Origin of the sequence: Sporofaciens sp. JLR.KK001 (genome assembly GCF_036941055.1) — a bacterium.
In the GTDB taxonomy this organism is placed as follows: Bacteria; Bacillota; Clostridia; order Lachnospirales; family Lachnospiraceae; genus Sporofaciens.
In genome coordinates, this window is record NZ_JAYMNO010000002.1 from 515,757 (window position 1) to 746,442 (window position 230,686).

General features: G+C 44.2%; 196 protein-coding genes, 6 pseudogenes and 1 riboswitch (2 of these 203 only partly in view). Of the genes and pseudogenes, 40 read left to right on the top strand and 162 right to left on the bottom strand.

From position 1 onward, the window contains the following. The 30 genes from VSQ62_RS27755 to VSQ62_RS27905 form a co-directional block, all read right to left on the bottom strand. Nucleotides 1-6,860: the 5' portion of a helicase-like domain-containing protein gene (locus VSQ62_RS27755; RefSeq protein ID WP_502957863.1), read on the bottom strand. Its footprint begins 2,272 nt before the window's first position; only the first 6,860 of its 9,132 coding nucleotides appear in the window; its start codon is at nucleotides 6,858-6,860; its stop codon lies off the left edge, out of view. Nucleotides 6,861-7,045: 185 nt separating this feature from the next. Beyond that, a complete protein-coding gene (locus tag VSQ62_RS27765; protein WP_334638210.1) occupies nucleotides 7,046-7,903 on the bottom strand; it encodes a hypothetical protein in 858 nt (285 codons plus the stop codon). 22 nt (nucleotides 7,904-7,925) lie between these two features. Further along, nucleotides 7,926-9,098: a protein kinase family protein gene (locus VSQ62_RS27770; protein WP_334638211.1), complete on the bottom strand. Its 1,173-nt coding sequence runs from the start codon at nucleotides 9,096-9,098 to the stop codon at nucleotides 7,926-7,928. A 159-nt stretch (nucleotides 9,099-9,257) separates the two neighbouring features. After that, complete coding sequence (locus VSQ62_RS27775) at nucleotides 9,258-9,593, bottom strand: helix-turn-helix domain-containing protein (RefSeq protein WP_334638212.1); 336 nt, start codon at nucleotides 9,591-9,593, stop codon at nucleotides 9,258-9,260. A gap of 13 nt (nucleotides 9,594-9,606) precedes the next feature. Beyond that, nucleotides 9,607-11,727, bottom strand: a complete 2,121-nt coding sequence (locus VSQ62_RS27780; protein ID WP_334638213.1) for a type IA DNA topoisomerase — start codon at nucleotides 11,725-11,727, stop codon at nucleotides 9,607-9,609. Further along, nucleotides 11,728-13,416 (bottom strand): CD1107 family mobile element protein, encoded by a 1,689-nt coding sequence (locus VSQ62_RS27785; RefSeq protein WP_334638214.1) that lies wholly within the window; start codon nucleotides 13,414-13,416, stop codon nucleotides 11,728-11,730. It lies immediately after the preceding gene. Then, nucleotides 13,394-13,654, bottom strand: coding sequence for a hypothetical protein (locus VSQ62_RS27790; RefSeq protein ID WP_004070252.1), 261 nt, complete (start codon nucleotides 13,652-13,654; stop codon nucleotides 13,394-13,396). The genes VSQ62_RS27785 and VSQ62_RS27790 overlap by 23 nt, the downstream gene beginning before the upstream one ends. Before the next feature lie 10 nt (nucleotides 13,655-13,664). Beyond that, nucleotides 13,665-16,436: a CD1108 family mobile element protein gene (locus tag VSQ62_RS27795; RefSeq protein ID WP_334638215.1), complete on the bottom strand. Its 2,772-nt coding sequence runs from the start codon at nucleotides 16,434-16,436 to the stop codon at nucleotides 13,665-13,667. Next, the gene (locus VSQ62_RS27800) at nucleotides 16,436-18,934 is read right to left on the bottom strand and encodes a VirB4-like conjugal transfer ATPase, CD1110 family (protein ID WP_334638216.1); all 2,499 of its coding nucleotides are present in this window, start codon (nucleotides 18,932-18,934) and stop codon (nucleotides 16,436-16,438) included. Before VSQ62_RS27800 ends, VSQ62_RS27795 begins: the two co-directional genes overlap by 1 nt. Then, on the bottom strand, nucleotides 18,882-19,289 hold the full coding sequence (locus VSQ62_RS27805) for a PrgI family protein (protein WP_089774869.1): 408 nt from the start codon (nucleotides 19,287-19,289) through the stop codon (nucleotides 18,882-18,884). The genes VSQ62_RS27800 and VSQ62_RS27805 overlap by 53 nt, the downstream gene beginning before the upstream one ends. A gap of 49 nt (nucleotides 19,290-19,338) precedes the next feature. Then, nucleotides 19,339-20,211, bottom strand: a complete 873-nt coding sequence (locus VSQ62_RS27810; protein ID WP_089774867.1) for a VirB6/TrbL-like conjugal transfer protein, CD1112 family — start codon at nucleotides 20,209-20,211, stop codon at nucleotides 19,339-19,341. A gap of 5 nt (nucleotides 20,212-20,216) precedes the next feature. Continuing rightward, a complete protein-coding gene (locus VSQ62_RS27815) occupies nucleotides 20,217-20,432 on the bottom strand; it encodes a Maff2 family mobile element protein (protein WP_004070260.1) in 216 nt (71 codons plus the stop codon). 279 nt (nucleotides 20,433-20,711) lie between these two features. Next, nucleotides 20,712-22,553 (bottom strand): VirD4-like conjugal transfer protein, CD1115 family, encoded by a 1,842-nt coding sequence (locus VSQ62_RS27820; protein ID WP_334638217.1) that lies wholly within the window; start codon nucleotides 22,551-22,553, stop codon nucleotides 20,712-20,714. Next, entirely contained in the window at nucleotides 22,550-23,026 is a 477-nt protein-coding gene (locus VSQ62_RS27825) for a PcfB family protein (RefSeq protein WP_016307629.1), read from the bottom strand. The genes VSQ62_RS27820 and VSQ62_RS27825 overlap by 4 nt, the downstream gene beginning before the upstream one ends. A gap of 99 nt (nucleotides 23,027-23,125) precedes the next feature. Then, nucleotides 23,126-23,773, bottom strand: coding sequence for a hypothetical protein (locus VSQ62_RS27830; protein ID WP_334638218.1), 648 nt, complete (start codon nucleotides 23,771-23,773; stop codon nucleotides 23,126-23,128). A 94-nt stretch (nucleotides 23,774-23,867) separates the two neighbouring features. After that, nucleotides 23,868-24,644, bottom strand: coding sequence for a hypothetical protein (locus VSQ62_RS27835; RefSeq protein ID WP_016226255.1), 777 nt, complete (start codon nucleotides 24,642-24,644; stop codon nucleotides 23,868-23,870). Nucleotides 24,645-24,761: 117 nt separating this feature from the next. Further along, on the bottom strand, nucleotides 24,762-24,992 hold the full coding sequence (locus VSQ62_RS27840; RefSeq protein WP_016226256.1) for a hypothetical protein: 231 nt from the start codon (nucleotides 24,990-24,992) through the stop codon (nucleotides 24,762-24,764). A 75-nt stretch (nucleotides 24,993-25,067) separates the two neighbouring features. Further along, the gene (locus VSQ62_RS27845) at nucleotides 25,068-25,436 is read right to left on the bottom strand and encodes a hypothetical protein (RefSeq protein ID WP_016226257.1); all 369 of its coding nucleotides are present in this window, start codon (nucleotides 25,434-25,436) and stop codon (nucleotides 25,068-25,070) included. 42 nt (nucleotides 25,437-25,478) lie between these two features. Further along, nucleotides 25,479-26,141, bottom strand: a complete 663-nt coding sequence (locus VSQ62_RS27850; protein ID WP_016226258.1) for a hypothetical protein — start codon at nucleotides 26,139-26,141, stop codon at nucleotides 25,479-25,481. Further along, the gene (locus VSQ62_RS27855; RefSeq protein ID WP_334638219.1) at nucleotides 26,142-27,257 is read right to left on the bottom strand and encodes a DUF6017 domain-containing protein; all 1,116 of its coding nucleotides are present in this window, start codon (nucleotides 27,255-27,257) and stop codon (nucleotides 26,142-26,144) included. Nucleotides 27,258-27,274: 17 nt separating this feature from the next. Beyond that, nucleotides 27,275-28,165 carry a ParB/RepB/Spo0J family partition protein gene (locus VSQ62_RS27860; RefSeq protein WP_016307635.1) on the bottom strand — a complete coding sequence of 297 codons (891 nt, stop codon included), beginning with the start codon at nucleotides 28,163-28,165 and terminating at the stop codon, nucleotides 27,275-27,277. Beyond that, the gene (locus VSQ62_RS27865) at nucleotides 28,155-28,940 is read right to left on the bottom strand and encodes a ParA family protein (protein ID WP_334638220.1); all 786 of its coding nucleotides are present in this window, start codon (nucleotides 28,938-28,940) and stop codon (nucleotides 28,155-28,157) included. Before VSQ62_RS27865 ends, VSQ62_RS27860 begins: the two co-directional genes overlap by 11 nt. 19 nt (nucleotides 28,941-28,959) lie before the next feature. Beyond that, on the bottom strand, nucleotides 28,960-29,139 hold the full coding sequence (locus VSQ62_RS27870) for a hypothetical protein (RefSeq protein ID WP_004066881.1): 180 nt from the start codon (nucleotides 29,137-29,139) through the stop codon (nucleotides 28,960-28,962). Then, the gene (locus VSQ62_RS27875) at nucleotides 29,139-29,600 is read right to left on the bottom strand and encodes a DUF6075 family protein (RefSeq protein WP_016224660.1); all 462 of its coding nucleotides are present in this window, start codon (nucleotides 29,598-29,600) and stop codon (nucleotides 29,139-29,141) included. The genes VSQ62_RS27870 and VSQ62_RS27875 overlap by 1 nt, the downstream gene beginning before the upstream one ends. A 421-nt stretch (nucleotides 29,601-30,021) precedes the next feature. Next, complete coding sequence (locus VSQ62_RS27880; RefSeq protein ID WP_016222124.1) at nucleotides 30,022-31,263, bottom strand: tyrosine-type recombinase/integrase; 1,242 nt, start codon at nucleotides 31,261-31,263, stop codon at nucleotides 30,022-30,024. A 46-nt stretch (nucleotides 31,264-31,309) separates the two neighbouring features. Beyond that, on the bottom strand, nucleotides 31,310-31,477 hold the full coding sequence (locus VSQ62_RS27885; RefSeq protein WP_016222125.1) for a YlcI/YnfO family protein: 168 nt from the start codon (nucleotides 31,475-31,477) through the stop codon (nucleotides 31,310-31,312). A 105-nt stretch (nucleotides 31,478-31,582) separates the two neighbouring features. Further along, nucleotides 31,583-31,771, bottom strand: coding sequence for a DUF6462 family protein (locus tag VSQ62_RS27890; RefSeq protein ID WP_004070289.1), 189 nt, complete (start codon nucleotides 31,769-31,771; stop codon nucleotides 31,583-31,585). Nucleotides 31,772-32,199: 428 nt separating this feature from the next. Beyond that, nucleotides 32,200-32,448: a helix-turn-helix domain-containing protein gene (locus VSQ62_RS27895; RefSeq protein WP_004070291.1), complete on the bottom strand. Its 249-nt coding sequence runs from the start codon at nucleotides 32,446-32,448 to the stop codon at nucleotides 32,200-32,202. Further along, nucleotides 32,432-32,872 carry a sigma factor-like helix-turn-helix DNA-binding protein gene (locus tag VSQ62_RS27900; protein ID WP_004070293.1) on the bottom strand — a complete coding sequence of 147 codons (441 nt, stop codon included), beginning with the start codon at nucleotides 32,870-32,872 and terminating at the stop codon, nucleotides 32,432-32,434. Before VSQ62_RS27900 ends, VSQ62_RS27895 begins: the two co-directional genes overlap by 17 nt. Before the next feature lie 888 nt (nucleotides 32,873-33,760). After that, nucleotides 33,761-34,096 (bottom strand): helix-turn-helix domain-containing protein, encoded by a 336-nt coding sequence (locus VSQ62_RS27905; RefSeq protein WP_016222126.1) that lies wholly within the window; start codon nucleotides 34,094-34,096, stop codon nucleotides 33,761-33,763. Nucleotides 34,097-34,336: 240 nt separating this feature from the next. Here VSQ62_RS27905 and VSQ62_RS27910 point away from each other — a divergent pair, with 240 nt between their 5' ends. Beyond that, nucleotides 34,337-34,543, top strand: coding sequence for a mobility-associated LCxxNW protein (locus tag VSQ62_RS27910; RefSeq protein WP_004074303.1), 207 nt, complete (start codon nucleotides 34,337-34,339; stop codon nucleotides 34,541-34,543). A 21-nt stretch (nucleotides 34,544-34,564) separates the two neighbouring features. Here the strand turns inward: VSQ62_RS27910 and VSQ62_RS27915 are convergent, their stop codons facing one another. From VSQ62_RS27915 to VSQ62_RS27955, 9 genes are all read right to left on the bottom strand, one after another. Next, entirely contained in the window at nucleotides 34,565-34,846 is a 282-nt protein-coding gene (locus VSQ62_RS27915; RefSeq protein WP_004074305.1) for a hypothetical protein, read from the bottom strand. Nucleotides 34,847-34,864: 18 nt separating this feature from the next. Continuing rightward, on the bottom strand, nucleotides 34,865-35,389 hold the full coding sequence (locus VSQ62_RS27920) for a hypothetical protein (protein ID WP_004074306.1): 525 nt from the start codon (nucleotides 35,387-35,389) through the stop codon (nucleotides 34,865-34,867). A 23-nt stretch (nucleotides 35,390-35,412) separates the two neighbouring features. Then, the gene (locus tag VSQ62_RS27925; RefSeq protein WP_022745518.1) at nucleotides 35,413-36,318 is read right to left on the bottom strand and encodes a YitT family protein; all 906 of its coding nucleotides are present in this window, start codon (nucleotides 36,316-36,318) and stop codon (nucleotides 35,413-35,415) included. Further along, a complete protein-coding gene (locus VSQ62_RS27930; RefSeq protein ID WP_016222127.1) occupies nucleotides 36,294-38,327 on the bottom strand; it encodes a beta-galactosidase in 2,034 nt (677 codons plus the stop codon). The genes VSQ62_RS27925 and VSQ62_RS27930 overlap by 25 nt, the downstream gene beginning before the upstream one ends. Before the next feature lie 31 nt (nucleotides 38,328-38,358). Continuing rightward, nucleotides 38,359-39,168 (bottom strand): carbohydrate ABC transporter permease, encoded by an 810-nt coding sequence (locus VSQ62_RS27935; protein WP_016222128.1) that lies wholly within the window; start codon nucleotides 39,166-39,168, stop codon nucleotides 38,359-38,361. After that, a complete protein-coding gene (locus tag VSQ62_RS27940) occupies nucleotides 39,161-40,054 on the bottom strand; it encodes a carbohydrate ABC transporter permease (RefSeq protein ID WP_016222129.1) in 894 nt (297 codons plus the stop codon). Before VSQ62_RS27940 ends, VSQ62_RS27935 begins: the two co-directional genes overlap by 8 nt. Nucleotides 40,055-40,125: 71 nt before the next feature. Then, a complete protein-coding gene (locus tag VSQ62_RS27945; RefSeq protein ID WP_016222130.1) occupies nucleotides 40,126-41,406 on the bottom strand; it encodes an ABC transporter substrate-binding protein in 1,281 nt (426 codons plus the stop codon). A gap of 16 nt (nucleotides 41,407-41,422) precedes the next feature. Next, nucleotides 41,423-42,274 (bottom strand): PfkB family carbohydrate kinase, encoded by an 852-nt coding sequence (locus VSQ62_RS27950; RefSeq protein ID WP_016222131.1) that lies wholly within the window; start codon nucleotides 42,272-42,274, stop codon nucleotides 41,423-41,425. Between the two features lie 9 nt (nucleotides 42,275-42,283). Continuing rightward, nucleotides 42,284-43,279, bottom strand: a complete 996-nt coding sequence (locus VSQ62_RS27955) for an SIS domain-containing protein (protein ID WP_016222132.1) — start codon at nucleotides 43,277-43,279, stop codon at nucleotides 42,284-42,286. Between the two features lie 326 nt (nucleotides 43,280-43,605). On the opposite strand from VSQ62_RS27955, the gene VSQ62_RS27960 reads away from it, so the two are divergent. The 4 genes and pseudogenes from VSQ62_RS27960 to istA form a co-directional block, all read left to right on the top strand. Further along, complete coding sequence (locus VSQ62_RS27960; protein WP_004074323.1) at nucleotides 43,606-44,316, top strand: GntR family transcriptional regulator; 711 nt, start codon at nucleotides 43,606-43,608, stop codon at nucleotides 44,314-44,316. After that, the gene (locus VSQ62_RS27965) at nucleotides 44,313-45,050 is read left to right on the top strand and encodes a GntR family transcriptional regulator (protein WP_004074337.1); all 738 of its coding nucleotides are present in this window, start codon (nucleotides 44,313-44,315) and stop codon (nucleotides 45,048-45,050) included. The genes VSQ62_RS27960 and VSQ62_RS27965 overlap by 4 nt, the downstream gene beginning before the upstream one ends. Before the next feature lie 209 nt (nucleotides 45,051-45,259). Further along, nucleotides 45,260-45,649 carry a hypothetical protein gene (locus VSQ62_RS27970; protein ID WP_155962222.1) on the top strand — a complete coding sequence of 130 codons (390 nt, stop codon included), beginning with the start codon at nucleotides 45,260-45,262 and terminating at the stop codon, nucleotides 45,647-45,649. Nucleotides 45,650-45,802: 153 nt separating this feature from the next. Next, a pseudogene (gene istA / locus VSQ62_RS27975) lies at nucleotides 45,803-46,816 on the top strand (IS21 family transposase); the annotation flags it as partial. A 47-nt stretch (nucleotides 46,817-46,863) separates the two neighbouring features. Here the strand turns inward: istA and VSQ62_RS27980 are convergent. The 3 genes from VSQ62_RS27980 to VSQ62_RS27990 form a co-directional block, all read right to left on the bottom strand. Then, nucleotides 46,864-47,424, bottom strand: a complete 561-nt coding sequence (locus VSQ62_RS27980; RefSeq protein WP_004074341.1) for a sigma factor-like helix-turn-helix DNA-binding protein — start codon at nucleotides 47,422-47,424, stop codon at nucleotides 46,864-46,866. Nucleotides 47,425-47,753: 329 nt separating this feature from the next. Next, on the bottom strand, nucleotides 47,754-48,299 hold the full coding sequence (locus VSQ62_RS27985; protein WP_004074343.1) for a hypothetical protein: 546 nt from the start codon (nucleotides 48,297-48,299) through the stop codon (nucleotides 47,754-47,756). A gap of 397 nt (nucleotides 48,300-48,696) precedes the next feature. Beyond that, nucleotides 48,697-49,995, bottom strand: a complete 1,299-nt coding sequence (locus VSQ62_RS27990) for an IS4 family transposase (RefSeq protein WP_004074345.1) — start codon at nucleotides 49,993-49,995, stop codon at nucleotides 48,697-48,699. A 166-nt stretch (nucleotides 49,996-50,161) separates the two neighbouring features. On the opposite strand from VSQ62_RS27990, the gene VSQ62_RS27995 reads away from it, so the two are divergent. Beyond that, nucleotides 50,162-51,463, top strand: coding sequence for a relaxase/mobilization nuclease domain-containing protein (locus VSQ62_RS27995; protein ID WP_236946129.1), 1,302 nt, complete (start codon nucleotides 50,162-50,164; stop codon nucleotides 51,461-51,463). A gap of 207 nt (nucleotides 51,464-51,670) precedes the next feature. Beyond that, on the top strand, nucleotides 51,671-51,949 hold the full coding sequence (locus VSQ62_RS28000; protein WP_196813979.1) for an ATP-binding protein: 279 nt from the start codon (nucleotides 51,671-51,673) through the stop codon (nucleotides 51,947-51,949). Nucleotides 51,950-52,086: 137 nt separating this feature from the next. Here the strand turns inward: VSQ62_RS28000 and VSQ62_RS28005 are convergent, their stop codons facing one another. From VSQ62_RS28005 to VSQ62_RS28020, 4 genes are all read right to left on the bottom strand, one after another. Continuing rightward, nucleotides 52,087-52,899: an HAD-IIA family hydrolase gene (locus VSQ62_RS28005; protein WP_016222133.1), complete on the bottom strand. Its 813-nt coding sequence runs from the start codon at nucleotides 52,897-52,899 to the stop codon at nucleotides 52,087-52,089. Between the two features lie 161 nt (nucleotides 52,900-53,060). After that, nucleotides 53,061-53,861: a helix-turn-helix transcriptional regulator gene (locus VSQ62_RS28010; protein WP_117596760.1), complete on the bottom strand. Its 801-nt coding sequence runs from the start codon at nucleotides 53,859-53,861 to the stop codon at nucleotides 53,061-53,063. A 351-nt stretch (nucleotides 53,862-54,212) separates the two neighbouring features. Continuing rightward, nucleotides 54,213-55,610, bottom strand: coding sequence for an MFS transporter (locus VSQ62_RS28015; protein ID WP_004074355.1), 1,398 nt, complete (start codon nucleotides 55,608-55,610; stop codon nucleotides 54,213-54,215). Nucleotides 55,611-55,777: 167 nt separating this feature from the next. Next, nucleotides 55,778-58,816 (bottom strand): glycoside hydrolase family 2 TIM barrel-domain containing protein, encoded by a 3,039-nt coding sequence (locus VSQ62_RS28020; RefSeq protein ID WP_016219905.1) that lies wholly within the window; start codon nucleotides 58,814-58,816, stop codon nucleotides 55,778-55,780. A 206-nt stretch (nucleotides 58,817-59,022) separates the two neighbouring features. Between VSQ62_RS28020 and VSQ62_RS28025 the strand changes: the two genes are divergently transcribed. Further along, nucleotides 59,023-59,886 carry an AraC family transcriptional regulator gene (locus tag VSQ62_RS28025; RefSeq protein ID WP_004074364.1) on the top strand — a complete coding sequence of 288 codons (864 nt, stop codon included), beginning with the start codon at nucleotides 59,023-59,025 and terminating at the stop codon, nucleotides 59,884-59,886. Nucleotides 59,887-59,958: 72 nt separating this feature from the next. On the opposite strand, the gene VSQ62_RS28030 is transcribed toward VSQ62_RS28025, so the two are convergent. From VSQ62_RS28030 to VSQ62_RS28040, 3 genes are read right to left on the bottom strand one after another with little or no spacing between them, the layout of a single operon-like run. Then, complete coding sequence (locus VSQ62_RS28030) at nucleotides 59,959-60,282, bottom strand: hypothetical protein (RefSeq protein WP_016219904.1); 324 nt, start codon at nucleotides 60,280-60,282, stop codon at nucleotides 59,959-59,961. After that, nucleotides 60,279-60,587 carry a hypothetical protein gene (locus VSQ62_RS28035; RefSeq protein WP_004074366.1) on the bottom strand — a complete coding sequence of 103 codons (309 nt, stop codon included), beginning with the start codon at nucleotides 60,585-60,587 and terminating at the stop codon, nucleotides 60,279-60,281. The genes VSQ62_RS28030 and VSQ62_RS28035 overlap by 4 nt, the downstream gene beginning before the upstream one ends. 13 nt (nucleotides 60,588-60,600) lie before the next feature. Beyond that, nucleotides 60,601-61,011 (bottom strand): single-stranded DNA-binding protein, encoded by a 411-nt coding sequence (locus tag VSQ62_RS28040; protein ID WP_004074368.1) that lies wholly within the window; start codon nucleotides 61,009-61,011, stop codon nucleotides 60,601-60,603. A 481-nt stretch (nucleotides 61,012-61,492) separates the two neighbouring features. Between VSQ62_RS28040 and VSQ62_RS28045 the strand changes: the two genes are divergently transcribed. Together VSQ62_RS28045 and VSQ62_RS28050 are read left to right on the top strand one after the other, a co-directional pair. Next, nucleotides 61,493-61,909 carry a plasmid mobilization protein gene (locus tag VSQ62_RS28045; RefSeq protein ID WP_016219903.1) on the top strand — a complete coding sequence of 139 codons (417 nt, stop codon included), beginning with the start codon at nucleotides 61,493-61,495 and terminating at the stop codon, nucleotides 61,907-61,909. Continuing rightward, on the top strand, nucleotides 61,881-63,536 hold the full coding sequence (locus VSQ62_RS28050; RefSeq protein ID WP_016219902.1) for a relaxase/mobilization nuclease domain-containing protein: 1,656 nt from the start codon (nucleotides 61,881-61,883) through the stop codon (nucleotides 63,534-63,536). Before VSQ62_RS28045 ends, VSQ62_RS28050 begins: the two co-directional genes overlap by 29 nt. 62 nt (nucleotides 63,537-63,598) lie before the next feature. Here the strand turns inward: VSQ62_RS28050 and VSQ62_RS28055 are convergent, their stop codons facing one another. The 24 genes from VSQ62_RS28055 to VSQ62_RS28175 form a co-directional block, all read right to left on the bottom strand. After that, nucleotides 63,599-64,264 (bottom strand): hypothetical protein, encoded by a 666-nt coding sequence (locus VSQ62_RS28055; protein ID WP_016219901.1) that lies wholly within the window; start codon nucleotides 64,262-64,264, stop codon nucleotides 63,599-63,601. 14 nt (nucleotides 64,265-64,278) lie between these two features. Next, on the bottom strand, nucleotides 64,279-64,773 hold the full coding sequence (locus VSQ62_RS28060; protein ID WP_016219900.1) for a hypothetical protein: 495 nt from the start codon (nucleotides 64,771-64,773) through the stop codon (nucleotides 64,279-64,281). A 91-nt stretch (nucleotides 64,774-64,864) separates the two neighbouring features. Continuing rightward, nucleotides 64,865-65,752: a hypothetical protein gene (locus VSQ62_RS28065; RefSeq protein ID WP_171286697.1), complete on the bottom strand. Its 888-nt coding sequence runs from the start codon at nucleotides 65,750-65,752 to the stop codon at nucleotides 64,865-64,867. Nucleotides 65,753-65,902: 150 nt separating this feature from the next. Beyond that, nucleotides 65,903-66,817 carry a YodL domain-containing protein gene (locus VSQ62_RS28070; RefSeq protein WP_242838162.1) on the bottom strand — a complete coding sequence of 305 codons (915 nt, stop codon included), beginning with the start codon at nucleotides 66,815-66,817 and terminating at the stop codon, nucleotides 65,903-65,905. Continuing rightward, complete coding sequence (locus VSQ62_RS28075) at nucleotides 66,814-67,044, bottom strand: transposon-transfer assisting family protein (protein WP_016219897.1); 231 nt, start codon at nucleotides 67,042-67,044, stop codon at nucleotides 66,814-66,816. The genes VSQ62_RS28070 and VSQ62_RS28075 overlap by 4 nt, the downstream gene beginning before the upstream one ends. After that, nucleotides 67,041-72,497 carry a DUF3849 domain-containing protein gene (locus tag VSQ62_RS28080; protein WP_196814051.1) on the bottom strand — a complete coding sequence of 1,819 codons (5,457 nt, stop codon included), beginning with the start codon at nucleotides 72,495-72,497 and terminating at the stop codon, nucleotides 67,041-67,043. Before VSQ62_RS28080 ends, VSQ62_RS28075 begins: the two co-directional genes overlap by 4 nt. Before the next feature lie 230 nt (nucleotides 72,498-72,727). After that, nucleotides 72,728-81,928: a helicase-like domain-containing protein gene (locus VSQ62_RS32740; RefSeq protein WP_502957865.1), complete on the bottom strand. Its 9,201-nt coding sequence runs from the start codon at nucleotides 81,926-81,928 to the stop codon at nucleotides 72,728-72,730. A 99-nt stretch (nucleotides 81,929-82,027) separates the two neighbouring features. Beyond that, nucleotides 82,028-84,154, bottom strand: coding sequence for a DNA topoisomerase 3 (locus tag VSQ62_RS28095; RefSeq protein WP_016219894.1), 2,127 nt, complete (start codon nucleotides 84,152-84,154; stop codon nucleotides 82,028-82,030). Further along, on the bottom strand, nucleotides 84,154-84,900 hold the full coding sequence (locus tag VSQ62_RS28100) for a DUF4366 domain-containing protein (protein ID WP_016219893.1): 747 nt from the start codon (nucleotides 84,898-84,900) through the stop codon (nucleotides 84,154-84,156). Before VSQ62_RS28100 ends, VSQ62_RS28095 begins: the two co-directional genes overlap by 1 nt. Beyond that, entirely contained in the window at nucleotides 84,900-85,298 is a 399-nt protein-coding gene (locus tag VSQ62_RS28105; protein WP_004083182.1) for a DUF4315 family protein, read from the bottom strand. Before VSQ62_RS28105 ends, VSQ62_RS28100 begins: the two co-directional genes overlap by 1 nt. 86 nt (nucleotides 85,299-85,384) lie before the next feature. After that, complete coding sequence (locus VSQ62_RS28110) at nucleotides 85,385-87,970, bottom strand: C40 family peptidase (RefSeq protein WP_016219892.1); 2,586 nt, start codon at nucleotides 87,968-87,970, stop codon at nucleotides 85,385-85,387. A 71-nt stretch (nucleotides 87,971-88,041) separates the two neighbouring features. Next, nucleotides 88,042-88,836, bottom strand: a complete 795-nt coding sequence (locus tag VSQ62_RS28115) for a class B sortase (RefSeq protein ID WP_004083190.1) — start codon at nucleotides 88,834-88,836, stop codon at nucleotides 88,042-88,044. Then, nucleotides 88,833-91,610 carry a VirB4-like conjugal transfer ATPase, CD1110 family gene (locus VSQ62_RS28120; RefSeq protein WP_016219891.1) on the bottom strand — a complete coding sequence of 926 codons (2,778 nt, stop codon included), beginning with the start codon at nucleotides 91,608-91,610 and terminating at the stop codon, nucleotides 88,833-88,835. The genes VSQ62_RS28115 and VSQ62_RS28120 overlap by 4 nt, the downstream gene beginning before the upstream one ends. After that, nucleotides 91,588-91,968: a PrgI family protein gene (locus VSQ62_RS28125; protein ID WP_016219890.1), complete on the bottom strand. Its 381-nt coding sequence runs from the start codon at nucleotides 91,966-91,968 to the stop codon at nucleotides 91,588-91,590. Before VSQ62_RS28125 ends, VSQ62_RS28120 begins: the two co-directional genes overlap by 23 nt. Then, nucleotides 91,969-92,868, bottom strand: coding sequence for a radical SAM protein (locus VSQ62_RS28130; RefSeq protein ID WP_016219889.1), 900 nt, complete (start codon nucleotides 92,866-92,868; stop codon nucleotides 91,969-91,971). A 20-nt stretch (nucleotides 92,869-92,888) separates the two neighbouring features. Continuing rightward, nucleotides 92,889-93,761, bottom strand: a complete 873-nt coding sequence (locus tag VSQ62_RS28135; RefSeq protein ID WP_004083199.1) for a VirB6/TrbL-like conjugal transfer protein, CD1112 family — start codon at nucleotides 93,759-93,761, stop codon at nucleotides 92,889-92,891. Nucleotides 93,762-93,782: 21 nt separating this feature from the next. Next, entirely contained in the window at nucleotides 93,783-93,998 is a 216-nt protein-coding gene (locus tag VSQ62_RS28140; RefSeq protein WP_004083202.1) for a Maff2 family mobile element protein, read from the bottom strand. Nucleotides 93,999-94,099: 101 nt separating this feature from the next. Continuing rightward, nucleotides 94,100-94,309: a hypothetical protein gene (locus tag VSQ62_RS28145; protein ID WP_334638182.1), complete on the bottom strand. Its 210-nt coding sequence runs from the start codon at nucleotides 94,307-94,309 to the stop codon at nucleotides 94,100-94,102. 175 nt (nucleotides 94,310-94,484) lie between these two features. Then, nucleotides 94,485-96,365, bottom strand: coding sequence for a VirD4-like conjugal transfer protein, CD1115 family (locus tag VSQ62_RS28150; RefSeq protein WP_242838168.1), 1,881 nt, complete (start codon nucleotides 96,363-96,365; stop codon nucleotides 94,485-94,487). An 83-nt stretch (nucleotides 96,366-96,448) separates the two neighbouring features. Next, nucleotides 96,449-96,979 carry a PcfB family protein gene (locus VSQ62_RS28155; protein WP_016219886.1) on the bottom strand — a complete coding sequence of 177 codons (531 nt, stop codon included), beginning with the start codon at nucleotides 96,977-96,979 and terminating at the stop codon, nucleotides 96,449-96,451. 60 nt (nucleotides 96,980-97,039) lie between these two features. Next, entirely contained in the window at nucleotides 97,040-97,318 is a 279-nt protein-coding gene (locus tag VSQ62_RS28160) for a hypothetical protein (RefSeq protein WP_159749796.1), read from the bottom strand. Next, nucleotides 97,270-97,431: a hypothetical protein gene (locus VSQ62_RS28165; RefSeq protein ID WP_016219884.1), complete on the bottom strand. Its 162-nt coding sequence runs from the start codon at nucleotides 97,429-97,431 to the stop codon at nucleotides 97,270-97,272. The genes VSQ62_RS28160 and VSQ62_RS28165 overlap by 49 nt, the downstream gene beginning before the upstream one ends. 201 nt (nucleotides 97,432-97,632) lie before the next feature. Then, nucleotides 97,633-103,578: a SpaA isopeptide-forming pilin-related protein gene (locus tag VSQ62_RS28170; RefSeq protein WP_334638221.1), complete on the bottom strand. Its 5,946-nt coding sequence runs from the start codon at nucleotides 103,576-103,578 to the stop codon at nucleotides 97,633-97,635. 33 nt (nucleotides 103,579-103,611) lie between these two features. Beyond that, nucleotides 103,612-103,887 (bottom strand): hypothetical protein, encoded by a 276-nt coding sequence (locus VSQ62_RS28175; protein ID WP_022746166.1) that lies wholly within the window; start codon nucleotides 103,885-103,887, stop codon nucleotides 103,612-103,614. A 270-nt stretch (nucleotides 103,888-104,157) separates the two neighbouring features. Here VSQ62_RS28175 and VSQ62_RS28180 point away from each other — a divergent pair, with 270 nt between their 5' ends. Continuing rightward, on the top strand, nucleotides 104,158-104,931 hold the full coding sequence (locus VSQ62_RS28180; RefSeq protein WP_016219882.1) for an RES domain-containing protein: 774 nt from the start codon (nucleotides 104,158-104,160) through the stop codon (nucleotides 104,929-104,931). A gap of 84 nt (nucleotides 104,932-105,015) precedes the next feature. On the opposite strand, the gene VSQ62_RS28185 is transcribed toward VSQ62_RS28180, so the two are convergent. Together VSQ62_RS28185 and VSQ62_RS28190 are read right to left on the bottom strand one after the other, a co-directional pair. Beyond that, complete coding sequence (locus tag VSQ62_RS28185) at nucleotides 105,016-105,234, bottom strand: helix-turn-helix domain-containing protein (protein ID WP_016219881.1); 219 nt, start codon at nucleotides 105,232-105,234, stop codon at nucleotides 105,016-105,018. Nucleotides 105,235-105,433: 199 nt separating this feature from the next. Further along, nucleotides 105,434-105,652 carry a helix-turn-helix domain-containing protein gene (locus tag VSQ62_RS28190; RefSeq protein WP_016219880.1) on the bottom strand — a complete coding sequence of 73 codons (219 nt, stop codon included), beginning with the start codon at nucleotides 105,650-105,652 and terminating at the stop codon, nucleotides 105,434-105,436. 107 nt (nucleotides 105,653-105,759) lie between these two features. On the opposite strand from VSQ62_RS28190, the gene VSQ62_RS28195 reads away from it, so the two are divergent. Then, nucleotides 105,760-106,170 carry a hypothetical protein gene (locus VSQ62_RS28195; RefSeq protein WP_016219879.1) on the top strand — a complete coding sequence of 137 codons (411 nt, stop codon included), beginning with the start codon at nucleotides 105,760-105,762 and terminating at the stop codon, nucleotides 106,168-106,170. 64 nt (nucleotides 106,171-106,234) lie between these two features. On the opposite strand, the gene VSQ62_RS28200 is transcribed toward VSQ62_RS28195, so the two are convergent. From VSQ62_RS28200 to VSQ62_RS28320, 25 genes and pseudogenes are all read right to left on the bottom strand, one after another. Next, nucleotides 106,235-106,690 carry an RNA polymerase sigma factor gene (locus tag VSQ62_RS28200; protein ID WP_016219878.1) on the bottom strand — a complete coding sequence of 152 codons (456 nt, stop codon included), beginning with the start codon at nucleotides 106,688-106,690 and terminating at the stop codon, nucleotides 106,235-106,237. Then, entirely contained in the window at nucleotides 106,687-107,343 is a 657-nt protein-coding gene (locus VSQ62_RS28205) for a sigma-70 family RNA polymerase sigma factor (protein WP_016219877.1), read from the bottom strand. Before VSQ62_RS28205 ends, VSQ62_RS28200 begins: the two co-directional genes overlap by 4 nt. Before the next feature lie 364 nt (nucleotides 107,344-107,707). Continuing rightward, the gene (locus tag VSQ62_RS28210; protein WP_016219876.1) at nucleotides 107,708-108,061 is read right to left on the bottom strand and encodes a helix-turn-helix domain-containing protein; all 354 of its coding nucleotides are present in this window, start codon (nucleotides 108,059-108,061) and stop codon (nucleotides 107,708-107,710) included. A gap of 367 nt (nucleotides 108,062-108,428) precedes the next feature. Next, nucleotides 108,429-109,583 carry a replication initiator protein A gene (locus tag VSQ62_RS28215; protein WP_016219875.1) on the bottom strand — a complete coding sequence of 385 codons (1,155 nt, stop codon included), beginning with the start codon at nucleotides 109,581-109,583 and terminating at the stop codon, nucleotides 108,429-108,431. Next, nucleotides 109,564-110,460: a ParB/RepB/Spo0J family partition protein gene (locus tag VSQ62_RS28220; RefSeq protein ID WP_016219874.1), complete on the bottom strand. Its 897-nt coding sequence runs from the start codon at nucleotides 110,458-110,460 to the stop codon at nucleotides 109,564-109,566. Before VSQ62_RS28220 ends, VSQ62_RS28215 begins: the two co-directional genes overlap by 20 nt. Next, the gene (locus VSQ62_RS28225) at nucleotides 110,450-111,235 is read right to left on the bottom strand and encodes a ParA family protein (RefSeq protein ID WP_016219873.1); all 786 of its coding nucleotides are present in this window, start codon (nucleotides 111,233-111,235) and stop codon (nucleotides 110,450-110,452) included. The genes VSQ62_RS28220 and VSQ62_RS28225 overlap by 11 nt, the downstream gene beginning before the upstream one ends. Nucleotides 111,236-111,261: 26 nt before the next feature. Further along, nucleotides 111,262-111,429, bottom strand: a complete 168-nt coding sequence (locus VSQ62_RS28230; RefSeq protein WP_016219872.1) for a hypothetical protein — start codon at nucleotides 111,427-111,429, stop codon at nucleotides 111,262-111,264. Continuing rightward, a complete protein-coding gene (locus VSQ62_RS28235) occupies nucleotides 111,422-111,886 on the bottom strand; it encodes a DUF6075 family protein (RefSeq protein WP_016219871.1) in 465 nt (154 codons plus the stop codon). The genes VSQ62_RS28230 and VSQ62_RS28235 overlap by 8 nt, the downstream gene beginning before the upstream one ends. 410 nt (nucleotides 111,887-112,296) lie before the next feature. Then, nucleotides 112,297-113,778 (bottom strand): annotated as a pseudogene (gene lysS, locus VSQ62_RS28240) (lysine--tRNA ligase); the annotation flags it as partial. A 16-nt stretch (nucleotides 113,779-113,794) separates the two neighbouring features. Continuing rightward, complete coding sequence (gene greA, locus VSQ62_RS28245) at nucleotides 113,795-114,277, bottom strand: transcription elongation factor GreA (protein ID WP_334638222.1); 483 nt, start codon at nucleotides 114,275-114,277, stop codon at nucleotides 113,795-113,797. A 301-nt stretch (nucleotides 114,278-114,578) separates the two neighbouring features. Then, nucleotides 114,579-115,529 carry a tRNA dihydrouridine synthase DusB gene (dusB, locus tag VSQ62_RS28250; protein WP_334638223.1) on the bottom strand — a complete coding sequence of 317 codons (951 nt, stop codon included), beginning with the start codon at nucleotides 115,527-115,529 and terminating at the stop codon, nucleotides 114,579-114,581. Nucleotides 115,530-115,609: 80 nt separating this feature from the next. Continuing rightward, nucleotides 115,610-116,380, bottom strand: a complete 771-nt coding sequence (locus VSQ62_RS28255; protein ID WP_334638224.1) for a type III pantothenate kinase — start codon at nucleotides 116,378-116,380, stop codon at nucleotides 115,610-115,612. A gap of 11 nt (nucleotides 116,381-116,391) precedes the next feature. Next, on the bottom strand, nucleotides 116,392-116,721 hold the full coding sequence (locus VSQ62_RS28260; RefSeq protein ID WP_334638225.1) for a DUF6145 family protein: 330 nt from the start codon (nucleotides 116,719-116,721) through the stop codon (nucleotides 116,392-116,394). After that, nucleotides 116,714-117,694 carry a biotin--[acetyl-CoA-carboxylase] ligase gene (locus tag VSQ62_RS28265; RefSeq protein WP_334638226.1) on the bottom strand — a complete coding sequence of 327 codons (981 nt, stop codon included), beginning with the start codon at nucleotides 117,692-117,694 and terminating at the stop codon, nucleotides 116,714-116,716. Before VSQ62_RS28265 ends, VSQ62_RS28260 begins: the two co-directional genes overlap by 8 nt. A 37-nt stretch (nucleotides 117,695-117,731) precedes the next feature. Then, entirely contained in the window at nucleotides 117,732-119,819 is a 2,088-nt protein-coding gene (argF, locus tag VSQ62_RS28270) for an ornithine carbamoyltransferase (RefSeq protein WP_334638227.1), read from the bottom strand. Nucleotides 119,820-119,844: 25 nt separating this feature from the next. After that, nucleotides 119,845-120,648 carry a TrmH family RNA methyltransferase gene (locus VSQ62_RS28275; RefSeq protein WP_334638228.1) on the bottom strand — a complete coding sequence of 268 codons (804 nt, stop codon included), beginning with the start codon at nucleotides 120,646-120,648 and terminating at the stop codon, nucleotides 119,845-119,847. A 244-nt stretch (nucleotides 120,649-120,892) separates the two neighbouring features. After that, complete coding sequence (locus tag VSQ62_RS28280; RefSeq protein WP_334638229.1) at nucleotides 120,893-121,636, bottom strand: SDR family NAD(P)-dependent oxidoreductase; 744 nt, start codon at nucleotides 121,634-121,636, stop codon at nucleotides 120,893-120,895. Between the two features lie 29 nt (nucleotides 121,637-121,665). Beyond that, entirely contained in the window at nucleotides 121,666-122,355 is a 690-nt protein-coding gene (locus VSQ62_RS28285; protein WP_334638230.1) for a response regulator transcription factor, read from the bottom strand. Next, entirely contained in the window at nucleotides 122,348-123,844 is a 1,497-nt protein-coding gene (locus VSQ62_RS28290) for a sensor histidine kinase (protein ID WP_334638231.1), read from the bottom strand. Before VSQ62_RS28290 ends, VSQ62_RS28285 begins: the two co-directional genes overlap by 8 nt. Before the next feature lie 107 nt (nucleotides 123,845-123,951). Then, entirely contained in the window at nucleotides 123,952-125,139 is a 1,188-nt protein-coding gene (metK, locus tag VSQ62_RS28295; protein ID WP_334638232.1) for a methionine adenosyltransferase, read from the bottom strand. A 113-nt stretch (nucleotides 125,140-125,252) separates the two neighbouring features. After that, a riboswitch (SAM riboswitch) is annotated at nucleotides 125,253-125,351 on the bottom strand. Between the two features lie 49 nt (nucleotides 125,352-125,400). Continuing rightward, nucleotides 125,401-127,404, bottom strand: coding sequence for a DNA helicase RecQ (gene recQ / locus VSQ62_RS28300; protein WP_334638233.1), 2,004 nt, complete (start codon nucleotides 127,402-127,404; stop codon nucleotides 125,401-125,403). Next, nucleotides 127,314-129,875 carry a beta-glucosidase gene (locus VSQ62_RS28305; protein ID WP_334638234.1) on the bottom strand — a complete coding sequence of 854 codons (2,562 nt, stop codon included), beginning with the start codon at nucleotides 129,873-129,875 and terminating at the stop codon, nucleotides 127,314-127,316. The genes recQ and VSQ62_RS28305 overlap by 91 nt, the downstream gene beginning before the upstream one ends. 131 nt (nucleotides 129,876-130,006) lie before the next feature. Continuing rightward, nucleotides 130,007-131,299 (bottom strand): UDP-N-acetylglucosamine 1-carboxyvinyltransferase, encoded by a 1,293-nt coding sequence (gene murA / locus VSQ62_RS28310; RefSeq protein WP_334638235.1) that lies wholly within the window; start codon nucleotides 131,297-131,299, stop codon nucleotides 130,007-130,009. A gap of 166 nt (nucleotides 131,300-131,465) precedes the next feature. Continuing rightward, on the bottom strand, nucleotides 131,466-131,963 hold the full coding sequence (locus VSQ62_RS28315) for a shikimate kinase (RefSeq protein ID WP_334638236.1): 498 nt from the start codon (nucleotides 131,961-131,963) through the stop codon (nucleotides 131,466-131,468). A 218-nt stretch (nucleotides 131,964-132,181) separates the two neighbouring features. Further along, nucleotides 132,182-132,538 (bottom strand): hypothetical protein, encoded by a 357-nt coding sequence (locus VSQ62_RS28320; RefSeq protein WP_334638237.1) that lies wholly within the window; start codon nucleotides 132,536-132,538, stop codon nucleotides 132,182-132,184. Nucleotides 132,539-132,664: 126 nt separating this feature from the next. On the opposite strand from VSQ62_RS28320, the gene VSQ62_RS28325 reads away from it, so the two are divergent. Further along, entirely contained in the window at nucleotides 132,665-134,407 is a 1,743-nt protein-coding gene (locus VSQ62_RS28325; RefSeq protein WP_334638238.1) for a DUF885 domain-containing protein, read from the top strand. A gap of 166 nt (nucleotides 134,408-134,573) precedes the next feature. Here the strand turns inward: VSQ62_RS28325 and VSQ62_RS28330 are convergent, their stop codons facing one another. The 5 genes from VSQ62_RS28330 to VSQ62_RS28350 form a co-directional block, all read right to left on the bottom strand. Beyond that, nucleotides 134,574-135,743: a glycosyltransferase family protein gene (locus VSQ62_RS28330; RefSeq protein ID WP_334638239.1), complete on the bottom strand. Its 1,170-nt coding sequence runs from the start codon at nucleotides 135,741-135,743 to the stop codon at nucleotides 134,574-134,576. Between the two features lie 327 nt (nucleotides 135,744-136,070). After that, nucleotides 136,071-136,502 (bottom strand): flagellin, encoded by a 432-nt coding sequence (locus VSQ62_RS28335; protein ID WP_334638240.1) that lies wholly within the window; start codon nucleotides 136,500-136,502, stop codon nucleotides 136,071-136,073. A gap of 117 nt (nucleotides 136,503-136,619) precedes the next feature. After that, the gene (locus VSQ62_RS28340; protein ID WP_120397172.1) at nucleotides 136,620-137,405 is read right to left on the bottom strand and encodes a transposase; all 786 of its coding nucleotides are present in this window, start codon (nucleotides 137,403-137,405) and stop codon (nucleotides 136,620-136,622) included. Beyond that, nucleotides 137,375-137,869: a helix-turn-helix domain-containing protein gene (locus VSQ62_RS28345; protein ID WP_120397171.1), complete on the bottom strand. Its 495-nt coding sequence runs from the start codon at nucleotides 137,867-137,869 to the stop codon at nucleotides 137,375-137,377. Before VSQ62_RS28345 ends, VSQ62_RS28340 begins: the two co-directional genes overlap by 31 nt. Nucleotides 137,870-137,942: 73 nt before the next feature. Beyond that, nucleotides 137,943-138,398, bottom strand: coding sequence for a flagellin N-terminal helical domain-containing protein (locus VSQ62_RS28350; protein WP_334638241.1), 456 nt, complete (start codon nucleotides 138,396-138,398; stop codon nucleotides 137,943-137,945). 240 nt (nucleotides 138,399-138,638) lie between these two features. Between VSQ62_RS28350 and VSQ62_RS28355 the strand changes: the two genes are divergently transcribed. Continuing rightward, nucleotides 138,639-140,096, top strand: coding sequence for an ATP-binding protein (locus tag VSQ62_RS28355; RefSeq protein ID WP_334638242.1), 1,458 nt, complete (start codon nucleotides 138,639-138,641; stop codon nucleotides 140,094-140,096). Nucleotides 140,097-140,198: 102 nt separating this feature from the next. Here VSQ62_RS28355 and VSQ62_RS28360 read toward each other — a convergent pair whose 3' ends face one another. The 3 genes from VSQ62_RS28360 to VSQ62_RS28370 form a co-directional block, all read right to left on the bottom strand. Then, nucleotides 140,199-141,146, bottom strand: a complete 948-nt coding sequence (locus tag VSQ62_RS28360; RefSeq protein WP_334638243.1) for a flagellin N-terminal helical domain-containing protein — start codon at nucleotides 141,144-141,146, stop codon at nucleotides 140,199-140,201. Nucleotides 141,147-141,367: 221 nt separating this feature from the next. Then, the gene (locus tag VSQ62_RS28365; RefSeq protein WP_334638244.1) at nucleotides 141,368-142,438 is read right to left on the bottom strand and encodes a glycosyltransferase family 2 protein; all 1,071 of its coding nucleotides are present in this window, start codon (nucleotides 142,436-142,438) and stop codon (nucleotides 141,368-141,370) included. Next, the gene (locus VSQ62_RS28370; protein ID WP_334638245.1) at nucleotides 142,435-144,003 is read right to left on the bottom strand and encodes a hypothetical protein; all 1,569 of its coding nucleotides are present in this window, start codon (nucleotides 144,001-144,003) and stop codon (nucleotides 142,435-142,437) included. The genes VSQ62_RS28365 and VSQ62_RS28370 overlap by 4 nt, the downstream gene beginning before the upstream one ends. Before the next feature lie 178 nt (nucleotides 144,004-144,181). Here VSQ62_RS28370 and VSQ62_RS28375 point away from each other — a divergent pair. Both VSQ62_RS28375 and VSQ62_RS28380 read left to right on the top strand, forming a co-directional pair. Further along, nucleotides 144,182-144,767, top strand: a pseudogene (locus tag VSQ62_RS28375) (recombinase family protein). A 174-nt stretch (nucleotides 144,768-144,941) separates the two neighbouring features. Then, nucleotides 144,942-145,904, top strand: a complete 963-nt coding sequence (locus VSQ62_RS28380; RefSeq protein ID WP_334638246.1) for a flagellin N-terminal helical domain-containing protein — start codon at nucleotides 144,942-144,944, stop codon at nucleotides 145,902-145,904. 52 nt (nucleotides 145,905-145,956) lie between these two features. On the opposite strand, the gene VSQ62_RS28385 is transcribed toward VSQ62_RS28380, so the two are convergent. Beyond that, the gene (locus VSQ62_RS28385; protein ID WP_334638247.1) at nucleotides 145,957-147,537 is read right to left on the bottom strand and encodes an AAA family ATPase; all 1,581 of its coding nucleotides are present in this window, start codon (nucleotides 147,535-147,537) and stop codon (nucleotides 145,957-145,959) included. Nucleotides 147,538-147,843: 306 nt separating this feature from the next. Here VSQ62_RS28385 and VSQ62_RS28390 point away from each other — a divergent pair, with 306 nt between their 5' ends. Continuing rightward, nucleotides 147,844-148,821, top strand: a complete 978-nt coding sequence (locus VSQ62_RS28390; RefSeq protein WP_334638248.1) for a flagellin N-terminal helical domain-containing protein — start codon at nucleotides 147,844-147,846, stop codon at nucleotides 148,819-148,821. Nucleotides 148,822-149,220: 399 nt separating this feature from the next. Here VSQ62_RS28390 and VSQ62_RS28395 read toward each other — a convergent pair whose 3' ends face one another. Then, a complete protein-coding gene (locus tag VSQ62_RS28395) occupies nucleotides 149,221-150,480 on the bottom strand; it encodes an IS110 family RNA-guided transposase (RefSeq protein ID WP_334638249.1) in 1,260 nt (419 codons plus the stop codon). Between the two features lie 313 nt (nucleotides 150,481-150,793). Here VSQ62_RS28395 and VSQ62_RS28400 point away from each other — a divergent pair, with 313 nt between their 5' ends. From VSQ62_RS28400 to VSQ62_RS28425, 6 genes are all read left to right on the top strand, one after another. Beyond that, the gene (locus VSQ62_RS28400; protein ID WP_334638250.1) at nucleotides 150,794-150,931 is read left to right on the top strand and encodes a hypothetical protein; all 138 of its coding nucleotides are present in this window, start codon (nucleotides 150,794-150,796) and stop codon (nucleotides 150,929-150,931) included. 168 nt (nucleotides 150,932-151,099) lie between these two features. Next, on the top strand, nucleotides 151,100-152,680 hold the full coding sequence (locus VSQ62_RS28405; RefSeq protein ID WP_334638251.1) for an AAA family ATPase: 1,581 nt from the start codon (nucleotides 151,100-151,102) through the stop codon (nucleotides 152,678-152,680). A 202-nt stretch (nucleotides 152,681-152,882) separates the two neighbouring features. Next, complete coding sequence (locus tag VSQ62_RS28410) at nucleotides 152,883-153,824, top strand: flagellin N-terminal helical domain-containing protein (RefSeq protein WP_334638252.1); 942 nt, start codon at nucleotides 152,883-152,885, stop codon at nucleotides 153,822-153,824. A 122-nt stretch (nucleotides 153,825-153,946) separates the two neighbouring features. Further along, nucleotides 153,947-155,965 (top strand): glycosyltransferase, encoded by a 2,019-nt coding sequence (locus VSQ62_RS28415; protein ID WP_334638253.1) that lies wholly within the window; start codon nucleotides 153,947-153,949, stop codon nucleotides 155,963-155,965. A 14-nt stretch (nucleotides 155,966-155,979) separates the two neighbouring features. Further along, a complete protein-coding gene (locus VSQ62_RS28420; protein ID WP_334638254.1) occupies nucleotides 155,980-158,097 on the top strand; it encodes a glycosyltransferase in 2,118 nt (705 codons plus the stop codon). A 230-nt stretch (nucleotides 158,098-158,327) separates the two neighbouring features. Further along, a complete protein-coding gene (locus VSQ62_RS28425) occupies nucleotides 158,328-159,917 on the top strand; it encodes an AAA family ATPase (RefSeq protein WP_334638255.1) in 1,590 nt (529 codons plus the stop codon). A 76-nt stretch (nucleotides 159,918-159,993) separates the two neighbouring features. On the opposite strand, the gene VSQ62_RS28430 is transcribed toward VSQ62_RS28425, so the two are convergent. The 26 genes and pseudogenes from VSQ62_RS28430 to cysD all read right to left on the bottom strand — a co-directional run bounded on the left by VSQ62_RS28430 (nucleotide 159,994) and on the right by cysD (nucleotide 189,016). Further along, nucleotides 159,994-160,752, bottom strand: a complete 759-nt coding sequence (locus VSQ62_RS28430; protein ID WP_334638256.1) for an IspD/TarI family cytidylyltransferase — start codon at nucleotides 160,750-160,752, stop codon at nucleotides 159,994-159,996. A gap of 72 nt (nucleotides 160,753-160,824) precedes the next feature. Next, the gene (locus VSQ62_RS28435; protein ID WP_334638257.1) at nucleotides 160,825-161,595 is read right to left on the bottom strand and encodes a toll/interleukin-1 receptor domain-containing protein; all 771 of its coding nucleotides are present in this window, start codon (nucleotides 161,593-161,595) and stop codon (nucleotides 160,825-160,827) included. Further along, on the bottom strand, nucleotides 161,596-163,521 hold the full coding sequence (locus tag VSQ62_RS28440) for an N-6 DNA methylase (RefSeq protein ID WP_334638258.1): 1,926 nt from the start codon (nucleotides 163,519-163,521) through the stop codon (nucleotides 161,596-161,598). Nucleotides 163,522-163,655: 134 nt separating this feature from the next. Further along, a complete protein-coding gene (locus VSQ62_RS28445; RefSeq protein ID WP_334638259.1) occupies nucleotides 163,656-163,883 on the bottom strand; it encodes a DUF1653 domain-containing protein in 228 nt (75 codons plus the stop codon). Nucleotides 163,884-163,885: 2 nt separating this feature from the next. Then, nucleotides 163,886-164,341 (bottom strand): hypothetical protein, encoded by a 456-nt coding sequence (locus VSQ62_RS28450; protein ID WP_334638260.1) that lies wholly within the window; start codon nucleotides 164,339-164,341, stop codon nucleotides 163,886-163,888. A 1-nt stretch (nucleotide 164,342) separates the two neighbouring features. Further along, nucleotides 164,343-164,930, bottom strand: a complete 588-nt coding sequence (gene dcd, locus VSQ62_RS28455) for a dCTP deaminase (protein ID WP_334638261.1) — start codon at nucleotides 164,928-164,930, stop codon at nucleotides 164,343-164,345. 280 nt (nucleotides 164,931-165,210) lie between these two features. Next, nucleotides 165,211-165,885: pseudogene (locus VSQ62_RS28460) on the bottom strand (UDP binding domain-containing protein); the annotation flags it as partial. Nucleotides 165,886-165,903: 18 nt separating this feature from the next. After that, entirely contained in the window at nucleotides 165,904-166,566 is a 663-nt protein-coding gene (locus VSQ62_RS28465) for a ribulose-phosphate 3-epimerase (RefSeq protein WP_334638262.1), read from the bottom strand. Between the two features lie 95 nt (nucleotides 166,567-166,661). Next, complete coding sequence (locus VSQ62_RS28470) at nucleotides 166,662-167,873, bottom strand: DUF4422 domain-containing protein (protein WP_334638263.1); 1,212 nt, start codon at nucleotides 167,871-167,873, stop codon at nucleotides 166,662-166,664. A gap of 27 nt (nucleotides 167,874-167,900) precedes the next feature. Continuing rightward, nucleotides 167,901-169,073, bottom strand: a complete 1,173-nt coding sequence (locus VSQ62_RS28475) for a DUF4422 domain-containing protein (RefSeq protein ID WP_334638264.1) — start codon at nucleotides 169,071-169,073, stop codon at nucleotides 167,901-167,903. A gap of 26 nt (nucleotides 169,074-169,099) precedes the next feature. After that, nucleotides 169,100-169,870, bottom strand: a complete 771-nt coding sequence (locus VSQ62_RS28480; RefSeq protein ID WP_334638265.1) for a radical SAM protein — start codon at nucleotides 169,868-169,870, stop codon at nucleotides 169,100-169,102. Further along, a complete protein-coding gene (locus VSQ62_RS28485; protein WP_334638266.1) occupies nucleotides 169,860-171,776 on the bottom strand; it encodes a pyruvate formate lyase family protein in 1,917 nt (638 codons plus the stop codon). Before VSQ62_RS28485 ends, VSQ62_RS28480 begins: the two co-directional genes overlap by 11 nt. 22 nt (nucleotides 171,777-171,798) lie before the next feature. Then, nucleotides 171,799-172,200 (bottom strand): hypothetical protein, encoded by a 402-nt coding sequence (locus tag VSQ62_RS28490; protein ID WP_334638267.1) that lies wholly within the window; start codon nucleotides 172,198-172,200, stop codon nucleotides 171,799-171,801. Nucleotide 172,201: 1 nt separating this feature from the next. Continuing rightward, on the bottom strand, nucleotides 172,202-173,719 hold the full coding sequence (locus VSQ62_RS28495) for a hypothetical protein (protein ID WP_334638268.1): 1,518 nt from the start codon (nucleotides 173,717-173,719) through the stop codon (nucleotides 172,202-172,204). 46 nt (nucleotides 173,720-173,765) lie between these two features. Next, the gene (locus tag VSQ62_RS28500; protein ID WP_334638269.1) at nucleotides 173,766-176,369 is read right to left on the bottom strand and encodes a glycosyltransferase; all 2,604 of its coding nucleotides are present in this window, start codon (nucleotides 176,367-176,369) and stop codon (nucleotides 173,766-173,768) included. Next, on the bottom strand, nucleotides 176,359-177,549 hold the full coding sequence (locus tag VSQ62_RS28505; protein WP_334638270.1) for a radical SAM protein: 1,191 nt from the start codon (nucleotides 177,547-177,549) through the stop codon (nucleotides 176,359-176,361). The genes VSQ62_RS28500 and VSQ62_RS28505 overlap by 11 nt, the downstream gene beginning before the upstream one ends. Before the next feature lie 38 nt (nucleotides 177,550-177,587). After that, a complete protein-coding gene (locus VSQ62_RS28510; RefSeq protein WP_334638271.1) occupies nucleotides 177,588-178,790 on the bottom strand; it encodes a glycosyltransferase family 2 protein in 1,203 nt (400 codons plus the stop codon). Continuing rightward, on the bottom strand, nucleotides 178,790-179,959 hold the full coding sequence (locus VSQ62_RS28515) for a class I SAM-dependent methyltransferase (RefSeq protein ID WP_334638272.1): 1,170 nt from the start codon (nucleotides 179,957-179,959) through the stop codon (nucleotides 178,790-178,792). The genes VSQ62_RS28510 and VSQ62_RS28515 overlap by 1 nt, the downstream gene beginning before the upstream one ends. 56 nt (nucleotides 179,960-180,015) lie before the next feature. Beyond that, nucleotides 180,016-181,314, bottom strand: coding sequence for a glycosyltransferase (locus tag VSQ62_RS28520; RefSeq protein WP_334638273.1), 1,299 nt, complete (start codon nucleotides 181,312-181,314; stop codon nucleotides 180,016-180,018). A 50-nt stretch (nucleotides 181,315-181,364) separates the two neighbouring features. Next, the gene (locus VSQ62_RS28525) at nucleotides 181,365-182,426 is read right to left on the bottom strand and encodes an FkbM family methyltransferase (RefSeq protein WP_334638274.1); all 1,062 of its coding nucleotides are present in this window, start codon (nucleotides 182,424-182,426) and stop codon (nucleotides 181,365-181,367) included. A 31-nt stretch (nucleotides 182,427-182,457) separates the two neighbouring features. Continuing rightward, complete coding sequence (locus tag VSQ62_RS28530; RefSeq protein WP_334638275.1) at nucleotides 182,458-183,642, bottom strand: hypothetical protein; 1,185 nt, start codon at nucleotides 183,640-183,642, stop codon at nucleotides 182,458-182,460. 33 nt (nucleotides 183,643-183,675) lie between these two features. Beyond that, a complete protein-coding gene (locus VSQ62_RS28535; protein WP_334638276.1) occupies nucleotides 183,676-184,473 on the bottom strand; it encodes an ABC transporter permease in 798 nt (265 codons plus the stop codon). Continuing rightward, entirely contained in the window at nucleotides 184,451-185,218 is a 768-nt protein-coding gene (locus tag VSQ62_RS28540; RefSeq protein ID WP_334638277.1) for an ABC transporter ATP-binding protein, read from the bottom strand. The genes VSQ62_RS28535 and VSQ62_RS28540 overlap by 23 nt, the downstream gene beginning before the upstream one ends. Before the next feature lie 38 nt (nucleotides 185,219-185,256). Beyond that, entirely contained in the window at nucleotides 185,257-186,261 is a 1,005-nt protein-coding gene (locus tag VSQ62_RS28545) for an ABC transporter substrate-binding protein (protein WP_334638278.1), read from the bottom strand. Next, the gene (cysC, locus tag VSQ62_RS28550) at nucleotides 186,258-188,114 is read right to left on the bottom strand and encodes an adenylyl-sulfate kinase (RefSeq protein ID WP_334638279.1); all 1,857 of its coding nucleotides are present in this window, start codon (nucleotides 188,112-188,114) and stop codon (nucleotides 186,258-186,260) included. The genes VSQ62_RS28545 and cysC overlap by 4 nt, the downstream gene beginning before the upstream one ends. A gap of 2 nt (nucleotides 188,115-188,116) precedes the next feature. Next, nucleotides 188,117-189,016: a sulfate adenylyltransferase subunit CysD gene (gene cysD, locus VSQ62_RS28555; RefSeq protein ID WP_334638280.1), complete on the bottom strand. Its 900-nt coding sequence runs from the start codon at nucleotides 189,014-189,016 to the stop codon at nucleotides 188,117-188,119. A 173-nt stretch (nucleotides 189,017-189,189) separates the two neighbouring features. On the opposite strand from cysD, the gene VSQ62_RS28560 reads away from it, so the two are divergent. Continuing rightward, nucleotides 189,190-189,735: a hypothetical protein gene (locus VSQ62_RS28560; RefSeq protein ID WP_334638281.1), complete on the top strand. Its 546-nt coding sequence runs from the start codon at nucleotides 189,190-189,192 to the stop codon at nucleotides 189,733-189,735. Between the two features lie 21 nt (nucleotides 189,736-189,756). Next, the gene (locus tag VSQ62_RS28565) at nucleotides 189,757-190,824 is read left to right on the top strand and encodes a hypothetical protein (protein ID WP_334638282.1); all 1,068 of its coding nucleotides are present in this window, start codon (nucleotides 189,757-189,759) and stop codon (nucleotides 190,822-190,824) included. A gap of 87 nt (nucleotides 190,825-190,911) precedes the next feature. Here the strand turns inward: VSQ62_RS28565 and VSQ62_RS28570 are convergent, their stop codons facing one another. The 9 genes and pseudogenes from VSQ62_RS28570 to VSQ62_RS28610 form a co-directional block, all read right to left on the bottom strand. After that, on the bottom strand, nucleotides 190,912-192,045 hold the full coding sequence (locus tag VSQ62_RS28570; protein ID WP_334638283.1) for a DegT/DnrJ/EryC1/StrS family aminotransferase: 1,134 nt from the start codon (nucleotides 192,043-192,045) through the stop codon (nucleotides 190,912-190,914). A 31-nt stretch (nucleotides 192,046-192,076) separates the two neighbouring features. Next, nucleotides 192,077-193,147 (bottom strand): hypothetical protein, encoded by a 1,071-nt coding sequence (locus VSQ62_RS28575; protein WP_334638284.1) that lies wholly within the window; start codon nucleotides 193,145-193,147, stop codon nucleotides 192,077-192,079. A gap of 234 nt (nucleotides 193,148-193,381) precedes the next feature. Further along, nucleotides 193,382-194,122: a hypothetical protein gene (locus tag VSQ62_RS28580; RefSeq protein WP_334638285.1), complete on the bottom strand. Its 741-nt coding sequence runs from the start codon at nucleotides 194,120-194,122 to the stop codon at nucleotides 193,382-193,384. A 436-nt stretch (nucleotides 194,123-194,558) separates the two neighbouring features. After that, nucleotides 194,559-194,867, bottom strand: coding sequence for a hypothetical protein (locus tag VSQ62_RS28585; protein WP_334638286.1), 309 nt, complete (start codon nucleotides 194,865-194,867; stop codon nucleotides 194,559-194,561). A 256-nt stretch (nucleotides 194,868-195,123) separates the two neighbouring features. Continuing rightward, nucleotides 195,124-195,252 (bottom strand): annotated as a pseudogene (locus VSQ62_RS28590) (hypothetical protein); the annotation flags it as partial. Then, nucleotides 195,191-196,495 carry an AAA-like domain-containing protein gene (locus tag VSQ62_RS28595; RefSeq protein ID WP_334638287.1) on the bottom strand — a complete coding sequence of 435 codons (1,305 nt, stop codon included), beginning with the start codon at nucleotides 196,493-196,495 and terminating at the stop codon, nucleotides 195,191-195,193. The gene VSQ62_RS28595 and the pseudogene VSQ62_RS28590, both read right to left, overlap by 62 nt. A 38-nt stretch (nucleotides 196,496-196,533) precedes the next feature. Continuing rightward, nucleotides 196,534-197,880, bottom strand: coding sequence for a hypothetical protein (locus VSQ62_RS28600; protein WP_334638288.1), 1,347 nt, complete (start codon nucleotides 197,878-197,880; stop codon nucleotides 196,534-196,536). Nucleotides 197,881-198,283: 403 nt separating this feature from the next. Further along, a pseudogene (locus VSQ62_RS28605) lies at nucleotides 198,284-198,574 on the bottom strand (EscU/YscU/HrcU family type III secretion system export apparatus switch protein); the annotation flags it as partial. Further along, on the bottom strand, nucleotides 198,561-199,982 hold the full coding sequence (locus VSQ62_RS28610; protein ID WP_334638289.1) for a hypothetical protein: 1,422 nt from the start codon (nucleotides 199,980-199,982) through the stop codon (nucleotides 198,561-198,563). The pseudogene VSQ62_RS28605 and the gene VSQ62_RS28610, both read right to left, overlap by 14 nt. A gap of 117 nt (nucleotides 199,983-200,099) precedes the next feature. On the opposite strand from VSQ62_RS28610, the gene VSQ62_RS28615 reads away from it, so the two are divergent. The 11 genes from VSQ62_RS28615 to VSQ62_RS28665 all read left to right on the top strand — a co-directional run bounded on the left by VSQ62_RS28615 (nucleotide 200,100) and on the right by VSQ62_RS28665 (nucleotide 209,906). Beyond that, complete coding sequence (locus tag VSQ62_RS28615; protein ID WP_334638290.1) at nucleotides 200,100-202,232, top strand: chemotaxis protein CheW; 2,133 nt, start codon at nucleotides 200,100-200,102, stop codon at nucleotides 202,230-202,232. Nucleotides 202,233-202,259: 27 nt separating this feature from the next. Beyond that, nucleotides 202,260-202,736 (top strand): chemotaxis protein CheW, encoded by a 477-nt coding sequence (locus VSQ62_RS28620; RefSeq protein WP_334638291.1) that lies wholly within the window; start codon nucleotides 202,260-202,262, stop codon nucleotides 202,734-202,736. A 27-nt stretch (nucleotides 202,737-202,763) separates the two neighbouring features. Next, entirely contained in the window at nucleotides 202,764-203,576 is an 813-nt protein-coding gene (locus VSQ62_RS28625) for a CheR family methyltransferase (protein WP_334638292.1), read from the top strand. Nucleotides 203,577-203,694: 118 nt separating this feature from the next. Further along, entirely contained in the window at nucleotides 203,695-204,810 is a 1,116-nt protein-coding gene (locus VSQ62_RS28630) for a protein-glutamate methylesterase/protein-glutamine glutaminase (RefSeq protein WP_334638293.1), read from the top strand. A gap of 88 nt (nucleotides 204,811-204,898) precedes the next feature. Next, nucleotides 204,899-205,201, top strand: coding sequence for a flagellar biosynthesis anti-sigma factor FlgM (locus VSQ62_RS28635; RefSeq protein WP_334638294.1), 303 nt, complete (start codon nucleotides 204,899-204,901; stop codon nucleotides 205,199-205,201). Between the two features lie 15 nt (nucleotides 205,202-205,216). Continuing rightward, entirely contained in the window at nucleotides 205,217-205,687 is a 471-nt protein-coding gene (flgN, locus tag VSQ62_RS28640; RefSeq protein WP_334638295.1) for a flagellar export chaperone FlgN, read from the top strand. A 21-nt stretch (nucleotides 205,688-205,708) separates the two neighbouring features. Beyond that, on the top strand, nucleotides 205,709-207,421 hold the full coding sequence (gene flgK / locus VSQ62_RS28645; RefSeq protein ID WP_334638296.1) for a flagellar hook-associated protein FlgK: 1,713 nt from the start codon (nucleotides 205,709-205,711) through the stop codon (nucleotides 207,419-207,421). 14 nt (nucleotides 207,422-207,435) lie between these two features. Beyond that, nucleotides 207,436-208,560 carry a flagellin gene (locus VSQ62_RS28650; RefSeq protein WP_334638297.1) on the top strand — a complete coding sequence of 375 codons (1,125 nt, stop codon included), beginning with the start codon at nucleotides 207,436-207,438 and terminating at the stop codon, nucleotides 208,558-208,560. Nucleotides 208,561-208,596: 36 nt separating this feature from the next. Beyond that, a complete protein-coding gene (locus VSQ62_RS28655) occupies nucleotides 208,597-209,202 on the top strand; it encodes a DUF6470 family protein (protein ID WP_334638298.1) in 606 nt (201 codons plus the stop codon). 38 nt (nucleotides 209,203-209,240) lie between these two features. After that, nucleotides 209,241-209,681: a flagellar assembly protein FliW gene (gene fliW, locus VSQ62_RS28660; RefSeq protein WP_334638299.1), complete on the top strand. Its 441-nt coding sequence runs from the start codon at nucleotides 209,241-209,243 to the stop codon at nucleotides 209,679-209,681. A 3-nt stretch (nucleotides 209,682-209,684) separates the two neighbouring features. After that, nucleotides 209,685-209,906, top strand: coding sequence for a carbon storage regulator (locus VSQ62_RS28665; protein ID WP_334638300.1), 222 nt, complete (start codon nucleotides 209,685-209,687; stop codon nucleotides 209,904-209,906). A gap of 64 nt (nucleotides 209,907-209,970) precedes the next feature. Here VSQ62_RS28665 and VSQ62_RS28670 read toward each other — a convergent pair whose 3' ends face one another. Next, nucleotides 209,971-211,053: a DUF6033 family protein gene (locus VSQ62_RS28670; RefSeq protein ID WP_334638301.1), complete on the bottom strand. Its 1,083-nt coding sequence runs from the start codon at nucleotides 211,051-211,053 to the stop codon at nucleotides 209,971-209,973. Nucleotides 211,054-211,221: 168 nt separating this feature from the next. On the opposite strand from VSQ62_RS28670, the gene VSQ62_RS28675 reads away from it, so the two are divergent. Then, nucleotides 211,222-213,441, top strand: a complete 2,220-nt coding sequence (locus VSQ62_RS28675) for a DNA topoisomerase III (protein ID WP_334638302.1) — start codon at nucleotides 211,222-211,224, stop codon at nucleotides 213,439-213,441. Nucleotides 213,442-213,471: 30 nt separating this feature from the next. Here the strand turns inward: VSQ62_RS28675 and VSQ62_RS28680 are convergent, their stop codons facing one another. The 5 genes from VSQ62_RS28680 to VSQ62_RS28700 all read right to left on the bottom strand — a co-directional run bounded on the left by VSQ62_RS28680 (nucleotide 213,472) and on the right by VSQ62_RS28700 (nucleotide 219,327). Next, on the bottom strand, nucleotides 213,472-214,572 hold the full coding sequence (locus VSQ62_RS28680; protein WP_334638303.1) for a DUF3810 domain-containing protein: 1,101 nt from the start codon (nucleotides 214,570-214,572) through the stop codon (nucleotides 213,472-213,474). Between the two features lie 165 nt (nucleotides 214,573-214,737). After that, the gene (locus VSQ62_RS28685) at nucleotides 214,738-216,372 is read right to left on the bottom strand and encodes a PucR family transcriptional regulator (protein ID WP_334638304.1); all 1,635 of its coding nucleotides are present in this window, start codon (nucleotides 216,370-216,372) and stop codon (nucleotides 214,738-214,740) included. 89 nt (nucleotides 216,373-216,461) lie between these two features. Further along, nucleotides 216,462-217,826: an amidohydrolase gene (locus tag VSQ62_RS28690; protein ID WP_334638305.1), complete on the bottom strand. Its 1,365-nt coding sequence runs from the start codon at nucleotides 217,824-217,826 to the stop codon at nucleotides 216,462-216,464. Nucleotides 217,827-217,863: 37 nt separating this feature from the next. Then, a complete protein-coding gene (locus VSQ62_RS28695; RefSeq protein ID WP_334638306.1) occupies nucleotides 217,864-218,556 on the bottom strand; it encodes a hypothetical protein in 693 nt (230 codons plus the stop codon). 27 nt (nucleotides 218,557-218,583) lie between these two features. Next, nucleotides 218,584-219,327, bottom strand: a complete 744-nt coding sequence (locus tag VSQ62_RS28700; RefSeq protein ID WP_286152763.1) for a DUF5058 family protein — start codon at nucleotides 219,325-219,327, stop codon at nucleotides 218,584-218,586. A gap of 283 nt (nucleotides 219,328-219,610) precedes the next feature. Between VSQ62_RS28700 and VSQ62_RS28705 the strand changes: the two genes are divergently transcribed. Further along, nucleotides 219,611-220,774 (top strand): M20 metallopeptidase family protein, encoded by a 1,164-nt coding sequence (locus VSQ62_RS28705; protein WP_334638307.1) that lies wholly within the window; start codon nucleotides 219,611-219,613, stop codon nucleotides 220,772-220,774. Nucleotides 220,775-220,916: 142 nt separating this feature from the next. Here the strand turns inward: VSQ62_RS28705 and VSQ62_RS28710 are convergent, their stop codons facing one another. The 4 genes from VSQ62_RS28710 to VSQ62_RS28725 are packed head-to-tail and all read right to left on the bottom strand — an operon-like array spanning nucleotide 220,917 to nucleotide 224,855. After that, entirely contained in the window at nucleotides 220,917-221,933 is a 1,017-nt protein-coding gene (locus VSQ62_RS28710) for a succinylglutamate desuccinylase/aspartoacylase family protein (RefSeq protein ID WP_334638308.1), read from the bottom strand. A 38-nt stretch (nucleotides 221,934-221,971) separates the two neighbouring features. Then, on the bottom strand, nucleotides 221,972-223,192 hold the full coding sequence (locus tag VSQ62_RS28715; RefSeq protein WP_334638309.1) for a DUF819 family protein: 1,221 nt from the start codon (nucleotides 223,190-223,192) through the stop codon (nucleotides 221,972-221,974). A 34-nt stretch (nucleotides 223,193-223,226) separates the two neighbouring features. After that, nucleotides 223,227-224,432 (bottom strand): pyridoxal phosphate-dependent aminotransferase, encoded by a 1,206-nt coding sequence (locus tag VSQ62_RS28720; protein ID WP_334638310.1) that lies wholly within the window; start codon nucleotides 224,430-224,432, stop codon nucleotides 223,227-223,229. A gap of 48 nt (nucleotides 224,433-224,480) precedes the next feature. Next, nucleotides 224,481-224,855, bottom strand: a complete 375-nt coding sequence (locus VSQ62_RS28725) for a RidA family protein (protein WP_334638311.1) — start codon at nucleotides 224,853-224,855, stop codon at nucleotides 224,481-224,483. 184 nt (nucleotides 224,856-225,039) lie between these two features. Here VSQ62_RS28725 and VSQ62_RS28730 point away from each other — a divergent pair, with 184 nt between their 5' ends. Both VSQ62_RS28730 and VSQ62_RS28735 read left to right on the top strand, forming a co-directional pair. After that, nucleotides 225,040-225,702, top strand: a complete 663-nt coding sequence (locus VSQ62_RS28730) for a helix-turn-helix transcriptional regulator (RefSeq protein WP_334638312.1) — start codon at nucleotides 225,040-225,042, stop codon at nucleotides 225,700-225,702. A gap of 494 nt (nucleotides 225,703-226,196) precedes the next feature. Then, nucleotides 226,197-226,706, top strand: a complete 510-nt coding sequence (locus VSQ62_RS28735) for a helix-turn-helix domain-containing protein (RefSeq protein WP_334638313.1) — start codon at nucleotides 226,197-226,199, stop codon at nucleotides 226,704-226,706. Between the two features lie 52 nt (nucleotides 226,707-226,758). Here VSQ62_RS28735 and VSQ62_RS28740 read toward each other — a convergent pair whose 3' ends face one another. From VSQ62_RS28740 to VSQ62_RS28770, 7 genes are all read right to left on the bottom strand, one after another. Further along, nucleotides 226,759-227,208, bottom strand: coding sequence for a hypothetical protein (locus VSQ62_RS28740; RefSeq protein ID WP_334638314.1), 450 nt, complete (start codon nucleotides 227,206-227,208; stop codon nucleotides 226,759-226,761). A gap of 41 nt (nucleotides 227,209-227,249) precedes the next feature. Then, entirely contained in the window at nucleotides 227,250-227,531 is a 282-nt protein-coding gene (locus VSQ62_RS28745) for an LbetaH domain-containing protein (protein ID WP_334638315.1), read from the bottom strand. 3 nt (nucleotides 227,532-227,534) lie between these two features. Beyond that, nucleotides 227,535-228,479, bottom strand: a complete 945-nt coding sequence (locus VSQ62_RS28750; protein WP_334638316.1) for an aldo/keto reductase — start codon at nucleotides 228,477-228,479, stop codon at nucleotides 227,535-227,537. Nucleotides 228,480-228,517: 38 nt separating this feature from the next. After that, entirely contained in the window at nucleotides 228,518-228,700 is a 183-nt protein-coding gene (locus tag VSQ62_RS28755) for a hypothetical protein (RefSeq protein ID WP_334638317.1), read from the bottom strand. A gap of 28 nt (nucleotides 228,701-228,728) precedes the next feature. After that, nucleotides 228,729-229,037, bottom strand: a complete 309-nt coding sequence (locus VSQ62_RS28760) for an alpha/beta hydrolase (protein WP_334638318.1) — start codon at nucleotides 229,035-229,037, stop codon at nucleotides 228,729-228,731. 89 nt (nucleotides 229,038-229,126) lie between these two features. Further along, nucleotides 229,127-229,819, bottom strand: a complete 693-nt coding sequence (locus VSQ62_RS28765; RefSeq protein ID WP_334638319.1) for an ABC transporter permease — start codon at nucleotides 229,817-229,819, stop codon at nucleotides 229,127-229,129. Between the two features lies 1 nt (nucleotide 229,820). Beyond that, on the bottom strand, nucleotides 229,821-230,686 hold the 3' portion of the coding sequence (locus VSQ62_RS28770; protein ID WP_300714372.1) for an ABC transporter ATP-binding protein. Its footprint extends 49 nt past the window's final position; the window shows 866 of its 915 coding nt (coding positions 50-915); its start codon lies off the right edge, out of view — the gene reads right to left on this strand; it ends in the stop codon at nucleotides 229,821-229,823.

Sequence of the window (230,686 nt, forward strand, 5' to 3'; positions counted from 1 at the left end):
TCGCCATTTTCCGCTTTGAGCGCTTCGATTGCCATTTCAACTTCCGTTATCTGCCTTTCAATCATCGCCATCTGTCTTTCGGTGGAAAGCGGGATTTTCTCGAATTGAGAATGTCCGATAATCACAGCGTCGTAATCCCCGGTTGCGATTCTGGAGCAGAACTTTTTCCGGTTGGCGGGTTCAAAATCTTTCTTGGTTGCCGCTAAGATATTCGCCCCCGGATACAGGCGCAGGAAGTCACTCGCCCACTGCTCCGTCAGGTGGTTCGGCACAACAAATAAACTCTTTTGGCACAATGCTAATCTTTTACTTTCCATTGCTGCCGCAATCATTTCAAAGGTCTTGCCTGCCCCCACGCAATGGGCAAGGAGCGTGTTGTCCCCGTATAACTGATGCGCCACAGCGTTAAGCTGGTGCGGTCTGAGTACAATGTCCGGTGTCATGCCGGGGAATTTTAAGTGCGAACCGTCATATTCCCTCGGTCTGGTGGAATTGAAAAGCTCATTATATTTTGCGCATAAATCCTGCCTGCGCTCCGGATCACGAAACACCCAGTCCTTAAAGGCTTCCCTGATTGCTTCCTGCTTCTGGCTTGCAAGCATGGTTTCCTTTTTGTTGAGGACTCTTTTTTCTTTCCCGTCCTCTGTCACAATGTCAAAAATACGGGTGTCACGCAGATTTAAGGAATCCTCTAAAATCCGATATGCGTTTGCCCGCCCTGTTCCGTAGGTCATATTGACAAGTGCGTTTCCCCTGTCCGCATTTTTCCCCTTCACGTTCCACTGCCCGGTCACGCCTGAATACTGTATGCCCATTGTCTTACGTTCAAGCAGGTATCCCGGCGTTTCAAAGGTTTCACGCATGAAGTCCTCAATATATTTTGTGGAAATCCATGTTGCGCCGATACGCACCTCAATCTCCGATGCGTCAAGCTCCTTCGGCTGTACGCTTTCCAGTGAGGACACGTTAATGGCATATTCCGGGTGGTTTTCTGCAAAGGTTCTCGCCACTGACAGCTTCTCCCGCACGTTCCCGCTTAAATACTCGTCTGCGGTTTCCCATTCCTCTGTGAACGGGTTCTGGAAGATTACCCCGGCAAGTTCCTTTGTGATTTCCTCCACGCTCTTGTCCGCAAGCTCCGACATATAGGCTAAATCCACGCCCGCCTTCTCGCTAAGCGATACCGCCAGCGCTTCACTGGCTGTGTCCACGCTCGTCACAACTTCCTGCTTTTTAATGGTACGCTTCATGAACATATCCGCTTTTCCAATGAAGTTCCCCTCATCGTCCAGATTTTCAAGGGAACATAACAGGCAGTAGCTGGAATCCTGATTGAACGCCCTCTTATTGGTCTGTGAACTGATAAGACCGAATTTCTTGGAGAAATCATCGTATAACTGATTCAACTCCGTCTGTTTGTTTTTAATCATTTCATCCGGGTATTCTTCCAACTGGAAGTTTATCAGTTCCTGCGTACAGTCCCGGATCGCCACCATGCCCTTCATGCGCTGCTCCGCTTTCTCCGAAACGTCCACAGGCTTCATAATGGAATTTTCCCGGTAATACACTTTATCGTCCACTACGGTATAGCTATAATTCTTCACATCCGGATCGGCGGGTATGTTCTCCCTTGCCAGTTCATCTTCAATCTCGTTAAAATCCGCCTGCTCGATGCTGCCCTCTACATAGGAAAGCGCATGGTTAAGCTGCGCCGACAGGGGAAGGGAATCATCCGGCAGACAGGCGCTCTCCATGCCATGCGCCCCGGTAACCATCTCCATTTTTCCAAGCACCATTTCCGGGTGGTCTGCGAAATACTGGTTCATCACAATACCGTCTTTTTCCGTCAGATGCACCCAGTCCGGTTCAATGTCTAACACCCGGTCACGCTTCTTTAAAAACAGAATGTCCGAAGTGACCTCCGTACCCGCATTTTCCTTAAAGGCTGTGTTCGGGAGCCTGACTGCCCCTAAAAGTTCCGCCCGCTGTGCAAGGTATTTCCGCACCTCCGGGTTTTTCTTGTCCATAGTCCCCTTTGAAGTGACAAAGGCAACAATGCCGCCCGGACGCACTTTATCCAAAGTCTTTGCGAAAAAATAATCGTGTATCAAAAAATTGTGCTTGTCATACTGCCTGTCAGACACTTTATATTGTCCGAAAGGCACATTTCCTACCGCCACGTCAAAAAAGTCATTGGGATAACTGGTATTCTCAAAGCCTGTGATTTGAATGTCCGCATGAGGGTAAAGCTGTTTTGCGATGCGCCCGGTTATCCCGTCAAGCTCCGCCCCGTACAGTCTGCTCCCCGCCATTTCCTCCGGCAGACAGCCATAAAAATTCCCGATGCCTGCGGCGGGATCTAACACGTTCCCTCTGGTAAACCCCATTTTCCCCACTGCGTCATAGATTGCCTGAATGATGACCGGGCTTGTGTAGTGGGCATTTAACGTGCTTTCCCTTGCGGAAGAGTATTCCTCCGGGGATAACAGGCTCTTTAATTCCTGATACTCATTCGCCCAGTTCGCTTTGGAAGAATCAAAGGCATCGGCAAGACCGCCCCACCCCACATATTTTGCTAAAACCTCCTGTTCTTCCGGTGTGGCAGTGCGGCGTTCACTTTCAATCTTTTCAAGGGTTCGTATGGCTTCCACGTTCTGCCGGAACTTCTCTTTCGGCGCAAAGCCTTTTCCTGTGTTCTCCGCTTCGTTGAAAGAGATATGATAATTGACTGCGCCTGATTTATCAATCTCCGGCTGTTTTCCTGAAACCTTCCCCGGTTCTGGCGGATTGCCCCCGGTCAGAGTTTCCACATCCCCCATGACCTGCTGGATAAACGGGCTGTTTTCCAAAGCATTTTCGTCTACAACCTGCCCGTCCACAATGCCCGCTTTTTCCAGACCTTCCCGGATAGCCTGTGTGTCAATGTCGGGGAAATCATCTTTTTCAGCAGTATCTTTTGATTCTGAAACAGTTCCCGGCTCTGTAACCATATTTTCTGCTTCTTTCCCCTGTAAATCTCCGTTGAGATTTTGGCAGAAAACATCCGCTTCCTCCGGTATATCAAATGTCGGCACTGTGCCATCGCCTGTTACATAATAATCCTGCGTTTCGCTGTCCCACACCGCATAAGGCTCTGTAAAGGCATCCGAAGTTTCCGAAACCGTAAAGCGTATTGTTTCTTCCTGTTCTGGTTCTTCTGTAAGTTTTTCCGGCTCGGCATCCGGGAGAGGTTCTTCCTTCTTTTCTTCTGACAGCTCTGCTTCAGAAACTTCCGCAGCGTGTCTTTCCCTCTGCTGTTCCTGCTCGCTCTCATAACGTGCCGCATACTTCTGAGCCTCCTTCAGCAGAGCATCCATTTCCACCGCTTTTTCCGTATTGCCGCTTAATGACTGCATCAGGACATAATCAGTGGCTTCTAAAAACAGAGCATCATAGACCGCCTTGCCCTCTAACCTCCTGCTGTCATCCTCAATGGCAACCGCCCCGGTATCCTCGTTCCAGCCGACCACATCTTTCATAGAAAGCGCACCGCAGATTTTTACCACAGCGGACATCTCCGCAAGCCTTTCCATCAGCGCTTTTTCATTGTCGCTGGCTTTATTTTCCGGTTCGGGACTTTGGGATTTTTCCCCGGAAATTTCCGCTTCCTGTTCCGGTACAGCAATTTTTTCCGGCTCCCTGTCACGCTCTATGTACCGCCTTGTCTGGTTTGTAAAACCGTCCAGCACAGCCGGGTGGGACGTGACGAGGTAATCCCTGGTCTGCCAGTCAGCGGAAGGGACAAGGCTTTTTGCCCACTCCTTATTGTCGGGGGAAAACCGCCCGTCATGGGATAAGTGCATGATTGTGTTTGCAAGGACGATTTCCACACGTTCCTTCCCATACTGCCGGATAACGCCCTCTGCGGCATCCCCCGGAAGGGTGTAACCGTCAAATTTCTCCGCAATCGCTTTTTCTATGGCATCTTTACATTCTACCCGGACACCATGCTCCAGCTTTTCCTGCTCCCGGCGCATGGCTTCCTCCGCCTGCTCTTTTTTGTACTGTGCAAAGGCTTCCTTGCCCTTCGGCGTAAGGTATTTATCCGCATTGACAAGCTCCCTGATGCGCTTCTCCACCACGTTCCATTTTAAAAGCACTTTTGCGTATGGATCGCCTATCCTGCCTTTCCCCAGTTTGATTCCTTTGGAATCGTGCCATTCATCGCTCCGGTCTGAACCGATTAAGGCGGGAGCGCCGCCGCCCGTCCCGTATTCATTTTTAAGGAAAGCAATATTTTCTTTCTTATCATGCCCTTCCATAAAATACTCATAGATACGGAACTGCCCATGATGATAGTTGCTGCCGCCTGTCAGACGCTCGTCTATCTCATCCTGCGTGATAAAATCCTCATGCAGCACCTCCATGCTGTCCTGTACCGGGTATTCCGTTTTCTCTGTACTTAAATCCGCAATCTCTGAAAGCAGATGCTCCGGCTTTTTCACATACCGCCACCTGATCTGCTTTTCCCCGGCTTCAATCTGCTCTTTTGCGTGGGAAAGCTCCCCGGCGATGACATCGCGCCCCTCCTGTGTGGATAAAAGCTCGCACAGGATTGTCATGCTCTCCGGGTGGTTGTGGCTTTTAATCGGTATGCTCTCCGGCGCTTCCCCGATACCGTCCCAAAAGAAATTGAACAGGTCATTTGACACCCTCTGACGTTCCACCGCATCCACAAGGAACACTTCATTTGCGCCCATGTAAGAGCCATTCTCCACCATAGAACGGACAACGCCCTCTATTTCCTGCCATCCCATCACCGCAACCGGGTTTTCCTTTGCGGACATCCCGTAGCCGACGCTCATGCCGGATTCATTGAACCAGACGGAAATGGGATTGCTGCCAAAATCAAAGCCTTTCCCCGTAGTTCGGTACTCATTTTTCAGAAACTCCGCCATTTCCTCCGGCGTTTTGCCCTGCTGGTACTTGGCATAAATGCGGCTCCTGCTGTTATCCCGTCCGCCCCCTGTGCGTAAAATGGCTTCAAGCTGCTCCTTTGGCAGAGAAAAAGCGGCGGGCATGATATATTTCTCTCCTGCCTGCGCCGCTTCTATCGTGCCGATCTGTTCCTCTATGGTGGGGAATAAACTAAGCTGCTGGTAAACTTCCGTTTCCTTCGGTTCTTCCCACTGCGGAATCTGCCCTTCTTTCAGATATTCGCCCTTTTCCATGTAAAAGGCGATACTGTCCCTCACAGCTTCCCATGTAATAACTGCTTCTGCTTTCCGATGTGCATATGTTCCGTTCCAAAGCGTCATACCGCTTTCGTCCGCCCTGTATCCGGCTCTTTCTTTCCCCACATAAAACTCTGTGTTTTCCCCATGCCGGTAACTGTTTTTGATGTATTCCGTCTGTTTATCCTTATCCGGCTCAAAAAGCATTACCCCGGCAATATCCGGGCATTTATGCATCATAAATTCATCAAACTGCAAAATCCCCTTTTCAATCTCTGCCCAATTCCTGTTAATGATTTCCTCGCCAGACAAAGAAAAACCGGATAATGCGCTTTCTCCATTACCCGGCTCTGTCAATTCCTTATTTTCAGTTATTTCTTCCTCATTTACAGGCTGTATACCAGTTCCCTCAGCACGATTTCCTCCGCCGAGTGCCTGATGTTGTTCATCTTCTGAACCCAGAGCATCTGGTTCTCTGCTTTGAGTTTTTCCGTCACTCCCTCCTGCTTCATCATCTGCCCGGTCAGCAGTTCCATCCTCTGCTCCGCCTGCTCCTGAATGGTCAGAAGATGCTCTTTCAGCTTTCCTTTCAGCAGAAGCCCGGTGTAAATCCCCTTCTTGTGTTCCTGTAAGTAATTCTTCCTCATCAGCCCGTATTTCGTGAGCGTCCCCTCCGGCTGCTCGTCCACCTGTAACATCGGTATCATGTAATCCCCGTTCTTCTCGTAGGTCAGATTCATCATTATTTCCCCTTTCCCCGGCATTTCCGGTCTGTGTGGTAGGTTGTACGTCCTCCATTTCGCTTTCACGCTTTAAAGCATTATAGCGTGTGTCAGAGGTATTTGCAAGTCCTTTTTGGGCAAAATTTCTCGCTGCTTCCTTTCCGGCGATTTCCCTGTCATACACCCCGATTGCTTTGCCAATCTCCATAAGCACAGGCTTGGATAAATCGGATATGCTGTCACCGATATGTGACAGGGTTTCTATTGTATTAAACTCATGGATATAGGGGAACTGGATTTCCTCTGCCAGCTCCGCATCTTCCATGCCGCACCGCTTTAAGACGGTGTAGGCGATGCTGTCCGCCAGCGTTTCCCGGACACGAACAGCAATATTCAGTTCGTCCAGTTCCTCCAGAAAACTTCCCTCTTTCAGATATTCCATATCCGAAGCAAGCTCCCCATAACAGTCCTGCGCAATCCGGGAAGCAATCTCCCTGATCCTGTCCGTAAACCCGGCTTCCTTATTGGTAGCCCCGTAAATCCCTTCCAGACGGTTCAGAACCGCTTCCTGATGTTCCTCCCGCATCTCCCAAAGCTGGGGGAAACGCCCGATGCGCCTTGCCTTATGCACGTCCGATATGTCAAAGACGTACCGCAGTCCGGTGTAGGGACTCCCTTCTTCATCAAGAAGTGCAATCCCTTTTGCGCCCTTATTCACCCAACAGTGCATTTTTTCATTCCATATCTCTATGGAAGCGCAGGCTGTGGCGTCCGGTCTTTGGGCATAGATAAGGAGCTGGTCTTTGAACGGGTATTTGTAGAGCCTTGATGCTGTGTTCAAATATTTCTTCCAGCTTTCTTCATTTCTCGTCACCCTCCTTGAAGTTTCTTCGGAGAGTATGGAAATTAAGTCATATTTTCTCATGGCAATCCTCCATTTCCTGTTTATTGTTTTTTGGCAATAAAAAAGGCGGCTATGGTTCGTTCATAAGCCATTGCCACCAGTGACGGTAAACTTTATTCAATTTTTGTCTGCTCCTTTCCTATGATTTTCATATAAGAAAAGCACCTAAGATTCTCTTAAGTGCAACTCAATATGTTATATTAATGCTATGTACTTTTGTAATACCTATCCTGTATACCATTCCCTTTGCTACTATCAATACCTATTTTCAATATTTCCTTAATCTTATCATTTTCGACCTTATCTGTATTCAATCTCAATAGCGATAACACACTACTAGAAGTTTTATCATCCATTAATGCAGGATATTTTTCGATAAGCAAATTTAAATCAAGTGTAACCTGATTCACATCTAACTTTGGCATCTCTGCTCTATCAAAGTCAGCATTTGAAAGCCTGTCTATTTTTTTCTTCATATTAATGTAATCTAACAAGATTCCAATAGCTAATTCCCTCGCTTCTTCAAGACTTATATATTCTTTTTTCTGGTAATTATTTTCCGAAATACACTTTTCAGAAGTATCTACTATATTCTTCTCTGAAATATTCGATACCTCCAAATTCGGTAATTCTTGTTTTTCTCTGTGTACCAAAGCGATAAATTTATCTCTTCCCTTTGTTGCAATAACTTTTGCCTTCTTACTTGCCCTAATTACTCCCTCAATTATTTCTGGGTGTTCTTCTATAAAATTTAGAACATTGTTAATGGTATCCATCACATTATTAATTGTATCAAAAGTAGATTGTCTTTCTTCTATTTCAGCCTGTTTTTCCTCTTGAGCCAGAATCATCAATTTCCGTTCTAAATATTCTCTTGATTCTTTACTCTCCGATTCTTCTAATGGCTGAAAATCATATGCCATAGCAGAAAACGTGCCATTTCCCCGATGCCTACCGCCTTTTCCTAATTTATCTCCAGTAATATCATTTCCTTCCTTATCATATTTAGGAACCTTAACTTTGTATTCTTCGTAATCCTTATTATCGTCTGAATTTTTTCCCATAATATTCCTATCTCCAAAACTGTTAAAATTCAATTAAAGGAAACGCTTTTTCAAATGCCTCTTTCATTTCGTCTACACTATGATACCTCTTGTCTATATTAGGTTCTATGCCTCTTAAAACAAAATTTTTTATATTCTCATTTTTTATATTCTCAAGGTTATATTTACCTGTCATAACATAATAAATTAGCCTAGTAAGCGCAAATGTTTCATACTCCATATTATAATTCACAAACCCTACAAATTGTAAATTGCTATCATTCAACGAACCTTTTATTTCACTTCCAAAGCTAGTAAGATTACTATGCTCGATTTTAACCAAACCAAAATCAGATATTTTTACAACACTCAATTCATTATCATAGTGTTGTAACAAAATATTGGTAAAACTAATATCTCTGTGTAAATATTTTTTTGAATGAATATATGAGAATCCTTTAAATATTTGATACGCAATTCCCCTGCGACGCTTTCTACTCAATTTGTTGTTATTCTTTTTAATAAAATCATATAATGTTTCATCCGCATACTCCATATAATATTCGTTATTAGCATCATCATATCTGTAAACATCTAATACATATGGAGATTTCAATTCTTTCATAGTATCAAATTCCAACCGGAATCTTAAAAGTTCTTTTTCAGTCAGATTATCTTTTGCTCGTTTCAATATAAAAAATTTATTATAAAACGTATCCTTGTATTTAAACACCTTTGCATAAGAACCTTCCCCGATAAACTTCAATTCATAATTTAGAATTTTATTGACAACTGGTACTGATATAATTTGTGATATAAAAAATATTGGTTCATATTCTTTTATCTTAAACTCTGGTAAGTCATTCGGTATTTCGCTACCGTTAGACTCTTGAAGAAAACTCTTACAGAACTTGAGCATAGAATCATATGTATTATCTAATTTAAATGATAAAGGTGTTTCTCTCAATACATACTGTAAATCCTCATACAACTTTATCAGTTTTAATAATTCTCTACTTTCTGATGCATTAAAATGTCCATTACCTTTTTTCTTTGATTTCATAAACTCAAAAAGCACATTATATCTTTGATGCATGATAGCAAATAGCTGTTTTAAATATCCATTCCCAACATTAGCATATAAGGATTCTGTTTTCACAACCTCCATTAATCTGTTTTCATCTAATTTGGTTTTTAAAAAATTTGTAATATCCAATTTTCTCCACTCCCAACGTCCGGTATACTATTATTGTCTATAACATATTTATTTTACCAAATTATGTACGCAAATCAAGCTACTTTTAGCCTTAACAAAAACAAGCTGTAAGATATATGTAGCAATATCTCACAGCCTGTTTCCTATTACTTCCCTTCATTACTCATAGAAACCATGTTCCTCAATACCCTTTTCCAGAATGGTATGTATCAGTTCCTCCAGCTCCACTCCGTTAATCTCGCTGACTACAATCAGCTTTGCAAGGGTATCTTTCTGTACGGATATGGCATACTGTTCCTCATCGGCACGAAGTTCATGGACGCAGATGCCAAGTCCGTCCGCAATCCTGCATACCACGCCAAACTCCGGCTCTCTGATGCCCGCCAGAATATCCATGATTGTCCTCTCCGGCACTCCCGACATTCTGGAAAGCTCCATAATGCTGATTTCTTCCTCTTTCATCACGTTTAATAACTTATCCCCGGTTGTAAACATCTTTCTTCCTCCCTTATTTTTTCTTCCCGCCAGAAGATTTCTTTTTCGGAAACTCCATGACAAACTTAAACTGTACCCCGCTTTTTTCTGCCCCGTCTTTGGTGTAACGGTATTCTTCCGTCCCACTCGGAATAATATAGGCATCATAAGGCTTGCCCGCCTTGCTCTTTAACCCTTTTAACAGGATTTTCTTCCCGGCAAGCATATCCTTTACCTGTGCATCGCTAAGGACAGCTCCCATTACCCGGCTCACGTTCATACCGCATTTTTTCACACAGTACGCACCGAATTTTCCCTTTACCACCTGACCGCCGCAGTTCGGGCATACCCCAAGAGCCGCCTGCTCCTGTGCGAACATCTTTTTCTGCTCGTCACTGACCTCATGGTAGGTGTGTATTAGTTCCGACACCATGTTTTCAATATCTGCCATGAAGTCCTCCATCGGAAGCTCCCCTTTCGCTACCAGTGTCAGGGCATTTTCCCAATCGGCGGTGAGTTTCGAGGACTTCACCACATCCGGCAGCACCGTAATCAGCTTCAATCCGTCCTCTGTGGGTATGATCTGCTTCTTCTCACGCTTTACAAACCCGTCCTTGACTAACTTCTCAATAATGTCCGCCCTTGTTGCTGGCGTACCCAAGCCTTTCCTCTCTGCATCTGCCCCAATATCTTCCGCCCCGGCACGTTCCATTGCGGATAATAATAAATCTTCTGTAAATCTCTTGGGCGGATTTGTGAAATGCTCGCTGACTTTTGCCTGCACACCGTCAAATGACTGTCCCTCCGACAGTTCCGGCAGTTTCTTTTCCTCTTTTTCTTCCTCATGATTCCCGGAGATTTTAAAAGAACGCTTAAAGGCATCCTCAAAAGATTTCCACCCGTTATGCGTGACGGACTTGCCGGAAACCGAAAAAGTATATCCATTGCATGAAAACTCCGCTTTGACTGTTTCATACAGATGCTTCTCCCCGGTGGCGCATAACAGGCGGTTCGCAATCAGGGATAAAATTTTGCGCTCCGTTTCCGGCAATGCCGCAAGGTCAGCTTTCCCTATCTCCATTGTGGGAATAATGGCGTGGTGGTCTGTCACTTTTTTACTGTTCAGAATCCTTTTTATATCCGGGCTGGACGCTTTGTTTTCCTCAAACATGAGGGAGCTGAACACCGCTTCAATGACATCTTTTGCGGTCTGCCCCATATCATCGGATAAGAACTGGCTGTCCGTCCTCGGATATGTGGCTAACTTTTTCTCATAAAGGCTCTGCGTGTACTCTAAGGTCTGCTTTGCGGTGAAACCAAATAAACGGTTCGCATCCCTCTGGAGCGTGGTAAGGTCATAGAGCTTCGGCGGCATGGCTGCTTTTTCCTCTTTCACAACGGACGTGGTAAGAGCCTGCCCGTTCCGGCAAGCCCCCGCAATCCCATCTGCTTTCTTTTTGTCATCTATGCGCCCGGTGGCGGCATCTATCCCGTCCATCAGGATATGCGCCATGTAATATGTTTCCTTCTGGAAATTCATAATCTTTGCTTCCCTGTCTACCAGCATCGCAAGGGTGGGTGTCTGCACCCGCCCCACCTTTAAAACTTTTCCGCCATACAGGACGGTGAACAGCCTTGTACCGTTGATGCCCACAAGCCAGTCCGCTTCCTGCCTGCACAGTGCGGAATGGTACAGGTTATCGTAATCGCTTCCCGGCTGCAAATTCTCAAATCCCTCACGAATGGCGGTTTCTTCCATTGAGGAAATCCACAGGCGTTTAATCGGCTTTTCACAGCCTGCCATTTCATACACCAGACGGAAGATAAGTTCCCCCTCCCGTCCGGCGTCGGTGGCGCAAATCGTAGCCGACACATCTTCCCGATGCATCAACTGGTACAGTATGTCATACTGCGCTTTTGTGTCCGGCTTCACCTCATACTGCCACTTTTCCGGCTTGACTGGAAGGCTCTCATACGTCCACTTCTTCCACTGTTCCCCGTAACTTTCCGGCTGTGCCAGCTCCACCAGATGCCCCACGCACCAGCTCACAATATATCCGTTCCCCTCCATATATCCGTCACTGATTTCCGATGCGCCGATCACTTCCGCAATGCTCCTTGCAACACTCGGTTTTTCCGCTATCACTAACTGCATTTAGTCATCCTCCCCTTCTTTATCTTCAAAGAAATCATCCTCACTGCCCTCGTTTTCCTCATCATCGTCATATTCTTCTTCCTCGTCCTCCTCATCATCGTCCTCGTCAAGAAATTCCTCTTTCTTTTTCCGGACTACCTTGAAATAATAGCCGCCGCCAATGGCTGCAACCGCCACAATCCCAAGAATGATATAGGTTGCCATCGGGTTTTCTTCTGGATTCTCCGGCTCAGGTTCGGGTTCTTCGGTGTTTTCCCCCTCCCCGTCCTCTGCGGGTTCTTCCGTAAGTTCTTCTTCCTTCCCCTGTTCCCCGTTGTTATTGGGAAGTGCGCCCTCCGTCACAGGGATTGCGGACTCCAGTGCAGCGGAATTTTTCGGCAAGGTTTCGCCGTTGTCCGCTGTCACGTTCAGCAGGTCATTTTCCGTAACTTCGGTCAGGAAATAAACCACTTCTTCCTCCCCGTCTCGGTCAATGATAAGATAGAACACTTTTTCTGATGCAGTCTGGATTGTGTAAAATTCCTTTCCCGTTTCGCTTTTCTCCTTTTCCCCGGATTCCTCCTTTTTCTCCGATGCCGCCGCTTCCGCCATTGCCTGCTTTTTCTGCTCTGCAAGGCTGTTTTCGGAAACGGTGTTCCCGTCACTGTCCGTCTTGGTATGCTCCGTCACCTGTGCGGTGGCGGAGGAAGGCTTGGTAGCCTGTGCGTTCACCGGGAGCTGCTCTGCCGGGTTCTTCTCATTTCCGTCCTCTTTTTCCGAATCGGTGTAATACGGGTTGGCTGTTTTGTAGACCTCCGACATATTCCCGGCGTTATCCATTGCGGAAATGGTAAAATACTGGTAGCCTGCGTCAAACTGTTGCAGACGGATATTCAGGACACCGTTTGTAAGCTCCGTAAATTCATACCCGTTCACATACACTGCCTTGATGCCGGAATCCGTATCATGCGCCTGTATGGAGAGCAGACCGTCGCTGACCGCAGCGTTTAAGGTAGGCTTCGTGAAATCAAAGCACTTCATATAGCGGTTTTTCTCATAGGTTTTGCCCTTCTGGTCTGTCACAAGCACATAGACGGTGGTATTCTCCGAAATCTCCACATACATATCCTCTGTTACGTCCGTCCAGCTCCCATTCTGCGCCACTTTCGCCTGCACCGTCTTTATGGAGAAGTTGCCGGAGTGTACCACGTCCTCAATGGAAATATGTACCTTCGTGGTGTCATTGTGCCAGCCGGAGGGAGTGGAGATTGTGATTTTTACATTCGGGTTCACATATTCGCATAAGCTGTAATCCCCCTTGCAGACCTCACAATTTTTGTCAGCGGAATACTGTGTACATTTTTCTTTACAGGTACATTCCGGTTCAGGTACTTCGTTCCCGGATACCGTCCCGCTTTCCGTTTCTTCCTCATTACTTCCGGACTCGGTTTCTGTTTCCCCGGTTTCATCCTCCCCATTCTCTGAACTTTCCCCGGTTTCAGTGCTTTCCTCTGCTCCGGCGGTTTCCTCTGTTTCCCCTTCGGTACTGTTTTCTTCCGATGCTCCGCCGCTTTCCTCTGTAATCGTACCCTCCGCATAGGCATCTACCGTATTCCCGCTGTTCGCCATAAACGCCCCTACGGGCATACAGAACAATAATGCTGACAAGAGCAGCGACACCGCCGCCCTAACTGATAACTTTTTCTTCATTTCCTGCCATCTCCTTTGCGTTTTCTTTTTCTTCCAATAACTTCAAAATCTCGTCCTCGCTGAATTTGATAAGTAATTGCAGCTTCTCGGACGAGATTTTATGCTTTTCAATAATATCCATTTTTTCGGCTCTTTCCGCCATGCGCTTCTGTTCTTCCAAATCCTTCTTTTTTGCCTGTAAGGATTCAAGCTGCGCATCCACTTTGGAAAGCTCCTTTTCAATGCGTTCCTTTGTCATAAATGCCTCCTTAATTTAATCTTCCAAAACTGTAAAAATGGCTCTGCCAATAGGACGAATTGATGCTTGCGTAACTGATCGGATCTCCGCAGTGAATCATTGTCCCGTTGCCGCAGTAAATCCCCACATGGCTCACTGCCCCGGCAGAATTGTAAGTCCCGGTAAAAAAGATAATGTCCCCCGCCTTTGCGTCCGATGCGGAAACCGGAGTACACTGGTCATAAATCCCCTGTGCTGTAGTTCGTGGAAGGTTATGCACCCCGCTGTTGGTAAATACCCAGCAGACAAAGCCGGAACAGTCAAAACTTGTGGAAGGGTTTGAGCCGCCCCACACATAAGGGTAGCCGAGGTATTTTGCGGCTTCCTCCATAAGAGCCTGCACCGATGCGTCATCGTAGGCATCCGGCGGTATGGCGTTCCCCGGCAGACCTCCCGGCGTTTCCCCGTAAAGCGTGCCTTCGCCCACATCGAAATAAAATAACGGGTTATAATACTCCCCGTCATATAAACATTCGATATGCAAATGGCTTCCTGTGCTGCTCCCGGTGTTCCCCGTTGTGCCGATGACCGCCCCTTTTTCCACTTCCTGCCCCGCACCCACGCTGATGCTGTCCATGTGGGCATACTTGGTTATGTAACCGTCTATCTCAATCGCTACATAATTCCCGTAGTGGCTGTCATACGCCGCCGCTGTCACCGTACCGTCATGGGCGGCATAAACGGTTGTGCCTGTCGGTACAGCTATATCCACGCCCCGGTGAAATTCCTCGTTCCCTGTGGCTGGATTTTTCCGGTATCCGTAATAGCTTGACACATAGTAATACCAGTAAAGGTTAAGCGGCGATGTGAACTCCTGAAGCAGACCGTTTGTTTCCCGGTACATGGCGAAAATCTCCGTCTGCTCCGTATCCATTTTCCCGGAAACAAGGCTTTCAAGCGGTATGACCGTCAGTGTCACCCGGAGGATACTGACCTCGTATTCTTCTTCCTCCTCATACTCATATTCTTCCTCTGTTTCCTCCCCTGTGACCGGATCAGTGACCGTCCTTGTGCCTGTCTTTGTGACTGTCCTTGTCCTCGTTTCCGTATCCGGCGTAAGTGTGAGCGTATACATCTCATCAAAAAGAGCCTGTATTTCGCTTTCCACCTCACTTGCGGTAAATTCCGTATGGACTGCCGATAAATAGCCGATAAGGGTAAACGGGTTATGCCCGATTGCCCCAAGATTATAGGAATATTCATCATACCCCGGATAATCCGTTTCCACCCGGTCAATCTCATTCTGCAAGTCAAGCTCCAGACGGGTAAGCTGTAAATCAGCGGCGTCAATCTCTTTCGGCTTGCTTAAATAACTCGCTGCTAAAATCGTGGACTGCGTATCCGCAAACATCGCCCCACAGGACGATACGGAAACCATAATCATCATAAGGAGCAGAGCCATGATGCCCACTGTCACAAGCAGTCCGGCGTTTTTCCTCGCAAACTCCTGTAACTTCCTCGCCACAGTGACCGCACCGTTTTTTGTCTTTTGGAACGCCTGCTCCGCCGTCTTTCCTGCCGCCGCTTTTTTCCTCGCCTTGACATACTCCCGTTTAATGCGCTGTTTCTGTAACCGCTTCTGCAATGCCTTTTTCTGCATCTGCGGGTTTTCTTCCAGAAACTTCTGGTACTGGAAATTGACTTCCTTTTTAAACTGCTTCTTTTCCAGCTTTGCTATCTTTGCCCGCTGTTTCTGCTCTTTCCCATTTATCTGCCTTTTGACGAAAGAATAAACCGATTCCACTTTCTGCTCCGACTTGTGTGCGCCCTCCACCGCTGAATTTTCTTTCTCCGTTTCAGCGATTTTCCCATGCACAAAATTCCTGCCCTCATTCTGCATCCGGCGCATGGTGGTTTTGGATACGCCCTCCTGCTTAAAAGGCTTTTCCTTATCCAGAGGGACAGCCACATATTTTGCTTTCCCGGTTTTCTCGTCAAACACTCTCTGCAAGGTGTATTCCCTTGTCTTTGGCAGCTTCGCCCTTGCCTTCTGTGCCTTTTTTGCGGCTTTCTGCGCCTGCCGCTGTTTCTTTTGCAGCTTTTTACTTCCAGTAAATTCAGAATCTCCTTCTCCCTGAAACAGATTTCCGGTATTCTCCGTAAAAGATTCCTCCGTAAAGGTTTTATTTTCCGCTTTTTCCTTCGTGCCGCCTTTATTCCGGTGTTCCTTCTGCACCCGCTTTTTATGGTACTTCCCTTTTTTCTGCGACTGCCTGTAAGTGTCCCTCCGGTGGTAATCTTCCGCATCCGGCTGTTTCTTCCCTGTTTCCTCCGGCTGATTGAAATTGTCCTGCCCGGTAAACGTGTTGTTTTCCTTTACAAAATCCGGTTTTTCCTCCTGCCCCGGCTTTGCATCGGACTTTTGGACTTTTTGTCCAGAAGTGTTCTGGTACATCTGCTTTTTCGCATGAGATTTTGAAGCATGGTTCGGTTTACGCTGTCCGGCATCACTGTTCCGGGAATCCATGCTTTTATTGTCTGTAAAATTGTTGTCCTTTCCCGGCTGGCTCTCTTTGGACTTCTGGACTTTTTGTCCAAAAGTTTCCTGTTGCGCCTGCATACTCTTTTCCGTCTGCCTTTTCCCGCCCAAACCATGCCCCGGTTTCCCGATGCCGGAATCCCTCGGCTGATAGGCAGCATTGCCGCCACCTGTAAAGGCATTATGCGCTCCTGTATGGAACTCTGTATTTGCTTCTTTACAGTAGGCGGTATCCTGTTTTCTCTTCCCTTTCTTTTCTGCCATTAACTGTCCTCATCCTCCTTCGCTGTGGATTCCTCCGGCTTCGTGTTCATAATCGCAAAAGTTTTTGTATCTGCCGGGTACTTATCCACGAATGGGATAACCACGTTGTCAAACAGTATCAGACCACTTCCCGGCTCGGAATTGGTGACGTGCATAAGCTGTTTCTCCGACAGTCCCAACTTGTCCGCCAGGATATGCTGGTCTTTGGCGTTCTGGTTCAGCAGATATACAAAATCGCTGTTCCCCAAGATGCCCTCGATTTCCTCCGATTTCAGAAAATCGCCCACGTTCTGTGTCAGTCCTGTTGGGATTCCGCCCCATTTCCTGAACCTTTTCCAAATCTCCACCGAGTAAATGGCAGTCTGCTTTTCTTTTAAAAGCAAATGGAACTCATCACAGTAGTACCTTGTGGCAACTTTCCGTTCCCGGTTCTGCGAAACCCTGTTCCAGACCGCATCCTGTACGATTAACATTCCAATCTCTTTTAACTGGTTTCCCAAGTCACGAATGTCAAAGCACATAATCCTGTTATGGGAATCCACATTAGTACGGTGGTTGAAATAGTTCTGCGAACCATGCACATATAAGACAAGACTGTTGGCAATCCGAACCGCTTTCTGCTTCGCTTCCCTCTGCATCTCCGGCGCAACATCCCTCGGCTCATACTTTAACAGCGCATTGTACAAATCTTCCAGTATGGGCATATTCTCCGGCTTCGGGTGTTTGAAATACCCGTCATAGATATGCTTGATACAGGTGTCAATAATACCCTTCTCGTCATTTTCCAGACCGTCCTTCCCTCCGGCTATCAGGTCACACAGGGTAATCAGGAAATCGCTCTTTAATTTGAGTGCCTCCTTATCCCCCTTATGGGAGAGCTGAATGTCCATCGGGTTCAGATAATCCTTTGAATTGGTGGCAAGCCTTACCACCTGCCCATGAAGCGCCTGCACTAATGGAAAATACTCGCCCTCTGGATCGCAGACGATAATATCGTCCTTTGTGATAAGGAAACAGGATAAAATCTCCCGCTTTGCAGAAAAAGATTTGCCGCTTCCCGGCGTTCCCAAAATCACCCCATTCGGTGTACGCAGCCTTTTCCGGTCTGCCATAATCATGTTATTGCTAAGTGCGTTCAGACCGTAATAAATGGCGGGCGCAGGCATGAAAAGCTCCTGTGTGCAGAAAGGCACAAGGACAGCGGCGCTCTTTGTGGTGAGGTTTCTTTCAATCCCCACATCGTTACACCCAATCGGCGCACTCGCCATCAACCCCTGTTCCTGTAAATACTGCAAGCATCTGAGGTTGCAGTTCGCCTGCTGGATAATGCCGGACACCCTCTGCGTCAGGTTCTCCAGTTCCCGCTTCGTCCGCCCGTAACAGGCAATGAGGAAGGTCATTTTGATAAGTTTCTGGTTGCTCGTGTTCAAATCGTCCAGAAGCTCTAACGTGTCCTTCTCATAAGTCACGATGTCCGTAGGCAGAATATCCATATCATAGCCGCTTCTGACAGCCTTCTTCTGTTCCTCTATTTTCATTTTCTGAATGTCGGTGAGCGCACGTTTTATCATCTTGATTGCTTCCACCGGATCAATGGTCTGCATATGCATGGTAAGGGTGAGGTTGTCATCAATATCCAGCAGCTTTTTAACCATCTCGTCCGTAAACTTCGGCGCAATCATATCAAGGTAAGACACGCTCCCATAGATGCTGCCGGACTTAAAGCGGCTCGGATAGCGGAAGTCAAACCCCGGCGGGGCGATATAGTCCTTGACCGACTTCCCGGATTCTGACAGCTCCTTAAATGAAAAACGGAAAGGCTCCATTGTACCCTGATTGAAATACTCATGCAGGATACGCAGCCTTTCCTTCCCGTCAAGACCTCTGGCGTTTGTGCCGATATTGTTTAAATTGCGTACCACGTCCTTCTCGATATTGCTTAACTTGCTCTTTGCTTCCCTGTACCCGGCGCTTTCCACGCCGAAAATCAGGTACTTGGACTTGATGATTCCGTTGTTGCCTTTTGCCGACTGGTGCTTTAGCATATGCGTATACTCGTCACGAATATCGTCAAAATCATCCGCCTGCAGAGGAATGTCAAACTGCTCCGCAAGAGCCTGCTCGCTGACCTGCCTGTTAAATAAGAACAACTGGAACTTTATGGACGGATCGAAGTAGTTAATCAGTTTGCTGTATTCTTCCAGAATATCCGCCTGATCCTCCACCTCCAGCAAGTCATAGTTGATGTCAAAAAACTCCACCATTTTCGTGTAATAACTGTCCGCCACCTGACAGATGCCGTCCCGGTACATTTTTTTGAATGTAATGGTTTTCTGTGCGGTGTCCGGCTTCGCCTGCTCCTTGCTGTTCCCGGCAAGCACACGCCGAAGCTCCGCAAGGCGTTTCTTTTCCGATAAGGTCAGTCCCGCCTTTTCCGGCGTCTGTCTATTTTTTCCCGGCTTCTGCTTTTCCGCTTCTGCCTTTTGCTTTTTCTTCAAGGAAACATACCTCCCTCCTTATTTTTTCCCGTTCCTCCAACTGCTTGTAGAGGTTTTCCGATTTATACGGTCTGATTCCCGGCGTGAGTACCTTCTGCCGGAGCATGAAGTATAAAATCTTCTCTGCCGGGAAACCGTCTTTTTCATACATTGCCAAAAAGAAGAATGGCAGCATTGCGCCCACCATGATAAGCGCCGCCCCCTGTGTCCCCAATACCCCTTTGGTAAGGAAATATAAAGGCACTCCCACAAGTGCAGCCCCCGAAAAGCAGATAATCTGCCTTTTGGTGAGGTTCAACGCCACTTTTGTCTTGATTCCACTCAGGTCTTTTGGCACTGGTACGGATATTGCCATAGTCTGCTCCTTTCGTGGGAAATGCCCGCCAAGCACAGTATTTTTGTACTCAATGGGCATTGAAAATTGATTTCGATAATGAGCCTGTCTTGAATAAGCTGAAACAGAGGATTACGGTATATGCCGCAACCGACCACAATGCGCTGTGCAGATTGCCCGCCACTGCGACACTCGCCACAAGCACAGCATAGATCGCCACGCACACCATGATAAAGAACCCCTGAAATGCAAGAGCCACAAGCCCTTTTAAATAATTTGTCCCGATTGTACCCCATTCCCGGTTGGTAACTGTCGCTGCCGGGATTGGCGCTACTGACACATAAAGGTATATTTCAATCATGCGCCCGTATAGAATGACGGTGATGAGGACGGACATGATTTTCATACATAAGCTGATGACCATAGTTTCCAGACCAAGACCGATAAGCTCCCCTATCCCCATTGTATCAATCTGGTTGTTGAACATGGTGGTAAGGGTAGCCTGTACGTCAAGGCTTGTGGAGCCGGATATGGAAGATGCCGCTTGCGTCACCACATGGCTTCCCACATCAAACACCGCCATGACTATATCAAAGGTCTTGGAAAGCAGCATGACAGCGATACAAGCCTTAAATAAAAAACGGAAGAACAGGCTTGTATCAAAGTCATGCATATTGTTTTTGTCGATTACCATTGTTATCAGCTCATAGATCAGCACAAAACTGATTATCATGCCTGCTATGGGGACTACCACGTTTTCCGAAAGCGTCCGTATCATGCTGAATATGCCAGCGTTCCAAGTGCTTGGCGTCTTGCTGACCTCCCCCGCAATCGTGCCGACCTTATCATTGACATCGGAAAACATGGTATCAAGGTTATTAAGTACCCACCCCTGCAGCATCTCCTTTATGAAATCAGTGATTTTGTCTATGATGCCGCCCATTTATCTTATGAAAACAGGCTGGAGAGCTGTGGAATCACCGTCTGCGCCACAATGATAATGCCCCCTCCACTCATAAGCTGCTTGATTCCCTGTGATTTTGCGCCCGGATTATCATTTCCGTATCCCTCAAGAAGATTGATAACGCCCCATACGCCAACGCCTGCGCCGATTGCTGTTACGACTGTCTTTAATCCTGTTACCGCTGTTGTAAAAAATGCCATGTTTCTACCTCTTTCTTTCTCAAAAATAATTTTGTCTGGTTTCTGAAAGAGTTTTTTCGTGTAAAATGCCCTGCCTTATGGTAAGATAAAGACAGGGCAATCCTTTAGGAAGAACCCTGCGGGCATCCGGCATATTCAGTTTGGCGATTGGCTATGCCGGACGCTTTGTTTTGTCCTTTCCCAAGTACATTCAAAACTCCGTTCCACTTCTGGACTTTTTGTCCAAAAGTTCTGCGACTGGTTGACGGGTTCCATATTCAGTTTTTCAATATTCAGTTGTCATGCTTCAATCACGCCCGCATCCTCCACCTCATCAATGGTGTCATTGTCCCTGACTCTTGCTTTACACAGGTTTTTCACATATTTTTCGATGTCTAAGGCGTTCTTGTCATCAAAATCGGACAGAAGCCGGTACTGCTTGTGCTTTGTGATGTCAAACTTATTGGAGAAGAATGGTCTAACCCCTCTAAGCTGCATGATACATTTTCCACCATCCATAACCGAAATCTCATCCATCGACATCAATTCTTTTCCGGTCTTTTGATAATTTAAACCGTAGGACTGCGACGTACCCCTTGTGTCAGAGGTATTGTAAAGGTCTATCGTTTCCTTACCCAAAATTTCCGCCATCTCTTTTAAGGTGGTCTTTTCCTTCCCTCCGAGGAATAAGGTGGTATCACAATTCCCTTCAATGGTGTCAGCGTTGTCCTTATAAATCGCTTTAAGCTGCGACTTTGACTGCAAGATAATGGAAGCCGATATTTCCCGGCTCCGGATTGTGGCAATCAGCTTCTCAAACTTTGGTATCTGCCCGATATTTGCAAACTCATCGAGTAAGCAGCGCACATGGACGGGCAATCTCCCATGATACACATCGTCCGCCCTGTCACAGAGCAGATTGAAAAGCTGCGTGTACATGATTGACACGATAAAATTGAACGTGTCATCGGTATCGGAGATAATGACAAACAACGCTGTCTTTTCATCCCCGATCATATCCAACCCCAACTCGTCATAGCTTGTCAGGTCACGCAGCTCCTTGATGTCAAAGGGGGCTAAACGTGCGCCGCAGCTAATTAAAATGCTTTTCGCTGTCTTGCCCGCCGCCAGTTTGTATTTTTTATACTGTTTTACCGCAAAATGCTCCGGCTCTCTTTCCTCCAGCTCATCGAACATCAAATCAACGGGATTTTTAAATTCCTCGTCATCCTCCCTTGCTTCACTGGCATTTATCATGTCAAGCAGGGTAGTGAAATTCTGTTCTTCCTCCACGCACTCATACCAGATGTACCCGATCAGTGCGGTGTAATAGAGCTTTTCGGCTTTCACCCAGAAATCTTCGCCGGACTGCTGCCCCTCCCCTTTTGTGTTTAAGATGATTGTGTTTACGAGTTTCAAAATGTCCTTCTCGCTCCGGATATAAACGAGAGGATTGTAGTGCATGGACTTCTTGAAGTTAATGGTATTCAGCACTTTTACCCGGTAATGATTCTTTAAGAGCATTTTTCCGCACTCTACTAACACTGTACCCTTCGGATCAGTGACAACATACGATGAGTGCATCTGCATAAGGTTCGGTTTTACAAAAAACCTCGTCTTGCCCGAACCGGAGCCGCCGATAACAAGGATATTTTTATTCCTCGCATACTTCGGCTGTTTTGGTCTGCCGGACATCATCAGCCTTTCCGTTTCTGTGAGTAGCACGTTATTCTCAAATACCGGATCGACATAAGGCTCAATGTCTTTCGCTGTCCCCCACCTCGCAGAACCGTACTCCATGCCATGCCGGAACTTCTTGGCGTTCTTGGCTTTGAAATACACCACAAGGCGGAGCGCAATGCCGCATCCTGCCCCTATCAGCAAATCTCTTGGATAAAAACTCGGTAACGGGTTGGAAAATAAATCCTCCATCCCCGCCATGACTGCCATCATCTTTGCGGAAGCGTCCTGCCCCGGCGATACCCGCCACAGCCACGCAATCTTGTCGCAGAAATACCCGGCAAGCACATAGGGGAGGTTCATAAGGAGAAGTTTCTTTTTGTCAACATTCCCCGTTTTTGCCTTCAGCTTTTCAGGGATTGATTTTAGGTCTTTGGCAATGCCTTCTACGATTTTACTCATAATGACTGCCCCCTGTCCTTCTGGTGTTCCCTTGCCCTTTCCCGGTTTTTATCCTTGCCTAGCTGCTCCCGGAACTGCGCCAGCTTCTCCTTTACGGAGATGCGGTTATGCTTTTTCTCATTAACTTTTACAAACTCCTTAAATGCCTGCGTTATTACGTCGGCATCTTTGCCCTTGAATAATACGATGTGCTTCGGCGGCTTTTCCGTCTTATCCTTCTTCACAGCGAACTGCACGTTATACTTCTTTGCCACTCTCTCAAAGGACTTGATGTTGTTATCCGTCACCTCAATGCTCGAAGCGCCCATACCCTGACCGACCAGCTCTTTCACTGATATTTTCCCATGCGGCATCTGCTTTCCCTGTTTCCGGTGTTCCAGATACATCTTCATAGCCTTTTTCAGCACGTCGGCAGTCAGCCGGGAAGATTTAAACACAAGGGCAATCGTTTTTTGTGTCACTTCCTCCTGCATGGTTTTCCTCCTTCTACTTCTTTTATTGCTGTACCCCCGTCAGGGTGGGACGTACAGCCTGTGAATTAAATATTTCATAAGTTCTCCTTTCTGACCGGATTATGGCAGCTCCGGCTTCCACCCTTCTTTCAGTGCTTCGATTATCCTCGTAAACCCACTTTCCAAGTCAGCAAAGCAGATTGGAATATCCCCCGGATTTCTGATATAGGTATCCAGAAAGCGGTAAGAAAGCCGCCCGCCATCCTTTCCAATGCTGACGCAGTAAACAGAGGCAAACTCCCCGTTTTCCAGCATCCATATCTCATTTTCAAGGCACAGGACAAACCTGTCTGAAAACAGCTCTTTTATTTCGCAGCCTATCAGACAGGCTGGATAACAGAAAAGCTCATCCGTCATGTCAAACGGTTCATTCCCCGTACCATCATCCCCTTCCAGCATCATCACGTCTTTCATGTTCTCTTTGATATAAGGGAATAACTGGCTGGCATAGTTGTCCGCCGCATATTCCCCCGGTTCGCTTCCTTCGCCTGAAAACTCTGCAAAATCATCAAACTCACTATCCTCATACAAACGGAAAAGCCGAAGGAGATACTCACGCACCTCCCCCTCTGTTAATCTCTCCTTCTGTACGTCATTTTCCCTCTCCGCTTTGGGTTTCCTTTTCCCTGCCGCATAACGGATTCTTCCAAATACCGCTGCTCCCGCCACAGCCGCAGAGAGGGCTGCTGCTATTTTTTTGTGTTTCATTTCCCTGATTTCTCCTTTCCGCTTCTGGACAAAAAGTCCAAAAGTTTTATTAACGCAAAAAGACGGTTACAAATCTGCATAATCTGTAACCGCCCTAACGCTGTGCTATCTCCATTAATTTATTTCTGTAGAATGCCTTAAAAAATGCCCGGTTATTGTCATACTGGATAACCGCCTGTTTTTTTTCTTCTTCTGACAGGGAATCATACCATGCCACAAATTCATCCCGTATCTCCCTCATCTGCTTTCTTGCTGCTATGGCATCCTCTAAAGAATGGCACGTCTTGGAAACAAGCGAACCTTGAAACCGCATTGCGGCAACCCATACATTCCGGGTGCTGATAAAACTTACCCCCTGATAGCCGCTGGTGTTGTTTTTCATCGGGCTTGCATCTCCACGCCGGATACGCTCTATGTTTGTCCCCATGACATAATTTTTTTCAATGTTATGGTAATGCTGTTTTCCATGTTCAGAATTTCCGATATATCCGGTTTTACTGCATCCGCAGGAATGGGTAGGGTTATTCCTCTTGGTTATTTCCGGAGCCGGTCTTTCAATAATGTTCCCGCAGTCACATCGGAATCTCCAGATACATTGTCTGCGCTCTGACATATTTCCTGTCGGCTCTACCGCAACCAGTTTCCCAAACCTTTTCCCGGTTATGTCCTTCCTCTGCATTTTATGATGCTCCGCCGCATAGCACCCGCAGCTTGCAGTGCCAACCGTCCTAAGATATGCCGACGTCCTGTTTATCATTTTTCCACAATCGCACTGACACAGCCAGACCACATCATTCTTTTTTTGCTTCGGAAGTTCCTTCAGAACGGTCAGCCAGCCAACCTTTTTCCCTGTATAATCAGTCTTTTTCATCCTGACCTCCTTCCCCCTTCTGGACAAAAAGTCCAAAAGTTTTATAAATGCAAAAAGAGCAGCTACAAACCGCTGTTTACGGTCTATAACTGCCCTTACGCTGTCTGCCATATTTCATTATCTGTACCGGATCACCGGACACTGCTTCGTCTTTTTCCCTATATTCCTACGTTCCAGAGCGAAAACCATATCCCCGGTACGCTCAAAATACCCTATGTCCTTCTTCCAGCTCATGCCGCATTTACAATGCTGCAAACCAATAAACTGCTGTTTCATTTTCCTTCCGCAGTTCGGGCATACCTTTTTGCTCCTGCCTTTCTGCTTTACTTTCGCTGTTTCCGGTTTCATTCAGACCATCTCCTGTACTTTTATACTGATGCCATTTTACCAGATTTATCGCCGGAATTGTAAATTATATGCAATTTAATCGAAAGCGTCTTTACACAGGGCTACAAAATATTTCTTTTTCTCCAGTATTTCCTCCTGCCTGTCTTTGGAAAGCGTCTGGAATATCTCGTCATAGTCAAGCTCCGCAAGCGGCGTACCAAGCACAGGCGTTAAGACTTCATGCTCATACCATATCCGCCAGAGTTCCTCAAACAGTTCTTTACTGTCTGAAAATGCCATCGCTGAATCAAAACCATCTCCCTCACTGAACCATTGCAGACGGACAAAGCCGAATCTCCCGGCATCCGCCACCATCACATCCGTCATCTCATACAGCTCCGCAAACGCATCCGCCACCTTCCGGCACTTCGCCTGCTGTTCTTCCGTAATAAATATTTCTGCCATAGCGCACCCTCCTGATCCACTTCTGGACAAAAAGTCCAAAAGTTATTTATTCTCTTTTAAACAGTAAATCGTGCAGAGGTCAGCATATAATACGCCCTCCCCGCATTTTATCGTGTCAAACAAAAGGCACTGGAACAGCACGTCACGCACACCCTCAAGGCTTGCAATCCCCTGTTCTTTTTCTGAAAAGCCTGTGCCGGGAATACCCACATCCGCCGATGCCGCCCGCCTTGCGGAGATACAGTGCGTGTAAAGTCCGAGTATATATTTATCCGACATAGGGAAAGCAAATGTTTCCTGCCCGTCATATGTTACCCTGTATTTATCCTGTTCCCCTTCCGGCAGTTCAAAGAAGCACTGCACTGTTTCCAGATAAGTATGCCCATCAAAATCCGGCTTTATTTTCTTTCCGTACCTGCGGATTGTGGAAAAGAGGGTATTCCGGTCAATAAAGGATCGGGTACGCTTAAAAGCTGGTTTCCTGCCTTTTAAGTCCATGTAAACATTATTCCCTGTCCCTTTCCCGGCAAACCTGCCATAATCGCCAATCCGCAGCAGATAGGACAGCACCTCCAGCAGCTTTTCCCTTGACGCAATCTCCTGATAAGGGGAACTGCCAAATTCTATCCTCACAAACCTTAACGGGCAGCTCCCCTTTGCAATCTCCCGTTCCATTACCCGGTCAATATCCCTCATGGATTCCATTTATCCATCTCCTTCCACTTTGGGCTGGAACATCCCTTTTTCTTCCCAACCGCCGCCATACATATCATGCTGCACCAACTGCTGGTAATAGTGGTTCATGGTGTTAGGCGCATTGTAGAGGGCAGTCACCATGTACGCCCTGATGTTGGCTATCTTGGTTGTGGTTTCCCTCATGCACCCGATAACATACTCCAAATGGGAGCTGTTCAGCTTCAGGAACTTTGATTTTACAAGCTCATAAGGGTAATCTTCCCCGTTGACCTTTACCGTCTTACGCTTCACGCACACAATCTCGCAGATAACCTCATACAGTTCCTCATACAGCCCCTTATCCTGCCAGTCCCCATATTTCATGTGATGCTCGTATTCAATATTGTCACGAATAATTTCCATGTAGGCAGTGGCATTATCCATCACATCAATCATACCATTATCCGGCTTGCCCGGTTCTTGTTTTTCTATTCCTCTATCCGATTGATTGATAGGATTGGTATAACTCAGATCAGTATAATTAGTATTGTTATAATTAGGGTTCGATTTTTGAACTTCCAGAGGTTCGTTTTCTGAACTTCCAGAAGTCTGCTTTTTGAAACTCTTGAAGTCTGTTTTTTGAACTTCCAGAAGTTCAATTTCTGAACTTCTGGAATCCTGATTCTTGTACTTCTTGAAGTTCAGTTTTTGAACTTCTGTGGAAACATCAGTGCCTGCGGGTTCTGCCGCTGTGCCTTCCCCACCTGCGGGCGGCTCTGAAAGGACAAAGTTCTTGACATATATGATGTCCGGCTTTCCCAATCCCTGCCTTTTCTTCTCAATCAGACCAATCCCTTTTTTGCTGTCAAGCTCCGCAAGCACCTTTGCACAGGTGGCTCTGGCGCACCCCAAATCTTCCATGATGTTCTCAACCGTATAATGGATATACGCCCTGTTCTCATCATCAAACCAGCCGTTTTTCATGGATAATGCCATCCTGTCAAGCATCAGACCGTAAAGGAGTTTCGCATCACTGGATAAGCCTTTGAAACGCCTGTCTTTAATCAGCAGCCTCGGCACTCTGTAAAAGGAAAACTGTTCCGCTTCCGCACCGTAATAGTAATCGAATTTCAAACCGCCATCCATTCTGCCCGCCCTCCTTCCTATTGTCTTTTCTTCCATTCATCCAATAGCTGAATGATGATGCCCTCTATTTCCTCACTGCTGCAGTCCTCCGCAAAATATTCGCTGATTTTATCCGCTTTCAGTGTCACTTTCCGTTCCTTCGGCTTTTCCTCCGTCAGTATCAGGCGCACCATCGCAAGGGTAAGCTCCCCGGTCTTGCCATATTCCTTGATTTTTGCCGACTGCACCATGCTGACGTTACAGCCCTTTTCCTCAATAGTAACCTGTACCCACTGCTGCGCTTCTTCCGTCAGAAAGGAAATATCCACGCCCTGTGAGAAGCCGAGCTTTTTATTATCCACCATAACAAGGAGTTCATCGGACAGGCGGGAGAGCCAGATATACCGCTGAACCTTTTTGGCGTTCTCCCCGGCAGCTTCGCCCACTTCATCAAGGGTGTTCTTCCCTGACTTCTTCCCCTGATGCTTCATGGCTTCATATTTCATCTTGTAGGCTTTCGCCTTTTCGCTTGGCAAGATGTCCTCCCGCTGGATATTGGAATCCACCATGATAATTGTAGCTTCATCATCGGTGTAATTGCGGACAATCACAGGCATTTCCGTCTTTCCGGCAAGCTCCGAGCCACGCCTGCGGCGGTGTCCGGCTATGATTTCATAGCCGCCGCCTGCCCTCGGTCTTGCAATCCCCGGCACAAGCACCCCATACTGCCGGATACTCTCTGTTGTTTCCTCCATCTTCTCGTCATCTTCCACCCGGAACGGGTGGTCTTTGAACGTATAAAGCTCTGCCAGCGGCGCATTGATAATCTGTTCAACGCCGCTTTCCTGTGCGGCACTCCCGCCGAATAAATCATCAAATTTTTCCAGCGTAATCTTTGCTGCGCTTCCCGATTTTGCGTTACTGCCCATCTGCAAGCACCTCCTTTGTCAGAGAATCATAGGCTGACGCCACTTTTCCCTTTGGATCATGCTTATAAATGCTGATGCCCTCCGCTGAAATCTCCGCCGCCCGGACGGAAATGGGAATAACATTGGCAAATATCCTCACCCGGCTTCCATAGGCTTCCTTCAGCATGGAGCTGATGTCCTTTGCGTAATTCGTCCGGCTGTCCACCATTGTAAGCAGAATCCCCTCAATCTCCAGTTTCGGGTTAATCTGCCGCTTTACCTTACCGACCGTCTTAATAAGCTGCTGCAAGCCTTTGACGGGCAGATATGCCGCCTGTACGGGTATCAAGATGCTGTCGGCGCTGGCAAAGGCATTTATGGTAATCATGCCGAGGGAAGGCATACAGTCAATCAAGATATAATCGTAGCTCTCCTTCACAATCTCTATGTATGACCGGAGTACCGTTTCCCGGCTCATCACATTCACAAGGGAAACTTCCAGACCGGAAAGCTCGATGTTCCCCGGCATTAAGTCTATCCCTTCCTCATGGTGGAGAATGCCTTCTCCCGGCTCTACTTCCTCGTCATTGATTAAGTTCCCCATAATGGTTGCAAGCGTGACTTCCAGACTGTCCGGCTCTGTAAAGCCTAAACTTGCGGTCAGACTGCCCTGTGCGTCCGCATCAATCAGAAGCACCTTCTTACCCTGTTTTGCCAGCCCGATGCCTAAGTTGCTTGTGGTGGTGGTCTTGCCGACTCCGCCTTTCTGGTTTGCGATTGCGATTATTTTACACATGATAATTCTCCTTTGCTTTCTACTGGTTTTCTTTTACGTTGCTTTTCCTGACTTCCACATAAGTCCTGTAATATTTCTTTGTCCCTTTGTTTGGGAACATATCGGAAAACTCCGTCACTTCGATTTTCGGGTTCCTCTGTAAAATCTTCCCGAACCACTTAATATCGTTCTTTGTTCCCATAAGCCTGACTTTTAACATCAATCCCGTCCTCCAAGCATGGCGTACAAGTTGTGGTTATATGTTACATATTCCGGATAACGAATCTGTACCGCCTGCCAAAAATAGGGCGCATAGGCACAGCAGAACAGTTCTTCCACTGTGTACCGTCTGCACTCGTCCACCTGTTCCTCCGCATCATCATAATCAAGGACACTCGGCGTACCGTTGCAGTAAAGGTTATACGCCATCCTGACTACTTTCACGCTCCCGCTGGTCTGCCAGCCTTCATGCAGGCACTCCGTTTTTACACAGCCTGTCTTAAAATCATAGATACTGTAAATGTTCCTTCTTGTGTCATCACTGATACCAAGACAATATACAAGTGCTTTGTGGTACACGTCCTGATACCTGACCTCTTTCAATTTCTCATAGTAGAATTTTTCATGTGCATCGCTGATAAAAATAATCGCTTTCTCTGCTCCTAACGCTGTACTACTCATGTTCATTTCCTCCATCTCTTATTTTGTTTTTTGACCATAACAAAAGGACACTTCCCTAAAATTTTCTTTTAGAAAAATGTCCTTATCGTACAAAATATTAACTTGAACTGACACGAGTTTAATTTAAAATCATTTATTTTAACCCTTTAAGAGAGTTTATTTTGTCGTACTCTTGTCGTACCATACTAGCTTTAAGTCCGCAAACCCTTGATTTTACTGGTCTTTTCCGCCAAGCGTTTTCATTGTCGGGAATAATATTCAGGTTAAAGCATTATCATGTATTATCCCGTATTTACGCCTTTTCCAACAGTTTGCATCAATGCATTATCACGCATTATTATGTACTGTCATTTCAAAATTCGTTGCAATTTTGTTGCAAAAACTCTTTTTTGTTACATAAGTCCCACCCAAGGACTCTTTCCTAAAATACATCGTATTTTTGTGCTAAATTCTTCATTGATTCCGTTTTTTTCATGTCTGTAACTTCGGCATATATATCCATCGTGGTTTCTATGTTCGCATGTCCCATAATGGACTGGATTACCTTGATATTGGTTTCCTGTTCACAGAACCTTGTGCAAAAGGTATGCCTCAAGTGATGGCAGGAAAAATGTGGCAATATAATCGGCTGCCTTTTCTCTCTTTTCGCTTTCAACACTTCCTCCGCATTATAATTCTCTGAAATACGCCGAATCGTCCGGTTGACTGTCTGGGGATTATGTACGTTCCCAAAACGGTTGCAGAACACAAACCCTGTCATACCATCAATCTCCGTGCAGTTGAATCCATTCTCTTTCTGTGCTTCGTGTTCCTCCTGAAAAGCATCATACACCGCACCCATCATCGGAATTACCCGGATACCGGCTTCCGTCTTTGGCAAGGACACCTGTAAAACACTCCGTCGCTTTTTTGCACCATCCATTGGATAATACACAACACTGTGATTTATACTTATTGTCCTGTTTTCAAAATCCAGATCCTGCCATCTCAAGCCGATGATCTCACCAATCCGTCCACCTGTTCCAAGTAGCACCGTAAATAAAGGCGCCCAATGGCAATATATCGGATTGTTCCTGGTGTATTCCATAAATGCTCTCTGCTGCTCTAATGACAATGCATGTCTAACACCATGATTCCTTCCCGGTTTCTTCTTGACCTGTGCCATAGCTCCGTCACTGGGATTGACACGGATGATTGCATCCCGGACTGCAAGCTGGAATGTTGGATGTAGCACCGTATGAATGGTTTCCAATGTGTTAATCTGCAGATTTTTCTCATTCAGCAGATGATAATAAAAATACAATACATCGGAATACTTAATCTCCCCTATCTTCCGTTTCCCAAATTCCGCCCTTACAAAATGGTCATACATATATTTGTAATTCGTATATGTTGTTTTCCGCAAGTCAGTTTTCGTTGATATGTAACGGTCAAAGACAAAATTCAAGTCTGCGTTTCCTGCGGCATAAACATCCAGGCCGTCAAGCTGATCTTTCAGCAACTTATCCTCTTTTTCACGAAGCGTCCGCAAATCATTTGCGTAAATGTAACGTCTTTTTCCATAAGGATCAGTATATGTGTACATATACCTCATATCCTCTGTCCGTTGGCTTTCCCCTTTCCTTAAAGCCCTGCCCTTATTATCTTTTCTTGCTTTTGCCATCTCTGCTCCTTCATTAATGGAAAGAGATTCTGCAGCACTTCAAGCATTACGGATTCTGGTATAATAACTCTATTCCTTTTAGCAATGCTTGTGTCATGGTCATATTATGACTGGCAGCATACTTAATGAACTTTTCGTATTCACTATCGGAAAGCCGGATTGTTATTGACTTCAACTTAGGAGACTCTTTTTTAGGTCTCCCGATTTTCGCCATCTATATGCACCTCCATTCATAACTAAGTCTATTATAATTTCTGTAAGACAAAAAGTCAAGTGTTTTTGTCCGACAAAAATATTTTTTCAGAATCTCTTCATTTGACTATCCTCTAACTCTAAATGTTTCTAAATATTCTTCAAAAATATCGCAATTTACCAATACCAGCTTATCCAATTTATAGATTGCATTTGCATCTTTTGCCATCTGCTCGAACTTTCTCTGGCACATACTGTATAGCTCTGCGCCCTCCTTGTATCTGACAAACCGTTTCTTATTTATATTACGTGGCATTTTCTACCCTCCTTCCAAAAAATTTTACCCTGCAGGTGGCTGTCAGGAAACAGCTCCATTCGCCATAGAATACAAAAAACTGCTAATAACAGTTTTCATGTAGGAATTGCAATCTTTTCAGACCGGAACAGCTTACTCCGGAAGTATCATTATCAGAAACAGCATCATCGCCGCAAAGTCCCTGTCCCTTTGCCAGTAATCAAATATCTATCGCTCGTATCTTTACTTCAATGTCCGAATCAACATTCCATCGTTTCCAATACCTACCACTTTACGACATGATGTCGCAAAGTGGCAGATACAGATAGTCATGGCGTATTCATTAAATAGCTCCACTGCTCCATACGTCCTGCAGGATTCTCAATATGAACTTGTCAAGGTACAATATTTTTGTCAGCTTCCGAAAGGGTAAGGAAACTATTTGCCGGTTATGCTATTTCAAAATTCAATATTTTTGTAATCAGCTTTGTTTCCAATCTCTTACGCAAGGTTTCATCCACACAATAATGCGGCTGTCCATATTCATCGTACAAACACTGTATAGAAAGCCTTGCTATGTAACCTTCATAATGGCTCAACACTTTATGAATTGCCCCTATATCTCCTTCTGATGCTGCCTTAATAATATGGAACGGCAGCAAATTGACATTCTTAGTCTGTTTACCTTTTCTTTTCATCCGTATGTTCCTCCATAATATTTTTCATCAATTCTAGCGAACGCTTTCTGTGTTCATAGACTGTACTACGGACAAGATTCAATGCCCTGCCAATTTCTGCATCGCTCATATCCATAAAATAAGAAAGCAGAACCACATCCCTTTTCTTTTCAGAAAGTGCCTGCAACGCCTCCGCAATCAACATATCCTTCACTTCTATATCATAGCCAAGTACCTGGAACCATTGATTTTCCACTCCATAGTCATCCACAGTAAAAAGTCTGCCCATATCCTTTTCTGACAATTCCGACAGCATCACCTCATGCTTCTGCCTGTAAGCGATATGTCTGCGGTAGTCTATCTTTTCGCCTTTCAATGCCAGTTTGCATATCCGGTCAAATTGTTTCCGGACTGCCATTTCATCATAGGAAGAAGATTTCCTCATTCGAGTTCACCTCCTTCCCGTCCTGCCGGATTACGGTAGGATTTCTATTTTCCCTTTCATTCAATAGCCCGAATGGGACAATGCGAATGTTCGGGTCTGGAAGAAAATTTTTAATAATCTTTCAGAAATATAAAAAACGCCCAGATGGACAGATGCCCACAGGACGTATTTTAACAACACATAAGTTGTAACCCTAATTTCATTATAAATTTTTACCCTGGATTCAAGGTTAAGAGTGTTAAATGGTCAGTATACTATGTCTCAATCATTTTTTTACTAATACAATTCCCGCTTTTCCTTATGGATATTGGATTTGCATGGTTTTTATAAATCAAAAAAATGATTGAGACGCTATACTAATATAACCCACTGCAAATAAATAAGCTTTGGTACATACCTTTTTATCAATTAATATAGCTATCGCAACACCACATTCCTATACTGTTATTTTGCGTTTTATTTGAGGTCATTTTGAGTCAAATTAGTCGAATTATATAATCCCTTTTTTATGCCTTGCCACAACAATCATTAGATGGCTGATTATTGCTGTGGCAAGGGTTCCAGGGGTTTGGGGGTGGAAGACCCCCCACGGTAAACGCATATCTCTGTTTTCACAAAATACTCAGAGCAGAACTGATTCAATTTGGCAGATGTGCATAATTGTGCTCTTATAGTAATTGAAGTAATTAAGCTCTGAAAGGTACAAAATTTGTTTTTTCATTACGAAAACTTCATACAGAGCAAAATAAGCAAAAAGCTTGCGTTTACCGTGGAAGACCCCCAAGGTTTTCTTGATAAATTAATTTGCTTGAAACTGGAGCAAATAGCGTGACGTTCTACACTATACCTTTAACCCAAAATTTACCTACATAGCTTAGTATGGTTATACTAGCTTATTTTTCTTAAAATCACTTTAGAAGATTCAATTATTTCTGCAATAATTTTCAATTCTTTCTGACTACAATCTTGTATAATATCCATAATTTCATTCTTCAAGACAGGTGTTTCAATTTTCATACATTCAGCCAGTACCATCTCTGGTGGTATATTTAATTCATTTACAATTTTAATGAAGGTAGATAAACTTACTTTTGTTTTTCCCGTCTCTATATTACTAATATGTTGACTAGTGACCCCCACTAACTCAGCTAGTATTTCCTGTGTCATGTTACGCCTTTTCCTTATATCTTTTATGTGCGCCCCAAGTACTTTTTCATACTCCATAACTATATGACCTTCTTGAGATTGCAGAATCAAGATGCACAGATAAATCCACCATCTTTTGTACTCAGTATGAACCGGTAGAGTGGTATTCACGCATTACTCCAACAGAGGCTGCTGGAAGTCCTATTTCAGAAGCAATCATGGATCGAATCATTCACAATTCATATGAAGTGTTGATTGATGGTAAGGTATCCATGCATGAGCGTCACGGATTGAAAGCAGCCCAGAAAGGAGGCATCCATGAATAATTATTGTGCATTCAGTAAAGATCATCATTGTATCAAGTGGCAAGACTATGTGTTAGCTCGTCTTGAACTGGAAGAATGCGATGAATTATGTCATGGCAACTGGATTGAAATAGAATCTCTCCAGCGTCAGGTACATTTCCTGAAAAAGCTTCTGGAAGAAAACGGCATTGTATTACCAGACGATTATTATGACCTATGATTTATTCAGTTGTATTTATAATTAACAGGCAGTTGCCTGATAATTAGCATAAAATAGCATTGGCTCAGTCTCCGTGAGGGTGGCTCTCATCCTCCGTGGGACTGGCTCAGTTTGACCGTGCAAGTGGTTCACTTGGAACGGAATATACACAATTAATGCTGTAGATGCAATATAGAGCACTTTTCCTACAATTTCTTTACTTTTTTCTTCTTTATTTTCGACTACTTCAATACCTTTTAAGATATAATCTGTAGTAACATTAAAATAATCACTCATTATAATTATTTTTTCCACATCGGGCATGCTCTGCTCACTTTCCCATTATACTGACTGCCTGCTATCTATCTCTTTATATTGAAATCCAATATCTACTTCCTGTATCTTTGATTGAAGCTGTTCCTTCCATCCGGCACAGGAACTTCTGTTTTTCACAACAGCAAAGTCAAGAAATGCTGTCAGATTATATGGAAATTCCAGGGTATTATAATCCTCTTCCGAAAGATATTGACTGGTCACATATGCAACTGGATAAACCTCTGAATTTTCATAAATATTCTCTGCGATTTCTTTGTAACCTGGAATATTTTCCTGTGAGACAATATGCTCTTTGTAATCTAACCAGCAGTAAGAGATATTTACTCGACTGTTTGGGGCATGAATCCTATCATAGTAGTACTGGAAATCTGGAAATGGAATATCCTTCTTTTTAATATTTTTCTGAGGATAAAAAAGTAATTCCACCTCTTTTGGTGGCATCATCTGGAGTTCTTCAATCGGAATTCCTCCCGCGTGATAACGTTCCATAATCAAAGATAATGTTCCGGATCCAATCTTATACCGATCCATGCTAGAACTTCTTAATTTTTATATTATATTGGCTTGAATCCTTTTCCACGCACTTCATTCGATTCTATTGTAACAAGAAACGCTGATGAATCTACTTTCTTTACAGCTTTTTGAATCGTATGCATTTCTTTATTGTTACATGCACACATTAATACTTCTTTTTCACGTCCTGTATAACTTCCTTCTGCCTTAATCAAAGTTGCCCCTCGTTGTGATAGCTCATCAATTTTTGCCGCAATTTGTGGTCCCTTTTCTGTTACAATCAAAGCAAGTTTTCCAGCATCAACGCCATACATTAGCTTATCTACGACAAATGATAGAATATACGTTCCAATTAATCCATAAATAATCTTATCAATGTTTCCACGCATCAGAATTCCACCAATAATTACAATAATAAAATCCATAACAATGATAATTTTTCCTACAGAAATATGTGGCTTTGCCTTGTGTATTGCCATCAAAACAAAATCTGCTCCACCTGTAGAGGTATCTCTCATGTAAATTAATGCATATCCGATTCCTGAGAATACACTCATACAAATACAAGATAACATCATATCACCTTGGTAAACTGGAAACAATGGAACAACCCAGTCCATCAGTATATTAGAAATTAACATTGTCTTTATTGATCTTAAAAAAAATTGTTTTCCCAACAACTTGTAACAAATTAAAATAATTGGAATATTCAAAATTGTCGTCATTGTACCAATTGGAATTTTCCAAAAATAATAAAACACGATTGCAATACCTGATATACCTGCTACCGGAAATCCAGATGCCACTGCAAAATTATAGACTCCAATCGCAATGAAACAACCACCTACAATATCAAGTAAAATATCAATTAAAAATGTCTTTGCCTTTGATTTCAATGTGAGTTCCTCCCTATTACGGAATCTTATTTCTTTTGCATCACAATACATTGATATGTTTGCAGTTTTATTGAACCTGTAAGGATTTCATCAGTAATCAAATTTGTATAACATTCATTCAAAACCATCTTCACAGGATGTCTGTTAAAATTCTGAAGAAAATATACATCATCTTTCTGTTCTTTTCCACTTCTTTTTGAAACAGTAACTCCATAAGGTAATGTTTCCGTCAAATTTGCTTCCACATTTGCTTCCTCAATTACATCGCCCAAAAATTCTTTCAAAAATTCCAGATCTGGTTGAACAACAACATAGTAAGCTTTTCCTTTGCCATACGCATTTTCTGTAATTGCTGGAGTATTTACATTGTAATCTTGCAAGTATGTTCCCAACGGCTTTGCAGTTTGAAGTGTCACAACTTCTCTTAACACACCGGCTTTATATACACCGTCTTTATAGGAGAAAGTATTTGGAAAATATTCATTCCCCACATCAATCTCATCAACTGATAATCCTAGCAATCTCTCATGTGGTCTCTCTCCAATAAAACATAAATCTGTTTCATTTACTACTCCACTCCAATAAGTTGTTACATATATTCCACCTGCTTCCACGTATGCTTCTACTTTATGAATATACTCTTTTTTATGCAAGTACAAGGTCGGAGCAACCACAAGCTGATAATCTAACAACTCTCGATCCATGGAAATTATATCAACTTCAATTCCTTTTTCCCAAAAAACCCGATAATATTTTAAAAGTTCTTCCGTATAATCAAATTTTCTCGATATTGCTTGTGCGTCAGAAAGAGCCCACCAATTTTCCCAATCCATAATAATAGCTACCTTCGCCCTATTACATGTACTTAGTATTTGACTGCTTAGCTTTTCTAGATCTTTGCCAATCCAAGCAACTTCTTGAAAAACTCTATTCTTTTCTGACGCATCATGATCAACAACCGCTCCATGAAACTTTTCACTCGATCCTCTGCTTTTTCTCCATTGAAAATAAAGAACACTATTCGAACCTAACGCAATTGCCTGCATTGAAGATAAGTAATTCATCCCCGGTCTTTTTACATTATTTTCCTCATCCCAATTCACAAGTGATGGTGTTGATTCCATCATCAAAAATGGCTTCTTCTGAAATCCTCTCATCTGGTTATGCATAAAGGCTGCCCACACAGCAATCGGTACTTCATCTTCTTTTGTATGCCAACTCGGATAAGAGTCCCAAGAAATCACATCCAACTCCTCTGCCCATTTATCATAATCCAATGGTGAAAAATACATCATCATGTTTGTTGTAACTGGAAGATCCGAATATGTTTTAACAGCTCGAATCTCTTCTCTACAAAAGTCCTGTAACTGTTCGCTCACAAATCTTTTCCAGTCCAATTTCAAACCGTGTAATTCATCCTCTCCCCTCGGAGAAGGTGAATGAATCTGTTCCCAATCGGTATAAGTATGACTCCAAAACGCACTCCACCATGCATGATTCAATGCATCCAATGTTTTGTATTTTTTTTTCAACCATTTCCGAAATGCTTTTTGACATTCTTCGCAATGACAAGAAGCATCCCTAAAATTTCCTCCGTATTCGTTTGATATATGCCAAAGAATTACTCCTGGATGTTTTCCAAAGCGTTCTGATAATTTCAAATCCAACTTTCTAGTTTTTTCTCTCATAACAGCAGACGTGTAACAAAAATTATGCCTTTTTCCTGGTAAATTCTGTATCCCGTTTTCATCTGTCTGCATTACTTCAGGATATTTTTGAGTCATCCAATTTGGCATTGCACCTGTTGGTGTAGCTAGATTTGTATAGATGCCATTGTCATATAAACGGTTAATAATTTCTTCTAAATAGTCAAACTGATATTTTCCTTCTTCTGGCTCTAAAAATGCCCACGAAAATATTCCTAGTGAAACATTATTTACATGCGCTAATTTCATTAACCGGATATCCTCTTCAAGAATATCCGGTCTATCTAACCATTGTTCAGGATTATAATCTCCACCATGCAGAAGACCTGGCATATTTATTTTTTTATATTCCATTTCTAATCCCTTTCTTTATAGATATCATTTATTATTTTACAGCTCCAGTAATACCTTCTGCAAAATTCTTCTGTAAAATAAAGAATACTAAGGCGGTAGGCAATGTACATATTAAGACTGCCAACATAAGCATTCCATAGTCTGTTACATATCCCTCTGTCAGATTTGCTACAACCATTGGCATTGTCATGCTCTTGGATTGTGTCATAATTACTTTCGGCCACATATAACTATTCCAAGCATTCATAAATGTAATAGTCATAGCCGCTGCATATGTTGATTTCATTGTAGGAATAAACATCTGAAAGAAGATTCTAATTTCCGAAAGTCCATCTAATCTGGCAGCTTCAATAATATCACGAGGAAATGATCTTGCACTCTGTCGAAACATCATGATTAAAAATGGGGTTGATACCGTTGGTAAAATGAATCCCAACGTACTATTTAACATTTTCATTTTTGCAACCATCTGAAACAATGGGACCAATATCGTAATAAATGGAACCATCATTGCAAGAAGAATCACACCCATCACGGCATCTTTTGCTTTATCATGATAAATTTCAAATCCATATCCTGCCAAGGAACATATCACCATCGAAACTATTGTAAGTAATATTGCATATTTAAATGAATTGACCAATGCAGCCCCTACATCTTGATTTGCCAGCAGATTTTTCAAGTTTTCTCCCAAATGAGAGCCAAGCGATAATACACCTTTTGATACATCCACACTTTTGTTTGTGGATGCACTTACCATCCAGTACAAAGGAAATACTGAAATAAAAGTAACCAAAATCAAGAATGCATACATTCCTATATTTTTCACCTTTTTAATCACGTTTATCACCCACCCTCATTTGTATAAATGCTAATACTGCAACCAACAGTAATATAAAGAAGGACATCGCTGCTGCATATCCAAAATTCGGCACATACTTAAAACATAAATTATATATGTAATGTGACATAGAGATTGAAGCATTCGCAGGACCTCCATCGGTCAAGTTAATTGATTCATCAAATAACTGTAATGTTCCATTTGTTGACATTATTGCTGTCAACAAGATAGTTGGTTTTAATAATGGAACAGTAATCTTAAAAAATGTCTGTATTGCTGATGCTCCATCAATTTTTGCAGCTTCGTATACTGAATATTCAATGTTTTGCAATCCAGAAAGGAAAAATACCATATTATATCCTGTCCATCTCCACAAAAGAGCCAATATGATAACCATTTTTGCCGCAAATGGTTGTGTCAAAAAATTATATGGTTTATCCAAAATCCCCAAATTCACTAGAACATAATTTACTAATCCATCATTTGCAAACAAAGACCGAAAAATAATTGCATACGCAACCAATGAAGTTGTACACGGCAAAAAAATCATTGTTCGGAAAAATCCTTTAAACCGTAAGTCTTTTTTATTTAGAATACAAGCTAACACCATCGCTACTACAAGCATAATGGGTACTTGAAGAATGAAATAAAAAAATGTGTTTTTTATTGACTGAAGAAATACATCATCTTGAAACATTCTGATGTAATTTGTAAATCCAGCCATCTGCATATTTCTACCTTTCCCTGTCTGAAAAGATAAAACTAACGCTTTGATCATTGGCCAAAAACTAAACACCGCAATCAAAAATGTTGCTGGTGCCAAAAAAGCCCATCCTGTTAAATTATGCTTTTTTTCCAACGTCATTTTTCTTGGTTTGTTAGACACAAAAACTCCTCCTCTCTATCCATAAGGGGAATGGTTCTACATTCCATCCCCTTGTATGATAGGAACCTTTCTTACTGTCCCATATTAAAATTAACAGTATCTTCCGCTTTTTTAAGCTCTTTCTCTAAATCTGCACCATTTGTAATATTTGTTGTCGCAACAGAGATTGCGTCTCTTGCTTCATGGAAATATGGTCCCGTAATAATAGAAGGAACTTTTGTTGAATAGTCAACTATTTTTTCAAACACTACATCACCAGACAAAAATTCATTCGGTACTGCATATGCATCAGAATCTCCTGCTGGTGTCCATGTAGCAATTGCTCCACAAGAGAGAATATTATCATATAACTCTGTACTTCCAGCAAATGTAGACGCAAGAAAATCTTCTGCTAACTCTACGTTTCCACAATTCCCTGAGATTGCCCAGGAAGAACCTCCAATATTTGAATAGTTTGTGGCACCCTTTACATTTGTAAGTTTTGGAATATTTGTAATAGCCCATTTTCCTGACTGATCCTCAGCTGTCTGAATTGTTCCCATAATCCAACACCCATTAATCACACCTGCAACTTTACTGTTCAACATTGAGCCAGTGTATTCATCCCAGTTATTTACTTCCTGTAACACACCTGAATCTTTCATTTTACAATATGTATCAATTACCTTCTTCAAAGTGTCATTTTTTGCAATATTCGTTGTTCCATCTTCATTAAACAAAGATGCTCCTGCAGACTGTAACATCATCGTAAGCAAATCACATTCGCCTGCTAACGTTGTCAATAATGGTTTTCCTGTTTTTTCCAGTACTACTTTGCCTTTTTCAACCCACTCATCCCAAGTAATATCTGTAAAATCTTCTAAAGTCATTCCAGCTTCTTGCAAAATATCTGTACGATAACAAGCAATTGCTGCTCCGTTGTCAAAAGGCACTCCATAGTGTTTTCCATCTACAACAGAAAAATCTGTTTTACCAGAAGCAAATTCTGAAAAATCAATTTTCTTTTCAGAAATTTCTGCAAATACATCTGGATAAGATATTACATTTTTTTGGAATGCATGGTCTTGCAGCAAAAAAATATCTGGCAATGTGCTTAGATCTCCTGATGTACCAGCCGTAGTAAGTCTAGACTGTACATCTACATCTCCAACTTCGACAATATCAATTTTCACATCTTGATGATCTTCTTGATAAATTTTTGCAGCTTCTTCCATTGCAAAAATATTAAATGTTTTGTCCCAACACCATACTGTAATTGTATTATCGTCTTTTTTGTCCCCTGAACCTCCGCATGCTGCAATACCCATTGACATCGCAGCTGTCAATAAAATTGCCACTATTTTTTTTCCCATTTGTTATATTCTCCTTCTACCATGCCCCTTGATAGCCTATTGTTACCGCACTATTCTGAGCTCCTGCTTCCATCGAATCTTGAACATTCAATCCATTCAAAATCCCATATAAAAATCCGGCAATAAAACTGTCGCCTGCACCCATTGTATCAACAACTTTACACTCTATGATTCCAAATCGATACCAAGAATTTCCATCATACCCAATGCTTCCATTTTTCCCCAATGTTGCAATAATGACTTTAGGTCCTTTTTGTTGCATTGCTTTCATGAATTCCTTTAATTGTTCCATACAATTTTCTTTTTCTTTTAAGCCCATGCTATGATATTTCTGTCTAAACTCATTGCGTGATTCCTCGTCAAAAGAGAAGAATGCATATGTCACATATGGAATCGCTTTCTCAACAATTGGATTTGCAAATTTATTTGCAAAATCAAATGCAACTGGAATTTCTTTCGAAATAAGTGGAAGCTCATCTTCAATCATTCCCCAAATTCCTGTAACCGCTAAATCATGTTTCTTTATAAAGGAAATGTCTTGTTCTCTTAGCTTAAAGTCTGCCAAAACACCTTCTTCATATTTTCCAAACACTCTATCTCCATCTACAATGTCAACATGTGTAACTGCGGTTTTTCCATCCAGCACTTGAATATGAGAAGTATCAACTCCTTTATTTTGAATTGCACTTATCATGATTTTTCCGAATGAATCAGTTCCAACAGCACCTGTATAAGAACTTTCTCCACCTAATCGTTTTATGTATACAGCAACATTCACTGGGTTTCCCCCTGGATAAGATTCATTCAATGAATCATAATAATCAATACAATTATCTCCTATTGCTGCTACTCTTATCTTTCTGTCCATTTTGCCACCTTAATAGTCCAGACGTCTGTAATATCTTCTGATTTCCATAGGATGACAATTGACTTTTTCCATATGTACATCAATTCTCTGTGTTACCGCATGCATCACTAAATGTGATATATATCCTCTGTACTCTGGACTAATTCCTTTTAATTCAAATTTCTTGGTATCAATAATATTGTATTTTCCACAAATGCGTGGCAAGAAGTTTGCAACGCGCTCGCTCAATGATCTCTGAGAATCTTCCCCAATAAATACTGTAACTGGTGTATCTTTGTCAATTATTTCTAACATTCCATGGAAAAATTCTGCACTGTGGATAGATTTTGTACGAATCCAATGCTGTTCTTCCCAATAACACATTGCATAAGAATATGTGGCACCATACTGGTTCCCAGCCCCAACAAAATAATGAATTTTGTCGTCCTTATGACGATTTGCAAATTCTTCTCCGAAAGCATCTGCTTCCTTTTCAACTTCCACAAGTGCAGTTGCCAAATACTGATCCAACTCCTTGTATAAATCCTCATATTCTGGAAATTCTCCTGCATTGTACATAAATCTATCTGCTACCATATAAAATTTCAATTGTTCATTGGCAGGATATGTAATCACATAGTCTACAAGTTTTGCAAGTTCTGCAGTAGCAACATCAATAAAACCAATCACCCTTGCTCCACTCTTCTGTGCTTTTTTTACTCCATCTACGATTTCAGAAGTTGTTCCTGTAACAGACGAAATAATTACAATAGTTCCTTCTCCAACTTTTTTATTTCCAGTTGTCAAATACTCTGCTGCGTTTTCAACAAAAAATGAAAGTTTTGATTTTTCTTTCATATGAACCTCTGCCTGGAGGCAAGATGCATATGTTCCACCGATACCGAGCCAACAAATATTCTTGTATCCTTCTTTACAAATTCCATCAATCAATTCATTAATTTGATTTCTCAGAGCAAGCGCTCCATTCACACTTTCAATCTGTTTCTGTTCATTAAATTTCAACATAGTGTTTTCTCCTTTCCCTTCCTTTGTATTGGTGACTATTTTTAAATTTAATATACCACATTTTTTTATTTTTTCAATACTTCATGTAAAGAATATTGAATATTGTTGTATTTTTTATAATTTTTTTAAGTATAAATGCATTTATTTATACACAATGCATATATTTCTTTTATTCTGGTATGAAACACATTTCAAATTTACTATACCAGTTTTTATATTTATTTTTTATTTATTCATTTCTTTTTTCCTTTCCATTTGCTTTTTAAGAACTGACAACGTATAATTTGATTATAAGTTACAAGTAAATTATAATATTAGGAGTTCTTATGAAAAAAAATTTATTAACTTTAGATGTTGCATTATCAAAAGAAATCAAATACATGCTAAAGGAAGAACACTATCTTCCAGGTGACAAACTGCCTTCGGAACGAAAGCTGGCAGAGCTGTTTCATGTACAACGCTTAACTGTTCGTGGAGCCTTGAATCTGTTACTTCAAGATAAAACAATTATCTCAAAACCACGAAGTGGTTATTACGTAGCGCCTAAACGCATTTTACAATCCATTCGTAATTTTTCCTTACATTCAGAGGAAGATAGCGGACAATTAACTTACGAATTATATGATTTCAAAAAAATAGAAGCAGATAACTATCTTGCAAGCGAAATGTTACTTCCTGAAAAATCGAAAATATACAAAATTGTTTGGCTTTATTCAGATGATACTCAACTAATTTGTATCAATACAACGTATATTCCTGAATATATCTATCCAGATCTCACCCAACAAATTGCTGCTTCTGCTCCTGCAATTGATTTGATTACAAACAATTGTCAAATAACCTTGGCAAAATCGAATCAAAAAGTCACCTTACTTTACGCAGACACAAAGACTGCTCAAATTTTAAATATTCCTGTTGATAGCCCTTTAATGAAATACAAAGGGCTCATGTATGATAAACAAGGACATCTTGCAGTCTTTTTTGAAAATAATATGCTAATTGATCGTTTTGGTTTTATCAGGGAGGTAGTTTTATGAGCAATGATGATGTATTAGCCGCACAAATAAAATCTAGTATCATTACAAAAATTAAAACACAGGAATATCTTCCTGGGGAGTTGCTTCCTAGCGAACGGGATTTTGCAACAATGTATAGTGTAAGTCGGTATTTGATTCATGACATCTTTGACGAATTAATTAGCCAACATTACTTAATTCGCGTTCACGGAAAGGGAACTTTTGTCCGCAAACCCGAACAAAATCGAGTTGCTTTAGGAGTACTAAATGAATCAAAAAATGCCAGCTTTACCTCTTTAGTTCGTAACTTTGGTATTGAAATTTCCAATAAATGCTTAGGCACAGGTATAATCAAAAACAGAAAATACTTTGCAGATAAACTTGGACTTTCTGAAGAAGATGAAATATACGGTATTCATCGAATTCGTCTTGGAAACAAGGAACCTCTTGCAATTGAGTTTACCTATGTTCCTATTCATTTTTTTTCAGATATCGATAATTACAATTTTGAGCACATATCGCTTTATGATTATATGAAATCCAAAAATCATTTGCCTGTAAAATTTAATGAGACAATGATGATGGTAGAAGCTGGCGAAAAACTTCAAAAGCACCTTCATCTTCCAAGTGCCACCTCTATCGTCAACTATATTGAATTCATAGGATACGATGAAAATGGTAATTTAGTTGAATATACAGAAAGTTATTCACGCCCTGATAAACTTGAAGTGCGCTTTGTCACAAATGATATCTAAATTCACTTTAATTTTACCGTTTAGTATGTGTATGCACCATAAACAAAACAAGATAGAATATACACAAAATAATACTTTTGTTAGGGGCGGGGAAAATTGACCACCTAAAGCCGCTTAGAATTAACCATTTTTAGTCGGATAGAAAAGTCATTGTATTTTTCTCTTCGTGTTCTAAAATGATGTATGCCAATGCATCAGTAGAAATCACAATGGAAGAAAAATTCAATCCTGATAAAGTTAATCTCGCAGAATTAGAACGCAGGGCAGGAATTTCACGGGCCAAACTACGAAGAATTAAAAAATCTGGCTTTATTGACCTTCCGCATGCACTCACCGGCCGTAAAGCCGAACATACTCTTCTGACAGGATTTACAGGGATTATTGATGAATTACTCCGAAAAGGAATTACAAACTCTTCCCTCTGTTATGACAGATTAAAAGAAAATGGGTTCCAGGGTGGTTTAACCATCGTTAAAGACTATATTTCCAAGCATAAGGAACTTGTCCCACCCAAAAGGCAGCTTGTAGTTTCTCAAGGCAGCCGTGGTCAGCGTTACCATACAGCACCGGGAGAATCATACCAGATGGACTGGGGATGAATAATCTGTGCCCAAATGAGCCACCTGTCCGATGAGAGTGAGCCACGATTCCGTTTTGCCGTGAGCCACGATTCCGGTCATAATGAGCCACTTGTTTTATAATAGAATTATGCACAATTATTGTGTAAATCTATTACACAGGAGGTCACCATTATGACCAAATATCGAGAAATCCTAAGATTATCCAGCTTAGGATTTAGTAATCGGAGCATAGCATTGAGCGTTCCGTGTTCAAGAAATACCGTAGCAAAGGTCTTAAAACGAGCACAAGAATTAGATGTTTCTTGGCCGCTGGAAGACACTCAAACGGATGAAGTTCTTGAAGGCTTGCTTTATCCAAAACAATGCGACCGCTCTCAAAAGCGTATGCCAGACTATGCCTACATTCACAAGGAGCTGCTCCGTAACGGAGTAAGTAAAAAACTCCTGTGGACAGAATACATGGAGGATTGCCGTGCCAACGGCGATGAACCACTGATGTATTCACAATTCTGCTATCACATCCAACAGGATGAACAGAAACGACGTGCTACCATGCACATCAATCGTAAACCCGGTGAGCAGGTCGAGGTTGACTGGGCAGGGGATCCTGCAACGATTATTGACCCAGATACCGGTGAAAGCTTAAAGTCTTACATATTCGTAGGTGTAATGACTTACAGCCAGTATGCGTATGTAGAAGCCTTTCTGGATATGAAGCAGAAATCATGGATCACTGCCCATGTCCATATGTACGAATTTTTTGGCGGTGTCGCCAGAATTCTCGTACCGGATAACTGCAGGACAGCAGTTGTTCACAATGGTGGATGGAAAGATCAGCAGATCAATGAAACCTATCAGGAAATGGCTGAGCACTATGGCACAGCTATCATCCCTGCCCGTGTCAGGACACCAAAGGATAAGCCGAATGCCGAAGGAACAGTAGGAAATATTTCTACTTAGATAACAGCAGCACTCCGGAATGAACAGTTCTTTTCTCTTGCCGAATTAAACTGTGCAATCAGAGAAAAACTGGAGCAGTTCAATCGAAGGCTCTTTCAAAAGAAAGAGGGCAGCCGGCTGGACTTATTTCTTGAAGATGAAAAGCCATTACTTTCGCCATTACCTACTACCCGCTTTGAACTGAGTGACTGGAAGACAGCCACCGTCCAGTTCAATTATCACATTGGATTTTTCTCCAGTGCCCTTTTTGATGATTGATTTTTCAATTACGTTTATTTATTACCATTGTTATCTGATGGCAGTCTCACTTCTCCGGTCCTTTTCTTCATAATTGAATTCTGTGTTTCCATCTGTGTTAGAATATAATCGCTTTCCTGCAGAAATACACCTGCCGCCTCAGCATATGATTCATATCCAGCTGCTTTCATTCTCTTTAACATTTTTGCCAAAGCACTGTTTTTGTCTCTACTCACCTGACGTGTGCTGATGCCCAGTTCCTCTGCTGTTTCCTTAACCTGTTTTCCCATAATAAAATAATCGCTCACGATTTTCTTTTCTTTCTCTGTCAGATCACTAAAGAGTTCTTTGAAGAAGATCTCGGTTGTGATATCCGATGCAATGTCACGTCCGCTATCTGCGATAAAGTCTGTCGCACAACCGTTTTCTGACTCTAAACCACAAAATAATACTGTATTATTTCTCTGATGCTGCTGATCAAACATATAATGTTCCTTATTATAAGAAATATTAAGAACTTCCAGCTCCTCTGCTGTAATATTAGCGTATTTCACCTTCTGATATCTGTCGTAAAATGTGTATTTTCTTTCTTCCATGATTGTTCCTCCAATTTGTCGTTTTTGTTGGTTTGATTTATGACAAATCAAAAATCATGGATATCTGGCATAATGCCTGCCTCTTCCCTGCATCTTGATATGCTCTTCCTTTCCGGCGTCTACCTGTTAAAAAGGAAGCTTTTTCAAATCAGCAACCTGTTTTTAGGTATAAAAAAAGGCCATGCCCTTCCGGGCACAGCCTGACGCCTTATAATTTGAGAAAAAAAACCTCCGCAAACATTACGTCTGCGAAGGTCTATTTCTCTCAGCATATCAATTCTAACATGCACGTATTTTCATTGTAATACCATTCACATGCCAGTTTACTGTCAGTTCACTGCCACTTTACTTCCACTTTTCTTCCAGTTTATTTCCTCCATCTTATTCTGTATCTTTTCCGGTCGCGTAAATGCCCAGAGCATTGTTGCATACAACCGGATTGCTTTCTTACGGTTTCGATAATAAGTGGTGCTTGGCATATCATCCAGCATCATCATCACATCTTCATTGGTATTTCCTGCTTCAAAATATCTATATTTTAAAAGCCGATAATACAGCTGTCCATTCTTTGGATAATCCCTCAAAGCTATCAGGGAATCTCTCATAATTTCCAGCAAACAGAGATTCATATCATTATTCAGAAGCTTTTCCTGGATTCTGCGTTTCTCTGCAGTCGCATCAAAATCTACCAGATCATATAACATTTCCTTCAGATGCTTCCCTTCTTCTGCATACATTTCATAATCTATATCCACAAGGTTCTTCTCAATACGGAACATTACCTTGGTATACTGACTCAGCAATAATTCCGTATTCTTATAAGCATCCTCTGCCACTTCTTCCATATTGATAAACATATCCTGTATTCTCTGCATAATTGTCCTCCTTCCCGACCGCTTCCGCAGCCAGACCAATCATTGTATTGTTTGTTCCATTCACAGTCTGTCACTGTCCTAACATCTCTTCATGCAGATTCCGCAGAAATATCCGCTGTGGGATAGCTTCTATTTCTGGCTGACCGGCAACTGTATGATCTATTGAAAGCAATCGGTTCTCACGGGAAAGGATGTATCCCCGACTGCTGATGTTCTCATCGAATATCTATCTCTCCAAAGGGGGCCCTGATTCAGTTAATGTCATTAACTTAAGAAAATTTCGATTATTGTAATAAGTGTTCAGATTAGCTTTCTTGAAAAATCACAAGATTTACGCATAACAAATAAACAAACCAAAAGTCTGCTTTTTGCCAGCTATATTCATTTGAATAATTTTTTATCCTATACGGTATGCGAAACTAACCCATCGTTTCTTTATTACTCGACGCTGATATTGTCGGTGTGGTCTTTGGGGTGATAGTTCTTTCTTAATCAGGCCTTCAACATCTATCGTTACAAATGTCTGGCGCAGATAATGCCTGCATATTTGAATTGCCATTGTGTAGTTTAATTGGTATGTGTACTTACGGTTTCTTTCTTCCAGTATGATATTTGCTGAAATAATTTCACAAAAATTATACAGGATCAGTTTTGCGTAAATTTCCTGACAGATATATTCCACATTTTTAGAGTGAAGATTTGTCAGGCCAATCGTATATTTCAGCTCACGGAAAGAAGTTTCGATTCCCCATCGCATATGATAAAGTTCCTTGATCTTTTCAGGTGGGAATTCTTCTTTATCCAGGTTGCTGGCTATACATTCATAAACTCCATTTTCCAGCTGAAACTGTGTGAGTCTGAGATGAAGTGTATAAAACAAATTCTCAGAATCAAGAAAGTCAAATGGCGATGAATTTGAGAGATATTTATAACCTTTCGTTTTATAAAACTTTTGTTTACGGGTCATAATCAGTTCGATTTCTTCGTCAAATTCACAGGATACCGGCAAGGAAAGGCTTCCAGAAATGCTGCCTTTTTTCGAGGTATCTTTAATCCGGATTAGATAAAAGAGACCACGTTCCTGAATATTTGCAAAAATGTTATAAGTTTCGTATCCACGATCTGCCATAATGATAGTCTTCTGATTTGCAGTCAGCTTTTTAATCATTTCAATCATGGCAGAGGATTCATTTTCTTCATAAGGCTCCTGAATCAGAGCATCGACATATCGCCTGCTTTGGAGGTCATACAAGGCATTAAGATGCAGTTGATTAAAACCAAAAGTTCCTTCTTTACCAGCAAAATACGTGTGTGGATTTAGTGGATCACGAAATATATTCAAGTCAGAACCATCACAGGCAAGTAACTGGTAGCCTTGGTATTTTTTGTTACATAATATCTGCTCATGAAATTTATGAAATAAATATTCCATGGTATCTGGTTTCAATTTGTTCCTTTGTTTTATGAAACCAGAACGGGTTATTTGATTCAGATCATAATTAAAATATTTGTGTAATTCTGAGTTAAGTGAACCACCTTCCATAGTAAGTAGAAAGTTTATTGTCGAGGTAAAGTTCATCTTTCGATTTCTGGTAAAATCATGCCCAGGATTTTTGACGTAATCTTCTATCTGACTGGACATGCTGGAAATGGCAGCGTTGAGTTTGTTGCGGACATAATCAGCGTAAAAGTTCATTAGCAATTCCTCCTAAAATGTATTCATTCAAGGAGGCTTCGCCACATTTTTTCTGACATTTGTCAAGACCTTTTTCTGTTTTATTTTATAAATTTTTTTAAGTTAATGACATTAGTATATTAAGATCTTCCCCATTAAAGTAACTGACAAGAAAGCTCTGGACTATATCACCAATCCAGATAAGACAGATGAAAAAATACTGGTTTCCAGTTTTGGCTGCTCACCGGAAACTGCAGATCTGGAATTTGCTCTCACCAGAGAAAATGCAAAAAAGAATGGAATGGATAAGGGCGATAATCTTGCATTTCACTTAATTCAGTCATTTAAGCCTGGAGAAATTGACGCAGAAACCGCACATCGCCTGGGACAACAATTTGCGGATGAAGTGCTAAAAGGAAAATATGAATACGTGATCAGTACCCATGTTGATAAAGACCACATCCACAATCATATCCTCTTCAACGCCGCCAGCTTCGTCTCCAATCACAAGTATGTTTCCAACAAACGCAGCTATCATAAAATCTGTCGGATCAGCAATCGCATCTGCCAGGAAAACGGACTTGCCACCAGTATGCCAACCGGTGAAAAAGGGAAGAGTTATAAAGAAAATATGGAATACCATCGTGGAACCAGCTGGAAAGTCAAACTACGTGTTTCGATTGATAAGGCAATCTGGTCCTCTATCAATTATGAAGAATTTTTACAGAAAATGCAGTTGGCAGGATATGAAATACGACAGGGAAAAAATTTATCCTTCCGGGCACCTGAACAGAAAAATTTCACCTATATGAAATCTCTCGGAAGCTACTATACAGAAGAAAATGTCCGACTCCGCTTAGAGAAAAATCGTTATAAGACGAAAACTCCGAAGCCTTTGTCCAGAGAAGCTCGCCTGTATATCAATATCTCCACCTATATCACAACAGGCAATCGTGAATGCTTTGAACGCTGGGCAAAACTGAATAATCTAAAAGAAGCTGCAAAGACGTTCAACTATCTCTCCGAAAATAATCTCTTAAACTACGAGGACTTCCAACAGCATATTTCCAATGTTGAAAATTCCATCAAAGCGGCTGATCAGCACATCCAGAAAATCAGCACTGAGCTAACCACGCAGAAAGTCATTCAAAAACATTGTGACTCTTATCGGCTCTGTCGTAAAGTTATCGAAGATGCAAAATCAGCTCCAAATCCCACAGCATACCGGAGCAGACATCAGGCTGAATATCAGCTCCACGATTCGTTAAAAAAAGAGCTTCAGGATTTCGGCATTACCAAAATCCCAAGCTCTGAAAAAATCCAGAAACGAATTGACAATCTTGTATCTGAGAAAGCATCTACTATACGAGAGAAGCAGGAATTGCGGAAAAAGCAACTAACACTGGATATCATTCAGCAAAACTTTTCAGCACTACTCAACACGCAAAATATTGCATTATCCCATCCACTTCACGAAGAAACTTTGTAATCGAATAGGCGGGGATTTTGATTAAATCCCCGCCTATTCGATTATTGAAGAGAAGATGTATCTTTCTACTGTTTGTTAGTCGAACATAATATACTTTACATTGCTTTATGATTACTTACTTTAAATTTTTAGATTTATTTTTCTCTACAAGTAGATGGTTATACCTTAAAAATTGATAAACTTATTTGGAAGCCAGCTAAAATAAAAGTGTGTCTAGACTATATAGGTCGTATTACAGATAATTTATTATCTAATATAAGAAAATATGCAGACCCTTTAATTCCTATAGAAATATCTACGCTATATGTAAATCATTATGTAGGCATAAAAATAGAAAATAAAATTGCTGAGCCTTGCCGATATCATGGTTCTGGAATAGGAACTAAAAACATAAAAGCAATGATGCAACAAATGAATGGTTTATGTGAAATTAAATTTGCTTCTGATTATTACTGTATTATTCTCTATTTTCCAATTGACTTATAGATATATTATAAAATCTGTCAAATAAATATTCATACGAATGCAAGCAATTTCATAATCAAACAGAACTTGAGAGACAACCACATTTTCGATTGTCTATCAAGCTCTGTTTATCTCTTAGTACTTCAGATTATTCATTATTACTCTGCCTTTGACTTTGCTAACATAGCAATATCCCCCACACCATTTAAAACCATAGTTGGACGATACGCATAAGTTTTGAGTGTATCCTTCGTTGAACATCCAGAGAGAACCAATACAGTAGACATACCACTTTCCATTCCTGAAATCACATCTGTATCCATACGATCCCCAACCATTACAGCTTCTGCTGAATGACATCCAAGCATATTCAATCCTGTTCTCATCATCAGTGGATTCGGTTTCCCACAGAAATATGCCTGTGTACCTGTTGCCATTTCTATAGGTGCAATCAATGCACGACAAGCAGGAGCAATGCCGTTCTCAATCGGTCCGGAAACATCTGAGTTTGCTCCGATCAGCTTTGCACCTTTCAGAACTAAATTCGTTGCTTTTGTTAATGTATCCAATGAATAGGAGCGTCCCTCTCCCACAACAACATAATCCGGATTTACATCATTCATTGTGATACCTACATCATAAAGTGCATTTAACAGGCCGGCTTCTCCTATCACAAATGCCGAACAGCCTGCCGCCTGTTCTTTTAAAAATGCGGCTGTTGCCAATGCGCTGGTATAAAAATGTTCTTCTGGCACATCAAGTCCCATCCTTGCCAGTTTCTGATTTAATTCCCGTGGTGTATATCCACTATTATTTGTCAAAAATAAATATTCTTTCTTTTCATCATGCAACCACTGGATGAATTCTGGAACACCTGGCAATATCTGATTGTCATGATAAATCACACCATCCATATCACAGATGAATCCTTTTTTTTCATTAAAATCGATTATGGATTTTCTCATGTTCATATGCGCCCTGCCTTTCTTGTTTCTTTAGAATACACCTTGCTCTTTTCATAATAAAATAAAGCGCTATTTTCTACAAATATTTTCATATTATATCATCCACACATAAAATCAAATACATAGTACTGTGAAATCGAAGTAAATATTTCTATCAACAGAACCTTTTATGACAACATCTCTTTCACACAAGTACTCCGATAATCACTCGGTGATATTTTATATCTTTCTTTAAATACTCGGTTAAATGTTCTCTGACTTTCAAATCCACTATCCAGACAAATGTTTGTAATAGAATCACTCGTATTTTCCAAACGCTGGCATGCATAGTTCAGCCTTGCATCGTTAAGATATTGATTAAAGTTTCTATGGAATGTTTTGGAAAAGAGTCTGGATAAAACATATTTGCTCACCCCCAGATCTTTTGCCATCTCTTCCAGCGAAAATTTCTTCTTAAAATTTGCTGATATATAGGAAACTGTCTGGTAAATAAGATCGTTGCTCCCCACATTACTCTTTTCTACCAAATTTAATTTTCCTATGCAGCGTGCCAACACAATTTGAAGATATGCCTGTGCAACAGTAATATCCGACTGTTCTGTCTCTAAAATTGCATTTATAACCCTATATACCTCCGGTTCAACCTTTTCCGCTTTGATGATTGGGTATTCAGGAGCCATGGATTGCATGATATCTGCAAATTTGGCTATCGTAAATGGCGATGCAATCAGATAAGTCGCTTTATTTACACCGGGTGTCAGTACCTGATAGTGATGAATAACATCTGGAAATACAAAGCCTATATCTCCTTTTTCCATATGGTATAGTTCCTGTCCGACACCAAGTTCTAATGCTCCACTTGTTACACAAACGATCTCCAGTGCATTATGAAGATGTGGTTCAATATGTTTTGACTTCCTATTTATTGCTATGATCTCCTCTTTTGTGTCAACATATTTTAACTGCATGAAATACTCCCCTTTGCAACATTTGTCTATATCTTCTTTCGATTTGGCAAGCAATCCTTTTACACCTATCTTATAATCAACTTGTAAATAAGGAAAGGAGGAATTGCAAATGAGCAACCTAAAAAAATATCTGAATGACCTTTTAGTATTCTACACTGAATATTTTGAGCATCCTTACCATGTATAAATACTAAAAGGACTATTTTGTGAGAACTGAATATTTTCTTAAGGCCATTTCACAAAAATGAAGTGGTCCTTTTTTATTTTCAAAATACAGTTCAATCACTTTATATATAGAAAAAAGCACTGTCTCATCGAGCAATGACCAGACAACGCTTTCTCCTGTCAATTCTAATTTATGTCTGATGCATCTGTTACTTCATCTGCAGCAATTCCTTTTTCTGCTTTCAGTTTTTTATTTGCATCTTCAACATTCATTCTTGAAAGTGCAAACATAATCAATACATCAAAGATTAACGGAAGCCAAAGATACATGAACTGCATCATATCAAGTGCAGACTGTGGCTGAGTTGCATTTGTTCCGACATATCCACTGAGCTCAAGCATCCATCCAACAACAGCGGTTCCAATACCTCCACCGATTTTTACACCAAGAGAAGTACAAGAGTACATCGTTCCATCAATTCTCTTTCCCTGTGTAAGATAAGTGTATTCAGAGCAGGATGCAATAACAGCATTCATATCTCCCTGCCATGGTCCCTGACCTAAGGCTGCAAGAGCTGTAAACGCCATCATCAGCGGAACACTACCCATATATCCGGCAACAACAACAAGTGCTCTACCGATGACTGCTAAGACATAACCTCTTAAGTTCAGTTTATACATGCCTTTCCACTTACCAACTAATGTCGGTGTAAAAATCAGGGCAATGATCAGTGGAATATTTACTGCCCATGCAAATTGTCCAAACAAATTCTTATTTTTCAGTACCCATGTCATGTAATAAATGCCAGCTCCAATCATGGCACCATATAACTGCTGTAAAATATATGTTCCACAAATCATCATGTAATATTTGTTTTTGACAAGAAGCTTGAATGCCTGTACCATTCCATACTTTTCATTATCATTCTTTACTTCTCCTTCATTAAGTTCTTCCTCCGGAAGTTCCTTAACAGAAAGTGCTGAAATCGTATTTACGACCAGACCAATGATTGCATAGATAATAGCAACCGTTCTCCATGCCGCAGCATCTCCACCACATTTATCTACAAATCCAACTGTAATCGCCTGAATCAGAAGACTTGTTGAAAATGCAAAAATAAAACGGTAAGATCCCATCTGTACACGCTCTTTGCTGTTCTTTGTAATCAGTGACGTAAGTGCTGAATAAGCAATATTGTTTGCTGTATAAAACCCACCATTTAACAGTGTATAAGAAATAAAGAACCATGCATATTTAGCCGTTGTTCCCAAACTCACCGGTACTGCAAAGCAGCCGACCAGCGTAATGGCACAACCAATATATCCGTATAGCATCCAGGGTTTCGCTTTTCCCATTTTACTGTGTGTTTTGTCAATCATTGTTCCAAAAAATATATCCGTAAAACCATCAAATAGTTTTGATACGGCAATCAGGGTACCCACGACACCTGCAGCAAGTCCTACCGAGTCCGTCAGATAGACCATCATAAAAGATGTCAGGAACGCATAGACTACATTACCTGCAATATCACCTGATCCGTATCCAATTTTGTTATACCATTTCAAATACTTTTTTTCTTCCATCGAATTTCTTTGCTCCTCATCTTCATCGCACTTAGAATCTCAATATGGCTAACCGTATGATATCTAATTCTGTTTTTTTCTCTGATTTTGTCTGATTGCTCTGTATATCCGGACTTTACATTACAATCAGACTCTCTTTCCTTGTTTACGGGTTACATGAAACTTTATTATCCCTTTACATACGGTATCAGTGTAAACTGAAACCGGAATAATACATCATCAAATCGGTACTGCTCCAATACAACTGGACCACAACTATTAGAACCAATGCCATTTAATGCGTAGTCAACACAGAATACTACACTATCTGATTCTATTAATTCATAATTATGCGTTTTCTTCTCAAGTTCTTCCTGTGTATAATAAGAAGCATTGAATGAAAATGCCTTTTCTGCGGATGCCACAATTCCATATCGGCTGTTGTTAAGCTCTACATATTCACAATCATAATGGCTTCCATTTTCCTGTGGACGGATATAGTCCTCATGTAAATCCCCTACATCTGCCCGGTACAAACCGTGGCTCGCAGCCTGATGTTTATCACAATAACTTTCCTGTGGTCCCATTCCAAAGTATCTTACAGCTGAAAGTTTTTTATCCAGGAACATCCTCACACCAAATCTCGGAAGATCCGGGAATTCATCGTCTTTTGTTACTGCAATATCTGCATCAATCTTTCCAGCAGCTTCTATTTTCCATGTAATCGTCACATCAAGAATCTTCTGTACTGTCTCTGCCACAACGGAAGCATGGCTTGTAATCTTCACACCATGTTTTCCCTGCACAACCTCTGTCGTATAGGATCTTGTGTAAGCCTTATCATAGTGGGCTTTCTTCCATTCAGACTTGATGTACATATCGTTATCTGTTGGAGCTCTCCAAATATTTAATTCCATCGGATGGTTCAAGTATTCCCGCCCTGCGAATTTCATCTCTGTAAAGAGTGCAGTACGTTTGTCTATGGTATAAGCAAATTCACGCCCCTTGATATGAATCTGTGTATCATTTTCATTTACCTGTAATTCAGAGTCCACTACTGTTTTTGGTATCCATTTCTCTGCAAGTTTACATTTTGTATCCTCTTTACTTACCTCAATTTCATCAAATCCAAGAATATGGTCTTCATCCAACAGTGGCAATTCTTTTTTCAGATGGTAAATAAGTTTTAAATAACATTTCCCATTCTCTGGAACATTGATCTTCAGGTTTGTTTTTCCTTCCCCGTGTGGTGCCACAGAAAACTCCGGAAGTATGCCTTTGCTGATCACAAGACCATCCTGTGTCAGCTCATAACTAATCTTCACATAATCTTTCAAGTCATCAAAATCCATGTAGTTATGAAGCACCAGTTCTCCGCTTTCTTTGTTATAGGAAATAACTCTTGCCGGGCGATAAACATTCTTGTATTCGAAAAGTCCTGTATGTACCGTTCTGTCCGGATATACTAATCCATCCATACAGAAGTTGCCATCATGAATTTCTTCGCCATGGTCGCCCCCATAAGCATATATAGTCTTTCCATTCTCAGCAGTTCCATGAGCAATCGCATGGTCACACCATTCCCAGACAAAGCCGCCGCACATTTTATCATTATCCTGAATCATCTGGAAGTAATCTTCAAAATCTCCAGGTCCGTTTCCCATGCTGTGACAGTACTCTACCAAAAGGAAGGGTTTGCTTCCATCTTTATCCAGATATTCCTGAATTTCGGAAAGCGCTGGGTACATCCGGCTGTACACATCCAGATTGCTGTAATCATATGTTTCATCATAATTACGGTATCTTGCACTCTCATATTGTGTGATACGGTCTGGATCAAAATTCTTTGTCCATTCCAGTGCTTTTTCAAAGTTGCAGCCATAAGCACTCTCATTTCCCATTGACCACATAACAATACAGAAACGGTTTTTGTCACGTTCCACCATGAGTTTTACGCGATCAACGATTGCCTCTTCCCATACCGGATCATCTGCAATCTTCTCATTCCATCGTTTGAACCGATTGTAATCAGTGTCTTCTTTTCTGTAGATCATAAATGGACCATGAGCTTCAATATCTGCTTCATCTATTACCATGAATCCATACTTGTCACACATTTCATAGAAAAATGGTGCGTTCGGATAGTGGCTGGAACGGATCGCATTAAAATTATGCTGCTTCATTAACGTAAGATCGGTTGTAATCTGTTCCGGATTGATTGTAAATCCAGTAACCGGATCAGAATCATGTCGATTGACACCACGGAATTTAATCTTCTGTCCATTTAAATAAATAACCTGGTCTTTAATCTCTATCTTTCTTAATGCAATGTGATCTACAATTACTTCATTCTCTGTTTCAAGAATCAGTTTATATAGATATGGATTTTCTGTATTCCAAAGTTCCGGACTTGCGATTTCTAATACAGCTGTTCCTTCTTCAGCAATACTTCCTAGTGCTACAACTGCTCCGTTTCTATCTTCAATCGAAATTTTTACATTTAACGGAGAGTAGAATTTCATTTCAATTTCTACTTTCGCAAGCATATCCTCAATTCTTGTTTTAATATGATAATCACTGATTGCCTGTTTTGGGCGTTTCAAAATGTACACATCCCGGAAAATACCACTCATACGGAATTTGTCCTGATCTTCCAAATAGGAACCATCACACCACTTCATTACCAACACTGCCACCGTATTCGTTCCATCCTGAAGTACATCGGTAACATCAAACTCACTGGTCATATGCGAAACCTGGCTGTATCCTATGTAAGAGCCATTGATCCATACGTAAAAGCAACTGTCTACTCCTTCAAAGTTCAAAAAAGATTTTGGCGCTTTCTCATCTCTACTGTACTCAAAAGTATGTACATAGGCTCCACACGGAATGTCCTGTGGCACATATGGTGGATCAAACGGAAATGGATACCGGATGTTTGTATACTGGTGTGTATCATATCCAGCCATCTGCCATACACTTGGAACCTGAATCTCATCAAAATTTTCTGTATCATAATTCTTCTCAAAGAAAGAATCCTTAATGTCATAGATGCTGTTAAAATACTGGAATTTCCAAGTTCCATTCAATAACTGCATACGATCTGACTCTTCTCTGTGTTCCACCAAGTTATCCATTCTTCTGGATGCCGGAATATAATAGGCTCTGGCTGGCATTGTGTTTTCGTGCAGTACGCTTAGATTTTCATAATAACGTGGTGCGATCATAAATAGCTCTCCTCCAATACATATACTTTTTTGTTTTTTGTTCTTTGTTTTCCTAAAGCAAACCTTATACTTTACTTTTTGTTTACGTTCCTTAGTTATGCTATATATAGCTTATCCTAATTCGCAAAATATGTCTATGAATTGGATTAGACAAAATATGCACTAAATGATACAATGATAAAAAGTACGAAAAGAGGTGCTGTCCTATGCATTTGAACACCGGTTATTTGAACCACTCACATATGGATTTCAAAGACAAAAGTCGTCCGCTGATTGTCGGTAGCTGTGGTACTTACCGTCTTTCCAGACATCCCAAACTTCCGACCTACCGTCCAAGGGGTCGTCTGGATTATCAGATTATATATATCACTGCTGGTTGTGGGCATTTTCATTTTGATAATGTAAATAACGAAACGATTGTTCCAGCCGGCAACATTGTACTGTACAGACCGAAAGAACTTCAGAAATATGAATATTACGGAGAAGATAAGACAGAAGTATACTGGATTCACTTCACAGGAAGCAATGTGAAAAATATCTTACGTCAATATGGGTTTCCGGATAAAGAACGTGTCTTTCAAGTGGGTACATCTAATGAATATGAACAAATTTTCAAACGTATCATTATCGAGCTCCAACGCTGTCAAGATAATTATGAGGAAATGCTTGTCCTTTTGCTACGTCATCTTCTGATTAGTTTCCACCGTGAACTGACAAGAGAGCACATATTAAAAAATGAATATCTTGATCATGAGATGGATAATGCTGTTACCTTTTTCAGTGAAAACTACAATCAAAATATCAATATTGATGATTATGCTGCCTCACGAGGCATGAGTGTCAGCTGGTTTATCCGAAATTTCAAAAAATATACCGGTTCTACACCAATGCAATTCATTGTGGGAATCCGTATCAACAATGCTCAGATGTTACTTGAAACAACAACTTATTCCATCAATGAGATTTCTAAGATTGTCGGATATGATAACCAGCTTTATTTCAGCCGGCTTTTTCACAAGCTGAAAGGATATTCGCCAAGAGAATACCGAAAGCTGAGAAACAAATTCTGAAATCCACAAAGAGGATACCACCGAATTATCAAAACAATGATTTGTAATATCCTCTTCTCACTTTTGCTATTCTTATTTTACAAACTCAGCCGAATAATAATACATATACTCATTATCTGTATCTATGTATTCTCCTGTAATGTCCTGTATCGGCAACGAACTCACTCCTTGTTCGCCATAGATCAGTGCTGCCAATCCTTGCTCTGTTCCGTACTCTATCGTGCTTTTGTTCTCTATAGAGGTCGCAGATCTTCCATAATATTCTCTGTTTGCAACACCTTCCAAGATTGGCGTTTCTGTCATATATTTTGAATATTCATCTGCTGCAATAAGCTTTGCAGTAAAATTATCAAAATCCGGAGTGATGACAATCAATCCATTTTTTGCAGATTTCACGTCCTCATAGGAAAGTTCCAAAACTCGTTTATGAGAAACTCGTTTTCCAGAATGATATTCTGACAAGTAAACGTATAATGCTTGCCTAATATTTCTGTAAATTCCTCTGTGTCACATGACTCAAACATACACAAGATCATCTCCATTGTTGTTTCCAAAACTAAACGATCCATTTTCATTTGCGTCAGCTCTTCCATTGTTTTCATGGCAGTCATAAGTGCATCGCTTGTCATATGTTCTGTATTGATTCTTCCTTCTGAATCAATCAATCCTATTGCAAATAATTCTAAAAAGTATTTTCTCATAAATCTTGTCCTCCTATCGAAATGGCATTTCGTGTTCAAGTTCTTCTGGTATATCAAATGGGATCTTTCTCTTCTCTACTGGTTGAAATCCGTCAGATTCTTCTTTTTTTGTTTTGGCTTCTGCAAACTCCACATTATCCATAATGACTTCGGGATAATAGGATGCAGTTCCAGTCTGTTCATCTTTGATCTGAGAGATTACTAACTCTCCGGAAAGAGCAATCTTAATTCCTTTTTCAAGATATTTCTCCACAAATTCTGCATTATTTCCATAAGCTGTGATCATCACTACAAATGCTTTGCTGGTGCGATTTCTTTTTACTACCAATGGAAACCTGGATACTTTGGTTTGTCCCTTTTGCGTAGATGCCAGCTTAGTTTCTGGATCTCTGGCAAGTCTACCTATTAAAACAATCGTGTTCATTCTTCTTGTCCTCCTTATACATTCAGCATTATTTTTACGCTGTATCTACAGTATAAGGTTTAAGTAATTATCCGAGAAGTTTTTTGAAAACCACCGATAAACTGCGCTTTTCAGGATATTTCTTTGATAATGAAACTTCTCGGATAATGCTTTTTATTTCAGTTCTGACATAAAGAGCAAGATTCGCCTGAGTTACTCAAAACCCACTTCGTGGATTTTGCTTACCCGGCAAACTTGATGGTGATTCCGCTCCCCATGCCCTCGGTTCTGGCATATTTTTCAAATATGCAGATTGGCTCCTATTAAAAATAGTCGCAGCGTGATAATTCCTATCACGGAAAAATCCAAAAATTTTTATAAATCCCCTCTTTTCCTTTCCCATTCCATTTCCACAATCGGCTTATATTTAGGAACCCCTTTGTATTCCTACATTCAGGAAGATCAAAGTACGAATATATTTTTAACAGGAAGGAAGTACGAAATGGCAAGACCAAAGAAGGACAGGGAACTGCAGCACAAACACCAGATTATGCTCCGTCTCACAGATACGGAATATGAAATCGTGTCTGAAAGCGCAAAAGCCGCACACCTCCCACTGGCAGAGTATGCCCGGAAACAGATTATGCAGCAGAAGGTAACGGCAAAATATGAGATTGTGGCAGACCTGCCGGAGCTGAAAAAATTGATTGCGGAGTTTGGGAAGATCGGCAGCAACTTAAACCAGATTGCAAGGCATTTCAACAGCGGCGGCATCCATTCCCAAAGAATGCTTAAAGCAATCGGCCAAAGCGTAGCCAGAATCTACGAAATGAAGTATGAAGTGTTAAAGATGGCCGGGGATTTCCAGGCGGTTTCCGGAGGACGTTCTCATGGCAATCCTGAAACACATAGCGAGTAAAAATGCCAACTATGCAGAGATACAGCGTTATCTCATGTTTGAACATGATGAAGATACCAACAAGCCGATACTCAATGAAAACGGAGAATTGATTCCTCGCAAAGGATATATCATGGACGGTATAAACTGCGACTCATTCACCTTCGATATGGAGTGCAGGGAACTGAACGCCCTGTACCGTAAAAATGAATCTTATGATGAAATCAAATCCCATCATTACATTATCAGCTTCGACCCGAAGGACACAGATGAAAATGGACTGACCGGGGAACGGGCGCAGAAACTTGGGATGGAGTATGCCCGGAAAAATTTCCCCGGCCACCAGACCCTGGTCTGCACACACATGGACGGGCATAATAAAAGCGGCAACATCCATGTGCATATTGTCATTAACAGCCTGCGGAAATACGATGTGGAACGCCAGGGCTTCATGGAGCGGGCCTGCGATTCCCGTGCCGGATATAAGCACCATCTATCGAAAGATTACCTGATCCATCTAAAGCAGTCCCTTATGGATCTGTGCCATCGGGAACATCTGCATCAGGTGGACCTTCTTGCGCCTGCAGAAAAGAAAATTACAGACCGTGAATATCATGTGGGACAGAGGGGGCAAAAGAAACTGGACGAACGCAACCGGCAGATTCTGGCGGACGGCCTTCCCATTCGCAGAACGGCATTCCAGACACAGAAGGATTTCTTACGCTCCGCAATCGAAGCCAGCGCCGTCAGTTCCTGCAGCCGGGAAGAATTTCAAAAACTGCTCCTGGAGAAATACAACATCACGCTCAAAGTCAGCCGTGGAAGGTTCAGCTACCTCCACCCAGAACGAGGAAAATATATTACCGGCAGGATGCTTGGCACACATTATGAAGAAGATTATCTCCTGGAGCTGTTCGGGGAAAATTCAAAAAGTAAAGAATACAGAAAAGAAACCATTGCCAGTGAAACCTTTAATGCAGAATCGGAACAGCCTGCAGACCAGCCATCCGCTCCATTACAGGAAGCTCCTGTATCAATCCTGTTTATCAAGTCAGACCTGCGGCTTGTAACCAACCTGCAGGATTGTGTGAAAGCACAGCAAAATGCCGCTTATGCCACCAATAAAGTAAAACTTTCCAATCTAAAGGAAATGGCTAAGACCGTTGCTTATATACAAGAACGTGGATATGATACAAGAGATTCCCTGGAAGATTCATTTTCAGAGGTTAAGAACCTTGCTTCCAGTTCCAGAAAGGTTTTAAAAGATACGGAAGATAAGCTCCGGATATTAAATGAGCAGATCCATTATACCGGCCAGTACCTTGCCAATAAATCCGTCTACCGGCAGTTTTGCAGAGCAAAACACAAGGGACAGTTCCGGGAAGAACACCCTGCCGAGATTGCGCTTTACGAATCAGCCCGGAAATTCCTGCAAGGGCAGTCAGCAGACGGCAGGCTTCCATCCATCAAACTGCTGAAAGCGGAAAAAGAACAGCTATTGCATAAGAAAAAGGAAGCGCAGAAAACCTACCATTATTACCGGGATTATCAGAAAGAATTAAATACGGTCTGCTCCAATGTCGATAAAATTTTAGGGCAGGCCCGCACCAGACAGCCGGAGAAGCAGAAAGGCGCAGATATTTCCTGATTCTTCCGTCGAAAAACATCCGCAGGATTCTGATTATGGTTCTGCCCAAATTCCTGCGGATGTCATTCATTCCATTCTGATGGCTGCACCTGAAAATTCTGCCAAGCGTCAACTGAGGGTATTACAGAGCCAATGCTTTCGCTTTTCTCACGCATCACCTGGTACATTTCTTCCCGTTTTTTCTCTGCATACTTCCGTATTTCCCTCTGCGCCGTCCCAGTCGGCTCAAAGGAAAAATAGAACGGCTTTTCCCATCCCTCCCGGAACGGGTATGGGAAAATATAAATTTTTCTCAATCCCGTCGTATCTAAAAACAACTGGAAAATCTCATAAGGCAGGATTTCCCCGCATACCAGAACAGCTCCTGCATCTTCATAAGAAACCTGTTCCCGGTACACTGGCGAACCCAGGAATGCGAGCTGTTTTAGAGCGTTCATCCGTATCGCTTCTATCTGGGTACGCTGCCCCACACGCCATCTTGTCTGCGGTGCAAGCTCCCCGTAAATCCGGGCAGCTTCTTCGTCCTCCTGGATATCGTTGTCATAGTCATAACTGTAATTTTCCACTTTGATCTGGCCGTATGCCACAAGGCTTGCAAAAAGCGCAAGGGAATCCAGGTCAGTATATACAGACAGATGCCCCCTGCCCTGATAGGAACATAAGATATCCTCTAAAGCATCTATGATCTTTTTCATGGTTTCATATTTTTTATCCGGTTCTTTTTCCATTCCTTCTCCCTCTTTTATGTTTTGCTGCTGCCAGAAATTTTTGTCTCCGGCATATCCGGCGTCTTATCCGTCATTTCATTCTGCGCTTTCGCTGCCGCCTTTCCCAGCTTCTCTTTCTTTCGCTGTTCTGCCCTCCCTAAATCTACATAATGCGTCGCATATGCTTTTTCAATCTCCAGGTTTCCGCTCTTACTGAAACGGAGGGGGATTACTGCCTTATGCCCTTGCTTTTTCTTTACGCCCCAACGCTTGTAATAGCAGAATGACGGTTTTAAGTTTGTTTTCTTCGCATAGGAGCGGATCTGCTTCATAATAAATGAGAGTTTCTTCAAATTGCAGGTACAGACGGCTTCCAGATACTGTACTTTCCCGAATCTCCAGTCCTCATATTTCTGCCGGGGCAGCACCCCTATGTCAACCAGTACGTCTGTCGGGGCGGCATAGCCCCGATGCCGGCACTGATGGCAAACAGCAGAATGTACTTTCCCTATCAGTTCTGATTCCTTCACTTTGCCCTCCATGTAAATACCCCCGGCTGTATTCATTCACAACCGGGGATTCTATTATCTTTCCTCTATGGTATCTGCATAATGGCAACTATTATATCGTTTGAAGCAGTCCTTTTTCAATTTCCCGGACATCTTCCACAGAAAGCTCCGTAAAATACCCGGCGATTTCCTCTGCTGACATTTTTCCAGTCTTTAACATATTTTCTACTGCATCCCTTACTGCCTCACGTCTTTCACTGGCAACATAATTACGCATAATCCTCTCTTCATCAAACAAAGTCATCATGATAGACACAACCTCCTTTTCCCTGCTCTCCAGAAATTCACGGAGCAGATTCCTGTCTTTGCAGATGCGGATGGTTTCCGTGACAGCCTCCCGGCTTCTCCCATACCGCTTTACCTGTTCGTTATATACCTTTGTAAAAGCAACATACTGGCTGATGATGTCATTTCCTTTGCCGTCATAGATTACTTTTACCTTTACTTCAATGGAACATTCTTTTCCCTTGAAAAATTCTTTGGAAAATGAAATCGTTTCCGGCCTGCTGACACGCTCCCCTGTATAGATCATATATATCTCCGGCTCCGGCACATGGACTTTCTTGCTTCCATATAAATCTGCGTCCTGCTCTTCAAAATAATCATGGTAAACCTGCGCCAAATACATCAGCGCACGTATAATGATATTCATCGTCCAGCTCGACTGCTGCTCGACCAGGAATAAAATTTTGTCCCCAACCCGGAAACCCAGGTCATTATAGATTCCGTTGGTAAGCACGTTCCTTATCGTTATATCCGTAAGCGCATCTTCCGTAGTCTCCGTATCCTCCGGATGGAGCGCACGGTATAGCTGTATCAGGTATTTTTTATCCCGAAAGATCGTCGTGAATACGCTGTCTTTCACCGTATATTTGGCAAAGGAATCCTTTTTTTCCACTGCTTTCTCTTTTGGCTCTTCCTGTATTATTCCACCCTGCATAATATCACCCCGGTTCCGGCTTGCGCCTGGCAGTCTGACAGGGAGGTTTCGCCCTGTCTGTTATGGCTTTATTATACAGAGAAACTCCATAATGTTCAAGACATAAAAAAGAAGCATCCGGCAATCCCTGCCAGATACTTCCCTTTTCCCTTATTTCCGTCTGCGCTCCATCTGTTCCGGCATTTCCATCTGTTGTGCAGGCTTTCCGTGCCGTTTCGCAATCTCCGCCTGTTTCTGCCGCAGTTTTTTCAGGACAGATTCCCTGCCATGCTTCTTTTTGCCGTTATTTTTATTCCCATCAATGAGGCTGTGATTTTCTTCTTCCCCACTCTCAACGCTGCGGACATACTCCCCGTTTTCCATATATTTCTGCCAATTCTCAAGGGGCGGCTTTTCCCTGTCGCCGCCTTCTGCCGCATCTGCCCCGGAGGGGACAGAAGCCTTCCCAGAGGGGAATTTGATTTCATGCCGCACTGTTTCTTTTTCAGGCTTCGGCGGGTTAAGATAATCCTTAATCTGCTGCTGCACGGATTGGTCAAACCCGTGATAGACTCCCTCGGCAGCCAGCCGCCCGGCTTCATCCACCACAAGCCATTCCGTATCTTTCCCATAGGCTTCATGCTCCATCAGGAAGAACTCCCTGCCGTCTACGATTATGCTGTCAAAAGCGTGCCAGCTCCCTTCTTTCCCCTCGATGTGGAAACCAGAAGTACCGAAAGACACAGGCGCACCGGAAGAACCTGTCCGGATAAACCCGGCTATGGCGGTAAATCCTTCTTTCTCAACATAATAGGCGGCCACAACGCCGCCCTTATTCAGCACAAGCACATCACTAACACTGATTGAATGTCCATGAAATGTCCGTGGCAGTTTCTTGTTAAAACGCCTGCGGATCTGTCCCGGCTCGTCTTCCGGCTGCATCCGTGCCAGATACACCTGCTCATAATCCTTATACTGTATCTGTATCCCCTTCTCCTGCAGTGTGCTGTAAGGCCGGAACCGTATCTGCCTGTTTTCCGGGATATTTTTTAGCTGGTACACCGCAAATTGGTTTGCCTCCATCATTCATCCTCCATCGGTTCCTCTTTATACAGTTCCAGATCCAATTCTAAAAATGCTTCCTCTGTAAGGCACCACAGCTTTTCCAGTGTGCTGTTCATGAGGGCAAGCATTTCCTCATCCCTGCCTATGTAGGGGATTGCGTTATGCATCTCCTCAATGGTTGCCTGCCTGCTTTCCTTCTGGAACATTGCTATCAGGAAATATTCATTTTCCTCAAATCTCACCATCATAATTCCTGTTCTCCCTTCTTCTTTGCTTGTGTTTTCTGGCTCTGCTTCCCCCGTTCCAGAGTTTGTTTCTCCTGTGCTTTCATCCTTGCCTGCCGTTCCCGGAGGGCGTTTAGGACGGACTGCTTCTTGCTGCCGCCAGATATGCCCTTGTCTGTTTTCGGGGCATTTTCAACTGATTTTACCGGCTCTGCTGCTTTCGTTTCTGCCCTGGCAGTATCTCTGCCCGATTCATGTGTTGTGATACCTGGGCTTCCTTTTTCATGCGCTTGTACGGTTTGTTGCCTGTTCTCCAATGACACTGGCGGCTGCGGCGGTTCCTGCCCCCTTTTCAACCCTGGCCTATTCTTTTCTTTCTGATTCGCAAGGATTTTCTCCATGTCCGCAATCGCCTTCTGCACTAATGGGCTGTCCCGGTATTGGGGAATCTCATTGATAAATTCCGTCTGCATCTCCCCCATCACCATTAAGTCAAAATTCCCGTCATAGATACTGCCGTCCTCCAGGCAGAATCCAATCCCCTTAATGCCGCTCATCCGCTCTGCCGGGATTTTCTCATACAGATCCATCGCTTCCTGCAATGTTTCCAGCCGCTCATGGTATTCCCCCAGAACAGGGAACTCCGTACATTCTGCCACATAGAATGTAATGGTTGCCTCCTGCTCTACGGAAATGTCATGGCTCTCCCCTGTCAATTTCTCCATTAACCCGATTGCATCCCTGACAATCGGGGATTCTTTGTCGCCGGTTTCAATAACCTCCGCTAAGTGCGCCCGGAACTTTTCCGTATCATTTCTTTCAAGCGCATTGCCAATAATCTCATACGCCTGATAGATCGGCTCTGTTTCTATCCGGGCAGCGCCATCCCAAAATCCAAGCAGATCTTCATCATGATCCATACTGAACTTTACAATATCCCCGGTAAGTTCCTGCCTTTCTTTTCCATCCAGATATTTTTCCGCATTCTCCATGTATCTCTCCAAAGTTCCTGTCTTTTCCGTAGAGATTGGATTGATGTCAACCGGGATTCCCGCCATCTTAAAATCTCCCTCATGTAACGCATTGAAGAAAACATCCTCTTTCAGATTGCCGCTGTAAGATACCACCACATCTATATCCGAGCCTTCCTGGTACATCCCTTCCCTGGAACGGCTCCCGTACACCCTTGCGCCAAGCAGCTCCACTTCCTCCGACAGCCCCATTTCATCAATCTGTGCCTGGGCATAGCAGAGTACGGTTTCCTCTACCCCCGCACGGCTCTGGCCGTTTAAGGCAGGCTCCGGCTCTGTCTGATCAGAAACAAGCGGAAGTCTCTCCGTCTCCGTTTCTTTCGCCTGCGCCTTCTGCAGTTCTTCCTGCGCCACGGTTTCTGTTTTCACCTGCAATTCTCCATAATCCATAACCTTACACGCCGCCAACGGTATGCCTTCATCCGAAAGGATCGCTTCCATCGCCTCACGGATTGACAGATCCGGATCGTCGTACACGCCTCCGTCAATCTCCCTGAAATCCTTACCATAAATCGTATAATCGTAACCGTCAGAAACGGTCTGGATGGAAAAATACCCTTTTTCTGTCTGGTATGCAATCGCAACATCATAGCTATCGAGATACTCCCTTGCTTTCTGTGACGCCGCCATCGTTTCCTCTCGAACCCATTTTTCGCTTAGGGAATTAAATTCTATATCTGTAAGCGTTTCAATTCCATTCTGGCACACAATCAGGGACATCCTGGAGGGTGGCTGTTCCGTGCTTTCCATGCCAAGCTGTTTATTTAGGTGGTTTGGTATCTGCTGATAGGCAGTGACCGCCGCATCCAAATCCGCAAAATACTGATATTCCCTTTCTGCTTTGCTGCCATCGGTGTTCTGTATAAGATAGTATTGTGCAATGAATGACGGCTCCGGTTCCATTTCTACTCCTTTTTCTGAAAAATACTCGCCAATGGCTTCCATTGCCCCCTGATCAAACCCATGCTCCAGATCCTCTGCCACCAGTTCCCCTTCCTGATTGACAATAATAGAGGCCACAGAATCCCCATATTCCTCATGCTCCATTCGGTAAAACAGCTCGCCGCTAATTTCTTTTGCTTCTACCGTATGCCATGTGCCAAAATGCCCATTTGCAATAAACCCTTTCGTTTCCTCATTGATCCGCACGTTTTCTTCCTTCCCTAACTCCTGTTCCTGTATTCCATCCCTTGCCAATCCGATAAACCCGTCCAGTACAGCCGGGTGGCTGCTTACCACATAATCAGCGTTCATATCCATCCCCCGGTTTATGTTTTCCGGTATCTCGTATCCCTTTGCCCATGCCTTATTCCCGATAGAAAACCGCCCGTCATGTTCCAAATGCTGCAACGTATTTGCAAGGATGAATACCACACGTTCTGCGCCATATTCCTCCAGGACTTCCTCTGCGGCATCATGCGCCAGATGCATCCCGTCAAAGTTCTCCCTGATTGCGTCCTCAACCGCTTTTTTGCAGTCCAGGTTCAGCTTTCTTGATTCCAGGTAATCATCTGCCCGGCCATGCTCCATTGCATAGGTAATGGTATGCATATAAAGCGGCGGGTACGTTTTTTCCTCTGGAATCTGCCGTTTTGCTTCTTCCTCCAGTACATGTTTCCTCTGTTCAATAAAACCGGGCAGTTCCACAGGGCCATAATCATCCAAAAAATAAGCAGTCACTTTCCCTTTACGGTTCATAACCATCACATCACCGACAGTCGGGTAGTGCCCGGTATAGCCTTCCGGGAGAGAAAATGTTATTTCTGTGCGGACGCTTTCCAAATTATCCCCTAGCTTGAGCCTGCCGCCATAAATCAGGGAATAATCCGCACCATTCACCTCTAAACCATCTTCTTTGATCGTTTCCATACTTAAAAGGAAATAATCCCGGCCTTTCGTATCCTCATTGATCTGAAAAAGAGCGTAACAATCATCTGTACCTGTATATAAAAGCTCCTCATTGGAATGAATGACCACATTCTGTATCCGTTCTTCCAGCTTCCGTTTCTTTTCTTTTGTATTCAGGCTTTCATTGAACGCTATTGCTGATTGCTTTAATTGTTCGATTGTCACCATCCCGCCAGTAAAGTTTAATTCTTCCCCAAGATTCAAATACCTTCTTTCCGGGATAGGCAGATAAAACGAGGACAGGATTGTGCCGGCATGGTTGGCTCCCACATGGTATTCCACAGCGACCGGATCGCCAGGGTCATAATCAGACCCCCGCAAATCATAGCGGTAAAGTTCAGATGGCACTTCTTTTTCCGGTATCTTTCCATTAGAAAATAATGCCGGGACTCCAAAAATCTCTACTTCTTGATATTGCTTTTCTGTATCACCCTTTTGTAGTTCCTGCAGGCTGCTTTCCTGTAATTCTGTTCCTTTTTCCTGCTTTATGGTTTTCTCCTTCTGATGAAAAAATTCCGGCAGTTCCGTATATCCATAAGAATCCACATAATGCGCCGTAATCTCACCGTCTCTTTTTATGGCCACTACATCACTGACAGAGAGGGAATGCCCTTTAAAGTCCAGCGGCTGCCCGATATTGAATTTTTCATACAGGGAATCCAGCGTTTCTTTTCCCCCTAGCACATCACCGTAAACCATCCGGTAATCATCATAATCCACGGAAAATCCCTGCTTTTTCAGATACTCCGTACCCATAAAAAGGTATTCCCGGCTCTTGCTGTCGTCCCGGATCTGGTAGATGGCATAACGATCCTCGTTACTGCTGAAAAGCAATTCTTCGTTTAAATGTTCCTGCTCTGCATTTTCCGCACGTACCGATTCCATCACCTGGTAGCTCTCCCACGCCCTTGCGTCAATGCCAAACATGCCGTCTTCTCCTGTTTCTCTAATATCATCTTCTGTATTCATCAGAATTGAACTTCCGTCTTTCTGTAGGCTGTAGATATGCAGCCCTGCATTGTGCAGCGCAACGGCCCTTTCCATTGTAAGCGGCAGGACGGAATCATTGCGGTAGCCAAATTCATGCATCTGCATAATCCCGACTTTGTTATCAGGCAGAAAATCAATCTCTTCCTGTGCATCCTCCATAATTTCCTGAAGATTATGCATCTTCGGATTTTCCACAGCCTCCGCAAGTTTATTCACCAACTCCCTCGTGTCCCTTGGATTGTCCAGCTTATAGGCATATAAGACAGCCAGGTTATGCGCTTCCTTCCCCAAAGCTGTATGCCCGTACTCCGCACGGCTGATCATCATCTCCACCTGCACCAAAATAGAAAATTCTGCCGCATCCACGATATGGCCTGCATCCATATACAAGGCATCATAGAACTCCGGGATTTCCTGATTCTTCTTTCCATCTTCCGAATCCCGCCATAAATCCAGGTGTACGCCGTGGCTTTTCAGGAACTGCTCCGGATTTCCATTTCCCCCGTCCTGTTCAGCAAAAGTATGTAACAGCCTTAAAAAATCTACCCGCCCGACATTATCTACAAGATAGAACTTTTTTGTATCCTCCCCAAGAGGGGCAAACTGGAATACGAAATCATCTTCTGTCAGCTCCCGTTCTGCCGCTTTTTCTTTCTGCAGCTTCTGGATGTTCTCCACCATGCTGTCAATAAAAGAGCCTGCTGTTTTCCGGATAAAATCCATTGACGTGCGCATCTCCTTCATATCCATGCTGCTTGCCCATCCCGCTAAATATGGGAATGAGTAGTCTGACGTATCTAAATTGAAGAAACTGCAGACAGTAAAGGCTACGCTCTCGGCTTCCGTTTCGATTGTCATCTTGTTTTTATTTTCACCAAGCTCCTCCATCCTATCCCGGTCATGGCACATGGCATGTGTCACTTCATGGACAGCGGTTTTCATGGTCTGCTTCTCGCTCATGCCCTCCTGTATTACGATTTCCTTACTGGCGTTGCTGTAATACCCCTTGGAACTCCCTTCAATCTCCCCATAGCGCATAGGGGATGGGGAAACCATCTGGATTGCTTCCATGAAAATATCAAAATTTTCTACGCTCCCCACTAGCTCCGGCGTGTCCAGTTCCGGAAGCGGATCTCCTTGCGTCTGTGAAATGTCAAATACTGTAGACACACGGAACCGTGGGATGATACGCTCCACTTCCTCTGTCTCCGGCTGTCCGTCCGGGCGCAGCACCGGCTCGTTTGTTTCCGGATCAAATTTCTCTATCTCTTCTTTTTCCTTAATCGGCGCAGGGGCGATGATCTTGATCCCCTTCTCCCCACGTTTTACCCGACGGTTAAATTTCTTGTTCCAGGTAGCCAGCCCTGCAACCAAGGTTGACTCCGGCTTCTGCATCGCGATTAAAAGCGTGTTGTTAAAACTATAATTATGGAACTGCGACATAGTTTTCAAATATTCTGTATATTTTTCCGATGTAAATAAATCCTTGACGCCCTGTTCCAGCCGTTCCGTAATCTCCTTCAACTGTTCTTCCCGTTTTCCGGCCATAAATGATAAATTCCCTCCATTCTTTCCCGGCATATGCCATAGAACTATCCTTATAAATATTGAAATAGGTTTCTGGCAGACCCGGCTAATTCCATGCTCTCACTGGCAGGCTCCGCCTGCCCTGCAAAATACCTTGCAGATAAACAGACGGAAAAACTTATCGCAGCTTTCCCATCTGTCTATGCAAAAATAATGCCACCCCATCATCTATTGACGGTATGGCCTCCTGCTTATAATTCCTGCTCCTTTTTCTTTACCGGTTTCTGGGTGTTCCCATGATTCCCCATAAGACGCTCTTTTGCTTCTTTCAGCTTCCCAAGCACAGAAGGTTTCCTTACTTCATCTGCAATCCGTGAAGCATCCGACACCCGGCCTGCATAATTAACCGCTTTCCTCGGACAGTCTGCCACTTCCTGCACATCATCGTCCATGCCCAGCGCTTCCGACGGCCCTTTATCGTCCATGTTCAGCAAGGCGTTTAATTCCGACAGGCGTTCCATCTTCTCCGCCAATTCTTCTTCTTTTGCAAAAGGCTTCTCCACTTCCTCCTTTGCCGTGGCAAGCTGCTGCTGAACGGTTTCTAAATTCAGTTCCAATTCCGTCAGTTTCTTCCCAATCCCGGAGAATACGTTGCTGATACGCTGCAAGTTCCCTAACGGGTCTTTCCCCACTTCAACCTGGTAGCTGCACTGCCGCTTGATAGTCAGCTTATATACCTGGTTGAAGCTGTCAAAATCAGAATACAGCCGGAACCCGCAGAATTCCCCGACCTGCCCGGCCGCATCCACCGCTTTCATTCCTGCGCAGGCTGCAATCAGCGCCGTCCCTGCCTCTTTCCGGTCTGTGTAGGTTTTTCCACCGATCAGCATGGAGAAATTGTCTTTTTCCTTTTCTTTTTCAAGGATTGGCTTCACTGCCTCCGCATCCGCCCGCAAGCCTGCAATCCGCTCTTTTAATGCGGTAATCTTCACCGGGTAATTCCTTGCGATCTCCGTTTCCAGCCGGTACTTCTGGCTGGTATGGTTTGCCTTCAAAAGTTTCAGCTTGCTTACCTGGATGTCGAGATCCATCTTCTCTTTTATGTAGGGATTGCCCGTAGCCAGGGCTTTGATCTCCGCATAGCTTAACGCCGTATCGTCCACGTCCTCGCAGGCCCGTACCGGGGATTTACTGGTCATGATCTGGCTGATGAACTTCTGCTTGTTCTCCAGGATCTGCCACATGTATGCGTCGAACGTATTTTCGGTAACATATCGGTAGATCTGAACCTTGTCGTTCTGGTTCCCCTGCCTAAGAATACGGCCCTCCTGCTGCTCTAAATCGGCCGGTTTCCAAGGCGCATCCAGGTGGTGTAGGGCAACCAGCCTGTCTTGGATATTTGTCCCTGCGCCTAACTTCGGTGTAGAACCGAGCAGAATACGCACCTGCCCGGAGCGCACCTTTGAAAATAATTCCGCTTTCTTCGTTTCCGTCCCGGCTTCATGGATAAACGCCACTTCCTCCCTGGGGATTCCCTTCGCCACCAGCTTCTCCCGCACGTCGTCATAGACGTTGAACGTGCCGTCGTTTTTCGGCGTAGACAGGTCGCAAAAAATTAATTGTGTGCCTTTGTCTGCAGAAGTCTTGTCCCAAATGTCAAAAGCATTATTCACACAGCGGTTGACCTTGCTTTCCTCCGCATCCGGCAGCATGTCGTTGATAAGCCGCTGATCCAGGGCGCATTTCCTCCCGTCGTTGGTAATCTTCAACATATTATCTCGTGACGGGTCTACATTCCCGGCTCGGACAATTTCTGCCCGTTCCGCAAAGGAGCTGACTAAATCCTGCTGTTCCCCGCTTGGTTTCAGCACTTCATTGATATATTCCGCTTCGGGAACCGGGAGGTCAAGCATATCTGCAGTCTGGATGTCGGCGCTCTCCTTAAATAATGCAATCAGCTCCGGGAGATTGAAAAACCGGGCAAACCTTGTCTTTGCCCGGTATCCTGTGCCTTCAGGACTTAATTCTATGCTTGTTACCGTCTCGCCAAAAGCCGCCGCCCAGGAATCGAAATGCCCCAGGCCCATCCTCTGTATGGTGTCATACTGAAGGTAGCGCATAATGGTATATAACTCGACCATACTATTCGATACGGGGGTCCCGGTTGCAAAAGTGACGCCCTTCCCGCCGGTAATCTCATCCAGGTACTGGCACTTCATGAACATATCGGAGCTTTTCTGTGCGTCCGTCTGTGAAATCCCGGCAACATTCCGCATCTTTGTGTATAAAAACATATTTTTATAGTTGTGGCTCTCGTCTACAAACAGCCGATCCACGCCTAGCTGCTCGAACGTCACCACGTCGTCCTTCCGGCTCTGGTCATTCAGCTTCGCAAGCCTTGTTTCCAGCGTTTTCTTCGTCTTTTCCATCTGCTTGATGGTGTAGCGTGTGCCTTCTTCCTCCGCCAGCTCTGCAATTGCTGTAGTGATGTCGTTCATCTGCCGCTCGATGGCTGCAATCTGCCGTTCCCTAGAAAGGGGGATGCGCTCAAACTGGCTGTGCCCGATGATGACGGCATCATAATCGCCTGTCGAAATGCGGGAACAGAACTTCTTGCGGTTGGCAGGCTCAAAATCCTTTTTCGTTGCGACTAAGACATTTGCCCCCGGATACAGGCGTAAAAAATCGCTGCCCCACTGTTCGGTCAGATGGTTCGGCACGACATAGAGGTTTTTCTGCGCCAGCCCAAGCCTCCGGCTTTCCATTCCAGCGGCAATCATCTGGAAGGTCTTGCCGGCCCCCACGCAATGCGCAAGCAGCGTGTTATTTCCATATAATATATGCGCCACCGCATTTTTCTGGTGGGGCATCAGGGTAATCTCCGGCGTCATGCCTGCAAACTGGATATGGCTCCCATCGTACTCACGGGGACGGACGCTGTTGAACAGGTCGTTGTATTTCCTGCACAAGTCCTCCCTCCGGTCAATGTCCCGGAAAATCCACTCTTTGAAGGCTTCCTTTATCATCTCCTGCTTCTGCTGTGCGATCATGGTTTCTTTTTTGTTCAGGACACGCTTTTCCTTGCCGTCCTCCACGATTGTATCAAAGATTTTTGTGTCCTTGAGATTCAAGGCATCTTCCAGCAGACGGTAGCCGCTTGCCCGCTGTGTCCCGTAAGTGGCTGTGACAAGGGAATTGCCACGGGAATCCGCACTTTTTCCGGATATATTCCACTGGCCGTTGACTTTCGCATACTTCACGTCAATCTGGTTCCCCAATAAATGGCCCGGCGTATGGAACAGCTCCCCCATGAACTCTGTGATATAAGCCGGGTCTACCCAGGTTGCCCCAAGCCGCACCTCAATCTCCGATGCTTCCAGGTCTTTCGGCTGCACACGCTCCAATGCCTGCACATTAATCCTGTATTCCGGATGATTTTCTGCAAACTGTTTTGCGACCGTAAGTTTCTCCCGGACATTGCCGGATAAATATTCATCCGACGCTTCCCACTGGTCTGTCAGCGGATTTTTAAAGATTACCCCCGCCAGTTCCTCTGTGACTTCGGATTCTGTCTTGCCAGACAGTTCCGCCATAAACGGTACGTCCACCTTTGCCCGCTCCCCAATGGAAACAGCCAGGGCTTCACTGGCAGTATCCACGCTTGTCACCGGCACCGCCTTACGGATTGTCCTTTTGGTAAAAATATCTGCCTTCCGCTTTAGCTTCCCTTCCTCGTCCACCAGTTCCAAAGACGCTAACAGACAATAGCTGCTGTCCTGGGAGAACGCCCTCCGGTTAGCATTGCTGCTGATTAGGCCGTATTGTGCCGTAAAGCGGTCATACTGCGTGTTCAATTCTTTCTGCAGCATGGCAACTTCCGCATCACTACCGTCCTCCATCTGGCACTGCAAAAGCAGCTGTGTCAAATTCCGCAGTTCAATCATCCCCAGCACACGCTCTGTTGTTAAAGCGGGCAGTTCCATTAAATTCATAACGGAATTTTCCCGGTAATACACTTTCCCGTCCACGTTTGCAAAGCTGAAATTCTTGATGGATGGGTCTGCCGGGATGGATGGTACGGTTTCCTCTAACTCGGAATCTTCCAGATCCAACTCCGTAATCGTCCCCTGGATATGTTTCACCGCTTCCCTCAACTGCTCCGCAAGGACAGCGCCCCCTATCGGTTTTACCGTGGTTTCCTGCTTGCCGTACTGTGTGCTTTCCATAGTAAATTCCCCAAGCACCATTTCCGGGTGTTCTACGAAATAGGAATTGACCGTATGCCCCTCCGGTGTCGTGCCAAGCTCCACCCAGCCCGGCTGCTCCAGGGATGCCCGGTCACGTTTCTGGAAGAATAAAATATCCGCAACAACGCCCGTCCCGGCATTCCTCTGGAACGCATTGTTGGGAAGGCGGACTGCCCCAAGCAGGTCTGCACGGTTGGCTATATACTGGCGAACGGATGCACTTTGCTTATCCATCGTGCCGCTTGACGTCACCACCGCCACCACGCCGCCTGGTCGCACCAAATCCAGCGACTTTGCGATAAAATAATCATGTATCATAAAGTTGTGGCGGTCATACCTGCGGTCTGCCACCTTATAAGCACCGAACGGCACATTGCCGACCACACAGTCAAAGAAGCTGTCCGGGTATGCGGCGGTTTCAAAGCCCTGCACGGAGATATTATTCTTCTGGTAAAGCTGTTTTGCTATCTTCCCGGAAATGCTGTCAATCTCCACGCCGTACATATTCAGCCCGTCCATAGTTTCCGGCACTAATCCCATGAAATTCCCAATCCCGCAGGACGGCTCCAATACGTTGCCCCTCTGTAATCCCATGTTCCCCAATGCCTCATACATTGCTTTAATTACCGTAGGGGAAGTGTAGAACGCATTTAATGTGGACGCCCTTGCCTCCCGGTATTCCTCCGGCGTCAGCGCCGCTTTCAGCTCCGCATACTCCGCCGCCCACGCTTCATTCTTATCGTCAAACGCTGCCGGGATGCCGCCCCATCCGACAAACCGTGATAAGGTTTCCTGTTCTTCCGTCGTGGCAAGGCGGTTTTCCTGTTCCAGCGTTTTCAGTAGGAGGATTGCGTCCATGTTGGCACGGAACTTCTGCTTCGGGCCGCCTGCGCCTAAATCATCATCGGTGATATGGAAATTTATTTTTTCCCTGCGTTCCAGCCCCGGTGACGGTTCTCCCGTCCCGGCGTCCTTTCTGGCCTGCCCGGAAGCCTGCCGGGTAGTGCCGTTTCCAGTCCTTCCGGCTCCATCTATCCCATCTACGGCAACAGGCTCTAAAGGTAATCTGCGGTCTTTTCGGATATGGTTGATTTCCTCTGGGTTCATCACATGGTTTGTCAGAGGATTGATCTCATTCCCAAACGCTGCCTGCTCATTAGCGGCCATCCGCTCCATTACGTCAGCGATCAACTGCATCTGTTCCGGCGGAAACTCCGGGTTCAGCATTGGCACAAGGTTTAAGCCTTTTTCGGCGGCTTCATAAATCACATCCACCTGCTCCGGTGAAAAATCATCCAGATATACGTCCGCTTCCTCCATTGCGAGGAACAGCCTGTTTTCAATCAGATCATATTCCTCAACATCCGGTTCCTCCTGCAATTCTTCCAGATTAGGAGCCGCTGCGCCCGTCTGAGGCAGCTCCGCTTCTTCTTCCTGCGTCTCCTGCTGTATAAAAGGGATAAATTCCCCCACATACTCAAACAGCTCATGCTCCCCTGGGAGATAGTTCTTCCCCGTTTCCACGCACCGGAAAACATCTGCGGTTTTGTCTGTGCTTGCTTCATAAAAGCTGCTGTGCGAATACGGATGCTGCCCATCTTCATAATCAGATATGCCAAGTTCGTTATGCGATCTGGTATTCAGGATAATGTCCTGTGCGTTGAAGTTTTCCTGCAGTTTCCCAACAGCTTCAAAATGGAATCCCCCATACTCAAATATGCCGGGTTCTCTTTGCATAAGATCCGGTTCTGCGGATTTTGCGGAATCTGCGGTTTCTGCTTCTGCCGCCGTTTCCGCTTCCCGCATATTTTCCTTTGCTCCTTCTGGAAATGCCGCAATCTCCTGTAACTCTGCATCCACCGCCATGCCTTTTGCCCACTCCGGCGCATCCGGGTCATTTTCATGCAAGGCAATGGCGTCCCGGCTGTCCACAAGGTAATCCTGGTACGTCCTCTGGAAAATATCTTCCGCCATCCAGTCCCGGAAGTTATCCCAGTTCCCATAGGCTTCTGCCATAACGGGGGCGTTTTCCCTGTTGCGCACCATTAAATTGTCCAATTCTTCCTGGACAATATCATACGCCATATCTTCATCTACGTCCCTGGAACGGATGACATCATAGGCTGCGCTGCTTTTAATGGCGGCAAGGGCAGTATACAGACATTCTTTGTAAATAGCCCGGCTGTCCCTCCCTAATGCATTTCCGCCAATCAGCAGATGCCGGTTCAGTTCCGGGCAGACATCTAATCTCCCATCATACGAATCAAGAAAGATTATACTTTCTTGATGGTCTGGATGTTCCATATCCTTTACCGATATGTGCTGATTCTTAATTTCTGTAATACGGTGTAACTTATCCGTATCCAGATATATAAAGTTCCCTACTGCGTAAGTGTACTTCCCGGTTTCGCCGGAGCCGCTGCTATCTTCTATCGGTTCCGCACTTTTAATTTCTGATTCTTCGTTTTTTTGCGGTTCTTTTGTTTCTTCCTGCTTTCCTGGCGTCTTTTCTGGGGCCATGAAATCAAAGAGGGATAACTGTCCTCCATTTTCAATCTGTACTTCTTCTCTTTTCCTTTCCGGGAAAATCGTATATGTCCCTTCCACATATCCGTGAAGATCAGTAAGGATTTGTACCTTTTTCTCATAATCTTCAAAATCTAATGGCAATTCCGCTATTGCTTCATCCATATGCCGCAATAAGCCTTCCTGCCCTTCTGGATTGTTCAGAAGACTCACCACATCGTCCCGGTGGGTAAACATATCCGGATTTCCCGCCCAGGGACGTATCATATGGTCTGGAAGATGGTGATAGAAATTGACAACACGCCCCGCCATCCTTTCCCGTTCATAAACAGGCATACGGGAATAATCGGACGGCTTTAGGTAATTGCCGTTTTCAATTAAAGCCGCTACCCGTTTTGCCACTTTCGGCCATTTCAATAAGATTTCCACATCTGGCTCACTATAAGAGCCTCTCGCCAGCTTCAACCCCTTCCCGCTGTAATCTGCATGGGAATTGTCAGCGCCGGACAGCGCATGGCTCCGTCCGCCTATCCCATAGCTTTCCATAATAAAATCCGTTTTTTCCTTATCAGTCTTATCCTGTATAAAAAATGCGTAAGTGGAAAGCCGCCCGTCCGAATATGCGCCCCCTCCCTGCAGAAAAGCGTCAATCTCATCCTCTGTGATGAAAACCGGGTGTTCTTCCCATGCAAACCCTTCTCTTGCCTGGTAAGGTACAGCCTCCTTTGCAAACTTCTGGAACTGTGCAAGAATCCGTGTAGGATTATATAATTGGAATCGCATAATCCCATGATTTTCTTCATACGCCTCTGCAAGGCCTTCCAGGCGTTCTATCAGGTCAGAGAGATATTCCGGCTGTGCGATCAGCTCTGACAGCCGTTCCACTTTATCAGGGAATCCGCCATAGAATACCTCCACATCTTCAAATACAAGCTCCGCAACGCCCTCTGCCATATCCTGATACATATAGGCAAGTGCGTTGGCGTGTTCCTTCAAAGCGTTATCCCTTGCGGCATCCAATACCACCTGCGGCGCATACTCCCCCTGTTTTAAAAGCTGGTGGATGCGCCCGCACACATCTTCCCAGGATAAAAATACCTTATCCAGAATCCGGTCTGTCACCGTATGTCCTACGGCAATCTGCATCCCCAGCTCGTCATACCAGACAGAATATTCCTTGCCGTCTATGATAAGCCCGATGCCGCCTTTGCCATATTCCCTCCGGACAAATTCCGTATATTCCTCCGGCATCTGGTCTATCATAAAATTATAGATGATCCGGAGCTGGCTCCCATTCCGGTTGCCGCCGCTGCGCAGGACTTCATCTATCACCTCTGGAGAAATCGCAACCTCCCCGGCATAGAGCGCCTGCATCCGTCCCTCAATCTCCCTCTTCTGCTGTTCCACAGTCGGAAAATCGGGCAAAGATAAAGCAGAGGCTTCTTTCTCCTCTGCTTCACTCAAATCCTGTTCTGTTGATTCCTCATTTAGCTGTATACCAATTCCTTCAAGATGCTCTCTTCCGCCATTGCCGTCAGTCCATTCATGTGCGCCGCCCACGCCATCTGGTCTTTCTCCTTGTCCGGGGCCGGGTATTTCAGAAGCAGCCCTTTCATCAGGACTTCCATCCTCTCCGTCGCTGCCTGCTCGATCTCCATCAAGTGCCTGTCCAGTTTCCCCGACAGCATCATGCTCTGATACCATCCCTTCCGGTTCTCTTTCAGGTATGTCCGGCGCAGCATCCCGTACTTCCCGATTGCCGCCTCTGGTTTCTCTATGGTCAGGTTCGGGAACAGGTAATCCCCTTTGCGGTGGTAAGTCAGTTCCATGCTCATTTCCTCCTTCTTTGTTTTTGCTTTCACGCTTTAAAGCGTTAAATTCATTATAGCCGATTCCATTCTCTTTTGCAACCGTTTTCTGGGATTCTTCTATGAGAATCTTACGCACTGTCCGTCCAATGTCCACAAGGACAGGCTCCACAAGCTGGCTTGTGGCATTTCCCAGGAAGGTAAGCACAGGCAGCGCATTGTAATCGGTGATTGCCGAAAAATCTTCTTCCTCCAGATACTCCATCGGGTCAAGGCCGCAGCGGACAGCCAGCGTATAAAAAGCGCTGTTCATCAAAAGCCGCCGGAACTCCACACGGATCGTGTCCTCGTCCAGCCCCTCTAAAAATGTCCCCTCTGTTTCATACAGAAGGCCGTCCATCACTTCCTCTAAGTTTTCTTCCGTCAACTGGCGGGAAATTTCGGATAAGGCAGACGGCAGGTCTGCGCTGTCTGTCTCTGACAGTCCGTAAGCGTCCGCCAGATGGTCAAGGATATCCTTTTTCTGTGCATCCTCAATCTTCCACAGGTTTGGCGTCCTGCCGCCACGCACCATATGCGTGTCGGAAATATCGAATACATACCGCAGCCTCCGTGTCGGCCCGGTATCGTCAATCAGTGCAATCCCCTTTGCCCCACGGTTCACCCACCGGTTCATCTTCCCATTCCACAGCTCCAGCGACGCACAGGCAGTCGCATCCGGGCGCTGTGCATGGATCAAAAGCGTATCTGGGAAGGAATAACGGTACAGCTTCGCCGCCGTGTCCAGATATCCCATCCAGTCCCATGGGGAACTGGTGACAGCCTTTGCCTCATACTCCGCAAGCCCACGGATTTCATTTAACATTGCCATATAAAACCTCCATATAAAATACCGCCCCTGTGCCTGAAAGTTTTTTATCCAACAATACTTTTCCAGACACAAAAGCGGCATGTACCTTTATTCTGCTTTTTATTTTCGTTTTCCACTGCCTTTGCCGGATTTCCCGCTTCCCTTTTTCTTCGGAAATTCCAGGCTGAAATTCGCACGTCCATCCTCTGCCGTCATCAACAGGTCTGCCGCAAAGGTTCTCCCTGTTTTCTGTGAATAGAGATCCTTCACATGGGTACGCCCCTTCTCCAGCAGCTCTGCCGCCATCTTCTTATCCACCAGTTTTTTCATACCGGATAGATAGCGGTTCTCCTTCCACAAGGAGAAAGCACATTCCCGGTTACTGCAGTAAAAGTTCTTCTTTCCCTCATACACAGGATTCCCGCATACCGGGCAGATTCCAACACTTTCCCTCTGATGGAAACGGCCCTGTTCTTCCCCGGATATGGCGCTGCAGCCTGCAATCATCGTATCAATCAAATCTGTAATCTCCCGCAAAAACTCCCGGCTGTCCATCTGCCCTTTCTCAATCAGGAGCAGTTTATTTTCCCATTCCGCAGTCATAGATGCAGACTTTAGGTAATCCGGCAGCGCCGCAATCAGTTCCTTCCCGTCTGCAGTCGGGAGGATCTGCTTCCCGTTCCGCTTTGCATAGCCGGAGGAAACCAGCTTTTCCAGAATGGATGCCCTGGTTGCAGGCGTGCCAAGTCCCTTTTTCTCTGTATCTTCATCAAAATCCTGATTCCCGGCCCGTTCCATCGCTAAAAGCAGTGTGTCCTCGCTGTACGGCTTCGGAGCTGATGTGAAATGCCTGCTCTTCTCTGCACGGACTTCTGCAATCTCCATCCCTTCCCGCAATCCTCCCGGAATGGAGAATGTGTCATCTGTTTTGCCTTTATCCGCTGGCTTTCCTTTTTGCACAGCATTACGGAAGGCTTCTTCAATGCCTTTAAACCCTGGCTGGACTGTTGCCTTCCCTTTTGCGGAGAACTCATGCCCCTCACACAATGCTGTGACTGTTGTTTCCTCATAAATGCATTCTTCGGATACTGCCTGTGCCAGACGCTGCCCGATCAGACGGAAGATATTCCGCTGCCGTTCTGATAATTCTTCAAAATCCTGCCCTAGCGCCTCTTTTGTCGGTAACAGTGCATGGTGGTCGGAAACTTTATCATTATTGATAATGCGCCCTATATTCTCCCCGATAGATTCTCCCTGTAAGAAAGGCAGTAACTCAGGTAACAGCTCTAACAATTCTAAAGCTGTCTGCTCCATATCTGCTGTAATGTACTGGCTGTCCGTCCGGGGATAGGTGACTAACTTTGCTTCATACAGTTCCTGCAGCTCCCTTAATGTTTCCTGCGCCGTATATCCAAAGAAACGGTTTGCCTCCCTCTGCAGCGTGGTAAGATCATAGAGTTTCGGCGGCTGGCTCTTCTTCTGGATTTTCTCCACTTTGCGGATAACTGCGGATTTCCCATTGCATTTTTCAGCCAGGGCAATGCTTTCCGCTTCATCCTTAATAGATTCTGATATGACACGAATCCCATCCCCCTCAACCGCCACCTTGTAATAGACTTCCTTCACAAACCCGTCAATGGCATCCTGCCGCTCCACCAGCATTGCCAGCGTGGGTGTCTGGACACGCCCCACCGTCAATCGCTTATAATATTTTGTGGTAAATGCCCTGGTTGCGTTCATTCCGATCAGCCAGTCCGCTTTTGCCCTGCATATGGAGGCTTCGCAAAGGTTCTTGTATTCCTCCCCATCTTTCAGATTGGCAAACCCTTCCCGGATTGCGCTGTCCTCCATAGAACTGATCCACAGCCGCCTGACCGGGATTTTGCTGCCCGACAGGTCATAGACACGCTTGAAGATCAGTTCCCCTTCCCGGCCTGCGTCACAGGCATTCACCACATAATCCAGATTACTCCGGTTCAGCAGCTTTTTTAAGACTGCAAACTGCTTTTTCTTATCTTTTGCAACGGCCAACTCCCACTGCCCCGGCACGATGGGCAGGTCTGCAAACTCCCATTTCCCATATCTGGAATCATAATAATCAGGGGAAGCATACTCGGCCAGATGCCCCAGGCACCAGCTTACAATACAGTCTTCCCCTGACAGATAGCCGTCCTCCCGTTCCGTAACGGAAAGAATCCTGGCCAGGCTCTGTGATACGCTCGGTTTTTCGGCAATGACCAAAAACATTATTCATCATCCTCCTCTTCTTCCTCAGAATCGTCCTGCTCCTCATTGATATATGCACCGCCGTAAAATTCCAAATCCTCATTGTCTTCTTCATCCTCGTCCTGCCTTGGTTTCACCACTTTAAAATAATAATATCCGCCGATGCCGCCAGCCAAAAGTACAATCACCGCAAGCAGGGCGCCCGTATTCGTGCCGCCTTCCTTTTCTTTCGGCTCTGTCTCCATTTCTGGTTCTTCCGGTACAGACGGCTTTTCTGTTTCCGGGATGATTACGGAAGGCTGCTCCTGCTTTGGGTCTTCCTTTGTTTCCCCAATAAATTCTGCCAGGTCATTTTCATCAATCATGGACAGCATATAGACATTCTCCGTATTGTTGGAGCGGTCTAACACCATGAAAAAGGTATTGCCGTTCTTAGTCTGCACAGTTAAAAACTGCTTGCTTTCATCGTCTGCCATATCGTCCACCAACTGCCCGTTCCCAGGCACAGAAAACGGCGTCCCCTGCACCCTGCCCTGTGATTCTTCCTCTTCTGGTTCTTCTGTGTCTGACGGTTCCTCTGCAATCGGCGCATCCTCCGGATCTCCGTTTTCCACGCTGCTATTTCCTGTCGCTGTCCCAACATTTGCGGTGTCGGCTTCCGTCTGCCCTGCACTGTCCGTATAGGCAAATGCAGGCATGGCCGCAGAGAACATCATCCCCACGACCATCGTAATTACCATCAGATATTTTTTAATCTTATCTTTCATTATATAAATCCTCCCTCCGTTGCCGCATCCTCCGGCAGTCCCTGTCCTGCAGATAACTCCCCTGCTATGTTTTCTGTTGTTTCTGCCGCATTCTCCGTTGTTTCCGTCATGCTTTCTGCTGATCCGGCCAGTTTCTCCGATTCCATGCTTTCTTCGCTGCCAGAATCCATATCTGTTCCCGGCTTCTCGGAAAATACCACCGTCCCCTGCTGTATGCCCTCCAGGACAGACAGCAGTTCCCAGCTTCCAAGCCGCATGGAATGGACGCTCTTTAATATCTCCGCATCCTCCAGCATTTCCCTCTGGACGTTCAGCTCTCCCAAATGCTCCTGCCATGCGGCAATCTTCTTTTCCGTTTTCTGGATTTCGTCCAGGACACGCCGCAGCTTTTTGTTCATATCGCCACCCCATTTTCTTTATCAAATATAATTGTCATTGTTCATGCGTTTTTATCAAACTTTATTGTCTCTCCAAAACTGTATTTTTAAGGCAGCCTTCCAAATCCGAGTAGATGTTGCTGCCAGTATGCAGAACTTATGTTTGTATATTGAATTGGGTCGCCGCAGTGGATCATCATGTTGTTGCCAACATAAATCCCCACATGGCTTGCTCCAGATGTCGGGTAGGTGTTCTGGAAAAATATCAGATCACCCGGCTTTGCCTGTGAAGATGGTACATGGGCACAGCACCCTCGCAATCCTTCTGCCGTCTGCCTCCCTACGTTCCATCCATTCCCGCAGTTATTGATGACCCAACTGACAAACCCGGAACAGTCAAACCCGGTACTTGGCGAAGCTCCGCCCCAAACATAAGGACGGCCTAAATATTTTTCCGCCTCATGGATCATCCTTGCAAACTTTTCATCCGACAATGCCTCGGACGGGATTTCATACCCATATCCATCCGCACCGCCGCCACCGGGCAGGCTCCCCACGTCAAATAAGTAATCCCGGTTGCCGTAAGTCCCGTTGTAAAGGTTATACCGCTTTTCCTCATTTTCATCCATACGGCTCCGCAGGACGGCATCCAGATTGTGGTTCATAAGCGTCACTTCCAGGCGGTTGATTACTTCCGTCGTGGTCACTTCCACTTCCTGATTGCCGTTATCGTCCGCAATAAACGCTTCCCAGGTCTGATGCCCATGTGCGGACGCAGCGGAATGGCTGTCATAATAAACATCAAACTGCACCCCATACCGGGCAAACGCCCCTGTGTCCTCCACCACATACTCCACGCCGTTCATCACGACCTTCGTACCCATCGGCACAAAGGGACTGGCGGCATCCACCGCTATCGTATGGTTTGCCGTTGGATATACGCCGCTGGCCGTCGGCCCTCCTGACCATACACCGCAGCAGATGGAACAGTTACAATACCCACTCGTCACCACCTGTCCCAGGGATTCCCCGACACGCACGGTTTTTGTCTCCGTCACCGTATCGTTGACTTCGTCCACATACAGGCTGTACTGTTCCCGGAAAATATCTTCCACCTCGTCTTTTACCTGTTCATAAGTAAACTCCCCGTATTTCGCAGTGAAATAGGAGATCAGATGGTAGGGATTGTGGGAAATTTCGTCTACCTGATACCAGTATTCGTCATATCCCGGATGTGTGGATTCCATGTTGTTAATCTGTCTGTTTAAGCCAGCTTCCAATGCCGCATACGCATTTTCCGTCTCATAAATATCTTCATCCGTGCTTGGATAGGTAGAGCCAATAATACTGGAAGATGTTCCCTCAATCATAGCGCTGCAGCTTGACAAGCCTGCAGAAAGCATCAAAAAAAGCAGCCCTAAGACTGCCGCTGCCCCAAATATCCCTTTATTATTTTTTAAGACGGACGCCGCCTTACTTTTTATTTTGTCAAATACGGATTGTGTGGCTTTTGCCGCCTCCGCTGTTGTTTTCTCACCCCTCTTTGCCGCCTGGTAGGATTTTTTAATCCGCTGTTTCTGCCAGAATTTTTTTCGGATTGTTTTCTCTGCCTGCCCCGTTTCTGCCAACTGCTTCCCCGCCGATTCTGCCGTTTCCTGTGAAGCTTCAAACTGCAGGCGGATTTTCACCCCTTCCCCTTCCGGGGATTCCCTCCAACGGGAGAGCTTCCGCTGCACCATCCGGCGGGAGGTACGCATGGCATTCCGCAAAGAATGTTCCGCCATGACCTCTGCCCGGTGTGCCCCCTCTGCCGCAGAATTATCCTGCTCCGCTTCATGCACCTTCCCGTGTGCATAGGCTGACATGGAATGTGACGCCGCAGACGCAGCTTTTCTACCGATCCCCATACCTGCACCATGCACCATAACACTTTCATCGTCACCGAAGGAAATCCTGGATTCCTGCTTTTTCTGCTCATTATGCAGCCGCTCCCGCTTCTGCTTTTTCTTAATATTTTCACGGACAGACTCTAAGGTTTTCCCTGCATCTTCCGGCGTCTCCCTGTAATGGGCATCATTTTTCCGAGAATCCTTACTGCCTGCTTCGCCGCCTGCCTGCTGTCCATCCCCTTTACGGAACTGCGCCTGCACCTGCTTTTTCTTCCGGCTGTGGCTTGTCTCTGCCACAGCTTCCACATAGTTCCTTCCGCTGGACGGATGCCCCCGGATACTCTCCATGCGTGAGGAATGTCCCGATAATCCCCTGGCTGATTCTGTCTCCGGGATTTCCGGTTCTGTATCTCCGTTGCCGTCCGGCTCCTGTGCGAAATATGTATGGTTTTCCGGCTGCACGGGCAATCCGGATAACGGATCGCCTGCCTGCTCAGACAAAGGATTCTTTGTATGTGCTTCATACAGCCGCCGCTTTTTTGCGGACTGCCTTTGCTGCCTGCTTGCCTTTGAGGGATTTTCCGCACTGGAAGAAATGCTGTCCTTCTGCCCCCGTCCAATAGAATACGCTTTTTCCCTTTGGAAATTGACAGAATCTGCCGCCTGCCCCGGCAGTGTCAGATTATCCAATTCCCTCTGGCTTATCCGGACAGAATCTTTCTTCTGCAGATTTTCCTCAACCAAACCGTCACGGCTCATTTTATTGACTGTCTTATCTCTTGCTTTAAACTCTTGTTCCCGCATATCGCTGTTCCTTTCACCATCCAAGTTTGCGACACGGTGTCGCAAAGTATCAGGATCTACCAATCTGTTTCTTACTGGCTGATTTTTTTCGCCATTACCACAACCCTTCCGTTCCTCTGGGAATACTCACAGGTGGATAACGTCAACAGCTTATCCCCGAAAACTGCTGAAATTCCTGTATCGTACAACGCACGTTCCTTAACTTCTTTGATATATTCCCGATAATCTGCCGCATCCTCCGCCTTTGTAAATGTATAATAGGGAAAATCATTTCCTGTATATACCGGCGTACAGAATACGGCGAAAACCTGATACGTTTCACTGCCATGCAATGTGTCATAGGAAATCAATGGATGTTCCAGATAAAATGCGCTGTCCTTGTACTGTTCCAGTGCCGCAAACATCTTCCCGCTGTTCATATGGTGTCCGTAGATAATCAAGTTATCACTTGTAGCTGGATTGCACAGCTCGGAAAGAAACAGACAGCCGTTTGCAGAATACTCCCCATTAAAATCCCGATGGAGATAATAGTTTTCTTCCGATGGACGGTACATAACCGGATAATCAATCACTGTACCCTCTATCTGAATCCATCCGATACAATCTGGATTTTCCCTGTGCAGCGCAAGCAGGCCCGGATGAACCGGAGAAGAATCTCCCCCGGTATCCCTACCTCCATCATTTGTTTCTTCCTCTGATAACCCTTCCGTCTCCCCATTGCCAGACTTTTCATAAATTTCTTTCAACTGCTCTTGCAATGCATCATCCTTCCTCTCCTGCATAAGCATATCTGCGAGAAAATACCCACTGATGCTTAGAAGGAGCAGGGAGCAGAGCAATATTTTTCTTGCAATCCATTGTTTCATGCTTCGCCTTTCTGATCTCTGGCAGGCCGTTTTTCCCGGCTTTCCTCCAAATCCGACAATTTTGTTGTCATCAAAGCATAGAGGCGTAACGACTTATCGAATTTATCTTTAAAAGGGATTATGGTACTCCCGTAAAAAATCAGTCCTTCACCTTCTCCACTGTTCGTCACATAAGATAACTGATGTGGGGAAATATTGAGCTGCTTCGCCAGTATCTGCCTGTCCCCCGCCGCCTGGTTCAACATATAAATAAAGTCCGAGTTTTCAAAAATGTTCTCAATTTCCCGGCTTGACAGCAAATCTTTAATATTCTGCGTTATTCCCGTCGGAATGCCGCCCCATTTCCTAAAACGCTTCCAGATCTCCACTGAATAAGCCGCCGTCTGTTCTTCTTTTAAAAGCAGATGGAATTCGTCAACATAGTATCTGGTGGATTTTCGTGCAGCACGGTTGACCGTCACCCGGTTCCACACCTGATCCTGGACAATGAGCATCCCCAGCTTCTTCAACTGTTTCCCCAAGTCCTTAATGTCAAAGCAGATGATACGGTTCTCCAATTCCACGTTTGTCCTATGGTTGAATACTTTCAGGGAACCGTTCACATAGATTTCAAGCGCTGTTGCAATCCGCTGTGCCTGCATTTCCTTCTGCTCCCGGAGGCATTGGTACAGATCCCCAAGTACCGGCATATTCTCTGGAATCGGATTCCCAAAATATTTCTGGTACACGATTGGCAGACAGCGGTCAATCACCGATTTTTCCTCCGCTTCAATACCGTTCCTTGCCCCCATGATCAGCTCACACAAGGATAAGATAAAATCACTCTTTACGCCTAGTGGGTTATCATCATCCGAATAGTCCATATTGATGTCCATCGGATTAATATAGTCCCGGCTTGTGGCTGAAATATGGATCACCTGCCCGCCTAACGCATGGACAAGTGGATAATACTCGCCCTCTGGATCTCCAATAATGATGTCGTCCTGGGTGGCAAAGAAAGCATTGGTAATTTCTCGTTTCGCTGAAAAAGATTTTCCAGATCCGGGCGTACCAAGTATCAATCCATTCGGGTTTTTCAGTTTCTTCCGGTCTACCATGATCATGTTGTTGCTCAGCGCATTTAAGCCGTAATACAACGATTCCCCCGCCATAAATAATTCCTGCGTGGTGAACGGGACAAAAATTGCCGTGGATGTGGTAGTAAGCGCACGTTTGATAGGGATTAGATTCAATCCCAATGGGACGCTGCTCATCAACCCCTGCTCCTGCATATAATCTAATCGGCGTAATGAGCAATTGTATTTCTGTGCAATACCCGCCGTCTGGAATACGGCGTTGTCCAGATCCTGTTTTGTCTTTGCCGTGTTTAAGAACAGCACCGTTACAAGGAACATCCGCTCATTCCTGGACTGCAGATCTTCCAACAGCCGCTTCGCTTCCCCTCCGTAGGTATTGAGGTCAGAGGGGATGATGTCCATATCGTACCCTGATCGTACTGCCTTCTTCTGCTCCTCGATTTTCATCCGGTTAATGTCCGTTACCTTGCTTTTCACCAGCTTGATTGCCTTCATCTGGTCTAAGGACTGGATATGCAGATTCACCATCAGGTTCCTGTCCATATCCAGGAACTCCGCAAGCATCTTGTCCGTCAGCTCCGGGGCCAGTATCTGTAAGTAGGATGCCGCCCCAAGGGTATCACCCATCTGGAAGTCCTTCCCATTCTTAAACACAAAACTGGTGGGCGCAATGAAATCCTTCGTCCCCATCCCGGTACGCAGCACACTATCATAAGAAAACTTAAACGGTGTCTTTTCATCCGGGTTAAAGGTTTCATACAGCACCTGCAGGCGTTCCTCTCCATTTAAGGGATAAGCAGATACGCCAAGCACCTTAAAGTTGTTCAGAATATCCGCTTCAATCCGTTCCAGCTTCGGCTTTGCCTCCCGGATGTTGTCCGCTTCAATCCCAAACGTGATATACTTCGTGCGGACAAGCCCGTTGTTGCCCTTCGCAAGCTGGTTTTTCAGCATCTGCGCATACTCCATCCGTACATCGTCAAAATCGTCGTTCTGCGGCTTGATCTGGATAATGGATTCAAACTCTTTCATGTTGCTGTGATGGTTCACGAACGACAACTGAAAATGTATGGTACTGTCAAAATAATTAAGGAAATCGCACCAGTTTTCAAAAATGGCATTTTTATCCTCATTCTGTGCCAACTGGTAATTAATATCATAGAACCGAATGGTCTTGGAATAATATTTATCCTGCACCCGGCAGATCCCGTCCTTCGCCATCTCCCGGTAGGGAATGGACTGCTGTGCGGAAATCTGTTTCTCCCTTGCTTTTTTCTCTTTTGCTCTATCCCGGCCTTTGTGTACTGCGGCATTTCTTGTACCATATTTTTGTACTGCCGATTCCTGATGTGCTTTTTTCTTTGAAACCCTTTTCTTTTTCTCCGCTTTCTGCCTTGCTGCCTCCCTCTTTGCCGCTTTTTCTGCTTCACGGGCAGCTTTCAATTCTGCTCTCCAGTCTGCTTCCTCCTGGATCTTCCTTAACTTCTCTGCCTCCTTTGCAGCCTTCTCCATCGCCTTTTTCTCACGGCGGGTGAGCTTCCTGTTTATTCCCATGCTGCCGCCTGTCCTGGAATAAGCGGGATTGTCCTCAAAATCTATATAATCATCCTCCGGCTCATCCAGCCAGTCATCCAGGTGGATCGCACCCTCCTTGCCCGTCACCCGTCCCGGCTGTCTATTTTCTCTTTTTCTTCCCATGCTTTCCTCCCCCTTTCTTCTGTTTCGGCACGGCCTTTCTTTCCTCCATCTCATAGATATTTTTTATCTCATACCGGCGGACTGCCGGCTTTTTCAATTTCACATTGATGATGTTGAAGAGAACTTTCTCCAGCGGCATCCCGTCTTTCTCATACATGGCGAACAAAAAAGCCGGGAGCATCAGAAGCACCATTCCCGTTGCCGCATTACTTGTCCCAATATAATTTTTCGTGAGGAAATAAAAAGGCAGCCCTACAGCCGCCGCAGCCACAAGGCAGACAAGCTGCCTCTTTGTAAGGTTTAAGACCACCTTATTCTTAATCTTCGTCAAATCTTTCGGCACACTGACAAATGCCATCTAAACAGCCTCCTTCCTGCCTGCGGCATAATCCGCAAAATCCTTTACTGTATAAAATATCCGCTTGTTGTTCACCCAGCGCTGAAGCTGACGGGTAATTTTCGGCGCACTTGGACGGTCATAAACCATCACATATGGCGAAAATCCCATATCACGCAAGGTTTCCACACGGTATAAATCCTGCTCATGGCTGCTCCCATAATTCGTAAGCACGTAGACCTGCCGCTTCCGTTTATCCTTCACTGCCGTCAGTTCCAAAAATCTCTGGAAATATCCTGTCAGATCCTCGTCCGGGTTATCCCATGCAAAATGCACCATCTTTGTGCGTACTTGATTCAGCAGGGAAACATTGTCCGGGTTTATCAGGCGGATGTCCAGCCCCTGGGAGAAATCCACCCAGGCACGGCTTTCTGCAAGCTGCTGTATCAGCTTTTCATGTTCCGGGCAGGCCAGGAGGTTCGCATCCATCAGTTTTATCTCTTTCTGCCCATCCCAAAATTCAGAAAGATCAGCGACCTGTACGCTCCTTCTCCCTTCCTTGCCGCTGACAATACAAAATCCGCAGTTCCGGGGACATCCACGGCTTAAAAAGCCATACGCCGTATCGGGAAACTGCGGATATAAACTATAATCCGGATAACTATGTTCAACGTCATCCGGCAAGTTTTCTTTCAATCCATAGCCTGTGCCGCCACTGATTACCTTCCCGGCGTTTTCAACCATAAATGCATCTTTGGAATATGTGTCTGTAAATACCCTGCTTTTATAAACCACATCATACCGGCCTTCGGGCTTCCACCATTCCACGGAATCCCCTTTTGCCTTATGGTACGCCGATAACTTCATCAGGCACAGGTTTGGCCAGTTATGGGAATCCACATCTATCAGTCCAATCTTCAAAAAATCCTCCTTCCTGCTGTCTAATGTGCATTGAACACTGCCTTGCTTAATCCGCTTGTTTTCATTAGGCTAAAACAGAGGATTACGGTATATGCCGCCACCCCGAACAGCGCCGAGTGCATGTTGTCTGAAATCTGGATGGTTGACACCAGCACCGCATAAATGCCGACGCACACCATCATAAAGAACCCCTGGAACCCAAGCGCCAGAAGCCCACGGAAATAGTTGTTCCCCACCTGCCCCCATTCCCGGTTGGAGAAGGTGGCAAAAGGAATTGGCGCAACCGAAGTGTAAAGGTAGATCTCTATCATACGCCCATACAGAAGCACCGTGATAAGCACGGACATAATCTTCATGCACAGGCTGACCAGCATGGTTTCCAGAGCCAGCACTACAAGCTCCCCGATCTCCATAGATTCCATCGCCGTTTCCATTGCCTCTATCATAGTATCTATGTTGATGGCAGTCTGTGCGTTGATGGCGCCGCCTGCGGCGCTCACCACATGCTGCCCCACGTCAAAGACCGCCATCGCTATGGTAAAGGTATTGCTGACCAGATACACAGCCACCCACATCTTGAAAAAATACTTGAAAAACATCCATGTATCTATTTCATGCATACTGTTTTTCTCCGTCAGCATGGAGATCAGCTCATAGCAGAGGACAAACGTGATAATCATGCCTGCAATCGGCACGATCACCGAATTTGAAAGATTCTGTATCAGGCTGAAAATACTCCCGTTCCATCCCTGCGGCGTCTGTCCAACCTGTGCGGCAATCTCCCCGGTTTTCTCATTGACATCCGAAAACATTTCCGTCAGGTTGGACGTTACCATCCCGGTCAAAAGCTCCCTCATCCACTCCTCGATTGCCTCAAAAATGCCATCGAACATGAATGAATCCCCTTTCCTTTATTAGCTGAACAGATTTCCAAGAAGAGGGATCAACTGTGTACCAATGAGGACAACCCCACCTCCGGCCATAAGTTGCTTGATTCCTTGCGATTTCGCGCCAGGGTTATCATTACCATAACCTTCCAGGAGGTTAATCACGCCCCACACTGCAAGCCCGGCTCCGATCGCCACGACCAATGTTTTTAAGATTCCGATTGCTGATGTAAAAAATGCCATATTATACCTGAAACCAAAATCAGAATTTCACGGATTTTACCGTTTTGCACAAACAAAAAAACCGCCAGTATCTCCTGACGGTTCGCCCTTTCCAATTTGGTTTATCCTTTCTTTTTTATTGTTGTATTATTTTCTTTGTGCAATGGGCTGTTTTCCCCAATCATAGGCTCTGCCCGGATTGGCTGCAGGATATATTCCTGACCTACTGCCTTAATAGTAAAAACCATTATCTCCCCTTTCTGACTTTGCGACACGATGTCGCAAACTTTCTCTTCTGGATATGCTTCATACCTGCGCCTTACAAAATCCACTTTACGACACCGTGTCGTAAACTTTTTTGTATGCTTCAAAATCTACCTTGCGACATCGTGTCGTAAAGTTTTCTTCTGCCAAGTTTCAAACGAATATTTCTGCATGGAACCCACTTTGCGACATCGTGTCGCAAAGTTCAAGCCTAACATACAGCAAAAAGAATAGCTTCCCTGTCTATGCCCCCTGCCGATCCCCGTCTGCTGGCTCCGTTGTTCCCTCTGCAGTTTCCTCACTTCCGTCTACTTCATATAGATCAAATTCCTCCTTCATCCTGATTTTTAACTGGTGTTTCATATACGCCTCCACATCAAAGGCATTCTTCTTGTCATAATCCGATAACTGCTTGTACCGCTTATGCCTGGTAATATCGAACTTGTCACTCAGGAACGGGCGAACCCCACGCAGCTGTAGGATGCACTTATTCCCGTCCATAACGGCAAGCTCATCTCTGCTCATCAATTCTTTTCCTGTTTTTTGATAATTTAATCCATAAGAACGGCTCTGCCCACGGGTATCTGACGTGTTGTAAAGATCTATCGTCTCCTTCCCTAAATTTTCAGAAATCTCCTTTAACGTGGAGCCTTCCTTGCCCCCAAGGAATAACATGGTGTCGCAATTACCTAAAATTGTCTCGGCTGCATCTTTATAGATGGTTTTCAACTGGCTCTGCGACTGTAAAATAATAGACGCTGATATTTCCCTGCTCCTTATCGTTGCGATCAGCTTGTCAAACTTTGGGATCTGCCCGATATTGCTGAACTCATCCAACAACAGCCTTACATGGTAAGGAAGCCTGCCACCATGCACATCGTCCGCCCTGTCACACAATAAATTGAATAGCTGGGTATACATGATTGCCACAAGGAAATTGAAGGTATCGTCCGTGTCGGAGATGATAATAAACATTGCCGTTCGCTGATCCCCGATCATATCCAGCTCCATTTCATCGTAAAAAGTCAGCTCCCGCAGTTCCGCAATGTCAAATGGCGCTAATCTGGCTCCGCACGAAATAAGTATGCTTTTTGAGGTTTTGCCCGCCGCAAGCTTGAATTTCTTATATTGCCGTACCGCAAAGTGTTCCGGCTTCTCCTGTTCCAGTTCCTCAAACAGTTCGTCCACAGCATTTTTAAATTCTTCATCGTCCTCCCTCGTCTCCGAAGCATTGATAAACTCCAGTAACGTAGAGAAGTTCTGTTCTTCCTCTGGCGCTTCATAATAGATATAGCCAATCAATGCACAGTACAAAAGCCGCTCTGCTTTCGTCCAGAAATCTTCGGAAGATTTTTCTCCTTCCCCCTTCGTATTTGCAATAATAGTGTTCACCAGCTTCAAAATATCTTTCTCCGAGCGGATATACCGGAACGGATTGTAATGCATACTTTTGTTGAAATTGATGGTATTTAAAACCTTGATCTTATACGGTTCATAAACAACTTTTCCATTCTTATCCCGTACCGCTTTCCCGTCTTTCATTTTCGGTGTGCCACGCCTCAGCATCTCCCCACATTCGACCAGGATTGTGCCTTTCGGATCAGTGACACAATAGCTGACATTCGGCGTCATCTGCATGAGCTGCGGCTTCACATAGAACCGTGTCTTGCCGCTTCCACTTCCTCCAATAATAATTACATTTTTATTCCTGGCATACTTTGGCTGTTTCGGCCTGCTGTTCATGGTAAGGCGTTCCGTCTGCGTCAGGAGAATATTATTCTCAAATACCGGGTCTATGTATGGGGCAATATCTTTCGGCGTTCCCCACCTTGCAGATCCATACTCCACTCCCTGCCGGTATTTCTTCGCATTTTTGCCTTTCAGATATACCATGAGTTTCACAGCCACAGCCCCGGCCACTCCGGCCAGCAGATCACCCCCATGAATACTCGGAATCGGATTTTCAAACGCCAGTTGGAAATTTAAGAACAGCGCCATCGACTTTTCTATCATGGAATCCCCTACACAATGGCGGTACAGCCACGCTAATTTATCCACTAGATAAAACACAATCACATAGGGGATATTCAGCATTGCCAGACGCTTCACATCTACGGGAAGCATTTTCTCCCGGATTATGCTTTTTAATTTTCCAGACAACGGCACGGATTTTTTCTCTGCTGCAGGTTTCTTTTTTGGTTTCCCACTCAATGCTCCGGCCTCCGTTCCTTCTGTTTCGTCTTTTCCCGCTCCCTGTGCTTTGCAACCCGCTCCTTCACCAGTTCCAGCTTCCTGCGGACGGATGGTTTCTTGCTTTTATTCAGCGACTTCCCGGTATATTCCTTAAATGCCGCCGTCATGACATCCACATCCTTTGCCTTGAAAAATACAAAATAACGGGGCGGGGAGATGGATGTGTCTTTTTTCAAGCTGAAATCAATGCTGTATTTCCGGGCACATTTCTCAAAGGATTTGATATTGCCGTCTGTCACTTCAATATTGGAAAGCTGGCATCCTTGATTCATCAGCTTCTCCATGCTCTGTTTCCCGTGGCTTTTAGCAGCTCCTTTCTCCGCTTTCTGCACTGCCTGTTTCTCCATTTTTTTCTGCTTCCCGTTCCGCTTCTCCTGTTCCATCTTTGCCAGCGCTTTCAGCATGGCGGCTTTCAGAATCCTTGCGGAGATCTTGCCGCCATTGACGCACAGCGATACGGTTTTCTCATTTACCTCGTCCTGCAAGTCGTTCCCCCTCCTTTCCTGCGGATTGTTTTTTCTCCCCCATCTCCTGTAAAATTTTTTTCAGACAGTAACCGATGCATGGGGAATGCCTGCCGTATGGACATCCTTGACAGCCGCCACCGCCATTTCCGCTAAATTCCTGCGGCAGAGGATTTTCGGAAACATCCACTGATGCCGGACTCTCCTTCGGGAGAAGGTAATAACATTCCTCCTGGCTGCAGCCTTTCCGCTTTCCTTTCCAGAAATAACAGTGTTTACAGTCACCCGGCCTGTCCGCCGCATATCTCCTGTTATCCCTCGCCCGGTTCCGGCTGTCTGTCCTTCCTGCCTGCATCCCATTCCCCTCTCTGCCTCATTTCCTCCATCCGCTGGTCCTCCTGCGCCCCTGCCCGGATGCACGAGTACAGCGTGACCGCCACAAATACGCCTGCGGCGGCAATGATTCCTTTCATTCTGCTTCACCCCTTTCCATATGGGGCACTGCCATACATCAATTTCTGAGTGGATACATTCCCATTTAAAACCTGTAATGGACAGTTCCCCATATACAAGCATAAAAAAACGCTTACAGATTCTTTCTGCAAACGCCCATATGTCTTATTAAATTATTATTGTGTTGCAATGAGCGTTTTCTTGGATTGCTCCAAACGCTGTCAGTCCTCCTTCCTTTTTCTGCAGAATATAATCACAGAGCTTGCTATCCCGCAGACTGCAATCCCGGCCAAGGCAAGCCATAACCAGAACGGCCTGTCATCCCCTGTTTTCGGAGTCTCAGCAGACGGCGTTTTCGGTTTCGGTGTTTCCTTCGGCTGATCCGGTTCGCCCGGCTCCGCTTCATCCTTCATCGAAACCTTCTGGATCTCCCCGGTATCCTTAACTTCAAACTTCACATCTTCTGCCACAAGATAGCCGTCCGGCGCACTTTCCTCATGCAGTGTGTATTCCCCGATTGGCAGCATTTCCATATAATGCGGCTTATTCCCGGAAGTCCAGCTTTCTACTTCTTTCCCGTCTTTATCCAGAATGGAAAGTTTTGCCCCTGGCAGTTCCTTCCCGGCTATGTCTGTCTTGGAAATCTCCACCTTTGTCACATCATCCTTCATATCCACCTTCTGCACTTCTCCTGTATTCTCCACAACAAACTCAATGCTCTCCGCAGTCACATAGCCGTCTGCAGGCTGTGTCTCTGTCATGGTATATTTCTTACCAACTACTAATTCTTTGATGATATGCGGCTCCTTGCCGGAAACCCACTCATCCACAAGATTGCCGTCTTCATCCGTTACCTTAAGCTTCGCACCCTCTACCTCTTTTCCATCTGTAAGGGATGTTTTGGTAAACTCAAATACCGTAGGAACATTTTCAAAGGCAAATTCATAGGAAATGCTTTCTTGCTCCGCATCTTCATAGGTGAAGTCAAATTCCTTTGTTTCACCTTCGCTGGTAAATCCCGGAGCAGGGGCCGTTTCTTTCACATAATAAGGGAACCCAATCGGGAGGGCAGCCGCAAATGACAGCTTCCCATCTTCGTCCGTGGCTTTTTCCTCAATCACCGTATCCGCCTCCATGATCACTTCGCCATCTTTATTGGTGATGTCCTCTTTCGCACAAAGGGCGAATACCGTCCCTTCCACTGCACGGTCAGAATCTTTCTCCGTCTTTATTACATTGACTTCTGCTTTCTGGCGGTTATTCTGCCAGTCCGTAGAGAACGTGACAACCGCTGTGTCCTGATCACGGTAAGTCAGGTCAATCTCCCGGATTTCCCCGTCAAGAACATAACCCTCTGCTGTTTCTTTCTCCTTCACATAATATTTCCCAAGAGGGAGATTGTCCAGTTTTGCAATCCCGCTATCGTCCGTGGTGATGACAGCTATCAGCTCATCCTTTTTATAATAATCCTCACTCTCCCCATCTGCCGCTTTTATATCCTCCAGGGCATACACTTCAAAGACAACATCTTTCAGTGAGCCGGTGACATACTCAAACAGATGCGTGATCCAGCCGCCAATGCTGTCCAGCAACGATACATTTTCTAAAAACTCCCCTTCTTTGTTGATCAGGAGCGTACCTGTCGGCACATCGTCCTTCATCTCCACTTTTTGGATTTCAGCCGTATCTTCCACGGTAAACGTGATTTCTTCTGCCTTTAAATACCCATAAGGCGCTAATTCCTCCCGGAGCGTATAAGTTTCTCCGACGGTCAGCCGCTTAATGATATGTTCCTCTCCTTTGACGGATTTCCATGTATCTACGATATCCCCGTCTTTATCAAGGACAGTCAATGCTGCCCCTTCCAGTTCCACGCCTGTTGCAAGGTCTGTCTTTTTAATGGAAACGGTTGTCGGTTCATTTTTAAATTCAGACACATATTCTGCAACTTCTACATCCTGCCCCTGGTATGCTGCAGATACTTCAATGGTTTCATCGGAAGATACATAGCCTGCAGGAGCCTGTTCCTCCCGGATGTAATATTCCCCGAAAGGCAGATCCAGGTCAAAGACTGCCCTGCCATCTTCCCCTGTCATGGCTTCACCAAGCAGCATATCCGCTTTAACAATCACTTCCCCATGTGCGAAAATATCAGCCTTCGCATACAGTCCAAAGACTGCCCCCGCTACCACAGATTCATTCTCTGCATCTTTCTTCACCACTGCAATCGCCACCTTCTGGCGGTCATTCTCAAATGTGGCTGTCTGTTCAATGATTGGCGTGTTCTGGTCTGTGTAAGCAAAGGTAATGGTCTGCGCCTCTCCATTCAGCACAAACCCTTCCGGGGCTTTTGTTTCTTCTACCCGGTATGTGCCAAGCGGAAGGTTTTCAATCGACGCTTTCCCGTCTTTATCTGTCACCAGCGTATCCACCAATACGCCAGAAGCATATTCAAGAATCCGGTTCCCGTTTTCATCCTTCTGGAAATCAGCGGTGTAAATATCCTCTGCCGCATAAACTTTGAACTCTGCACCCTCTAATGTTTCCACCTCATACCGGAAATCCTTATCATCGTACCGGTTCAGCACTTCACCTTTCTTCACGATATGCAGCTCCCCCTTTACCGGATGGTTTTCATAGACAACATCAATGATAACATCCCCTGACACATCGTCCATCTGGTACAACGTATCTGAATCCACGGACACTTCATAATAATTCTCATTCAGCGTATAGCCAGACGGGGCATTGACTTCCTCTATCCGATAATGACCGATTTTCAGGTTCTGCGGCAAAATCAGATAACCTTCGCTGTCCGTGAAATAGGATTTATGTGTTACCACGGTCGGGTAAGTCGTCACCTGCTCCACATATTTCTCGTTGTCCAGGTCATACACCTTGAACTCTGTATTTTCTGCAAGCACAGCTTTCTTCGTTTCATCGTCCTGCTTCACGATTTTCAGCTTCGCTTCAAATTCATCGTCCAGAAGCACCCGCCATACCTGCGGCGTCGTCGGCTTATGCTCTGTGACATGCACAAGGAAGTCCTTGACCGGCGTATAATTATGCGGCGTGCTCGTTTCTTTCACAATGTACGTCCCAAACGGGAGCGGGATGCTGCAGGCATAGCCCCTTTCATCAGTGAAGATTTCCGTTGCCCCGTTCTCCCCGATTGCCACCGGTTCAGCGGAATCAAAATCATACCAGCCATTTTCTTTCTTATCCAGGGAAGATACCAGCCATGCGGTAAACCCTGCGCCGGATAATAAATCCGCATCGGTTTTCCCATTATCTGCCGCCTTGATGATCTGGAACGGCTGCTTTTTCACCTGTTCCGGGGATGTGCAGTCACGCTCTACCGTAGCAACTAAATCTCCCTCATAGTTACAAACTAAGTCATACTCCGTTTCATCTGCCAGATAACCCGCAGGCGGCGTGACTTCCTTCACAAAATACTCCCCAAGGTATAAATCTGTGATCTCCGCCTTGCCCTCTTTATCCGTAGTCAGCGTTCCCACCTGTTCCCCGGCTTTATAAAGGACGCCTGTCTTTTTATCTGGGTGCAGGATGTCATTCCTTGCATACAGTCCGTAAACGGCGTGTTCCAGTGTTCCGTCCCCCTGCGGGATATTTTTGTTGGTTTCCTTATCCTTCTTCTGCAGCCGGATTGTGGCGTTGACACGCTCATTAGCAAAAGTATGGGAGAATGTCACTTTCGCTTCCTGGTCATTGGTGTAACTAAACCGGAAAGAATACACATCTTCCGTATTCCTAAGATACCCCTCTGGAGCCTGGATTTCTTTTGCCTCATACCCAAACCCAACCGGAAGGTCTGCCAAAAATGCTGCATTGCCATCACCATCCGTTGTTGCTTTGTCTATCAGTGCGCCTTTGGATACAACAACATTCCCGTCTGCATTGGTGATATTTTCTGAAGCATACAGTCCGAAAATTCCCCCTGCAAGTCCATTTCCCGTATCCTTATCGTTCTTTACCACACGCACATCCGCTTTCTGCCTGTCATTTAAAAATGTAGCATTGGCAAACGCCGCCTCCGCCATCTGCCCGGCATAGGCAATCGCCACATCCTTTGTTTCCCCTTTGTTATAGAAGTTCTTCGGAGCCTGCATTTCCTTTACCCGGTATGTGCCAAGATGCAGGTTTTTCAGCATCACAGAGCCATTGTCCCCGGTCACAAGGTTTTCCGCCACCAGCTCCCCGGCTTTATAGACTACCGAGCCATACGGCGTGGTAATATCCTTTGCCGCATAGACATTAAATACAGCGCCCTTCTGTCTACGGCTTTCATAACGGAATGCTGTGCCGTTCTCATTGGAATCCGCACCTGTCAGAACCTCGCCTTCCTTGTAAATCGTCAGATTTCCAAGCTGCTCCACATCCGGGACAGTCGTGGAAGCTGTCTGGTTCGCTTCCAAAGCCACACGGTAAGCAGTCGCATTATACCGGTATCCTGCCGGAGCCGTAATCTCTTTCAGATACACCGTATTCTGTGTCATGACAATTTCCGCTTCCGACGCACCATTACTGTCCGTTGCAGACATCCTGGTAATCAAGTCCGTACAGTCCTTATCCCGGTAAATGCCGAATACAGCGCCGGAAAGGTTTGCGTTGGCAATGGAATCCACCTTGATTACCTTCACTTTTGCACGTTCCAGCCAGTCCACGGATAGGCTCACGGAATTGCCGCCTTCTTCCTCATAATAACTCCCAATATCCTGCGTGGCGCTCCCTGTCGGAACGACAAGCGCCTTCCATATCACCCGGATGCTGCCTTTCATTGCTCCGGTATTCCAGTTCCCATTGACCGTCACCGGGGCAGTAAAATAAAAACTTGTCCCACCGGAAACACGGACATTTCCCCCTGTCTGCTTGCTCCCGTCTGTCTTATTATGGAATGTCACATCCTTTGGAAGCTTAATGGTAATGGAATTTCTGGAATCACCGTTCAGCTTCGTTGTCCCCGTCACCTGCTTCGAGCCATCATAGGTTGCTTTCAAAGCGGTCTTGCTCAAACTGATCTGTGGATCGGGCGGCGCAGGCAGGCTTTCCAGATAATTGATCCAACCAAGCACCCCGCACTCCCGCAAATCATCCATCGTGCATCCGGCAAACCCATCCATGCCGCAGTAAAAATAACTGGCCGCGATATGGGTGAACACATACTTTAAATCCTCTCCAAAGGACGGCATATAGCTTGCAGTCACATCCCCTGTGCCGCCATAGCCATAATAAAGCGCTTTCTGCAGGTTCGGATTCCCGTCTATGATCTGGGCGGCGTAGCTCCCGGTATCCGGGGAACCCTTTGCAGACTCCAGGCAATATGCGATCTTCCCATTTACCGTGAAATAACAGGTAGAGTAATTTCCCAGGTTGCCGGGATAATAAATCTTCCTTCCCTTTACCATTGTTGCGGAATCAGAAGCCCTTGCCGTCTGCCTTGCTTCTGCAAACAGAAGGATGCCTTCTTCCTCTGCAATCATTTCCGCATCCTGTCTTGTATCTTCTGCCTGTTCCATGCCCTCTATGACCGCTTCCATCTCGGATTCCGTCATGGATTCCTTTGGGATTTCTTCCCCATCTGCCGTCTGCCCTGGCAAATCTCCTTCCCCATCTGCTTCCGTTCCTTCTGAATCATCGGAATGGCTGTTTTCGCTTCCTTCTCCATCTGCCGTCCGCTTTTCAGAAGATGATACAGACATTTTTTCCTTTACAATAATGTTCCTGCTGATATGGTAAGATGGATTCTTACTGGCCGGCTCTACAAAATAAACCGCTTTGTAAGTCCCTGCCTTCCTGATATCAATCTTTTTCCCACCTTTGTCCGTTGCTTCATAGAATGTGATTTTTACTTTATCCGGCGAAAACTCTATGCCGGAAAAATCATGTTCCACGTCAAAGCCACTGTCAATCTCCACGATATGATCTTTTGCAGCCACAATTTCATCCGCATCCAGTTTTTCTTTCACCTTCTCAAAAGCCGGGTACTCCGCTTCATAAGCCACAGTCTCCGGCACTGCCGCATAAACTCCCACCGGCTGTAAGAAGGCTGACAAGACCGTGACCGCCGACAGCAGGCCGGATACAATCCTCTTTACATTTCCTTTCAATATATTTTGTCCCTCGCTTTCTTCATTGTGCAGTCCCATAACTGCCATCATCCTGTCTTTTCCGCTTATTTCCTATCTTCCCATATATCTGTCTCCCTTCGTTTTATTTGCACTGCCAGCCGATAACAGCACATCAATACAGGAAAGCCCTCTGGTCCCGGCATATTCAAACACACCGGAACAAAAAGGCTTCCCTGCATGGCATCTGCTGTTATCCAATCCGGTTTCCCGGACTGGCTTTATTTTATATTGAGCGTTTTCCTGTGTTCCTCCCAGACCCGTTCCCTGCCCCGGCTTCTCTTTCCTGGGGCGTTTTCTCCGGCAAGGTACGCTAAGATGCACACTCAATGCCGGGTATCAATCTGGGCAGGATATGAAATTTTCAAGGTACGCTGAAAGGAAAAATTTTTGAATTGTGATAGTGGAAATTTTTCAGAAATGTTACCCTTTCACTAATAGCAGGCTGGAGAGGGCAAAATACAAGCAGATTTGCAAATTTCTTTGATTTTTTAATATAAGATAAAATTGGAATGGAAAAAACATTTAGATATGATAGAATAACTATTAAGCAGTCAGAATTTTACCCGTTAATAGTTTATTGAAAAAGGAGTGATGAAAATGCATGACTTTAAAATTAGAACCGACCTGGCGCTCTTTTCCATGCTTAATGTTAAACAATTTAGTTTTGAGAGTTTGAATGGCGAAAAAAAAGAAAAGAACCAAGAACTGTTTCAACAGGCGGCAATGCACATACCCATAACTGAATTGGATAATGGAATTTATTATAGAGCAAGAATCATTGATCCAGCTGATGGAGAAAATACAGGGATTATTAAAGAAAACGGCATACCAATAAGCGGATATGATGATCTGCATTCTGGTGTAGCGCCTGCATCAGCAATAAAGATAACTGGAAGGGTAAATCATGCCGGCGAACAAGTCCTTTATTTGGCAGAAGATATAAAGACTTCCTGTAAAGAACAAAAAGCTGCTGAAAACGATTATATCTCTGTTGCTGAATGCACTATAAAAAACAGAATTAGCGTAATGGATTTTACAATCATGGCTTCCGATGGGCTTGACAGCCTGTTTTCAGATGAAACAGTACAGTTTTTCGCCAGCCATTATTCCGTTGATATTAGGGCGTTCTATATCTTCATAAAAGATTATTTAACATCTCCAGCTTATGCAGAACAAAATTATGCCGTACCATTGGATTTTTTAGACATTTTAAAAAATAGGAAGGATATTTCCGGCATAAAATATAATTCTTCTTATACCGATAAACATAATATTGCCTTATGGGATGAAAATAAAAATAACAGATGTACAAATAGCAAAGTTGTAAAAGGAAAACAACAGGCTCCCCCGTCTTCTGCGGGCCAGAATTAAAAACGGATTTAGCTCAATCGAAGAATAGATACACAATCCTGAAAATAATAAAAGGCTATGGTACATGACTTATCCCATAGCCTTTCATTCCCCATATTTTCTTCTATTATCTGTAATCCCCAATATATAATCGACACTGACATCATACCGTTCCGCCAGTTTCATCAATGCCCATAGCGGTATCTCACGTGAACCATTTTCGTATCTTCTGTACACTCCTTCATGGCACCCTAAAAATTCAGCCACATCTATCTGTCTTAAATCATGGTCTGTCCTTAAATCCCTGATCCTCTTGTAATGCATACTACACCTCACCGTTCGGTTTGATCTATATTTCAATCTTATCATCAGATAGGATATTCTAATCAAAACCGTACTATTCGGTTAGGTAAATAGAAGATGGCCAATATTTGAAAATGCTCAAAGTATTAGATATAAAACATCCTGCAGGAGAGCATGATGCAAAAAGAGTTATGGCATGAGAAATTAATGTGCCATAACCCTATTCACCATATTTTCTTCTATTATCTGTAATCCCAAGCATATAATCAACACTGACATCATACCGTTCTGCCAGCTTCAACAATGCCCATAGCGGTATCTCCCGCACCCCATTCTCATACCTTCTGTATACACCTTCATGGCAGCCCAAAAATTCAGCCACATCTATCTGCCGTAAATCATGGTCTGTCCTCAAATCCCTGATCCGCCTGTAATACATATCGCACCTCACCGTTTGGTTAGTTTTACTCTTTCAAATTTTATCACCAGATGTTATACTTTATTCAAAACCAAACCATTTGGTTAGGTAATTGGAGGTGACGGGAAATGAAAAAAACAGGACTCTTAATTTTATTATCATGCGGAATGATATGTGGGTGTTCCAAAGAATATATTGAAATGGACATTCTCTCTTCCAATAACACAACATCCGGTAACTGGTATGAGCTGGATATTGATGTCATTGCCGATAAAGATGACGTATCGGATAAAGAAGCATGTTCCAGGGAAATCATACAGCATATCCTTGACAATGATTTCCACAGTACACGCTTTTCGTTTGATATAAACGGATATCCTAACAATGTATCCGTAGATGTATTCACTTCTGAAAAAAATGCACAAAAAGGTAAGGAAGCTTATTCTTTTGAATACGTTACAGAATTTAATACAGAAAACCCTGATGTACAAAATAATATCAAAGACAATCCAGGAGAATTTGAAATACAATACGAATAAAATATACCTGATGGCAGGACTCCGCTTTGCGACACGATGTCGCAAAGTGGAAAACCATGTGCTTTCAGAAATATCCCCCTTGAATTCCCTGATCTTTCATTTTCCGGCATAACTCTTCTAATATCCGTTTCCGGTGGTTCTGTATCGTTTTCCGGCTGCAGCCAAAGAGCTTTGCCGTATCTGTTACCGTAGCTTCCGCAAAATACAGCAGTTCAATCAGCCTGGCGTCCTCTGCAGGCAGTTTTTCCAGAACTTCCCTCACTTTATCCCGGCAGATATTTCGCAAAACCGTCTCCTCCACCCCCTCTGCCACATCCTGGAAATGCCCTGAACCATTCCCCCGGACCTCTAAGCTGTCCAGACTGCATATGCCATGTTTCCGGTTCCGCTCCTTCTGATACCGCTCCCTGCGCCGTGACCGATACCATTCTAAATAAACCTCCCTGGTCACATCCACTAATGTACCGTCCGCCATCCGCAGCACATAATGATCCCGTTCCTTCGGCTGTTTCCCTCTCATGCCCGGCCCTCCCCGCAACATATCCTGTAATCAGGGCAATTCTGGGAAGCCTGATAATTTTTACGGATGCTGCGGACTGCCTGGGAAATCATTGCGGATACCGCCTGCTGGCTGATGCCTAATTCCTTTGAAATCTGCTCCTGTGTTTCTTCCTGCAGGTAATATTTTTGAATGACATATTTCTGCCTTGCCGATAAAATCCCCAATATTTCTGCCACCGTCTCTTGCCTTGTCAAATGCTCTAACATGGATTCTGTCAGGTTTTCCATTGCCAGCCAATCTTCGGATACAGCGCTGTAAGAAACATTCCAGCTCCGTTCCTTTTCTTCATGGTTCCGGTTCAGCCGGTCTTCGCCTTCCAGTACAAGCCGCAGATACCATTCCCTGTTTTCAAAAAATTGTTCCGGCAGGATAACCGTCTTTCCATCTGCCAGATACAGATAATCCCTGCATGAGTGAAGTAAAAACACTGTGAAATATTTTTCCACCTGATAAAGCACATAGCCACTCTGATAAGCGGATATTTCCGAATCCAAGCCAAGCCTTTCCTGTGCGATTACCGATCTGGATGTCCTTAGCTGCTTTGCCGTTGGAAGTTTTACTCCAAAACCCGGCACATCCACAATTCGTTTCAATTCCTGCAATGTCAGCATATATAGCCGCCTTTCTGCCCGAAGGCTGCGGGCGGCCTGGAAAACTGGCATCACAGGGATTGTCCGATACAGCAGGAAGGCAGTAAAATAACGCTCCCGGCTCACCCGTTTTTTTTAACGGGAGCCAAGAACCCCTTTTACCGCCTTTACCAGTCCATAACTTTATCCTTATATTTTTCTGATAATCCTGGTCTTTTTATCTGCCTTTCTGCTATCCCCCTTCCATCATCGTTTTCTCCTGTGGCTGTTTTCCTCTGATGTATCCAGTTTAACAGCCGGCCCTTCCGTTTACCCCAACATATATGTGGAGATTCCTGGAAAGGGCAACATATTTGTGGAACTTCAAGAACTGTGGTAAATCACATCACCTGCATTGCCGCAGTCCATCGACCAATGCCTCCATCGTCTGTAAAACCACCATCTGCTCACTCTGTTTCAGATGCCGGATGCGGCAGAACATCTTCCGGCACTGCCCATCCTCCTTCGTCTGGCCGCTTACGCCAAGAAGCTCGTTCGCATCCACGCCGAGTATCTGCACCATTTTTATAAATATCTCTATGGACATCGCAGACTGCCCGCCCTCAATGCGGCTGACGGTGTTGGCGCTGATCCCTGCCTGTTCCGCAACCTTCTCCTGTGACATGCTGATCTCATTCCTCCGGTCTCGGATACGGTTGCCCAATTCAATCAAGTCCTGCGACCCTGCACGATTGCCCAATATGCACCTCCTTCCTGGTCTGAATTTTCTCCCGGAACTTTCCGTCATCGTGTCGTAAAGTGCGCAGCCCGCTTTACATCCGCCATTCCGTCAAGCCCTGTCCCCTGACTTTGCGACACCGTGCCGTAAAGTTGGACAACAAAAAAACAGCCGTGTATCAAGCTGTTTTTACGGATTGTTATTCAATTTATGCCTGTATTGCCTGTCCTTTCTGTTTCTTTCTATTTCTTTCAAACGCCAATCACGCCCTGCAAGGCTTCTTTACAAATTCACTTATTTTCATACCTTCCTCCAATCTGTACCTGCATCCAGTATATCACGCCTGGCACACCGAAACAATTTTATCGCCAATATTCCCCGTGCTTTTTCATCCGCTCCCATATAGGTCATGGTTCACTTCCGCTGTGTAATAATTGCTTATGGTCATCGGGGCATTATACAGCGTTGTCAGAAGATATGCCTTGATATTTCCCACCTTCGTCGTATTTGCGCCCAGGCAGGTAAGGATATACTCAATATGCTCATGGTTCAGCTTCATAAACCGGTTCTTGACAAGCGCCGCCGGCTTTTCCACTCCTGCAACCCGCACTGTGCCATTGTCCGGCAGCATCATCACTTCCACCATCAGCTCCACCAGTTCATCCACGTCCTCCCTCCGGTGATAGCGCCCGTCCTGGAAACACTCGTAAGATATGTGTTCCCGGATGATGTCTCGGTAAGCATCCATCTCTCCCATCACATCCGGCTCTGTTCCTGGGATAGATGGATTAGACAGGATAGGATTAGGATGGATAGCAGACACACCGGATTCAGGATCATTAAGATCAGGCTTACTACACTCCGTTTCACTAAATTCAGGCTTACTTAAATCAGTCTTGTTAATATCAGTCTTATTAGATTGTGATTTTGGAAATTCTTGAATTGTGATTCCCACCATTCCAGAAGTATGATTTTCACCATTCTTGAATTGTGATTCTGGAGATTCTTGAATTGTGGTTTTCATCATTCCTGAATTGTGATTTTCACCATTCTTGAATTGTGATTCTGGAAATTCTTGAATTGTGGTTTTCACAACTCTTGAATTGTGATTTTCACTATTCTGTGCATTTATAGGCATTCCACCCTGTTTTTCCTCTCTTTCCTTGCCCTCTGTCTGCCGGATAATGAAATTTTTCACGTATATGACATTCGGCTTTCCAAGCCCCAGGCGTTTCTTTTCAATCAGTCCAATTCCTTTATCTGCATCCAGTTCTTTCAGAAGCCTTACCGCTTTTTGTGTACCACAGTTCATAAGCTCTGCAATTTCTTCCACTGTAAAAATGATATACACCCTGTCCTCTTCATCAAACCACCGGTTCTTTATGCTAAGGCTCATACGGTCTAATAAAAGACCGTATAAAACCTTCGCTTCACAAGAGAGAGACTTGAAGCATTCTGCAGTGAACAGAACCTTCGGAATCCGGTAAAACGTGTACTGCTCCGCTTCCATGCCCCGATAATAATCAAACTGTAATTCCTGCATCCGTTGTCCCTCCCTCCTTCTGCTTCCATTCCTCCAGAAGTGTATAGATCACATCCTCAATCTGCTCTTTGGAATATTCCGTCGGGAAATAATTGCGGATTCTCTTTGCGGAAATCGTCACATTCACATTTTCCTTCTCTTTCCGGATTAAAACTGCATATACATTCCCTTCCGTCAATTCCCCTGTTTCACTGCTTTCCTTTAGCTGTTCTGCCTGCGCTTTCGATGGGAATATGCCGCTGTTGCCGATGGCGTCCACAACCCATGCCTGTTCTTCTGCTTTCAGATAAGACAGTTTCTCCCCGGCCACCATAGGGATTTTATTTTCATCCACATAATCCATCAGTTCTTCCGCCAGTTCCGACAGCCGGATATAACGCTGCACTGTCCTCCCGCTGTCCCCGGCAGCTTCCCCGATGGCATCCGCAGTATATTTCTCCCCTTTGCTGCCCTGGTGCTTCATTGCTTCGTATTTCATCCGATATGCCTTCGCCTTCTCACTTGGCAGGATGTCCTCCCTCTGGATATTCGTATCGACCATCAGGACTACCGCTGTATCATCATCCATTTCCCGGATAATGACAGGCATTTCCGTAAGTCCGGCAAGCTCACAGGCCCGCCACCGTCTATGCCCTGCAATAACCTCATAGCCGCCTTCCGGATGCGGGCGCACAATCCCCGGCATCAACACGCCATACTGCTTTACGCTTTCCACCGTTTCCTGCATTTTTTCATCATCCAATACCCGGAACGGATGGCCTTTAAACGTATGCAGCTCACTTAGGGGAACGGAAGTGACCGTTTCGCCCGTTTCATCTATGCCAAACAAATCATCAAAGCTGTTCAGCTTTACCTTCTCTGCGCTCTTACTTTTCATCCGCAAGCACCTCCTGTGTCAGTGAGTGGTAGCCGCCTGCCACAATCCCCTTCGGATCATGAAGATAGATGCTTTTCCCCTCTGCCGTGGTTTCCGCAGCCTTTACAGATAACGGGATGCAGTTCTCAAAAATATGTACCCGGTTCCCATATACCTCCCGGATCTGCGCTGAAATGTCCCTTGCGAAGTTTGTTCTCCGGTCTACCTTTGTCAGCAGAATCCCCATAATATCAAGCGCTGGGTTTAGCTTTCTATGTACCCGTCCAATCGTCTTAATAAGCTGCTGAAGCCCTTTGACTGGGAGATATGCCGCCTCTACGGGAATCAGTACGCTGTCCGCCGCTACAAGGGCGTTTATCGTAATCATGCCAAGCGAGGGCATACAATCAATAATCGCAAAGTCATACTCCCCTTTTACGCTGTTGAGATACTGGCGCAGTATCGTTTCCCTGCTCATAACATTTACCAAGGCCGTTTCCAAGCCTGCCAGTTCGATATTTGCCGGGATAAAATCAATCCCTTCCTCATGGTGGATAATGCCCTCACCTAACTCTGCATCCTCGTCGTTGATTACCTTTTCCATGATGTTCACTAACGTCACATCCAGCTCGTCCGGCTCCGCAACACCTAAGCTCACCGCCATGCTGCCCTGCGCATCTGCCTCTACCAACAATACTTTCTTGCCTGCCCTGGCAAGCCCAATCCCTAAATTCACACACGTTGTAGTCTTGCCGACTCCGCCTTTCTGGTTTGCTACTGCGATCACTCTGCACATATATACTTTCCTCCTGATTCTCCAATCTATTTTTCTGTTCTTTCCACTTCCGCATATACACGGAAATACTTATTTGTCCCTTTGTTTGCAAATGGTTCCGACACTTCTTTCACATCCACGCCTTCATGCCGCTCCAAAAGCCGCCGGAACCAGTGAAGGTCTTTCTTTGTCCCCTGCATCCTGATTTTAAGCATATAAATCCTCCATATCCACGTAAAAACAGTATTCCGGATAGCGGAGCTTGACTGCCTCCCAAAAGTATCTGGCATAGCCGCAGCAGAATAAATCTTCCACTGTATAACAACGGAACTCCTTTAATTGTTCATCCACATCCTCCGTATCATAGACACTTGGCGTTCCATTACAATAGAGGTTAAATGCCATCCGTACAATTTTCGCACTTCCGCTGGTCTGCCATCCTTCCCGCAGGCATTCCGTTTTCACGCATCCTGTTTTAAAATCATAAATTCTGTTCACATTTACCCTAGTATCCTGACCAATCCCCAGGCAGTACACCAATGCTTTATGGTATACATCCTGGTATCTGCATTTCTGCAGGTACTCCTTATAAAAATCCTTATGTTCTTTGCTCTTGAAAGTAATTGTGCGAGTATCTTTGTTTCCTGCACCTTTCGCTGTATTCGCTGCCATAGCTTGTCCTCCTTATCTTATCTGCTTGTTTTTTTATATTCTTGGGAGCTACACTCCCAAACCCTTGTGGATTCGTGCTGCCAGTTACCCAAAATACGGCTAACTGTCAACCCGAATTTGCTTTTGCCCCGGAGAACGGTTTTTCACTCCTGACCTTAACGCTGTGTTTGCCATTTCCTTTTCCTCCAATTCAAATTTATTTTTTGACCATAACAAAAAAGGACACTTCCCTAAAATTTCTTTTAGAAAAATGTCCTTAAAGTGCTTACTGTATTAAGTTGGCTCATGTACCAATCAACGCATTATCAGGCATTATCCCGCATTATGCGTTGCAAATTTGTTGCAATTTTGTTGCAAAATCTGAATCGAAGTACCGCAAACCCTTGAAAATACTGGCTTTATTTGTCCAAAGACTTCATCGTGGGGAATAACAGCACATCCCGTATCGCCGCCGCATCCGTCAGCAGCATACACATCCTGTCGATCCCGAACCCAATCCCGCCTGTCGGCGGCATACCGATCTCCAGCGCATTCAGGAAATCCTCATCCGTAGTATTCGCCTCTTCATCGCCCTGCGCCAGCAGCTCTTCCTGCGCACGGAACCGCTCTCTCTGGTCGATCGGATCGTTCAGCTCAGAATAGGCATTCGCCATCTCCCATCCGTTCATGAAGAACTCAAAACGCTCTACATAATCCGGGTTCTCCGGTTTCTTCTTCGTAAGCGGCGAGATCTCAATCGGATGATCCATGACAAACGTCGGCTGGATCAGATGCTCTTCTGCGAATTCTTCGAAGAACAAGCTCAGGATATCACCCTTCTTATGTCTCTCCTCGAACTCTACATGGTGCTCTCTTGCAAGCGCCCGTGCCTGTTCAAGCGTCTCTACCTCATTCCAGTCGACGCCCGCATACTTCTTCACGGCATCAATCATCGTGATCCGCTCAAACGGCTTTCCAAGATCCATCTCCACACCGTTGTAGGTGATGGTAGTCGTTCCAAGCACTTCCTGCGCCACATGGCGGTACAGGTTCTCGGTCAGATCCATCATCCCATTATAGTCCGTATATGCCTGATATAATTCCATCAGGGTAAATTCCGGGTTATGCCTGGTATCCAGTCCTTCGTTCCTGAACACGCGACCGATCTCGTAGACTCTCTCTAATCCGCCGACGATCAGACGTTTCAGATATAATTCCAGGGAAATACGCAGCTTGAAGTCTTCGCTCAGCGCGTTGAAATGCGTCTCAAATGGTCTTGCAGCCGCACCTCCCGCATTGCTTACCAGCATGGGCGTCTCCACCTCTAAGAACCCTTGTCCGTCCAGATATCTACGGATCGAACTTAAGATCTTCGAGCGCTTGATGAATGTATCCCTGGCTTCCGGGTTCATGATCAGGTCCACGTACCGCTGACGGTAACGCATATCCGTATTGGTCAGGCCGTGGAACTTCTCCGGGAGTATCTGAAGGCTCTTGGACAAAAGCGTTACCGCAGCCGCATGAACAGAGATCTCTCCCGTCTTCGTCTTGAAGACCTCCCCTTCAATACCCACGATATCGCCGATATCCATCTTCTTAAAATCCTTATAAGCCTCTTCTCCTATACTGTCTCTTGCCACATAAGACTGGATATTGCCGCTCTGATCAAGAATATTACAGAAGGAAGCCTTGCCCATGACACGCTTCTGCATAACACGCCCCGCAAGCCTTACCTGCTTCCCTTCCATTTCCTCATAATTATTCTTAATATCTATAGCATGGCATGTTGTATCATACTTCGTGATCTCGAACGGATTCCTGCCGCTGCTCTGCAGCTCCGCAAGCTTCTCACGGCGAACCTTCCTCAACTGGTTAATATCCTGCTCCTGTACCTTCTTCTGCTGTTCAGCCACGTCTTCCTCTCCTTCCTTATAATGAACGGCTGATATGCAATACTTCGTATTCCATAACTCCCGCCTGAGTCTCTACTTCGACCTGGTCTCCCACCTTACAGCCGATCAACGCCTGTCCTACCGGAGATTCATTAGAGATCTTTCCTTCCAGACTGTTGGCCTCTGTGGAGCCTACCAGCTTAAATTCCATCTCTTCGTCAAATGTCTTGTCATAAACCTTTACCGTACATCCTACATTGATCTTATCAAAGTCTACCTCATCCTCGACTACAACTTCCGCATTCTTAAGAATACCTTCCAATTCTTCAATACGCGCCTCGATATCTCTCTGCTCGTCCTTCGCCGCATCGTACTCAGCGTTCTCGGACAAATCACCCTGTTCTCTTGCCTCTTTGATCTTACCGGCAACCTCCTTGCGCTTTACCACCTTCAAGTGCTCCAGTTCGTCCTCCAGTGCTTTCAAGCCCGCATAAGTAAGTAATCTTTTCTTAGCTTCCATGTGTCTTGCTTCCTTTCCTTCTCAACTTTCACAATTCAATTATTATACCGAAACGCCATAAGTATGTCAATGACTTTGATGCCGAAATCCCGCGGAAATCTTACTATTCACGTAACAGTTTTGCCTGACTGCCGCTGCTGTCCGCAGTCATTTTACATACATACGCAAAATCAGCCGGCGAAGCTGACTGCGCCGCTTCCCTGACCCGTTACAGTATATGCATGATTTCATATCTTCATACCTTGCAGAACAATCATACGCCCGCCCTGCAAGGGACATATTTCACAGGACACTCAATACTCTATATCCCGCCAAGAAGCTCCTCAAGCTCCTCATAACTCTCCACTCTGTTGATCGCATCTCTTAACTTCGCAGATCCTTCCATCCCTTTCGTATACCAGGATACATGCTTTCTCATCTCACGGATCCCAAGATAGTCTCCCTTGAATTCGATCTGCAGCCTGGCATGCCTGAGCATTGCCGCCCTCAACTCCTCTTTGGACGGCCTTGCGGCGGTTTCCCCCGTCCGCTCATATTCTGCGAGTTCCCGGAAGATCCAGGGATTCCCCTGTGCGCCCCGGCCGATCATCACGCCGTCGCAGCCCGTCTGCCGCATCATAGCCTGCGCCGTTTCCCCGGAAACCACGTCCCCGTTTCCGATCACAGGAATCGATACCGCCTCCTTTACCTGACGGATGATCTCCCAGTCTGCCCTGCCCGAGTAATACTGCTCTCTCGTCCTCCCATGGACGGCGACCGCCGCTCCTCCGGCTTCTTCTATGATCTTCGCGATTTCCGCCGCATTGACCTGCCCGTCGTCGAATCCCTTACGGATCTTCACCGTTACCGGTTTTCTGATCGCCTTTGCCGTCCGGTTTACGATCTCATACACCAGCTTCGGCTCCTTCATAAGCGCTGAGCCTTCACCGTTCTTCACGACCTTTGGAACCGGGCAGCCCATATTGATATCCAGGATCTGGAACGGAAGTTCCTCGATCTCCTTAGCCATCTCACTGATGATATACGGATCCGAACCAAATAGCTGCAGGGACACCGGATATTCCTTCGGATGGATAGCAAGCAATGCTTTTGTATTCTTATTCTTGTACTGCAGCGCTTTGGCGCTGATCATCTCCATACACAGAAGCCCCGCCCCCTGTTCCATACACAGCAGCCGGAACGGCAGATCCGTCACGCCCGCCATGGGAGCCAGAATATATGGATTTGCAAGTTCTATATTGCCGATTTTCAATTCAGGTACACCCCTTAAGTCAAATTTGGGGACGCAGCAAAACCGAATTTCACTACGCCCCTGTTATATTTTAATAACATCTACCGTTTGTTTTTCTCATAGATAAACCGCAGTCCCTTTAACGTCAGCTGCGAATCATAGACATCGATCACATCCGTTTCCTTCGCGATCATCTTCCCCAGACCTCCGCTTGCGATAACCTTCGCATTCAGATATCCCGATTCTTCCTTGATCTTCTTAACAATATACTCCGTCTGCCCGATCTGTCCAAAGACCAGTCCGGCCTGCATGCTGGCTACAGTCTCTTTCGCCAGGATAGATTCCGGCTTCTTGATCTCGATAGCGGGCAGCATTGCCGCCTGTTCCGTCATCGCCTGAGCCGCGATCCTGATTCCGGGCGCGATGACCGCTCCTTCGAAGGTTCCGTCCGCTCCTACGATATCATAGGTCGTCGCCGTGCCGAAGTCTATCACGATCACAGGTCCGCCGTACAGCGTATACGCCGCCACCGCATCCACGATACGGTCCGCCCCTACCTGCTTGGGATTCTCCGTCACAATGCGGATCCCTGTCTTGATCCCGGCAGATACCACCATCGGTTTGATCCCGAAGTATTTGATAAATGCGCTTCCGAGAGAATGCATGATATCCGGTACTACAGACGCAACGATCACAGCGGTAATCTCGGTGCTTCGGATACCCTGGCGTTCTACCAGCTCCTTTAGGGTGATCCCATATTCGTCCGAAGTCCTCGGAAGCTTCGTTGTCAGCCGGAATGTACCGAGCAGCTCTTCGCCTTTGAATACTCCCATTGTAATATTCGTATTTCCTACGTCGATCACTAACAGCATATCTCTCCTCCTTATACGTCCTCACCCAGAAAAAAGACCTTATAATACATCTGCAATGCTTCCAGAAGCTCCTGCTTCTCTCTTTGAAGCTGCTTGATCTTCAACTGACTCCCGATCTCGTCGAACATAGGGTCAAATTCCTCCGCGGTCACTTCAAAGCACAGTTCTCCGTCTTCATCATAGACCAGCGTAAGAATACCGCCCACATCATTGACATAGAGCACGCACATGATCTTCATCTCGTTCTTGACTGCCTCCGGAAGCTGCTCAAAATCCGGATTCAGATAATACTTTTCCTCATAAGAATTGGCGCCGCAGAGCACCACCTTCCCATCATACATATCCATATACTCCTCTCACAGACACCTCGCCGGCATAGACCGCCTTCTCCTGACCGTCCTGCATCCTGACTATCAGCTCTCCCGCGTCATTGATACCGAGCGCGCAGGCTTCATACTCATTGCGCGGCTCTAATACCCTCACCTTCTCGTCCTTATTTACCAGAAGGGAATTATAACGCGCCTTCAAGACTGACAGATCTTCCGTCTTAAGAAATGTCTCATAGCAAGCCTCGAAGCTCTCCATCACCGCCGCGATCAGTTCAGAGCGCCGTATACTGCCGCCAAGTTCCGTCTTCAAGGATATGGCCCGTTCTCTGATCTCCTCCGGAAATGTCTCCTGATTCACATTGATCCCAACCCCGATAACCACATGATTGATATAGTCGATCTCTGTACTCATCTCCGTCAGGATCCCGCAGACCTTCCTGCCGTGAAGCACGATATCATTGGGCCATTTGATCTGACAGTTGATCCCCGTAACCTTGCGGATTCCTTCTACCACGGCAACCGCCATCAGAAGCGTCAGTTGGGGCGCTTTGGCCGGCAGAATAGCCGGACGGAGCAAAATCGTCATATAGATACTGGTCCCGGCAGGCGATTCCCACCCCCGGCCCCGGCGGCCCTTCCCTGCCGCCTGGCGTTCTGCCACGAATAAGGTTCCGTGCCCGCAGCCCTTATCCCCGGCTTCCTTGGCACGGTTATTCGTAGAATCCGTCTCCTCATAATAGACGACTTGCGCCCCTGCCCATCTGCCCTTCGTCAGACTTTCGATCTCTGCTTTGGACATAACGTCAGGGCTGTCTATGAGCCGATATCCCTTATTCCTCACCGCCTCTATCTGATAGCCTTCCTTCTTAAGCTGCTCCATGACCTTCCACACTGCCGTCCGCGATACCTGGAAGCAGTCGCAGAGCTGCTGCCCGGACAGATATCCCTCATTCTCTTTCAGAAGCCGCAGAATCTCTGACTTCATAATATCTAACCTCCCATTGGCAGATTCACATCAGCCGTTAGCCCAGCGTCGCGGTCATGACTGCTTTGATGGTATGCATCCGGTTCTCGGCCTCGTCGAACACCTTCGACTGCTCAGACTCGAACACCTCATCCGTCACTTCCATATCCTCGATTCCAAAACGCTCATGGATCTCCTTGCCGATCTTCGTCTTCAGATCATGGAACGCTGGCAGACAATGCAGGAAGATCGCGCTATCCTTCGCATTGGCCATCACCTTGGAGGTCACCTTGTAAGGCGTAAGCTCCCGGATTCTTTCCTCCCATACCTCGTCCGGCTCTCCCATGGACACCCATACATCCGTATAGATCACATCCGCGTCCTTCGTTCCTGCCGCCACATCTGAGGTCAGCGTGATGGTCGCGCCGCTCTCCTTCGCATAGCCCCGGCAGGTCTCCACTAATTCTGCGTTAGGGAAATAATTTTCCGTAGTGCAGGCAACAAAATGCATTCCCATCTTGGCGCAGGCGATCATCAGCGAATTACCCATGTTGTATCTGGCGTCGCCCATGTAAACCAGCTTTATGCCTTTAAGCTCCCCGAAGTTCTCCCGTATAGTCAACAGATCCGCCAACATCTGTGTAGGATGGTACTCATTGGTCAGTCCGTTCCATACCGGAACGCCGGCGTATCTGGCCAGATCCTCCACGATCTCCTGTCCGAAGCCGCGGTATTCGATCCCGTCATACATCCTTCCAAGCACCCTCGCCGTATCCTCAATGCTCTCCTTCTTCCCGATCTGTGAGCCGCTTGGGTCAAGATAGGTCGTCCCCATCCCCATATCGTGCGCGGCTGCCTCGAACGCACACCGGGTTCTGGTACTGGTCTTCTCAAATATCAGCGCAACGTTCTTTCCCCTGTAATTATCGACAGGCACGCCGTTCTTCTTCTTTTCCTTCAGATCTGCCGCCAGATCCAGCAGATACGCGATCTCCTCCGGTGTATAGTCCTTCAATGTCAAAAAATTTCTTCCTTTTAAGTTCATCGTCAATCCCTTTCTCAATCCAATCAATACATGGACGAACCTCGGAAGGTTCATCTGATCACTCAATGCTTCATATTTCTTATATACTATATCATACAACTGGTCAACCGTGTATATCTGATACTTGGGGATGCGCAGTAATTTGGCCGCCGCCTCCAGCATACCCATGAACAGCTCCTTCCCCTTATATCCCAGCGGCAGCTTCAGCACGAATGCGATCTCTGCCTTTTCAATCTCCCGGATATCCGCAAGAAGCTCTTCGTAATACTCATCCTCATGGGACTGCTCCAGATAATATATCGTCCCTTCCAGGCCGTACAGCATCCTACAGGCGTCATAATAACCGATCACAAGATTCTGCCGGCTGCGTTTCCCCGAGAACTCAATGATACTCCCAAGCTTCACCCGCGGCGCGATCTCAAGCTTCTCGCCCTCCTTGGGCAGCTTGACGCGCGGTTCACGGCCCGGGCCGTAGATGCGCACCTCTATGATAGTCTCGTATCCTCTCTTCACCAGTGAATTCAATGGTACATTATTCACCACGCCGCCGTCAATATATTTCTTCCCCTGAATCTTCTCATTCTTGAAACCGATCAGATATGCGCTTGCCAGAAGAAAATCCTCCAGAAGCCCCTCCGGGATATCCTCTATACTGAGATCCAGCTCTCTGAACTCCGACAGCGAGAACGTCAGCAGGCAGAACTCCTTGCCGCAGTTCCGTATGGCCTCCTCGTCTACCGTCTCGTGGATCAGATTGCGCAAAGGCGTGATGTCGACCCCGCCCTCTTTAAGCCGCTTCCAGCCTTCATTCAGGAATTCCCTGATGCTTGTCTGCTTCTGGAACAATCCTTCCATCCACTCGTCATCCACATCCATGACCCTTGAAAATGTCATCTCATTCCAGATCTTCTCTGCCTTCCCGATATCGCCCATGCAGATCAGCGCGCCGTTCAGCGCTCCCACAGAGGTTCCCGCCACCGCATTGATCTTCACACCTGCTTCCGCAAGAGCCTTCCACGCGCCGATCTGGTATGCTCCGCGTGCTCCGCCTCCGTCCAGTACCAGACCATATTCCTTTGACAGGTCAATTACAGGCTTCATATCACCACGCCTTTCTTATATATATCTATATCCGCCTTCCTGACATCCGGCGCTGCCTCGCCGCCTCAAACATCAGCACTGACGCCGCGACCGCTGCATTCAGGGACTCCACCTGTCCCTCCATCGGTATCCTGATATAAGTATCCGCAAGCCTTGCCGTCTCCTCTGTAAGTCCGTTTCCTTCATTTCCGATCAGAAACCCGCAGGGCATGCTGTAATCTTCCTCATCATAAAAACGCTGTCCCGCAAGATGCGCCGCATAGATATGGATCCCCATTCCCTTAAGCTCCGTGACCGCGTCATGAAGATCCTCCGTATAGCAGAAGGGCATACGATAGACAGAGCCCATAGTGGAACGGATCGTCTTGGGATTATAGATATCCACACATTCCCTGTCCATCACGATTCCTGTCACTCCGGCGCCCTCCGCCGTCCGAAGGATCGTACCCAGATTCCCCGGATCCTGCAGATGCTCCAGCACAATGATGTGCGGGCAATTCCCTCCGGCCGTCTCCCTAAGCTTACGCTCCGACTGTCTGGCAACGCACAAGATCCCCTGCGGCGTCCTGGTATCCGATACATAGCCGAACACCGTATCCGACAGGATCTCCGGTACGATCCCGCTGCCCGCAAGAACTTCCCTGACCGTCTTCTTGTCCTTCCGGTAAAATGTCTCCGACATATATACCTCTCTTAATATCTCAAGCGGCATCTCCCTGAACATCCTGATTCCTTCTACCAGAAATACCTTCTCTTCGTCCCTCGCCTTGCGCTTCTTCTTAAGGCTTACCAGACGCTTAACCTTCGCATTCGATGTACTTGTTATCATGTAACATTCTGCCCTCTCTCACCGAATAATATTTAGAGTTGATGCACGCTCACGCTAGTGTATCAGGGCATGCATCAGCGTGCTACATATTATAACACAATTCATACGGCATATCTACATAAAACTCCTTTTGCATCCGCATCCATACTTCTACATGCAAAAATAATGATACCCTCCGTATACCCGGCGGCTATATGCAAAAAGAGATACCCGCTAAAGGTATCTCTGGTATCTCTGTATATCCCTATGCCCTCATCGCACCGTCCACAGACAAGATCTCGCCCGTCACATAGCTTGCCATATCGCTTGCCAGGAATAAGAACGCATTGGCGATATCTTCCGGCTCACCGATCCTGCGAAGCGGTATCGCGGCGATCATCGGCTGGATCATCTGATCCGGCAGAGCCGCGACCATATCCGTCTTGGTGATTCCCGGCGCTACCGCATTGACGCGGATATTGCTTGGGCCAAGCTCTCTTGCCAGTGAAAGCGTCATACCGTTGACAGCGAATTTGCTCGTCGGATATGCCACGCCGCCAGGCTGCCCTGAGATGCTGACCATGGAACTGGTATTCAGGATACAGCCGCCGCCCTGCTCTCTCATAATCTCTACCGCCGGCTGGATCGCATTGAAGAGAGCATTGACATTCAGCCTCATAACCTTGTCGAACTGCCCTTCTTCGTATTTCTCGACCTTGGTACTATCGGACATTCCGGCATTATTGACCAGAATATCAAGTCTTCCGAACTTATCCTTTACCTTCTGGATGGCAGCCTTCACTGCCCCTGCATCGGACAGGTCCGGGTAATCCCCTTCCACTTCCCAGTCCGCATTCTCCGCCTTAAGCGAAGAGAGCGCCTTATTCACCGTCTCCTCTCTGGACCCGAACAGCACGACCTTCGCACCGTTCTCCAGATACTTCTTCACTACCGCATAACCGATTCCTCTTGTACCGCCTGTAACGACAGCCACCTTTCCTTTTAACAAATCCTTTACCTCCTTTTGTAAAATACATCTTACACCTTAAATCTATATCCGACCCCCCAGATCGTCTCAATATACTGAGGGTTCGAGGTATCCATCTCCACCTTCTCGCGTATCTTCTTGATATGCACCGTCACCGTCGCGATATCCCCGATCGACTCCATATCCCAGATCTCACGGAACAGCTCTTCCTTCGTATACACATGGTTGGGATGGCTTGCAAGGAAGGTCAGAAGATCGAATTCCTTCGTGGTAAATGTCTTCTCCTCTCCGTTGATCCACACCCGTCTCGCCGTCGTGTCGATCTTGAGCCCGCGGATCTCGATCACCTTATTAGCCTCCACCGCGCTTCCCGTCAGACGGTCGTATCTGGCAAGGTGCGCCTTCACTCTTGCCACCAGTTCGCTTGGGCTGAACGGCTTCGTCATATAATCATCCGCCCCAAGTCCAAGCCCCCGGATCTTGTCAATATCATCCTTCTTCGCCGACACCATGATGATGGGGGTATTCTTCACATCTCTCACCTGGCGGCAGATATCAAAGCCGTCGATGCCCGGCAGCATCAGATCCAGGATAAACATATCAAAGTCTTCCTTCAGCGCCTTCTGAAGGCCGGTCGCTCCGTCGTTCGCCACCTCCACCTGGAATCCGCTCAGCTCCAGATAATCCTTCTCAAGATCGGCGATCGCTTCTTCATCTTCTACAATCAATATCTTACTCATAAATCGGCACCTCCTGATATTTTCTAAGGACAAAATACATCGTCGTCCCCGTATCTTCTCTGCTTGTAGCCCAGATCTTGCCTCCGTGCTCCTCGATGATCTTCTTCACGATCGAAAGCCCGATACCGCTTCCCCCCTTGGATGAATTCCGCGAAGCATCCGTGCGGTAAAACCGGTCGAAGATGTTCGGCAGATCCTTCGCCGCGATCCCTCTGCCGTTGTCCTCCAGTTCGACCTGCACGAAGTCTCCCACATCCTTGACCCTAAGATTGATCTTTCCTTTGGGCTTATCCATATATTTGAGCGAATTATTCACGATATTGTGAACAACACGCTTGACCTGCTCTGCGTCGGCGATTATCTTCACATCTGCTTCCACATAATTAAAATATCCGAACTCCACGCCTCTGGACTCAAGCTCCACGGAGAGATCTTCCGCACAGTCTTCAAAATACGCCTCCACCGACAGCGTGTTAAAATTATAAGGGATCCTGTTGGTATCAATCTTCGTATACAGGGTCAGCTCGTTGATCAGCGTGTCCATCTCGCTGGCCTTATTGTAGATCGTCCGAATATACCGTTCCATCTTCTCCGGCGTATCCGCAACTCCGTCCATGATCCCTTCCGCATATCCCTTGATGGCTGTGACCGGGGTCTTCAAGTCATGGGAAATATTGCTGATCAGCTCCTTGTTCTCTTTGTCGAATCTGATCTTCTCTTCCGCGTTATCCTGGAGCCGCATACGCATCTCCTCCAAGCTCTGACAGAGCTTCCCAAGCTCGTCGTCCGCTTCTGCCTTAAGCTCAAAATCCAGATTCCCATCCTTGATATTCTGAGCCGCGACCTGCATCTTCCCGAGCGGTCCCATGACTCCTCTGTATATCCATAAGATGAGAACTGCCGCCGTCAGAATCAGCACCACGACGATTCCCACGACAACCTCCATATATAACCGCTCCACCTCCGGGATCACGCCGTTAACATTTACAACGACAAACGCGCTGCCTTCCTTCTCATCCGGATATAGAAAATCCACCTGCTTCACAAGCGCCTGAGCCTCGCCTCCCAGATAAATACCGCTCTCCGACATCATCTCCGTATCTCCGTACCCCGGCAGGCGGTCGATCACCGGCTGAGCATCCTCCATAGCCGTACCGACATAGACCAGGATATGACCCTTACGCACCAACAGATATGCATTCTTTCTTCTTAGGTTCTGGTTAAAATCCTCCAGAAAAGTAGCGTCTTCCATCTGACGCGGATTCTCCTCTACCATCTGGGACAGTTCTTTATAAAAACGCTCCGTGAGCCTGGACATTACTCCGACAGAATTCGACAGATTTTCCGTCGTCATCCCCGTGATCTCATAGGTCTTCTCAATGGCGCTCATCTGATATTTGCCAAACAGATATGCCAGCATAACTGTCAGCACGATCGGAATCAGGATCACCGTCAGAAAAGCTATGATCAGTCTCGTCTTTAACTTCATCTTTGTGCCTCACACTTCGGATATCATATGTATTTAAGTATAGCACGAAAAAGGACGCTTCACATCAAAGCGTCCATAAACTTATTATAAAATTTTTATAAATAGCTTTATAAATACTTCTTCAAGATCTCCGCCTTGTCAATCTTCTCCCATGGCAGATCCAGATCGGTACGTCCGAAATGCCCATACGCCGCCGTCTGCTTGTAGATCGGTCTTCTTAAGTTCAGCATCTGAATGATGCCCGCCGGACGAAGGTCGAAGTTCTCTCTGATCATATCTACCAGCTTCTCATTGCTGATCTTCCCGGTTCCGAAGGTATCCACCATAATAGACGTCGGATGCGCCACACCGATAGCGTAAGACAGCTGGATCTCACATTTCTTAGCAAGGCCCGCAGCCACAATATTCTTAGCGACGTAACGCGCCGCGTAAGCCGCCGAACGGTCTACCTTCGTGCAGTCCTTGCCGGAAAATGCGCCGCCGCCGTGGCGTGCCATTCCGCCGTAGGTATCTACAATGATCTTCCGTCCGGTAAGACCGCTGTCGCCGTGAGGCCCGCCGATCACGAAACGTCCCGTCGGGTTGATGAAGAACTTGGTCTCACCGTCTACCATATCTGCCGGGATCACCTCATCAAATACATGCTTTTTGATATCCTCGTGAATCTGCTCCTGCGTTACATCCGGGTCGTGCTGGGTGGACAGGACTACCGCGTCGAGCCGCGTCGGCACTCCTTCCTCGTTATACTCAACCGTCACCTGTGATTTCCCGTCCGGCCTTAAGTACGGCAGCGTGCCGTTCTTGCGCACCTCGGTAAGCCTTCTTGCCAGCTTGTGTGCCAGTGCGATCGGATACGGCATAAGCTCCGGCGTCTCATCTGACGCATAACCGAACATCATTCCCTGATCCCCTGCGCCGATCGCCTCGATCTCTTCCTCTGACATCTTGTTCTCTTTGGCTTCCAGAGCCTTGTCAACTCCCATGGCGATATCGCTTGACTGCTCGTCAATTGCCGTAAGTACGCCGCAGGTCTCCGCGTCAAACCCGAATTTCCCGCGCACATAACCGATCTCTTTGATCGTCTCTCTCACGATCTTCTGAATGTCCACATACGCCTTCGTTGTGATCTCTCCCATAACCAGGACAAGCCCTGTAGTGGTACTGGTCTCGCAAGCCACGCGGCTCATAGGATCCTGCGCCATCAACGCATCCAGGATCGCGTCCGAGATCTGATCACACATCTTATCCGGATGTCCTTCTGTTACTGATTCTGATGTGAATAAATGTCTTTCCATTATCTTCCACTCCTTTTCTCTTGATGACCGCATACTTTCTCTTTGCTGTTCAGCATGCTAAGACGAAAAACAGCCCGCACTAAGCGGACTGTTTTATATCTCATAAACCAATCCTCTTATTGTTCGATTGCTCGCTCAGGTTGGCACCTTCCCAGACCGGGGGTTGCCGCAGCTTCATAGATCCTTTGTATCTCCACTGCTCTGAATAAGAGAAAGTCTGCATTATTTAGATGTAATCCATATATAAATATACTCGCTTTTCTATGTGTTGTCAATACGATGGTGCAAATTTCCAGGATGCTCCTCATCAAATACCCTGATCACATCCATGAACCTCTCCCCGTACTTGCTGTACTTATTCTCCCCGACGCCAGATACCGCGAGCATCCCCTGCTTATCTCTTGGAAACTTAACGCACATGTCGATCAGCGTCTTATCGCTGAACACGATATAAGGGGGCATCCCTTCCTCCTTCGCAATCGCCGTCCGAAGCCCCTTAAGCCTCTCGAACAACTGGAATCCTGCGCCGGTGAGGGCGTCCGTGCTCCGCGCCTTCTTCCTGGCGGCGGCCGGGATCTCCTTCTCCTGAGACTTCCGGATCATCACACGGGCTCCTTCGCGCTTCAACCCGCTGATATCACCCATCTGGAGGACGCGGTATTCTCCCGACTGAACAATATAACCATCCATAATCATCTGGTCGATCAACGTCTGGACATCCTTCTCATTTACCTGCTCCAAAGCCCCGTAGGATCTGTACGAGGTCGCTCCTACCTCCCGAAGCCTTGCGCGGTTCGCGCCGACCAGCGTTCCCGACACAATATTCTTGCCGAATCTTCCCCTGGTCTCCGCGATACAGTTGACCACCCATTTGGCCGCATCCGTCATATCCATCTCTGTAAAATTACCGTGACAATTCCCGCAGTTGCCGCAGGGCTGGCTTATCTTCTCGCCGAAATACTCCAGTATATAATTCCTGAGACAAGCGGCCCTCTTGCAATACCCCTCCATGACCTGAAGCCTGTAGGTGTCCCGCTGCCTGATCAGTTCAATATCCTCTTCATCCATATCCTCGAATTCCTTCTGATCCAGAAGGAATCTCGCGATGATCACATCCTGGGCGGAAAACAGCAGAATACACTGGGAATTCTCCCCGTCACGCCCTGCACGCCCCGCCTCCTGATAATAATTCTCCATGCTCTGAGGCATGTTGTAGTGGATCACATATCTTACATTGGACTTGTCGATCCCCATCCCAAACGCATTGGTGGCCACCACCACAAGCGCCCGGTCATAGATGAAATCATCCTGGTTCTTCTTACGGATATGATTGTCGATCCCCGCGTGATAGCTGGTCACCGGGACACCCCGCTTGAACAGCTTCTCATACAGATTGTCCACATTCTTCCGCGTTGCACAGTAGATGATCCCGCTCTCTCCCGGATGCTTCTCGATATAGTCAACGACGAAATCATCCTTCTTCTTTCCCGCGATATGCTCCACGCTGTAATACAGATTCTCCCGGTCGAATCCCGTCACCGTCACATCGGGGCGCTCCAGGCGAAGAATGCACTCGATATCCGTCTTCACCTCCCCCGTTGCCGTCGCCGTAAATGCGCTGATGATCGGACGCTTCGGCAGATCGTCTATAAAATCAACGATCTTCAGATAACTCGGTCTGAAATCCTGCCCCCACTGAGAAATACAATGGGCCTCATCCACCGTCACCATAGAAATATCGGCATTTGCCGCAAACTGCAGGAATCTTCCGCTCTCTAAGCGTTCCGGCGCCACATAGATAATCTTATATATGCCCCTGGCCGCAAAATCAAGAGCCTTGGATATCTGAGCCTCTGTCAGTGCAGAGTTGATAAATGCCGCGTGGATCCCCGCCTCATTCAAGGACTTTACCTGATCTTGCATCAGGGATATCAGAGGCGATACCACAAGCGTGATACCGGGGAGCATCAGCGCCGGTACCTGATAACAGACGGACTTGCCGGCGCCGGTAGGCATGATCGCCAGCACATCCCTCCCCGACAGGATGGAGCGTATGATGCCCTCCTGCCCCTGACGAAATGTATCATATCCAAAATATTTCTTTAATATCTCTGCTGCGTTCATGCGCTGCCGCTTCCCCCTTCTGACTCTGATATCCTGTACCTCCGCCGTTCTTAAATCGTATCGAACTGCTTCCGGTAACTCACCGCACCTTCGTACTGGTTCGACTGCAGACACAGCCGGACCGTATTGTATACACACCATCTAAGCTCCCGAAGCGTCAGGCTTCCGTCCTCAAGCGCCCGCCGTATCTCCTCGTGATCCTGATGTGTTCCCGGCATGATCATATCATTCCCGGCACGGATGCATCCCGGCGCGGTGCAGATCCCGCCCGTAGAATCCGTCGTAGTCGTCCAGTCAGTCATGATTGCTCCTGCGAAGCCCCATTCGTCTCTCGCCGCCTTCTTGCAGATATCAAAGGAATTCGCGGCGTGTACCCCGTTGATCATATTGTAGGACGTCATAATACTCATGGGCTGGGACTCCTTCACCGCAATCTCGAAGCCTTTCAGATAGATCTCTCTCAATGCACGCTCCGATACCACAGAATCCGACCCCATCCGGTTATCCTCCTGATTGTTGCACGCGAAATGCTTGATCGTCGTTCCCACGCCCGGATGCTTCTGCACTCCCAAGGTCATGGCAGCCGCCATCTTCCCAGAGAGCAGCGGATCCTCGGAATAATATTCGAAATTACGTCCGCACAGCGGATTTCGGTGGATGTTCATGCCCGGAGCCAGCCAAAGCGTCACACCAAACTCTTCCATCTCACTGCCGATCATCTCTCCGACTTCTTCGATCAATTCGATATTCCAGGTCTGCGCAAGTAACGTTCCCACCGGAATCGCCGTACAATACTGATAATAGGTCGTTCCCACACTCTCCGTCTCAGACATGAAGAATCCCTTCTCAAGAGACTTCATGAAGCTCTCCTTCACGATCTCTCCGTCCGCCACCTGATAGGTCTGGTTCAATCGCAGGCCCGCCGGACCGTCCGCCAATACCATAGCCGCAACATTCCACGGATCCCCAGCCGCCGCTGACGACGTCTCCGCCGCCGAACCCGGAACCGTGATACCGGCAGAGCCAAGCGCACTCTCCTGTCCTTTACCCGGATCCCCAGTCGCTAACTGGATCAACTGATCCGCCGACAGCTTCTGAACGATCTCTCCTGCCGGTCCCGGCAAAGTCTCCGGCATCTCTGTATATACGATCTCTTCGGCCTCGATCTCCCCGGCATGAACCTCCGCCGGAGGGATCGTAAGGCTTTCCGCCTTCGCAAGCCATTCAGATTCCTTCTTAGATACATTTGCCAAATCAGGCATGATCTCCGTAAGCTCTTCCTTAAGCGGGCAGATATGTCCGCACCGCACCGTAACGGCATCCCCGTCCAGATGGATTGCTCCGGCAAGCACGGCAGATCCAAGAGAGTTCCCTGCCCAGATCCCGTAGGTACCCTCCTCCAGCATCCAGACGGCACCCTCTTCATGATAAAAAGCCAACTGATCCATAGCAAAAGACAGACTCAATTCCTGGGATTCGCCCGGTGCAAGCAGCCCGGTCTTCGCAAACGCCGACAGACGGCGGAATTCCTTCACAAGCTTCTTCTGCGGGCAGGATACATATACCTGTACCACTTCCTTCCCCGCATAGCGATCCCCCGTATTCTTAACGGAGACATCTACCTCGATCCCCGGTTTGTCCGCATCCGTCCGCACCTTGCGCACCGCCCGCACCTGCGTCTCGAAGCTGGTGTATGAAAGCCCGTATCCGAACCCATAGAGCGCCGGAACATCAAACGTATCAAAATACCGGTATCCTACAAATATGCCTTCCTCATACTTCTCTGTCTCTGTATTGCCGTTCTTATGGCTGAATGTCTGCGCATTCGGATAATCCTCATAGCTCGCCGCCCAGGTATCCGCAAGCTTCCCGCTCGGCGTCACATCCCCTGACAGGACGTCCGCGAACGCGCTGCCGCCTTCCTGTCCCGCCTGTACGAACTGCAGGATCGCGTCAACATTGGGTAATTCCTCCGTGAATCCAAGATCGACAAGCCCTCCGATATTGACCGCCAACACGATAGACCTGTAAGACTCCGATATCTGGTTAAGCAGCGCCCGCTCCTCGGATGTAAGCTTATAATCCCCCGGCGTATCTCTGCGGTCTGCATTCTCTCCCGCGACACGGCTTAAGACGAACACCGCAATATCCGCGCCGTCCTGCTTCGCCGCCTCCGTGTCGATCCCCGGACCGCACGGAACCTGAAACGGCGTCGTAGAATATTCATCAAAAAACTTGGCTCCCGGCCTGTCCATCCTGCATAATATATCGTCCCTCCACCTTAAGCGCTCCTCCTCATACAGACGGTCATAGGCAAGGATCCAATCCTCACTGGTGATCTCATATCCTGCCTGCCGAAGCCCCTGATAGATGGAAATGCTGTCACGCTCGTTCACATCCCCTGAGCCCGTTCCGCCCTTGACGGTCCTCCCGGCTCCTGCGCCATACAGGGCAAGCCTGCTCCCCCTCTCTATGGGCAGTAAGCCGTCCTTATTCTTAAGCAGTACGAATCCCTCTGCCGCCGCACGCCTGGCAAGCTTTCGATGCCTGATCTCCCTGTCGGATATCTCTGCGGACATTGTACCCGGCAATCTACGTTCCTTGATCTTCATGAATTCTCCTCCTGTAACTAAAGTTATATGAAACATTTAGAATTATTCTAACACGATACAATCATTTTAACAATGCAAAAACGAGGACCGGCAGAATCAACTCCTGTCAGTCCCCTATTCCTGTTCTATTCTTAACCTACTTTCAACCGAAACTTCTGAATCTCCTTATTCGAGCCGACCCTCTCCATGATCGCCCCGATCCCGCGAAGCTTCTCCTCGAATCTCTCATATCCTCTCTGGATATATACAATATCATCGACGATCGTAATCCCGTCTGCTGCCAGGCCCGCGATACAGAGCGCCGCTCCCGCGCGCAGATCTGGTGCACAGACCCTCGCTCCCGAGAAACGCTTGATCCCTTCTATCGTCGCCGAATTACCCTCAACCTTGATATTCGCGCCCATTCTTGCCAGCTCATCCAGATATTTGAACCGATTCTCGAAGATACTCTCCGTGATCGTACTTGTCCCCCGGCACAGAGCCAGCGTCACTCCGATCTGCGGCTGCATATCTGTCGGGAATCCCGGATACGGCAATGTCTTGACATGGGTACTGTTCAAATCGCCCTTGGAAACCACTCGCACGGCATCGTCGAACTCTTCCACCTCGCAGCCTATCTCTATCAGCTTCGCGATCGTGGCCTCAAGATGCTTCGGGATCACATTCATAACCGTAACGTCGCCTCTTGTAGCCGCCGCCGCGAACATAAATGTTCCCGCTTCGATCTGATCAGGAATAACAGAATACTCCGAACGATGCAGACGCTGCACGCCGCGGATCTTGATCACATCCGTACCCGCGCCTCTGATGTTCGCTCCCATACTGTTCAGGAAGTTCGCCACGTCTACCACATGCGGCTCCTTCGCCACATTCTCCATAATGGTCAGACCTTCCGCCATAGTCGCAGCCATCATCACATTGATGGTCGCCCCTACGCTGACCACGTCAAAATAAATATGCTTGCCGACCAGACGGTCCGCCTCAGCGATGATCTTGCCATGTCTGATCTCAACATCCGCGCCAAGGGCACGGAAGCCCTTCAGATGTTGGTCGATGGGCCTGCTCCCTATGTTGCATCCGCCCGGAAGCGCAACCTCCGCATGCTTATACTTCCCAAGCAGCGCTCCCAGAAGATAATAAGACGCTCTGATCTTCTTGATATAATCGTACTCTATGTCAATACTGTCGATATTCTTCCCGTTGATCCTGACAGTGTGGCGGTCCACTCTGTGAACTGCCGCTCCTATCCCCGAAACCGCATCCAGTAATACATTGATATCATTCACGTCCGGCAGATTATCAACCAGTACAGTCTCATCTGTCATGATCGCCGCAGCAAGAATCGCCAAAGCCGCATTCTTTGCTCCGCCAATCTCTACTTCTCCAACAAGCGGATGGCCGCCTTTAATTATATATTGCTCCATCGTTGCACCTCAATATCTATTTTTTTATTACTCTCATTTATATTATCTGTATAATTAAAAAATCTACTCTCGGAAATCTCTGGTTTTTAATGCGTTCATATTATACCATAAATTTCGTATTTGTAAAATATTTTTTAATAAACATGTAAATAGTTCGTAATAATTATTACTCTTCCAACGCTTCTAACACCTTCTGAATGGTATCTTCAAGCCTCAATCCGTCTTCACATATGGTCAGATCGGCATATCTCTCACACAGCACAACCCTCTCATCATAGAGATCCTTCAAGGTCTGATCCTTCCTCAGTACGACCCCTCTGCTCCGCGCATTGTTCAGCCTCCTGTCGATCGTCTCGAAGGATGCCTGCAGATATACGATCTTACCGATCTCTTTATAATGCTTCATCGCATTCTCGCAATATATAACGCTCCCGCCCGGTGATATCACCGTCTTCTTCGTGTTCACGCGGGAATTCACGCGGTCCTCCACCTCGAGAAAGCCTTTGATCCCCTTCTCCCTGATGATATCCTTGAGCAGCTTCCCTTCCTCCTCCTGTATCAGGATATCCGTATCTACGAAACGATATCCAAGCCTCTTGGCGACAATGACTCCCACCGTGCTCTTACCCACGGCCGGCATGCCAATGAATATGATGTTATCCACCAGCTCTCCCCCCTTATCTTCTGCCGCTGCTCATGCAAAGCCCTACCGGTACACAGACCTTACTTTTGTTGTACCGATGCACCATGGCATAAAACAGGGCATTTATGAGGAATATTTTACCACACTTTCGGCTATCCGTCCACCCTTAGGAACTGTACATGTTATTCTTGCACAGTTCCTAAGATACACAGCCGTCCGCGAAACGTAACGCACCCGGATCAATAATATTTTCTCCGGTATTCTCTGTACTCACATCTCCTCTGGCACAGCTCATGGTACGCCATAACCTGTATCAGATCCATCAGCCACTCTCCCGCGTTCTCTTCCTCTTCCGCCACCTGGTCGTAGATCCGCCTGCACATCATACGAAGCTGCAGCTGATCCGGATATTCGTCATACATCATGCTCCCGCTGTACTCCATCCGGTCACATTCCTCCTCCACATAAGGGATCAGGCGTTTCGCCGCCATAGGATAAATACTCTTCATGTAATCCAGGTCTCTTCTCATGCTCCTGTCTTCTTCGTACAGAAACGGCATTGGATATGTCATATAATAAGGAAGTCGATTGTCCATTTGCGCTCTCTCCTAAGAAATAAGTATCTATCCTATCATATGTCTGTTTTAAAAATATGTGCCTTCCCATTCCTGCATACTATCCTTATTTCTGCATATACATATAAAAAACTTCAAAGGTCTGTTATGTCAAAAAAACGTTCGATCACCATCGCCTCTCTGCTTCTTGCGGCAGTCCTCCTATCCACAGGGCTGTACTGGCATTTCCGCGGAAATGAAAACCAACAGTTTGAAAATTATACAAGAAATCTATTCTGCCAGGAAGTTGCCGGAAGTACGATTTCCCTTCATTATACCCTTAAGGACCCGTCGGCCTACGGGATCGAGAATACTCCCGTCACCTTCGGAAGCTGTACCGCCGACACCGACGCCATCTGCGCTTCCGCCGAGAACGCGCTGGCCGCCGTAAGTTCCTTCGACCGCAGCCGCCTCTCCAGGAAGAACCGGCTGACCTATGACGTACTGACGGATTATCTTACCTCCTCCCGGGAAATGGCTCCCTACGCGCTGTACGAAGAACCTCTGGCGCCCTTGACCGGCACACAGGCCCAGCTTCCGGTGCTCCTGTCGGAATACCAGTTCTACACACAGGCCGATGTCGGCACCTATCTGGAACTGCTGACCAAGACGCCGGAGTATTTCCACTCTATCCTGGAATTCGAACAGGCCAAATCCGAAGCCGGACTGTTCATGGCAGATTATTCCGCCGACGGGATCATCAAGGAATGCCAGGCTTTTATCGATATGGGGGACGATAACTATCTGCACTCCTCCTTCAAAGACCGCTTAGACTCCCTGGAACTGCCCGCCGACAAGAGAAATGCATACATAGAGACCAATTCCGAATACATCCTGAATTACATTTACCCGGCATACGCTGAACTAAAGGACGGTCTTGCCGCCCTTTGCGGCACCGGGAAGAACCCCAACGGGCTCTGCCATCTGCCGGAAGGACGGGAATATTATGAACTGGTCGTCGCTTCCGAGACCGGATCCTCCCGGAGTATACCTGAACTGCAGCAATTGACCCAGAAGCAGATGATCTCCGATCTTGCCGATATGCAGAAGATCCTGACTCCCGTCGATGAGAACGTCTCCGTCTCCTCCGATCTGTTCAAGACTCAGGGCGCCTCACTGGAAACCTCGGATCCTGCCACCATCCTCAACGACTTAGAAGACAAACTGGAGGAACATTTCCCCAAGCCCCCGAAGGTCAATACCGAGATCAAATACGTCCAGAAGTCCATGGAAGAATACTTAAGCCCCGCATTCTATATGATACCGGCCATCGACAACTCCGCCGACAACGTCATCTACATCAATCAGGGACATTTACCGGATGACCTGTCGCTATTTACGACCCTTGCACATGAAGGCTATCCGGGGCATCTCTACCAGACGACCTACTACGCCGGCAGGAAGCCGGACCCCATCCGCAATCTTCTGAATTACGGCGGCTATACGGAAGGGTGGGCTACCTACAGCGAGATGATGAGTTACTACTATGCCCCGATAACCAAGGAACAGGCGACACTGATGCAGAAGAATACATCCGTGATCCTTGGGCTCTATGCCCTCGCCGATATGGGCATTCATTACGAGGGTTGGACGCTCATCGAGGCGACCTCCTTCTTCCGGAGCTATGGGATCACGGATGTGGATACGATCGAGGATATCTATGACCTGATCATCGCAGATCCGGCCAACTATCTGAAGTATTATATCGGATATGTAGAATTCCTGGAGCTTAAGAGAGACGCGGTTAAGCAGTGGGGGAAGGGATTCTCCCAGGAGAAGTTCCATAAGGCGGTGCTGGATGTAGGCCCGGCGCCATTTGATGTGGTCAGGGAGCGGGTGCTGGGGGAGTAGATACTGCTTCTAGTGTGATGTCTGCATTATATCTGGTGAAACTCCGCAGGATATTCGTTCATATGCAAGGCGGATTTTCGACGGCGTAGCGGTGGCTACGGATAGAAAATCCAACGCGGCAGATGGGCGAATAGACAAGGAGGTTTGGCTGAATATAATGCAGCCATCATGCTAGTATCCGATCTGCACAGTTACTCCATGTATAATTCTTAAGCACTTTCTCATACCCGTTCTGAATGATTGCTTCCGCCTTATCCGGATCATGCAGCAGGCTCTCTGCAATCGCGGGGAGCCTGTCCAGATGCTTCAGGTCATACATGGCAATATCCTGTCCGTCTGTAAAATTCTCATCGATCCAACTGCTGCGGTCCGTGAGCGGCAGGGAATGCTGCAATAATGTATTAAATATCCTGTCGTGGGTTCCGGACTTAAACCACGGCATAACGTTAAGATTGATCTTCGCATCAGCCATATAGGACAATGTCTGCGCATACGGCACACGGCCGTCGATCCGATGCACATTGGGATATCCCGAAGCGCTGTGATTCTCCCATCCGCGCCCCAGAAGATACAGTTCAAAGCCCTCTTCGGCAAGAACCGTCACCACCTGCTCTCTCTGATACATGCGGATCGCCCAGTCCAGATTCTCCGCCCAGGCAAATATTACCTTCAATGTCTCTTCCGGAACCGCCCATCCCCCTTGCTGCATGGCGAGCAGTATCGCCTGCTCTGCCGTCAGAGAAGTGTTGCCGATCATATTCTGATACGCCATCTGGTAGAGCTGCTTCATGCTCGTATTCCCCTCGCACATCCGCAGCAATTCTCCAAGCCTGTCCTGCGGCCGGTAATAGGTCGCCGTAAATAAGATATCGAACTTACGCTCCTCATAGGGAGACACCACTGCATCCTTCGCCGGCACCGCGCCCACGTGGGGCATAAATGCCACATTCGGCACCTCCCGCGGGAAATACCGTTTCACGTATTCTACATGATCCCTGTCACAGCAGAAAAGCCGATAGTTCTTCGAATGCCGTTCCAGAGTCCTGTGAAACCGAAACGGCGGATCCATCAGGATATCGACAACAACCGTCTCCCACGTATCCCAGATCTCAAGCAGCACTTCCTCCCGCACGCACATCCCGTCAAAGCAGACCGCCAGATCGATCCTGCCGGCAGCAAATTCCATGAAATGCGCATAGGAATGGGGCGTCTCATCGTATGGGTGCAGCAAGTCGAAGATGAATGTCTCATGGCCCCTGAGGCGGAATTCATGGTCTAACTGGTCCATAAAAAAGTTAAAAGATTCTATATCCGTGTAAAATAAAGCGATTCTCATGCCTGATCCTCCGTCATTCTTAGGTTCGGAATAAACTGTATCATAAAAATGACTGGTTTGTCCAGATTGTATTCTGGAGAAAATAATGATAAGATAGTCTTAGCTGATGAGATGAGGGATTGATATGCCTAGAGCCGTCGGAATCGGACACCAGAATTTTGAACAAATGATGGAATATATAGAACTTATGTCGCTCTAAGAAATATTACACTCTAAGGAACTATTATTTATGATTTCTCCGAAAAATCTGGGGAATATTGGGAATTTGCAAAATACATTTAAAAAACCTGCCGATGGCAGGTTTTTTAAATATGAAAATTCAATTAATTACTGAAGTAACCGAAGAACTCCCTGCGGTACTTGGTTAGCTTGAGCAAGCATAGCCTGAGCAGACTGAACAAGAATGTTATTCTTGGTGTAAGCCATCATCTCCTTAGCCATATCTACGTCACGGATACGAGACTCAGCAGCTGTGATGTTCTCTTCCTGAACACTTAAGTTGTTGATCGTGTGATCCAGACGGTTCTGCATAGCACCGAAGTCGGAACGCATGGATGAAATCATATCAATTGCTGCATTAGCTACAGAGATTGCATGTCTTGCACCTCCGGCTGTTGTCAGCTTAATCTTGTCAATGCTTACCGCATCTGTTCCATCATCAAGCTTATTTTGATTGGTTAAGTCAAAATTAGTTGTTCCTAATGTCTTCTCAAAAGTCGTAGAATTTGTTGAATGAAGACCAAGCGTTTTACTGCTCATTGACTGGAATGTTACCCTTAATTGGTTAGATTTCTCATGAGAATCACCCACATGAAGAGTAATCTTAGTTTTGGTTACCTCGCCTGTACTAGTACAGCATTGCTTAAATATCAGTGATTAAATTGCTAATGGTATCCCAGCATATGTCCACTTAAATGGGTGTGCTGTAAGATTGTACTGTTCAATAAAGCGCAAGATGCTTGCTTCCAGTTCTTCTATTGACAGATAGCTTTTCCGCTTCAGCAGCTTTCGGTTAATGATGCCAAACCATATCTCAATCTGGTTCATCCAGGAACTGTGTTTCGGAGTATACACAAAGCGGATCCGGTGGGAAGGGTCATGCAGGAAATCTGCCCGGCTTTTCATACTTTTGAGGATCCCTGTCTTTCCTTTTTTGCCCAGTTCCACACCAGGGACACAGGCCTCTGCCACAAAGCGGACAAGGGCTTCCGACTTATGGGTGTTCAGGCCATCACATATAAATGTCCATGGAGCCTGCGGGTCTGTTTCTGTCAATGCTTTTACAGCTTCCACAAAATCCTCTTCTGTGCGTGTGGAGTTTAGATATGGCATTTCCATACGGCCCGTTGCAACATCAAAGAACCCGATGAGACTGGTCGTGCCATGGCGGATATACTCAAACTCCATTTTGGCGCACTGGCCGGGTAATGGGAGCTTATTAGGATATTTATGTTCCAACGCCTGTACCCCCGTCATTTCATCCGTGGAAACAACGTGTGCACCTTCCCGGTTTTGTTCCGGGGCGCTCTGGTACAGGCCGCAGATTTCGTTTACTTTACACGCAAAAGATTCCGGGGATTCCGTCTTTTCAGAAGAATGGAGCCAATAACGGATTTTGTGGGGATGTAAATCTACCTCATTTTTAAAAAACGGCTGACAGATTTCTCAGAAATCTGTTCAGCGATCCCCTGCTTTTTAATTTCTGCCACTAACAGCGGAAGGCTCCACTGGCTTACTTCGTACCCAAAATCATTTGGGTTACTGCATGCAAGGTCGATGATCCGCATAATCTGATCCGGCGTAAAAACAGACGGGGCACCGGGACGCTTTTTATCGGACAGGACTGCCCGTATCTCATCTTCGAGCTTTTCCGGATCGTCCATTTCAATCTTCCGCAAGGCGGGGAGCGCCGCGAGGAATCGGCTGCGCCAGGTGGCAACATTATTATAATGAAGTCCGACCTGTGATGCAATATTCTGGTTGAGTTCCCCCTGTGACGCAAGCAGGACAATGCCGGCTCTTTTGACCAGTCCAGACGGAAGGGAGCGGCTTTTTGAAAAAGCAGATAAGATGCTTTTCATGGCATCAGATAAAACTGGGATAGTATCAATTGTTTTCCTTCGCATAGTAATCCATCCATTCTTTAGTGATAGAATTATTATGCACCGACTACAATAAAAAAGCAATATTTATTCATTGTTATTTCAGCAATGCTGTACTAGTATCTGCTTTTGCTCCTGATGAAGTAAATAACTTAGTTCCATTAAAGTTTGCTGTCTGACTGATTCTGTCAATTTCCTCATTCAGACGCAGAATCTCTTTCTGCATCTCCTGACGGTTTGTTGTGGAGTATGTTCCATTGGCTGCCTGTGTAGCCAGCTCAACCATACGATTCAGCATAGAATGAACCTCTGTCAGAGCACCTTCAGCCGTCTGTACAAGAGAAATACCATCGTTCGCATTCTTCTGAGCGGTAGCAAGACCTGTGATCTGTGCACGCATCTTCTCAGAAATTGCTAATCCGGCAGCGTCATCACCAGCGCGGTTAATTCTGTAACCAGATGATAACTTTTCAAGACTCTTACCTACAGAAGAGTTATTGTTCGTCAAATTCCTGTGTGCATTCAATGCAGTAATATTATGTTGGATTCTCATATTCTTTCCTCCTTGAAAATAGTCAGGGAATTCCATTTCCCCGCATAATTATAAACAATTTGTGTATAAAAGAAGGTTTCAGAAAATCGAACAAACGTACTCCTTTAGACCTGCCGGCGAACTGTCCGTTAAAGTACACGTTCACGGATATAAAAGAATATAAAATTCGGATATTGTTCACATTATTCTTATATTTATGTTAAAATATGAGAAACTAATTAAACGGAGGGGCGGGGCTTAATGACTATTGAAGAAATTATGAAAGGCGAACGAGAGAATATTGAATATAAGATAGATATTCCAACTAAGAGTGAAAATTATATGCGAACTGTCGTGGCCTATGCAAATGCAAATGGCGGTTGTTTAGTCTTTGGTGTAGAAAATAATAGTTGGAAAGTTGTTGGCTTTGATAAAGAAGAAGTCTTTCAAAAAATGGATGCAATTACAAATGCTATTTATGATAGCTGTGAGCCCAAAATAGCACCTAATGTAGAAATACAGGAATTTGATGGGAAATATATAATTGTAGTTGATATTCCAGCCGGTATGCAGCGCCCTTACTGTATTAAAAGCCAAGGAGTTATTGACGGCGTATATATGCGTGTATCCGGTACAACACGGAAAGCAGCGATATATCAGATTCAAGAAATGACTTTATCCGCCAGAAACCGCAGTTTTGACACAGAAAAGGTGGATCGTGAACTATCTGAAAATGAAATAAATACATTTTGTGACCGATTATATCATCATGCCAAATCATTATGCGCAACGGAAGAAGCAACAAATACTTTAAGGCGAATCGGAATCAGCCAGTTGCTTTCTTTTAAGGTTGTTTGTGAGATGGATGGGAAATATTATGCAACTAATGGATATCAATTATTAGATGGAAAGTTGGATTCTTACCCAGATGCAACAATACAATGTGCTGTTTTCAAAGGTACAACACGAAATATCTTTATCACACGAAAAGAATTTTCTGGTTGTATTGATGAAGAAATAGAATCTGCATTTACCTTTGTATTAGAACATATTAATCTTGGAGCCCGAATTGACGGACTTGTTCGGCAAGATATATATGAACTACCAATTCGCACAATTCGTGAAATGCTTACAAACGCAGTATGCCATCGCTCATATCTTTGCCCAGGAAAGGTGCAAGTAGCTCTTTTCGATGATCGATTGGAAGTAACATCGCCGGGAATGTTGGATAAAGATCTTACAATTAAAAAAATGAAGGCTGGAATTTCTAAGATACGAAATGGAGCAATTGCAAAGGTTTTTTCTTATATGAATATGATCGAAGCTTGGGGAACTGGTATTCCCAAAATGTTTGAAGAAACAAAAGCATATGGGCTTCAAGAACCAGAGCTTCAGGATATGGGAAGTGATTTTCGAATCAATTTGTATAGAAAGGAATTGGCAACAGATTTTTATGGTGTGATTGACCCGCTTGGCACCAATGGCACTAAAAATGGCACCAATGGCACTAATGGCACCAGTACCGTCAAAAAGTGGGAAGATGAAGAAAAAGTAGTTGCTTTAATTCGGGAAAATGAGAAAATTACCCAAAAGCAAATGAGTAAAAAAACCGGGCTATCAATTAGAACAATAAAACGTATGACTGTAGAATTGCAGAAAACAGGTAAAATTCTTCGAGTGGGTAATAGTCGTTCTGGTAAGTGGGAAGTAAAAGATTAAAAGGAGTTTTAATGTGTCATAGGAAAGTGATGAAAAACTTTATATTGTCAAAAAAAGGCTTCTTTGTAAAAAGAAGCCTTTTCCATATGAAAATTCAATTAATTACTGAAGTAACTGAAGAACTCCCTGTGGTACCTGATTAGCCTGAGCAAGCATAGCCTGAGCGGACTGTACAAGAATGTTATTCTTGGTATAAGCCATCATCTCCTTAGCCATGTCTACGTCACGGATACGGGACTCAGCAGCTGTGATGTTCTCTTCCTGAACACTCAGGTTGTTAATCGTATGATCCAGACGGTTCTGCATAGCACCGAAGTCAGATCTCATAGAGGATACCATGTCGATTGCTGCCTGTGCTACGGAGATAGCGTGTCTTGCACTGTCCGCGTTTGTCAAATCAATCTTGGAGATAGATACTGCGGTAGCACCTTTTTTAGCTGGATCAGCCGTAAAGTTTGTAGTACCTAATGTCATCGCGAATGTATTAGGATTCGTATAATGAAGACCAAGGGACTTACTGTTCATAGCCTGGAATGTCACTTTCAACTGGTTAGCTGTTTCATGAGAGTCACCTACATGAAGTGTAATCTTTGCTACAGCAGCACCAGTAGTTGCATTTGCAGCAGTAGCTGTGGCTGAAGTGAATAACTTCGTGCCATTAAAATTAGCTGTCTGGCTGATTCTGTCAATTTCCTCATTCAGACGGTTAATTTCCTTCTGCATCTCCTGACGGTTCGTTGTAGAATAAGTTCCGTTAGCAGACTGTGTAGCCAGCTCAACCATACGATTCAGCATGGAGTGAACCTCTGTCAGAGCACCCTCAGCGGTCTGTACAAGAGAGATACCATCATTCGCATTCTTCTGGGCTGTAGCAAGACCTGTGATCTGCGCACGCATCTTCTCAGAAATCGCTAATCCGGCAGCGTCGTCACCAGCACGGTTAATTCTGTAACCGGATGATAACTTTTCAAGACTCTTACCTACAGAAGCATTATTGTTCGTCAAATTCCTGTGTGCATTCAATGCAGTAATATTATGTTGGATTCTCATATTCTTTCCTCCTTGAAAATAGTCAGGGAATTCCATTTCCCCGTATAATTATAAACAAATTGTGTATAAAAGAAGGTCTCAGAAAATCGAACAAACGTACCCTTTTGGACCTGCCGGCGAACTGTCCGTTAAAGTACACTTATTTGGACTGCTCCGAAAACTTCTTGACACCTATATTATCGTATCTTATTCAAATATCTTAAGTATTTTTTTGAAAATTTTTAAATTATTTTTTTCATCCGCTCTTTTGCCGGTTGATATCCGGCATTCGACGCCGATCTGTAGTAGTATAAGGCTTCTTTCGTTTTTCCATTAACCTCAAACCAGACGCCTAGATTATATGCTGCTTTATAAGATCCATTCCCAACTACACCTTCATGCTCTGGAATTTCCCCTATTTCCAGGCATCTGCGGTAGGATCGCTCAATTTCCGGGAGATAAGCGATGTAACGCTGCACGTCTGAGAAAATCGCCTGAGTGTAGAAGGTTCCACATGCAAAATGATAATCAGCATAAGCATCAAGCCGTTGTTTTTCTTCAGCAATCATCCGGAATCCCTCATCATATTTTTTCAGCTCTAATAAATTATAGATATAAGTAATCACACCATTTACACGATATCCTGTACCTGATTCAGGCACTAACTGATAAAACTTGGCAAAATACTGGTCTGCATTCAAATAATCCTTCATGAGCCAAAGCGTACGGGCGACCTGGTATAATATATATGGGTCTTTTGGATTTTCTTCTAATTCCTCCAAAAGGATCGTCAAATTTCGTTCCCCTTTTCCACCATGAAGGTATCCGTCGTGATCAAAGACCAGTGGAAGCGGTGCTATCGGAAGAGGACACAGGACCTGTTCATGTACCTTTCCTGCATAATAGGCTTCTTTAGGAATCAATCGAGTTGTAAATATACAGCTTTGACTAATTTCACCATTGTCTTCTCTATAACTGTCATGCCGTTCAATCGCGCCCACGTGTGTACCTGCTTCTATAAATTTCAAGATATCTTTCCTGTTGCCCGATACCAAATACTCATCTGCGTCTAAAACCAGATTCCAATCACAAGACGATTGCCGCAATGCAAAATTTCTTGCCGCTGAGAAATCATTACACCATTTGAATTCTGAAATATGCGCGTTATACTTTTGTGCAATTTCCAATGTATTATCTGTAGATCCAGTATCTGTAATATATATTTCATCTACAAGCTTTTTCGCTGATATTAAACATTTGTCAAGACTACGGCTCTCATTTTTAACAATCATGACAAGTCCAATTTTTTTCATAAACATTCTCCTTTCCCGCAACAATAACGATGTTCATACATTCCTCCGTTGATATAATCTGCGACAACAAATGCTCCGCACTGACAATTTGAAATTAATGAATTACAATCTGCAAGTAAGTATAGAATCGCAAGATAAGGCATTTCGTCATGATAGTCATGATCAGTTCTCTTCATCTTGGAAACCAATATTCCGGGTTGATTAGTATCCGGGTATTTATAACGTTCTTGTTTAATGTACTTTAATTTATCGCCAAATCCTGCTTGTTTGAAATGTTCTAAAATACCTATGTCTTCTGTTGCCAATAACAAATACTCACAATTCCATTCTTTTAACTTTATTTTTACTAACTCGATAAATTCATCATCATCCATGGGACACGGAACATCAAATCCGCCATATCGGTAATCAGTACCTCTTGCTACAACTCCCAGCATTTTACTTTCCGTTTTCATTACCCGTGATCTCATTTTACTTATATACGTTTTCATTTCCGAGTTTAATTGCAGATATTTCTTGCAAATTTCTCGCATATTCTGTGGATTATAGAATTGCTCCATTATATATAAATTGAATGCATCTATTTTGTCACTGCTAACAAGTACATGCTGACTTGTCATGACTTCTTCTACCGAATAGTCATTTAACGGTTCAAAGAAGAGTTCCCATACATTTTGTGATTTGTTCTTCGAAAAGTGATGGGTATCACCAGGAACTTTTAGATTGATTACCGGAATATACTCTGGTTTCGAATATTCTGTCATAGCGATTTTTGCCAGACAAAACCGAATCATATCACATAAGCCGCTGGAGTGCATTGGAAATTGAATCAAGAAAAACTTTTTATCAGGATTCAGCATTCCACAATGTTGCATTCCTGCGTTCCAAAACAAAGAAGTCATAATTTCCAAACTACTGTAAATACCAGGTTGCGGATCCTCGGATATAGATTCTCTTTCACGTTTACTGGTAATACAGACCATATTGTCTAAATGTGGGCTGCTATCTGGCATAACACAGCATATTCCATCGGAGCCCAAGAAAATTTGTGCGTTTTCATCCAGAAAATACTTCCTTTTCTCCGGAAAGCGGCGTTCCAATACGTCATAGATAAATGCCGTATATTCTTCATATTCTTCAAATATGTATAAATCTCCTCTCGCAAGCCAATCAAAATCTAAAGATTCATCAAAAGCATATTCCTGAAATTCACTAACCGGATAATCTATTCGAATTGGATTATGTTGATAATACAAGATACACTCTGCCTCACCAGCTCTGTTACATACTGTAACTGCCCGCTTCCAACGTTCTTCTTGCGTTTCATAAGTAAAAAAATATTTCCTTGCTTCTGCAAAAACGTCTTGATCCAAGTATATCACCTTTTCCGGAACATCTCTGTTATAACAAACATCATGATAAGATAATGCTTTGATCGGCTTATCATCTCGATAGACCAGAACATAATCATTGTGATGCCCGTCTAAGAAATAATGCAGCGCAGTCCGCCAATCGTAGTCATTTTCTTGGATTGCAAGCGCGTCACCATTAAAAACTCGTATCATTCTATTCTCCTTTGTCAGATTATTGAGTAGCGTCTGTCAAGCTGAACGACTCTATTGTTTCCACATATTGTATCACAACACAGAAAAAGTGTGAATAGAATCCATATTTTTGTATACTTGAAAGCAATAAATTTCAAATGTGGAGGTTCGGAACATGGAATGAAAGACATATGGTTACATCAGAGTTTCTACTCAGGAACAAAACATAGAAAGGCAATTGATATCCCTCCTTGATCTAGGGATCAGCAAAAAAAAATATCTATGTTGACAAACAGAGCGGTAAAAACTTTAATCGCCCTTCATATCTAAGAATGATGAGACGGATTCGGGAGGGAGATCTGCTCATCGTTAAAAGTATTGACCGTTTAGGGAGAAATTACCAGGAAATTATAGAACAATGGCGAATTATCACAAAAGAAAAGAAAGCCGACATTAGAATACTGGACATGCCATTGCTGGATACAACAATGGCAAAAGATTTGCTGGGAACATTCATAAGCGATGTTGTGCTTCAGCTTTTGTCTTTTGTTGCAGAAAATGAACGTGACAATATCCGCCAACGTCAGGCAGAAGGTATTGCGGCGGCAAGAGCCAGGGGTGTTCAATTTGGTAAGCCACCTATTCCCATGCCAGATAATTTCTCTGAATTGTATATGCAGTGGGAAACAGGAAATCTTTCGATCAAAGACTTCGCTTTATATTGTAGCATAGGGCGAAGTACACTTTATAAGCGGATTAAGGAATATAGAGAAGGCAGAGAATAGTCCTATAAAGTAACAGGAATAAAACATCTGTTAACGTGTACTTTAACGGACAGTTCGCCGGCAGGTCTAAAGGAGTACATTTGTTCGATTTTCTGAAACCTTCTTTTATACACAATTTGTTTATAATTATGCGGGGAAATGGAATTCCCTGACTATTTTCAAGGAGGAAAGAATATGAGAATCCAACATAATATTACTGCATTAAATGCACACAGGAATTTGACGAACAATAATGCTTCTGTAGGGAAGAGCTTAGAGAAGTTATCATCTGGTTACAGGATTAACCGCGCTGGTGATGATGCTGCAGGATTAGCGATTTCTGAAAAGATGCGTGCACAGATCACAGGTCTTGCTACCGCTCAGAAGAATGCGAACGATGGTATCTCTCTGGTACAGACCGCTGAGGGTGCTCTGACAGAAGTTCACTCTATGCTGAATCGTATGGTTGAGTTGGCTACACAATCTGCCAACGGAACATATTCAACTGCTAACCGTCAGGAGATGCAAAAGGAAATTGCTCGTCTGAATGAAGAAATTGATAGAATCAGTAATACAGCTAATTTCAATGGAACAAAATTGTTTACATCAGCACAAGCTGCTACAAATGCTGGTACAACTGGTGGTGTAAGTACAGTTGCTACAGCAAAGATTACTCTTCATGTAGGTGACTCTCATGATACTGCTAACCAGTTAAAAGTAACATTCCAAGCAATGAGCAGTTCTACTCTGGGACTTCATTCAACGGATTCGAATACTTTTGTAAAATCATTAGGAACAACAGGATTTGCAATGGGGGCTACCAATAAGAAGGGTGCAACTGCTGTAACTATCAATAATATTGATTTAACAAGCGCGAACAGTGCAAGACATGCAATCTCCGTAGCACAGGCAGCAATCGACATGGTATCCTCTATGAGATCTGACTTCGGTGCTATGCAGAACCGTCTGGATCACACCATCAACAACCTGAGTGTTCAGGAAGAGAACATTACAGCTGCTGAGTCCCGTATCCGTGACGTAGACATGGCTAAGGAGATGATGGCTTACACCAAGAATAACATTCTTGTTCAGTCCGCTCAGGCTATGCTTGCTCAGGCGAATCAGGTACCACAGGGAGTTCTTCAGTTACTTCAGTAATTCATTGAATTTTCATATCTAAAAAACCTGCCGATGGCAGGTTTTTTAGATGTTATAATTCTTTTCTCCACTTTTCAATTGTACATTCATGCTTTTTGTCTTTTGTATTATAATTAACTCCAATTAATAAAATATCACCGGAATAATCTTTGATCCAGTCAGTATACTCTTTATTTTTGATCTGAGCAATAGCACCTTCGGCAGACTTATCCCATTTTAACTCTATTATCAGTGCCGGATAATCAGCATTTCTCTTCGGTAAATATACGACATCTGCAAATCCTTTTCCAGATGGCAATTCCATAATGGGATTCATATAATATATCCTTGCACTGTAATATGCCATCAGGATCACACAGGTAAGTGAATTTTCATTATTGTATTTTAGCATAGATGCAGTTTCCTGATGAATTTTAGCAATACCGTCCGCAACTGCTGTATTGTCCATCATCCAAGTCTTCTTAAGCAAATCTTCGGAATTCTCAATTGCTCGAACAAGGCCCTCCCATCCACCAACTTTTATTACTCTCATAAATTCCTGAGCAACTTCCTGGTTAGGAATAGAGACTTCTTGTGATTCTTTATTATAGGTCAGATATCCAAGATGTACAAGGAGTGTAAGTACATCATCCTTAATCTGAAATGTGGTCATATCATTTTGGAATGTGGACGGATCGATTATACAGTGTCCGTTACTCAACATTTCAATAATCGCTTCTTTGAGTCCGTCAAAATTCATATCAATATAAATCTTCAATGCTTCATAGGTTTCGGTACCAGTCCAATAACTTTGGAATTCTTTCCAAGTCAACACATCGGAAACAGACTTTGGATTATAGATATGGAATTTGCCCACTTGATAGCCATCATACCATTCTTTTACCTTTGCAAAATCCAGTTCATGTTCTACACATTGCTTTTGAACTTCTTCTTCTGTAAATCCAAAATGTTTCCCCAGGTTCTTCGGGGAAATCATAGAATATTCATCAAAGATATTAATAGCAGAGTGATCACCGTACTTTTTAATTGGAAGAATTCCTGTCATATATGCCATATCTACATAATGCTGTCCTTTGAAGAGACCTCGCAGAAAATCCAAATATTCTTTCTGAATATCTTTTTGATTCTTTGCTAGCCGGAAAACGCAATCCCATTCATCGATTATAAAAATAAATCCAGAATTGGTTTGATTAAATATTTTATTTAAAACCGTCTTAAGACGGCTGTTAATATCAAAACCTTGACATTCAGGAAATACTTCCATTAGTTCTTCTATAACTGAATACTCTATCTCTTTGATGAATATATCAAGATCACGTTCTGATTCTAAAAACTGCTGTATATCAAGATGAATTACATTATGGTGATTCAAATGAGTAAGAAAAGACATATCTTTCTTGGCTTTCTTCCCAGAAAATAGCTTCGCAGAATCACATCCTTTACTATAATATGCAACAAGCATCTCTGTTGCCATAGATTTACCGAAACGGCGGGGACGGCTGACACATATATTTTTTTGCGTAGTATTTAAAATACTATTTGTATATAGAATTAATTCACTTTTATCTATATAGACTCTTGAATTTACAGCTTCTTGGAATGCAATATTTCCTGGATTAACATAAGTTCCCATAGATTAACACCTCATTTATGCTATCTTTGTTGATTAAGGTTCTTCCGTAATACCCCAAATATCAGCAAATGTTAGGATATTTATCTTATTTAAAATGATTCTAACATTATTTCCGTGGAAATACAATCTGGAAATTTCCCAGAGATTTGAAGATATTATCCCTTTACGTGTACTTTAACGGACAGTTCGCCGGCAGGTCTAAAGAAGTACATTTGTTCGATTTTTTGAAACCTTCTTTTATACACAAATTGTTTATAATTATGCGGGGAAATGGAATTCCCTGACTATTTTCAAGGAGGAAAGAATATGAGAATCCAACATAATATTACTGCATTGAATGCACACAGGAATTTGACGAACAACAACTCTTCTGTAGGTAAGAGTCTTGAAAAGTTATCATCCGGTTACAGAATTAACCGCGCCGGTGATGACGCTGCCGGATTAGCAATTTCTGAAAAGATGCGTGCGCAGATCACAGGTCTTGCTACCGCTCAGAAGAATGCGAACGATGGTATCTCTCTTGTACAGACCGCTGAGGGTGCTCTGACAGAAGTCCACTCCATGCTGAATCGTATGGTTGAGTTGGCTACACAGTCTGCTAACGGAACTTATTCTACGACGAACCGTCAGGAGATGCAGAAGGAAATTCAGCGTCTGAATGAAGAAATTGACAGAATCAGCCAGACGGCTAATTTCAATGGAACTCTATTATTTACTGGTTCTAAAATGTCTGGGGCAGTGGACGGAACTAGTTCAAGTGTAGGCACCCAGAAGATTACTCTTCACGTAGGTGACTCACATAATACAGCCAACCAACTCAGAGTAACCTTCCAGGCAATGAGTAGTAAAACTTTAGGACTTCATTCAACAAATTCAACAACTTTCGTAAAAACGTTAGGTACGACGGATGGAACGACAGCAGGGAATTTTATGAATTTGACAGCAGGTAACAGTGATGGAACTAAGGCCGTTACTATCAAGCAAATCAATTTAACAACAGCAAATAGTGCAAGACATGCAATCTCTGTAGCTCAAGGTGCTATCGACATGGTATCATCCATGCGTTCCGACTTCGGAGCTATGCAGAACCGTCTGGATCACACCATTAACAACTTAAGTGTTCAGGAAGAGAACATCACAGCTGCTGAGTCTCGTATCCGTGACGTAGATATGGCTAAGGAGATGATGGCTTACACTAAGAATAACATTCTTGTTCAATCTGCTCAGGCTATGCTTGCTCAGGCGAATCAGGTACCACAGGGAGTTCTTCAGTTACTTCAGTAATTAATTGAATTTTCATATCTAAAAAGCCTGCCATCGGCAGGTTTTTTAGATGTTATAATTCTTTTCTCCATTTTCAATCGTATATTCGTGTTTTTTCTCTTTTATGTCATAGTTAATTCCAGCAAACAAAATATTACCAGATTTTTGAAGAAGTCATAGGATGACAATATGTGTAAAGAAATCATTCTAAATGCATGAAAAAAGCAGAACGCTATTTTTATCCCGCTATCCTCATCTATGAACCTGGGAAAGAAATCGCCATTAATTTTCCTGATATAAAATGTGCTACCTGTGGTGCTAAGTTTGAAACAAAGAGGTAGCGGATAGAAAATAAAATTGGGCATCACAAATACGCCATCTTTCGATGGCTGAAAAATTGAATATAAACGCAACACCTAATTAGCAAGCAGATAAAGACTCATCTTTGATGATATATCCTCGTTGCTTCAGTAAATTAAGTGCCTGTGAAGTAGTAAGAACTTTTTCTTTCACTACAGGACGGGATTCAAGAAAACCATCTGCTGTATATGGCTTTAAATCTGTGAGTATGTGCCAGATAGCGGTCAGAATCATACGACAGATGGCGATGATGGCTTTCTTGTGGCCACGGCGTGCTTTAATGCGCTTATAGCGAGCAGTAAATTCAGGATGTTTTTTAGATTTGATTAAAGCATTTGCAATTTGCACCAGAACTGGTTTAAAATAGGAACCAGCACGGGAAATCCTAGTGGATTTGATTTTGCGATCGCTTTTATCATTTCGGGGACAGCATCCTGCCCAGGAGACGAGGTGTTTCGCTGTGGGGAAGACAGACATATCACCGCCAATCTCTGAAAGCACTTGAATTGCAGTCATTGGATTCTTATTGAATCCAGGAACAGTCCTTATTAGGTTTAAAGCAGCCTCATATTTATCAGTGAGACGAAGGATTTCCTGTTCTACTTCTGAAATGTGCTTTTGGAGTTCATCCATGTGATTAAGGCACTGTCTAAGTTTCACGGCCTGCTCTTTAGAGATGGCACCATCAACAGCGGCCTGTATTTCTTCAATAGGAGTTTTACAGCGACTGTCAGCAAATGGTGATACATCAAATTTTTCCCCAGGGTGTTGCAAAATCTGTTCCGTAATAGAACGGGCGGATTTACCAAATACATCAGAAAAAACATCATCAAGCTTCAGATTGGATACGGTAAGACAATTCTGAGCACGGTTCTTCTCGCCGGTAATCATACAGGTGAGTTTGAAACGGTATCTTACGAGATCCCTAAGTTCTCTGATGTCAGCAGGTGGAATGAAGGAAGGTTTGACCATACCACACATGTATAAGTCGCAAATCCATTTCGCATCCTTGCGGTCGGTTTTATTTCCTTTCATGGGTTTTGTGTATTTGGGATGCGATAGAGTAACCCATATTTCATGTTGCTCTAAGATATTGAAAACAGGGATCCAATATTTTCCGGTAGATTCCATGCATACATCTTTACAGTTGTATTTTGCAAGCCAGTCACACAGCTCATTCAATCCTTTTGTGAAGGAAGAAAAGCGAGCCTGCTTATACTCTGTACGATTATTGGAATCAGTGATACCGATACAGGCATAGATCCATGTTTTGTGGACATCAAGACCACAGCAATTAAATTTTAAAATTTTGAAAGACAAGTAACTACCTCCTGATATTTATAGTAATAAAACTGACAGTGACTGGTCATCCGGCGAGATCGAGTCGACTTCGGAAGAGATAAGTTTACGGGCTACAGTAATGCGCCAATCATTGATGCCTTAACGGATGACCGACAACATATAATGATACGAGGTCGCCGCTATACAGCCCCGCCAATTACCTCCACGTGTTCTGTAGTGTGTCAGTCTTATAAGTAGATAATAGCAGAAGGAAAATAAATAAGATAGTAAAAGTTAGCCAGTGCACATGTTTCATGACGCATTGGTGTCTTCCGCAGAAAGCAGGGGTATAATGATGATGATGTTCTATTATCAGCACGCGAACTTCTCAGCTGTGTCCTTAATGGACTGGAAGAAGACGGTGAAGAGATCCCTGCCCCTACTCCCCTATCCGAAATCAAAACCAAAGAAAATGAACGGGCAGTTCTAATCGATATCCAGATGCTGTCTGCGCGAGTCTAAAGAAGTACATTTGTTCGAATTTTCATAAAAATATTAGATAGGAATCAAGGGCTTTCTTGTTTTCTGTACAAAATAATGATAAGATTAATCATAATTGATAAGATAAAAAGGAATCAATATAGGAAGGAAAATCCGAATGGGAACTTATGTTAATCCAAATAGCAGTGCCTTTCAAGTTGCATTGAATTCAGAGATTTATATTGACAAGACGGAACTTTTGAGTTATACCAACAAAGTACTTGGTTCAAAGGAAGGACTTATCTGCAATAGCCGTCCCCGCCGTTTTGGAAAATCAATTACTGCAGATATGCTCGTTGCTTATTACAGTAAGGGATGTGATTCAAAGAAGATGTTTGAAGACTGTATAATCAGTAAAAAAGATAGTTTTCAACAACATTTGAATAAATATAATGTGATACGTATCGACGTACAATGGTGCTATACTACGGCAAGATTAGCCGAGACGACGGTTTCATATATCGAAGAAAATGTTCTAAAAGAATTAGAAGAATTTTTTCCTAATATAATACCTGATAATATAAAATCTTTACCGGATGCACTTGCCATAATTAATAAAGTAACCGGTCAAAAATTTATCATTATTATTGACGAATGGGATAGTTTAATTCGTGATGAAGCAGAAAATACAAAAGTGCAAGATGAATATATCAACCTGCTTCGAGGGCTCTTCAAGGGCTCTGCACCCACAGAATTCCTTTATCTGGCGTATTTAACTGGAATTCTTCCGATTAAAAAGATCAAAACGCAGTCTGCATTAAACAATTTTGATGAATTTACTATGTTGGATACAGATTTATTGGCACAATATGTAGGATTTACAGAAAATGAAGTCAGAAATTTATGCCAAAAGTACAACAGAAATTTCGGCGAGGTGAAACGTTGGTATGACGGTTATCGGCTAAATGGAGAGCATATATATAACCCAAAAGCAGTTGTCAGTGTTATGTTACGTGGAAATTTTAAAAGCTATTGGTCCATGACAGGCACTTATGAGTCCATCATTCCACTAATTGAAATGGATTTTGATGGGCTTAAGGAAGATATTATCAGGATGCTATCTGGTGAGGCTGTGGAGATTGATGTAAGTTCATATCAAAATGATATGGTAACCTTCAAAGATAAAGATGACATATTGACGGTACTGATCCATCTGGGATACCTTGCTTACAACGAAAAAAAATGTACAGTGTTTATTCCTAACGAAGAAATTCGTAGTGAGTTTGTCAAAATAACAAAACGTAGAAAGTGGAACGAACTAATTGAACTGCAGCTGAAGTCAGAGGAGCTCTTGTGTGCAACTCTTGACCTGGATTCAGATACCGTTGCTGTAATCATTGAAGATATCCATGCAAACTATGTCTCTGCTATACAGTATAATAATGAAAATTCTCTGAGTAGTGTTTTGAGTATTGCCTATCTTAGCGCTATGGAATATTATTTTAAGCCTATCAGAGAATTTCCAACGGGAAAAGGATTTGCCGATCTTGTATTTCTGCCCAAAAAAGAATATCCTGAATACCCGGCATTATTAATAGAGCTTAAATGGAACAAATCTGCCAATACAGCAATAAAACAAATCAAAGAGAAAAAATATATAAAAGCATTGGAAAATTATAGTGGAAGTATTCTTCTTGTTGGATTAAATTATGACAAAAAGGAAAAAGAACATCAGTGTATCATAGAGAAATATTCATGATGAAGAACTTTAATGCAAAGTGTACGTCAATACGGAAAACCCGGCCAGACTAATCCGTGAACGTGTAACTTTAACGGACAGTTCGCCGGCAGGTCTAAAGGAGTACGTTTGTTCGATTTTCTGAAACCTTCTTTTATACACAAATTGTTTATAATTATGCGGGGAAACGGAATTCCCTGACTATTTTCAAGGAGGAAAGAATATGAGAATCCAACATAATATTACTGCATTGAATGCACACAGGAATTTGATAAACAACAACTCTTCTGTAGGTAAGAGTCTTGAAAAGTTATCATCTGGTTACAGAATTAACCGCGCTGGTGATGACGCTGCCGGATTAGCTATCTCCGAGAAGATGCGTGCACAGATCACAGGTCTTGCTACCGCTCAGAAGAATGCGAATGATGGTATCTCTCTGGTACAGACGGCTGAGGGTGCTCTGACAGAGGTTCACTCCATGCTGAATCGTATGGTTGAGCTGGCTACACAGTCTGCTAACGGAACTTATTCTACAACGAACCGTCAGGAGATGCAGAAGGAAATTCAGCGTCTGAATGAAGAAATTGACAGAATTAGCCAAACAGCTAATTTCAATGGAACAAAGCTATTCACATCAACAGGAGCGGGGACAAGTCAGACAGGTACAGTAACAAAAACTAACATTACACTTCATGTAGGTGACTCTCACGAGACATCTAACCAGTTAAAAGTGACATTCCAGTCAATGAGCAGCAAGACGCTTGGACTTCACTCAACAAATTCGACGACCTTTGAAAAAACATTGGGCACAACAAACTTTACAACTATAACTGGTACGAAGGAAAATGCTGTAACTATCAATAATATTGATTTAACAAGCGCAGATAGTGCAAGACACGCAATCTCCGTAGCACAGGCAGCAATTGACATGGTATCCTCCATGCGTTCCGACTTCGGTGCTATGCAGAACCGCTTAGATCACACCATCAACAACTTAAGTGTTCAGGAAGAGAACATCACAGCTGCTGAGTCCCGTATCCGTGACGTAGACATGGCTAAGGAGATGATGGCTTACACCAAGAATAACATTCTTGTACAGTCCGCTCAGGCTATGCTTGCTCAGGCGAATCAGGTACCGCAGGGAGTTCTCCAGTTACTTCAGTAATTAATTAGATTTTCATATGGGAAAAGGCTTCTTTTTCGAAAGAAGCCTTTTCTTCATTTGCGCATATCCAAAGATTATGCTATATTATTTATATCATTAACGCAAAAAAGGAGCAGTCTTTTATGAAATTACAGCTTACTATTTCACTACTTGTATCGGACCGAAAGGAAACCCTGAAGCGGTGCCTGGATTCCATCCTTCCCCTCCTTGAAGAGATAAACAGTGAACTGATTGTTGTTTTCACTGGCAAAAATCCAGATATTCTGGAAACCGTAAAGCAATACACATCCCATATTATCCCATTTACCTGGTGCAATGACTTCTCAAAAGCAAGAAACGCCGGTCTTATAGAAGCAAAAGGAGAATGGTTTCTTTACCTGGACGATGACGAATGGTTCGAGAATGTGAATGAAATCATTCAATTCTTCAAAAGCGGAGAATACCGCGAATATAGGACAGCTACATATGTTCAGCGCAACTATGATGACTGGGAGGGACGCTCCTATAATGACGCTCAGGTAGGCCGCATGTGCCGGCTGACACCGGATATCAGATTCGTTTCCCCTATCCATGAAGGTCTGTATCCTTTCGACGATCCGCGGAAAATTCTAAAAAGCTACGTCCATCACTTTGGATATGTAGAAAACGGCTCCGCATCCGAGGGCCAGAAGAAGGTTGAACGGAATACCGCCCTGCTTCGCAAAAGCTATGATGAACATCCAACCGCGCATATCTGCATGCAGTTGGCTCAGGAATACCGTTATATCAACGAAGAAGAAACTGCTATAGAGTACTGCCGTGAGGGGTTGAAGCTCGCAGCCAAAGAAGAGCGCATCCATATCTATGAGATGTGGATGCAAGTACATTTACCGGTTATGCTCTCTGCTTTGGGCAGACATGAAGAAGCTATTAAGGAGGGGGAGCAACTCCTTCTATCCCCCCGTCTTCTGGAAGTCGGACAGGCACATATCCACAGTATCATTGCCACATTATGCTGGGATCTAGACGAATATCAGAAAGGACTCCGGCACGTTCTGAGCTATCGCAAGGTAATGAAGCATCTGGAAAAGAATCCAGAAAAGGCAGAACGCCAGACCGGCGGATCTGTCACATATACAACGGCCCTTCAGCATGCAATGGCCACCTATGTTGCCGGTCTGCTCATCACAGCCGAATTGGGAGATACCAGACAGTTTCGTGAGATTCTTACCTGGATTCCCTGGGATGATGAGAAACAGGTTCAAAAGCATTACAGCTATCTGGAACAGTTAAAAGCAACACATCCTGAACTGAAAGATACAATTCTTGAAGGATATTTCCGGCTTCATACGGATAATCCCTATGTAAATATTCAGAAAGTCTTGTATGCTGAAGAAAATCATATGACTGCTGCCGGAGAACAATGCTTCAGAATCTGTGCCGGAAATTGTCCGTCTGAGTTTATGAATCAGATCGTAGAATTAGCCAGAAGGAATGGCTATTCCCTTAATCCTCTATTAGAACAGACTTCTATTGAGACATGGGATGCTTATACGAAGTCATTGTCCAACCGGATGGAAGTCTCAGATATACCCGCTTTCCTGGAAGATATGCGTCCGCTGATGAACGATTATCCCATTTATGCCGGAAGACTTGAACAAAGTCTGCTGGAGAAACAACTTTCTCAAGGAATGACAGAAACATCACGGCTTTTGGAATTATTGGCGGATTATTGCAAGAGTATACACAAGGAAGCAAAAACTCTTTACAGAGAAGAGATTCTTGCCATCCCAGACTACTATGCACTTCCATCCCGATATAAGTTCGTTTTCATGGCCGAAAAAGTATTAGAACTTCTTGAGCAGGGAAAATATTCGGACTGCATATCCCTTCTCCGCAAAGCTATTCACACTTATCCGGATATGTCTGTTGTTATTGGCTGTCTGAGCGATTATATGGAAGAGAAAATGAAAGAACCTCCAAAGCCGGTCTCTGAAGAATTCACAATTCTTGGCAACCAGGTGAAACAAGTACTTCTCGGGCTGGTCGCTAATGAACAGTGGGGCGAAGCTTATGGCGTGGCAGACCAACTCCTTGCGCTCTTGCCGGGAGACCTTGAAGTTGTTAAGATAAAGCAAGAAATTATGAAACATATATCCTGATAAGGAGATCCACTATGAACATACAACTTACCATCTCTCTGCTGGTTTCCGACCGGATGGCAACCCTGGGACGATGCCTGTCCTCTCTCAAGCCGCTCCTTCGCGAGCTTGACAGCGAACTGATCGTCGTCTACACCGGAAGCAGCCCGGAGACTCTCGAACTGGCAGAGCAATACACCTCGCACATCATCCCATTTACCTGGTGCAATGATTTCTCCAAGGCCCGGAATGTGGGATTGAGCGCCGCCAAAGGAGAATGGTTCCTCTATCTCGATGATGATGAATGGTTCGAGAACACGGATGAGATCATCCATTTCTTCAAAAGCGGTGAATACCGGCAATATCAGACTGCGTTCTATATTCAGCGCAATTATAATGACTGGGAGGGCAGCTCTTACGCAGACGCCTATGTAGGACGTATGTGCCGATTATCGTCTGAGACACGGTTTGTTTATCCAATCCATGAAAATATAAAGCCCTATCCTGAACCAAGCAAGAAGTTTGGCACCTTTGTACATCATTTTGGCTATGTCGGTGTAAAAAATGATACCGCACAATCCGCCAAATCCGACCGTAATCTTTCTCTGCTGCAAAAAAGGCTGGAAACAGAACCCGCCTCCGCCCATCTATATGCCCAGGCGGCTCAGGAATATGGCAGCACACAGGACTATGATACGGCGATCCGATACTGCCGGAAAGGTCTGAAACTTGCCCGGATGACAAGCCATCCGGAACCTCTGGAGATGTGGCTGCAGCTCGAGCTTCCGCGCTTCATTTCCTACAGCGGAGATACGAAGCTTGCATTCGAGGAAGGGGAAGCCCTGTCAGGCTCTTCCCGGCTTCTGGAAGTCGGCAAGCTGAACCTGACCGCTATGCTCGTTGGCTTCTGCTGGAATCTGAAAGAATATGAAAAGGGGCTGCAGTATGTCCTGCAATACAGGGAGATCCTCGAATATCTATGGAAACACCCGGAGAAATCTATGACACAGAACGGTATTACTTCGACATTCTCCAGCGGTGAGACACAGGCTGCGATAACTTATGTGAAGGGCTTATTCTTCGCTTCTGAAGTCAAGAAAGCTTCCATTGAAGCATCGACCAATAACGATTCCATTGAAGCACCGACCAGTAACAATTCGGCTGACAGACCTTCTACAGAGAATAAAGAGAACGTAATATCTCAGATACTTTCATGGATCCCCTGGGAAGATACAGCCAAGTCGCAACCACAGTATGAGAATCTGGAAGAATGGAAACGAATATATGCCGATCAGACCGAACATATTCTGGAAAGCTACTCCCGGCTTACTGCAGATAACTTCTATGTCAATCTTCAGAAGGCTTATTATGCCGAGCGGCAGTCACAGGCCGACGCCAACGAAGTATATAAGTTCTGGCAGCTCTGCGCCGCAGACTGCCCGGTATATTTTCTGCCGCAATTATTGAAAATGGCCATTAGAAACGGATTCTCGCTAAAGATTTTATTGGAAAATCTCTCTCTCGATGATTGGAATATTTGCACAAAATCATTGGCCCAGCAGATTGAACTTCCTGAGATGAATGCATTCTATCAGAAGCTTCTTCCTGAATTATCCGACCATTCGCTTCTTGCCGAAAGACTTCATCAGCATTTTCTGGAAAAGCAGCTTACACAAGGCCTGTTAGAGCCGCTGCGCCTGTTAGATCTGCTGGAAAGCTACTGCGGAAGTGTTATCGCTGACGCAAAGATGATTTACCGGGATGAGATTCTGAATAACCTGGATTGTTATATTCTGCCGGCACAGTATAAATTCGCCGTGCGGATTCAGAATGTTCTGCAATTGATCAAGAAAGAAGACTATGCGGGCTGCATTCCTCTTCTGACAGAAGCCCTGCATCTTAACCCGCAATTGTCCATTGCAGTCAGCGGGCTGACAAAGTATCTGACTGAGAAGCTTGCGAATCCTCCACAGCCTGTTTCCGAAGAATTTAAGGTTCTGGGTACGCAGGTAAAACAGATGCTGTATGGATTGATGGAGAACAGACAATGGGCCGACGCTTACGGCGTAAATTCTCAGCTGATATCACTCCTGCCTGATGATCTTGAAATTCTGCGGCTGAAGCAAGAGATACTGCGCCAGGGAAGCTATTAATATACCAAAATTCATAGAGCTGCCGCACCAGACGCTGTATTAGATAAAACCTTGATCTGATGCGGCAGCTCTTTACAGGAAAGGAAAATAATAGTTGTTGAGTTTAAAAATCCATGATAATATAAGCGTAGCAGTTATTATGGTTAGGTGATTATGGCGTGCAGTTTTTTTATATTTGGAACTACAACATTAAATACGGTCTATTAATACTCTGAAAGAGGTGTTAATCTGTGGGAACCTATGTCAATCCAGGAAATACAGCATTTACAGAAGCAATAAATTCAAAAATATATATAGATAAAAGTGAACTAATCTCATATACAAATAGTGTTATTAATACAAAACAAAAAAATATTTGTGTCAGCCGACCGCGGCGTTTTGGAAAATCTATGGCCGCCGACATGCTCGTTGCATATTATAGTAAAGGTTGTGATTCTACAAAATTATTCTCCGGAAAATCAGCCGAAAAAGATAAATCTTTTACTCTTCACCTGAATCAACATAATGTAATCCGTCTTGATATTCAACGTTTTTTGGAAACTAAAAAAGATCTCAATACATTTATTTATGAAATAGAAAAATGGGTGATTCTGGAGTTAATAAAGCTTTTTCCAGAATGTACAGATATTATTCCCAGGAGGAATCGGAAACTAAAATCAGTTCTGGAACAGATATTTGTGCAAACAGGCAATGGATTTATTTTTATTATAGATGAATGGGATTGTGTATTCCAATTAGCAAAAGACCGAAAAGAAAAACAAAAAGAATATCTGGATTTTTTACGCGGACTCTTCAAAGGCGCTGAATATGTAGACTTGGCATATATGACCGGAATTCTTCCAATTAAGAAGTATGGTGAACATTCTGCAATTAATATTTTTGACGAATATTCTATGATTTCTCCCAAAAATTTAGGGAAATATTTTGGATTCACAGAAGATGAAGTTCAACAACAATGTAAAGAACATGGGGTGGACTACGAGGAAGTGAAGAAATGGTATGATGGATATCGATTAGGCGGTCTCCATATCTATAATCCAAAATCAGTATCTGATGTGTTGATTTGGAAAGAATTTCAGAGTTATTGGACAGGGACAGAAACCTATGAAGCCTTAAAAATTTATATAGATATGAATTTTGATGGACTAAAAGAAGCGGTTTCTATGATGATAGGAAATGGAAAGTGCAAAATAAACACCCGAAAATTCCAAAATGATATGACTACGTTTAAGACGAAAGATGATGTACTTACTCTTCTGGTTCATTTGGGCTATCTGACTTATGATAAAAACACCAGCGAAGCATTTATTCCTAATCAAGAAATTATACAAGAATTTATGAATGCAGTAGACGACCCTGGATGGGATGGTTTAATACAGTCATTAAATCGTTCAGAAGATCTTCTTCGATGCACATGGGCATGCAACGAAGATGCCGTAGCAAAATCTGTAGCTGCAATTCATAGCGAAACGACATCTATTCTAAAATATAACGATGAAAATTCGCTTGCAAGTGTTATTCTTATGGCTTATTATAGTGCTAAAGTATACTATTTGAATCCAATCATGGAACTCCCTTCTGGAAAAGGTTTTGCTGATGTCGTCTATCTCCCTAAGAAGGGAGTTGATTGCCCGGCATTGGTTGTGGAATTGAAATGGAATAAATCTGCTGAAGGAGCTATTGCCCAGATTAAAGAAAGGCAGTATGCTAATTGGATCAAAGGATATACTGGAAATATTCTTTTGGTTGCTATTAATTATACAAAAGAGACCAAAAAACATACCTGTAAAATTGAAACTCTATCGAATATAAGATTTTAAAAAAAGGTTGTCAGTTCTTCTTTTTGTTCCTAATAGAGCAAAAAGAAGAACTCCCTGCAGTACCTGAAAAGTACCGTTATTTGTCAATTATCGACCGGAATCTCTCCAGATCCGCCATCGTCGTAATCTTGAAGTTCTTCTCATCTCCGGGAATCATCGCAATATCCATCCCTGCCAGAACCGCCGGTTCCGTCGACCCGTTGATTTCCCAAATCCGATCCGGCAATAAGCTCCTGTTAGCCTCATAATATCTGCCAAGCAAGAATACCTCCGGCGCCTGTCCCGCATATATCGTACTGCGGTCAAGTAACCGGTCGACAACATTACCCGACCGGCTATAATAAACGGTATCCTTCATGGGCAGAACCGGCATAGCGCCATCATGATCTAACGCACCGTCCAGGCAATCTGCGATAATCTCCGCTGAAAGCAACGGTCTTGCTGCATCATGGATAAATACATAGTCCGTATCATCCGCATATTCCATAATATCTTCCAACCCATGATAAATGGATAACTGTCTGGTTTCGCCCGGAGCCGAAAATCCTCTGAACTTCTTCTCCCACAAGATATTGTCAGTCTCTCTTCCTTGGCCTGCCTCCCGGTCTGCATCAACCCCTGCTTTCTGAGCAGTCCGCCGCCTATACCATCCCAAGATCTCCTTCTGCCATAATGGGTCTGCCACAACCTGTACCGCATCAATCCTGTCATGGGATAACAAGCTCTCCACACAATAAGTGAAGATCGGTCTCCCGGCAACTTCCATATACTGTTTGGGGACATCGACCCCCATCCTGGTTCCGGTTCCGCCGGATAAAATAAGTGCAATATTCATATGTACCTCTTCCTAAAATAATTTCGCAGCGATTTACAGAAATATAAAATAAAGTGCGCAGTTAGCACCGTACTAACACCCCGAACATTTTTCCAGTTCCGACGGATAGAGATTGCGAGCACTTCCGATATCTGGAAACTGTCTCACCTCAGACTTGGACACTTTGAACCGAACCCAGTCGCCCACCTGAAGATCCGGGTACACTCCCCGCCAGAAAAAGATCCAGTCGCTATTTGCCTCCCCTTCATCCGGCGGATCCTGAATCTGCCCCTTGATTCCATAGCAGCGATAATTATCACTCACCTTGCGGACTTCGCGGATCACCGCCGTATAATAGCCGTCTTTATCCATCCCGATTCTGTAATTCCCCTGCTTAAGCCCGCTCATACGCTCTATAAAGGCCGGCAGCCTTCTGTTGAATTCCGCCGTCTGCCTCCCCTTTATGACATGGCTTTCAAATAATTCATCATACACTGTGCTGATATCCTCTCTGCTGTCCAGGCACCGCATCTGCACACCGCACAGAGGAGTGCTGTTAAGCCGCTCATACGGCACAAACAGCAACGGAAAATAACATTTCCTCATCCCCCATGCAATCCCCATCTCAACGATACAGAAGGTGCTTCTCAAATACTCTTCCGTGATAAGAGAAATGACCGCGTCACAGCTCTCCAGCTCCGTCCGGATCTTCTCGATAAAATTCTCCCCCGTCGGCAGCGCCTCCGGAAATGCCGTACAGAATATATCGCTCTTTGGCACCCCCATACCGAGCCGGATAAACTCAATAAAACACTCTGCAAGTTCCTGATTCCTGGTACTGGAACTGATAAATACTCTTGCCATCTACCTCTCCTCCTTCAGTAAATCTAATAAAATCTTCCTCTCCGTATCATAATTCTCAATCAAAGATCTCTGCTTTTTCAAAAATATCTCTCTTTTTTCCTTTAATTGGCTGCCGATCTTCTGCATTTTTTCAATCTCATACAGCGGCACTCTTAACGCCATCAGATTCGTATTATTTAATATCCGTATGGTAGTCCCGGACTGGATCTGCTCCAAAGAAATTCTGCCCTTCTCAGAATCCAGGTAATGAAACAGCACGTAAGGATCATATGCCGGTCTCTTTACCCTGAGCAAAGTAATATTTCCGCTGATAAATGCAAGCGGTGGATCCTGCCCCACAATTGCCATCTTGATAGCAGTTCCCTTGGATGTAAGCAGAATATCGTCCTCCCGTATCCGGTATTTATCTTTGCACGCCGGGTTGCAGCCGCTGATCCTTTCCGCTGTGTCGTACCTGACTGTTCCCTCCTGAATATCTTTTATATTCAGAAAATATGCGGTTCCACCTGAATCCTGCGTCTTCTCGCTCCTTCTGACAGATGCTTTTTTGTCTGGAAAATACACTGCCTCACCTGTGTCCCGTGTATCCTTCTTCACAATCTGAGCCCCCCGGACGATATCGGCAATATCAGAGAGACAGATACTTCCGTCCTTTACCATCTCCTGCTCCTGGTGTATGTACTGAATCGGTTTCCAGGAACAAGTCTGCTTATCCAGTGCATCACATCGCAGAATTACACTTATTTTCCCCAAATTATCTATATTCCTGTCGCGAACTCCTTCTTCATCTCCGTAAAGAAATCTCCTGTAGCAGGCGCATGCCGCTATATGTCCCTCATCCGAAATTGCATATGCATTTCTCCTCTCCCGAAAATAATACCGGCTGATATCCACGAAGAGAATCTTCCCCTTTTGTCCACCCGTCTTTCCCTTATGGAAGATTAAAAGCTCCGTCCCGGTACGCGTATTCGGATATAGATTGGGGGGAAGCGTGATCACAGCCTCCAGATAGTCCTGCCGGATTACCTGCTCTCGAAACCATTTCTCATTTGCACGGATCAACACCCCTGTCGTACACAATACCACCGCATATCCGCCGTCCTTCAGATGGTACAAGACATCCTGGATAAATATCCAGTCTGCATACACTGTCTTTCTTCCAAAAACCGCCAGCCGCGGGTCTCTTATGTCGCAGACCACTCTCTGATTCGTTCCCCGCGGCATATCCAGAATGATCAGATCATACAGTGGCATCTCCGACTTATCCGGCGGCGTCAGAATATCCTTCTGCTCTATCCGGCCGCGTATCCCGTACATCTCCATCATCATCGTCCCGACCGCACACAGAATCGCGTCCATCTCCGCCCCGTAAAGAGAAATCTGTGATAATTCTTTCTTCTTTTTCCTGCAAATGTCTCTGCACATATCTACGCCAAATACCAGGATCCCGCAGCAAAAATCCGCGATACTCTCCGGGTTAACCCCGCCAAGCAGTTCCCCGGTCAGACGCCGGATACTCTGAGGCGTTGCGATATATCCGCCAGTCGTTCCAGCTAATTCCAGTACCGCATCAAGAAGGATATCACCCCACACCCTGTCCCTAGATGTCCCCGGCTGCGGGCATGACTGCCAACGGCCGATCTCTTCAAATGCCGCCTGTACCGCTTCCTTTAACTCCTCATCCGTCTCCAGTAATATCCAGTCAATCTTCTCTCCCAGGCGGAATGCTGCTTCTTTTGTGTCATATATCCGTATATCCTGGACTACTCTGTAGAAATATTGATATGTAAACTTCTCTGCACCGACGGCTTTGCAGCGTCTTCCCCAAAATCCGGTGAATATCATAATGATAAACAGATAAAACGTTTGTTCCTCCGGGAGCTTCTTCTGCAGTGCCCGCCAATAATACTCTATTATATTCCTCATCACCGGAACCTCCCTTTTGGAAGAGTATACCATATATCTGTGGAAATGTAAAATTATGTATTTGAATTCATAAAATTAGTAATATTAACATGGGGTAACGACCGTCCCTTACGCTACCCCTGTTTTTCTGTTCTCTAATCAGCTAATTCAAACCTGTACTTTTGATCACTCTTTGGATATTTTTTATGGTCAACCTCTGAAGCAAACATCTCGTATGGACGAATATACACGCCATTATCTCCATACAAAGCCTTATAAACCACATATAACTCACCTGTCTCTGAATGCTTTGCTATTGCCATTACATAATAATAATTCCCCTTAAAATGTCTATACTTTTTATCAACCTCTATTATTCTCATAGTCATTCTCTCTTATTACTTTTCCATTCATCATATATGGATATAACCTTTTGCAAAAAACTATACAAATATGCTCCCAGACAAATAAGACAAAGTATGATTGTAATCATTGCTGTTGGCCATATCTTATCCACTGTCACAGTTCCCTTATAATATCCAATAATATCCGTTGTCTGATTAACTGCAAGCCCAACAATAAAGGCAAGCAAAAATCCACTCCACATAAGTGATTTCAAATCCTCAATCTTTTGGCGCTCTGATGCTTTCTTAGCCTCACTATACGCTTCCTGAATTAACTCTTCCTTATACTCTTTCCGAATTTCTGCAATTATTTCCCGTTTTTTATGCTCACGCAATGACGTGATAATCTCTTCCCGTTCCTCCTCAGTTGCTTCCTGCATAATAAGCTCAGCTTTATCTTTCATCACCGTATCAAGAACTCTGTCTAACTCACCCATATCACTCTAATATCTTATCCCACAAAGAATCTAAATACTCGTCGTCAAATTTAGCGCCCCTAAATGCTCCATTTTCATTCTGATAATGTGCATTCTGCTTATTCTTATACAATTTTTCAGAAGATGGTATACCGTCCAACTCTTCAAATACAAGCTGCGCAATCGTAACACCTGAATAAATACGAATCGGATAATCCGTTGCATTAAATATACCTATTCTCAAATGTCCCGTATATGTAGAATTACAATGTTGGTCACCTACAATTAATCCCAATCTTGTATATCTTGTCTTTGGCCGCATGTGCGCCGTAAGATTATCGGGCAATTTGATCATCTCACCCAATGAAACCCATACATATTCTTTTGGCGAGATGATATATCCGTCTCTGGAAATATCTATATGCCGATACGCGCTGTCAATGTCATCTTGTTTGGAAATGTCCAAACATCGTATCTCTTTTTTCATTACAGTAAGTTCCGTTCCAATCGTGACATCATAAGATTCACTCTGAAGATTCTCTTCTTCAAAAGGAGTAATGAGCTCGTTTTCTTTTGCTAATTCTCTTATCTTTTTATCTGTAAGAATCATATTGCACCCCTCCTCTATAAGATTATCTTTTAATTATATCATATCGTAAACAAAATACAACGAAAAAAACGAATTTTCCAGACTCATCAGCATCCTGCCTGTCAAAAATCTTTAAGTTCCCGCAGTTGCTGCTTAATCTCACGATAATAAATGTTGCAGATAAATATTCCGCCCCCTCCGGTACTTCCTTCTGCCCCTTGATTCCATAGCAACGATAATTATCACTCACCTTGCGGACTTCGCGGATCGCTTGTCAATGTTTTTCAACTCTCACCAAAGACTAATCCCGAACATAGATATCTCTCGTATAGACCTTCTCCCTCACATCAGCAAGTTCATCCGTGATCCGGTTCGCTGCTATCACATCCGCCGTCTCCTTGAACCGCTTCAGATCATGAATCACCTTATACCCGTCAAAGACATCACTCTCAAGCACCGGCTCATAGATCACCACTTCCACACCATTTCCACGTAAGCGTCTCATGACCCCCTGGATCGCCGACTGTCTGAAATTATCCGATTCCATCTTCATCGTCAGACGATAGATCCCGACTACTCGCGGATGCCTCTTCAATATCATATCCGCAATATGGTCTTTCCGAGTGTGGTTCGCCTCCACAATCGCCCGCATGATATTCTGCGGGACATCTTCATAATTCGCCAGAAGCTGCTTCGTATCCTTGGGCAGGCAATATCCGCCGTAACCGAAGGAAGGATTATTATAATGCGCCCCAATCCTGGGGTCCAGGCAAACTCCTTCTATGATCTGACTGGTATCAAGACCCTTGATCTCCGCGTAGGAATCCAATTCGTTAAAATACGCAACCCGCAGCGCAAGATAGGTATTGGCAAATAACTTCACCGCCTCCGCCTCAGTCGGGTTCATGAGCAGGATCGGCATATCCTTCTTCACCGCCCCTTCTCTCAGAAGCCCGGCAAATATCTCCGCCCATTCCGACTTCTCACCAAATTATCAAAACTGCAGTTCCCGGATCTTCTGCAGCGTCTCCCCATACGGCCTCTTTTTCCCGAATAACAGCGTCGTTCCAAGCACGAATCCTTTGACTCCCTTCGGCGCGAATTCAAGAATCTTATCCGCGCTGCAGGCCCCGTCCCAGTAGAGCTCAAAGTCCATATCTTCCTTCATCGACAGCAGCTTGGTAATCTTCTTGCCTACATACGGCAGAAACATCTGCCCTGCATTGCCCGGGTTCACCGACATCACAAGCACCTTCTTGACGATCCTGAGCATCTCCATCACCGTCTCCACACTGGTACCCGGATTGATCGCAATTCCCGGCACCATCCCCGCATTGATGATGCTCTGCAATGTGGTGGACGGATGATACTCCGCTTCCGGATGGATGTAGACGGTATCCCCCTGCCGGAGATTATTCAGGAATAAGTCGATCCGGTTGTTGGGATGCTCGATCATCAGATGTACATCCAACGGTTTGGGCGATACAGATGCTATGTATCTCATATCATTCAATGACATAGCAAAATTAGGCACATATCGTCCGTCCATGATATCAATATGGAAGGAGTCGATACCGCCTTCTGCCAGGTTCTTCACTTCTCGCTCCAGATTGCCGTAATCGGCACACATCATGGAGGCGGTTAATTCGAAATTCATATCTGTCAATCCTCATTTCTACTTTATAAATTTGTTGCTTCAATCTACGTGTATTAGATAGTATAACAATTTTATGCTGTTGCTTCAATGAAAATTTATGGCAAAAAATTCTTGTCTGCATATACCGTCTTATATTTATCCCGATATCTTTCAAAAAAATAAGAAATTAACCGCTCGGATATGAATCCTGGATATCTGTTTAAATAATTATCCTCCTTCTGCCCCCCATGTGCCGCAACTGCATTCAGAATCGGGAACAGCCACTTACACAGATCATTCAGTACACTTTTTCGCACAATAAACATATTACAAGGTGAGTACAAGTTATGTCCAAAAAAATCTCTTGCGCCTTGATAGATTTCTTCATCCTGTATTTTCAAATATTCCATCATATAATCCCAGTCTGACGAATCATGCCGTGATCTGTAATTCTCGGCAAGACTCGGCGCAACATATAGAGGAGTCGGCAAGATAGCATCTATATTGTATGACTCCATCTGCTCACACCAATCTTCTGGAAGGATAAAATGCCTCCGGTAATGCACCATTCCCACCACTTCTTCGCTGGCATTCTTCCAGATCCAGTACAAAGCTGTCAATTCACAAAATTGCTTATTGCGATAAGAAATATTATCTCCGCTTGCATCTGTAAGCATCTCTTCTGATAAACGTCTCTGCGTCAACGCTGCCCCCGCCTGGATCTCTGTCTCATAATCTGCCAGATCATATGGCTGCTGTAATTCCTTATCACAAGTACTCCTTACCACATAGACCGCCCGGCTTGGCTGTCCAACAGCCGTTCTCTTTACCGCATCTAATTGATCTATTTTAATAAATTCTCTTCCAATTGATGTAAAATATCTCTCCAAATACGCATTGCGCAGTCTAAGATCCAGTTCCACTGTAACCGGATATATCTTGGTAAATCCACACTCTTGAAGTTCCGAAATTAGCTTTTCATGGTAAATTCCTCTTGTGCCGATATAAACCGGGTATTCTGTATACAATTCTAAATACTTCGTATCTGTCTCTGAACAACCAGGCGCTAAACTCATGGATTCACTATATCGTTTTGAATTCCCGTGAAAATGGATTACCGGTATCCCCCCTATGAATTCCGGATTTTTCTCTTCATTATTGACCAGATATGCTTCTATCGAAGTATCCGGATATAAATACTTCAGATATACAGCCAACGTCTGTGCCCGTGAATGCGCTCCGACTATGTATACCCATTCGGACTTCCCATGATGCAAGTCCCTGCCCGAACGGGTGGACTGTTGTCTGGTAAAGTATATTTTCCCCATAACATTCTCCGTTTCTGTCAATACCCGTTACAATATGAAATGCTTTCTCGCATGGACAATCTTATATTCATTCTCATGCTGTATAAAATAAACCGACATCAGATGTTCCGCCAAAAAACCTATATATCGACTCTGATAAGCGTTCCGCTTCTCCCTGCATCGCTCTTCACAATGGTCCTCACAGTAAAATAATATAGGGAACAGCCACTTGCAATAATCCTCCAGAATCTCCCTACGCATAATAAACATGTTATACGCATAATAGAATTGGCCCCTTTGCATCCTTCTAACCGTATCCATATAATCTGGAGAAAACATTTGAACAGCCTCCAACATCACATCCCAGTCTGTGCCAATATGGTCACGCCGGTATGTAACTTCCACGCTTGGAATATCCATAATCGGAATCGTAAGTACAACGTCTATATCAGACCTGGCCAATTGCTGTAGCTGTTCTTCATTCAATTCAAAATGTCTTCTGTAATGCCCCAGTCCCACATAGTCCGAACAATCATTCTTCCAGATCCAATACAAGGCCGTAAGTTCGCAATACTGCCCATTCTTATCCGAGATATGATCGCCTTTGTTATCCTGAATATCACAGATCTGCTTATCGGTTAAGGCCGCTCCCACCTGAATTGGTATCTCCCATGCATATTTTGAAATATCCTCATCTAATTTCTTATCCATATGGCATCTCGCAGAATAAATGCTGATCACTCGATGATCTACACACTTCTCTACACTTAGCGCCTCTTCTGCCTGTTCCCCAGACACTGACAATTCATCCTCTATAGTCAGATAACTCTTATTCTGTGATAATCTCTCACTCCGATACACATTTCCACGAAGCATACTCCACAGATCATTCTCGAATGTAAGCGGAAGAAGGTTCTTGTAGCCATGCTCCCGAAGCCTGTCCATTACAGCTCCCAAATACGTTTCCACGATTGCGATCAAGATTATAGAATCTCTATGTACCAATTCACTTGCCGCCTCGAAGTCTATAACCGGAACTCCTTTCACCTGTTCTGGATTACCTTCCATATCAGATACCATGCAGTACTCTATCGTAAAGCTATAGAATTCACTTTGGAGACATTCTATGACAAGGGATGCTACATTGCCTGCTCCAAAGACTATAAGCTGTGGGGCGTTCTTTAGCTGCTTGATAATGTGGTCTGCATAGTAATAACTCATGATCTTTTTCCTCCAACCATTTAATATCAAATCTGTATCACTTCAGCCCTTATGCCATGTCTCCTCAATTCTTCGCAATAGTCTTCCAGACTCTGCCGGTCTAACTCTTTTGCCTTCCACATAGTCTTTCCCAAGGACTGATATTTTTTCTCTCCCAGCTTATGAATCGCAAACACTTGCACCGGAATATCTTGATATTGGCATAAAAATTCGTTCACCAATTGCCTATTATTATTCGTAAATGTATATTCTTCGCAGCAAGGTAATCTGAACAAGCGCAATTTACCGCTTGTATATAATTTCTGTATATTATCCAAATAGGTTGCAAGATCCCCTCCCATAATCTCTTTGCACACATGAGATTCCAGAGTCTTCACATCTGCGATTACATAATCTATATACGGTAATACTCTCTGCAGATTTTCACCCTGTACGAATAACGCTGTCTCCAAAGCAATATGAACCCGCAATTCTTTCAAACGTATCAAGATATCTGCCAACGCTTCTGCCTGCATCAACGCTTCTCCTCCTGAAAAAGTGACACCTCCGTCTTCTCCCCAGAAGTCCCTGTCTTTTAGAAGGATATATTCTAACTCTGCAGCGGTATATTCTCTTCCATAGATTCCCTGAATACCATCTTTTTCATATATTTCCGGTTCAAAACTAATATTCTCTGGATTGGAACACCAGGGACAATGGACACTGCACCCTTTTGTAAATACAGTTGTCCGTATTCCCGGTCCATCATGAAAACACATACGCTGAATATTCGTAACAACTAGACTCCTACGATTCATTATTCAATGCTCTTTCTATCAAAACATCCTTATAGTCCTCAGGAAGATCCTTGAAATATGCGCTGAATCCCCATACACGTACAATCAAATTCGGAAATTGCTCCGGTTTCCTCCGTGCTTCTATCAACGTCTTACTGCTTACTACGTTCATCTGCATCTCAAAAAATCCTTTTTTAATACTCAGCATCAAGAAATCCACATATTTATCCCAGTTACTATGGATAAAATCAGGACTCACCATAAAATCAATTACATTGCCATTGAAACGTGCTGCACTATACTCCATTTGAGACGCGAAATTAACAATCTCCGTGAATCCGTTATTATCTTCATTTGATATATGTACAGTAAATGCATCTCCCGCTTTCCTGCCGTCAAAAGACGCTCCGAACCCCCGTGCCGCATCCATATATGCCGCGCCGCTTAAACCAATCTTCATCTTTCCGCCAAGGCAAGATCTATAATCCTCTAATTCATCCGCTACACAAGAAGTAATTTCATTAACCAATACTGTCACTTCTTTATCATCTGTTCCGTACCGGGATGCTTTTGCTTTCAACTCTTTCCAGAGAGTTTCATTGCCTTCAAAATCCTGTAACACACATTTTTTTACATCATATAGAGTGTAAAGCTTTCTATCGAAAACATACTCCTTGATATTCAAAAGCGAATTCACCAGATTCCCCATCGCGACAGAAGTAATTCCTATATGGTGGTAACGTGCACCGCCCCAGGAAACATCCTTCTTATTCTCATAACAATCATTCATAAAAACTGACAACAACGGATCATACTGAAACCATCTGCTGTCCAATACTCTTTTTACTGCTCGTATATTTCTTTTTAAATAAATATAATATATATACTTTAATTTTTCAAAAGAATCTATTCTGTCTAATCGTTCTCGCTTCAGCAGATTATCCAATGCTTTCAGGTAATTCAGCACAGTCATATTATTATTACCGGAACTCTTCCCTCCAATCAAAGGTTCCCAGCAGGCTGAAGTCGTATATTCACATGCATCTTGTTTATCAATTCCAAAATTAATTAATTCCGGAATCACTACATCATCATTGGCCAACAGAGGCGCACCAATCCCGGTCGCTATAGATTCCAACGCAATCTCCAACAACTTTCTGGGCGTATGCCGATTCACTCTAAGAAGACACTTCGGTTCCGTCTGCTGTACTTCCCTCATCGCTTCTATAAACAGATATGTCAGGTCATTATATATATAATTGCCCTCCTGATCTGATCTGCCTAACACAAATATCTGCCCCGTATCTCCAAGTATCAAACTACTCTTGTACTCATAATGCTCATGCAAAATACGGTATACCTCTTTTAAAATCTCCAGTACACCCTTCTGATTAAGTCTTCCTTCTAAAATATCTTTTCTATAATAATCCTCCAGATGAAAGTCCCATGCACCGAGTCCGACCAGTCTATGATCAGTCTGCCAAAATACCTGATTAACAAAAAGCATTCTCTGGACAGCCTCTTCGAAGTTCTCCGCCGGAGCATCCTTTAACCGCTCAAACCATTCTCTCTGCCGCTTAGTATCATAATCACACTGTTCTAATTCCTTGATTATACGATCTGCAAGTATTGTCAGATTCTCTAATACCAGATTATAGCTCTGACAGAAACTATTGGTTACTTCATCTGCCGGATACTTCATCTGCCTTAATCCTGCATGCAGAATCTTATCGTAAGCTGGCGTCAGATTTTCATAAGCCGTTCCCTTTGACGTGTCCATTACATAATCGGAATCGATAAAATACACGAAACGCCTGTTAGGAATTTGAATCCGAATATTTTTACAGATCAATCCAAATTCTTCATCGTAGCCCTTTTCGACCCCGTTTTCTTTGAAATCCTCCGGGATTTTTCTTTCTAATATCATGGCCTTTCTCCCCTATCAATTCCTAAAATTCATATACTGCATCCCGCAGCGCCAACACACTAAGCTCAGGAACTTCCTTTGATAACACCTTGCATAGAACATCACAATTAACAATCGGGCTTACCAGCAAAGCATCCACTTCCGCCATCTCCTTTATATCCCTCAGAAGGACAACCGGGATTCCATCTAATGTCCTCATGCCTTGCGCATTTCTATCGACAAAGTATTTCACCTCTATATCCAAACCCTTAATCTCGTCATATAGGATTCTTCCAATTTCACCGGCGTCATAGATTGCTATAGAATGATAGCCATACTGATGAAAAAAATCCGCAAAAGTCTTCCCTGCATTTCGATTCTCCAGCCAGCGTTTCATCATTGTAAAACCCTCGCGGTTTAAGTTTTTATTCTCAAGATCTACCATACTACCTTCCTCCTGACAACAACATAAATCTCTCTCTATTATCATGATAGTACTGTTCCATCGCCTTATTCTGCGGACCGAAAGCCAGATGCCCCACTACTGCATTCTCCGCTACGACCATAGCATAAGACTGCAGCACACAGAACTGGCAGAAAGCCTCTTCATCCATACCCATGTTGCCGGCAAATGCCGGAAATCCTTTCATCCTGATCCAACTATTTCTATGGAACAGAACAAAACCTATGCTATAACGTATCGGACAGATCGAATACTGAAACTCTCTGTGAGACAATATTTGCTGCATCCTGTCCAGATCATTCATAGCTTGATTCCCTTCCCCCCACATAAATCTTGCCGTCTCAGGATTCTCACAGATATTCCGGTGATGCGTCAGGTTCGTATACTTAAGTTCTCCGAACCTCTCCTGCCACAAATCAACAGCATCAAAAATCTCCAACAGCCTCACATGTCCGTAACCATTAATCGGAATCAATGGCGTTACAAATCCCACCTCATATCTGCCTTTTTCTGACACGGCCTGATAAGTATCCTTCAATATCTCAAACACACCTTTTGTCAAAAAGATATCCTCATCCATCTTGTACACATATTGTGCATCCGAATGTTTCCATATCGCCGTATTAACCGCCATAGAAACATTGTTTCTTGATGTACTCAAGTATGACCACTGATACTCTTCGCACATATCCTGCAAACCGCTATTCACTAAACCGCTCGTAACAATACAGATGTCTATATCCTTCGGCACGAAGGCACGAAGTCTTCCGAATACACTCTCCCACACGAATTCCTTATATCCCGCAAGAACGATCAACAAGTATTCGGAACCCTTTCTACAGTCTGTAAACTGACATGTCTCGTCGATTCCTAAGGAAAGCGAACACATTGCCATAAGCGTCTCTACATGCAGAAAATCCTCTCCGGGAAGCTTCCCCATATCAATCAGATTCTTATAGATCTCTTTATAATAGATGCTGGATACTATGACAAACGAGTCTTGGGGAATGCCATCTTCTAAGGAGATAACTTCCTTCCCCCTAAAACTGTCATTCTCCTTCTCTGTCACAATAAAACGGGCAACATTCGGAAAATGCCTGTTGATTTCAGTCTCATGAAGTAGATACATGGTTCCCATTCCCCACACGGATATATCCTTATCCCTAATCTTCTGGCACAGGGGATTACAAACCAGAAGTTCCTCTCCCAGGATATAACTGTCCTCTCCATATCCCATACTTTTCAATCGGGTGATTGCTTCTCCGTGGTTTTCCTGGCATATGATGACTAACACCTGATCCGGAATTTCTTCTGCCAGCTTCTGTGTCGGATAGACCAAATCTTTTGACACACTGATCAAATTCTTTTCCTGTATGCAATCATCCACATAATATAGAAAATCAGGAAGATTGGAAAAGCCAAAAATACCGTCCAGATCACTCTGCAGGATTCCGATTCCCCAGATTACTATCTTCTTATCCTTTATTCCAGAATCAACCATAATCATCCCCTTCTTTCTTATTCACAGCTTCTGCATCCGGCGATACTCAAAAAACACGCATTGCTTTTCTCCAAAGCAATCGTTCCTCGGGAATCCCTCGTTCTGTCAGTTCCTTTCGAATCTTTCCCACCAGCTCATCATCACTGACCGCAATATAGATCAGATCGTATCCTACGTTCAATATTTCATCCGGCGGCGAGATCGGCTTCCCCTGCTCTTGATAAGACTTATAATTCTTATCTGCCCATAGTACAATTCTGTAACCATAGTTCTTCATCTGGGCATAAGTATCTTGTCCGGCCTTGCCGGCGCCGTAGAGAATGATTCGCTTATCTTCCAGATAGGAAAGATCCGCTATGTATTCCGGGATGGATGCTCTGCTGTCGAATCCCATGAAATCATTGATCGCCTTACAGGTCAGATGTGTGATCCATTTCTGCAATTGAAATATCAGACAATCCTTTAACTCATGCTTCTTAAAATCTGCTTCTAATGCATGATATACTTTATTTATATTGGTCAATACATTGGCATTCACCGAATGCATCGCTGAACCTTCCCTATAGCGATAATGATAAAACCCTTGGTGCGTCACCACTATGGAACGGCACTGTAACAGATATTTATAAGTGAAAACCGCATCCTCCTCATAAGTAATGCTCATATCCATTTCTTTGCATATCTTTTTTACCAAACTGCTTAAAAATAACTTATTACACATTCCCGGTATAAAAGGCTGAGCGTAATTACTTCGGGAATCGTATACCATATTTTTTATTATTTCGTAAATCCTTTCCCCAGAGTATAATCCTTCCGGGAATCTATCGTATTCTTCGATCCATCTGTTGGGTGATATCTCCCTATATACCTTTGCAGTAACAAGATCTGCTTCCCCGATCTCTTCAAGCAACGTTTCTATCATATCCGAATCGACCCAATCATCTCCATCAACGAATGCAATATATTTTCCTGCCGCGTTGTCGATTCCTCTGTTCCTGGCAACTACTACTCCTCGATTCTCCTGCCTGATTACTCTGATTCTGCCATCCTGCAGTGCCAATTTTTCGCACAGGTCACCAGAGCCGTCCGCAGAGCCATCATCTATCAAAATAATCTCAATATTGCGATATGTCTGTCTCCGCAGGCTTTCCACACATTCTTCAATATACGAAGCTAAATTATATACCGGAACTATGATGCTTACTTTAGGACGCAGAATCCCTTCCCAAAACTCAAGGTGCGGATCCATCAAACTTTTGGGATAGACTGCATCATGAGCCAATCCCCCCATCTTCGCCAGTAAATCTCTTCGTTCCTCCAACATTCGAATCCTATCCGCTGCAGCATGATAATCCCCGATTGGAACAATATACCCATTTACAGCATCTGCGATGTCTTCTCTTACCCCCGACGTTGCAGTAACGATCGGAACCGCTCCATTTCCCATAGCTTCTATAATACCGATACTTCTTCCTTCAAAATCTGCAAGATTAACACACACATCTTGCCTCCTCCAAAATTCATGAATCTGATCACGATCCAATCTGCCCAGAAAATGTATCTTCTCATTTAAATGTCTGGAAGAAACAAATTCTTCCATCTCTTTTCGTGCCGTCCCCTCTCCCGCTATCTCCATCTCGAAGGGAATATTATCTTTCACGAGTAATTCTATCACCCTCAGCAGTAAGTCCATCCGTTTCTGATAGTGCTCTATTCGCCCTGCATATCCTATGCGAAGCGGCATAATATCACTTTCCGAATAACTCCGTCTTAATACAGGGGCACAAGAGAACGGACACGTCATCGTAAGGATTCTCCCCTCTTCAACACCTCTGCGCATCATATCATCTCTGATATCAAGACTGACACTAACATAAAGATCCGAACATTCTCTGAAATCAACATACTCCTCATAGGCTTCTTCGCTGCTATTATGTATAACAGATATTATCTGAATTTTTTCCGGATAATGACACTTTACCAGATATGCCGCCAACATAACCTCATCCACTGCACTCGTAATTACTTTGCATGGAAGTCTGTTCATAATTGCTTTGACCAACTTCTCGACTGAACTTACAGAGAATCTTTTCTGATGATCAATATCAACGTATACTACATTCTTCTTCACAAGATCCGGCACTTCATAATTCCCTTGATCAGAAATGATATACACGTCTTCATTCCCCTTCTCGATCAAAGCGGCGCTCAGATCTATTGTCCATGCCTCAACTCCGCCTAATCCCAGACCATTATAGCAATCAAACACTATACTTTCTCCGTGATTATCTCCATTTCCCGCTTCTTCTATGTTGTGCTTTATGGCTTTGCTCCGTCTGTATGCTTCAAGGATAAGCCGATCGTAATGTATCTCCTTTTCTAATGCAAACCTATACTTCTCTCGTAACACCTCTCGTATATCTCGGCAGGCTTCCATATCCGCAACCGTAATGCACAAGCTATATTCCTCATGACTCTCGTTGAGAGAATCCGGGCTTTCAACTAATATTCCTTCTATTCGGTTCCCCCATTTAGCAGGATTACTGTCCACAATAAATATAATCTCAATCTCAGAATCCAATTGCCGCAATATTTCACATAATATCCTGCAACGCTTCCCTGAACCATATAAAATAACGCTACGCATCATTCCTTATCACCTGATCCGCTGCCGGTATCGGATAATTCTTCGCTTCCGCCCCGTTGCAATGTCTGCACATATCCAGATATCCCTTATCCGAATATCCTAATGTAAATTCCAGTAATTCTTTTCGGTAATCCGTTCCATTCAATCTATCCATATCCAAATAATCATCCTGCCCAACATGGAATCCCAAATTGTCCGAAATACTTCTTGCCATGACACAATAATAAAATCTATTCTCTCGTATCTCCCTGCACGGAGTCTTACACGCATCGAAGACCTTTACTAATTCATCCTCTGATTCATTTCTATTGACGTATTCAAAACCATAGTCCATCCACTCATGTTCTTCTTCACTAAGAACATATGAAATCGAGTAACTCTCTAACACATCCATCAGGCGCTGATATGTCTTTTTCAATCTTGGAACTTGATACGAATAATTTGAAATTCGGAATAATATATTATATTTTTGACATGCCCTCAAAATATCCTTATTCGGTATAATCGTACCATTTGTAGTAATAACAAAAAGTGAAATCCGCTCTCTGTATCGTCTGCCTATATATTCAATCACTGTCTCCAATTCTCTATAAAGAAGCGGTTCTCCTCCTATCAATACAAATTCTTTCACAAAATCGACTTTAGAAAAAAAAGAATCTGCACTTTTGTAAACCTGTTGTAAAGACATATCTATAGCTGTTGCATTATCAACATAGGAACAACCGTGGGCACATTTCTTACACTTTAAGGTACAACGCTCCGTCAATGTGATCTGAGCCAACGAAACATATGATTGGTTGAATCCATATACTGAGATAATTGGGAAGATAAAATCCACAAACTCATCATACAAGAAGAAATCTTCTCCATGCTTTAATAGATTGTCTTCCAATTGCTGCTTAATTGTTACCGTATTCGCTTTTGATGCCGCTATGATGATCTGACCGTCTCTTCTCAGCAAATATTCCGTCAGCGTAATAACTTCGGTTCCATCTATTCCATCTCTCTGCTTATCAACGCTATTGTCAATGAACATTACTGTACAGTTATATTTCATAAATACAGACAATAATTCCCTCCCCATCAGACCTGCACCAAAGATGTAATATTTCAACTGTGGGTTTGCTGACATAAGATCTGCTGCAAATTGATCGAGTTCATGTGTTTTGTTTTTCCATATCATTTACTTCCCTCCAAGGTACAATATCATTTATAATTTTTTTATTCAGCAAATTTATATATCGTTGTACCAAACCATATGATTTTATCTGATCCAATCCCCATCTCTTCCAACTCTTCCATAATTTCTTTTGCAAGCTCCGGTACGTGGACTGCAATTAAAATATAATCATACTTATAGTGTTTTATTTCCTCTGGCAAATAAATCTTTCGATCATCTCCACAGAATTCCTCTGCCTTTTTATCAATCCACAGAATGATATTACAAAAATGATATTTATTATTTTGTTCCATATAAGAAATACCAACACTTCCAGCACCATATAGTATAATATCTGAATTGTAAGGTATCGCATTATAAGGAAATAAATATTTATCTATCTCATATGTCTGAACATAACATTCTCTCCTCAATTGTACAAATCTCATATAAAAGTAATCTAATTCCTTTAGCAATTCATTGGAATAATCACTTTTTTCAAACATCTTTTTCAAATAAATATATAATCTATAAAGTCTTTCAAAATAATAATAATCTGATAAATATGACGCCACTTCCCCTTGTATTCTTTGCCGATGATAGTAATAACATTTTCTAACTACAACCATAGAGTCTATATCCAGCATCATGGGATAAATTACACTTGTATCTTCACCCAAATAAATTCCTAATTCTTGCACATTTTGCAAATATTTTTTTAGAATCCTCTTTTCAAAAACTTTAGTACACAAGCTTGGGTCAAGTTCTTGTCTGCCTCTATTTTTGTTCCAAAGCATAACTGGTAACACCTGATTTTTTATGTCATGCTTTTTATATAATTTTTCTTCTAAACAAGGCTTATCATAAATCATTTTGTCTTTATTCCAATATCTACATATACCACTAACAACTATTTCTGCATGTGAAGACTCTATTGCATACATTAAATCTTCATACATGGCCTTATCAATCCAATCATCCGAATCGACAAATGTGACATATTTTCCATTCGACTCTTCAACACCCGTGAAACGGGCAGATAACAGCCCTTTATTTTCTGTGTGAATAACTCGAACTCTACTATCTTTATCCGCATATTCATCACATATCCTCCCTGAATGATCTGTAGATCCATCATCCACTATAATTATTTCCAGATTTTTATATGTTTGTTCTATAATACTCTCTATACATTCCTGTATATAATTTCCAACATTATATACAGGAACAACTATACTTAACAAAGAATCTTGTATATTCCCCATTAATTCATTCTCCACCTTCTCAAGAAATTACACACTATATCACCTAATAATATATAATGATTAATTCCTCGATAGCTTAACAACTCCTGTACCTCTCCTTCTAATGCTTTATCAACACCCACAAGAATTACGTCCTCATTTTCATTAAAATCTATTTCCGACAAATAATATGGATTATACGATATACCTTCCCTCTCAATTACATCTGAAACAATAAATCCACATATGTTAATTCCACAACCTTCTAAAATACCTTTCAGTTCTTGTCCAAAGCTACCACATCCATAAATATATATATTAAATCCTTTAATCTGTTGTATCATCTGATATACCGAACAAAATTCTGATATTTTATTCTGATATAAAAGTTGATATTTTTTTTCAATTGTTGCTTGATTGAATTGAACCGCTGTATCAAAGATTTCTGAATACTTCTTTTCATAATATTTCGAATAAAAATTTCGATATAATTTTACTTGTTTTTCTGATAACACATATTGCCACGTCACTAACAACGCATTGAATACATTGGCAATGTATTTCTTTGTATCCTTTGTAATTTTGAATGCACCAATATTAGGATATCCACATTTTTCCGATGGATCTATATCAATTATTTTTTCTGCAACAACAGTATCTAACAAAAGTTGTGTCGCATACGCATCGTCAGAATATGTCAAATGGTGAAGTAAAATGTCATGCAAAACAACTATTGATCCTTCTTTCAGAAATGGAAGGCACGCTAAAAAGTCTAATAATTCTCCCGGCATAACATGCATCGTATCTAAAATCAAGAAATCAATTTCTTTTCCAATTTCTTCTAAAAACTCTGCAGAAATACCTCCTGTATATAATTTGAAATTAACAATATCGTCTAACACTTTTACAGCTTGTTCTGCAAGATATCCCGTTTTTAGACTTTGATCTGAATATAGCATCTCAGAAATATCTATAGAATTCACTTGAGTGTCTAATTCTAATAATTTAATACAATTCAAAATAACTGCAGTCGTTCCTCCTGCAGCCACACCAATTTCAACAAGTTTTTGAGGTTTATTTTCTTTTATCAGTCCACATAAAAACGACAATTGCCATTCTGTCATTTCTGATTTTTTATCAGATGAAATTTCATCTAAAATTCCTATCGGTTCTTTAAATAATGTAACCATCCAAACCCTCCCTTAATGCAGTTGGATATTTTCCTATATTCCCAAATCTTAATAAACTAAATATGTATTTTTGTACTATCTTTGTAATAGATATTATCCTCTATCCAGAAGGGTGCATAATAACTGTAAACCCTTTCTGCCAACAAAGATTTCTCTGCATCCTCCTGCCATTTTGGATGAAGCGCAACAATTATGCCCGTCTCCTCCCATCTATATGGAAAATCCTCAATTTTCCACACATTTTCGTCTTCTAATACTTTCTGATCATTAGACAAAATACAACCTATATACTCAATACCACATTTTTCTAAATACCTTCTTATTACATCAGAATATTTACCCATTCCCATGATTACTAGATATTTATATTTCTTTGCATATTTTTCAATTTCCTTATCATTATAAGACACCTCATTTAATAATCCCCAGATTCTTTTCATATCCTCCATTAGAGTATCATATTTTCTTTCCGTTAAACGCGATAATTCATTACATTTTTTTACATACAGCTGCACGTCATCAATCTCCATATATTCTGATATATTGTCAAAAAAATATATGTTTTCTCTTTTTCGTATGCTTAAATGAAATTTTCTACTAGTATAGTCATCATATTTCGTTAAAAACTCTATCATTCTTAATCTATGGCATATGGAATATATTTTATCATCCCCATATTTTGCACTCCAAGATCCGTTATGCATGTATCTATATAATGACATTTTTTCGTTAAAATAATAAATTTTTCCTTTTGTAATTGCAAATAATTGTCGCGGCCAATCCCCTACCTCACACTTAGGAAAAGACTCATCCCAAAAGAACGCTTCTCTCCTTAACACAAATGATGCCGTTGGAATTCCCCCCGCACCTTTCAAAATAATATCCTCAGGAGTCAAATAGCCAGTTGCATTAAAATTAGAATGCTTTCGTTTTTCCCCGGTTCGACAATCAAGTTGCCACGCATCATGAACTGTCATAACACACTCTAAATGCTTCTCCATAAACTCAACTTGTGTTTGTAATTTATAAGGGTCAACCCAACAATCATCTCCTTCACATAATGCAATATATTTCCCCGTTAAATACTTTTTTCTAATTTTTTCGCGCTCTGGAAAGCCTTTCTGCCTTTCTTCCTCATATCTATTCCGATCCGGCCTAAATATTTCAATTATATCTGGATGTTTATTCTTATATCTACCTATGATTTCTGATGTTCCATCACTTGAAACATCATCATATATAAAAATGCGATATGTGAATTCTGTTATCTGGTTCAAGATCCCCTCAATTGCATCTTGTATATATTTAACATGATTATATGTCTGACAAAAAATAGAAATTTGTACATTCTCCATTAAACTATCCTTTCCCTTTTAAATGTCACATTTTCATAAAATTTGACAATTCATTCTGGAATTACCGCATATAATACTGTCTCCCACATACAAGAACAATAGTGTCTTATATAAAACTTATATTCTGGCACCAAGTCCAAAATATATAGTGGTAATTCTAAAATATCCTCTGGCTTATGATATATACAAATTGCTAATCTCGGTTTATTCTTCTTTATTGTATTTTTTGCTCCCTCTAAAGCCTTTAATTCACTTCCTTCTACGTCCAATTTGATATATGTAACTTTCTCATCTTTTATTATTTCATCTAAGGTTACACCCTTAACAACAGAATTTCCCACTTCTGCTATATGAGATCCCGCTTCTGCTTCTACAAAAAGTAAATCTTCTTTTTTGTTCCATAGAGCATTATTATATAACTCAACTCCTGTAATCTTTTCTCTCTCAATTCTTCCTTTTATCACTTGAGACATATCAAATATTGGTTCAAATACATATACTTTTTTATATTCTTCACGAGACCATTCAACAAAGTCAGACACTGTATTTCCATTATACCCTCCCCCATCAATAAACACTTCTCCATCTTCTGGTAAAAACATATCAAAATATTGTTTTCCACGGCGCGCTAATACCATTCCATATTTTGAATATAAAATTTTCTCTATCGGAAATCTTTTTTCCATTAGGAAATGAAACATTTCTTCTGCATATTTCTCAGATCCCAACACAATTAAATAATCGTTATATTTTTCTGTTAATTCTTCAGCAGAAATTACATTTATTCCTTCCACCTTACTTCCAACCTTAGAAATATCACTGTCACAGAAATATGTAGGCTGATAATTACATAATTCTAAAACTTTTTTTGTTCTTTTACCATCATGTCCGCATCCAAAAATTATAATCCCCTTAATATCTACTCTTGCTAAGATTTCATTTAACTCCTGACAATACCAATTTTTTTCTAATGCATCAATTATATTATAAAATTGTTCTCTATTTCTTGTTATCATATAATCAATTTTTGCATCAAAAAGTATTTTCGATTTATCATCTAGCATTAAATCTCTAATTTTTTTCAAATCTAATAGCTTCTCATAATATCCCATACGCTTTACCGCTCCTGTTGTTTTCATTATATTATTTTACGCATTCCCAGATTTCTCTACCCTTTAGAAACTTCTTCCCACATTGCCTTTCTGCAGAATCTCGTTGTATATAAGACAACATATCGTCTATGTTGCATTCTGTTTCAAAAATTTTTTTCTTATTATAATGAATATATACTTTTTTATATTCTTTATAAGGTAATAGCTTTGTCTTTATCCATTTTTCCATCCCATCTTTTTTGCTTATAGACAAGATATAGTTTGCTGAACGCATTGCAAAATAATATTGATCACCATCTTCACAATATCCATAGAACTTACTCCACCCTTGGGGACCATAATATTGATAATCCTTTGGGTATGCATCATACTTTTTTATTCCTTTTGTATCCAAATCTATATACAAAATATCTTCACTAAATGCAGGTAATAAAAAAATCCCTTTATCTGTCACCGCAATACGCGAAAAAGAACACCCTGTTTTATTGTTGTTACTGCTACAATCTGCTATTCTTTCTACTTCCCCATTTATCATATCCCAACGATAAATTATTCCTTCTACATTCAATATATAGATATATCCCCCATATGACATCACGTGTATACATTCTTTAATCTCCACTGCAAGAATATACTCAGTCCAAGTGTCATTTTCCATATCATACACAATAACTTGACTCCCATACCTCGGAAAAAGCCACACCTTATTCTCCAACTGACATCCACGCCAAAAATCTGTATACTCTTCTCCTAGATTTTTATTTTTCTCCTTCATAACAGAATGCAATTTCTTCTTTTTTTTCACTCTCCCCGTTCCCAGATCCATTTGTACAAATCCAGCTGAATATGTCGGAAAAATATAAATACTCTTTTCAAAATACGCAAATGCTGCATAATTGTTCCAGTCTTTACTATTACAAAAAATGTCAAAATAACTGCATTTTCTATCTGTTATATTTAACTTCATCATTCGTTTTCCATTCAACTCTAAGACAAATATATCATCTTCTATGCTAAACATATAATCTGAACAAAATTCAGAATCATAATTTTCTAAATCATCTAATATTGTTATCGTTCCGGTGTGTAACTCTACCACGATTGGAATTTTCTTAAAAGTTGTAAATGAAACCATTTTCCCCTGCATCAAAGTACATGTCGAAAATAGTCTATCTCTTTCAATCCTTCTTTTATCTAATGATTGACTGGTATACATATTTTGTTCTCCTGTTTAGATTATATTTCATCACTACAATCCCCTCTTCCTAAACATCCTATCCTCAATTCTCCCAAACACAAACCTGTCAATCACAATCCCAATTACCACAATTACAATCATCACCAACATCACCTGGTTAATATCTGCAAGATCCCTTCCCACCAGAAGAGTATGTCCTAATCCCACTGTAGCGCTCATAACTTCACCGGACATCAGCGCTCTCCACGCGAACGACCACCCCTGTCTTAGTCCTTCCATGAATTCTGGCATAGCTGCCGGAATTATAACTTTCGTATATAGCTTTTTCTTATCTGCTCCCATCGTTCTTGCCACTTTAATCCATAATGGATTCACATTCCTGATTCCATTCCTCACTGACAAAGCAACACTAAAAGCCGAACCCATAACTACTACAAACAAAATCGCACTCTCATCCAACCCGAACCACAATATAGCAAACGGAACCCAACAAATACTAGGAAGTGTCTGTAATCCTAACAGCAATGGGTGCAGACAGTGATGAATTTTCTCGCTCAGCGACAGCAGAATCCCCATCATAAGTCCCAACACTACCGACAGCCCAAATCCAACCGCACCTCTAACAATGCTATATAAGAACGCCTGGAGCAGAGTCCCTTTTTCTATCAGACTTTTACAGGATTCCACCACACCTAACGGACTGGGAAATGCATAGCTTTTCCACCATCCAAACTGTACCGTCCCAAGCCAGTACAGCAGCTGCCATGCAACAACCAACGCAACATAAAAAATTCCGACAAGAAACTTCTCTTTACTGAAAATTTTCTTAATCAAACTCTCCCTGTTCACTCTGTTCCACCTCAATCCTAACATCATCAAGTATCTTTCTTCTAAGTCTCAAAAATTCTTCTGACTCTATATGTCTCGGTCTTGGGAGATCTATGGAATATACTTTTTTCAAACCTGTCTTTCCGGCTCCGATCACGGCAACCTGATCTGATAGAAATACCGCCTCCTCCACACTGTGCGTTACCAAAATCATCGTCCGCCTTGCCTCAGCACAGATTTCTGCCAGTTCTTCTCTTAACAGATTAGTTGTCTGCTTATCAAGCGCCGAAAATGGTTCATCCATCAAAAGAATCCGGCAATCCATCGCCAGCGCCCGCGCAAGGGCAGCCCTCTGCTTCATCCCTCCTGAGATCTCATGCACACGATAATTGCAGAATCTATCTAATTTAACAAGTTTTAGATATTGATGCGCCCGCTCATCCTGTTCTTCTTTGGAGCAGCCGATCACATCTAATCCGAATTTCACATTTTCGATCACATTCAGCCATGGAAATAACGCCGCATCCTGAAACATCATAATCCGGTCATTCCCCGGACCAACAATCGGTTTGCCATCCATAAGAATCTTTCCTTCTGTTGGCAGTTCCAGACCCGCGATCAAATTAAGAAGCGTCGTTTTCCCACATCCGGACGGACCAACGATACCAAAAAACTCGCCATCCTCTATCTTAAGAGATACGGAAGTCAGTACTTCACCGCCCTGCTGTTGGTATTGCTTTGATACATTTTTTAATTCAAGCAACACATTTACCACCTTTCATGTCATACCAAACCAATCCTGCGCTATTGCAACTTCAAGAATCCCTCATATGGACTTTCTGCCGTAAATCCTTCACGTACACATATCTCTGAAAATGCATTCACCGTATCGGCATTTATATCAGAATTGAATGTAATGTGTTCTAAAGATGCCTCCAGTATATCTACCGCGATGGACTTATCCGTCGCAAGCTCAATCTCTTCATTAATAGCTGTCATTGCTTCTTTCGCATTTCCATTCAGATAATCCGTTGTCTCTTCATGAACCTTAAGAAACTTATTTACAATGTCTGGATTCTCTTCCATAAACTCTTTCCGCGCCACTACAACGGCAACCGGATAAGATCCTTTGCTCCAGACTTCATTTTCATCACATATCACTTTCGCGCCGCATTCGTTGATCAACGTCTCCGCCCAGGGTTCCGGAACGCACGCCGCGTCGATCTCACCATTCTGCATCAACTGGAGGATATAGGCATTCGCCGTCGCCGTCACCGTAACATTACCGCCTGCCTCCGTCGTCGCCAGATCATTCTCAGCCAATAAGTCTAAGAAAACCAAATGCTGCGTATTACCGATCTGCGGAACTGCAACATTTTTCCCTGCAAGATCAGAGACATTTTCTATCCCGCTGTCCGGTGAAGCAAGAAGCATCATCCCGCCGTCTGAGCATCCGGATACAACCACAACGTCACCTTTTGACTTTACATTCGCGCTGATTGCTGGGATCGGACCGATATAGCCGATATCAATATCCCCGGAAAATAACGCGGTTACTTCGTCGGGTCCGGCGTTAAAAGAGGTCCAATTGACCTTAACATCATCCCCCAACGCTTTCTCTAATGTCCCTTCATTCTTAATCATAAGCGCCTGGCTATGCGTGATATTGGGGAAATACGCTATATTCACCGCTTTATCCTGTGTCTGCTTCTCTCCACAACCCGCACACATCAAAAGACAAACGGCGCCTGCAAAAGCCATTTTTGCAAAATATCTATACTTTTCTATCTCTCTCTTGCAAAATCTCACAGATCACACCTCTTGTTATTTTTATTGATATAGTTTTCTATTTCCCCCAAAACATATTTCACAGCCTCTTCCAACGATACTTCTGTCGTATCTATCCTGATTTCTGCGCGCTCCGGCTCCTCATAAGGACTTGAAATACCTGTAAAATTAGGAATCTCTCCATTCCTCGCTTTTTTATAAAGCCCTTTTACATCCCTCTTTTCACACTCTTCAAGCGGAGTGCTGACATATATTTCTATAAAATTCTCTTCTCCGACGATTGCACGCGCCCTTTCACGATCATTCTTGAATGGAGAGATAAAAGAAGTCAGCACGATTAATCCTGCGTCATTCATAAGCTTTGCCACTTCCGCAATTCTCCGGATATTCTCAATCCGATCCTGTTCTTCAAATCCCAGATTGCTGTTAAGCCCCATACGGACATTATCGCCGTCCAACAGCATCGTATATCTCCCGGATATACTCAACGCCTTCTCTATCTCATTCGCCAACGCGGACTTGCCTGCGCCTGACAATCCGGTAAACCAAAGCGTGACCGGTCTTTGCCCCATCTTCACCGCCCTGATTTCCCGGGTAATGTCCAACTTCTGCCATACAATATTCTCAGATCTGCGAAGAGAATGTCTGATCACGCCACAGGCGGACGTCATGTTCGTCACCCTGTCTATCAACACAAAGCAGCCGATATCTTTATGTTTCGTAAATGTATCGTACACAATTTCTTCTGCCGTTACGATATCACACACTGCAATCTCATTCTTATATAACTTCGAAGCCCTCAGATGTTCCCCCGTATGGATATCTACCTTGTATTTTACCTTCATGACGGTTGCCGGAAGCAATTTCGTTCCTATTTTAATCAGGAAATTCTTCCCCTGTACCAGCTCTGAATCATCCATCCACAATAATGATGCAGAGAACATATTGCTGACCTTTATCTGTGTCCCCCGGACAAATACACAGCCTCTGGATACATCAATCTCTTTATTCAGCTGGATCGTTACGGGATCCCCTTTCTTCACAGTCTTTACTTCTCTGTCTGTCAATAGAATGGACTGTACCTCTGCACTTTCGCCGCTCGGCAATACAGTAAGCGAATCTCCTTCAGAAATGCATCCTGCTGCAACTTGTCCCTGATATCCCCGAAACATATGATTCGGCCGGCATACCCGCTGAACCGGCATAACGAATCCTTCTTCTTCCGTCCCGATATCAATATTCACTTCTTCCAAATATTCAAGAAGCGTCTTTCCGTGATACCATGACATAGGGATCGACTTTTTCGTAACATTGTCCCCTTCTGTCGCAGATACTGGTATGACGGTTACACTCATAAGATCCAGATCAATGGCAAGCTTTCTTATCTCTTTTTCAATCTTCTTATATGCATATTCTTGATAATGAACAAGATCCATCTTGTTAACCGCAAAGCAAAAATGTCTTATTCCCATAAGACTGCATATCCTTGCATGACGCCTCGTCTGTACCAGGATCCCCTGCGCGGCATCCACCAAAATTACAGCAAGCTCCGCAAAAGAAGCGCCGACTGCCATATTACGGGTATATTCCTCATGTCCCGGCGTATCCGCCACGATAAAACTTCGTCTCTCCGTCGTAAAGTAACGGTACGCGACATCTATCGTAATTCCCTGCTCGCGCTCCGCCATCAACCCATCCAAAAGCAAGGAATAGTCTATCTTTCCCTCCCTGCTTCCAACTTTGCTGTCCAACTCTAACGCTCGCTCCTGATCTGCAAAAATCAGCTTGGCATCATACAACATATGCCCGATAAGGGTAGACTTCCCGTCATCTACACTTCCACAAGTAATAAATTTCAGCAATCCATTCTTCATTTTTAGAAGTACCCCTCCTTTTTTCGCCTCTCCATGCTTCCTGCCGCCTCGTGGTCTATGACACGGCTTGTTCGTTCGGAAGTTACTGCTCCTAACGTCTCATCCACAATGGCATTTAACGTATCTGCCTGCGATTCCACACCGCCGGTCAGGGGATAACACCCCAGCGTCCGAAACCGCACACACCGCTGTACGACTTCCTCCTCCGGCAACAGGCGCATCCGTTCGTCATCTACCATAATGATATTACCGTCCCGGTATACTATCGGTCTGACCTTCGCAAAATAGAGCGGTACAATCTCAATCTTCTCTCTGGCAATATACTGCCAGATATCCTTCTCCGTCCAGTTTGACAAAGGAAATACTCTGATACTTTCTCCCTTATGTATCTGTGTATTGAATTGATTCCACATCTCCGGTCTCTGGTTCTTCGGCTCCCACGCCTGAGCTGCGTTACGAAAAGAGAAGATCCTTTCCTTTGCCCTTGACTTCTCTTCATCTCGCCGTCCGCCCCCGAACGCTGCCGTAAAACCATATTTAGACAATGCCTGCTTCAACGCCTGCGTCTTCATAATATCTGTATACGCCGACCCATGATCAAAGGGATTGATTCCTTCCTTAACCCCCTCTTCATTCGTATATACCAACATCTCTATCCCTTTTTCTCTGGCGATACGGTCTCGGAACTCTATCATCTCGTGAAATTTCCAGGTTGTATCTATATGTAAGAATGGAAAAGGCGGCTTTTCCGGATAAAATGCCTTCAATGCAAGATGCAGCATAACTGAACTGTCTTTTCCAATAGAATACAGCATAACCGGCTTCTCACACTCTGCCGCCACCTCCCGCATGATATAGATTGCCTCTGCCTCCAGGGCATCCAAATGTAAAATATCTGACAAAGCTGCCTACCTCCCTTAACATTTCTAGCTTTCACTATCGACAGAATTATAGCATATCATTAGCAGATTCACAATATAATATAATATATAAACTATTATTTCCAAAATCCTTATGTTTTCTTAACTGGATGTCGATAGGACTAATGTAGATTTCAGAAAGGTGGTATATTATTATGTCCAAGGATGCAGCTAATGAAAACATCATCGAGCAGGCGAAGATAAATAAGAACAAGAAACCTTTGATTGCAGTAATCATTATCGCAGTGATTATTATCGGCATTCTAATTGGTATTATTCTTTACCTTCTTCCGCGCCCGGAAGCCAAACCGTACAATAATGTTGTGACTCCGGATAACGTTGATGAAGTCATTAGCCAAATGGAAGAAGAGTCAAAGACGCCTGTCGGTTCTTACGAGGTGTCTATGAATACGGACTGGGTATTTCCGGATAGTAATTCAGCTTCTACGAATGCTTATGTAGAAAATGCTGTGACTAATCAGAATACTGTCTATTTCACCATAGCCCTGGCAGATGATCCGGAAACGGATATTTTCAAATCTCCATATCTGGAAGTTGGAAGTCATTTAGCCGACATCAAGTTAGATACTGCACCATCACAGGGGATTCATGATGCTATCATTACTTACCATTTGGTGGATGAAGAATTTAATGATTTAAGTTCTGTATCCATGTACATGACGATTACTATCGAAAAATAATTTAAAATGGAGGAAAGAAATATGAGAAATGCAAAAGTTTCTAAAATTCTGGCAGCTTCAATGGCTGCAACAATGTTATTGACACCAGCAACAGTATTGGCTGATGATGTCGTAGACATCTCACAAGCTGGCGGCGAAGTGAGTGGTAGTGGTGATTTTGAAGGATATGTAGACAAGAATGTTTTTCGCGTTGTCCTTCCAACAATTTCTGATGTCAATTTTACAATGGATCCGCAAGGATTATTGCACGGTGCTGATGCCTCAACCTATCCAACCGAAGGGCCCGCCGTATATTTTGCAAACGCTCCTGCAGATGCCGGTGATCCTACTGCCTATTCCAATACCAGCGATGGTATAGTTTTTGTCAACAAGAGTTCCTACGATATAAAAGTCGGCTTAGCTGTAACACTTAATACCGGCGATATCACATTAGCAAAAGCTGCCGATGTAGCGTCTGCAACCACGCCTTCACTTAATCTAGGACTGAAAAAAGATAGCGAAGATGCTGTCGATATTGATTCTGCAGCTTTTAAAAGTGCAGCAGATACAGTGGATGCTGTTCCTGCCAAAACAGATAGCGCGGATGGTTATTATGTAAAAGCAGAGCAGGGTAATCCAGGAGAGGAAGGAGTATCTCCAAATGGTTATAAATATTCCTATGCTCTAGATGATAGCTATACTGCTGGTGCCGATCAAACAGTGACATACAAATTAACCGGTGCCTGCAATGATGTTGCCGGTTGGGGTAATATTAAAAATAAAAATGTGACTGCCAAAATCGCTTGGACAATTACTGACGCAACTGCGCCAGCAATTACTGGAACAGCTTACAGCGTAAGTAGTAAAACTAATACTTATACTTTAGAAAATATTTCTCAGGGAATCACCTCTATTGGTGTTTCCACTGACGGTACTACAGTTTCTGGCAATCTCCCTGATGACGCTTATTCAGTAGCTAGTAACACTTTAACAATTGATGGTACAAAAAATACATTTGTTGGTTCCGGTGGCGTTGGAAAAGTACGTTATTTCTTCGTAACCTTTGCTGATGGCAGTAAAATAAAATTCTCTGTTAATGTTGCAGCATAGAAATATTTTATCTATCCTAAACGAAATACCCCGCAACCTGTTGGTTGTGGGGTAATATTTGTAATTATAAACAAAAAATATTTTCTATCATTTTATTTCTTCAAGACTTTTTTGTATCAAGCAAACAATCTTATCTACCGTCTCATATTCCAACTCCGGATACAACGGCAGAACCAGTATGCGGTCGCTAACATTTCTTGCATTTTCTAACGGAATTTCTTTATACTTATTTTTAAAGCAGGCTGCATCTGCTGTAATTGGATAAAAATATCTGCGTGAATAGATATTATGTTCCCTTAATCTCTCATACACTTTATCCCGAACACTTTGATCAAATATATCTGCCTGAAACAAAACAGGAAAATACCCATAAGAATATGTAATTTCTTCATCATTATAAAGGCAAAGCCGAATACCAGGCAGCCCAGATAGCTTTTGAATATAATACTCCACCAGCGCCTTTCTTGCAATGACATTTTGCTCCACATACCTCAGATTGCACAATCCCATCGCCGCGCTAAATTCATTCATTTTCGCGTTCGCACCAATATCTGACACTAGCACCTCAGAACGTATACCAAAATTTTTCAAATTATATAGTTTTTTATATAGAGATTCTTCCCGAAAAGCAACTGCACCACCTTCAATCGTATTATATATTTTCGTTGCATGAAAACTAAAAATTGATGCATCTCCATAGTTTCCTACCCCAACTCCATCTACTGATTCTCCAAAAGCATGCGCTGCATCGTAAATTACCTTGATATTATATTTGTCAGCTATTTGCTGTATCTTTTTCACACTACATATATGACCATATACATGAACCGGCAATATAGCAACCGTCTTTTCTGTAATCAAACCTTCTATACATTCTTCATCTATCGTATAATCTGATACTTTTATATCACAAAAAACAGGAACCAATTTATTACGAATAATCGCATGGGTCGTTGATATAAACGTAAAAGGTGTAGTAATGACTTCTCCTCCTTCAGGAAAACCCATTGCCTGAATTGCTAATTCCAATGCCATATGTCCGTTTACCATAAGCGATAGATACGGCACACCTAAATATTCCGTTAATTTTGCCTCCAACTGCTTGTGATAATTTCCCATATTAGTCAGCCAATGCGTTTCCCATAACGATTTAATCATCTCTACATATTCTTCAAAATCAGGCATCGAACTTCTTGTCACCATAATCTTTTTATTTTCCATTTACTGCCCTGACCTTCCAAAATTCTTTTTCCTAAACAAGTTCATTAAGGAGCCATTGCGTAATCCTACGCACTTTTTTCATTTCCAGTCCTTCATACACAGGAATCTCATAATCCATATTCTCGAACAGCTGCCCATTTCCTTTATGCAAAAATTTTTTTGCTACCATTGCGTTTTGTTTATAATATCTTTCCATAAACTCTATCCTCTCAGATTTATTAAAATACGCATAATCTTTTACTTTTTCCAAATTTTCACAATATTGGATTAATAATTGATTAATTTTTCCATTTCTAATATCCATATATTTTTTATATTCCAGTATATCTCTATCCAAACGATGATTTCCTTGTTTTCGATCTATTTTCTTGAAATAATTAACTTCTTCTGTATTGATTCCCAAAATATCTGTATAAAAATCAGAAATCAGATCTTTACAAAAAGCATTTTTTTCATAAGGCTTAACTATAAACTCTGCTGTATCAAAAATTTCTCTCCATTCTTCTAATACTGTAAAATAATTTAAATCAATTGGATTGCACATGACAAATTCTTCAAATTCTGGCAAGCTTTCATCTCTGTCACTATACCAAATATTCTTACAATATTGATTATACTGTGCTTCTATAAACAAATCCTGTCTTCGCAAATAACACACAATCACTACCTGATCGCAAAGTGAAAACAACAACTCTTTTAACCGCTTTCTCATATATGTATTAATCTTTCTCTTCTCCTGAACTGATAGTATTGTATGTAATCCTACTAACGTCCGAAAAGCATCGGCAAAAAATGCTTCACTAGAAATAATAATATTCATATTTTCAAGAGAATGTTTAGAAATATTTGCAATTATATCATCTGGATTTTCAGCAACATGAAGAAATCTAGGATGGCTCTTATACTTTTCATACATTCCTTCTTCAACCAAAGCTTCCCTTAGAAGTCCATAACAAAGATTGGAATGCAGATAATAATTGTCAAAATAATCCCCGTAATAAAACCCATTTTCCAACAAACATCTTCTATTCAAATGCATATCAAATTGCAATGCCGTGCTGCCCGTTTTAAATGTACCAATATGTAAAAATATCTTTCCCATACCTGTTCCTCTCTAATTATTACTTTTCTTTAATCCTATGATTAAAGCGTCAAAAGGGGTAATCAAGGAAAATGACCACAATATATAGAATATGTACCTCTGTCCAAATTACTATATATCGTACCATTCTTTTGAAAAATACCCTTTTGACGGGCTAATCATCCTATGCTTTACTTTATACTATCTTACAATCAACCATTATTTCTTTGATTACATTTGACTAACCATATTATCTTATATCCCCGTCATAATCTCCCAAGTAACCGTTACTTCCGGCTTTGCCTCAAGCAACTCAGACCAATCCCCTTTTCCATTCGCCGCTCCTGTAAGCTGGAACGAATATTGACTAAACTCAATTCCTCCTACATCATTTCTTAACTTATAGACATACTCATTCTTCTCACCATCATATGTATACTCGTAAGCTCCTTCCGGCGCTGCGTCTAGTGTTACATCTATCGCTACGCCCTCCTGACCAATCGGAACTTCATTTTCACCATCCGTCACAGCCAAATAGAGACTCTCATCCGTATCCCCGTTGAATTCCTTATCATTAGTCATCATAATTCCTTCAATAGAAGATGGCGAAATGCTCACATGTAAAGAGACGTCCACAGCTATTGAACTTTTATTCGTAATCGTAACAAAATCGCTTTTACTGTTATAGTCCTCTTCTGTCTCGCCATCCTTACGCTCGAAAAACACTGTTGAACCTGTCTCGAACTTCTTCCCGCCATATGCTACGCCTCCCGTCTTATTAATCAAGCCCTGCGGATCCAATATGAAATCAAATATTCCATCTGTCTCCGTAGGAAGGATAACCTGATAAATATCCGTCTTCACACTGCCCTCTACCTCGCCAATGCCAGTCTCACTCCCCTGTCCAAGGCTCTCTGCCCTAACTGATACAGACGAACTCATAATCATAGTTATACTTAAGAACAGTAGCACAAATCTTTTAACATTACGTCTCATAACCCGCCTCCTCTTCATCTGCTTACAAAAATCTTTGATACATTTTATATAATATAATATATAAACTTAAATTACTGCTCATACTCTATGAATATTCGTTCTAATAGAAGCATAAGCACATTGCATCTGATATCTATACGTTATATTCTGTTCATGGCAACCAGTGTACTATCTGTGCTACTAACTCATATGCCAATTCAAATCATCCCCTCTACACAACCACCTCAATCAATGTCATCGAACCTGATCTCTTTCACACCAACCGCTTTATTCTTATTGAGCTGTTCTTCCGTTCATGATAATCATTGCGCTTCTATATAGTAATCCACAACGCCATTGATAATCGGCTTCAAGTATAGCATAAAATACCGCCGTCCATCTTCCTCCATAAACTTCTGCCCCACATAGAAACACACCTCTTAACCGTTTCCATCTCCTATGCCGTTTTCTTCTCCAATTCTTCAACCCTCTTTGACAACTCATCTATCATTTTTAATAATAATGCTGTATTGTCATTTTCAAGCTTAGTAATCCTATAATATTGGTTCAGTTCTTCAAGATTCTTCTGAACCTTATTTATCTTATTTTCCAAATATACTTGTGTCCGTCCGATTTCATCCAACATAAAATTTTCTGTCTTTGATAATCTTTCATCAATTACAGATTCTATCACTTTTGGCATTCTTTCATCAATTACAGATTCCATCATACCTTTCAATAATTTTATATCATCTTGACCTAACATGACCTATCTCCTTTCCTATCATTTTTAATAATCTCATTGTATCAAAAGATAGCATACTTGTGAAGAGATAAAACGCACTCTCCCAATACTCCATCACCACCAGAAATATTCCTCACATATCTTTCTGCCAGAATCTCCACTTCTACACAACCGCCTCCACCAACACCCTGTCCCCGAACCGATACTCTTTCACACCAATCTCCTTCTTCTCATTAAAATTAAAACTAAGCATATATCCTTTCTTCAGATGATAATGATCAAGATAGCTTATAAGCTGCTCTTCCCCACGTTCATGATAAGCATTTCCCCTCCAAACCTTCATCTCAATTATATATTGTACACCGCGATAATCGATGATAAGGTCTGTCCGTTCCTGATTCCTGATAAATATCATCAAAATGCACAACAAATTTCTCAAGGATACGTTCTACATCCAATTGGCCATCCTGAACAAAGAGATTCTTATCCAGAACCGCCAGCTTACACATGTCTCTATTCAATGCTTCCGGCAATGTGAGGAAATAATTATACAGACGGGTCTCAAATATCCTGTTTGCAATCTGTAAAGTCCCATTCTTCACTTTTACAAACCCGAACATCAGAAGTATATCCGTCGCTGCATCATCCGCATTGTACAAGATAACCTGCCCTTGAAACAAAAGAAGGTATATCATCTCCTTAAGATCTTGATAAGCATTTAGCTTGCCAATCAACGATTCGAACAATGTATTCTTCTCACTAACCAGCATTTTCACAGCTTCCAACACTCCTTCTGTTGTCCAGGCACTCTTCTTATCCTTAAATTCCGTTGTTCCGGCAAGCTTCTCATCCATTAATTTACATAAACGCGAAACCAGAAACGGATAACCGGAAGTATAGTCATAGATTGTATCCGCTATCTCCCATATATCTATCTTCATGCCATGATCAGCTTCATACGCTTTCAACATTCCGGCTATATCTGCAGATGAAAAACTCATATCCACATCAAAATCAGCCGCAATGTTCCACGGACTATTTTGCTTATGTTCCTTTTCTTGCCGAATCTTTTTGCGAATATTACGAATATCATAGACTCCGGCAAGAATGACTGACTGAAATGCAGCGGTTCTGTCACGATCAAGATAAGCGGCTCTCAACTGTGCAAGGAAATCAAGAAATACCTGATTGTTTGAGGCTGTATCAATCTCATCTATCACTAACACGACTGGTTTTGCGGACTCTTCACACCACTCGCTGAAGCAAGCGAACATCTCTGCCATTCGAACATTTCGCTCACTGCTGTCTGATAAATCATACAACCGTTCTTTTACATCATCCGCAACCTCAGTCATCCGCCGAATTCTCCTGCTTATTTCCCGTGTCAGCGCGCGAACAAATGTACTTCCATTTATATATTCTTCTGATTCTATATTCTGAAAATCTAAGCTTATCACCAGATATTCTTCTTCCAAATAATCTGCAAGTGCATGCAGCAGAGTTGTTTTGCCATACTGTCTCGCCTTACTGATAACAAAATACTCTCCATCCTCTACCATCTGTCTGATCTGTTGAAGCCTGGATCCAAGATGTACCATATAATGCCTGTCACATCTGCAGACGCCATTTACATTAAAAATCTTCGTCATGCGATCCATGCACTCCTCTCTGAATTACTCCACACACCTTACACAATCTCCACATCCTGTATCATCACCGGCATCCCCGCCTGCTGGCACAACTGCACCAGACTGCTGTGATCCCCATAATAAGCATCGCTCAACGCGATCGCCCGGTCAAGCTCAGCGGAATCATCATAGATCCCCCATCCCTCTGCCCGGTACTCTTCCACCAACTTCTCATAATCCGCCCATAGTTCCGGCCGCATGGACTCAATCGTCGCCTTAATAAGCGGATGCGGCCGCCACAGCAGCGCCACATCATCCACGCTCTCCTTGAACGTCTCGAACACGGACCTCATTTTCACCAGCATCTTATCCTCATGCTGCAGCAACGCAGTCACACTTGTATTATATAAGATGACCTTCTTCCTGCTCCCATCCGGCTTCGCAAGGACACGCATCCACTCTCCCGGAATCTCGAAATCATCCTCCGTCGTCTCCAGTACCTTGTCCATCTTCGGCGAGCCAAGCCCCAGGATCTTCTTCTCCCACTGCGGCCTTGTCTCTTCGCCCACCGCCTCCGACAATATCTCGATATACGCCTTCCGCATATCTTCCGACTGAACGACCACCACATCCGCATTAAGCACACCCGGTTCCACGCAGAAATGCGCGATTCCCTTCCGGGCCTCCGCATTCTCCGGATCGATCTCTCCCAGCACGAAGTAAGGAATGTAGACAAGCTTCTCCGTATACTGCTTCAGATTCTTGGAATAGAACTTCGGCGCCACACTCGTCACATAATTATATTCATCATAAGGATTATGGATAAATATCATATCCGGCTCCCGCACGGTAATATCATAATCATCATAATGCGTAACCGGAACATAAGCCGGATACTGGTCGCCCTCGTAGTGCATCTCCTTAAAACTGCCGTCCGGATTCTTGTCAAAATACGGGATCGGTATCACATAGGCATCGCAGTCCGGATCCTCATCCGCTGCCTTCCACACGCTTTCCAGAGAATCCCACATAGACGCTTTATATGGAAGGAATACTACTTCTTTTCGTTCCGGGATATCATATTTCACACTGTTACCCATCCGGATCAGAGATTTGCGGAGGGCCTTGCTCACCTGATTCGAATTAACCGGTATATTTTGGCTGAGTTTCTCATAGAACTGATACGCCAGCTCACAGTAGTCTTCAATCATCGGGATCGTAACAAAATCTTCGCCTTCCACAGCTTCGATGATCTCTCCAAGCTTAATGGCACACTCCTGGCACTGCGCCAGCAGATCCAGCGCCGCTTCCGTATTCCTCGTATCGATCGTCTTCTTAATCCCGTCATGCGCCCGCTCAAGAAGCCCGATAAAATCCTCCGCCTGTTTCTTCTGTTTTTTTGTCATATACATTCCCCCTTCCCGTGCGCCCATTTCATTCATAACAATAAGTGTAATAAAACGCATGGTTATCAGAAAAAAATGGCTACAGATCACTCAACGAGCAAACTGTAACCCTATATCCAACTGCTCAAAGTACAGCAATTCAGTTGATCTTCTACTTCCTCTTCCCGGCCGTCTCCTGCTTCGCCGCTCCTGCCTTCACCGGCCGCTCCTTCACACTCTTAGCCGGCTTCGCCTGCCTTGCCGTTCCCGCGGCAGTCCTCGCCTGAGTTCCTCTCGCGCTTCTGGCCTTCTGCCCGCCCGCAGCCTTCGCCGCTTCTTCCGCCTCAGCCTCCGCAGCTTCTTCCTCCTCTGCTTTCCGAGCCGCTTCCTCTTCCGCGGCCGCTCTTGCAGCAGCCTCTTCCGCTTCCTTCTTCTCCCGGATCTTCTCCGGATTATATCTCAGAAAATATGCATAGATATCCACGATCGCCTGATATAACTCCTCCGGGATCGCAGTTCCCAGATCCAACTGTGTCAGCACCGTCGCCAGCGAATTATCCTCATATACCGGCACTCCGTTCTCATTGGCCATCTCCACGATCCTCTCCGCCATATAGCCAAGGCCGGATGCAACGATCACCGGCGCCACGTCTTTATTCTCATCATACCGCAGTGCGACTGCTTTTTTATTCATCACATCATCATATTGTGACATTGATAGAATTTCTCCTTTCGAATATCTTCGGGAACGCAGCGGATACCTGGATCGGCGGCTTATTCTGTTCAACGCCGAGATATTCCAGCTCCAGCTCATTCTTGCTCATGATCTTACGGATATTCTCACGGATATCGCTCTCATGACCAGACAGTTCCTCCGGATAATGAATCAGCATATCGATCTTACCCTTCTCATAATACAACATCATATCAAAAAAGCCAACATCTTTCATATCAAATTTGATCAGCAGTTTGATTCCACGTTCCTTAGACCCCTGATTGCCCGATTCTTCGTCCGGATCTACCCACATCTCCGAGAACATGGGAACGCCGTCTAAGATCACCGGAAGCATAACATGCATCACCGGCATATAGACGCTCTCATTCACAAGGATACTGCGCATAATATTTACAAATGCTTCCTTATTCTCAATTCCGGCTTCGCCTTTCACTCCCGCCTGCATGATATTCAGAAGCTTATCCGTCAATTCATTCTTTCCTGCCGCCCGGTCATAATCAACACCCCTAAGCATATCCCTGAAATCATTCACCGACATTCCTTTGAAATGCTTCTGGAACGTAGGGAAGTCCATCAACCGCTGAAACGCCTGTACAACATTATCAAGGCTTCCGCTTTCATATCTGGATGTGTTAAATGCAACCAGCGTGACCAGGTCTCGAAGCTTGCCCATCTCCCGGTTATCCGCCACATATTTGCCCATATAAGGGATGATCTGCTCCTTCAGAAGCCTCACATTCGCGGCATTGCTGTCCATCGTATGCGGCTTAAGCTTCATGGCAAGCTTCATCAGGCCTTCTCTGTCCCCCTTGAACATCCGCGCCTCAATATCTTCCAGCGTTCCCTTGATATTCTCCATGAGGTGTTTCCCTGACGACATATCATTATATTTCTTAAGGAGATCTAACACTCCCGCTTTCAATTCTACTGTCGTTGCCTCATCCATAATCTGACGAAGCACATCAAACAACGGTCCTTGGAGGCGGTTCGCCCCCGCCATCTGAGACTTCAGGAATTCGCTCAGCTTCTCCGGCGACATATTAAGCATCTGAAAAAATGCCTGGATATCTTCCGCCGTCCCCTTCGTGATTCCTGACTCTACGAGATTCGCCATACCTCCGAAGATCATCTTACTCATAGCCTCGCTGAGTCTCGGCAGATCTCTTAAGGACTGTATGAAGCTTCCGAAGTTGGAGTCGTACGCAATTCCCCGGCCTCCGTCGTTCCCGCCGGCCTCCGCTCTTCCGTCTGCCCTTCCTACTCTGTTCGCTTCCACCGGATTCTTGATACTTAAGTCTTCTGCCTGCTGGGATGGGGTCGGTTTATTATTTACTGAATTATTATCATATCCGACGGTTGGGGTCGTTACTTTTAAAATATTTGACATTTTTTCACCTACTCTATAATTTACTCTTATCCTTTCCCGCTATCCTGACGATATATCTAAATAAATACATTTAAATATCAATTAACATCATTATTAAGATAAGGCGGTACTAAGATTATGGATAACATGCTTGAAATGTATCTTTATGAAACAAACACTCTTATGGAACAGCTTGACGAACTTTTAATAGAAGCAGAAAAGAATGCCGATTTCACAACGAATGACGTCAATGAGATCTTCCGCATTATGCATACGGTCAAAGGTTCATCGGCCATGATGGAATTCTCTACACTGATGGAAATCGCTCATCACATAGAGGACTTGTTCTTCTATATCCGCGAAAACGGAATGGACTCTTTGGATGAGTCCCACAAAACCGATTTGTTCAATCTGATGTTCCAGTCAACGGATGCCCTTCGTGTAGAAGTCGAAAAAATCGAAAACGATGAGCCCCTTAGCACTAATATCGACCCAATCATCAATAATATTAATAGTTTTTTGGAAAAAATCAGTTCTACCGAAGAGAAGTCTTCAGACGCTTCTTCTGCGGGAGAAGCTGCTTCAGATATGCCGGTTGCTGATGAGAAGGCAATTGCTCTCATCAATCAGGAGCTTGCTGGCTGCCCGATCAGCAGCATGCCATATTTTATACGGGTTCATTTCGAAGAAGGTTCCGGTATGGAGAACCTTCGCGCTTTCATGCTGATCACTGCGTTAAGAGAGATCGATCTCCAGTTTGAACATTACCCGGAAGATGTTGAGACGAACTCAAGCACCAGCGAGTCCATCGTTGATAATGGTTTCTACGTTGCCGTTTCCTCTTCCGATGACGTTGAGAAGGCTCTCCAGGTTGTGAAGCTGCAGAACAGTATCCAGACCTACGAGGTGATTGAGAATGCCGCGACGAAGCCCGCAGAGGATACCCCGGCTGCGGCAAGCCCGCAGGATGCCCCGGCCGAGAACACCGCAAGCGCTCCTGCCAATACAGTGGCTGCGGCTGCTTCCGCTCCGGCTTCCAAGACTCCTCCGGCAACTTCTTCTGCGCATAACAATGCACCGGTGAAGCAGAGTCTTATCAGCGTGAATCTGTCCAAGTTAGACAGCTTAGTTGCCATCGTCGGCGAGATCGTTATCACTGAATCCATGGTGACCTCATCTCCTGACCTCCAGAACCTTAAGCTTGATAACTTCATGAAGTCGGCCCGTCAGTTAAGGAAGCTGACCGACGATCTTCAGGATATTGCAATGTCTCTGCGAATGGTTCCATTGTCCGGAACATTCCAGAAGATGAACCGTATCGTCCGTGATATGAAGAAGAAGCTCAACAAGGATGTACGCCTTACACTGGTCGGCGAGAACACTGAAGTAGATAAGACGGTCGTTGACAGCATCGGAGATCCGATCATGCATATCGTCCGCAACTCTATGGACCACGGTGTTGAGACTACAGCCGAAGAGCGTATCGCAGCAGGCAAGGATCCTCAGGCTGAGATCATTCTGTCTGCGGCACATACCGGAAGCGAGGTTATCATTTCCATCAGCGACGACGGACAGGGGATGGATCCGGATAAGATTCTTTCCAAGGCAGAGCGCAACGGTATCCTGACCAAGCCGGCAAGCGATTATTCCAAGAAGGAGATTCTCTCTCTTCTTATGCTTCCGGGCTTCTCCACCAACGAAGAGGTTACCGAGTTCTCCGGACGAGGCGTTGGTATGGACGTTGTGAAGAAGAACGTAGAAGCGGTAGGCGGAACCATTTCCATAACAAGCGAACTCGGCAAGGGAAGCTGTACGACCCTTAAGATCCCGCTTACCATGGCGATCACCGACGGTATGGAGATCTCGGTCGGCAAATCCATGTTCACCATCCCGATCGCCAATATCCGTCAGTCCTTCAAGCCGCAGCGAGAAGAAGTGATCCTCGACGCTAACGGCAATGAGATCATTAAATGCTTAGATACATTCTATCCTATCGTAAGGATACATGAATTATATAATATTGAGACTGAGATCACCAATATCGAAGACGGTATCCTGATCTGGGTTGAGACCGCAGACAAATCTTACTGTCTGTTCGTAGATGAACTGCTTGGAGAACAGCAGGTAGTTGTAAAGCCGCTTTCTCCGTTCCTTGGTAATTTCAATATCAAGAATTCAGGAATCGGCGGCTGTACCATCCTTGGCGACGGCAATATCAGCCTGATTCTGGATATCAGCAACTTATACGCGGCGACTCAGAATCTATATTAAAGTGTACAGAAAACTGGAGGAATAATTATGTCAGCAGATACAGTAAATACAGCAGTAAACGAAGTTGTAGAGGCCGCCGTGCCTGTCTCTACAGAACGTTTCTTAACATTCAGCTCAGACGGGCTTAACATAGGAGTCAGCACGAACTACGTGATCGAGATCATCACCAATCACGCGATCACCATGGTTCCTCTTGTTCCGGATTATGTCAAGGGCATCATCAATCTGCGCGGGCAGATCATCCCCATCATCGACATCCGTCTGCGCATGGGGAAACCGTCTATCGAATACACGAACACGACCTGCATCATCGTCTTGAACATTAATTCTGTCTACATCGGCATTATCGTAGATGCAGTTCAGCAGGTTATGGACATTGACCAGAGCAAGATCTCACCTGTTCCAGTTGAGAATCAGCAGGAATTGATCAGCGGAATGATTTCCTCTTCCGAGCGCTCCGTGATCCTTTTCCTGGATTGCGAACAGCTTGTCCAGACCTACTAAGCAAGAAATACAAAGGAGCAGCAGAATATGTTAACAATCAATGACAAGGACTTCCAGCGTTTAGTAACGTTTGTACACCAGAATTATGGAATTGACCTGTCGAAGAAACGTCAGTTGATCATCGGCCGGCTTTCGAATACAATCTTGTCTATGGGTTTTTCTTCTTTTGAACAGTACATTGACAATCTAATTAATAATAAGAAGCCGGAAGACCTGGAACTGATGCTGAATAAGCTTACAACCAATTATACATTTTTTATGCGTGAAGGCGCTCATTTTGAACTGTTCAAAGATACGATCCTTCCCTACCTTGTAGAGACCAAGAAGGATAAGGTTCTCAGCATCTGGAGCGCCGCCTGTTCTTCCGGCGAAGAGCCTTACACGATCTCTATGATCTTGAAGGAATTCTTCGGCGCCAAGGCTTCCGCATGGGACACCCGTGTCCTCGCGACAGATATTTCGCAGAATGCGCTGATCGCCGCCAAGAACGCGGTCTATGATGAGGATTCCTTGAAGGAACTTTCCTCGGGCTGGAAGTCCAAGTATTTCCGCCCCGCCGGAGAACCCGGTACGTACACTGTGGCGCCTGAGATTAAGTCCAACGTAATCTTCCGGACTTTTAATTTGATGGATCCTATCCGGTTCCGGTTAAAATTTGACGTAATCTTCTGCAGAAATGTAATGATTTACTTCGACCAGCCAACAAAAGAGGCATTAGTAAAGCGGTTTTATGATGCGACGAATCCCGGCGGCTATCTTCTGATCGGCCACTCAGAGAGTCTGAATAAGGCAACGACACCTTACAAGTATCTGAAGCCTGCTACTTATCGAAAAGTTTAAATAACTAATATATACTAAGCTGCTTTTGACGATTCAGAAGCGGCTTTTGCCTTGTTGATGTCACAACGCAATACTATCACAACAGTTACGCATCTTCCGCGTAAGAAAGGAATCAAGTATGAATAATTCAATCAAAGTACTGGTCGTTGACGACTCTTCTCTGTTCAGACAAGCGATCATCCAGAATCTGTCTACACAAGCCGGCATAGAGATCGTCGGCTATGCAATCAACGCATACGACGCCAAGCTTAAGATCCCTCAGCTGAAGCCGGATGTCCTCACTATGGATGTGGAGATGCCCGGACTTAACGGTATCGAATTCCTGAAGCAATTGCTTCCTACGAATCCGCTGCCGGTCGTTCTGGTATCGTCCCTGAACCTAAGTGTATTTGACGCTCTGTCAGCCGGCGCCGTTGATTTCGTGCGCAAGCCCGACATGACCATGCAGAATTCCAAGGATGCTTTCTTCGCATCTCTTCTGCTGAAGATCAAGACCGCCGCCAAAGCGAAAGTACGCATCAGCGCTCCGTCTCCTGCCGCGGCTCCCCAGCCACAGGCGCCGTCTCAGTCCGGCCGTTTGGGCGCTGCTCCCGCGGTACATACGGCATCTTCACAGGCTGCAGCCAAGCCGATGCCGTTTCCTCCGTTGCCGCGCAATGTCCTTGATTCAACCATCATCGGCCTGGGTGCGTCCACCGGCGGAACCGAAGCTACCCTTGAAGTGCTGAAACGGCTCCCGGCTAATATCCCCGGCATGGTCATCACCCAGCATATGCCGGAAGGATTTACGGCTATGTACGCTCAGCGTCTGAACCGGATCTGCGCCATGGAGGTACGCGAAGCCAAGCACGGCGATATCATCAAGCCCGGACTTGCCCTGATCGCTCCCGGCGCCAAGCAGATGGAGGTCGTTCGTTCCGGACGCAACTATATGGTGCAATGCCGTCCAGGCCCTAAGGTAAGCGGCCACTGTCCTTCTGTCGATGTATTGTTTAATTCTATCGCGAAGAATGTTGCCATCAATAAGGTCGGTATCATCATGACCGGTATGGGACGCGACGGCGCCGACGGTCTGCTGGCCATGCGCCAAAGCGGTGCTTTTACCATCGGACAGGACAAAGACTCCTGCGTTGTATATGGAATGCCTATGGTTGCGTTCAATATCGGAGCCGTATGCACACAGGCTTCCTGTGAAAATATTTCCTCTGTCCTTATGAACCATCTTAAGAAATAAGTTTCTTTTATAAAGTGTTATGAATCCGAAAGTTGTGCCGATATTCATAATATAACAAGAGGCTATTATTGTTAAAAAGGAGTACAGTATGAAGATAACGACTAATAATAATGTAATGAATAATTATACGGATCTGCGCATTCATACAAAGGACAATTCTACTCCTTCTGCAGTTTCCAATGATGGACACAACTTTGATGCTGTTATTATAAAGTCTGATCCGAGGCAGATCGAAGAACGCACATTTGCCAAAGATATCTCCCGGAGATTGTCTTCTGAGGTTAAGGATACGGCGTCTGCAGATAAGCTACAGAATCTTCAGGAACAGATTACTGCTAAGACGTATCATGTTGATGCCCATGCCATAGCGGCAAGGATGCTGCTGCTATAGGAGGACATATTGAGTATGAATGATTTTACCGCATTTACCAAAGTAATTGAAGAATTTATCACGCTCTTTGACCATCTGATTGAGATTGAGCAGGAGAAGCTTGATGCCGCCGTTAAGAACCGCGTTACATTCGTGGAAGATTGTATGCACAAGGAACAGGCCGCCGTTCTTCAATTACGCGGTCTGGAGCAGAAGCGAGAAGCAGAACAGAAGCATCTCGGTATGGAAGGTTATACCTTTCGTCAGATTCTTGAGGAAGCCCCCGAAGAGGTTTCAGCTTCTCTCAGCCCTTTGTTCGACCAGTTATCCGAACGGGTCACCTCGTTTCGTTCTGTAAGTGAGAGTGCGAAGGATATCATCGAAGTGAACCTTCATATGATACAATCCGCCCTTGCTTCTGAGGGTCCCGGCAGGGATATTTATTCTGCATCAGGTAAGAAGACAGACAATGACAACCGGAAGCGCTTTACAAGCCGCTCCGTATAATAGATCAGGAGGAGGATTACTATGATACGTTCTACATTTGCCGGATTCACCACTGCCCAGTTAGGTATGGCAGCCAGCCAGCGTGCTCTTGACGTGACCGGTCAGAATATTACCAATATTAATACCCCCGGCTATACCAGACAGCGTCTGGATATTGCCAGTTTGAATACACAGAGAGGTGATTACTGCAATTCCAAGTCCAATATCAAGGTTGGTTTTGGTGTAGAGATGACAGGAATCTCCCAGCTTCGGGATCCGTTTTTAGATGCTCAGTATCGTTCTCAGATCAGTAAGCTGGGAACTTCTGATGCCCATGCAGCCGGTTTCGAGTTGTTGACGCCCATCTTCGATGAAGCTACTATGTCCGGTGTGCGAGAGGCTTTCATCTCTCTTACCAGCGCACTGAACACGCTGTCTACTCCGGCTGGTATCGCTAACGATGAGAATGATGCCATGGTTCGTTCCAAGATGCAGATTCTGCTGAATCTGTTCCGTGAGAATTCCGTTCGTCTTGAAGATGTACGTGAGAATGTCCAGACCGGTTTTGCTACCACGGACGTGGGAGACTTGAACCAGTTATTGGATAATATTGCGAATCTGAATGTAAGTATCAAGAACAGCCAGATTCTTGGCAACCCGGCTCTTGAACTTCAGGATCAGAGGAATTCTCTGTTGGATGAACTTGGAAGTTATCTGCCGATTTCTGTAAAATACAGCGATCAGGAGATCGGACCGAATCAGTATGTAGAAGTTTTAGATGTTGTTTTCACGGATACAGATGGTGTAAAACATTCTCTTATTTCTGACAGCCGTGCTGCTTCGTTCGACGCTATTGTCAATGACAAATCCGCCAGACTGATGCTGTCTGACGCGAAGGGTGGCACTACAGAAGTAACAGATATTCTGGGATCCGGTACATTGAAGGGAACTCTGGATCTGATCAATAAGTCCGGTGATTTTGACGGCAGCGATTTCAGAGGAATTGGATATTATGAGAAGGCATTAGATTCTTTGGTGGCTACGTTTGCTGAAGAGTTTAATAAGATGAACATTCCAACAGACAATGACGGCAATCCTAAGAATCTTACAGATGACAAAGGGAATGTTATTGAAGTAAAAGATAAAGACGGAAATCCAATTTATCTGCAACAACGAGATAAAGATGGAAACCTTGTATTCGACACTACTACGAATCCGCCTACACCTTTATATTATACCGATAAGGCAACTGGTAAGCCTGTTTATGACTATGCCTTATTCCAGAAAAAGGATGATTCGTTACCATTTTCAGCTTCCAATATCAAGATTGCCGACGGTTGGGCTAATGGTACTTACAAAATAACCGCTTCCAACAATTATGTTGTCACTGATAAAGAGACCGGTTCTACCGCTAATGAGAACATTCTGAACATGGTCAAATTATTGGAAAATAAGATTTCGTTTGAAGTTGACGGCAAGCAGTTCTACTCTGGAAGTTTCCACGATTGCTTTGCCAATCTCGAAGCAACTCTGGGTATTGATTACAAGTCAGAGAGCACCATGTTGGCTAATCAGATTTCTGTTCTGAATCAGACGTCCAATTCCAGAGACGGAGTATCCGGTGTTCAGTTGGATGAGGAAGGGATGAACCTGTTGCACTACAATCAATCTTATACCGCTGCAGCAAGGCTTATGACAACTTTAGATGAAGCGCTTGACGTATTGATCAACAGAACCGGCGTTGTCGGAAGGTAACAAGGAGGTCTAATATGAGAATTACTACGAATGCTATATTAAGAAATTATAAATCGAATCTTGGGGCTTCCATGTCGAATCTGGATATTGCAAGAACTCAGGTTATGACGCAGAGAAGGTTTAACTCCACCATGGAAGATCCTTCCAGCGCACTACGCGCCGCTGTGCTGAATCGTAAATACGCAAGAAACGAAGACTATTTAAACCAGGTAAAAGATGTCCAGTCTTATCAGGATGCTCAGGAAGACGGTGCGATGCAGATCAGTAACATCGCACTGACACTGAACAAACAATACGGTCTTGAAGCCCTGAACGGAACGAACGGTTCCCGTGATACACGTCTGACCTACGCAACGGCATGGCGCGATGCACAGGAAAGTATGGTTTTAAGTCTGAATGCTAGCTACGAAGGTAAGTATGTATTTGCCGGAAGTGATGGAGTAACACCGCCTTTCAGACTTGCTGATGTTCCTAAAGACCCTGCTGATCCTAACGGAGAAAAAAAACAAGTTTTATTATATAGGAATGTTGACGTTACTACAGGTGCACTTTACACTGCCGATAATCAAATAGATCAAACTGCTAATAATACTGAGACTGCACGTAAAGAACGATTAAAGAATTTAGCCAACGATACTTCTTATGTAGATTTGGGATTCGGTCTTAGTATTGGTGAAAATACTGACGGAACTGGAAATACTATAGGTGGTGTTGCTATAGAAGATTCAAGCGCTTTCAACATCAGTCTTCCCGGCATTAAATTAGTCGGATATGATGAAACGGCTGGCGGTGATAACAAAAAGAACATGATTCTTCTCATGGGCGAGATTTCAAATAAGTTAGCTGCAGAAGAGTTCGATTATGAGGGTTACAGAGAACTCTTAGGCACGTTTGACGGCCAGCGTAATAATGTCCTGCAGCATGTAACCACTCTTGGTACGAAGACAGAATTTCTTACTACTACAAAGGAACGTCTTGAAACCAACGAGATTAACCTTACCACACAGATTGATAACGTTGTCAATATTGATATGGCAGAAGCGATCATGAACTTCTCCTGGGCTCAATATGCATACAACGCAGCATTGAAGGTCGGCAACAATATATTGACGCCATCGTTTATTGATTTTATGAATTAATAGAAAAAAAAGGAATGAGAAAGGAGGTATACTTATATGAATCAACTCATCAAAATCACATCAGTCCCTATTCAATACGAACTGAAGATTAATAATGCTCGTCTGGAATATTCCCGTTCCAGAGCCGAATTGGAGATCAGCCGGAATGACGGCGGACTATCCATCAAGAGCCGTCCTGTGAAGCTCAATCTGGATTCAACAGAGGCAAGGAATTCTGTCGTTCCTACCACTGCCAGAAGCGTTGCTCAGACTGCACAGGCAGGCAAAGAAGCAGCTTACAGTGCAACAGCACAGATGGCACAGGAAGGTCATCTTCTGCTGAATGCCAAGATTGGCGAAGATGTGATCGGACAGATCATGCAGCAAAGGACTGCTGCACCTACCGGTGAGTTCCAGCTTGGCTTCACTCCATCCGCACCTGTGGATATTAATTATGAAGCCGCTGATCTGACGATTAATTATGAGATGGATAAATTGAACTTTGATTTGAAGATAGCGAATGGCAATTTTGAGTTTATACCTGGCAATATTGAGATGTCAATCACACAGCGTCCAGAAGTTCGAATTGAATATATTGGCGGTCCCATCTATGTACCGCCAAGCGCAGATCCAAACTATGAACCAATTGATGTAAGGGCTTAGAACAAAGCCCTTACTTTTTATATCAGGAGGAATCTATATTGAATATCAACGCAAAATATTTTGGACCAATTTCCTACGAAAAAAAAGAAACCATCCATATCATCAATGGTTTGATTGGCTTTGAAAGCCACACCGAATACCTTCCGATCTCATTTCAGGAGGATGACGACTCTATGATCTCCCTGCAATGTCTGGACGATGAGGCGCTTTCCTTTATATTGTTGAATCCATTCGGCATATTCCCGGACTATGACCCTGTATTGCCCAAGTATGAATTAGAGGAACTCGGAACCGACTCTGCAGATGATATTTCCTTCTATGTAATAGGCGTCATCCGCGATTCGGTTGCAGAATCTACCATAAACCTGAAAGCTCCTCTCGCAGTCAACGCATTGAACCGCCGGGCGAAGCAGGTGATCCTGGATCATCCGGAATATACATTCCGCCATTTCCTTGGCGATATGCGTAAGGAGGGGTAATGAATGCTGATACTACAACGAAGGAAGGGACAATCCCTTACTATTAATGATAACATTACACTGACGGTCGTTGACACTGGAACAGACTGGGTGAAGCTTGCAATCGATGCGCCCAAGGAGATCCCCATTCTGCGCTCCGAACTGAAAGAAGCTGCTGCCGAGAACCAGATGGCGTCCGCAACTGCTTCCAGACAGGTCTTGGATGAGATCATGAAGAAGAAATAATAATCAGACAAAAAGGAGTTGCTAGGATTATTTCCCGTCAACTCCTTTTTCTTATTCATCACTATTACGCCGAACAATCAACGGATGCCACCGAAGTCACCGGCGCTGACATAACTTCTACGCTCACTCCGCTCCCGGCTGCAACTGTACCCAGAGACGGCATCTCCGCCGCCAATGCGGTTGACGACAGGGTATCCACATACTGCTCCGCAATCTGCCGGAATCTCTCGTCACTGACCGGAGCCCCCAGTACATCATCCAGACCGGCGGTCTGACAGCGCTCCTGCCCCATCCTGGAATTCTGCTTACGCTTAAGCTCCTGTGCAAGCTGTCTTGCAAGCTTCTCCTTCATCTTACGCTCTGCCGACTTCTGGCGAAGCCTCAGGTTCTCTTCCTTATGAAGCCTTGCGACCTTGATATTCCCGCTCTGGATCACCGACTTGATCTTACGGATCACCGCCGCCGCCTCAGCCGGATCGCTCACCTGTGACTTAACCCTCAGCATCTCTCCGTACTTGGCTGAGATCAAGCCCTTGACCGACTTCACATCCCTGGCGCTCGCTAAGCGCATCATATTCGAAGTATGCGAGAAACTGTAGGATCTCGTCTTCGGCGTCTTCTTCTTCGCATTCGCATAGAATGATGTCGACTCCTTGTCTCTCCACCACGTAGGATAAGACTCCTTATCCTTCTCCTTCATAGCCGTCCACTTGGATACCTGCCCATCCTCGTCAATGACCAGCCCCATGCCCACAAGATCCTTATCACAGAGAAACGCCTCAATCTTCGCAGAACTCTGATAGCTGCTCATATGATCCAGGATATCCTCGATCTGCTGCCTGAGCTTATCATCCGTACTCATCCTCTCCAACAGCTTCTCTGAGATCGCCACGTTGTTCGTTCCGCGCTGAGCCGCACCATACTGACTGATCTGACGGTTATTATCAAACGAAATGAAGCTAAAATCTATATTCTTATACTTCTGTGTCAAATAATTCATCATAGATGCAGCGCCAGTCTGCTCCGGCACGTAACTACTCTCTGACTCCTTCTGAGAATTCACCTGGGATAATCCTATCGCCTGCGTATCCGTATAATATCTGTTATTCTTCACCTGCATAGTGATCCCCCTTCCTCTACGTCTCATCTATGAATGGCGCCTTCTGCCGCGGCAATCCATCCATCCTGAAATATCTTATATAAGTATATCGGCGGGGATTCAGGCTTCATAATAGAATACAGGCATTCTATTGACAAATTATCCCAAATCCGCTATGTTTGTTATGATGAAACTTAGAAGGAGAATTTATGATATATGAAATCACTCGTATTAGCAGAGAAACCTTCTGTTGCCCGTGATATCGCACGGGTGCTGAATTGCCATAAGAATCTTCCCGGCGCCATAGAGGGCAGCCAGTATGTCGTCACATGGGCGCTGGGCCACCTTGTAACCCTGGCCGATCCAGAAGAATATGATCAGAAGTTCAAGGAATGGAATCTCTCTTATCTTCCCATGCTTCCGAAGAAATGGAACCTGGTGGTGATAAAGCAGACCTCTAAGCAATACCGCAACGTCAAGACCCAGTTGTTCCGCAAGGACATTTCCGACATTATCATAGCCACTGATGCCGGAAGAGAAGGGGAACTGGTGGCGCGGTGGATTCTGGACAAAAGCGGCTGCCATAAGCCCCTGAGACGCCTCTGGATCTCTTCTGTCACCGATAAAGCGATCCGTGAGGGTTTCTCCCATCTGAAGGACGGCTCCCAGTACAACGCTCTGTATTACGCCGCTAAGAGCCGTGCTGAGGCCGACTGGCTGGTAGGCATCAATGCCACCCGCGCGCTGACCTGTAAGTACAATGCCCAATTATCCTGCGGGCGTGTTCAGACCCCCACTCTTGCCATCATTGCCCACCGCGAGAAGGAGATCCGTTCCTTCAAGCCGCAGGAATACTATGAGCTTACCTGTACTGCCAATTCTGTAAAATGGAGTTGGCAGCATGAAAAGAACGGGAGTACACGTTCCTTTCAGAAGGAATTTATTACAGACCTCAGAGACCGGCTGAACGGCCAGTCCTTGACCATTACGGACATTCAGCGGTCCAGGAAGAAGACACAAGCTCCCGGCCTCTATGACTTGACTGAATTGCAGCGGGATGCCAACAGACGTTTTGGGTTCTCTGCGAAAGAGACGCTGAATATCATGCAGCGGCTGTATGAGAATCACAAAGTTCTCACCTATCCCCGAACCGACTCCCGTTATATCGGGACAGATATCGTTCCGACTATCAAGGAACGGCTGAAAGCATGCAATACAGGCCCCTACAAAGCATTTATCCCACAATTGCTGAGAAGCCCGATCAAGACCAGCAAAGCCTTCGTAGATGATAAGAAAGTCAGCGACCACCACGCGATCATTCCGACAGAAGAATATGTCCAGCTAGACCATATGAGCAATGAAGAGCGGAAGATATATGATCTGGTTGTGCGCCGCTTCATCAGCGTCCTCTATCCCGCATTTGAATACGAGCAGACCACTATGCGGGCCTCTGCAGCCGGTCAGAATTTTGCGGCCCGGGGCAAGATCATCCTGTCTCCTGGCTGGAAGACAATATACGACGCAGACTATGACGTTTACACAGACGAAGACGGCTATGACGATATGGGCGATGCCGGCTCCGGATTCCGCGGACACAATGCCGATCAGCCGCTCCCGGATCTGACACAGGGCAGCAAGCTTCCAATCTCAACGGTCACCATCAACACAGGCAAGACCAAACCGCCGGCAAGATTCACCGAAGCGGCCTTGCTGTCTGCCATGGAGAATCCTGTCAAATATATGGAATCCAGGGACATCCATCAGAAGAAAGCCCTGAGCGAGACCGGAGGGCTTGGAACCGTCGCCACACGTGCCGATATTATCGAGAAGCTCTTCCATTCCTTCCTGATCGAGAAGAAAGGCAATGAGCTCCTGATCACCTCAAAAGGGAAGCAGCTATTAGAATTAGTCCCGGAAGATCTGAAGAAGCCGGAGCTTACCGCCAAATGGGAACTGCAGCTCTCAGATATCGCAAACGGGAATCGAAAGGAACATGCATTTATCCAGGATATCCAGCATTATACTGAGGCTCTGATCGAAGAGATCCGCTCTGCAGACGGTACCTTCCGGCACGACAATCTGACAAATACCAAGTGCCCAAGATGCGGCAAACGGATGCTCGCCGTCAACGGCAAGAACGCCCGTCTCCTGGTCTGCCAGGACCGGGAATGCGGCTACCGCGAAACAATTGCCCGCTCAAGCAACGCCCGCTGTCCGAACTGCCACAAGAAGATGGAACTGATCAAGAAAGGCTCGGAAGAAACCTTCGTCTGCGCCTGCGGATACAAAGAGAAGCTCTCGGCATTCAAGGCCCGGCGTGAAAAAGAAGGAGCCGGAGTATCCAAAAAGGATGTTCAGAAATATTTGAAAAAGCAAAAGGAAGAGACCATCAACACCGCATTTGCAGATGCCCTTTCCGGAATCAAATTACAGTAAATGCACAAGAGGCAGCCGCAAAACATACCTTCAGCGGCTGCCTTCTTTATAATATGCCACGATCAGATCCACCATCCGGTTATAGCTCTTCACTCCGTCTGCCTGCCCATTGGCCTTAAGATATGTATCATTTATCCTGTTAGACACCTCCGCGATCCTGCCGTCGTATCTGGCCCAGAACTCACTGTTCAGCTTGAGATCTGCTTCCGCCTCCGGCGGCAATTGGCTCCGTACCTCCTCCCATACGTCGTAATCTGCCCGGTAGAGCACGTTCATACAATGAATCCATCCCATCAGATAACCGCTGTATGCAAATGCATCCTCTTCCGATCCGCTGCAAGCAAGGAACGCGATAAAATTCGCCTCCTGTTCCTGCATAAAGCCCCTAAGATGAGACAATTCATGACAAGCCGTAAACGGAATATTATAATCCTGCATATCGCCGTTATAGTTCGCCTCTATGGTAAACGGCGAATAGACTCCGGATAAGTCCTGAACGGAAAGGATCCAGGAGTTCACAAGCTTCTTTGGCTTGGGGTAGTAACCTGCCAGCTCTGGATATTCCTCCCCCAGCTCCCGCATAGCCGCTATGACATTCTCATCCAGGGGCACCTCAAGAACCATGCCGCCGTCCTCTTTGCGCGCCACCTTATCGCTATAAGCTTCTACTTTACGCGTAAGCCACTGGCACACTTCCTTCAATTCTTCCACTGTATATTCTTCCGCCTGGATTCCCGAGCTTTCTGAAAATGAATCCCGATGGTAATTGATCCCGCAGTTTACCACATACAGGAAGCAAAGCGCTGCTGCCAGCAGAAGCAGATCCCATCCTGCACCTTTATACCCCGCCTGTTTCTTCCTGATATCCGCGGCTGATCTGACCGCCCGCAGCGCTATGGCAGCCAGCAGAAGATACAGCAGTATTTCTGCTGCCGAGAAGGGCAGATACCCCGTCAGCCGCCCGAGACTGCCCACCCATACAGGATACAGATGTGTGCTGTACCATTGGGCGAATCCCGGAACCATCCTCGCGGTTATGCTCAATACAAGCGCCGCTGCCAGCAAGACTGCGCTTGCGATCTGTTTTGCTCTGTTCCCGCGAAACCGCGGGGCAAGTAGATATGCCTGCATACATTACACTCTCCGTTTCTCTCGTTCCCCTGCCGTCTTGATACAACGATAGTATAAGTGTAACAATCCCCCTCCTTACTGTCAAGAAAGAGGGGGATGCTTCCTTATATTTCCTTACCCTCAGCGGACAAGGGGACACACGCCCACTGAGGGTATCATCAGCCGCTACAAATTCAGAAATTGCAGCAGCATCTCCAGTTTCAGCCTGGCGATCCTGTCATCCAGTGACAGGTCAAGAAGCTCCTTCATCTTATCGATCCTCTTGCGGATCGTGTTGATGTGGACATACATTTTCTCTGCCGTAACGCTGAAGTTCATATTATTTTCCAGATATACTTTTAATGTCTTTAACGGCTCCCTGTTCTTCTCATCCTGCAGCAGCAGACGGTACTCGCTCAGCATAGCCTCCAGCTCGTCCTCCTGAATATCGATCCATGCGTAAGGGCCGAGCATTCCGTAATCCCAGATATGATCCTGCGGAAATAATTTCTTGCCCATTGCCATTACTTTCTGGCATTTTTTCACTCCATCCTTCAAGGACAGCAGGTTGATCTCATCCCTGCATACGGCAAATTCTAATTCCACATCCTTGCATTTTGCTTTCACTTTGATGCGGAACTCCTCCAATATCCGGCTAAAATATTCCAGATCATATTCATCTCCCTCCTGCGCGTCCCAGAGAATGATTCCCCTGTTCTCATCTAAGAACGCTATCCTTCCGAAATTGGAAACGGCGCTGTCCAAAAAACTCCTCACAAAATTCTTGCGTTCATCCCTTACGCTTACCGTCTCGTCCTGTGTCTGAGCAAACATGATGCATATATACTTTTTCGACATAGAGATCCCGTGCTGACTCGCCTGATAGATCAGTCTGTCCTGATCCTTCTCATCATAGTTAAGAGCATACAGCACAAAATTCTCGAACCCTATATTACCGATACTCTGTGCAACCATGATCTGTTCATAGACCGACTGAAGCTCCAGAAACGCAATCCGTATAGAATATTCGTCGCAGTAGTCCAGGAAATCCTTCGACTCCATCACAACAAAATATGCCTGTGTCACTTTGTTCATGATAATCGGGATCAACACCCAGCTGATTCTTGGCCCATCTGGATTAACCGGATCGATCAGCCGGTATCTGGTCATATGCATATGCTCGCACAGGCTGTGGCTGCTGTATTCTCTTGACGGGTTCCAGTAGTCCTCGTCCCTTAGATGAAAGCTCTCGGAGATCCGCCTGAAATTAGCAGAACTGTAATATGCCCTTTCTTCACCTATATCGTATAAAAATGCCGGGAACTTCATCTCCGCCTCAACAGCCTGCAGGATCTTCTTGATCTTCCTTTCCTTGAAGCTTAAGTTTGACAGCTGCAGTACACTGTTATTCCGAATGCTGAAACGCCTGAACGCCTGATTCATCACAGCTACATTTACCTGATTGATTACATCCATAAATGCAGCCTCAAAAGGCATGCTGATCAGCGGCACGTCATATCTGTCAAACAATTCAATCACATGCTCGGGAATCGTATCCAGATAACGCTGCCGCTTGATCATCAGCCCTGTCGACAACTGTGCAGCACCTTCCTGAAAACTGCGTTCCAGGCAATAAGGCTCCTTCGACAACGCATATCCTGAAGTCATGATCAGTTCTTTTCCCTTCGTCCACCGAAGCGCGTCCGGCGCATCCATAACCGCAACTCCCTGTACCTCTTTTGTCAGGCCTTTGTGACCGGTTATTACATGAAAATCTTTAAAATACTCCTGAGCAAGCAGTTGGTACAGCGCAATCCCCATCTTCATCTCCCCCTGTAAATAATATATATGCACAAATCCAGCCCGTTCAAGCTCGTCTTCAACGAAAGGGCTGGATTACCTTCTAACAATTATGATTCATACATCGGAACATATGCATCCCTCTTCTGGTTAAACTCCGTCAGGATAGCCTCTCTCTGATCAGGCCTGTTATACAGATCGTATGCAATGCCTGTAATAATCTGTGCAGCGCTCAGCGCGCCCTTTTCTCCCAATGAGCATCCGGCTGCTGCCGTAGCCTGCCATGTATGAGGCGCTACTCCTGCCGGCCAGCAGGAAGTAGTGACAACGCACATCGGCATAATGTGGCTGATATCCCCGCTGTCTGAGGACGCGGTCAGCGGATTGATCTGGTACAGATTGCGGTCATTCAGCTTCCATGTCATCGGCCTGCCTTCCGTATCGTATAGCTTCTGTGCTTTTTCCGCGTCTGCTTTCGTCACGGTGCCGACAAGACGGCTGGCGAACTCTGTCTCCTCATCATCAAAAACCGGAAGCTCTGCTTCTTTCATATTCTGATACGCAAGATCTCCATAGGCATGATTTTCTAGCATCTCACAGCATCCGTAATCTATTCTCACATCTGCCTCAGTCTCGGTCATGAGCGCCGCGCCTTCCGCTATCTTCCTGATTCTTTTGAGAATATCTTTCACATCCGCTATATACGGGGCCCGTACAAAATACCATGAGCCCGCCAACGGCGGAACAATGTTCGGAGCAAATCCGCCGCTGTCCGTAGTATAATGGATCCTTGCCTTAGAAGTCACATGCTCTCTTAGATAATTTACCCCAACATTCATCAGCTCGACCGCATCCAGAGCGCTTCGTCCAAGTTCCGGTGCGAACGCGGCATGTGAACTTCTCCCCCTGAATTCAAAATGTGCCGACGCGCTTGCCAGATAACCGCTGTCATATACCATATTAGCGCTCATCGGATGCCAGCTGATCGCAAAATCACAATCATCAAACATATGATAATATATCATCTTAACCTTGCCGCTTAAGAGCTCTTCCTCCGGGCATCCGTAGAAACGCACCGTCCCGCTGATCCCCTCCGCTTCCAGATAGCGTTTTACCGCGATCGCACCGATAGCCGCGGCCGCGCCCAGAAGATTATGCCCGCATCCGTGTCCCGGTTCCCCTTCCGCTACAGGCGCCTTGTTGTCCGTCACCTTCTGTGATAAGCCTGGAAGCGCGTCATATTCCCCCAGGATCGCGATCACAGGTTTACCGGAACCATATTCCGCATAAAAAGCATTCTCCATATGCTCCTCATTTACAATCTTAAAACCTTCGCCTCCAAGAAGTTTCCTGAAATAATCGGCGGACTCTTTTTCATTACCCCCAACTTCCGGATGTTCCCAGATAAGCCTGCTTGTGGTTTCAAGCAGTGACTTCATCTTCTTCACTTCATTATGAAGATCTCTTTTTTCCATTGCCATCTCTTCCCTTCGACAGTTTATCCTACTTACTCTATGCCTGTTTCTTCGCGTTAGATAAAGTTGTAATACCCACTGCAATACTGATAAACACGCACCCTAATGTTCCAAGCCAGTTAGAAGCTCCCGGAAGCCAGTTAAATACACCCATACCGATCGCAAAATAAAGTGCGAATGCGATCACAACCATTATAACACTATGTTTGATCATTTTGATGCCAAATTGAACAAACAGCGCCCCAAAAAGTGCAGGAAGAAGATAATTAAGCGCAGCCTTGACAGAATCCGGAAGCATAGCCAGTACAGAGCTTCCAAGGATCGCGCCGATCGTCAGCACGGATACATTGATGATGATGGATACAGCCATACCCAGGGTCGCAATGATAGAACCCTTCTCCGTCCCCGGCTCAACCTCCGCCGCAACCTGCGCCATACTTGCACACGGAATCCTCATATTAGAAATATTTCCCGACAAAAATGCCATATACGTTCCCGCAGGACCTACCACCGGGAAGTAAGAAATCGGCTCGACAAACCATAATACGCCAAATGCACTTGTTCCGCTGATAAATGCAGTCAGAAGCGCCGCCGGCTTCGGAACAATACCGTATACCACCGCCAGCACAAGCGCCGGAGTGAACGCAACCAAAACTCCCAGATATCCTGTTAATTTACCTATCCTATTAATCTTGGGCGTATATTCGTCTTTGTAAAAATCACTGTTCATATTCTTCTTCTCCTCCTTATATCAGCCTTATACCAGCGCCGTAATAATCATAGCGCCCAAAATCGTAATAGTAAGCGACCATTCTTTCAGCCATCCAATGTTCTTACTATTTGCTGCCTTAGTCAGCACAAACATGATAACCGCGCCTAAGATACATGCCAGCAGGTTGTGCCACGCTGAAGACATAGCCGCGGCATCCGCCTTCTGTATCATGGAATAGAACGGTTTAGATAAGTGGCTTGCGACCATGGCGGAAAATACACCGATAATCGCTGCAGAAGCGATCGTTGTCAGCATTCCTGCATTCCCCTTAGAAAGCTTGTGTTCGATCTTCTCCATCTTATTCGCTGAAAATGTCGCGAATATAACCCATCCGACAGAACATAATATCATGGTCCAGACTGCCATGCCAAGCGCCTCTTCCGTCATTGCATCCGTTCCTAATGTCACCCCTACCGCAGAGGTTCCAAGACCTGCCGCAATGGATTCAAACATAACGGAACCGATCATGGAAAGACGCATCCATCCTACCGGACCTCCTACCGTTACCAACAGTGAAAGCATACCGCTGAGCACTACTATTGACGGCCCGATCGAAGTTACAGCGCTGCTTTTCATAGCTTTCTTCATCTTATCGTCTGTAAGTCCGACCTTCTTCCCCGCACTATACGCCCCCTTTGCAAAAAGAACCGCCTGAATGATTACGAATACCACAGGAATTCCACAGGCGATCCACATAGGCAGTCCATTTGCAATCTGCATTACATCCATCTTTTGTCTCCTCCTTCATATATCTGTTTCTCTAAATTTATACAATTATACGAATTCGTCTGTACGATAAAAATAAAATAAATTTTCCTTTTCCAATCAATTTCGTATAAAGTGAAGATTTTTTCACTTTTTATGCCGTTTTTTGTAGAAAATGTCCTGACTATTCTAATTTTTCCCTAAATTAGAAAAAATTTTTCTTTTTACTTTTACCTGGAAGAGATATCCTGTTATTAATACATCGAATAATAAGTTTTTAGTATTCTAAGGAGGAAGTTAGATTATCATGAAAAGTCAGATCATGCTGGAAGCAGAACAGCTTCAAGAAGAATTGACCGCATGGAGGCGCGAGCTGCATCAAATTCCGGAGATCGGCCTCAGCCTTCCCAGGACAGTTGCATTTGTAACGAAAAAACTGGACGAGATGAACATTGCGTATACCGTTTATGAGGAGAGTTCTAATATCGCCGCCTGCATCGGCCGGGGCGATACATGCTATATGATCCGGGGCGATATGGACGCGCTCCCGATCGAGGAAAAATCCTGCGAGCCTTTTGCTTCTACTAACGGCTGTATGCACGCCTGCGGACACGATATGCATACCGCTATGTTGCTTGGCGCGGCGAAGCTGATCAAAGCGCACGAGTCAGAGCTTCACGGTACCGTCAAGCTTGTCTTCCAGTCTGCGGAAGAGATTTTTGCAGGCGCCGAAGCCGCGATTCGCTCCGGGGTTATGGATAATCCGCACGTTGATGCCGCCTTGGCGCTGCATGTATTCTCCCAGAAGCCGCTCGGCACATTAGGCGGACATCTTGCCCCCTGCGCCGGGGTATACGGTTTCCGCATTAAACTTACGGGGAAGGGCGTGCATGGTTCTACACCGGAGGACGGCGTCGATCCGATCAACACTGCAATTCATATCCATCTGGGATTACAGGAATTAATAGCGAGGGAGATCTCTGGATTTGATGAGGTTGCTTTGACGATCGGCAAGTTCCACGCCGGAAGCGCTGCAAATATTATCCCTGAGACTGCCGAGATGGAGGGAACCCTCCGTGTATTCAACCCGGATATCCGCAAAAGGATAATTCAGCGGATCCATGAGATCACACAGGGCATAGCCGAAACCTACCGCACAAAAGCCGAGATCGAGGTACTCAGCGACGTTCCTCCTATGGTCTGCGACGAGAAAGAACTTGCCTGGTGCCGGGAAGTAATCCACGAGGTTGATGATTCCCTGACCATAGATACATTTCACGCGATGGGATCCGAAGATTTTGCCTGCTACTCCGAATTGGTCCCTGCTGCCTTCTTCATGATAGGAGCGGGCGTCGACGATCCTGAAGAACGGCTGCCGCAGCATAATCCTAAGATCCGTTTTAACGAGAATGTACTTCCGATCGGCGCAGCGGTCTATGCCGCGGCTGTACTGAAGAGGCTTGGGGAATAATCCGTTGCCAGATAAGCGCAGCCTGCATTATAACAGGCTGCGCTTCGGCGATGCAGGCAGTCAAAGCCCCCGCGGCAGTCACCAAATGTGCATACAAGCATGCCCGCTTGGCTCGTTGCTCGCGAGAATAAAAACTGCATTCTTAACACTTATCGGCAATTACATAGAGCATATCTCCAGGCTCTACCCCGCCGTGAACAACCATGTTCGTCATTAGACCATCACACGGACAGATATCCCGCGAGATAACTTCTCCATCCCAGCCAACCGTATATCCAAGCTCCTGTCCCTTATGCACCAGATCTCCGCTATTGATATTAATATAATGAAGACCGCCACACTGCGCAAACAGTACATTTCCGCCGGAATACACCGTCGGCTCTACGTGTATAGCCTCACCTTCCAGCATCCCCACACACATCATCATATTCCTGAGTGCGTCACAAGCCTGGTCTACTTGTTCTTTCCTAAGTCTTCCTTCTCCTCCTATCTCAAAGAAACAGGATGGAATTCCCATATGATTTGCTTCTGCTACTGCCGAGCCTCTTCCTGGATAATTAGGCATCTGAGGTATCGTTCCCTGAGGTACTTCCCAGATTTTTTCCGACTTGAACATACGGGCCAATGCCCTTGTTTTCTCGTCTACCGGCTCTCCAATTGGAAGAATCTCAATGTTAAAATCCAAATCCTCAAATAGTTCCCCTCCATGCATGTCTACATGCCAGTCTGCAAGGCTGATAAATGTTTTGAAGATTCTGTCCGCTGCCTGCTTCGTAGGAGAAATCCCCAAATGCAGACTGTCCCTTCCCATATCTTCTCCTTTTTCCAAACCGGTTGGAAATACAGAATTCATATTCACATTGTCAAGCGGTGAGCGGTTAGCATATTTAAACTGCAGCCCCATAGGATTTTCTATATGCACAAATATTAAGGTTCCTGCAATTTCAGATGGTTCTAATTCCCTCGCCAGACGAACTGTCGCTGCCTGACCTATCAACTCATTAGGATGAACACCTGCAGTAATAACTACTGTAGGTCCTTCCTTAACACCGTTTATTACCGTCACTGGAACCTCAATTTTATTTACCGTCATTTCGGCCGCAAGAAAGTTCCATCTCACCTTACTTCCCTTAGGAATATCACGGTTATCAATTCTCATTTTCATTCCTCCTGTTCATCTAAACGCATCATTAATTTCTAAGCACCAAACAAAGTTCCCATCAATATACCGAAAAAGTTTCCAATTACATTTCCAAGAGTACCAACTAAAAGTCCCGGTATAATCAAAGCAGTCCAGTTCTTTGCAATCGCCAAAGCCATTGCTGTTGATCCGCCTCCAATATTCGCATTTGAACATACCATCGCTTCCTCAATTCCAAAATGCAGAAGCTTCGCACCCACCAGAACGAATACAATATTAATAATAACAATAATCATACATGCAACAAAAAACCACGGTGCATCTCCTACAAGAAGACGAATAGATACTGGTGCACTCATAGTTGCAAAAAATAGGTATATAAAATATGTCCCCATTTCCTGTGCTCCGCCGATTTTTGAAAGCTTGTCACTGAATGCAGTAGCAACAATGACCGAAAGAAGTGTAATTATCAAATATTTACTTCCTAAAAGTGCATTGAAAAAATTTAAGATAAAATTACTGGTAGGAATTACTGTAGAAAAAAATTCTGAAATCGGCGTCGCAACAGCCACAATTACAAGGGATAATCCAATCTCAAATGCAATATCAAACAGAGAAATCTCTCGTTTTCCCCAGTAAGCCGCTGCGCTTGTCACTGCTTCGCCGTTGTCTTCACCTGATGCATTTACTGCTTCAATCTTATCTTCATGAGGATGCAGCCAATGCTTTCTGAAAAACCGAATAGAAGGAATTACCATAAGTGCAAAAAAGAAAAACATCATCGTGAGCGCATCCGCTACATTTGCTGTCGCCACAGTTGTTCCGGTTGCTCCGTAGTTATCTGCCATCGCAACAAAGTTAATTCCGCCACCAATGTAGGAACCAGTAATCATAGCAATAAACTTCGGCGCTTCCTGTATCTGGTTTGACACAATAAAAAATGCAATAACAGAACCGGCACAGGTTCCAATTGCTCCGATGAAAAATAAAACAGTCAGTCTTCCGCTGTCTTTCAGAATAGACTTAATATCTGCTTTGAACAACAAGAGCGGCAATGCCATCGGAACAAGATATGTACCCACAAAGTCATACGCTGCGGCGCTTTCCGGTATTACCTTTAGATTTGATAACACTAATGTAATCAATAGTACCATAATACATCCTGTAATTTTTGCTGCCCAGGCATATTTTTGCTCCAGATAAATCACAAGTGCACAGATTGCACATAACAATGCAAATAACGCAATATGATTATCAGCTGCAATTAATGTCGTCATAAGAACCCCTCCTCCTTAGAATAAAATAATAATTTCAAACAATATCCTTTTCTCTGGCAAGTTGAGTAAGCGCCTCTTTAATACGCATAAACCTTCTTACTGCATCTTGCTCCTTTTTAAAACATGCTGTAACAATTCGAATATGATTTTCTCCCTGCTCTCCATATGGTGTCCCCTGATTTACAAGTACTTTTGCATGCTTTGCAATATATCCAGCAACTTCTTGCGAAGAGCCAAGTTCCCCTACATCAAGCCATGACAGTATACCGCTCTCACTCATCCTCATACGAACTCCCGGTGTATTACCCAGAATATCATAGGCTACTCTTCTCCGCCGCTCCAGAATCTCTGTGTAAGCTGGGAGAATCGTATCATCCTTTAATGCCGCAATCGCCCCATATGTAGAAATCGTACAGGGTGCTCCGACCACATTTACCGCACTCCCATAAAATACATCCATAATTTTGTCATCTGCGTATAAATAGGCGATTCTGTAACCGCTCAGTCCATATCCTTTAGAAAGTGAACATACGGTTACTGTTCTCTCCCACATCCCAGGAAGCGTACACGGACTTACAAATTCAATTCCGTCAAAAATATGGTCTTCAAAGGCCTGGTCGCAAACTAAAATCAGATCATTAGCGACAATAAATTCCGCTAATTTTTTAAGGTTTTCCTTCCGGTAAACTACCGTTGTCGGATTATTCGGATGTGTAATTACCATCATTTTTGTCTTTTTCGTCAACCGCTTTTCCATTTCATCCATACGAATCTGATAATTGTCTTCTGGATAGGTAGGTACATGGATTGCATGCGCACCCAATAACTCTGCATTTAGAAAATTATTAGGATAACCCGGATCCGGTACAAGAACCTCATCTCCGAAATCTAAAAAAGGCATCATTGCAAACAAGAGCCCGGAATCTGAACCAGGCGTAACTACAATATTTCTACCTGGATCTATCTTAATTCCATCCTTTTTTTCAATGTGGGCAGCAATTTCCTTTCGGAGTTCAGGGAGGCCAACCGGAAGCGTATAGTGAGACGGGAATCCGTCTGCCACCGCTTCCAGAGTCGCCAATCTGACCGTTTCCGGGATAGACGGATCTGGATAAAACATATCGGCCCAAGCCATATTATCCCCGCCATCCTTCTGAAACTGGCTTGCACCTTCTCCCACGTCAGCTTTTTTACTTTCTAAAAATAAACCCCCCTGCAATCTACAAAAACCTGCAGTCATCTTCTTTCTGATAGAATTCACAATCTCTCCTTTTCCTCTCCGTACATACTATCGATATGCAACAGCTTCAATCTCAATTTTTGCTCCTTTTGGCAGTGCAGCTACTTGCACACACGCTCTTGCCGGCATAGACTCTCCAAAATACTCTGCATATACTTCGTTTACTTTTGCAAAATCATTCATATCCTGCAGATAGATTGTCGTCTTCATCACCTTTCCGATATCACTTCCCGCCTCCTCAAGAATTGCTGAAATATTTTTAATAGACTGTCTTGTTAGTTCAGCGATCCCTCCTTGAGAAAATCCATCTGCTGCCGGATCAATTGGAAGCTGTCCTGATACATAGATGATTCCTTCATGCTCTATAGCCTGTGAATAAGGTCCGATAGCTGCAGGTGCATTTTTAGTGTTGAATTTCTTCATCCTCTCTCTCCTTTCTCTTTAATAAAATTTATTTTATTCAGTAAACTAATTTTTATTATATATGCTTTTTCATAATTGTCAATACATTTTTCAAAAAAATCTATTACTTTACAAAAAAAGCAAATTATGTTAAGATTTTTTTGTTATATCTTATATTCTGCAATGAAAGGTTTGAAAATTAAAAATGAATTGTATTTTAACTGAAACAGACAAAATGATCCTGAACTCATATAAGAATCTAATAAAAGGACTTGCCGATTATCTGGGACCTGGATATGAGCTGATCCTTCATAACCTAGAATCCTACGATAATTCTGTAATCGCAATAGCCAATGGTCATTACACTGGACGAAAAGTCGGCGCTCCCATTACAAATATGGCATTAAATATTCTGAAAGATATTGAAAATAACATTTCTGAGGATAATGTCACCTACTTTACAACGAATAAAAACAATAAACCTATGAAATCAACTACCATCACTATTCGGGGTGAAAAAAACAAAATTATCGGCTTGCTCTGTATTAACTTTTATCTAGACGTACCTTTTTCACGCATTTTGGACAGTTTTACACCACAGTTACATACCGAATCTTCAACCGAAATCAGTGGGATGGTGAATGAAGAATTTTTCGAAGATTCTTACGAATTGATGTCTCATCTGGTTGAAACAACAAAGAAAAAAATTATGGAGGATAACTCTATTGTATCCTCCAATAAAAACAAAGCAATTATTCTACAACTCCATGGAAAAGGCGTGTTTAATTTCAAAGATTCCGTTCAGTTTGTGGCAAATGCTCTGAACATTTCCAAAAATACTGTTTATCTTCATCTTCGAAAGCTATAATACAACATTTAGTACATAAAAAGGCGGTATAGTCCATAATTGGGACTATACCGCTATATGAATTTTCTTCCCTGCATTCATTCCGATCAAAAGCAGCTCTAATGTTTGAGGATTCGTGTTCCTGTATTTGAGATGATAAATCATCTGCTTTATCGTATTAATCAACTCCTGTTGATCTTCTGCAGAATAATCAAAATTCTCATCATACCTTCGCCTTCTACATCTATAATTAATGATACTTTACTTATAATAACACAATCAAAAAATTTATCAATTATTATCACTTTTTTGGGTGACAAATTTTGGTGACAAATCAAACCGCCGTAAAAATCAAATCGATAAAGAAGCGAAAAACCGTATTCCCAAAACTGGTTTTTAGATAAACCTATTGACTTTTTATTGGTTTTACTGAAATGTTAAAATGTGTTGCTTGCAGCAACGGGCAGTTCTGTCTACAATATTGGTAACAACTAAAAGAAAGGAGATCTTCCCCAATGCTCAATGAAAATATTAAAACAATCAGAAAATCAAAAGGGCTTTCGCAGCAAGAGCTTGCCGTTAAGCTCGACGTAGTGCGGCAAACAATATCTAAATGGGAGCAAGGACTGTCTGTTCCTGATTCAGATATGTTAATCTCTATATCGGAAGTGCTTGAAACACCCGTGAGTACATTGCTTGGAGAAAATGTCATTAAGACGGAAGTTGATGAGTTAAAGGCAATTTCCGCAAAATTAGAGGTAATAAACTTGCAGCTTGCAAAGAGAAAAACCACAAGAAAAAGAATTGTGTTTTGGATTCTTATTTTATTGTGTATAGTGATACTCTCAATTTTTGCAGTCTTATTGGCATTAGAAAGTCCTTACTCGGGTTGGAATTATAGTGATCCTGAAACCGCCGTTCTCGGGACGGCATTTCACTCATTTGAATGGCTGTTTGTCAGAGTCGCACCGATTATCCTTATCGGTACGGTCATTGGAATATTCTTGACGCGGAAGAAAGAATAATCTTCCGAAAAAGAGACATGTGGTTTTTACGGAACGGAGGAGTATCCTGTGTCTAAAGGATACTCCTGCCGCATAAGTTTTCATCTCCGGTCTGCGGGCTTCGCCTGTTTGCTGCCGCAGTTACAGTACCCGGATCCTTTTTACTGCCGGAATCGGTTGTATAGCTGTCAGAGTCCCCGGATGGTTGTTGTGTTCCGGGCTGTATCGGTGTGTCGTTATTTCCTGGGATTGACGGATTCGCCGGCCCCGGATTCACTGGGGGCTTATCTGCTTTTACTGATTTCCAGGCGACGGCAATGGGAGACAGGCCGTGAACGGTGAACCGAAGCCCTTCTTCGGTCTTCATAACTTCAGGCGCTTCATATCGCACCGTCCTTTCTTCCGGGATTACTTTCAATACTTTTGCAGGAACGCCTCCTACTACCGTTCGAGGCGAAACATCCTGCGTTACCACGGCTCCTGCAGCAACAACCGCCCAATCTCCGAGCGTTACTCCGGGCAATATTGTCGCATTAGAACCAATCCATACATGAGCGCCTATCGTTATCGGCGCATAGTGATTTTTTCTGTTCTCTTCCGGGTTAAGATCGTGATATTCTTTCCAAAATCAGTATAGAACGGCGGGAACATCCGAAACGAGCCATCCACTTTTTTCCCAATCAGCCTTCCCATTATCTCCCGAATTTCCTCCGGCGTATGATACTGCATATTCAGTTCCATGCCGATACGGACAGCCTCCTGAAAGAGTTCATTTGCATACGCATTTCTCTCGGCATTTTCCCCTGAGCCTTCCCGAAAACCATCTATCACTTCTTTTGTTGTCACAGCCTACATCTCCTTTTCCCATTCCCGAAGAGTAGAAATGCCTGTTTCATCTCCCAGCTTCTCTAACCGTCTGATTTCGTCATCTGTTAATGCGATCTGCGTTGCCTTTGCTGCTTCTTCCACCTGATATACTTTTGTTACTCCGATAATCGGGAGAGTACCCTTTGCAATCGCCCACGCTGTGGCAACCTGTGCCGGGTTGGCGTCAAAGCGGGTTCCAATAATTTCCATTTCATGGATCAATGCCGCCAGTTTTTTCAGGTGGGGATTATAAGAATCGCCGCGTCCCGTACCTGCCGGAAAAGGATTTTCCTCTGTATATCGCCCGGTAAGCGCTCCCTGTTCCAAGACCATATAAGAATAAAATGTTATGCCGTTTTCCTTACAGTAATCAAGGATACCGGCCCGCTCAGAGGAGCGGTGTAAAAGGCTGAAATGGTTTTGTACTGCCGAGATTTTCAAACCTTCTGCTGCAAGAATTTCATCCGCCCGCTTGATTTCAGCAAGGTTATGATTAGAAACACCGATTGCCTTGATCTGCCCGCTCTTTGCCAACGGAATTATATCCGGTGTCCATTTTTCAAGATCCATAGGATTGTGAATCCAGTAAATGTCGATTATATCTGTATACAAACGTTCCTTGCTGCCGTCAATCATTTCCTGCATTGCGTCCGGCGAAGCACTGGCAATCTGCGGGGTAAATTTTGTGGATAGAATCACATCCTCCCGCGATACTCCTTTTACAAAGTTTCCAAGGATACGTTCAGAGCTGCCTTCTCCATATACAGCAGCCGTATCCCATAAGCACAGCCCATGTTCTATCGCTTTCTTAAATACCGGTTTCAAATCGTCCGCAGAAAGATAATTCCCAAACACCTGATCCCCACCAGCCGTGCCAACGCCCCAAGACCAAGCTCCTAATGCAATTTTAGGTAATATTTTGTTCATGATCTAAATCCTCCGAATAATAACGTGAATGAGCGTTCTCACCGGCAATCATCAAAATCGGACGGGGTGAAACTTCCTTGATATTCGCCATGAGTGGAAAATTCCAAAAGGACACCGGCATAGTTGCCCAGCGCAAAGGTTCCGTTTTCCGCATCCTTCCAACGCTGTTCACTAAGATATTTTTTGATTTTGTTTCTCTGCTCCTCGGTATAATAATCCATGTGTCCCCTGCTCATATCACGGGACATATCATACATGGAAAGCGTGGCAACAGCCTTGATTCTGGTATCTGTACCAGCGGCCGCCGCTTTCTCCACCAAAGGACGGATCAAAAGCCAGTGCAACAAAACCGAAGGTTGCCATCTGTTGCGCGTACAGACCGGAGGCTTGCTCTTTTACCGCTCCAAAAGGCCCGGATATAATGATTGCCGGTTTTTTCGTATCCGTATGATTCTCCGGTAAGTAAAGATCTCCTGCTAGCTCAATACCGAAGCGGTTCTTGAAATGGACTTTTTTCATCTCAATTTTCGGGTTGATTTCGAATGTTCTGGTATCCATATTCAGTTCTCCTTTTCAATTTTATATTTTTTAATTTTGTAAATAAGGAAGTCAAGTCCTTGTGACTTTGATTCCATCCCTTGCTTTATCTAATCTATTTTTGTTACTTTTTCTCGAAAAACAATCATTACGGCTACTAATGTAACTATTAACACTAAAACTACTTGGAACAAATTCTCTTGATTAGTCGGGTTCTTCGTAATGATAAGTTGTCTGACAAATAAAACAATGAGAGAAGTAACAATCGTTGCAGGAACAGACTTTTTTATCATTCCAATAACAAACGGCCACCATGATAAAACGCTACAAATGATAGTGCCGGTAACTGCCATCGGCACCCATTCTGATAAATAAGATATCTGAAAAGAACCCTCCAACATATCAAAAGCATAATCCATTCCGACGATATATCCACAACAGCAAACATATCCGAACAGCAATGAAATAGCAGTAAAAGCCATAATAAGCATCATTTTTATTACGATAAGCAATTTCTTGTTTAAAGGATAAGAAAACAGGATTGTAATGGTTCGCTGGCTGTACTCACTAATCACCAATGTAGACGTAAGTATTGATGAATATATCAGAAAAATAAATGATACCAAAAGCCCTATTACAAGAAATGTGCTTTCAAATGTGTCTTTTGTCTGTTCTGGGTCGATCATGCTGTCAACCAAAGACACCGTAATAAACAATATACAAAAAGCAACTGCAAAAATAGCAGTCATTATTTTGCGGGGCAGTCTGAATTTTCTTATTTCAAGTTTCAGTAAATGAACCATTCTATTTTCCCTCCTCTGTAAGCTGGAAGAAATAATCCTCCAAGCTGTTTTCCTTTCGTCCTATGCTTTCTAAACCAACTCCATTTTTTACAAGCAACGCTGAGATTTCTTTTCCAGAAACAACGGTGCTATAAATCCTGATAATCGTATCGTCCACTACATCAAAATGTGACAGTCTCTCGTCTTGTTCCAAAAGGCAGGCGGCTTGTTTCACATTATCCGTATCTATTTCAATGTATTCTGTCTGATATTCATGAACTTCATGGATAGATATTTCTTTCAAGAGCTTTCCGCCTGCGATAACACCGATTCTGTCCGCAATCTGTTCAACTTCTGAGAGAATATGGCTGGAAATAAAAATTGTTGCCCCGTAATCCTGATGTAGCCGCCCAAATAAAAGACGCATTTCTTTTATTCCCTCTGGGTCAAGCGCATTGATAGGTTCGTCCAGTATCAACAATTCTGGTTTTGCTAAAATTGCCCTTGCAATGGCAAGACGCTGTTTCATCCCTAAAGAATATTGCGAAACTGCTTTTCCCTCAATGTTTTGAAGATTGACCAATTCCAAAACATCTTTTATACGTCTGCGGTTATGATAACCCATATAATCACAATGCAATTCCAAATTTTGTAGTCCTGTCATTTTTTCATAGAAATAAGGGTTTTCTATGATACAGCCAATCCGTTTCAGACATTCATAATTCTTATCGTCCATTTTTTCGCCAAAAATATATATTTCTCCGGAATCCGGGCGCACTAAATTCAAAAGCATTTTCATGATAGTGCTTTTTCCTGCGCCGTTTGGCCCAACAAAGCCATAGATTTCTCCCTTTTTAACATGAAGATTTACCTTGTCAACTACAACTT

Bases quoted from the DNA above. Each gene is read 5' to 3' on its own strand.
- VSQ62_RS28285 (WP_334638230.1), bottom strand. From the start codon at position 122,355: ATGAGTAAGATATTGATTGTAGAAGATGAAGAAGCGATCGCCGATCTT.
- VSQ62_RS28335 (WP_334638240.1), bottom strand. From the start codon at position 136,502: ATGAGCAGTAAAACGCTTGGTCTTCATTCAACAAATTCTACGACTTTT.
- VSQ62_RS28230 (WP_016219872.1), bottom strand. From the start codon at position 111,429: ATGCTTAAAATCAGGATGCAGGGGACAAAGAAAGACCTTCACTGGTTC.
- VSQ62_RS28320 (WP_334638237.1), bottom strand. From the start codon at position 132,538: ATGGACAATCGACTTCCTTATTATATGACATATCCAATGCCGTTTCTG.
- VSQ62_RS27890 (WP_004070289.1), bottom strand. From the start codon at position 31,771: ATGCCACGTAATATAAATAAGAAACGGTTTGTCAGATACAAGGAGGGC.
- VSQ62_RS28570 (WP_334638283.1), bottom strand. From the start codon at position 192,045: ATGGAAAATAAAAAGATTATGGTGACAAGAAGTTCGATGCCTGATTTT.
- VSQ62_RS28725 (WP_334638311.1), bottom strand. From the start codon at position 224,855: ATGAAGAAATTCAACACTAAAAATGCACCTGCAGCTATCGGACCTTAT.
- VSQ62_RS28140 (WP_004083202.1), bottom strand. From the start codon at position 93,998: ATGGCATTTTTTACATCAGCAATCGGAATCTTAAAAACATTGGTCGTG.
- VSQ62_RS28765 (WP_334638319.1), bottom strand. From the start codon at position 229,819: ATGGTTCATTTACTGAAACTTGAAATAAGAAAATTCAGACTGCCCCGC.
- VSQ62_RS28390 (WP_334638248.1), top strand. From the start codon at position 147,844: ATGAGAATCCAACATAATATTACTGCATTGAATGCACACAGGAATTTG.
- VSQ62_RS28690 (WP_334638305.1), bottom strand. From the start codon at position 217,826: ATGGAAAAAAGAGATCTTCATAATGAAGTGAAGAAGATGAAGTCACTG.
- VSQ62_RS28150 (WP_242838168.1), bottom strand. From the start codon at position 96,365: ATGCTTCCCGTAGATGTGAAGCGTCTGGCAATGCTGAATATCCCCTAT.
- VSQ62_RS27985 (WP_004074343.1), bottom strand. From the start codon at position 48,299: ATGCAGAGAATACAGGATATGTTTATCAATATGGAAGAAGTGGCAGAG.
- VSQ62_RS28080 (WP_196814051.1), bottom strand. From the start codon at position 72,497: ATGGCCGGAAAACGGGAAGAACAGTTGAAGGAGATTACGGAACGGCTG.
- VSQ62_RS28715 (WP_334638309.1), bottom strand. From the start codon at position 223,192: ATGACGACATTAATTGCAGCTGATAATCATATTGCGTTATTTGCATTG.
- VSQ62_RS28560 (WP_334638281.1), top strand. From the start codon at position 189,190: ATGTCCAAGGATGCAGCTAATGAAAACATCATCGAGCAGGCGAAGATA.
- VSQ62_RS28710 (WP_334638308.1), bottom strand. From the start codon at position 221,933: ATGAGAATTGATAACCGTGATATTCCTAAGGGAAGTAAGGTGAGATGG.
- VSQ62_RS27960 (WP_004074323.1), top strand. From the start codon at position 43,606: ATGAAAAAAAATTTATTAACTTTAGATGTTGCATTATCAAAAGAAATC.
- VSQ62_RS28040 (WP_004074368.1), bottom strand. From the start codon at position 61,011: ATGAACACGATTGTTTTAATAGGTAGACTTGCCAGAGATCCAGAAACT.
- VSQ62_RS28635 (WP_334638294.1), top strand. From the start codon at position 204,899: ATGAAGATAACGACTAATAATAATGTAATGAATAATTATACGGATCTG.
- VSQ62_RS28525 (WP_334638274.1), bottom strand. From the start codon at position 182,426: ATGGGATATTATGAGAAGCTATTAGATTTGAAAAAAATTAGAGATTTA.
- VSQ62_RS28050 (WP_016219902.1), top strand. From the start codon at position 61,881: ATGGCAATCCTGAAACACATAGCGAGTAAAAATGCCAACTATGCAGAG.
- VSQ62_RS28530 (WP_334638275.1), bottom strand. From the start codon at position 183,642: ATGTATACCAGTCAATCATTAGATAAAAGAAGGATTGAAAGAGATAGA.
- VSQ62_RS28405 (WP_334638251.1), top strand. From the start codon at position 151,100: ATGGGAACTTATGTTAATCCAAATAGCAGTGCCTTTCAAGTTGCATTG.
- VSQ62_RS28370 (WP_334638245.1), bottom strand. From the start codon at position 144,003: ATGATACGAGTTTTTAATGGTGACGCGCTTGCAATCCAAGAAAATGAC.
- VSQ62_RS28290 (WP_334638231.1), bottom strand. From the start codon at position 123,844: ATGAAGTTAAAGACGAGACTGATCATAGCTTTTCTGACGGTGATCCTG.
- VSQ62_RS28615 (WP_334638290.1), top strand. From the start codon at position 200,100: ATGGATAACATGCTTGAAATGTATCTTTATGAAACAAACACTCTTATG.
- VSQ62_RS27900 (WP_004070293.1), bottom strand. From the start codon at position 32,872: ATGAGGAAATCTTCTTCCTATGATGAAATGGCAGTCCGGAAACAATTT.
- VSQ62_RS28430 (WP_334638256.1), bottom strand. From the start codon at position 160,752: ATGAATATTGCACTTATTTTATCCGGCGGAACCGGAACCAGGATGGGG.
- VSQ62_RS28095 (WP_016219894.1), bottom strand. From the start codon at position 84,154: ATGTTTTTGGTCATTGCCGAAAAACCGAGCGTATCACAGAGCCTGGCC.
- VSQ62_RS28345 (WP_120397171.1), bottom strand. From the start codon at position 137,869: ATGCGAAGGAAAACAATTGATACTATCCCAGTTTTATCTGATGCCATG.
- VSQ62_RS28720 (WP_334638310.1), bottom strand. From the start codon at position 224,432: ATGACTGCAGGTTTTTGTAGATTGCAGGGGGGTTTATTTTTAGAAAGT.
- VSQ62_RS28025 (WP_004074364.1), top strand. From the start codon at position 59,023: ATGCATTTGAACACCGGTTATTTGAACCACTCACATATGGATTTCAAA.
- VSQ62_RS28630 (WP_334638293.1), top strand. From the start codon at position 203,695: ATGAATAATTCAATCAAAGTACTGGTCGTTGACGACTCTTCTCTGTTC.
- VSQ62_RS27850 (WP_016226258.1), bottom strand. From the start codon at position 26,141: ATGGAATCCATGAGGGATATTGACCGGGTAATGGAACGGGAGATTGCA.
- VSQ62_RS28705 (WP_334638307.1), top strand. From the start codon at position 219,611: ATGAAAAGTCAGATCATGCTGGAAGCAGAACAGCTTCAAGAAGAATTG.
- cysC (WP_334638279.1), bottom strand. From the start codon at position 188,114: ATGAAGAATGGATTGCTGAAATTTATTACTTGTGGAAGTGTAGATGAC.
- VSQ62_RS28475 (WP_334638264.1), bottom strand. From the start codon at position 169,073: ATGAGTTATTACTATGCAGACCACATTATCAAGCAGCTAAAGAACGCC.
- VSQ62_RS27915 (WP_004074305.1), bottom strand. From the start codon at position 34,846: ATGCCCGATGTGGAAAAAATAATTATAATGAGTGATTATTTTAATGTT.
- VSQ62_RS28035 (WP_004074366.1), bottom strand. From the start codon at position 60,587: ATGAGAAAATACTTTTTAGAATTATTTGCAATAGGATTGATTGATTCA.
- metK (WP_334638232.1), bottom strand. From the start codon at position 125,139: ATGGAAAGACATTTATTCACATCAGAATCAGTAACAGAAGGACATCCG.
- VSQ62_RS28610 (WP_334638289.1), bottom strand. From the start codon at position 199,982: ATGTCAAATATTTTAAAAGTAACGACCCCAACCGTCGGATATGATAAT.
- VSQ62_RS28180 (WP_016219882.1), top strand. From the start codon at position 104,158: ATGCATGACTTTAAAATTAGAACCGACCTGGCGCTCTTTTCCATGCTT.
- VSQ62_RS28760 (WP_334638318.1), bottom strand. From the start codon at position 229,037: ATGGATACCAGAACATTCGAAATCAACCCGAAAATTGAGATGAAAAAA.
- VSQ62_RS28700 (WP_286152763.1), bottom strand. From the start codon at position 219,327: ATGGATGTAATGCAGATTGCAAATGGACTGCCTATGTGGATCGCCTGT.
- VSQ62_RS28260 (WP_334638225.1), bottom strand. From the start codon at position 116,721: ATGTATGATGGGAAGGTGGTGCTCTGCGGCGCCAATTCTTATGAGGAA.
- VSQ62_RS28515 (WP_334638272.1), bottom strand. From the start codon at position 179,959: ATGGTTACATTATTTAAAGAACCGATAGGAATTTTAGATGAAATTTCA.
- VSQ62_RS28275 (WP_334638228.1), bottom strand. From the start codon at position 120,648: ATGATAACAAGTACATCGAATGCGAAGGTTAAGCGTCTGGTAAGCCTT.
- VSQ62_RS27810 (WP_089774867.1), bottom strand. From the start codon at position 20,211: ATGGGCGGCATCATAGACAAAATCACTGATTTCATAAAGGAGATGCTG.
- VSQ62_RS28010 (WP_117596760.1), bottom strand. From the start codon at position 53,861: ATGCAGTTAAAATATGTTGACACAAAAGAGGAGATCATAGCAATAAAT.
- VSQ62_RS28485 (WP_334638266.1), bottom strand. From the start codon at position 171,776: ATGATATTAGAAAGAAAAATCCCGGAGGATTTCAAAGAAAACGGGGTC.
- VSQ62_RS28190 (WP_016219880.1), bottom strand. From the start codon at position 105,652: ATGTATTACAGGCGGATCAGGGATTTGAGGACAGACCATGATTTACGG.
- VSQ62_RS28600 (WP_334638288.1), bottom strand. From the start codon at position 197,880: ATGACAAAAAAACAGAAGAAACAGGCGGAGGATTTTATCGGGCTTCTT.
- VSQ62_RS27785 (WP_334638214.1), bottom strand. From the start codon at position 13,416: ATGAAGAAAAAGTTATCAGTTAGGGCGGCGGTGTCGCTGCTCTTGTCA.
- VSQ62_RS27840 (WP_016226256.1), bottom strand. From the start codon at position 24,992: ATGAAACCGGAAACAGCGAAAGTAAAGCAGAAAGGCAGGAGCAAAAAG.
- VSQ62_RS28490 (WP_334638267.1), bottom strand. From the start codon at position 172,200: ATGGTAGATCTTGAGAATAAAAACTTAAACCGCGAGGGTTTTACAATG.
- VSQ62_RS28360 (WP_334638243.1), bottom strand. From the start codon at position 141,146: ATGAGAATCCAACATAATATTACTGCATTGAATGCACACAGGAATTTG.
- VSQ62_RS27905 (WP_016222126.1), bottom strand. From the start codon at position 34,096: ATGGAGTATGAAAAAGTACTTGGGGCGCACATAAAAGATATAAGGAAA.
- VSQ62_RS28435 (WP_334638257.1), bottom strand. From the start codon at position 161,595: ATGGCAAGAGTATTTATCAGTTCCAGTACCAGGAATCAGGAACTTGCA.
- VSQ62_RS28170 (WP_334638221.1), bottom strand. From the start codon at position 103,578: ATGGGACTGCACAATGAAGAAAGCGAGGGACAAAATATATTGAAAGGA.
- VSQ62_RS28350 (WP_334638241.1), bottom strand. From the start codon at position 138,398: ATGAGAATCCAACATAATATTACTGCATTGAATGCACACAGGAATTTG.
- VSQ62_RS28325 (WP_334638238.1), top strand. From the start codon at position 132,665: ATGTCAAAAAAACGTTCGATCACCATCGCCTCTCTGCTTCTTGCGGCA.
- VSQ62_RS32740 (WP_502957865.1), bottom strand. From the start codon at position 81,928: ATGGCAATGTTAAATGAAATCCGTGGGCTTGCGGAGTATGAGGCAAAG.
- VSQ62_RS28220 (WP_016219874.1), bottom strand. From the start codon at position 110,460: ATGAAAAGTAAGAGCGCAGAGAAGGTAAAGCTGAACAGCTTTGATGAT.
- VSQ62_RS28265 (WP_334638226.1), bottom strand. From the start codon at position 117,694: ATGAAGTCAGAGATTCTGCGGCTTCTGAAAGAGAATGAGGGATATCTG.
- VSQ62_RS28415 (WP_334638253.1), top strand. From the start codon at position 153,947: ATGAAATTACAGCTTACTATTTCACTACTTGTATCGGACCGAAAGGAA.
- dcd (WP_334638261.1), bottom strand. From the start codon at position 164,930: ATGATTCTTACAGATAAAAAGATAAGAGAATTAGCAAAAGAAAACGAG.
- VSQ62_RS28680 (WP_334638303.1), bottom strand. From the start codon at position 214,572: ATGCAGGCATATCTACTTGCCCCGCGGTTTCGCGGGAACAGAGCAAAA.
- VSQ62_RS28520 (WP_334638273.1), bottom strand. From the start codon at position 181,314: ATGGAGAATGTACAAATTTCTATTTTTTGTCAGACATATAATCATGTT.
- VSQ62_RS27920 (WP_004074306.1), bottom strand. From the start codon at position 35,389: ATGGATCGGTATAAGATTGGATCCGGAACATTATCTTTGATTATGGAA.
- VSQ62_RS28055 (WP_016219901.1), bottom strand. From the start codon at position 64,264: ATGGAAAAAGAACCGGATAAAAAATATGAAACCATGAAAAAGATCATA.
- VSQ62_RS28495 (WP_334638268.1), bottom strand. From the start codon at position 173,719: ATGGTTGATTCTGGAATAAAGGATAAGAAGATAGTAATCTGGGGAATC.
- murA (WP_334638235.1), bottom strand. From the start codon at position 131,299: ATGGAGCAATATATAATTAAAGGCGGCCATCCGCTTGTTGGAGAAGTA.
- VSQ62_RS27955 (WP_016222132.1), bottom strand. From the start codon at position 43,279: ATGTTGAAATTTAATGAACAGAAACAGATTGAAAGTGTGAATGGAGCG.
- VSQ62_RS28065 (WP_171286697.1), bottom strand. From the start codon at position 65,752: ATGCAGGGTGGAATAATACAGGAAGAGCCAAAAGAGAAAGCAGTGGAA.
- VSQ62_RS28695 (WP_334638306.1), bottom strand. From the start codon at position 218,556: ATGAACAGTGATTTTTACAAAGACGAATATACGCCCAAGATTAATAGG.
- VSQ62_RS28655 (WP_334638298.1), top strand. From the start codon at position 208,597: ATGAATCAACTCATCAAAATCACATCAGTCCCTATTCAATACGAACTG.
- VSQ62_RS28045 (WP_016219903.1), top strand. From the start codon at position 61,493: ATGGCAAGACCAAAGAAGGACAGGGAACTGCAGCACAAACACCAGATT.
- VSQ62_RS28195 (WP_016219879.1), top strand. From the start codon at position 105,760: ATGAAAAAAACAGGACTCTTAATTTTATTATCATGCGGAATGATATGT.
- VSQ62_RS28595 (WP_334638287.1), bottom strand. From the start codon at position 196,495: ATGACGAAGATTTTTAATGTAAATGGCGTCTGCAGATGTGACAGGCAT.
- VSQ62_RS27815 (WP_004070260.1), bottom strand. From the start codon at position 20,432: ATGGCATTTTTTACAACAGCGGTAACAGGATTAAAGACAGTCGTAACA.
- VSQ62_RS27925 (WP_022745518.1), bottom strand. From the start codon at position 36,318: ATGTATTGTGATGCAAAAGAAATAAGATTCCGTAATAGGGAGGAACTC.
- VSQ62_RS27805 (WP_089774869.1), bottom strand. From the start codon at position 19,289: ATGGCAATATCCGTACCAGTGCCAAAAGACCTGAGTGGAATCAAGACA.
- VSQ62_RS28400 (WP_334638250.1), top strand. From the start codon at position 150,794: ATGATGATGATGTTCTATTATCAGCACGCGAACTTCTCAGCTGTGTCC.
- VSQ62_RS28100 (WP_016219893.1), bottom strand. From the start codon at position 84,900: ATGAAAGATAAGATTAAAAAATATCTGATGGTAATTACGATGGTCGTG.
- VSQ62_RS28380 (WP_334638246.1), top strand. From the start codon at position 144,942: ATGAGAATCCAACATAATATTACTGCATTAAATGCACACAGGAATTTG.
- VSQ62_RS28135 (WP_004083199.1), bottom strand. From the start codon at position 93,761: ATGTTCGATGGCATTTTTGAGGCAATCGAGGAGTGGATGAGGGAGCTT.
- VSQ62_RS28115 (WP_004083190.1), bottom strand. From the start codon at position 88,836: ATGAAACAATGGATTGCAAGAAAAATATTGCTCTGCTCCCTGCTCCTT.
- VSQ62_RS27945 (WP_016222130.1), bottom strand. From the start codon at position 41,406: ATGGGAAAAAAAATAGTGGCAATTTTATTGACAGCTGCGATGTCAATG.
- VSQ62_RS28650 (WP_334638297.1), top strand. From the start codon at position 207,436: ATGAGAATTACTACGAATGCTATATTAAGAAATTATAAATCGAATCTT.
- VSQ62_RS27780 (WP_334638213.1), bottom strand. From the start codon at position 11,727: ATGCAGTTAGTGATAGCGGAAAAACCGAGTGTTGCAAGGAGCATTGCG.
- VSQ62_RS27795 (WP_334638215.1), bottom strand. From the start codon at position 16,436: ATGGCAGAAAAGAAAGGGAAGAGAAAACAGGATACCGCCTACTGTAAA.
- recQ (WP_334638233.1), bottom strand. From the start codon at position 127,404: ATGGTGTGTATACAATACGGTCCGGCTGTGTCTGCAGTCGAACCAGTA.
- VSQ62_RS27830 (WP_334638218.1), bottom strand. From the start codon at position 23,773: ATGAAACACAAAAAAATAGCAGCAGCCCTCTCTGCGGCTGTGGCGGGA.
- VSQ62_RS27980 (WP_004074341.1), bottom strand. From the start codon at position 47,424: ATGGAAGAAAGAAAATACACATTTTACGACAGATATCAGAAGGTGAAA.
- VSQ62_RS28015 (WP_004074355.1), bottom strand. From the start codon at position 55,610: ATGGAAGAAAAAAAGTATTTGAAATGGTATAACAAAATTGGATACGGA.
- VSQ62_RS28005 (WP_016222133.1), bottom strand. From the start codon at position 52,899: ATGAACATGAGAAAATCCATAATCGATTTTAATGAAAAAAAAGGATTC.
- VSQ62_RS27860 (WP_016307635.1), bottom strand. From the start codon at position 28,165: ATGGGCAGTAACGCAAAATCGGGAAGCGCAGCAAAGATTACGCTGGAA.
- VSQ62_RS28330 (WP_334638239.1), bottom strand. From the start codon at position 135,743: ATGAGAATCGCTTTATTTTACACGGATATAGAATCTTTTAACTTTTTT.
- VSQ62_RS28565 (WP_334638282.1), top strand. From the start codon at position 189,757: ATGAGAAATGCAAAAGTTTCTAAAATTCTGGCAGCTTCAATGGCTGCA.
- VSQ62_RS28735 (WP_334638313.1), top strand. From the start codon at position 226,197: ATGCTCAATGAAAATATTAAAACAATCAGAAAATCAAAAGGGCTTTCG.
- VSQ62_RS27775 (WP_334638212.1), bottom strand. From the start codon at position 9,593: ATGTTTACAACCGGGGATAAGTTATTAAACGTGATGAAAGAGGAAGAA.
- VSQ62_RS28125 (WP_016219890.1), bottom strand. From the start codon at position 91,968: ATGGCATTTGTCAGTGTGCCGAAAGATTTGACGAAGATTAAGAATAAG.
- VSQ62_RS28225 (WP_016219873.1), bottom strand. From the start codon at position 111,235: ATGTGCAGAGTGATCGCAGTAGCAAACCAGAAAGGCGGAGTCGGCAAG.
- VSQ62_RS28470 (WP_334638263.1), bottom strand. From the start codon at position 167,873: ATGGGGAAAATATACTTTACCAGACAACAGTCCACCCGTTCGGGCAGG.
- VSQ62_RS27855 (WP_334638219.1), bottom strand. From the start codon at position 27,257: ATGGATGGCGGTTTGAAATTCGATTACTATTACGGTGCGGAAGCGGAA.
- VSQ62_RS27910 (WP_004074303.1), top strand. From the start codon at position 34,337: ATGAATAATTATTGTGCATTCAGTAAAGATCATCATTGTATCAAGTGG.
- VSQ62_RS27790 (WP_004070252.1), bottom strand. From the start codon at position 13,654: ATGACAAAGGAACGCATTGAAAAGGAGCTTTCCAAAGTGGATGCGCAG.
- VSQ62_RS27870 (WP_004066881.1), bottom strand. From the start codon at position 29,139: ATGTTAAAAGTCAGGCTTATGGGAACAAAGAACGATATTAAGTGGTTC.
- VSQ62_RS28160 (WP_159749796.1), bottom strand. From the start codon at position 97,318: ATGGGATGCAGGCAGGAAGGACAGACAGCCGGAACCGGGCGAGGGATA.
- VSQ62_RS28620 (WP_334638291.1), top strand. From the start codon at position 202,260: ATGTCAGCAGATACAGTAAATACAGCAGTAAACGAAGTTGTAGAGGCC.
- VSQ62_RS28205 (WP_016219877.1), bottom strand. From the start codon at position 107,343: ATGCTGACATTGCAGGAATTGAAACGAATTGTGGATGTGCCGGGTTTT.
- VSQ62_RS27845 (WP_016226257.1), bottom strand. From the start codon at position 25,436: ATGGCAGAAATATTTATTACGGAAGAACAGCAGGCGAAGTGCCGGAAG.
- VSQ62_RS28685 (WP_334638304.1), bottom strand. From the start codon at position 216,372: ATGGGGATTGCGCTGTACCAACTGCTTGCTCAGGAGTATTTTAAAGAT.
- VSQ62_RS27970 (WP_155962222.1), top strand. From the start codon at position 45,260: ATGGAAGAAAAATTCAATCCTGATAAAGTTAATCTCGCAGAATTAGAA.
- VSQ62_RS28675 (WP_334638302.1), top strand. From the start codon at position 211,222: ATGAAATCACTCGTATTAGCAGAGAAACCTTCTGTTGCCCGTGATATC.
- VSQ62_RS28505 (WP_334638270.1), bottom strand. From the start codon at position 177,549: ATGATATGGAAAAACAAAACACATGAACTCGATCAATTTGCAGCAGAT.
- VSQ62_RS28665 (WP_334638300.1), top strand. From the start codon at position 209,685: ATGCTGATACTACAACGAAGGAAGGGACAATCCCTTACTATTAATGAT.
- VSQ62_RS27765 (WP_334638210.1), bottom strand. From the start codon at position 7,903: ATGGGAAAAAATTCAGACGATAATAAGGATTACGAAGAATACAAAGTT.
- VSQ62_RS28070 (WP_242838162.1), bottom strand. From the start codon at position 66,817: ATGATGGAGGCAAACCAATTTGCGGTGTACCAGCTAAAAAATATCCCG.
- VSQ62_RS27895 (WP_004070291.1), bottom strand. From the start codon at position 32,448: ATGAAAAGAAAAGGTAAACAGACTAAGAATGTCAATTTGCTGCCGTTC.
- VSQ62_RS27950 (WP_016222131.1), bottom strand. From the start codon at position 42,274: ATGGACAGAAAGATAAGAGTAGCAGCAATAGGAGATAATTGTATTGAT.
- VSQ62_RS27880 (WP_016222124.1), bottom strand. From the start codon at position 31,263: ATGGCAAAAGCAAGAAAAGATAATAAGGGCAGGGCTTTAAGGAAAGGG.
- VSQ62_RS27875 (WP_016224660.1), bottom strand. From the start codon at position 29,600: ATGAGTAGTACAGCGTTAGGAGCAGAGAAAGCGATTATTTTTATCAGC.
- VSQ62_RS28730 (WP_334638312.1), top strand. From the start codon at position 225,040: ATGAATTGTATTTTAACTGAAACAGACAAAATGATCCTGAACTCATAT.
- VSQ62_RS27820 (WP_334638217.1), bottom strand. From the start codon at position 22,553: ATGAGTAAAATCGTAGAAGGCATTGCCAAAGACCTAAAATCAATCCCT.
- VSQ62_RS27885 (WP_016222125.1), bottom strand. From the start codon at position 31,477: ATGGCGAAAATCGGGAGACCTAAAAAAGAGTCTCCTAAGTTGAAGTCA.
- VSQ62_RS28445 (WP_334638259.1), bottom strand. From the start codon at position 163,883: ATGAGAATAATAGAGGTTGATAAAAAGTATAGACATTTTAAGGGGAAT.
- VSQ62_RS28420 (WP_334638254.1), top strand. From the start codon at position 155,980: ATGAACATACAACTTACCATCTCTCTGCTGGTTTCCGACCGGATGGCA.
- VSQ62_RS28575 (WP_334638284.1), bottom strand. From the start codon at position 193,147: ATGGGAAAGATATTTTTACATATTGGTACATTTAAAACGGGCAGCACG.
- VSQ62_RS27990 (WP_004074345.1), bottom strand. From the start codon at position 49,995: ATGAACTTTTACGCTGATTATGTCCGCAACAAACTCAACGCTGCCATT.
- VSQ62_RS28255 (WP_334638224.1), bottom strand. From the start codon at position 116,380: ATGCTGTTAGTGATCGACGTAGGAAATACGAATATTACAATGGGAGTA.
- VSQ62_RS28755 (WP_334638317.1), bottom strand. From the start codon at position 228,700: ATGGATTATTATACCGAGGAGCAGAGAAACAAAATCAAAAAATATCTT.
- VSQ62_RS27825 (WP_016307629.1), bottom strand. From the start codon at position 23,026: ATGCAGGAGGAAGTGACACAAAAAACGATTGCCCTTGTGTTTAAATCT.
- VSQ62_RS28355 (WP_334638242.1), top strand. From the start codon at position 138,639: ATGACTATTGAAGAAATTATGAAAGGCGAACGAGAGAATATTGAATAT.
- VSQ62_RS28200 (WP_016219878.1), bottom strand. From the start codon at position 106,690: ATGAGAGGGAAACAGCCGAAGGAACGGGATCATTATGTGCTGCGGATG.
- VSQ62_RS28670 (WP_334638301.1), bottom strand. From the start codon at position 211,053: ATGAGACGTAGAGGAAGGGGGATCACTATGCAGGTGAAGAATAACAGA.
- VSQ62_RS28105 (WP_004083182.1), bottom strand. From the start codon at position 85,298: ATGAACAAAAAGCTGCGGCGTGTCCTGGACGAAATCCAGAAAACGGAA.
- VSQ62_RS28120 (WP_016219891.1), bottom strand. From the start codon at position 91,610: ATGGGAAGAAAAAGAGAAAATAGACAGCCGGGACGGGTGACGGGCAAG.
- argF (WP_334638227.1), bottom strand. From the start codon at position 119,819: ATGAAGCCTGTAATTGACCTGTCAAAGGAATATGGTCTGGTACTGGAC.
- VSQ62_RS28165 (WP_016219884.1), bottom strand. From the start codon at position 97,431: ATGAAAGGAATCATTGCCGCCGCAGGCGTATTTGTGGCGGTCACGCTG.
- VSQ62_RS28510 (WP_334638271.1), bottom strand. From the start codon at position 178,790: ATGGGGAATATACAAGATTCTTTGTTAAGTATAGTTGTTCCTGTATAT.
- VSQ62_RS28440 (WP_334638258.1), bottom strand. From the start codon at position 163,521: ATGAGGAATATAATAGAGTATTATTGGCGGGCACTGCAGAAGAAGCTC.
- VSQ62_RS28185 (WP_016219881.1), bottom strand. From the start codon at position 105,234: ATGCATTACAAGAGGATCAGGGATTTAAGGACAGACCATGATTTAAGA.
- VSQ62_RS28750 (WP_334638316.1), bottom strand. From the start codon at position 228,479: ATGAACAAAATATTACCTAAAATTGCATTAGGAGCTTGGTCTTGGGGC.
- VSQ62_RS28385 (WP_334638247.1), bottom strand. From the start codon at position 147,537: ATGGGAACTTATGTTAATCCAGGAAATATTGCATTCCAAGAAGCTGTA.
- VSQ62_RS28480 (WP_334638265.1), bottom strand. From the start codon at position 169,870: ATGAATCGTAGGAGTCTAGTTGTTACGAATATTCAGCGTATGTGTTTT.
- VSQ62_RS28585 (WP_334638286.1), bottom strand. From the start codon at position 194,867: ATGTTAGGTCAAGATGATATAAAATTATTGAAAGGTATGATGGAATCT.
- flgN (WP_334638295.1), top strand. From the start codon at position 205,217: ATGAATGATTTTACCGCATTTACCAAAGTAATTGAAGAATTTATCACG.
- VSQ62_RS27965 (WP_004074337.1), top strand. From the start codon at position 44,313: ATGAGCAATGATGATGTATTAGCCGCACAAATAAAATCTAGTATCATT.
- VSQ62_RS28305 (WP_334638234.1), bottom strand. From the start codon at position 129,875: ATGAAGATCAAGGAACGTAGATTGCCGGGTACAATGTCCGCAGAGATA.
- VSQ62_RS28365 (WP_334638244.1), bottom strand. From the start codon at position 142,438: ATGAAAAAAATTGGACTTGTCATGATTGTTAAAAATGAGAGCCGTAGT.
- VSQ62_RS28110 (WP_016219892.1), bottom strand. From the start codon at position 87,970: ATGCGGGAACAAGAGTTTAAAGCAAGAGATAAGACAGTCAATAAAATG.
- VSQ62_RS28465 (WP_334638262.1), bottom strand. From the start codon at position 166,566: ATGAATTTCGAATTAACCGCCTCCATGATGTGTGCCGATTACGGCAAT.
- VSQ62_RS28215 (WP_016219875.1), bottom strand. From the start codon at position 109,583: ATGCAGGAATTACAGTTTGATTATTATCGGGGCATGGAAGCGGAGCAG.
- VSQ62_RS27865 (WP_334638220.1), bottom strand. From the start codon at position 28,940: ATGTGTAAAATAATCGCAATCGCAAACCAGAAAGGCGGAGTCGGCAAG.
- VSQ62_RS28450 (WP_334638260.1), bottom strand. From the start codon at position 164,341: ATGGGTGAGTTAGACAGAGTTCTTGATACGGTGATGAAAGATAAAGCT.
- VSQ62_RS28625 (WP_334638292.1), top strand. From the start codon at position 202,764: ATGTTAACAATCAATGACAAGGACTTCCAGCGTTTAGTAACGTTTGTA.
- VSQ62_RS27835 (WP_016226255.1), bottom strand. From the start codon at position 24,644: ATGAAAAAGACTGATTATACAGGGAAAAAGGTTGGCTGGCTGACCGTT.
- VSQ62_RS28020 (WP_016219905.1), bottom strand. From the start codon at position 58,816: ATGATCGCACCACGTTATTATGAAAATCTAAGCGTACTGCACGAAAAC.
- VSQ62_RS28075 (WP_016219897.1), bottom strand. From the start codon at position 67,044: ATGATGGTGAGATTTGAGGAAAATGAATATTTCCTGATAGCAATGTTC.
- VSQ62_RS28235 (WP_016219871.1), bottom strand. From the start codon at position 111,886: ATGGCAGCGAATACAGCGAAAGGTGCAGGAAACAAAGATACTCGCACA.
- VSQ62_RS28580 (WP_334638285.1), bottom strand. From the start codon at position 194,122: ATGAGACGTAATGTTAAAAGATTTGTGCTACTGTTCTTAAGTATAACT.
- flgK (WP_334638296.1), top strand. From the start codon at position 205,709: ATGATACGTTCTACATTTGCCGGATTCACCACTGCCCAGTTAGGTATG.
- VSQ62_RS27930 (WP_016222127.1), bottom strand. From the start codon at position 38,327: ATGGAATATAAAAAAATAAATATGCCAGGTCTTCTGCATGGTGGAGAT.
- VSQ62_RS28410 (WP_334638252.1), top strand. From the start codon at position 152,883: ATGAGAATCCAACATAATATTACTGCATTGAATGCACACAGGAATTTG.
- VSQ62_RS28500 (WP_334638269.1), bottom strand. From the start codon at position 176,369: ATGATGCGTAGCGTTATTTTATATGGTTCAGGGAAGCGTTGCAGGATA.
- greA (WP_334638222.1), bottom strand. From the start codon at position 114,277: ATGGAAGCTAAGAAAAGATTACTTACTTATGCGGGCTTGAAAGCACTG.